The 230,686-nt window shown below is 31.7% G+C and carries 197 protein-coding genes, 2 tRNA genes, 3 rRNA genes, 4 pseudogenes and 5 riboswitches (2 of these 211 running past the window's edge); of the genes and pseudogenes, 158 read left to right on the forward strand and 48 right to left on the reverse strand.

What is annotated here, in order from left to right; genetic code table 11:
* The 5 genes from ptsP to FDN13_RS10825 form a co-directional block, all read left to right on the forward strand.
* Nucleotides 1-1,166: the 3' portion of a phosphoenolpyruvate--protein phosphotransferase gene (gene ptsP, locus FDN13_RS10805; protein ID WP_243120212.1), read on the forward strand. It extends 466 nt beyond the left edge of the window; the window shows 1,166 of its 1,632 coding nt (coding positions 467-1,632); its start codon lies beyond the left edge, outside the window; it ends in the stop codon at nucleotides 1,164-1,166.
* Between the two features lie 171 nt (nucleotides 1,167-1,337).
* Complete coding sequence (locus FDN13_RS10810; protein WP_138981078.1) at nucleotides 1,338-2,009, forward strand: DUF554 domain-containing protein; 672 nt, start codon at nucleotides 1,338-1,340, stop codon at nucleotides 2,007-2,009.
* 26 nt (nucleotides 2,010-2,035) lie between these two features.
* Nucleotides 2,036-2,287, forward strand: a complete 252-nt coding sequence (locus FDN13_RS10815) for a PocR ligand-binding domain-containing protein (protein WP_168190144.1) — start codon at nucleotides 2,036-2,038, stop codon at nucleotides 2,285-2,287.
* An 89-nt stretch (nucleotides 2,288-2,376) separates the two neighbouring features.
* A complete protein-coding gene (locus FDN13_RS10820; protein WP_138978399.1) occupies nucleotides 2,377-3,423 on the forward strand; it encodes an IS30 family transposase in 1,047 nt (348 codons plus the stop codon).
* A gap of 207 nt (nucleotides 3,424-3,630) precedes the next feature.
* The gene (locus FDN13_RS10825; protein ID WP_256372280.1) at nucleotides 3,631-4,818 is read left to right on the forward strand and encodes an ATP-binding protein; all 1,188 of its coding nucleotides are present in this window, start codon (nucleotides 3,631-3,633) and stop codon (nucleotides 4,816-4,818) included.
* Nucleotides 4,819-4,866: 48 nt separating this feature from the next.
* Here the strand turns inward: FDN13_RS10825 and hcp are convergent, their stop codons facing one another.
* Entirely contained in the window at nucleotides 4,867-6,513 is a 1,647-nt protein-coding gene (gene hcp, locus FDN13_RS10830; protein ID WP_138980344.1) for a hydroxylamine reductase, read from the reverse strand.
* 217 nt (nucleotides 6,514-6,730) lie between these two features.
* The gene (locus FDN13_RS10835; RefSeq protein ID WP_138980346.1) at nucleotides 6,731-8,341 is read right to left on the reverse strand and encodes an Ig-like domain-containing protein; all 1,611 of its coding nucleotides are present in this window, start codon (nucleotides 8,339-8,341) and stop codon (nucleotides 6,731-6,733) included.
* A 237-nt stretch (nucleotides 8,342-8,578) separates the two neighbouring features.
* On the opposite strand from FDN13_RS10835, the gene FDN13_RS10840 reads away from it, so the two are divergent.
* The gene (locus tag FDN13_RS10840; protein ID WP_138980349.1) at nucleotides 8,579-9,721 is read left to right on the forward strand and encodes a CD0519/CD1768 family membrane protein; all 1,143 of its coding nucleotides are present in this window, start codon (nucleotides 8,579-8,581) and stop codon (nucleotides 9,719-9,721) included.
* Nucleotides 9,722-9,782: 61 nt separating this feature from the next.
* Here the strand turns inward: FDN13_RS10840 and FDN13_RS10845 are convergent, their stop codons facing one another.
* Both FDN13_RS10845 and FDN13_RS10850 read right to left on the reverse strand, forming a co-directional pair.
* Nucleotides 9,783-10,859, reverse strand: a complete 1,077-nt coding sequence (locus FDN13_RS10845) for a M24 family metallopeptidase (RefSeq protein ID WP_138980352.1) — start codon at nucleotides 10,857-10,859, stop codon at nucleotides 9,783-9,785.
* 207 nt (nucleotides 10,860-11,066) lie between these two features.
* Nucleotides 11,067-11,798: a VCBS repeat-containing protein gene (locus FDN13_RS10850; protein ID WP_138980354.1), complete on the reverse strand. Its 732-nt coding sequence runs from the start codon at nucleotides 11,796-11,798 to the stop codon at nucleotides 11,067-11,069.
* Between the two features lie 490 nt (nucleotides 11,799-12,288).
* Here FDN13_RS10850 and FDN13_RS10855 point away from each other — a divergent pair.
* The 6 genes and pseudogenes from FDN13_RS10855 to FDN13_RS10880 all read left to right on the forward strand — a co-directional run bounded on the left by FDN13_RS10855 (nucleotide 12,289) and on the right by FDN13_RS10880 (nucleotide 19,875).
* A 16S ribosomal RNA gene (locus FDN13_RS10855) occupies nucleotides 12,289-13,910 on the forward strand.
* A gap of 317 nt (nucleotides 13,911-14,227) precedes the next feature.
* Nucleotides 14,228-17,155: ribosomal RNA gene (locus FDN13_RS10860) — 23S ribosomal RNA — on the forward strand.
* 234 nt (nucleotides 17,156-17,389) lie between these two features.
* A 5S ribosomal RNA gene (rrf, locus tag FDN13_RS10865) occupies nucleotides 17,390-17,506 on the forward strand.
* The 16S, 23S and 5S rRNA genes sit together here with 1 tRNA gene alongside, the layout of an rRNA operon.
* A gap of 11 nt (nucleotides 17,507-17,517) precedes the next feature.
* A tRNA-Glu gene (locus tag FDN13_RS10870) sits at nucleotides 17,518-17,592 on the forward strand.
* Nucleotides 17,593-17,683: 91 nt separating this feature from the next.
* Nucleotides 17,684-18,982, forward strand: a pseudogene (mgtA, locus tag FDN13_RS10875) (magnesium-translocating P-type ATPase); the annotation flags it as partial.
* 80 nt (nucleotides 18,983-19,062) lie between these two features.
* Nucleotides 19,063-19,875 carry a TIGR00266 family protein gene (locus tag FDN13_RS10880; RefSeq protein ID WP_138980356.1) on the forward strand — a complete coding sequence of 271 codons (813 nt, stop codon included), beginning with the start codon at nucleotides 19,063-19,065 and terminating at the stop codon, nucleotides 19,873-19,875.
* Nucleotides 19,876-20,048: 173 nt separating this feature from the next.
* Here the strand turns inward: FDN13_RS10880 and FDN13_RS10885 are convergent, their stop codons facing one another.
* Nucleotides 20,049-21,224 carry an ISL3 family transposase gene (locus FDN13_RS10885; RefSeq protein ID WP_138979155.1) on the reverse strand — a complete coding sequence of 392 codons (1,176 nt, stop codon included), beginning with the start codon at nucleotides 21,222-21,224 and terminating at the stop codon, nucleotides 20,049-20,051.
* 406 nt (nucleotides 21,225-21,630) lie between these two features.
* Here FDN13_RS10885 and FDN13_RS10890 point away from each other — a divergent pair, with 406 nt between their 5' ends.
* From FDN13_RS10890 to FDN13_RS10900, 3 genes are all read left to right on the forward strand, one after another.
* Entirely contained in the window at nucleotides 21,631-22,356 is a 726-nt protein-coding gene (locus FDN13_RS10890) for an ABC transporter ATP-binding protein (RefSeq protein WP_138980358.1), read from the forward strand.
* Nucleotides 22,349-24,010, forward strand: a complete 1,662-nt coding sequence (locus tag FDN13_RS10895; RefSeq protein WP_138980360.1) for a putative ABC transporter permease subunit — start codon at nucleotides 22,349-22,351, stop codon at nucleotides 24,008-24,010. The genes FDN13_RS10890 and FDN13_RS10895 overlap by 8 nt, the downstream gene beginning before the upstream one ends.
* Before the next feature lie 152 nt (nucleotides 24,011-24,162).
* Nucleotides 24,163-25,311, forward strand: a complete 1,149-nt coding sequence (locus FDN13_RS10900; protein WP_168190145.1) for an MFS transporter — start codon at nucleotides 24,163-24,165, stop codon at nucleotides 25,309-25,311.
* 491 nt (nucleotides 25,312-25,802) lie between these two features.
* Here FDN13_RS10900 and FDN13_RS10905 read toward each other — a convergent pair whose 3' ends face one another.
* Nucleotides 25,803-26,720, reverse strand: a complete 918-nt coding sequence (locus FDN13_RS10905) for a transposase (protein WP_138980364.1) — start codon at nucleotides 26,718-26,720, stop codon at nucleotides 25,803-25,805.
* Nucleotides 26,721-26,913: 193 nt separating this feature from the next.
* Nucleotides 26,914-27,393: a DUF6803 family protein gene (locus tag FDN13_RS10910; protein WP_138980366.1), complete on the reverse strand. Its 480-nt coding sequence runs from the start codon at nucleotides 27,391-27,393 to the stop codon at nucleotides 26,914-26,916.
* 765 nt (nucleotides 27,394-28,158) lie between these two features.
* On the opposite strand from FDN13_RS10910, the gene FDN13_RS10915 reads away from it, so the two are divergent.
* Nucleotides 28,159-29,025, forward strand: a complete 867-nt coding sequence (locus FDN13_RS10915) for a DegV family protein (protein ID WP_138980368.1) — start codon at nucleotides 28,159-28,161, stop codon at nucleotides 29,023-29,025.
* 18 nt (nucleotides 29,026-29,043) lie between these two features.
* Here FDN13_RS10915 and FDN13_RS10920 read toward each other — a convergent pair whose 3' ends face one another.
* From FDN13_RS10920 to FDN13_RS14255, 6 genes are all read right to left on the reverse strand, one after another.
* Nucleotides 29,044-29,487, reverse strand: a complete 444-nt coding sequence (locus tag FDN13_RS10920; protein ID WP_138980370.1) for a hydrogenase maturation protease — start codon at nucleotides 29,485-29,487, stop codon at nucleotides 29,044-29,046.
* Nucleotides 29,484-30,890 (reverse strand): nickel-dependent hydrogenase large subunit, encoded by a 1,407-nt coding sequence (locus FDN13_RS10925; RefSeq protein WP_138980372.1) that lies wholly within the window; start codon nucleotides 30,888-30,890, stop codon nucleotides 29,484-29,486. The genes FDN13_RS10920 and FDN13_RS10925 overlap by 4 nt, the downstream gene beginning before the upstream one ends.
* Nucleotides 30,891-30,899: 9 nt before the next feature.
* Nucleotides 30,900-31,778 (reverse strand): hydrogenase small subunit, encoded by an 879-nt coding sequence (locus tag FDN13_RS10930; RefSeq protein ID WP_371414821.1) that lies wholly within the window; start codon nucleotides 31,776-31,778, stop codon nucleotides 30,900-30,902.
* Between the two features lie 382 nt (nucleotides 31,779-32,160).
* On the reverse strand, nucleotides 32,161-32,559 hold the full coding sequence (locus tag FDN13_RS10935) for a cytochrome b5 domain-containing protein (RefSeq protein WP_138980374.1): 399 nt from the start codon (nucleotides 32,557-32,559) through the stop codon (nucleotides 32,161-32,163).
* A gap of 321 nt (nucleotides 32,560-32,880) precedes the next feature.
* Nucleotides 32,881-34,593, reverse strand: a complete 1,713-nt coding sequence (locus FDN13_RS10940; RefSeq protein WP_138979184.1) for an IS1634 family transposase — start codon at nucleotides 34,591-34,593, stop codon at nucleotides 32,881-32,883.
* A 135-nt stretch (nucleotides 34,594-34,728) separates the two neighbouring features.
* Entirely contained in the window at nucleotides 34,729-34,866 is a 138-nt protein-coding gene (locus FDN13_RS14255; protein ID WP_168190146.1) for a hypothetical protein, read from the reverse strand.
* Between the two features lie 305 nt (nucleotides 34,867-35,171).
* On the opposite strand from FDN13_RS14255, the gene FDN13_RS10945 reads away from it, so the two are divergent.
* The 6 genes from FDN13_RS10945 to FDN13_RS10970 all read left to right on the forward strand — a co-directional run bounded on the left by FDN13_RS10945 (nucleotide 35,172) and on the right by FDN13_RS10970 (nucleotide 45,723).
* Nucleotides 35,172-38,600 carry a pyruvate carboxylase gene (locus tag FDN13_RS10945; protein ID WP_138981080.1) on the forward strand — a complete coding sequence of 1,143 codons (3,429 nt, stop codon included), beginning with the start codon at nucleotides 35,172-35,174 and terminating at the stop codon, nucleotides 38,598-38,600.
* Nucleotides 38,601-38,742: 142 nt separating this feature from the next.
* Nucleotides 38,743-40,740, forward strand: a complete 1,998-nt coding sequence (locus FDN13_RS10950; protein ID WP_138980376.1) for an FAD-dependent oxidoreductase — start codon at nucleotides 38,743-38,745, stop codon at nucleotides 40,738-40,740.
* A 150-nt stretch (nucleotides 40,741-40,890) separates the two neighbouring features.
* Entirely contained in the window at nucleotides 40,891-41,487 is a 597-nt protein-coding gene (locus FDN13_RS10955; protein ID WP_138980378.1) for a TetR/AcrR family transcriptional regulator, read from the forward strand.
* Nucleotides 41,488-41,570: 83 nt separating this feature from the next.
* A riboswitch (ZMP/ZTP riboswitch) is annotated at nucleotides 41,571-41,650 on the forward strand.
* A 53-nt stretch (nucleotides 41,651-41,703) separates the two neighbouring features.
* On the forward strand, nucleotides 41,704-43,932 hold the full coding sequence (gene pflB / locus FDN13_RS10960) for a formate C-acetyltransferase (RefSeq protein ID WP_138980380.1): 2,229 nt from the start codon (nucleotides 41,704-41,706) through the stop codon (nucleotides 43,930-43,932).
* Nucleotides 43,933-43,940: 8 nt separating this feature from the next.
* Nucleotides 43,941-44,666 (forward strand): pyruvate formate-lyase-activating protein, encoded by a 726-nt coding sequence (gene pflA / locus FDN13_RS10965; protein ID WP_138980382.1) that lies wholly within the window; start codon nucleotides 43,941-43,943, stop codon nucleotides 44,664-44,666.
* A gap of 61 nt (nucleotides 44,667-44,727) precedes the next feature.
* Nucleotides 44,728-45,723: an asparaginase gene (locus tag FDN13_RS10970; protein ID WP_138980385.1), complete on the forward strand. Its 996-nt coding sequence runs from the start codon at nucleotides 44,728-44,730 to the stop codon at nucleotides 45,721-45,723.
* 34 nt (nucleotides 45,724-45,757) lie between these two features.
* Here the strand turns inward: FDN13_RS10970 and FDN13_RS10975 are convergent, their stop codons facing one another.
* A complete protein-coding gene (locus FDN13_RS10975; protein ID WP_138980387.1) occupies nucleotides 45,758-47,512 on the reverse strand; it encodes a DUF4153 domain-containing protein in 1,755 nt (584 codons plus the stop codon).
* Between the two features lie 161 nt (nucleotides 47,513-47,673).
* On the opposite strand from FDN13_RS10975, the gene FDN13_RS10980 reads away from it, so the two are divergent.
* The 3 genes from FDN13_RS10980 to FDN13_RS10990 all read left to right on the forward strand — a co-directional run bounded on the left by FDN13_RS10980 (nucleotide 47,674) and on the right by FDN13_RS10990 (nucleotide 51,439).
* Nucleotides 47,674-48,834: an MFS transporter gene (locus tag FDN13_RS10980; protein WP_168190148.1), complete on the forward strand. Its 1,161-nt coding sequence runs from the start codon at nucleotides 47,674-47,676 to the stop codon at nucleotides 48,832-48,834.
* A gap of 162 nt (nucleotides 48,835-48,996) precedes the next feature.
* A complete protein-coding gene (locus tag FDN13_RS10985; protein WP_138980391.1) occupies nucleotides 48,997-49,359 on the forward strand; it encodes an ArsR/SmtB family transcription factor in 363 nt (120 codons plus the stop codon).
* A gap of 4 nt (nucleotides 49,360-49,363) precedes the next feature.
* Nucleotides 49,364-51,439, forward strand: coding sequence for a heavy metal translocating P-type ATPase (locus FDN13_RS10990; RefSeq protein ID WP_207670882.1), 2,076 nt, complete (start codon nucleotides 49,364-49,366; stop codon nucleotides 51,437-51,439).
* A gap of 5 nt (nucleotides 51,440-51,444) precedes the next feature.
* Here the strand turns inward: FDN13_RS10990 and FDN13_RS10995 are convergent, their stop codons facing one another.
* Nucleotides 51,445-52,263 (reverse strand): TIM barrel protein, encoded by an 819-nt coding sequence (locus FDN13_RS10995; protein WP_138980395.1) that lies wholly within the window; start codon nucleotides 52,261-52,263, stop codon nucleotides 51,445-51,447.
* Between the two features lie 108 nt (nucleotides 52,264-52,371).
* On the opposite strand from FDN13_RS10995, the gene FDN13_RS11000 reads away from it, so the two are divergent.
* On the forward strand, nucleotides 52,372-53,262 hold the full coding sequence (locus FDN13_RS11000) for a phage holin family protein (protein ID WP_138980397.1): 891 nt from the start codon (nucleotides 52,372-52,374) through the stop codon (nucleotides 53,260-53,262).
* 31 nt (nucleotides 53,263-53,293) lie between these two features.
* On the opposite strand, the gene FDN13_RS11005 is transcribed toward FDN13_RS11000, so the two are convergent.
* Nucleotides 53,294-53,533, reverse strand: coding sequence for a TIGR03905 family TSCPD domain-containing protein (locus FDN13_RS11005; RefSeq protein WP_138980399.1), 240 nt, complete (start codon nucleotides 53,531-53,533; stop codon nucleotides 53,294-53,296).
* 158 nt (nucleotides 53,534-53,691) lie between these two features.
* Between FDN13_RS11005 and FDN13_RS11010 the strand changes: the two genes are divergently transcribed.
* The 6 genes from FDN13_RS11010 (at nucleotide 53,692) to arcC (ending at nucleotide 59,740) form a co-directional block, all read left to right on the forward strand.
* The gene (locus FDN13_RS11010) at nucleotides 53,692-54,645 is read left to right on the forward strand and encodes a hypothetical protein (protein ID WP_138980401.1); all 954 of its coding nucleotides are present in this window, start codon (nucleotides 53,692-53,694) and stop codon (nucleotides 54,643-54,645) included.
* A gap of 183 nt (nucleotides 54,646-54,828) precedes the next feature.
* Nucleotides 54,829-55,377, forward strand: coding sequence for an NADH peroxidase (locus tag FDN13_RS11015; protein ID WP_138980403.1), 549 nt, complete (start codon nucleotides 54,829-54,831; stop codon nucleotides 55,375-55,377).
* Nucleotides 55,378-55,507: 130 nt separating this feature from the next.
* Nucleotides 55,508-56,146 (forward strand): HDIG domain-containing metalloprotein, encoded by a 639-nt coding sequence (locus tag FDN13_RS11020; protein WP_138980406.1) that lies wholly within the window; start codon nucleotides 55,508-55,510, stop codon nucleotides 56,144-56,146.
* Nucleotides 56,147-56,454: 308 nt separating this feature from the next.
* Nucleotides 56,455-57,684 (forward strand): arginine deiminase, encoded by a 1,230-nt coding sequence (arcA, locus tag FDN13_RS11025; RefSeq protein WP_138980408.1) that lies wholly within the window; start codon nucleotides 56,455-56,457, stop codon nucleotides 57,682-57,684.
* A gap of 35 nt (nucleotides 57,685-57,719) precedes the next feature.
* Nucleotides 57,720-58,709, forward strand: coding sequence for an ornithine carbamoyltransferase (argF, locus tag FDN13_RS11030; protein ID WP_138980410.1), 990 nt, complete (start codon nucleotides 57,720-57,722; stop codon nucleotides 58,707-58,709).
* Between the two features lie 80 nt (nucleotides 58,710-58,789).
* Nucleotides 58,790-59,740 (forward strand): carbamate kinase, encoded by a 951-nt coding sequence (gene arcC, locus FDN13_RS11035; protein WP_138980412.1) that lies wholly within the window; start codon nucleotides 58,790-58,792, stop codon nucleotides 59,738-59,740.
* A 108-nt stretch (nucleotides 59,741-59,848) separates the two neighbouring features.
* On the opposite strand, the gene FDN13_RS11040 is transcribed toward arcC, so the two are convergent.
* From FDN13_RS11040 to FDN13_RS14600, 3 genes are all read right to left on the reverse strand, one after another.
* Complete coding sequence (locus FDN13_RS11040) at nucleotides 59,849-60,307, reverse strand: DUF441 domain-containing protein (RefSeq protein ID WP_138980414.1); 459 nt, start codon at nucleotides 60,305-60,307, stop codon at nucleotides 59,849-59,851.
* 49 nt (nucleotides 60,308-60,356) lie between these two features.
* Nucleotides 60,357-60,578 (reverse strand): hypothetical protein, encoded by a 222-nt coding sequence (locus FDN13_RS11045; RefSeq protein ID WP_138980417.1) that lies wholly within the window; start codon nucleotides 60,576-60,578, stop codon nucleotides 60,357-60,359.
* An 83-nt stretch (nucleotides 60,579-60,661) separates the two neighbouring features.
* A complete protein-coding gene (locus FDN13_RS14600) occupies nucleotides 60,662-61,741 on the reverse strand; it encodes an amidase domain-containing protein (RefSeq protein ID WP_138980419.1) in 1,080 nt (359 codons plus the stop codon).
* A 288-nt stretch (nucleotides 61,742-62,029) separates the two neighbouring features.
* Between FDN13_RS14600 and FDN13_RS11055 the strand changes: the two genes are divergently transcribed.
* The 3 genes from FDN13_RS11055 (at nucleotide 62,030) to tnpA (FDN13_RS11065) (ending at nucleotide 64,805) form a co-directional block, all read left to right on the forward strand.
* A complete protein-coding gene (locus FDN13_RS11055) occupies nucleotides 62,030-62,809 on the forward strand; it encodes a M15 family metallopeptidase (protein ID WP_138981081.1) in 780 nt (259 codons plus the stop codon).
* A 110-nt stretch (nucleotides 62,810-62,919) separates the two neighbouring features.
* Entirely contained in the window at nucleotides 62,920-64,134 is a 1,215-nt protein-coding gene (locus FDN13_RS11060; protein WP_243120214.1) for a S1C family serine protease, read from the forward strand.
* Nucleotides 64,135-64,331: 197 nt separating this feature from the next.
* Complete coding sequence (gene tnpA, locus FDN13_RS11065; RefSeq protein ID WP_138978540.1) at nucleotides 64,332-64,805, forward strand: IS200/IS605 family transposase; 474 nt, start codon at nucleotides 64,332-64,334, stop codon at nucleotides 64,803-64,805.
* Between the two features lie 125 nt (nucleotides 64,806-64,930).
* On the opposite strand, the gene FDN13_RS11070 is transcribed toward tnpA (FDN13_RS11065), so the two are convergent.
* Nucleotides 64,931-66,277, reverse strand: coding sequence for an aminotransferase class V-fold PLP-dependent enzyme (locus FDN13_RS11070; protein WP_138980421.1), 1,347 nt, complete (start codon nucleotides 66,275-66,277; stop codon nucleotides 64,931-64,933).
* A 229-nt stretch (nucleotides 66,278-66,506) separates the two neighbouring features.
* Here FDN13_RS11070 and FDN13_RS11075 point away from each other — a divergent pair, with 229 nt between their 5' ends.
* The 4 genes from FDN13_RS11075 (at nucleotide 66,507) to FDN13_RS11090 (ending at nucleotide 70,906) form a co-directional block, all read left to right on the forward strand.
* On the forward strand, nucleotides 66,507-67,934 hold the full coding sequence (locus FDN13_RS11075) for a carbon starvation CstA family protein (RefSeq protein WP_138980423.1): 1,428 nt from the start codon (nucleotides 66,507-66,509) through the stop codon (nucleotides 67,932-67,934).
* Nucleotides 67,935-68,053: 119 nt separating this feature from the next.
* Entirely contained in the window at nucleotides 68,054-69,730 is a 1,677-nt protein-coding gene (locus FDN13_RS11080) for a sensor histidine kinase (RefSeq protein WP_138980425.1), read from the forward strand.
* Nucleotides 69,731-69,746: 16 nt separating this feature from the next.
* The gene (locus FDN13_RS11085) at nucleotides 69,747-70,451 is read left to right on the forward strand and encodes a LytR/AlgR family response regulator transcription factor (protein ID WP_138981083.1); all 705 of its coding nucleotides are present in this window, start codon (nucleotides 69,747-69,749) and stop codon (nucleotides 70,449-70,451) included.
* Nucleotides 70,452-70,474: 23 nt separating this feature from the next.
* On the forward strand, nucleotides 70,475-70,906 hold the full coding sequence (locus FDN13_RS11090; RefSeq protein ID WP_138980427.1) for a phosphate-starvation-inducible PsiE family protein: 432 nt from the start codon (nucleotides 70,475-70,477) through the stop codon (nucleotides 70,904-70,906).
* 349 nt (nucleotides 70,907-71,255) lie between these two features.
* Here the strand turns inward: FDN13_RS11090 and FDN13_RS11095 are convergent, their stop codons facing one another.
* The 4 genes from FDN13_RS11095 to FDN13_RS11110 are packed head-to-tail and all read right to left on the reverse strand — an operon-like array spanning nucleotide 71,256 to nucleotide 75,207.
* On the reverse strand, nucleotides 71,256-72,167 hold the full coding sequence (locus tag FDN13_RS11095; protein ID WP_138980430.1) for a polysaccharide deacetylase family protein: 912 nt from the start codon (nucleotides 72,165-72,167) through the stop codon (nucleotides 71,256-71,258).
* Nucleotides 72,168-72,172: 5 nt separating this feature from the next.
* Complete coding sequence (locus tag FDN13_RS11100; RefSeq protein ID WP_207670883.1) at nucleotides 72,173-72,886, reverse strand: WecB/TagA/CpsF family glycosyltransferase; 714 nt, start codon at nucleotides 72,884-72,886, stop codon at nucleotides 72,173-72,175.
* Between the two features lie 4 nt (nucleotides 72,887-72,890).
* Nucleotides 72,891-74,006, reverse strand: coding sequence for a glycosyltransferase family 4 protein (locus FDN13_RS11105; RefSeq protein WP_138980432.1), 1,116 nt, complete (start codon nucleotides 74,004-74,006; stop codon nucleotides 72,891-72,893).
* A gap of 28 nt (nucleotides 74,007-74,034) precedes the next feature.
* Nucleotides 74,035-75,207, reverse strand: a complete 1,173-nt coding sequence (locus FDN13_RS11110) for an alanyl-tRNA editing protein (RefSeq protein WP_138980434.1) — start codon at nucleotides 75,205-75,207, stop codon at nucleotides 74,035-74,037.
* A gap of 199 nt (nucleotides 75,208-75,406) precedes the next feature.
* Here FDN13_RS11110 and murJ point away from each other — a divergent pair, with 199 nt between their 5' ends.
* The 8 genes from murJ to FDN13_RS11150 all read left to right on the forward strand — a co-directional run bounded on the left by murJ (nucleotide 75,407) and on the right by FDN13_RS11150 (nucleotide 84,592).
* The gene (gene murJ, locus FDN13_RS11115) at nucleotides 75,407-76,981 is read left to right on the forward strand and encodes a murein biosynthesis integral membrane protein MurJ (protein WP_138980436.1); all 1,575 of its coding nucleotides are present in this window, start codon (nucleotides 75,407-75,409) and stop codon (nucleotides 76,979-76,981) included.
* A 274-nt stretch (nucleotides 76,982-77,255) separates the two neighbouring features.
* Complete coding sequence (locus tag FDN13_RS11120) at nucleotides 77,256-78,143, forward strand: DMT family transporter (protein ID WP_138980438.1); 888 nt, start codon at nucleotides 77,256-77,258, stop codon at nucleotides 78,141-78,143.
* 20 nt (nucleotides 78,144-78,163) lie between these two features.
* Nucleotides 78,164-78,916 carry a sulfite exporter TauE/SafE family protein gene (locus FDN13_RS11125; protein ID WP_138981085.1) on the forward strand — a complete coding sequence of 251 codons (753 nt, stop codon included), beginning with the start codon at nucleotides 78,164-78,166 and terminating at the stop codon, nucleotides 78,914-78,916.
* A gap of 199 nt (nucleotides 78,917-79,115) precedes the next feature.
* Complete coding sequence (locus tag FDN13_RS11130) at nucleotides 79,116-80,057, forward strand: phosphodiester glycosidase family protein (RefSeq protein WP_243120215.1); 942 nt, start codon at nucleotides 79,116-79,118, stop codon at nucleotides 80,055-80,057.
* Between the two features lie 10 nt (nucleotides 80,058-80,067).
* The gene (locus tag FDN13_RS11135; RefSeq protein ID WP_138980440.1) at nucleotides 80,068-81,051 is read left to right on the forward strand and encodes a hypothetical protein; all 984 of its coding nucleotides are present in this window, start codon (nucleotides 80,068-80,070) and stop codon (nucleotides 81,049-81,051) included.
* Between the two features lie 190 nt (nucleotides 81,052-81,241).
* Entirely contained in the window at nucleotides 81,242-82,768 is a 1,527-nt protein-coding gene (gene hutH, locus FDN13_RS11140; RefSeq protein ID WP_138980442.1) for a histidine ammonia-lyase, read from the forward strand.
* Nucleotides 82,769-82,820: 52 nt separating this feature from the next.
* On the forward strand, nucleotides 82,821-84,098 hold the full coding sequence (gene hutI, locus FDN13_RS11145) for an imidazolonepropionase (protein WP_168190150.1): 1,278 nt from the start codon (nucleotides 82,821-82,823) through the stop codon (nucleotides 84,096-84,098).
* Nucleotides 84,086-84,592, forward strand: a complete 507-nt coding sequence (locus FDN13_RS11150) for a GAF domain-containing protein (protein WP_138980445.1) — start codon at nucleotides 84,086-84,088, stop codon at nucleotides 84,590-84,592. The genes hutI and FDN13_RS11150 overlap by 13 nt, the downstream gene beginning before the upstream one ends.
* Before the next feature lie 45 nt (nucleotides 84,593-84,637).
* On the opposite strand, the gene pdaA is transcribed toward FDN13_RS11150, so the two are convergent.
* A complete protein-coding gene (pdaA, locus tag FDN13_RS11155) occupies nucleotides 84,638-85,507 on the reverse strand; it encodes a delta-lactam-biosynthetic de-N-acetylase (RefSeq protein WP_138980447.1) in 870 nt (289 codons plus the stop codon).
* Between the two features lie 106 nt (nucleotides 85,508-85,613).
* Between pdaA and FDN13_RS11160 the strand changes: the two genes are divergently transcribed.
* From FDN13_RS11160 to FDN13_RS11175, 4 genes are all read left to right on the forward strand, one after another.
* Nucleotides 85,614-87,344 (forward strand): Eco57I restriction-modification methylase domain-containing protein, encoded by a 1,731-nt coding sequence (locus tag FDN13_RS11160; protein ID WP_168190151.1) that lies wholly within the window; start codon nucleotides 85,614-85,616, stop codon nucleotides 87,342-87,344.
* Nucleotides 87,341-88,111, forward strand: coding sequence for a DUF72 domain-containing protein (locus FDN13_RS11165; protein WP_138980451.1), 771 nt, complete (start codon nucleotides 87,341-87,343; stop codon nucleotides 88,109-88,111). Before FDN13_RS11160 ends, FDN13_RS11165 begins: the two co-directional genes overlap by 4 nt.
* A 273-nt stretch (nucleotides 88,112-88,384) precedes the next feature.
* Nucleotides 88,385-89,635 carry a DNA polymerase IV gene (dinB, locus tag FDN13_RS11170; protein ID WP_138980453.1) on the forward strand — a complete coding sequence of 417 codons (1,251 nt, stop codon included), beginning with the start codon at nucleotides 88,385-88,387 and terminating at the stop codon, nucleotides 89,633-89,635.
* Entirely contained in the window at nucleotides 89,632-89,871 is a 240-nt protein-coding gene (locus FDN13_RS11175; protein ID WP_138980455.1) for a hypothetical protein, read from the forward strand. The genes dinB and FDN13_RS11175 overlap by 4 nt, the downstream gene beginning before the upstream one ends.
* 47 nt (nucleotides 89,872-89,918) lie before the next feature.
* On the opposite strand, the gene speE is transcribed toward FDN13_RS11175, so the two are convergent.
* Nucleotides 89,919-90,746, reverse strand: coding sequence for a polyamine aminopropyltransferase (gene speE, locus FDN13_RS11180; RefSeq protein WP_138980457.1), 828 nt, complete (start codon nucleotides 90,744-90,746; stop codon nucleotides 89,919-89,921).
* A 425-nt stretch (nucleotides 90,747-91,171) separates the two neighbouring features.
* A riboswitch (yybP-ykoY riboswitch) is annotated at nucleotides 91,172-91,298 on the forward strand.
* A gap of 40 nt (nucleotides 91,299-91,338) precedes the next feature.
* Here speE and FDN13_RS11185 point away from each other — a divergent pair.
* The 10 genes from FDN13_RS11185 to FDN13_RS11225 all read left to right on the forward strand — a co-directional run bounded on the left by FDN13_RS11185 (nucleotide 91,339) and on the right by FDN13_RS11225 (nucleotide 97,435).
* Nucleotides 91,339-92,004 (forward strand): TMEM165/GDT1 family protein, encoded by a 666-nt coding sequence (locus FDN13_RS11185; protein ID WP_138980459.1) that lies wholly within the window; start codon nucleotides 91,339-91,341, stop codon nucleotides 92,002-92,004.
* A 146-nt stretch (nucleotides 92,005-92,150) separates the two neighbouring features.
* Nucleotides 92,151-92,486: an anti-sigma F factor antagonist gene (gene spoIIAA / locus FDN13_RS11190; RefSeq protein ID WP_138980462.1), complete on the forward strand. Its 336-nt coding sequence runs from the start codon at nucleotides 92,151-92,153 to the stop codon at nucleotides 92,484-92,486.
* Nucleotides 92,487-92,498: 12 nt separating this feature from the next.
* On the forward strand, nucleotides 92,499-92,924 hold the full coding sequence (gene spoIIAB, locus FDN13_RS11195; protein WP_138980464.1) for an anti-sigma F factor: 426 nt from the start codon (nucleotides 92,499-92,501) through the stop codon (nucleotides 92,922-92,924).
* Between the two features lie 15 nt (nucleotides 92,925-92,939).
* Complete coding sequence (gene sigF, locus FDN13_RS11200) at nucleotides 92,940-93,698, forward strand: RNA polymerase sporulation sigma factor SigF (RefSeq protein ID WP_138980465.1); 759 nt, start codon at nucleotides 92,940-92,942, stop codon at nucleotides 93,696-93,698.
* Between the two features lie 75 nt (nucleotides 93,699-93,773).
* On the forward strand, nucleotides 93,774-93,917 hold the full coding sequence (locus FDN13_RS14260) for a hypothetical protein (RefSeq protein ID WP_168190152.1): 144 nt from the start codon (nucleotides 93,774-93,776) through the stop codon (nucleotides 93,915-93,917).
* 4 nt (nucleotides 93,918-93,921) lie between these two features.
* Nucleotides 93,922-94,386 (forward strand): stage V sporulation protein AC, encoded by a 465-nt coding sequence (gene spoVAC / locus FDN13_RS11205; RefSeq protein WP_138980466.1) that lies wholly within the window; start codon nucleotides 93,922-93,924, stop codon nucleotides 94,384-94,386.
* Between the two features lie 9 nt (nucleotides 94,387-94,395).
* The gene (gene spoVAD, locus FDN13_RS11210) at nucleotides 94,396-95,412 is read left to right on the forward strand and encodes a stage V sporulation protein AD (protein WP_138980467.1); all 1,017 of its coding nucleotides are present in this window, start codon (nucleotides 94,396-94,398) and stop codon (nucleotides 95,410-95,412) included.
* Nucleotide 95,413: 1 nt separating this feature from the next.
* Nucleotides 95,414-95,770 carry a stage V sporulation protein AE gene (spoVAE, locus tag FDN13_RS11215; protein ID WP_138980468.1) on the forward strand — a complete coding sequence of 119 codons (357 nt, stop codon included), beginning with the start codon at nucleotides 95,414-95,416 and terminating at the stop codon, nucleotides 95,768-95,770.
* 11 nt (nucleotides 95,771-95,781) lie between these two features.
* The gene (locus FDN13_RS11220) at nucleotides 95,782-96,342 is read left to right on the forward strand and encodes a stage V sporulation protein AE (RefSeq protein WP_207670884.1); all 561 of its coding nucleotides are present in this window, start codon (nucleotides 95,782-95,784) and stop codon (nucleotides 96,340-96,342) included.
* Between the two features lie 259 nt (nucleotides 96,343-96,601).
* Nucleotides 96,602-97,435 carry a phosphatidylglycerol lysyltransferase domain-containing protein gene (locus tag FDN13_RS11225; protein ID WP_138980470.1) on the forward strand — a complete coding sequence of 278 codons (834 nt, stop codon included), beginning with the start codon at nucleotides 96,602-96,604 and terminating at the stop codon, nucleotides 97,433-97,435.
* Nucleotides 97,436-97,473: 38 nt separating this feature from the next.
* Here the strand turns inward: FDN13_RS11225 and FDN13_RS11230 are convergent, their stop codons facing one another.
* Nucleotides 97,474-98,499: an ATP-grasp domain-containing protein gene (locus FDN13_RS11230; RefSeq protein ID WP_138980471.1), complete on the reverse strand. Its 1,026-nt coding sequence runs from the start codon at nucleotides 98,497-98,499 to the stop codon at nucleotides 97,474-97,476.
* A 130-nt stretch (nucleotides 98,500-98,629) separates the two neighbouring features.
* A complete protein-coding gene (locus tag FDN13_RS11235) occupies nucleotides 98,630-100,951 on the reverse strand; it encodes a transglycosylase domain-containing protein (RefSeq protein ID WP_138980472.1) in 2,322 nt (773 codons plus the stop codon).
* A gap of 165 nt (nucleotides 100,952-101,116) precedes the next feature.
* On the opposite strand from FDN13_RS11235, the gene yunB reads away from it, so the two are divergent.
* Nucleotides 101,117-101,776, forward strand: a complete 660-nt coding sequence (yunB, locus tag FDN13_RS11240) for a sporulation protein YunB (protein WP_138980473.1) — start codon at nucleotides 101,117-101,119, stop codon at nucleotides 101,774-101,776.
* A 13-nt stretch (nucleotides 101,777-101,789) separates the two neighbouring features.
* Here the strand turns inward: yunB and hpt are convergent.
* A pseudogene (hpt, locus tag FDN13_RS11245) lies at nucleotides 101,790-102,316 on the reverse strand (hypoxanthine phosphoribosyltransferase).
* A gap of 194 nt (nucleotides 102,317-102,510) precedes the next feature.
* Here hpt and FDN13_RS11250 point away from each other — a divergent pair.
* From FDN13_RS11250 to FDN13_RS11260, 3 genes are all read left to right on the forward strand, one after another.
* Nucleotides 102,511-103,545 carry an IS30 family transposase gene (locus FDN13_RS11250; protein WP_138980474.1) on the forward strand — a complete coding sequence of 345 codons (1,035 nt, stop codon included), beginning with the start codon at nucleotides 102,511-102,513 and terminating at the stop codon, nucleotides 103,543-103,545.
* A gap of 261 nt (nucleotides 103,546-103,806) precedes the next feature.
* Complete coding sequence (hflX, locus tag FDN13_RS11255; protein WP_138980475.1) at nucleotides 103,807-105,624, forward strand: GTPase HflX; 1,818 nt, start codon at nucleotides 103,807-103,809, stop codon at nucleotides 105,622-105,624.
* Between the two features lie 57 nt (nucleotides 105,625-105,681).
* A tRNA-Gln gene (locus FDN13_RS11260) sits at nucleotides 105,682-105,757 on the forward strand.
* A 28-nt stretch (nucleotides 105,758-105,785) separates the two neighbouring features.
* Here FDN13_RS11260 and FDN13_RS11265 read toward each other — a convergent pair.
* Nucleotides 105,786-106,823 (reverse strand): alkaline phosphatase family protein, encoded by a 1,038-nt coding sequence (locus tag FDN13_RS11265; RefSeq protein WP_138980476.1) that lies wholly within the window; start codon nucleotides 106,821-106,823, stop codon nucleotides 105,786-105,788.
* A gap of 142 nt (nucleotides 106,824-106,965) precedes the next feature.
* Here FDN13_RS11265 and FDN13_RS11270 point away from each other — a divergent pair, with 142 nt between their 5' ends.
* The 7 genes from FDN13_RS11270 to FDN13_RS11300 all read left to right on the forward strand — a co-directional run bounded on the left by FDN13_RS11270 (nucleotide 106,966) and on the right by FDN13_RS11300 (nucleotide 113,369).
* Complete coding sequence (locus FDN13_RS11270; protein WP_138980477.1) at nucleotides 106,966-107,634, forward strand: hydrolase; 669 nt, start codon at nucleotides 106,966-106,968, stop codon at nucleotides 107,632-107,634.
* A gap of 69 nt (nucleotides 107,635-107,703) precedes the next feature.
* Nucleotides 107,704-108,363 (forward strand): hypothetical protein, encoded by a 660-nt coding sequence (locus FDN13_RS11275; protein WP_138980478.1) that lies wholly within the window; start codon nucleotides 107,704-107,706, stop codon nucleotides 108,361-108,363.
* Nucleotides 108,364-108,367: 4 nt separating this feature from the next.
* A complete protein-coding gene (locus tag FDN13_RS11280; RefSeq protein WP_138980479.1) occupies nucleotides 108,368-108,607 on the forward strand; it encodes a hypothetical protein in 240 nt (79 codons plus the stop codon).
* A gap of 99 nt (nucleotides 108,608-108,706) precedes the next feature.
* Complete coding sequence (locus tag FDN13_RS11285; protein ID WP_168190153.1) at nucleotides 108,707-109,597, forward strand: nucleotidyltransferase domain-containing protein; 891 nt, start codon at nucleotides 108,707-108,709, stop codon at nucleotides 109,595-109,597.
* A gap of 74 nt (nucleotides 109,598-109,671) precedes the next feature.
* On the forward strand, nucleotides 109,672-110,517 hold the full coding sequence (locus FDN13_RS11290; RefSeq protein WP_138980481.1) for a DegV family protein: 846 nt from the start codon (nucleotides 109,672-109,674) through the stop codon (nucleotides 110,515-110,517).
* A gap of 51 nt (nucleotides 110,518-110,568) precedes the next feature.
* Nucleotides 110,569-111,978, forward strand: a complete 1,410-nt coding sequence (locus FDN13_RS11295; protein WP_138980482.1) for a PLP-dependent aminotransferase family protein — start codon at nucleotides 110,569-110,571, stop codon at nucleotides 111,976-111,978.
* A 50-nt stretch (nucleotides 111,979-112,028) separates the two neighbouring features.
* Nucleotides 112,029-113,369 carry an MATE family efflux transporter gene (locus tag FDN13_RS11300; protein ID WP_371414822.1) on the forward strand — a complete coding sequence of 447 codons (1,341 nt, stop codon included), beginning with the start codon at nucleotides 112,029-112,031 and terminating at the stop codon, nucleotides 113,367-113,369.
* On the opposite strand, the gene FDN13_RS11305 is transcribed toward FDN13_RS11300, so the two are convergent.
* Together FDN13_RS11305 and FDN13_RS11310 are read right to left on the reverse strand one after the other, a co-directional pair.
* Complete coding sequence (locus FDN13_RS11305) at nucleotides 113,366-115,177, reverse strand: TPR domain-containing glycosyltransferase (protein WP_138980483.1); 1,812 nt, start codon at nucleotides 115,175-115,177, stop codon at nucleotides 113,366-113,368. The two genes, FDN13_RS11300 and FDN13_RS11305, sit on opposite strands and share 4 nt — an antisense overlap.
* Nucleotides 115,178-115,224: 47 nt before the next feature.
* A complete protein-coding gene (locus FDN13_RS11310; RefSeq protein WP_138980484.1) occupies nucleotides 115,225-115,893 on the reverse strand; it encodes a DUF6385 domain-containing protein in 669 nt (222 codons plus the stop codon).
* A gap of 135 nt (nucleotides 115,894-116,028) precedes the next feature.
* On the opposite strand from FDN13_RS11310, the gene FDN13_RS11315 reads away from it, so the two are divergent.
* From FDN13_RS11315 to FDN13_RS11350, 8 genes are all read left to right on the forward strand, one after another.
* Nucleotides 116,029-116,592 carry a hypothetical protein gene (locus FDN13_RS11315; RefSeq protein ID WP_138980485.1) on the forward strand — a complete coding sequence of 188 codons (564 nt, stop codon included), beginning with the start codon at nucleotides 116,029-116,031 and terminating at the stop codon, nucleotides 116,590-116,592.
* A complete protein-coding gene (locus FDN13_RS11320; RefSeq protein ID WP_138980486.1) occupies nucleotides 116,585-117,829 on the forward strand; it encodes a glycosyltransferase family 4 protein in 1,245 nt (414 codons plus the stop codon). Before FDN13_RS11315 ends, FDN13_RS11320 begins: the two co-directional genes overlap by 8 nt.
* 32 nt (nucleotides 117,830-117,861) lie before the next feature.
* The gene (locus FDN13_RS11325) at nucleotides 117,862-118,707 is read left to right on the forward strand and encodes a DNRLRE domain-containing protein (protein ID WP_168190154.1); all 846 of its coding nucleotides are present in this window, start codon (nucleotides 117,862-117,864) and stop codon (nucleotides 118,705-118,707) included.
* A gap of 138 nt (nucleotides 118,708-118,845) precedes the next feature.
* Nucleotides 118,846-120,123 carry an SH3 domain-containing protein gene (locus FDN13_RS11330; protein WP_138980488.1) on the forward strand — a complete coding sequence of 426 codons (1,278 nt, stop codon included), beginning with the start codon at nucleotides 118,846-118,848 and terminating at the stop codon, nucleotides 120,121-120,123.
* Nucleotides 120,124-120,201: 78 nt separating this feature from the next.
* Nucleotides 120,202-120,264, forward strand: a riboswitch (Fluoride riboswitch).
* A gap of 50 nt (nucleotides 120,265-120,314) precedes the next feature.
* Nucleotides 120,315-121,838, forward strand: a complete 1,524-nt coding sequence (locus FDN13_RS11335) for a MutS-related protein (RefSeq protein WP_138980489.1) — start codon at nucleotides 120,315-120,317, stop codon at nucleotides 121,836-121,838.
* Nucleotides 121,838-123,331 carry a MutS-related protein gene (locus tag FDN13_RS11340; RefSeq protein WP_138980490.1) on the forward strand — a complete coding sequence of 498 codons (1,494 nt, stop codon included), beginning with the start codon at nucleotides 121,838-121,840 and terminating at the stop codon, nucleotides 123,329-123,331. Before FDN13_RS11335 ends, FDN13_RS11340 begins: the two co-directional genes overlap by 1 nt.
* Before the next feature lie 98 nt (nucleotides 123,332-123,429).
* Nucleotides 123,430-126,954 carry a pyruvate:ferredoxin (flavodoxin) oxidoreductase gene (gene nifJ, locus FDN13_RS11345; protein ID WP_138980491.1) on the forward strand — a complete coding sequence of 1,175 codons (3,525 nt, stop codon included), beginning with the start codon at nucleotides 123,430-123,432 and terminating at the stop codon, nucleotides 126,952-126,954.
* Nucleotides 126,955-127,059: 105 nt separating this feature from the next.
* On the forward strand, nucleotides 127,060-127,560 hold the full coding sequence (locus tag FDN13_RS11350) for a gamma carbonic anhydrase family protein (protein WP_138980492.1): 501 nt from the start codon (nucleotides 127,060-127,062) through the stop codon (nucleotides 127,558-127,560).
* 35 nt (nucleotides 127,561-127,595) lie between these two features.
* Here the strand turns inward: FDN13_RS11350 and FDN13_RS11355 are convergent, their stop codons facing one another.
* Nucleotides 127,596-127,757: a CDIF630_02480 family spore surface protein gene (locus FDN13_RS11355; RefSeq protein WP_138981089.1), complete on the reverse strand. Its 162-nt coding sequence runs from the start codon at nucleotides 127,755-127,757 to the stop codon at nucleotides 127,596-127,598.
* 241 nt (nucleotides 127,758-127,998) lie between these two features.
* Between FDN13_RS11355 and FDN13_RS11360 the strand changes: the two genes are divergently transcribed.
* Nucleotides 127,999-128,466: a pyridoxamine 5'-phosphate oxidase family protein gene (locus FDN13_RS11360; RefSeq protein ID WP_138980493.1), complete on the forward strand. Its 468-nt coding sequence runs from the start codon at nucleotides 127,999-128,001 to the stop codon at nucleotides 128,464-128,466.
* Between the two features lie 288 nt (nucleotides 128,467-128,754).
* Here the strand turns inward: FDN13_RS11360 and FDN13_RS11365 are convergent, their stop codons facing one another.
* Nucleotides 128,755-129,870: a phosphodiester glycosidase family protein gene (locus FDN13_RS11365; protein WP_138980494.1), complete on the reverse strand. Its 1,116-nt coding sequence runs from the start codon at nucleotides 129,868-129,870 to the stop codon at nucleotides 128,755-128,757.
* Nucleotides 129,871-130,089: 219 nt separating this feature from the next.
* A riboswitch (Lysine riboswitch) is annotated at nucleotides 130,090-130,265 on the forward strand.
* A 107-nt stretch (nucleotides 130,266-130,372) separates the two neighbouring features.
* Here FDN13_RS11365 and FDN13_RS11370 point away from each other — a divergent pair.
* The 3 genes from FDN13_RS11370 (at nucleotide 130,373) to FDN13_RS11380 (ending at nucleotide 134,073) form a co-directional block, all read left to right on the forward strand.
* On the forward strand, nucleotides 130,373-132,118 hold the full coding sequence (locus tag FDN13_RS11370) for a Na+/H+ antiporter NhaC family protein (protein ID WP_138980495.1): 1,746 nt from the start codon (nucleotides 130,373-130,375) through the stop codon (nucleotides 132,116-132,118).
* 189 nt (nucleotides 132,119-132,307) lie between these two features.
* A complete protein-coding gene (locus FDN13_RS11375; protein WP_138980496.1) occupies nucleotides 132,308-133,582 on the forward strand; it encodes an ArsB/NhaD family transporter in 1,275 nt (424 codons plus the stop codon).
* Nucleotides 133,583-133,596: 14 nt separating this feature from the next.
* Nucleotides 133,597-134,073 (forward strand): hypothetical protein, encoded by a 477-nt coding sequence (locus FDN13_RS11380; protein ID WP_138980497.1) that lies wholly within the window; start codon nucleotides 133,597-133,599, stop codon nucleotides 134,071-134,073.
* 25 nt (nucleotides 134,074-134,098) lie between these two features.
* Here the strand turns inward: FDN13_RS11380 and FDN13_RS11385 are convergent, their stop codons facing one another.
* Entirely contained in the window at nucleotides 134,099-135,505 is a 1,407-nt protein-coding gene (locus tag FDN13_RS11385; RefSeq protein WP_138980498.1) for a PIG-L deacetylase family protein, read from the reverse strand.
* Between the two features lie 179 nt (nucleotides 135,506-135,684).
* Between FDN13_RS11385 and FDN13_RS11390 the strand changes: the two genes are divergently transcribed.
* On the forward strand, nucleotides 135,685-136,386 hold the full coding sequence (locus tag FDN13_RS11390) for a peptidoglycan-binding protein (protein WP_138980499.1): 702 nt from the start codon (nucleotides 135,685-135,687) through the stop codon (nucleotides 136,384-136,386).
* 70 nt (nucleotides 136,387-136,456) lie between these two features.
* Here the strand turns inward: FDN13_RS11390 and FDN13_RS11395 are convergent, their stop codons facing one another.
* Nucleotides 136,457-137,512: a hypothetical protein gene (locus FDN13_RS11395; RefSeq protein WP_138980500.1), complete on the reverse strand. Its 1,056-nt coding sequence runs from the start codon at nucleotides 137,510-137,512 to the stop codon at nucleotides 136,457-136,459.
* A gap of 204 nt (nucleotides 137,513-137,716) precedes the next feature.
* Between FDN13_RS11395 and cdaA the strand changes: the two genes are divergently transcribed.
* The 11 genes from cdaA (at nucleotide 137,717) to FDN13_RS11450 (ending at nucleotide 147,911) form a co-directional block, all read left to right on the forward strand.
* The gene (cdaA, locus tag FDN13_RS11400) at nucleotides 137,717-138,559 is read left to right on the forward strand and encodes a diadenylate cyclase CdaA (RefSeq protein WP_138980501.1); all 843 of its coding nucleotides are present in this window, start codon (nucleotides 137,717-137,719) and stop codon (nucleotides 138,557-138,559) included.
* A complete protein-coding gene (locus FDN13_RS11405; RefSeq protein WP_138980502.1) occupies nucleotides 138,532-139,740 on the forward strand; it encodes a CdaR family protein in 1,209 nt (402 codons plus the stop codon). Before cdaA ends, FDN13_RS11405 begins: the two co-directional genes overlap by 28 nt.
* A gap of 11 nt (nucleotides 139,741-139,751) precedes the next feature.
* Nucleotides 139,752-141,350: an NAD(P)/FAD-dependent oxidoreductase gene (locus FDN13_RS11410; RefSeq protein ID WP_138980503.1), complete on the forward strand. Its 1,599-nt coding sequence runs from the start codon at nucleotides 139,752-139,754 to the stop codon at nucleotides 141,348-141,350.
* A 166-nt stretch (nucleotides 141,351-141,516) separates the two neighbouring features.
* Nucleotides 141,517-142,599, forward strand: coding sequence for a butyrate kinase (gene buk, locus FDN13_RS11415; RefSeq protein WP_371414823.1), 1,083 nt, complete (start codon nucleotides 141,517-141,519; stop codon nucleotides 142,597-142,599).
* Nucleotides 142,596-143,501 carry a phosphate butyryltransferase gene (ptb, locus tag FDN13_RS11420; RefSeq protein ID WP_138980505.1) on the forward strand — a complete coding sequence of 302 codons (906 nt, stop codon included), beginning with the start codon at nucleotides 142,596-142,598 and terminating at the stop codon, nucleotides 143,499-143,501. Before buk (FDN13_RS11415) ends, ptb begins: the two co-directional genes overlap by 4 nt.
* Nucleotides 143,502-143,513: 12 nt before the next feature.
* Nucleotides 143,514-144,581, forward strand: a complete 1,068-nt coding sequence (gene buk / locus FDN13_RS11425; protein WP_168190155.1) for a butyrate kinase — start codon at nucleotides 143,514-143,516, stop codon at nucleotides 144,579-144,581.
* A 9-nt stretch (nucleotides 144,582-144,590) separates the two neighbouring features.
* Nucleotides 144,591-145,268, forward strand: coding sequence for an ATP-binding protein (locus FDN13_RS11430; protein ID WP_138980507.1), 678 nt, complete (start codon nucleotides 144,591-144,593; stop codon nucleotides 145,266-145,268).
* 48 nt (nucleotides 145,269-145,316) lie between these two features.
* On the forward strand, nucleotides 145,317-145,526 hold the full coding sequence (locus FDN13_RS11435) for a 4Fe-4S dicluster domain-containing protein (protein ID WP_138980508.1): 210 nt from the start codon (nucleotides 145,317-145,319) through the stop codon (nucleotides 145,524-145,526).
* 24 nt (nucleotides 145,527-145,550) lie between these two features.
* A complete protein-coding gene (locus tag FDN13_RS11440; RefSeq protein ID WP_138980509.1) occupies nucleotides 145,551-146,624 on the forward strand; it encodes a 3-methyl-2-oxobutanoate dehydrogenase subunit VorB in 1,074 nt (357 codons plus the stop codon).
* Nucleotides 146,624-147,376, forward strand: a complete 753-nt coding sequence (locus FDN13_RS11445; protein ID WP_138980510.1) for a thiamine pyrophosphate-dependent enzyme — start codon at nucleotides 146,624-146,626, stop codon at nucleotides 147,374-147,376. The genes FDN13_RS11440 and FDN13_RS11445 overlap by 1 nt, the downstream gene beginning before the upstream one ends.
* A gap of 1 nt (nucleotide 147,377) precedes the next feature.
* The gene (locus FDN13_RS11450; RefSeq protein WP_138980511.1) at nucleotides 147,378-147,911 is read left to right on the forward strand and encodes a 2-oxoacid:acceptor oxidoreductase family protein; all 534 of its coding nucleotides are present in this window, start codon (nucleotides 147,378-147,380) and stop codon (nucleotides 147,909-147,911) included.
* Nucleotides 147,912-147,992: 81 nt separating this feature from the next.
* Here FDN13_RS11450 and FDN13_RS11455 read toward each other — a convergent pair whose 3' ends face one another.
* From FDN13_RS11455 to FDN13_RS11465, 3 genes are read right to left on the reverse strand one after another with little or no spacing between them, the layout of a single operon-like run.
* Nucleotides 147,993-148,802: a MetQ/NlpA family ABC transporter substrate-binding protein gene (locus FDN13_RS11455; RefSeq protein WP_138980512.1), complete on the reverse strand. Its 810-nt coding sequence runs from the start codon at nucleotides 148,800-148,802 to the stop codon at nucleotides 147,993-147,995.
* 12 nt (nucleotides 148,803-148,814) lie between these two features.
* A complete protein-coding gene (locus FDN13_RS11460; protein WP_138980513.1) occupies nucleotides 148,815-149,492 on the reverse strand; it encodes a methionine ABC transporter permease in 678 nt (225 codons plus the stop codon).
* 1 nt (nucleotide 149,493) lies between these two features.
* Nucleotides 149,494-150,489, reverse strand: coding sequence for a methionine ABC transporter ATP-binding protein (locus FDN13_RS11465; RefSeq protein WP_138980514.1), 996 nt, complete (start codon nucleotides 150,487-150,489; stop codon nucleotides 149,494-149,496).
* Nucleotides 150,490-150,681: 192 nt separating this feature from the next.
* Nucleotides 150,682-150,780: riboswitch (SAM riboswitch) on the reverse strand.
* 160 nt (nucleotides 150,781-150,940) lie between these two features.
* On the opposite strand from FDN13_RS11465, the gene FDN13_RS11470 reads away from it, so the two are divergent.
* The 13 genes from FDN13_RS11470 (at nucleotide 150,941) to FDN13_RS11535 (ending at nucleotide 164,033) form a co-directional block, all read left to right on the forward strand.
* A complete protein-coding gene (locus tag FDN13_RS11470) occupies nucleotides 150,941-151,441 on the forward strand; it encodes a hypothetical protein (RefSeq protein ID WP_138980515.1) in 501 nt (166 codons plus the stop codon).
* A gap of 21 nt (nucleotides 151,442-151,462) precedes the next feature.
* The gene (locus FDN13_RS11475; RefSeq protein WP_138980516.1) at nucleotides 151,463-153,100 is read left to right on the forward strand and encodes a carbon starvation CstA family protein; all 1,638 of its coding nucleotides are present in this window, start codon (nucleotides 151,463-151,465) and stop codon (nucleotides 153,098-153,100) included.
* Between the two features lie 94 nt (nucleotides 153,101-153,194).
* Nucleotides 153,195-154,541 (forward strand): phosphoglucosamine mutase, encoded by a 1,347-nt coding sequence (gene glmM, locus FDN13_RS11480; RefSeq protein ID WP_138980517.1) that lies wholly within the window; start codon nucleotides 153,195-153,197, stop codon nucleotides 154,539-154,541.
* Between the two features lie 332 nt (nucleotides 154,542-154,873).
* Nucleotides 154,874-156,703 (forward strand): glutamine--fructose-6-phosphate transaminase (isomerizing), encoded by a 1,830-nt coding sequence (gene glmS, locus FDN13_RS11485; RefSeq protein ID WP_138980518.1) that lies wholly within the window; start codon nucleotides 154,874-154,876, stop codon nucleotides 156,701-156,703.
* 1,002 nt (nucleotides 156,704-157,705) lie between these two features.
* Nucleotides 157,706-158,260 (forward strand): plasmid pRiA4b ORF-3 family protein, encoded by a 555-nt coding sequence (locus FDN13_RS11490; protein WP_138980519.1) that lies wholly within the window; start codon nucleotides 157,706-157,708, stop codon nucleotides 158,258-158,260.
* A 28-nt stretch (nucleotides 158,261-158,288) separates the two neighbouring features.
* Nucleotides 158,289-158,837: a flavodoxin domain-containing protein gene (locus FDN13_RS11495; RefSeq protein WP_138980520.1), complete on the forward strand. Its 549-nt coding sequence runs from the start codon at nucleotides 158,289-158,291 to the stop codon at nucleotides 158,835-158,837.
* Nucleotides 158,838-158,898: 61 nt separating this feature from the next.
* A complete protein-coding gene (locus FDN13_RS11500) occupies nucleotides 158,899-159,390 on the forward strand; it encodes a Csac_0668 family 2Fe-2S cluster-binding (seleno)protein (RefSeq protein WP_138980521.1) in 492 nt (163 codons plus the stop codon).
* Between the two features lie 68 nt (nucleotides 159,391-159,458).
* Nucleotides 159,459-159,842, forward strand: a complete 384-nt coding sequence (locus tag FDN13_RS11505) for a YkvA family protein (RefSeq protein ID WP_138980522.1) — start codon at nucleotides 159,459-159,461, stop codon at nucleotides 159,840-159,842.
* A 42-nt stretch (nucleotides 159,843-159,884) separates the two neighbouring features.
* A complete protein-coding gene (locus tag FDN13_RS11510; RefSeq protein WP_138980523.1) occupies nucleotides 159,885-160,610 on the forward strand; it encodes a sulfite exporter TauE/SafE family protein in 726 nt (241 codons plus the stop codon).
* 40 nt (nucleotides 160,611-160,650) lie between these two features.
* The gene (locus tag FDN13_RS11515; RefSeq protein ID WP_138980524.1) at nucleotides 160,651-161,088 is read left to right on the forward strand and encodes a hypothetical protein; all 438 of its coding nucleotides are present in this window, start codon (nucleotides 160,651-160,653) and stop codon (nucleotides 161,086-161,088) included.
* Between the two features lie 89 nt (nucleotides 161,089-161,177).
* On the forward strand, nucleotides 161,178-162,005 hold the full coding sequence (locus FDN13_RS11520; protein ID WP_371414824.1) for a 4Fe-4S binding protein: 828 nt from the start codon (nucleotides 161,178-161,180) through the stop codon (nucleotides 162,003-162,005).
* A gap of 283 nt (nucleotides 162,006-162,288) precedes the next feature.
* Nucleotides 162,289-163,170 carry a MerR family transcriptional regulator gene (locus FDN13_RS11530; protein ID WP_138980525.1) on the forward strand — a complete coding sequence of 294 codons (882 nt, stop codon included), beginning with the start codon at nucleotides 162,289-162,291 and terminating at the stop codon, nucleotides 163,168-163,170.
* Nucleotides 163,171-163,472: 302 nt separating this feature from the next.
* Entirely contained in the window at nucleotides 163,473-164,033 is a 561-nt protein-coding gene (locus FDN13_RS11535; protein WP_243120216.1) for a UPF0236 family transposase-like protein, read from the forward strand.
* Nucleotides 164,034-164,399: 366 nt separating this feature from the next.
* Here the strand turns inward: FDN13_RS11535 and FDN13_RS11540 are convergent, their stop codons facing one another.
* Genes FDN13_RS11540 through istA (FDN13_RS11550) form a run of 3 tightly spaced genes read right to left on the reverse strand, consistent with a single transcriptional unit; the run spans nucleotide 164,400 to nucleotide 167,893 of the window.
* Complete coding sequence (locus FDN13_RS11540) at nucleotides 164,400-165,605, reverse strand: IS256 family transposase (protein ID WP_138979523.1); 1,206 nt, start codon at nucleotides 165,603-165,605, stop codon at nucleotides 164,400-164,402.
* Nucleotides 165,606-165,662: 57 nt separating this feature from the next.
* Nucleotides 165,663-166,427 (reverse strand): IS21-like element helper ATPase IstB, encoded by a 765-nt coding sequence (gene istB, locus FDN13_RS11545; RefSeq protein ID WP_138980526.1) that lies wholly within the window; start codon nucleotides 166,425-166,427, stop codon nucleotides 165,663-165,665.
* Complete coding sequence (istA, locus tag FDN13_RS11550) at nucleotides 166,424-167,893, reverse strand: IS21 family transposase (protein ID WP_138981091.1); 1,470 nt, start codon at nucleotides 167,891-167,893, stop codon at nucleotides 166,424-166,426. The genes istB (FDN13_RS11545) and istA (FDN13_RS11550) overlap by 4 nt, the downstream gene beginning before the upstream one ends.
* Nucleotides 167,894-168,534: 641 nt before the next feature.
* Between istA (FDN13_RS11550) and FDN13_RS11555 the strand changes: the two genes are divergently transcribed.
* The 11 genes and pseudogenes from FDN13_RS11555 to FDN13_RS11605 all read left to right on the forward strand — a co-directional run bounded on the left by FDN13_RS11555 (nucleotide 168,535) and on the right by FDN13_RS11605 (nucleotide 181,033).
* Nucleotides 168,535-169,329, forward strand: coding sequence for a sugar phosphate isomerase/epimerase family protein (locus FDN13_RS11555; protein ID WP_243120217.1), 795 nt, complete (start codon nucleotides 168,535-168,537; stop codon nucleotides 169,327-169,329).
* A gap of 236 nt (nucleotides 169,330-169,565) precedes the next feature.
* A complete protein-coding gene (locus FDN13_RS11560) occupies nucleotides 169,566-169,997 on the forward strand; it encodes a C-glycoside deglycosidase beta subunit domain-containing protein (RefSeq protein ID WP_138980528.1) in 432 nt (143 codons plus the stop codon).
* 133 nt (nucleotides 169,998-170,130) lie between these two features.
* Nucleotides 170,131-171,180, forward strand: a complete 1,050-nt coding sequence (locus tag FDN13_RS11565) for a Gfo/Idh/MocA family protein (protein WP_138980529.1) — start codon at nucleotides 170,131-170,133, stop codon at nucleotides 171,178-171,180.
* A gap of 642 nt (nucleotides 171,181-171,822) precedes the next feature.
* Nucleotides 171,823-174,456, forward strand: coding sequence for a PRD domain-containing protein (locus FDN13_RS11570; protein WP_138980530.1), 2,634 nt, complete (start codon nucleotides 171,823-171,825; stop codon nucleotides 174,454-174,456).
* Nucleotides 174,457-174,780: 324 nt separating this feature from the next.
* Nucleotides 174,781-175,089 (forward strand): PTS lactose/cellobiose transporter subunit IIA, encoded by a 309-nt coding sequence (locus FDN13_RS11575; protein ID WP_138980531.1) that lies wholly within the window; start codon nucleotides 174,781-174,783, stop codon nucleotides 175,087-175,089.
* 18 nt (nucleotides 175,090-175,107) lie between these two features.
* The gene (locus FDN13_RS11580; RefSeq protein WP_138980532.1) at nucleotides 175,108-175,413 is read left to right on the forward strand and encodes a PTS sugar transporter subunit IIB; all 306 of its coding nucleotides are present in this window, start codon (nucleotides 175,108-175,110) and stop codon (nucleotides 175,411-175,413) included.
* Between the two features lie 14 nt (nucleotides 175,414-175,427).
* The gene (locus FDN13_RS11585; RefSeq protein WP_138980533.1) at nucleotides 175,428-176,756 is read left to right on the forward strand and encodes a PTS sugar transporter subunit IIC; all 1,329 of its coding nucleotides are present in this window, start codon (nucleotides 175,428-175,430) and stop codon (nucleotides 176,754-176,756) included.
* Nucleotides 176,757-176,772: 16 nt separating this feature from the next.
* Nucleotides 176,773-178,254, forward strand: coding sequence for a glycoside hydrolase family 1 protein (locus tag FDN13_RS11590; protein WP_138980534.1), 1,482 nt, complete (start codon nucleotides 176,773-176,775; stop codon nucleotides 178,252-178,254).
* Between the two features lie 187 nt (nucleotides 178,255-178,441).
* A pseudogene (gene tnpA, locus FDN13_RS11595) lies at nucleotides 178,442-178,914 on the forward strand (IS200/IS605 family transposase).
* 261 nt (nucleotides 178,915-179,175) lie between these two features.
* Entirely contained in the window at nucleotides 179,176-180,009 is an 834-nt protein-coding gene (locus tag FDN13_RS11600; protein ID WP_138980535.1) for an alpha/beta hydrolase, read from the forward strand.
* 91 nt (nucleotides 180,010-180,100) lie between these two features.
* On the forward strand, nucleotides 180,101-181,033 hold the full coding sequence (locus tag FDN13_RS11605) for an ROK family protein (RefSeq protein ID WP_138980536.1): 933 nt from the start codon (nucleotides 180,101-180,103) through the stop codon (nucleotides 181,031-181,033).
* A 123-nt stretch (nucleotides 181,034-181,156) separates the two neighbouring features.
* On the opposite strand, the gene FDN13_RS11610 is transcribed toward FDN13_RS11605, so the two are convergent.
* A complete protein-coding gene (locus FDN13_RS11610; protein ID WP_138980537.1) occupies nucleotides 181,157-182,299 on the reverse strand; it encodes an AraC family transcriptional regulator in 1,143 nt (380 codons plus the stop codon).
* Between the two features lie 155 nt (nucleotides 182,300-182,454).
* Here FDN13_RS11610 and FDN13_RS11615 point away from each other — a divergent pair, with 155 nt between their 5' ends.
* The 9 genes and pseudogenes from FDN13_RS11615 to FDN13_RS11655 all read left to right on the forward strand — a co-directional run bounded on the left by FDN13_RS11615 (nucleotide 182,455) and on the right by FDN13_RS11655 (nucleotide 195,930).
* Nucleotides 182,455-183,738, forward strand: a complete 1,284-nt coding sequence (locus FDN13_RS11615; RefSeq protein WP_138980538.1) for a glycoside hydrolase family 1 protein — start codon at nucleotides 182,455-182,457, stop codon at nucleotides 183,736-183,738.
* A gap of 69 nt (nucleotides 183,739-183,807) precedes the next feature.
* The gene (locus FDN13_RS11620; RefSeq protein ID WP_138980539.1) at nucleotides 183,808-185,157 is read left to right on the forward strand and encodes an MFS transporter; all 1,350 of its coding nucleotides are present in this window, start codon (nucleotides 183,808-183,810) and stop codon (nucleotides 185,155-185,157) included.
* Between the two features lie 214 nt (nucleotides 185,158-185,371).
* Entirely contained in the window at nucleotides 185,372-186,280 is a 909-nt protein-coding gene (locus tag FDN13_RS11625; RefSeq protein WP_138980540.1) for an alpha/beta hydrolase, read from the forward strand.
* Nucleotides 186,281-186,325: 45 nt separating this feature from the next.
* A pseudogene (locus FDN13_RS11630) lies at nucleotides 186,326-188,713 on the forward strand (family 78 glycoside hydrolase catalytic domain); the annotation flags it as partial.
* A gap of 66 nt (nucleotides 188,714-188,779) precedes the next feature.
* A complete protein-coding gene (locus FDN13_RS14400; RefSeq protein ID WP_256372284.1) occupies nucleotides 188,780-188,968 on the forward strand; it encodes an alpha-L-rhamnosidase C-terminal domain-containing protein in 189 nt (62 codons plus the stop codon).
* Between the two features lie 59 nt (nucleotides 188,969-189,027).
* Nucleotides 189,028-191,676: an alpha-L-rhamnosidase gene (locus FDN13_RS11640; protein WP_138980543.1), complete on the forward strand. Its 2,649-nt coding sequence runs from the start codon at nucleotides 189,028-189,030 to the stop codon at nucleotides 191,674-191,676.
* Nucleotides 191,677-191,794: 118 nt separating this feature from the next.
* A complete protein-coding gene (locus tag FDN13_RS11645; protein ID WP_138980544.1) occupies nucleotides 191,795-192,703 on the forward strand; it encodes a transposase in 909 nt (302 codons plus the stop codon).
* 473 nt (nucleotides 192,704-193,176) lie between these two features.
* Nucleotides 193,177-194,733, forward strand: a complete 1,557-nt coding sequence (locus FDN13_RS11650) for a spore germination protein (RefSeq protein ID WP_138980545.1) — start codon at nucleotides 193,177-193,179, stop codon at nucleotides 194,731-194,733.
* Nucleotides 194,734-194,745: 12 nt separating this feature from the next.
* Nucleotides 194,746-195,930 (forward strand): Ger(x)C family spore germination protein, encoded by a 1,185-nt coding sequence (locus FDN13_RS11655; protein ID WP_138980546.1) that lies wholly within the window; start codon nucleotides 194,746-194,748, stop codon nucleotides 195,928-195,930.
* A gap of 20 nt (nucleotides 195,931-195,950) precedes the next feature.
* Here the strand turns inward: FDN13_RS11655 and FDN13_RS14265 are convergent, their stop codons facing one another.
* Together FDN13_RS14265 and FDN13_RS11660 are read right to left on the reverse strand one after the other, a co-directional pair.
* A complete protein-coding gene (locus FDN13_RS14265) occupies nucleotides 195,951-196,097 on the reverse strand; it encodes a hypothetical protein (protein WP_168190156.1) in 147 nt (48 codons plus the stop codon).
* Between the two features lie 12 nt (nucleotides 196,098-196,109).
* Nucleotides 196,110-197,192 carry a GerAB/ArcD/ProY family transporter gene (locus tag FDN13_RS11660; protein ID WP_138980547.1) on the reverse strand — a complete coding sequence of 361 codons (1,083 nt, stop codon included), beginning with the start codon at nucleotides 197,190-197,192 and terminating at the stop codon, nucleotides 196,110-196,112.
* A gap of 250 nt (nucleotides 197,193-197,442) precedes the next feature.
* Between FDN13_RS11660 and FDN13_RS11665 the strand changes: the two genes are divergently transcribed.
* The 27 genes from FDN13_RS11665 to pdxT all read left to right on the forward strand — a co-directional run bounded on the left by FDN13_RS11665 (nucleotide 197,443) and on the right by pdxT (nucleotide 224,404).
* Nucleotides 197,443-198,501, forward strand: coding sequence for a Gfo/Idh/MocA family protein (locus FDN13_RS11665; protein ID WP_138980548.1), 1,059 nt, complete (start codon nucleotides 197,443-197,445; stop codon nucleotides 198,499-198,501).
* Nucleotides 198,502-198,741: 240 nt separating this feature from the next.
* Nucleotides 198,742-199,851, forward strand: a complete 1,110-nt coding sequence (locus FDN13_RS11670; RefSeq protein ID WP_371414825.1) for a Gfo/Idh/MocA family protein — start codon at nucleotides 198,742-198,744, stop codon at nucleotides 199,849-199,851.
* A gap of 11 nt (nucleotides 199,852-199,862) precedes the next feature.
* Nucleotides 199,863-200,309 (forward strand): C-glycoside deglycosidase beta subunit domain-containing protein, encoded by a 447-nt coding sequence (locus tag FDN13_RS11675; RefSeq protein ID WP_138980550.1) that lies wholly within the window; start codon nucleotides 199,863-199,865, stop codon nucleotides 200,307-200,309.
* Between the two features lie 13 nt (nucleotides 200,310-200,322).
* The gene (locus tag FDN13_RS11680; RefSeq protein WP_138980551.1) at nucleotides 200,323-201,297 is read left to right on the forward strand and encodes a sugar phosphate isomerase/epimerase family protein; all 975 of its coding nucleotides are present in this window, start codon (nucleotides 200,323-200,325) and stop codon (nucleotides 201,295-201,297) included.
* A gap of 29 nt (nucleotides 201,298-201,326) precedes the next feature.
* Nucleotides 201,327-202,241 carry a sugar phosphate isomerase/epimerase family protein gene (locus tag FDN13_RS11685; protein WP_138980552.1) on the forward strand — a complete coding sequence of 305 codons (915 nt, stop codon included), beginning with the start codon at nucleotides 201,327-201,329 and terminating at the stop codon, nucleotides 202,239-202,241.
* 117 nt (nucleotides 202,242-202,358) lie between these two features.
* Nucleotides 202,359-202,790, forward strand: coding sequence for a C-glycoside deglycosidase beta subunit domain-containing protein (locus FDN13_RS11690; protein ID WP_138980553.1), 432 nt, complete (start codon nucleotides 202,359-202,361; stop codon nucleotides 202,788-202,790).
* Nucleotides 202,791-202,820: 30 nt separating this feature from the next.
* Nucleotides 202,821-203,801 (forward strand): sugar phosphate isomerase/epimerase family protein, encoded by a 981-nt coding sequence (locus FDN13_RS11695; RefSeq protein WP_138980554.1) that lies wholly within the window; start codon nucleotides 202,821-202,823, stop codon nucleotides 203,799-203,801.
* Between the two features lie 270 nt (nucleotides 203,802-204,071).
* Entirely contained in the window at nucleotides 204,072-206,573 is a 2,502-nt protein-coding gene (locus tag FDN13_RS11700) for a GH39 family glycosyl hydrolase (protein ID WP_138980555.1), read from the forward strand.
* 233 nt (nucleotides 206,574-206,806) lie between these two features.
* On the forward strand, nucleotides 206,807-208,192 hold the full coding sequence (locus FDN13_RS11705; RefSeq protein ID WP_138980556.1) for an MFS transporter: 1,386 nt from the start codon (nucleotides 206,807-206,809) through the stop codon (nucleotides 208,190-208,192).
* Between the two features lie 205 nt (nucleotides 208,193-208,397).
* Entirely contained in the window at nucleotides 208,398-208,745 is a 348-nt protein-coding gene (locus tag FDN13_RS11710; RefSeq protein ID WP_435369332.1) for an ArsR/SmtB family transcription factor, read from the forward strand.
* Nucleotides 208,746-208,810: 65 nt separating this feature from the next.
* On the forward strand, nucleotides 208,811-209,866 hold the full coding sequence (arsB, locus tag FDN13_RS11715) for an ACR3 family arsenite efflux transporter (RefSeq protein ID WP_138980558.1): 1,056 nt from the start codon (nucleotides 208,811-208,813) through the stop codon (nucleotides 209,864-209,866).
* Between the two features lie 26 nt (nucleotides 209,867-209,892).
* On the forward strand, nucleotides 209,893-210,294 hold the full coding sequence (locus FDN13_RS11720) for an arsenate reductase ArsC (RefSeq protein WP_138980559.1): 402 nt from the start codon (nucleotides 209,893-209,895) through the stop codon (nucleotides 210,292-210,294).
* 220 nt (nucleotides 210,295-210,514) lie between these two features.
* Nucleotides 210,515-210,910 carry a NifB/NifX family molybdenum-iron cluster-binding protein gene (locus FDN13_RS11725; protein WP_138980560.1) on the forward strand — a complete coding sequence of 132 codons (396 nt, stop codon included), beginning with the start codon at nucleotides 210,515-210,517 and terminating at the stop codon, nucleotides 210,908-210,910.
* Between the two features lies 1 nt (nucleotide 210,911).
* Nucleotides 210,912-211,742, forward strand: a complete 831-nt coding sequence (locus tag FDN13_RS11730; RefSeq protein ID WP_138980561.1) for a 4Fe-4S binding protein — start codon at nucleotides 210,912-210,914, stop codon at nucleotides 211,740-211,742.
* A complete protein-coding gene (locus FDN13_RS11735; RefSeq protein ID WP_138980562.1) occupies nucleotides 211,733-212,611 on the forward strand; it encodes an ATP-binding protein in 879 nt (292 codons plus the stop codon). The genes FDN13_RS11730 and FDN13_RS11735 overlap by 10 nt, the downstream gene beginning before the upstream one ends.
* The gene (locus tag FDN13_RS11740; protein WP_138980563.1) at nucleotides 212,611-212,967 is read left to right on the forward strand and encodes a NifB/NifX family molybdenum-iron cluster-binding protein; all 357 of its coding nucleotides are present in this window, start codon (nucleotides 212,611-212,613) and stop codon (nucleotides 212,965-212,967) included. Before FDN13_RS11735 ends, FDN13_RS11740 begins: the two co-directional genes overlap by 1 nt.
* 17 nt (nucleotides 212,968-212,984) lie before the next feature.
* Nucleotides 212,985-213,467 carry a Fur family transcriptional regulator gene (locus tag FDN13_RS11745; RefSeq protein ID WP_138980564.1) on the forward strand — a complete coding sequence of 161 codons (483 nt, stop codon included), beginning with the start codon at nucleotides 212,985-212,987 and terminating at the stop codon, nucleotides 213,465-213,467.
* The gene (locus FDN13_RS11750; protein ID WP_138980565.1) at nucleotides 213,452-213,886 is read left to right on the forward strand and encodes a DUF134 domain-containing protein; all 435 of its coding nucleotides are present in this window, start codon (nucleotides 213,452-213,454) and stop codon (nucleotides 213,884-213,886) included. The genes FDN13_RS11745 and FDN13_RS11750 overlap by 16 nt, the downstream gene beginning before the upstream one ends.
* Nucleotides 213,887-214,110: 224 nt before the next feature.
* Entirely contained in the window at nucleotides 214,111-214,959 is an 849-nt protein-coding gene (locus tag FDN13_RS11755) for a MurR/RpiR family transcriptional regulator (RefSeq protein ID WP_138980566.1), read from the forward strand.
* A gap of 22 nt (nucleotides 214,960-214,981) precedes the next feature.
* Nucleotides 214,982-216,067, forward strand: coding sequence for a DUF871 domain-containing protein (locus tag FDN13_RS11760; protein WP_138980567.1), 1,086 nt, complete (start codon nucleotides 214,982-214,984; stop codon nucleotides 216,065-216,067).
* Nucleotides 216,068-216,074: 7 nt separating this feature from the next.
* Nucleotides 216,075-216,974, forward strand: coding sequence for an N-acetylmuramic acid 6-phosphate etherase (gene murQ / locus FDN13_RS11765; protein WP_138980568.1), 900 nt, complete (start codon nucleotides 216,075-216,077; stop codon nucleotides 216,972-216,974).
* Nucleotides 216,975-217,088: 114 nt separating this feature from the next.
* On the forward strand, nucleotides 217,089-218,513 hold the full coding sequence (locus FDN13_RS11770; protein WP_207670885.1) for a PTS transporter subunit EIIC: 1,425 nt from the start codon (nucleotides 217,089-217,091) through the stop codon (nucleotides 218,511-218,513).
* Nucleotides 218,514-218,585: 72 nt separating this feature from the next.
* Nucleotides 218,586-219,464 carry a PHP domain-containing protein gene (locus FDN13_RS11775; protein WP_138980570.1) on the forward strand — a complete coding sequence of 293 codons (879 nt, stop codon included), beginning with the start codon at nucleotides 218,586-218,588 and terminating at the stop codon, nucleotides 219,462-219,464.
* Nucleotides 219,465-219,480: 16 nt separating this feature from the next.
* Nucleotides 219,481-219,951, forward strand: coding sequence for a PTS sugar transporter subunit IIA (locus FDN13_RS11780; protein WP_138980571.1), 471 nt, complete (start codon nucleotides 219,481-219,483; stop codon nucleotides 219,949-219,951).
* 56 nt (nucleotides 219,952-220,007) lie between these two features.
* Nucleotides 220,008-222,044 (forward strand): penicillin binding protein PBP4B, encoded by a 2,037-nt coding sequence (pbp4b, locus tag FDN13_RS11785; RefSeq protein ID WP_138980572.1) that lies wholly within the window; start codon nucleotides 220,008-220,010, stop codon nucleotides 222,042-222,044.
* A gap of 921 nt (nucleotides 222,045-222,965) precedes the next feature.
* Entirely contained in the window at nucleotides 222,966-223,835 is an 870-nt protein-coding gene (gene pdxS / locus FDN13_RS11790) for a pyridoxal 5'-phosphate synthase lyase subunit PdxS (RefSeq protein ID WP_138980573.1), read from the forward strand.
* A gap of 2 nt (nucleotides 223,836-223,837) precedes the next feature.
* Complete coding sequence (gene pdxT / locus FDN13_RS11795; protein WP_138980574.1) at nucleotides 223,838-224,404, forward strand: pyridoxal 5'-phosphate synthase glutaminase subunit PdxT; 567 nt, start codon at nucleotides 223,838-223,840, stop codon at nucleotides 224,402-224,404.
* A 347-nt stretch (nucleotides 224,405-224,751) separates the two neighbouring features.
* Here pdxT and istB (FDN13_RS11800) read toward each other — a convergent pair whose 3' ends face one another.
* Nucleotides 224,752-225,525, reverse strand: a complete 774-nt coding sequence (gene istB / locus FDN13_RS11800) for an IS21-like element helper ATPase IstB (RefSeq protein WP_138980575.1) — start codon at nucleotides 225,523-225,525, stop codon at nucleotides 224,752-224,754.
* A complete protein-coding gene (istA, locus tag FDN13_RS11805; RefSeq protein WP_138981092.1) occupies nucleotides 225,522-226,991 on the reverse strand; it encodes an IS21 family transposase in 1,470 nt (489 codons plus the stop codon). Before istA (FDN13_RS11805) ends, istB (FDN13_RS11800) begins: the two co-directional genes overlap by 4 nt.
* Nucleotides 226,992-227,334: 343 nt before the next feature.
* Here istA (FDN13_RS11805) and rsgA point away from each other — a divergent pair, with 343 nt between their 5' ends.
* A complete protein-coding gene (gene rsgA / locus FDN13_RS11810) occupies nucleotides 227,335-228,399 on the forward strand; it encodes a ribosome small subunit-dependent GTPase A (RefSeq protein WP_138980576.1) in 1,065 nt (354 codons plus the stop codon).
* A 275-nt stretch (nucleotides 228,400-228,674) separates the two neighbouring features.
* Here rsgA and FDN13_RS11815 read toward each other — a convergent pair whose 3' ends face one another.
* On the reverse strand, nucleotides 228,675-230,006 hold the full coding sequence (locus FDN13_RS11815; protein ID WP_138980577.1) for an alanine/glycine:cation symporter family protein: 1,332 nt from the start codon (nucleotides 230,004-230,006) through the stop codon (nucleotides 228,675-228,677).
* Between the two features lie 383 nt (nucleotides 230,007-230,389).
* Between FDN13_RS11815 and FDN13_RS11820 the strand changes: the two genes are divergently transcribed.
* Nucleotides 230,390-230,686, forward strand: partial view of a MerR family transcriptional regulator gene (locus tag FDN13_RS11820; protein ID WP_138980578.1) — the 5' portion only. The gene runs 468 nt beyond the window's last position; 297 of the gene's 765 nt are visible here — the first part of the coding sequence; it begins with the start codon at nucleotides 230,390-230,392; its stop codon lies off the right edge, out of view.

The following is a 230,686-nucleotide window of genomic DNA, read 5'->3' on the forward strand; positions in this document are numbered from 1 at the left end:
AAAATACTGTAGTAGTTGCTCATGACTTAACTCCTTCAGATACTGCACAGATTGATAAGAGTAAAGTTTGTGCATTTTTAACTGATATAGGTGGTTTTACATCTCACAGTTCAATACTTGCAAGAACGCTTGAGATTCCCTGTGTTGTTGGTATGCAGGATATAACATCAAGTGTGAAAACTGGAGATAGAATCATTGTTGATGGAGTAGAAGGCATAGTTATAATTAATCCTGATGAGGATACAATAAAAAAATATGAAAAATTAAAGGAAGAATTTGAAAACGAAAAGATAAAGCTTAGAAGACTTATAGATGTAAATGCAGTTACAAAGTCTGGTAAAAGGGTAATAGTAGCAGGTAACATAGGTTCTCCTAAGGATGCAGATAAAGTGTTAGAAGTTGGAGGAGAAGGAATAGGCCTATTTAGAACAGAGTTTTTATTCATGGGAAAAGAAAACTTCCCAACTGAAGAAGAACAATTTGAAGCATATAAGTATGTTGCATCAAAGATGAATGGAAGACAGGTAATTATAAGAACACTTGATATCGGTGGGGATAAGAGTCTTCCATATCTTGACATGCCCCATGAGCTTAATCCTTTCCTTGGCTATAGAGCAATAAGACTTTGCCTTGATAACAAACCTTTATTTAAGACTCAGCTTAGGGCTATACTTAGGGCTTCTGCTTTTGGAAAAATTGGAATTATGTTTCCTATGATAAGCAGCCTTGAAGAGTTCTTAAAGGCAAAAGAAATTGTTGAAGAGTGTAAAGCAGAGTTAAGGGAAGAAAAAATAAACTTTGATGAAAATGTTGAAATAGGTGTTATGATAGAAATACCTTCAGCAGCATTGATAGCTGATGAACTTGCAAAGTATGTTGACTTTTTCAGCATAGGAACCAATGACCTTATTCAATATACTCTTGCAGTTGATAGGATGAATGAAAAGGTTTCTTATCTTTATAATCCAATGCATCCTGCTGTATTAAAGCTTATTGAAATGACAATAAATGCAGCTCACAAGGAAGGCAAATGGTGCGGAATGTGTGGTGAAATGGCAGGAGATGAAAGAGCAATTCCAAAGCTATTAGAGCTTGGTCTTGATGAATTTTCAATGAGTGCATCATCTATACTCAGAGCAAAAGAAATAATAATAAATTGGGAATAAAAAAGAAGGGACCCCCTTCTTTTTTTTTATGATAAAATTATAGGCAAACACAATAATGTTATAGGTAGATATTTTATATAAAATATATTAAGATTAATTTACATTTTGCATATTTATAAGGTATAATCTTATTATAATGAGTTTAAGGGGGTGATTAAAATAAAAGAATATATGGGTACTATAGTTAATGCTATAGCTATTATTATAGGAAGTGTGATAGGTATTATTATTCGAAGGGGGTTGCCTAATAAAATAAAGGATACTCTTATGAATGGACTTGCATTATGCGTTTTATTTATTGGCATATCAGGAGTTCTTAAAGGAAATAATACTCTATTGATAATTATAAGCATAGTTATTGGAGGGATTGTAGGGGAATTAATAGATATTGACAGAATCTTGATAAAACTTGGAAATAGAGTAGAAGAAAATTTTAAAGGGAAAGAAAGCAAAATATCTGAGGCTTTTGTTACATCTACTCTTTTGTTTTGCGTAGGCTCAATGGCAATCGTTGGGGCACTGGAAAGCGGACTTACTGGCAATCATCATACGCTTTATGCTAAATCAATGATTGATGGTATAGTTTCAGTAATATATAGTTCAACATTAGGAATTGGAGTTGCTTTTTCATCAGCTGCTGTATTTTTATATCAAGGTCTTATAACACTTTGTGCTTCTTTTTTGAAAGGCTTTTTAATTGAGAGCGTAATATCAAATATGACGGCAGTCGGGAGTCTTCTTATAATTGGCTTAGGATTAAATATGCTTGGTGTTACAAAAATAAAAGTAGCAAATTTACTTCCTGCCATTTTCTTACCAATAATATATCAGTTAATTGCTTAAGTATTTAAGTAAATGGAGGGTTTATTTTGATATATAGACTTGAAAAATTTGTTAATATAAAAAGTGTATCAAGACTATTAAATAGCATTTATAACATATCTGGCATTCCAATAGGAATATTTAATATTAATGGAAAACCAATCTATATTATAGAATGGAATGATTTGTGTACTAAGTTAAATAAAATTAATGATAAGATTAATAAAATGTGTGTAAAAAATATGCATATTATGCTTGAAGATTTAAATAAAAATGGATATAAAAGATTCATTGTATAATTAAATGCAACAGGTAAAAAATATTTAAACCATAGTGAAAATCATGTATGATATAGGTGACAAATCCAAACATACAGGAGGTTTTCACTATGGTTCATAAAAATAATTATAACACACCTATACGTTCTTTTAAACATCTGAAATCTTATGAACGTGGAGAAATTTTTGCCTTGCTTAAAGAAGGTAAAAGTATTCGTTATATTGCTAAAAAATTAGGACGAAGTCCAAGTACTATAAGCCGTGAAATTAAACGTGGTACTGTATCACAATTAAAAAGTGATTTATCTTATTATTCAAGTTATTTCCCTGAAACTGGGCAAGCTGTCTATAAAAATCACCGCTCAAATTGCGGAGCAAAAATTAAATTGGCTAAAGTAGAAACCTTTATAAAATTTGCAGAAGAAAAAATCCGTAAAAATAATTGGTCTGTTGATACTGTCGTTGGTTATTGCAAAACTGATCCTTCTTGGAAAGATGAGTTCATTGTTTCAACTAAGACCTTATATAACTATATTGATAGAGGATTTTTATCTATACGTAATATAGATTTACCTTTAAAAACACATTTAAAACCTAAAAAGAAAAGAATTAGGGAGAACAAACGCCTTTTAGGTAAAAGTATTGATTTAAGGCCTGAACAAATTAATTCTCGTCAAGAATTTGGACATTGGGAAATAGATACTGTTATAGGTAAAAAATCAGGCGATAAAGCTCTTTTAACTTTAACAGAACGTAAATCCCGTTATGAAATAATAATGCTTTTAGATAATAAAGATGCTAAGTCTGTTGATGATTCTATAAAGAGACTTATGGAAGTATATAAGGATAATTTTAAAAAGATTTTCAAGAGTATTACGGCAGATAATGGAGTTGAATTTAGTAATTTACAATTCATTCTTAAAAAATATGATGTTGAGGTATATTATACCCATCCCTTTTCTTCTTTTGAAAGAGGAACTAACGAACGACATAATGGTCTTATACGTCGTTTTATCCCTAAGGGAAAGAGTATAAAGGATATATCTATTGATACCATTAAAAGAATTCAAAATTGGATGAATACACTCCCACGAAAATTACTAAATTACAAAACTCCTGAAAAATTTTTTTACGAGGAATTATTAAAAATAGCCTAAATCATATTATGAATATTGTAGATGCCACTTGTGGTATGTCAAGGGTAAAGCTACGCCTGCTACGCAGCCCTTGACATACCCCTGCGTGACATATAGATTGATAATTAAGATGGATTTAAGGCTATTTTGACTATTTTTAGTCCTTATACTACATGATTTTTCACAGAGTGTTGCATTTATTATTGCAATTTAAGAAATGGATATAAAATATGTACATGTTTTAACAATCTTTCATATATTTTGGTGCCAATATATGTAAAAAAAGTATTAATTGCGTATCTTTATATAGGGCAGTTTTTTTTAAATGAACCAGATATAGAATATTATAAAAATCAGGCAATAAAGTATGGCATCAATGAGGAAGAATACATTAATGCTGTTAAGAAAATACCTGTTATAACTAAAGAAAAGGCAGAAGATTATTTAAAATTGCTAATGGAAATTTCTAATCTAATATCTCAAATGGCGGAAAAACAAATAAAAGCTGAAGAAGCCTTAGATAAGGTTAAGCATAGTAATAAAATGCTTGAGATGATAAACAATAATTTAATTAAAACTGAGGAAAAGCTTTTTGAGCAATATAATAAGGTTTTAGAATCAGAAAAATATAAAGCGGAATTTTTTGCAAACATATCTCATGAGTTTAGAACGCCTGTCAATGTTATTCATGCTGCAATTCAAATGTCAAAGGTTATAGTAGATAGTCAGCAGAATTTCCCGAATAAGGACAAACTCATTAAATATCTTGATTCTATGAAGCAGAATAGTTACAGATTGATTAGGCTTGTAAGCAACCTTATAGATATAACAAAGATAGATTCAAATTACTTAAATTTAAACCTTATGAATTGTGATATAGTAGATTTAATAAAATCAATAACTTTGTCGGTTCAGGAGTATGCTGATTGTAAAGATATAAAAATGTATTTTGATGCAAATGAGAATAGTAGAATAATTGCCTGTGACCCTCATAATGTGGAAAGGGTTATGTTAAACCTTCTATCAAATGCAATAAAGTTTAATGTAAAAGGTGGGAGTATATTTGTATATGTAAAAAGTGAAGATGAAAAAATAACAATATCTGTAAGGGATACTGGTGTTGGGATACCAAAGGATAAGCAAGCCTATATATTTGATAGATTTTTCCAAGTAGACGGGAATATAAATAGAAAAAATGAAGGCAGCGGTCTTGGATTATCTATTGTAAAGTCCCTTGTGGAGCTACATAAAGGCAAAATATATTTTAATAGTACTATAGGTATTGGTACTGAATTTTATGTTGAACTTCCAACAAATTTACAGGTTACAGATGAAAATCTTAAAGATGAGATATATAAATTCAGCTATTTAGATAATCTTGAAAAATTAAATATAGAATTTTGGGATATTGGATAAAATATCAAAATAAAACAAAGCCCCGCATAAAATAGGGGGCTTAAAATTTTATCCTAAAATAGTTTTTAAATCTGCATCAGCTGTTGATATTGGTTTTATATTGAATTTATCAATTAAAACCTGAAGTACATCAGGTGATATAAAAGCAGGAAGTGTTGGTCCAAGATAAATGTTCTTAATTCCAAGGGAAAGAAGCGTTAATAGTATACAAACTGCCTTTTGCTCATACCATGATAATATTAACGATAGTGGAAGGTCGTTAATTCCGCATCCTAACGCATCAGCAAGTCCCTGTGCAATTTTAATTGCTGAATAGGAGTCATTGCACTGACCTACATCAAGAAGCCTTGGGAATTCACCAATTGAGCCAAAGTCCAGTTTGTTAAATCTATATTTACCACAGGCAAGGGTTAGAATTATAGTATCCTTTGGTGCTTTTTGTGCAAATTCGGTATAGTAGTTTCTGCCAGGCCTTGCACCGTCACATCCTCCGATTAGGAAGAAATGTTTAATCTGACCTTTCTTTACTGCGTCAAGAATCTTATCTGCAAGGGAAAGAACTGTATTGTGGCCAAATCCAACAAGTATTGTTTTATCAGGTTCATCTTCCGTAAATCCTCCAAGTTCAAGAGCTTTGTTTATTATTGGGGTAAAATCCTTTTTACCATTAGTCTCTCTAATGTGCTGTATATTAGGCCATCCTACAATACTTGTGGTAAATATTCTATCCTTATAGGAATCACGAGGCTTTTGCAAACAGTTAGTAGTCATAAGTATGCATCCGGGAATATTATCAAATTCGTTTTGCTGGTTTTGCCAAGCTCCTCCAAAGTTTCCAACAAGGTGTTTAAACTTTTTAAGTTCAGGATAGCCGTGGGCAGGAAGCATTTCACCATGGGTATATATATTTATGCCTTTTCCTTCAGTTTGGATTAAAAGCTCATGCAAATCTTTTAAATCATGGCCTGATACAATAATAAATGGACCTTTTTTCTTGCTTATTAAAACTTGTGTTGGAACAGGATTGCCATAGGTTTGAGTATTGGCTTTATCAAGAAGCTCCATACATTTTAGATTTACCTTTCCCAATTCCATTATAAGGTTAAAAAGATCATCAACAGTTAGTTTATCATCAATAGTTGAAGCAAAAGCTTTATAGAAGAAGTTATTAACATAATCATCATAAAATCCTAAAACATGGGCATGATGTGAGTATGCTGCCATCCCTTTTAGTCCATAGATTAATGTTTCCCTTAAGGAGCGGATGTTCATGTCTAGGTTTTGGTCATACATAATACCAGCTTTCTTTGCATCCTTTAGCATTTCATCCTTTGATGCTGGAATAGTATAATTTACACATTCAGGAGTATTGGCAGGAACATTGCCAAGAAGGGATTTTAAATTTTCTTTTATTTTTTGAGCCTTATTTAAATATTCAACAAATCTTTCAGGGTCAAAATTTACGTTAGTTAATGTTGAAAAGCAGGCATCCTGTATAAATTTAGAAATTTCTTTATCAATATTTTTTCCCTGTTTTAAAATTTCATTTCCTAAAAAGCCTATTCCTTTAAGTTGATAAATTAATAGATCTTGAAGTGCAGCAACTTCTGCATCTTTTCCGCAGTTTCCAGCCTTTGTACATCCTTTACCACCAATTGTCTGTTCGCACTGATAACAAAACATAAGCTCTTCCATTTAAAAACCTCCTTTTGTATTTTCAAATATTATTATTCTATAAAATAAAAAAAAAAATACGAAGGCTATCTAATAATATTAGGTTAAATTGTAGAGAATACAGCTTAGCCTTCATAAATTAAAAAGCTCTTAATCTGCACATGAATAATTTGCAGATTAAGAGCTTTCTTCATAAAGCTGCATTTTAATAATATATTATAATTTAATAAAAAATAAATTATTTTACGGTTATCTTACAATATACTTTATATCCGTAATTTGGCATATAGGCATATATTATTGTATTTCCCTTTGAGAGAGCTGTTACGCATCCAGAGGAGTCAACCTTTGCAACTTTGCTATTACTTGATGACCATAATATCTTTTTATTTATTATATTAACAGGTAAAGTTGAAGCCTTTAAGTTTATCTTTTGACCTTTTCTTAAAGTAGTATTAGTTATATTAAGTTTTAAGCCTGTAAGTTTAAGATTATTAACGCTGTTTCCATACTTTACAAGAACAGCATCTCCAAATCCAATACTTATCCCGCTCATATCTTTGTCGCTGCTTGTTGAAAATCCAACAGCAGTATATTCATCATTATAAAAATACCCATGATTAAAACAATTTATGCCTGATCCACCAAAGGATTTTTTCCATATTAAATTTCCGTTATCATCGTATTTTAACATTATTGCAGTGGATGTACCCTTTGATAATGAAGACATGTCCTTATCATTAGAATAGGATCTTCCAAAAACAATGTAACCGTCATTATCAGTATTAAGACCGTTAAAGCAGTCATAACGGCTTCCACCAAAGGTTTTATTCCATATTAAGTTTCCGTAATTATCATATTTTGCAATAAATCCGTCAGTATCACCCTTCGAAAGTCCCTCAAAATTTTCATCGGAGGATTTTGTTTCCCCAATTGCAACATAACCATCCTTTGTTGAAATTACATATTTAAAAGCTTCATCATTATTTCCAGCCAATATTTTTTTCCACTGAATATTTCCATCTTTATCATATTTAACGATTATTGCATCATAGCTTTGGTTATAATAACAGTCTTTAATTCCTGACATATCATAAGTATCAGAATTAGAACTTCCAACGGCTATAAATCCTCCATCAGAAGTTGGACAAACCGAATAAAATATCTCGTATATATCTCCACAGAAAGTTTTTTTCCAAAGTATTTCCCCATTTTGAGATACTTTAACTATTAAAGCATCACTGCGCTGTATGTTTAGATTTGATAAATCCTTATCTGTGGATAAAGTTTGACCAACAGCAACGTAGTTTCCATCATTTAAAACTGCAACTGATGTAAAAAAATCATAATTTGAACCACCTATTATCCTTTTCCAAAGAAGAGTTCCACTATTAGAGTATTTTGCTAAAACTGCATCTTCAATTCCTTTATTCAATCCTTTTAAATCTCCATCAGTAGAATAGGAAGAGCCAGCAACTATATAATCGTTATTATTATCTTTTGCAATAGAGTAAAAGAAATCTTCCTTATTGCCTCCAAATAAACTTTTCCATTTTATAGAGCCGTATTTATCTATTTTCATTATAAAAGCATCTGTATAATAACCTTTTCTTAATCCCTTAAAATCTCCTGTGTCTGAACCTGTATGACCTAATATAACACATCCTCCATCTTCTGTTTGAATTAAAGATTTAAAATCATCTCCTTCTTCTCCCCCGTAAGCCTTTGCCCAAAGAATGTTAGGGGAAGATGCTGCTTTTGCAGTTTTAACAAAATAATTAAAGGGTGTTTGTAACAGCATACAAAATATTAAAAGTAGGATTGTTTTGATATAAAATTTCTTCTTCATAGCAATTACCTCCTGTCATAATAATATATTACACAATTCGACACAAAAAAAGAAAATCCTTCTTAGTTATTTTATGAAAATAAAAATTATTGTATATTTTTTAACATAAATTTGTTATTATATAGAGTGCACGGAGCAAAAAGGAGGGATTTTATTTAAAACTTTGCTAATGCAACCCAAATTCAGCTAAATAGCTAGACAATTAAAACTAATCAACTTAGGATAAGGAGTGTTAGTATGGACAAAAAATATGTTAAGTCAATTAATTCAGAATCCTTTATTTTTTTAATTCTAACAGTTATTTGTTTTACATTCTTAGGTAAAGTTATGGGAGTTGCTAATATGTTTAGTACTATCATGAAAACAGCCCATGACCTTTTAATTAACACAGTCTTTTTTATAATGGCCATTGCAGTATTAGCAGGTGCATTTGGTGCTCTTTTATCTGAATTTGGAGTTTTAGCATTAATAAATAAAATTCTTTCTCCTTTGATGAAGCCTTTATATGATATGCCCGGTGCTGCAAGTATTGGAGTTTTAACTACATATTTATCAGATAATCCCGCAATTATAACATTAGCAAAGGACAAAGGGTTTGTTAAGTATTTTAAGAAATATCAAATCCCTGCTTTAACTAATCTTGGCACAGCATTTGGTATGGGACTTATAGTTACAACATTTATGATTTCACAAGCACCAAATGGACAAAGCTTCTTTTTGCCTGTGCTATTCGGTAACATATCTGCTGTTGTAGGAAGTATTGTAAGTGTCAGAATAATGATGCATTTTACTAAAAAAGAATATGGAACAGAAGAAATGGCATCAAAAGGAGAAGATGGAATAGATTTAATGAAATATAGAGAAATAAGAAATGGTAATGTATTTCAAAGGGCACTTGAAGCTATATTAGATGGTGGTAAGACAGGAGTAGAAATGGGAATGTCTATAATCCCTGGTGTAGTTATTATTTGTACTTTAGTTATGATGCTTACAAACGCACCAAAAGGAGGCGTATATACAGGAGCTGCTTATGAAGGTGTTCCTGTTTTACCTTGGATAGGAAGCAAAATTAATTTTATATTAAAGCCTTTATTAGGCTTTAAATCCCCAGAAGCTATAGCCTTTCCAATAACTGCACTTGGAGCAGTTGGAGCTGCCCTTGGCTTAGTGCCTAAATTTATACAATCTGGTCTTATAGGAGCCAATGAAATTGCTGTATTTACTGCAATGGGAATGTGCTGGAGTGGCTATTTGTCAACTCATGTAGCTATGATGGATGCACTTGAGAGCAGGCAGCTTACAAATAAAGCAATACTTTCCCATACTATAGGAGGTATTGTTGCAGGTATAGTTGCTCACTTACTAATGGTCATATTTTAATTTAAGTATTAAATAAGCCTCGCAATGCGGGGCTTATTATTGTAAATACCTACTTTAATTATTATTCAACTACTGTCAGCTCTTTTGGAAATTTATTTAATACTTCACATCCATCTTCTGTAACAAGAACTAGATCTTCAATTCTAACTCCAACTTCACCTTCTAAATATATTCCAGGTTCTATTGAAAATATCATACCAGGCTTTAAAATATCATTATTTACCGATGAAACGTCTCCAAAGTCATGAACTTCTATTCCAATTGAGTGACCTGTCCTGTGAGTAAAATATTTTCCATATCCCTTAGACTCAATGTAATCCCTTGCTGCAGCATCTATATCGCAAAATTTAACTCCTGGTTTTACTCTTTCAATTGCCCTTTTATTTGCTTCAAGAACTATATTATATATTTCCTTTGCCTTATCAGGAACATATTTATAAAATACGGTCCTTGTCATATCGGAGCAATATGAATCCTTTACGCAGCCTATATCTAATATTATGCTGTCTCCTTCTTTAACTGTGGAATTATCAGGTTCATGGTGAGGATCTGCAGCATTAGGGCCGTAGGCTATAATAGGGCTGAAGGAAAATCCATCGGCACCAAGCTTTTCATATATATCAGATAAAATACCTGACATCTTTTTTTCTGAAAGCTTATCAGGAATTGACTTTATAAGCTTTTTCATTGCCTTATCATTAATTTCAGAGGCTTTTCTCATTAAATTCTTTTCTTCTTCATCTTTGCACATTCTTAATCTATCTAATATAAAAGAGCTATTAATAAAATTGTTATTTGAAGTTAATTCCATAAGCCTTAAAAGAAATCTTGAAGGCCAGTTTTTATCTATTCCAATTGTTTTATTAGAATCTATGTATTTTGAAAGTATTTCAACAGGATCCTGTATATCATTAAATCTTATTATTTCAACACCTAAATCTTCATTTACAGGGAATAGTTCATTTATAAAAAGTTTTGGGGTTTCATTAGAGGAGATAAAAAGTACAAGCATTCTCTCTCCAGGATGAATCCATTTTTTAGTTAAATAAAAAATAGAGGCAGGGTCTGAAACTAAAATTTGATGTATGTTTCTATTATCCATTTCTTTTAATACTGCATTAAGCCTTTCTTTTACCAATATTATCAGCTCCTTTGTAAAAACTTATATAAATTATATCATACAAAAAGTGTTATTAACAATTATTGGATTGATAATTTAGGTTATGGTTTATTATTTTTTAGAAAAAGGCTAATAAGGATATTTAGTATCAATGAATGTAATATAAAAATCAATTTTATAATTATAAGGCTAATATAAAAAATAAAGCCTCTTAATTTTGAGGCTTTATCCGAATATACCGACAGTCTGAAAAAATGGAGCAAAATCTTTTTCTTTCCATTTTAAAGACGTTTGAACATATCCTAATGAATCTGCGTTATATCTTCCCGCAATTCTTTGCATTGCGTAAAGATCAAAGATTCCATCCCTGTCAAAGTCAACAGGGTACAGCCCTCCAAGGGGATTTACCCATCCTTCAATTGGCTCTTTTAATTTTCCCTTAGAATCATATATTTCTGACAAATATTCTTTCCCTTTATATTTTATATCTATAGTATATTTTTGAGAGTTACTGCCTATAACGATTACCTGATAAAAGTCGAGGTATGTCACTTTATAATTATATTTTTTGTTAAACTCTTCATAATCGAATATTTTTATAAACGTATTATTAATGAAAGAATAAATATAATAGTATGCAAGCCCACCGCTTCCCCCTGAATCTATACTAATTAATATGTCATTTCTATTATTATCTGTGAAATTTCCTAAAAATATTGTTGGATTATAACCGGAATTTTGTTTTGGCATGATAGTATGAAATTTATTAGTTCTGCCATCTTGAATAATTAAAGTTATATTACCAATATAATTACTATTATCATCAAAAATTTTTTGCCCTAAAAGAAAGACATTATCTTCAATAAGGTCTCCATTTATATCCCCTTGCTTAAAATCAATTACATATATTTTATCGGAGAAAGAATTGTTTAATCTATAGGGAGATAAAGAATACATAGGCAGCCTCCATGAAATCATTTATTATATGATATGTTTAAACATAAAGAAGTGTGAATTTATTAATATGTTATACAACATGTCCGAGTGTGTCGATATATGAAAAAAAGAAAGAAAGGAAGAAATAAAAAGAAAATAATATATAATATTAAATAATTAGGGATCTAAAGATTTATAGATAAATAAAGTGATGATATTATATAAAAGTCGCTGCAATGCGGCGGCAACAAAAAATAAAAAAAGTTGTTGACATAATAAAAAGCTGATGCTAAAATAACAAGTGCTGTCGCTAAGAAACAGCAAACTAAAAGCTAAAAAATAGAAATAAAAAATATGTTGACAATGAAGAAATGACATGATATGATAATTGAGCGCCTTGATGAGAGGCAAGTTTGAACCTTGAAAATTGAACAGTGGATAAGCGAACGTACCGAGAAGTAATTCAAATAAAACAGGATTAAAATGTGGATACCACATTGAAATAAGATTTTATCTTAAGAGTTTGATCCTGGCTCAGGACGAACGCTGGCGGCGTGCCTAACACATGCAAGTCGAGCGGAGGCAGCACTTAACACTGAGTGCTCAGATGTGAATATAGTTTAAAGTAAGCCAGCGTCAAGCACGCGCAAGCGGGCTTTACGCTAAAAAGGATAACACATACTGAGTATTGAGTGTTAAGGGCTGCCTTAGCGGCGGACGGGTGAGTAACACGTGGGTAACCTGCCTCAAGGAGGGGGATAACACTAAGAAATTGGTGCTAATACCGCATAAAGCTAATGCTTCGCATGAGGCGTTAGCCAAAGGAGTAATCCGCCTTGGGATGGGCCCGCGGCCCATTAGCTAGTTGGTGAGGTAACGGCTCACCAAGGCGACGATGGGTAGCCGACCTGAGAGGGTGATCGGCCACATTGGGACTGAGACACGGCCCAGACTCCTACGGGAGGCAGCAGTGGGGAATATTGCACAATGGGGGAAACCCTGATGCAGCAACGCCGCGTGAGCGAAGAAGGCCTTCGGGTTGTAAAGCTCTGTCTTCCCTGACGATAATGACGGTAAGGGAGGAGGAAGCCACGGCTAACTACGTGCCAGCAGCCGCGGTAATACGTAGGTGGCGAGCGTTGTCCGGAATTACTGGGCGTAAAGGGTGCGTAGGCGGTTCTCTAAGTGGGATGTGAAATCCATGGGCTTAACCCATGAACTGCATTCCAAACTGGAGAGCTAGAGTGCAGGAGAGGAAAGCGGAATTCCCAGTGTAGCGGTGAAATGCGTAGATATTGGGAGGAACACCAGTGGCGAAGGCGGTTTTCTGGACTGTAACTGACGCTGAGGCACGAAAGCGTGGGGAGCAAACAGGATTAGATACCCTGGTAGTCCACGCTGTAAACGATGGGTACTAGGTGTGGGAGGCGTAGCCTTCCGTGCCGCAGTTAACACATTAAGTACCCCGCCTGGGAAGTACGATCGCAAGATTAAAACTCAAAGGAATTGACGGGGGCCCGCACAAGCAGCGGAGCATGTGGTTTAATTCGAAGCAACGCGAAGAACCTTACCAGGGCTTGACATCTACCGAATCCTGTAGAGATACGGGAGTGCCCCTTTGGGGAACGGTAAGACAGGTGGTGCATGGTTGTCGTCAGCTCGTGTCGTGAGATGTTGGGTTAAGTCCCGCAACGAGCGCAACCCTTGCCTTTAGTTGCCAGCACTTCGGGTGGGCACTCTAAAGGGACTGCTAGGGTTAACCTAGAGGAAGGTGGGGATGACGTCAAATCATCATGCCCTTTATGCCCTGGGCTACACACGTGCTACAATGGCCGGTACAAAGAGCAGCGATGCCGTGAGGCGGAGCAAATCTTTAAAACCGGTCCCAGTTCAGATTGTAGGCTGCAACTCGCCTACATGAAGCCGGAGTTGCTAGTAATCGCGGATCAGCATGCCGCGGTGAATACGTTCCCGGGCCTTGTACACACCGCCCGTCACACCATGAGAGTCGGCAACACCCGAAGTCAGTGGGCTAACCCGAAAGGGAGGCAGCTGCCGAAGGTGGGGTTGATGATTGGGGTGAAGTCGTAACAAGGTAGCCGTAGGAGAACCTGCGGCTGGATCACCTCCTTTCTATGGGGAAAATGCCTAAACGGCATTTTCCGGGCAGCTTAGCCGATATATCGGCGGTAAAAGCTGCACCGGGACCGTTAGGTTTAAAAGCCTAAATGGCTTTTATGGGGAAATTTGACCACAAGAGGAATACCTCGCAGGCTAAATTTCCCCGGGGAAGTAACTTTAATAGTTAACTTTTCTGTAAGAGCATTTGAGGCTTTATAGCGTATCGCTAATCCACTGTTTGATTTTGAAGATTCAAATATCGAAATGATATTTGTCTTCAGATAGTTCTTTGAAAACTGCACAGCAAAAACAATCGCGAGAAAAATAAAGGTCAAGCTAATAAGGGCGCACGGTGGATGCCCTGGCATTAGGAGCTGAAGAAGGACGTGATAAGCTGCGATAAGCTGCGGGTAGCCGCAAATAGGCTGTGATCCGCAGATTTCCGAATGGGGGAACCCACATAGCTAACGCTATGTATCATATACTGAATCAATAGGTATATGAAGGCACACCTGGGGAACTGAAACATCTAAGTACCCAGAGGAAAAGAAAGAATAATCGATTTCCTAAGTAGCGGCGAGCGAAAGGGAAGGAGCCCAAACCAATTCCTTCGGGGATTGGGGTTGAGGAGGCAGCATAAAGGGAGCAGAGGTTTAATCGAAGAGGTCTGGAAAGGCCCGCCACAGAAGGTAACAGCCCTGTAGGTGAAAAGCTAAAGCTTTCGCTGTCATCCAGAGTACCACGGGACACGTGAAACCCTGTGGGAAGCAGGGAGGACCACCTCCCAAGGCTAAATACTACCTAATGACCGATAGCGCATAGTACCGTGAGGGAAAGGTGAAAAGAACCCCGGGAGGGGAGTGAAATAGAACCTGAAACCGTGTGCCTACAAGCAGTCGGAGCACGTTAAAGTGTGACGGCGTGCTTTTTGTAGAACGAGCCAGCGAGTTACGGTATGCAGCGAGGTTAAGGACTTAAGGTCCGGAGCCGTAGGGAAACCGAGTCTGAATAGGGCGTAAAGTTGTATGCTGTAGACCCGAAACCGGGTGACCTATCCATGGACAGGGTGAAGGTGAGGTAAAACTTACTGGAGGCCCGAACCACGTTGGTGTTGAAAAACCATGGGATGAGCTGTGGATAGCGGAGAAATTCCAATCGAACTCGGAGATAGCTGGTTCTCCCCGAAATAGCTTTAGGGCTAGCCTTAAGGTAAGATATACGGAGGTAGAGCACTGAATGGGCTAGGGGCCATCAAGGTTACCGAACCCTATCAAACTCCGAATGCCGTAATATTATCCTTAGGAGTCAGACTACGAGTGATAAGATCCGTAGTCAAGAGGGAAACAGCCCAGACCATCAGCTAAGGTCCCAAAGTGCATGTTAAGTGGAAAAGGATGTGGGATCTCTAAGACAACCAGGATGTTGGCTTAGAAGCAGCCATTCATTCAAAGAGTGCGTAATAGCTCACTGGTCGAGAGGTTCTGCGCCGAAGATGTCCGGGGCTCAAACATGCCACCGAAGCTATGGATCCGCAAGGATGGTAGGGGAGCGTTGTATGCGGAGCGAAGCATAACCGAAAGGATATGTGGACTGCATACAAGTGAGAATGCTGGCATAAGTAGCGAGAAATAGGTGAGAATCCTATTCGTCGAAAGCCTAAGGTTTCCTCAGGAAGGTTCGTCCGCTGAGGGTTAGTCGGGACCTAAGCCGAGGCCGAAAGGCGTAGGTGATGGACAATCGGTTGATATTCCGATACCACCATAGACCGTTATTAGAGATGGGGTGACGCAGGAGGATAGGCTGAGCGCATTTTTGGCTAAGTGCGTCCAAGGGCTGAGTCAGACTTTCAAGGCAAATCCGGGAAGTTAATGACAGGGCTTGATGGGGAGCCCGTAAGGGTGAAGCAGCTGATTTCACACTGCCAAGAAAAGCCTCTATCGAGGGATGTGGTGCCCGTACCGCAAACCGACACAGGTAGGTGAGGAGAGAATCCTAAGACGAGCGAGAGAACCCTTGTTAAGGAACTCGGCAAATTGACCCCGTAACTTCGGGAGAAGGGGTGCTCTAGAGATAGAGCCGCAGAGAATAGGCCCAGGCAACTGTTTAGCAAAAACACAGGTCTCTGCTAAATCGCAAGATGATGTATAGGGGCTGACGCCTGCCCGGTGCTGGAAGGTTAAGGGGAAAGGTTAGGACCCACCCACAAAAACTTTGTTTTTGTGGGGACCCGGGTGCGAAGCTTTGAACCGAAGCCCCAGTAAACGGCGGCCGTAACTATAACGGTCCTAAGGTAGCGAAATTCCTTGTCGGGTAAGTTCCGACCCGCACGAATGGCGTAATGACCTGGGCACTGTCTCAACAAGGGACTCGGCGAAATTGTAGTACCGGTGAAGATGCCGGTTACCCGCGATTGGACGGAAAGACCCCGTAGAGCTTTACTGTAGCTTAGCATTGAGTTTCGGTATTGTCTGTACAGGATAGGTGGGAGACAGAGAAGGCAGGGCGTCAGCTTTGCTGGAGTCGACCTTGGGATACCACCCTGATGATACTGAAGCTCTAACCGGAGGCTTTGAATCAAGTCACGGGACATTGTTAGGTGGGCAGTTTGACTGGGGCGGTCGCCTCCTAAAGAGTAACGGAGGTGCCCAAAGGTTCCCTCAGTGCGGTTGGAAATCGCGCGGAGAGTGCAAAGGCAGAAGGGAGCTTCACTGTGAGAGAGACATCTCGAGCAGGGACGAAAGTCGGGCTTAGTGATCCGGTGGTACCGAGTGGAAGGGCCATCGCTCAACGGATAAAAGCTACCTCGGGGATAACAGGCTGATCTCCCCCAAGAGTCCACATCGACGGGGAGGTTTGGCACCTCGATGTCGGCTCGTCGCATCCTGGGGCTGAAGTAGGTCCCAAGGGTTGGGCTGTTCGCCCATTAAAGCGGCACGCGAGCTGGGTTCAGAACGTCGTGAGACAGTTCGGTCCCTATCCGTCGCGGGCGTAGGAAATTTGAGAGGAGCTGTCCTTAGTACGAGAGGACCGGGATGGACGAACCTCTGGTGCACCAGTTGTTCCACCAGGAGCACAGCTGGGTAGCCATGTTCGGAAGGGATAAGCGCTGAAGGCATCTAAGCGCGAAGCCCACCTCAAGATGAGATTTCCCACCGTAAGGGTAAGACCCCTTGAAGAACACAAGGTTGATAGGCCAAAGGTGTAAGCGCCGTGAGGCGTTCAGCTGATTGGTACTAATAGGTCGAGGGCTTGATCAATAATTTGCTGTGCAGTTTTGAAAAAACTACATTAAGTAGTTGAGATTTTTAATATTTTACGACGAAGCATTATGATTTATTCGTATTAGTTCTTGCCGAGTCTGACGCAGAAAATTTTAGAACTTTTGCTTGTTTGAGAGAAGCGAGTTTGCAAAAGTTCTTAATTTTCAAGGAAGCGAGGCTTAGAACTAAAGAAGAAATCATATAGCAAGGAGAAAAATATTAAAAATAATATCTGGTGGTTAGGCATCTGGGGTAACACCCGTTCCCATTCCGAACACGAAGGTTAAGCCCGGGTGCGCCGATGATACTAAGCTGGAGACGGCTTGGAAAAGTAGGTGTCTGCCAGATTGTTTATACATGGCCCCTTGGTCAAGTGGTTAAGACATCGCCCTTTCACGGCGGTAACAGGGGTTCGAATCCCCTAGGGGTCACCAGAAAATCTGTTACTATATAGTAGCAGATTTTTTTTGTATTTTTGCAAATTATCTAATTTGCAGGTGCTTCTATAAAAGTTTTTAGGCATGAAAAGGTGCAGTTGAAGAAATGCTCTCTATATGCAGCTATGCTGAATATAAAGGAGAGGTTGTAGAACTAACAGATAAAATTAAGAAAAAAGTTATAGAAATGGTAAAAAAATTAAACAGCGAAGGTATGAGGGTTATTGCTGTGGCACAGAAAAACGATATACCCGATGAAAATATTTTCAGTGTTGCAGATGAAAGCAATATGGTTCTTATGGGTTATATAGGATTTTTAGATCCTGCAAAACCATCCGCCGCAAGTGCAATAAAAGCTTTATTTGATAATGGTGTTGATGTAAAAATTTTAACAGGAGATAATGATGCTGTAACTTTAAAGATATGTGAGGATGTGGGACTTAAGGTTAAAAGAGTGCTTTTAGGCAGTGACATTGATAATATGAGCGATGAACAGTTAAAGGATATTGTAGATGATACAAACGTATTTGCAAAGCTCTCTCCTATTCAAAAATCGAGAATAATTAAGGTGCTTCAAGGGAAAGGTCATACAGTTGGATTTATGGGGGATGGCATTAATGATGCAGCAGCACTTAAAACAGCTGATGTTGGAATATCTGTAGATACTGCTGTGGATATAGCAAAGGAATCAGCGGATATAATACTTCTTGAGAAAGATCTTATGGTACTTGAAGAGGGTATAATTGAAGGAAGAAAAGTATTTGGAAACATTATAAAGTATGTTAAGATGACAGCAAGTTCAAATTTTGGTAATGTATTTAGTGTATTAGCTGCCAGTGCATTTTTACCATTCCTTCCAATGCTTCCAATCCATCTTTTGATACAAAATTTATTCTATGATATATCACAGGTATCTATTCCATGGGACACTATGGATAGCGATTATTTATCAAAACCAAGGAAATGGAATGCAGATGATATTGGAAGATTTATGATTTTTATAGGACCTATAAGTTCAATATTTGATATTATAACTTATTTGGTAATGTGGTTTGTATTTAAGGCTAATAATGCAGCAGCTCAATCACTTTTCCAGTCAGGCTGGTTTGTAGAAGGCCTTTTATCACAGACACTGATTGTTCATATGATTAGAACTAAAAAGATACCTTTTATACAAAGCAGAGCAGCAGCTCCAGTGCTTTTATTAACAGGTGCTATTATGTTAGCAGGAATATGTATTCCCTTTACACCATTTGGAGCATCTGTTGGACTTTCGGCATTACCCCTTTCATATTTTCCTTATCTTATAGGTATTTTGCTTTCTTACTGCGTTTTAACTCAGTTTATAAAAACTCTTTATATTAAGAAATTTAAGAGATGGTTATAAAATAGAAAATCTTGTATTATGTATATAGCAATATGAAAAAGTTTAATATAGAATGGTATTATAATGAAAGGAGGGGTTTTATGCCTTATGCCCATGAAGTAGATTATAAGATTTATGGCGATGACATGCAGTTTGTTGAGGTAGAGCTTGATGAAGGTGAGAGCGTAGTCGCTGAAGCTGGAGCTTTTATGATGATGACAGATGGTATAAAGATGGAGACAATATTTGGGGACGGTTCTTCAAGAGATAGCAATGATAGTGGATTTATGGGAAAATTATTTAATGCAGGCAAAAGAATACTAACAGGGGAGAGCCTTTTTATGACCATGTTTACTAACGCAGGTTATGGAAAGCAGAAAGTAGCCTTTGCTGCACCTTACCCAGGAAAGATAATACCAATTGATCTTAGAGAATACAATGGAAAATTAATTTGTCAAAAGGATGCCTTTTTGTGTGCTGCAAAGGGTGTTTCAATATCAATTGAGTTTGTTAAAAGGCTTGGGGCTGGTTTCTTTGGAGGAGAAGGTTTTATAATGCAAAGGCTTGAAGGTGATGGCAAGGCATTTTTACATGCAGGAGGTACCATAATAAAAAAGGAGCTGTCTGCTGGTGAAAGGTTAAGAGTGGATACAGGGTGCCTCGTTGCTATGACAGGAAATGTTGATTATAATATAGAGTATGTTGGGAATATTAAAACGGCATTCTTTGGAGGAGAAGGACTATTTTATGCTACTTTAAGAGGTCCTGGGACAGTATGGGTACAATCACTTCCTTTTAGCAGGCTCGCTGATAGAATATATCATGCAGCACCCCATACAGGGGGAAGCCGCAAGGATGAGGGAAATGTTTTTAATATGTTTGGAGGAATAGGAAATCTATTTGACGGAGATTAATTTTTGGTTCTATGTCAATAGTTGGGGTGGGCATTTTATTCAAATGCCTGCCCTTGCTAATTTTCAAGAAGTTTTAACGAATTAAAGAAAGTGAATCAAAAATTCTCTAAAAATGGGCATAACAAAAAGACCAAACTAATGTTGGTTTTTGAAAAATAGAGTACAGTAATCAATTACTTGCAACAATGCAGAATTCTATTTCTAAACCTGTTAAAATTTCTGAACCCAAACGCATTTCTTTTAATAACTTTAATCTTGTTGTTAAAACCTTCAACACATCCATTCGTATAAGGAACATCAAAGGAATTAACTATTTCCTTAAACCACCTGCTTAAAGTTTCTGCACATGAAATATATTCTTTTATACCGCTTTTTCTTGCTATCTCAATCCATTCCTTTAGTAATATTTTTGCTTCAGAAGCAGACCTTGCATCTGAAATTTTGTAAAAGGATTCCTTAAGGTAATGGGCATGTCTTAATTCATCATTGTATAAAAGCATAATTTCAAGTTGTCTCTTAGAGTCTTCATCTAAGGAATCTTTTCTAGCAAGAATGAGTTTTCGACTTTTTTTGTAATATCGCCTTAGTTTCTTATCCATATTCTTTTGAATGCGCTTTCTAACGTTTTCTATAGCCCAGGTGTTGTAGCGCATAAAGTGGAACTTATCTATGATGATAGTTGCATTTTTAAAGTATGTTTTAGCAATGTCAGCATATTGACTCCACATATCAATAACTACATATTTTACCTTATCCCTGTTTTTAAAATTTCTAAAGTAATCCGAAAGGATATGAAATCGTCTATCTTTAATAATATCAATTACTTTATGATTAACAGGATCAACTAATATACAGTGATATTTTGAGCCACCAGAATTACCTTTAAATTCATCAATAGATATAACTTCAGGCAAAGAATACGCAGTATAACTAACAGTATCAAAAATGCGTTTTACAGTATGGGTGGAAACATTGGCTTTTAAGGAAACATGCTTCATGCTATTAACATTAGATAGTTCGTTAATTATGAAGAAAGATAAGCGGTTTGTCATTCTATGATAGCGTGGAAGAAAATCTAGCTTTTCATAAAAGCGCTTACCGCATTCTGAGCATACTAATCTCCTTTTTCTAAGAATGATAAAAGTTTTTTTAAACTGAATGGGTACATCTTTAATTCTTTGTTTTCTGTAATCATGAACTTTAGATGTAGTATAGCCACAAACTGGACAAACATGTGGTTTCTTTTTAGTTTCAACAAATATCTCAATAAAATCATCTTTATTAACAACGTTTTTTACAAAAACATCTTTTAAGTTTAGTAAATTGTTGATAAAATTATACTTAAGCACTTTATTGGATGCCTCCTTTCTAAAATTTTGTTTTGGTTAATTTTATTTTAGCAAAGTTGGCATCTGAATAAAGTGCTTTTTTCTATTTAAATAAAAATGTTGAGGTTTACCACCCCAACATTTATTATAGAACCTAATTTTTAAAGGCTGTTTAACCTATATAGGTTAGGTGGCCTTTTTATTGTGCGTGACTTGGAGACAATTTTTAGGGACAGTTCTTTTATATATTTAAGTATAGTTTTGAAGTGATTTTTCGATGTATGTTTAAAAAATAATCATGAATATTTGCTGTATAAAAATTTTATTACTAATTTCAGATTTGCCACTTGTAAATTTAATGTGGCTGGATTAAAATATATTTAGATATTTAGACAAACATCTAAATATATTGTGGAGAGGTGTTTATATGATAACAATACAAAATTTATCAAAAAGTTATGGAAAAAATAAAGTAAAAGCTCTTGATGGCATTAATCTTGAAGTTAAAAAAGGAGAGATATTTGGATTTTTAGGGCCTAACGGTGCAGGTAAAACAACAACTATAAAACTTATTACTGGTATATTAAAGATGGATGAAGGAAATATTTTTGTAAATGGAATGAGTATAAAGGATAATCCAATTGAAGTTAAAAAGCAAATAGGTTTTGTTCCTGATAATCCTGAAATTTTTAATAGGCTAACAGGAATTGAATATTTGAATTTTATTGCAGATGTTTATGAAATGGGAAAAGAGGAAAGAAAAACTAATATTTTAAAGCTTGCGAAGGAATTTGAAATAGAGGGTGTTTTAGAGGAAAGTATAGGCAGCTACTCCCATGGTATGAAACAAAAGCTTGTTTTAATAGGAGCATTGATGCATAATCCTCCCCTTTGGATTCTTGATGAACCAATGGTAGGTCTTGATCCTAAAGCAGCTTTTACACTAAAAAATATGATGAGAGAACATGCGGATAAAGGTAATACAGTTTTCTTTTCAACCCATGTCCTTGATGTTGCAGAAAAAATTTGTGATAGAATTGGCATTATAAAGGGAGGGAAAATAATTATTGTTGGTACAGTAGAAGAGCTTAAGAATAAAAAGCATGAGGAATCTCTTGAAAAATTGTTTTTGGAGTTGATAGAAAATGAGTAAAGCTTTAAGCCTTGCTAAAATATATATAAGTTCAACTTATGGAATAAAAAGATTTTTTAGAAATTTAAAATATAATAAGAAGGATGCATTAAAATCTGTAGGGTTATTTTTTCTTATATTGTTTTCACTATCAAGCTTTTTTGGAATAATGTTATATTCTTATATAAGAATGTATGATTTTTTAGAAAAAATAGACCAACAGGGATTAATAGTAACTATATCAATAATTTTTGCAAGTTTTTTCACTTTTATATTAGGCATGATAACAGTTATAACAGGATACTTTATGAATCAGGAAGGAGATATCATACTTTCTCTGCCTTTAAGAAAAAGGGATATACTGCTTGCAAAATATATAAACTCATATGTAACTGAGCTTATTGCATCTGCTGTTGTTATGGGAATAGGACTTGGAGTATATGGCGTAAAATCTAATGAAGGAATTTTATTTTACTTTACATTAGTTGTAACATCTCTTTTAGTTCCTATAATTCCTTTAGCCTTATGCTATTTTATAGTTATTCCTTTGATGAAGATAGGCAATCTAACTAAAAAGAAGGATTTACTTATGATATTGAGTGGATTGCTGGTTCTTCCCTTTGCAATAGGATACCAATATTTAATTAATAAAGTTCTTGTTAATAATAATCCACAGTATTTAATAGAATTTCTTACAAAACAAAATGGGCTTATTGATGTTTTTGGAAGAGTTTATTATCCTTCAATATTATTAAGCAAAGGAATTTTAGGATATGATACCTCTCAGGGAATATTATACATCATTGCTTTTTTCATTTTATCGTTAGCTTTAGTGTATCTACTTTTGATTTCAATGTCTAAAATATATTACAGCAGTATAATAGGGGGCAATGAAATAAATAAAAAATATAATAAACTAAATAAAAACGAAAATAATAAAATGTTTAAAAGCAGAGGCATTATAAGTACACTTCTTTTAAGAGAAATAAAGCTTATGAACAGGGAACCAATATATTTATTAAATGGGCCTCTTGTTATATTTCTACTTCCTGTAATGATGTATTTTGTATTATTTTTTAATAGAGAGAGTATGAAAGAAATAACGGTATTGCTTTCTAATAAAGATATAGTAAAACATATTGGTATATATGGCGGGATAATAATCCTGTTTTTGGGAATTTCAACCTCAATAACATCAACATGCATATCAAGGGAGGGAAAAGGTTTTTACTTTTTAAAGTCCCTTCCTATAAAAGCAGAACAGCTTATTTTAGCTAAACTTCTTCACGGGGCTATATTTGGAGGAATAGGTGGCATTATGGTATGCAGTTTAATGGCGTATTTTAAAATACCAATTATAAGCATAATTATTGCCTTTTTAATTGGTAATATTCTTCTTTTTGATTTTTATATTATTGGCATAATCATAGATTTAAAATGGCCGAAACTTAATTGGGATAGCCCTCAAAAAGCCATGAAACAGAATATAAATCCAGTTATACCTATATTGCTTTCAATGGGGGTTATGGGTGTATCTTTTGCCGTAATAAGTAAAATCAAAGTTTCCTCAAGTGTGTTAGAAATGGTTTATATGGGCATTTCAGGCATAATATTAATTGTTCTATATATCTATTTAAAAAGGAATATAAATGATATGATTGATAATATAGTATAAAAATGTATTTTATGGTATAATATTAATGTGAGTATATAAAATATGAGGAGCATGATTTATGAATAATTTAATTTGATACCTTCAAAACTAAAATTTTTTAAATTAAGACCTTGAATAAAGGTCTATTTGTTATGGCTTTGGAGGTGTCAAATTTGAATAAGAGAAACGTGTACCTGATGTATTTAATTATATTTTTACAGGGTTTTGTATTTTATGGTCCTGTTGCAGTTATTTACAGACAAAGAAGAGGGCTTGCAGTATCAAGTATTTTTATAATAGAATCTATATCTTGGATACTTATGATTATACTTGAAATTCCATGGGGATATTTTGCCGATAGATTTGGCTATAAAAAGACACTTGTTATTTCTAACATATTATTTTTTATTTCAAAGATTGTATTCTACAAAGCACATTCATTTAATATGTTCCTTTTGGAGAGGATTTTAATGGCTTTTTCACTTTCAGGGATATCAGGTTGTGATATAGCTCTTTTATACTCTTCAATAAATGAAAAGGAAAGTGAAAAGGTATTTGGCAGATATAGTGCTCTATCTAATGCAGGGCTGTTTTTAGCTTCAATCATATCATCAATTTTAGTTAAGTATTCATTAGATAGTACTGCACTTTTAACATCTGTTTTTTATGGAATTGCATCAATTCTTACTTTCTTTTTAACTGAAGTTGAGGTTAAGAATAAGAATAGGATAAATATTAAATTATGTATTGATTTTGTTAAATCAAGTAAAAATATAATATTATTAATATTTGCGGTAAGCCTTATAAATGAGGTTGTTCAGGCTGTTGCAGTATTTTTATATCAGATTAAGCTTATTAACTGTGGGTTTAATATAGTTTATTTTGGATTGCTTACAGCTTTTTTACAGCTTGTTAGGATAAGTTCTGCCAAAACACATGTTTTAAGTTCAAAATTTGGACAAAATAAAAGTCTAATGATATTTTTTATAATAATAACATTATCATGTTTGGCTTTTTTAACGCTAAAAAACATTCCTATAATTATAATTGCTCTTGCATTGATGTGCAGCAGCAGTGCGATGATATCACCAATTATTCTTGACATTGAAAATAAAAGTATATCAATACAGGATAGAGCAACTGTACTTTCAATCTATGCAATGTGTGGTGATATTTTAAGTTCAGCTGTAAATGTTGTAATTGGCAAGGTTTCAGACATATCAATAGAAGCATCTTTTACTTTTTGTATTATAATCTGCTTTTTTGCGTTAATCTTGCTATGTTTAAATTTTAAGGGACAGTTCTTTAATAAATATAGTTAGAACATAAGGGACGGTTCTTTTATTTAAAATGAGTATTTGGGGTAACTACCAACAACATAAGTGTTAACATTAAGGATGAAAACAAAATATATGGTTGGTTATCACAAATCAATTTTTAAAATATACAAATATAAATTAAATAAGTGTTTTCAGAGTAGCTCTTTTGTTTAATATATATTATGTTAGATTTAAAATATTTTCTTAGATGAAAAAAGGGACAGTTCTTTTTTATTTATAAGATAGGAATTAAATTTAAAAAAATAACAAAATAATTAAAAAGCCATAGATGTGAATTGAAGTTATTTTAGTTTTAAACTTTTTGAATTGATATTTAAGCAAATTGTTTTAAAGTTTATGCCTTGTCCAAATTTTTTATAAGTATATTGAAATGCATTTTTGATAAGAAAATAATAGATTTATGAAGCTTTTTAATTTAAAAGCAAAGCGTATTATAAATACATAAATTTTAATAATCGTTTAAAGCATAAAGCTTAACTATTTGATACATTTATCAAATCATGTATTATATTTTGATATTTTTTATTGCTTTTTATAACGTTAAATCCAAAGCTACAAAGATTGCTTGCCTGGGATATGGTGATGTTTCCTGCAAGAGCACATATTTCTTTGTAACTCATGTTGCATAATGAGCGCATAAGAAGTATAGCAACCCCTCTAAACTCCTTTGTCCCTTTTTTCCCTTTTATATGAAATATATCAGGGGTTACACTTCCACAATAATTTGCTACAAATTGAAGCACTGCTTTAGGTGAAAGGTTTCTTACAAGAATCTTTCTTTCGCTTCTATATTGAGAACCGTCGTTTTCAAATTCAACAATAGCCTTCATCTTTTTATCGTTGCACTTTTCAACGAACTTTACATAAAGTTCCCTTGCCTTTTTAATATCGCTACTGAACTGGCTTAAAACAAAATAGGTATCAAGAATACCATATATATCTTTTCTTAGCCCAAGGTATATTCCAAGGCTGCTATATGGATAGTCTTCGATATTTTCTTTGTAATTCTTTATATCGGTTGGATTTTTGTGTATATAGCCAGAGAGGGTAACGAGGTAGACATCGTTATCTACGATTATGCTTTTAAACCTGTCAGCAAAAACATGCCCTCTTCGTTCGTACTTTTTGTTGTAATACTGGGCATAGCGCTGGTTTATTCCATGCATAAACCTTGAAACATCAGCACCGTTTGCATCAATAAGAAAGTGGGCATGAGTATCCATAAGACAGTAGGCGTATACTTTAAATATGAAAATATCTTTATAGTGCCTTATAATGTCTAATAAAGTATCTTTATCTTCATTATTTTTAAAAAGAATAGTATCTCCAACGCTTCTAATCATTATGTGATATATACTATCCTTACTTTTTATTCTTGCAGTTCTGGGCATAAAAGATTACCTCCAAATATACTTTTACGTTTAGTATTTCCAAACATGGAATGTTTATGCATTGAAACAAAAAAGAAAGAAAAAAACTGTCTTATATTTATTTACATTCAATAAAAATAAAAAAGGATGCTTAAATTAATGGCATCCTTAAATATACCTAAAAAAGAACCGTCCCTAAAACCTAAACAAAAACCTACATTGATGGCATTCCTTTTATTATTCCCGGATTAATCATTCCAAAAATCATAGCTATGTGTGCTACAATAAGGAATCCTCCGACGAGCATAAAATGGATTTTTATTTTTTCTTCGAAAGACTTGCTTTTAAATATAATTCCAAGTTCTAAAAGAGCAATTGGAAGTAGGAAAAGTACACCACTTAGATAAAAACCAACTGCAACTACATCAACCCATGTATTCCATCCTCCAGTTTTTGTAAGAGGAATAACTGCATTAAACATTAGATAAATAAATATTCCTGTGAAATAGAAGCCATCAAATATTCCTACATACTTGTTTATTGTTTTTGAAATACCTTCTTTTGCCTTGCTAAATATGTTTAAAAATTCTGTTATAGTTAGTGTTTCTGCACATATAACAGGTATAGCCATAAATATTAAAAGATTCCATGGCTGATTTTCAGATAGCAAAGACATATAGTGAGTCATTTCCATATCTATTCCTCCTTAATTTCAATTTCAATGTGGATTATAAAATATTTTTATGAAGATTTTATGAAGGTATATAAACTTTTACAATTAAATGAAAAACTATGCAAATATAAATTAAAATTATATTTGTAAATTATAGAAATAGAGATGGTTCTTTTCAAAGTTAGTTGGGGAGTAATATTATGCTTAAATTTAAATTGAAATTAGATAAAAATATGTAGGTGAATTTTATTATTTCAAATTTGAGAGGATACAAGAAAAACCATGTTGCCAATTATATCATTATCATAAAATTTTTATTCTATATTTTTATTTTTAATTTTGATATTTATGGATTAATACTTGTAGTTAAAATAGCTACATTGTTATTTAAAAAACTGTTTTTCATATCCTAAATTTCTTGACTTATATTAGGTGATCTTAGATATTAGATAGTTACTTTAAAAAAGAGCCGTCCCATAAGTACCATAAGTACATACTTAAAAAGATAATAGAACTGTCCCTATTTACTATTTACCTTTAGCACTTGTACCGTTGAGAGGTGCTTATCATAAAAAATAATGAATTATAAAGAACCGTCCCTTATTATAACCTATTATCTATTACTTTGTATAGGCATATCTTAAAAAGAACCGTCCCACAAGCACCACAAGCACAAGTACCACAAGTATACAAGTATACACATAAGTATATTTTTTCTTTAAATAAATAAGTTTACTGACATAAAAATTTGGTATAATATTAATAAAAAAGATAGGAGAAGATTTAATGGAAACTATTTTAATGACTGATTCATGTTCTGATTTACCTTTTGAATATGTTGAAAAAAACGGAATAATACCAATAGGGCTTACATGCCATTTTAAGGGTAAGGATTATATCGATGATTTTGGTAAAACACTAAGCTATAAGGAATTTTATGAAGAAGTCAGAAAAGGAGAGATGCCCACAACATCTCAAGTTAATACCTACAGGTTCGAAGAAGTATTTAAAAAATTTACAGATGAAGGGAAATCCATAATATATATTGGTTTTTCTTCAGCTTTAAGCGGTACCGTTGGTAGTGCCCTATCAGCAAAAAATCATATAATGGATCAAAATAAAAATGCTGATATTACTGTTATTGACAGTAAGTGTGCTTCTTTAGGAGAAGGGCTTTTGGTTTATTATGCAAATGAGATGTTAAAGAAGGGATACAAAAAGGATGAAGTTGTAAAATGGGTTGAGGATAATAAGCTTAAAATAAATCATTATTTTACTGTTGAGGATTTAGGGCATCTAAGAAGAGGAGGAAGGGTTTCAGGCTTTGCGGCTGCTCTTGGAACTATACTTGATATTAAGCCGGTGCTCCATGTGGATAGAGAGGGAAGGCTTATTCCAATAGGAAAGGTTAAGGGAAGGAAAAAATCCCTGAAATTTTTAGCAGATAGTTTAAAGGAAAGGATAATAAACCCTAAAGATCAGGTAATTACAATAAGCCACGGTGACTGTCTTGAGGATGCTTTATATGTTAAAGAATTGATTTTAAACGATTTTGAGGTTAAAGATTTCATAATTAATAATGTTGGACCTGTTATAGGTTCCCATTCTGGCCCTGGAACTGTTGCACTGTTTTTTATGGGACACGAAAGATAAACATAAAAGGCAGGTATGTTATATATCTGCCTTAATATATTTTACTATTTTTAACACATTATTGCATATATTATCAAGGTTTTTATAAAGCGATGGGCTTAGTCTATTAGTAAAATCAATATTTTCTACCTCTATTCCTATAAAGTTACCCTTTATGTTATATATTAAAAGGTAGTGGAGTAAGCTTAAACTATGTGAAAAAAAGAAATTCTTACTTTGGTATAAGGAATCTAATGGCAATAACGTAATACTTCCTTTTTCAATATTAAAATGTGTTGAATCAAGGAGTATAATAAAATCTTCTTTATCTATAAAATCAAGGCAAAAGTCAAAGTCGGTCTCTCCAATAATAACTTCAATATTCATGTCTTTTAGCTTTTCTTTTATTTTATCGGCAACTATTAGTGCAATACCATCATCCCCCATTAGTTTATTTCCTATTGCTATTAATTTTGTGCTCATAAAATATCAATTATAAAATCAATAGGATTTTTATCTTTTACTGCTACATGGGTTGCACAGGATATACAAGGATCAAAGGAGCGAACGATTCTTCCTATTTCAACAGGAGATGATAAGTCGCTAATAAATGTTCCAATAAGAGCACTTTCAACGGGTCCTTTTGTACCATTTTCACTTCTGCTTGAAAGATTCCAAGTGGAAGGGGTTATAATATCGTACTTTTCAATTTTTTTGTCTTTTATTGAAATATAATGGGCAAGGCTCCCACGGGTTGTATCAGTAAGTCCAGCCCCGATGGCACTATCTGGTATTTCATATATATCTTGATCAGATGGCAGAATTTCTATCATATTAAGCATATTTTCAACTATATCTATAATCTTTTCAGCCTCAAGAGCTCTTGCAACAATTCTGTCCATTGTAGATACTCCTCTTTTATATATTCCTGATAGATACATTCTTGAAAGAGGTCCTGTTTCCATAGGATAGCCCTTGTATCGAGGGGCTTTAACAAAACTGTAAGCATCTTTTTTATTAAGGTTAGTGTCTGGAGGACTTTCAAAGGGAACGCTTTCACTTTGAGTTTCATACCAAGAATAAAAAACATTTTCAGTTATATTGCTCTTTTCAAAGGGATATTTCATTCCATTTATTAAAACAGAGGGTTTAACGTAGAATATGGATTTATCATCAAAGTCAAATAATCCGTAGGTTAAAAGGTTCTTGCAGCCAATACCAATGTTAAAATAATCGCTGTAATATTGAGATATTATATATACATCTTCAAGCATTTTTGTATTTACAAAGTCTTTAATTGATTTTAAAAGGGACTGTAGCTTTATAATTTTTGCAGAATCAATATTACAGGTAACTCCTCCAACAAAAATTCCGTGGTTGTGAGGAGCTTTTCCCCCAAGTACAGATATCATCTCATGGGCTGCCCTGCTAAAGGTTAAGGATTCTATATAGTTTTTATTTATCCTATAGCTTAAATTTTCAGGCAGCCTGTAGTCATTATTTGAATAACTGCTTCCTATAATATCAGGTCCTTTAACATAATCAGGGATTACAAACTGATAAAAATGTCTTATGTGGTTTTGAATGAATTCACATCCATGAATTATATTTCTTAAAAGATTACTATTTAAGTTTGGAGTAATTTTTAATGCATCTTCAAGGCAAAGTGTTGATGCCATAGAATGAGCCGTTGAGCATATCCCGCATATTCTTTCAGTAAAATATATGGCATCGAGGGGAGAACGCCCAAGAAGCATTTTCTCAAATCCCCTATATAAAACTCCGCTGCTTTTAGCATCAACTATCTCACTGTTTTCAATTTTAACTTCTATTTCAAGAAAACCGCTAATCCTTGTTATAGGATTTATATAAATTATATTACTCATAATACCCTCCTAATACCTTACAAAAGGTTCCATTCCATCAGGAAAATTCTCCTGAGTACATCCAATGCAGGGAGTATTATCACCAATAGGCCAGTTTACATACTGATTCCATTTTCTAATTGGACAGTCCGCCTTTGTAACTGGCCCCCTGCAGCCAAGCTTAAACATACATTCAGGATCCCCAAGCTTTTGTGCAAATATTCCTTTATTAAAAAATGAACGCCTTGTACAGCCATCATGTATTGTTAAAGAATAAAACATAAGAGGTCTGTTTTTTTCATCAAGAAGTGGCATTCCAAAGGATATAAGATGGGCAATTGTTCCTGTAACCCAGTCAGGATGGGCAGGACAGCCTGGTATTCTAATTACGGTTTTGTCATTAAGGTAATCAAAGGTACTAATAGATTCAGATGGATTGGGAGATGCTGAAGATATTCCTCCAAAGGATGAACAAGTTCCAACTGCTAATATATATTTAGCCTTATCAGCTGCCATTCTTACAGCCTTTGCAGTTGTAATTATCTCTCCCTTATATCTTGCAAATACACTATAAAGGCCGCCATCTTTAAGGGATATAGCGCCTTCAACAACAAGAATAAATTCCGTATTTATAGCCTTTAAAAATTCTTCAAAGGCTCTCTCACCCTGAGAAGGGGACAGACTATTATCATATTTTAAATTAACCATTTCTTTCAATAGAAAATAAAGCCCAGGATTTTCCCCGTTAAGAAGTGATATTATATTGCCTGAACATCCTGTAGCCTCAAGCCATATTAAATTTAATTTAGGAACATTGTTTTGCTTAATATAATTAATGGATTGATTTATAAGTGTCATTGCTGTTTGAGATTTAGATTCTATTATAGGACAGTTCTTAAATTTACTCACATCTTATCCTCCTAAAAATTTTTACATAATGAGGGACAGTTCTTCATAATGAGGGACAGTTCTTTATTATTCACTTTTATTTCTACTCAAATCAAACTTTTAACAGGTCATGACTAATCAATAGCCACAACTATGGAATGAAAAAGTTTTAGGTTTGTCAAAGGCAACAGCAGGGACGGTTAATTATTATATTAAATAATAGATAAAATATTTTATGCATGTACCCCTAATTTTGCAGATATTGTGTATAAAATAAGTAACCGTCCCTTGGCTTGTACTTTTTTCCTTTTTGTAAATGGACATTTTCACACTAACCGTCCCTTGGCTTGTATCCTCTCTTCTCCATCTCTGGTGCCAGGCACCAAGGATGGAGAAAACTTTTTCACACTAACGTACCTACAACTGGAAGATTTTTTAATTTAGATAAGTCTCCCTTATGGCACTTTTCAAACTGAGAAGTAAGATCAGCTCCAGCTAATGCTCCAAAGTGGGTTCCTCCTCCCCAAACTGGGGAATTACTAACATCATAAACGATTCCACCTACTGCAATATATGCAGGGTTTCCCAATGAGCCGTCATATTTTGAAAGCTCTTCAATTGTAAATTCCCTTTGTCTAATATCCCATTTTAATATATTAAGAAGATTGTCTATTTCGTAAAGTATTCTATTTTCAAGCTGCTGTCTTTTTAATGGACACTGTGTATAAAGGAGCATATTCCTTAGACTAAAAATATTTTTATAGCATTTTTCAACATTCTCTATTAAAGTTTCTTTATCCATAAAAACCTCCCAAATATTATTCCTTACATTATATGCTTTTTAAATGTTAAATATAAGAATATAGAGATAATAATAGGTCAAAATATAAAAGTATATAAAACATGCTGCAATAGTTATGAAATCTTAGATTTTATAAACATTTTATATTGCATTTTTGTAATTTGTTCCATAAGCATTTATGACAATAAATTAATTGAAATATTCAAAAATCTAATATATAATCTCATCTTTGACAGTTGCGCGAAGCAAAAAGCCTGTAGAACCATTGAATATCAAGGGCTCTCAGACTTTTATACTTTTCAAAAAAGTGAACAATGTTTTTTATTTTTTCGTGTCTTTAAAAATTTTCTTCATTTGTTTCATATTAATTATTTGATAATCCGTTCTAAAGCCAAATTTGTCATGTAAATCATCTGTAAAATCAGTCCTTGTATATATTGGAATATAGCCCTCATTCTTAATCTCATAAAAATTCATTTCTCTAAGTCCTGATATAATATCGCTACACGTATATTTTTCTGAAAGCTTTTTTTCTAATAGCCTATATATCATCAGGGAAATGAAACAAGTTGTAAAATGCGCTTTTATTCTATCATCTCTTCTTAAATATACTGGTCTTGCCTTAAACTCTGATTTCATAATACGGAAGGACTCTTCTATTTCCCAACGCCTTCTATTAATTTTTATAATTGCGGCAGCATCATCACTTATATTTGTACATACTGCGTAAAAACCATCATACATTGCCTCTTGTGCTATTAAATCAGCATTAATGCTGTATAATTCTTTTTCAGCTACTTCACCGTCAGGTGTGCAGTGAGTCTTTGAAATAAAGCGTTTGTAATCATTAGCATTACATTTCTTCAATTTTGTAGGATTGGTATCAATAACCTCTTGAGCTCTCTCTATTTGGTTACCTCTTATAGTTCTTTGATAGTTTCTATATTTCAAGGAAAATGTTACAATAAGTTTTTGTTCAAGCCCGTCTTCTTTTATCCAGCGTTCCTTATAAAAAATTTTATTAATATCTGTTTCTTCGTCAATTTCGTTTAAATTATATACTTTGTCTGAATCGCTAAGATGCCATCCTTTGGGGTCTAACGCCCATTCTTTTAAATGTGATTTTAATTTTTTAATAGATTGTGTAGTAATAAAAGCTCGATTTTGTATATTATTAAATTTTCTGTTTGCTGTAGATGCAAGCCCTGCATCTGTACAAATGATAAATTTTGAAAGCCCAAATTCGGATATAATTTTTTGCTCTAAAGGTTTTAAAGTTACTTGTTCATTAGTATTACCTTTGTTTATACAAAATGCAAGGGGGATGCCGTCTCCATCCATGAAAAGTCCCATTTGAACAATTGGATTGGGTCTATGTTCCTTCGATACTCCATACTGTTTTAATCCTTCTTCCTGTTCAATTTCAAAGAAATAGTTGGTGCAGTCATAATAGAGAACTCCTTTATTACGATTGCAAACTTTAAGACTGTTCTTGTATAATTCTGACTGAATAAAATCTGTTTCTTGTGAAATCACTTCTAAAGCTCTATAAATATGCTGAAGCTCAAAATCAGGCTGCTCAATAAATTTTTTTGATAGTTCGTATGTAGCAAGCTTAGATGATGGATAAATAATTCTTGCATAAATTAATCTTGATAGTATTGAATTTAGATTAAAATTAAATTTATGTTTATCCGAAATATTTTTACAGATATTTTGCAGCCCAAGCTCGTTATATATTTTTTGTAAAAACAAGTAACTACCATTAAAAGTATGCTGTTCGTCCTTGTTAATTTGTTTAACAGGCGAGTATTTTACTAATATTTCTCTTTTCTCTTCTTTTTCTTTTCTATTTAACTCTTCAACGTACCTCTTCCCCCATTCTATAGGGTCTTGTCCGTTTAGTTTTTTTAAAAGTTCATCATAAGTGCCAAGCTTCTCAACTACTTTTGATGTACGCTTGCCTTTTTCATAAACAGATTTAACTACATATAAGGATGCTGCATTTTTTGATTTAACAATTTGTAATCTCATTTTTTCACATCTCTTCATATATTTATATCTATATTATAACACATTGTTACACATTGTGCACTATAAAAATTTAAAATTTGACAAAAAAATAAGCCTATATCAAGGCTTTAAGGCACTTTTTTTGTCTTGCAACTGTCAAAGACCCGCGTAAAGTATTCTATTTTCAAGCTGCTGTCTTTTTAATGGACACTGTGTATAAAGGAGCATATTCCTTAGACTAAAAATATTTTTATAGCATTTTTCAACATTCTCTATTAAAGTTTCTTTATCCATAAAAACCTCCCAAATATTATTCCTTACATTATATGCTTTTTAAATGTTAAATATAAGAATATAGAGATAATAATAGGTCAAAATATAAAAGTATATAAAACATGCTGCAATAGTTATGAAATCTTAGATTTTATAAACATTTTATATTGCATTTTTGTAATTTGTTCCATAAGCATTTATGACAATAAATTAATTGAAATATTCAAAAATCTAATATATAATAAATATCTATAAATATGTATATTGTATAATAAATATGCAAAAATCTATATGAAGTATATAACAATTAAGGAGTGGTGTGCTTGATTAAAAAATTCAAGAGGGTTCTTGTTGCAAACAGAGGAGAAATTGCAATAAGAATATTCAGAGCTTGTCATGAACTTGGCATAAGAACAGTTGCAATATACTCTAATGAAGATAAATGTGCTCTTTTTAGAACAAAGGCTGATGAATCATATCTTATAGGACAAAACAAGGGGCCTATTGAGGCCTACCTTAGCATAGATGAGATAATAAACCTTGCAATAAAAAAAGGCGTTGATGCTATACACCCAGGCTATGGTTTTTTATCTGAAAATCCTGAATTTGCAAGAAAATGTGAAGAAGCAGGAATAGAATTTATAGGACCTACCGCTGATATGATGGATAAACTTGGGGATAAGATAAAGTGTAAATTAGTTGCAAAAGCTGCAGGGGTTCCTACAATTCCAGGCGTTGAAAAGCCTATAACATCAGAGGAAAAAGCCATAGAATTTGCAAGACAGTGTGGATACCCTGTAATGCTAAAGGCTGCAGCTGGCGGTGGAGGCAGGGGTATGAGAATTGTAAGGAGTGAGGATGAGCTTATTAATGCTTTTAATAGTGCAAGAAGTGAGGCAAAAAAAGCCTTTGGAATTGATGATATATTTATTGAAAAATACCTTGAGGGGCCAAAACATATAGAAGTACAGATTCTTGGAGATAAATATGGAAACATAGTACATCTATATGAGAGGGACTGCTCGATACAAAGAAGGCACCAAAAGCTAATAGAATATACGCCTGCCTTTTCACTTCCTAAGGAAAAGAGGGATGAAATATGCTCTGATGCATTAAAAATTGCAAAAGCTGTTGGCTATAGAAGTGCTGGTACGCTAGAATTTCTTGTTGACAAATACGGAAATCACTACTTTATTGAAATGAACCCAAGAATACAGGTTGAGCATACAGTAACTGAGATGGTAACAGGAATAGATATAGTTCAGAGCCAGATATTAATAGCTCAGGGTTATCCTTTACATTCAAAAGAAATAGGAATAGCATCTCAAGAGGACATAAAAGTTAATGGATATTCAATACAATGCAGAATTACAACAGAGGATCCTTCAAACAGCTTTGCACCTGATACAGGTAAAATAGATGTATATAGAACTGGCTCCGGATTCGGAATAAGGCTTGATGGAGGAAACGGTTTTACAGGCTCTATTATAACCCCATATTATGACAGCCTTCTTGTAAAGATAATATCCCACTCAAGAACCTTTGAGGATGCAGTAAGAAAGGCAGTACGTTCAATTAAGGAGACGACTATTAGTGGGGTTAAAACTAATTCGGCCTTTTTAATAAATGTACTGACCCATGAAAAGTTCTTAAAAGGTGATTGCGATACTTCCTTTATCTCTCAAAACCCACAGCTCCTTGATGTAAGACCAAGAGAAGATAAAGAACTTAAAATATTAAAATTTATTGGGGATAAAGTTGTAAATGAAACAAAAGGTGTTAAAAAAGAATTTGATGTTCCGGTAGTTCCAAATGTTGAAAGGCCTCAAAATCAAATAGGCACTAAGCAGATACTCGATGAAAAAGGTCCAATGGGCGTTGTTGAATGGATAAAATCTCAAAATAAGCTTTTATTAACTGATACAACTATGAGGGACGCCCATCAGTCCCTTATGGCAACAAGGCTAAGAACAGTAGATATGCTAAAAATAGCAAAGGCAACTTCAGTCCTTGCAGGAGATCTTTTCTCTCTTGAGATGTGGGGCGGTGCTACTTTTGATGTTTCCTACAGATTTTTAAAAGAGTCGCCTTGGGAGAGGCTCGAAAAGCTAAGAGCAAAGATTCCAAATATATTATTCCAAATGCTTCTTAGAGGTTCAAATGCAGTAGGATACAAAAACTACCCAGATAACGTTATAAGGGAATTTGTAAAAGAATCTGCAAGAAGTGGGATAGACGTATTTAGAATATTTGATTCATTAAACTGGCTAAAAGGTATGGAAGTAGCTTTAGACGAGGTTTTAAAAACAGGTAAAATAGCTGAAGTTTGTATGTGTTATACTGGGGATATACTTGATGAAAAAAGAGATAAGTATACATTGGAATATTATATAAAGATGGCAAAGGAAATAGAGAAGATGGGTGCCCATATACTTGGAATAAAGGATATGGCAGCACTTTTAAAGCCCCATGCAGCATATAAACTAATTAAAGCTCTTAAAGAAGAAATTTCAATACCAATACATCTTCACACTCACGATACAAGTGGTAATGGAGTTGCAACGGTGCTTTTAGCTGCTGAGGCAGGAGTTGATATTGCTGATTGTGCATTTAACAGCATGTCAGGCCTTACAAGTCAGCCTGCACTAAACTCAATAGTTGCAGCTTTAAAAAATACAAAGAGAGATACAGGAATAAATCTTGATGATATACAAGTTATATGCGACTACTGGAATGATGTAAGGCCTGTATATATGCAATTTGAATCAGGGCTTAAATCCTCAGCTGCAGAAATATATAAATATGAAATACCAGGGGGTCAGTATTCTAATTTAAAACCTCAGGTTGAAAGCTTTGGCCTTGGACACAAATTCCATGAAATTAAGGAAATGTATAAAAAGGTTAATGACATGCTTGGAGATATTGTAAAGGTTACCCCATCATCTAAAGTTGTAGGAGATCTTGCAATATTTATGGTAAAAAATGATCTAACTCCTGAAAATATATGTGAAAAAGCAAAGGATATGGCCTTTCCAGATTCAGTTGTTGATTATTTTAAAGGAATGATGGGTCAGCCGCAATGGGGATTTCCAAAGGAGCTTCAAGAGATTGTTTTAAAGGGTGAAAAGCCAATAACTTGCAGGCCTGGAGAACTTTTAGAGCCTGAAGATTTTGATAAAATAAAAAATCTTCTAAAAGAGAAGTTTAACATAGAGCCTACAATGAAGGATGCTTTAAGCTATGCTCTATATCCTAAAGTTTTTGAGGAGTATTTAAAATATGTAAGAGAATTTGGGGATTTGAGCAGAATTGGGAGCGATATATTCTTCCATGGGCTCTATGAAGGAGAAACCTGTGAGGTTGAAATAGCAGAAGGTAAAGTTTTGGTTATAAAGCTTCTTGAGATTGGAAAAATTGATAGTGAAGGATTAAGAACAGTTGCTTTTGAGGTGAATGGAAACAGAAGAGAGATAAAGATTAAGGATAAGGCAATAAGTGCTAAAAGTGAAATTAAAACTGTAGAGATGGCAGATCCTGAAAATAAGTTTGAAATAGGAGCAAGTATCCCAGGAACAGTTTTAAAGCTTCTTGTGAAAGAAGGAGAAGATGTTAAAAAGAACCAGACAATCATGGTGATTGAAGCTATGAAGATGGAAACAAACATTACAGCTCCCTTTGATGCAAAAATTGAAAGTATAAAGGTAAAAGAAGGGCAGCAGGTTAGAACAGGTGAATTATTAGTAGTATTAAAATAGGGTATGAATTTTCATACCCTATTTTAATTTTAGAAAAAAAGGAAAGTATTTCTTGACTTTAAAACATCGTTTGTTATAAAATAAACATAGTGGATTCACTGAATGCATTCAGTAAAAATAAATAGATACAGGAGGTATGGACATGGCGTATAAATATAAGAAATTATTTGAATCAGTAAAGATTGGATCTATTGAAATAAAGAACCGCTTTGCGATGGCGCCAATGGGTCCTTTAGGATTAGCTGATGCTGAAGGTGGTTTTAACCAAAGAGGTATAGAATATTATACAGCCCGTGCACGTGGAGGTACCGGACTTATTATTACAGGCGTTACTTTTGTTGATAATGAAATTGAGCAGCACGGAATGCCAAATGTTCCTTGTTCTACTCATAATCCAGTTCACTTCGTTAGAACAAGCAGAGAATTGACTGAAAGGGTTCATGCTTATGATTCTAAAATTTTTCTACAGATGAGTGGTGGATTTGGAAGAGTAACAATACCTACAAATTTAGGAGAATATCCACCTGTAGCACCTTCCCCTATTCCTCATCGTTGGCTTGATAAAACTTGCAGAGAATTAACAAAAGAAGAAATACGCACTATTGTTAAAAAATTCGGCGATGGAGCTTATAATGCAAAAAGAGCTGGGTTTGATGGTGTTGAAATCCATGCAGTTCATGAAGGATATTTAATAGACCAGTTTGCAATATCATTTTTTAATCACCGTACAGATGAATATGGTGGATCTTTAGAAAACAGATTAAGATTTGCGAAAGAAATTGTTGAAGAAATTAAATCAAGATGTGGAAAAGACTTCCCTGTAATTTTAAGATATAGCCCAAAGAGCTTTATTAAAGATTGGAGAAAAGGAGCTTTACCAGGGGAAGAGTTTGAAGAGAAAGGAAGAGATATTCCTGAGGGAATTGAGGCAGCAAAATTACTTGTATCCTATGGATATGATGCTTTAGATGTTGATGTAGGAAGCTATGATTCATGGTGGTGGAGCCATCCCCCAATGTATCAAAAGAAAGGTCTTTACATTCCTTATGCAAAAATAATAAAAGAAGTAGTTGATGTGCCTGTATTATGTGCTGGAAGGATGGACAACCCTGATTTAGCTTTAGATGCTGTTGAAAGTGGAGCTTGTGATATTATTAGTCTTGGACGTCCATTATTAGCTGATCCTGATTATGTGAATAAGCTTCGCTCAGGTAAAATTGCAGATATACGCCCATGCTTATCATGCCAGGAAGGATGCATGGGAAGAATACAGGAGTATTCAGCTCTAAACTGTGCTGTAAATCCAGCAGCATGTAGAGAAAAAGATGCAGAACTTACAATAGCATTAAATAAGAAAAAAGTACTTATTGTAGGTGGAGGAGTAGCTGGCTGCGAAGCTGCAAGAGTTTTAGCTTTAAGAGGACATGAACCTGTGATATATGAAAAGAGCAGCTGTTTAGGTGGAAATCTAATACCAGGAGGAGCTCCAGATTTTAAAGAAGATGATATAGCCTTAATTGCTTGGTATGAACATACTCTAAAGGAATTAAATGTAGAAGTAAAATATAATGTCGAAGTTACACCAGAAATCGTTAGAGAAGCTAATGCAGATGTAGTTATTATTGCTACAGGCTCAAAACCAAAGGTTCTTGATTTGGGATGTAATGACAAGGTATTCCAAGCTGCAGATGTATTAACTATGAAGGCTGATCCAGGAAATGATGTAATTGTTGTTGGTGGAGGATTAGTTGGTTGCGAACTTGCATTGTGGCTTGCACAAAATAAAAAGAATGTTACTATAGTTGAATTACAGGATAAACTTTTAGCTGTAAATGGGCCTTTATGTCATGCTAACTCAGATATGTTAAAAGAATTGATACCATTTAATGGTATTAAAGTATTGACTTCATCTAAGGTTATAGAAGCAACCCCAAATGGTGCAGTTGTAGATGTAAATGGAAATAAGCAGGAAATAAAGGCGGATAGCATTGTACTAGCTGTTGGATATGATTCAGAAAACACGTTATACAATGAACTTAAATATGAGATAGAAAAGATTTATCTAATTGGAGATGCTCGAAAAGTTGCAAACATAATGTATGCAATCTGGGATGCTTATGAAGTTGCAGCTAATATATAAAATTTAATTAAAAGCTTTTATCCCTTAAATTAAACATAGTATATAATGCTTTGTTTAATTTAAGGGTTTTTTGTAGAAATATTGAATAACATAAACAAGTTTAGTATAATGTTTCTGTTAAATTTTTTGAAGGTTAGGGAGAGTCGATTTATGAAGAAAAAGACTAGTCGTGCTAAGCAAGCAGAGATTACAAAGAACAAAATCTATAACTGCGGAGTAAAGCTTATTCGTAAGCACGGCTTTGACAATGTAACGGTAGAGGAGATTGCAAAACAAGCAGGGGTTTCTGTCGGGACATACTATTATTATTTTGAGTCTAAATTTGAGCTTTTTAGTGAAATATATAAAAGAGCAGATGATTATTTCTTAAAAGAAGTAGCTGATAAATTTGAATCGAAAGACTGTAAAGGAAAGATATTAGAGTTTTTTGATAAGTATGCTGAATATAACTGTTTAGATGGAATAGATATGATAAAAAAACTTTATACTTCTGATAATAAAATGTTTATTACAAAAGGACGTGCTATGCAAAGAATTCTTGAGAAGATTATCGATGAAGGGCAGCGTAATGGAGAGATTATAAATTCAGAATCACCGGCAGAGATAACTAGAATGCTTTTTATTGTTGCAAGAGGTGTTGTATACAATTGGTGCCTTAATGATGGTGCAATCGATTTGAAAGATGAAATGAGAAAAATAATTGCTGCAATGTTAAATGGATTGTGTAATAGCAAGATAGATATGTAGTAGAAATAAAAATATAACTGTGATTAAAATTAGGTTATTGACAAGCATTTATATTTTCAATAAAATTAATATATATTAAATGAATCTTATCACACGACTGGCGGAAGTGGAGTTTACCACAGGGAGTGTGATTTGTATAGTGCCGACCGCCTGGGCAAAACCAGGCGGTTTTGTGTTTTTTTGACGTATTAGTAGAAATTGAAGGAGGTTATTGATATGTTTGAAAAAGAATGGAGAGATTTTAAAGAAGGAACATGGAAAAATGAAATTGATGTTAGAAATTTTATTCAGTGCAATTTTACTCCATACTATGGTGATGAATCTTTCCTTGAAAAACCTTCACAAAAAACCCTAAAGCTTTGGGACAAATGTAAAGCTCTTTTAAAGGAAGAACTTGAAAATGGGGGAGTTTTAGATATTGATACAGAAAGAATAAGTGGAATTACGTCATATCCTTCAGGATATATTGATAAAGAGCTTGAGACAATATATGGTCTTCAGGCTGATAAACCTCTAAAGAGGATTGTAAACCCTTACGGTGGAATTAGAATGGCAAAACAGGCTGTAAGTGCTTATGGGTTTAGTCTTAATCCTAATGTTGAAGAAATTTTTACAAAGTATAGAAAGACGCATAATCAAGGAGTATTTGATGTTTATACCGATGATATAAAAAAAGCTAGAAAAAATGGTGTTATAACAGGGCTTCCGGATGCTTACGGGAGAGGAAGAATAATAGGAGATTACAGAAGAGTTGCACTTTACGGAGTAGACTTTTTAATAGAAAAGAAGCTGCAGGATTATCAGAAACTTAATGAAATAAATGAGGAAACTATAAGGCTTAGGGAAGAGGTATGTGAACAAATAAAAGCATTAAATGAACTTAAAGAAATGGCAGAAGAATATGGATTTGATATATCAAAACCAGCTAAAAATGCAATAGAGGCTGTTCAGTGGCTATACTTTGCATATCTGTCTGCAATAAAAGAGCAAAACGGTGCTGCAATGTCCCTTGGAAGAACAAGTACTTTCCTTGATATATATATTGAAAGGGATTTAAAAGAGGGAACGATAGATGAAAAAATGGCTCAGGAGATAATAGACCAGTTTATCATAAAGCTTCGACTTGCAAGGGAGCTTAGGACACCTGAATATAATGAGCTTTTTGCAGGAGATCCCCTTTGGATTACAGAATCTATAGGAGGAGTTGGAGAAGATAAAAGACCTCTTGTTACAAAAACAAGTTTTAGATATCTTCACTCACTTATAAACCTTGGACCAGCTCCAGAGCCGAATCTAACTGTTTTATGGTCTGAGGATCTTCCAGAAAACTTTAAAAAGTACTGTAGTAAGATATCTGTTGAAACAAGCTCAATTCAATATGAAAACGATGATTTAATGAGACCTTATCATGGGGATGATTATGGCATTGCATGTTGTGTTTCAGCTATGACACTTGGAAAGCAGATGCAGTTTTTTGGGGCAAGATGCAACATTGCAAAAACCCTTCTTCTTGCTTTAAATGAGGGAAAGGATGAAATGAGTGGTACCCTCATAGTACCTGGTATAGAGCCTTTAAATGATGAAGTCCTCGATTATGAAAAAGTGATGAATAATTTTAATAAAGTACTTGATTGGGTAACAAAAGTTTATGTAGACGCTATGAATATAATTCATTATATGCATGATAAATATGCCTATGAAAGAATAATGATGGCACTTCATGATACTAATGTTGAGAGGCTTATGGCCTTTGGAATTGCTGGTCTTTCTGTTGCTGCAGATTCATTAAGTGCAATAAAATATGTAAAGGTAAAACCTGTTAGAGACGAAAGAGGAATAGCATATAACTTTATAATTGATGGCCAATATCCATGCTATGGAAATGATGACGACCGTGCTGATGAAATTGCAGTTGCTATTACAAAACTTTTTTATGAAAAAATAAGCAGATTTAAGCTGTACAGAGGAGCAATTCCTACTCTTTCAATACTTACTATAACCTCCAACGTTGTATATGGCAAAAAAACTGGTGCAACACCTGATGGAAGAGCTGCAAAAACTCCCTTTGCACCTGGTGCAAATCCTATGGCAGGAAGAGATAAAAAAGGAGTTTTAGCATTTTTAAATTCAGTTTCAAAAATATCTTATGATACTTGCAGGGACGGTATTTCCTGCACATTAAATTTAATACCAGAAGGGTTAGGAAAAGAATATAACGATAGAATAAATAACTTAAAGGCTATTTTAGATGGTTATTTTTACAATAAAGGGCATCATCTTAATGTAAATGTGATATCAAGAGAAACTTTATTGGATGCTATGGAGAATCCTTTAAAGTATCCCCAGCTTACAATAAGAGTTTCAGGATATGCAGTTAATTTTAATAGATTGACTGAAGAACAGAAAAAGGAAGTTATAGGGAGAACATTTCATAATAATATGTAGGTGATAGAATGAGAGCTTGTATACACTCAATTGAGACTTTTGGAACATTAGATGGTCCAGGGATTAGGAATGTTATATTTTTTCAGGGCTGTCCATTAAGGTGTCTTTACTGCCACAATCCTGACACAAGATTTATAAAGGAGCCTAACTACAATTTAAAGGAGCTTTTGGATTTTGTAGTTAAATATAAGCCCTATTTTAAAGCTTCAAACGGTGGGGTTACTGCAAGTGGAGGAGAACCTACAATGCAGGCAGGATTTTTGACTGAATTTTTTAAGGCTTGTAAAGAAAATGATATAAATACAGCCCTTGATACTTGCGGATATGTTGATATAGATACAGCTAAATTGATAATTCCATATACTGATATTGTACTTTTAGATATTAAGCATCTTGATGAAAATATATGTATAAAGCTTACAGGTAAAACAAATAAGAAGGCTTTAGAGCTTTTGGAATATTTAGAGGAAGAAAAAAAAGATGTTTATTTAAGGCAAGTTCTAATCCCTGAATGGACATCTTCCATTGATTATATAAAAGAACTTGGAAGATTTATTAATAAATATAAATGCATAAAAAAATTAGAGCTATTACCATACCATAAAATAGGTGAAACAAAATGGAATAATATAGGCCTTGAACCTCCTTTTAAAGATGTTCCTCCATTTCCTTATAAAAGAGCTAAGGAATATGCATCTATTTTAAGAGATGAATTTGATTTAAATGTGGTATAAATACATTATTTGATATATTATATATTTGGGAAAACATCTTATTTACAGGGGGAGTAGTTAAATGAAGAAAATTCTTTTAATTGCAACGGGAGGGACAATAGCTTCAGCTATTGGTGCAGAAGGTCTTGCCCCTGCAGTTACAGCAAATAAACTTTTAGAATATGTTGAAGATGTCAAAAGTTATTGTCAGATTGATTCTGTGCAGCTTCTTAATATTGACAGTACTAATATGAAACCAGAATATTGGATAAAAATAGCAAAACATATAGAAGAAAAATATAATAAATATGATGGATTTGTAATAACACATGGGACTGATACTATGGCCTTTACTGCAGCAGCCCTTTCATATATGATACAAAACCTTGATAAACCAGTTGTTATAACAGGAGCCCAAAAGCCTATATCAGCAAAAGAGACTGATGGAATTAAAAATTTAATTGACGCAATAAAATTTTCCTGTGAAGATGTAGGCGGAGTCTTTGTTGTTTTTGATAGGAAGGTTATTTTAGGTACAAGAGCAACAAAACTTAGAACAAGAAGCTATAATGCCTTTGAAAGCATAAATTATCCTTATATTGCATTTATTGAAGATGGAAATATAAAATATAATAAATTAGATATTATAAAAAAATCAGAGGATGGACCTAAATTTATTATTACAATGTGCTCTAATGTTTTTCTTTTAAAGCTAATTCCTGGATTAGAACCACAGATACTCGATTATATAAAGGATAAATATGAAGGATTGATTATTGAAAGTTATGGAAGTGGAGGAATACCTTTTGAGGATGAAAAAAACATGCTTCCAAAATTAAAGGAGCTTGTTGATAAAGGTATTGCAGTTGTAGTTACAACACAGGTTATACTTGAAGGAAGTGATCTTAGCCTATATGAAGTTGGACAAAAAGCTCTTAAAACACCTGTCATACCTGCCTTTGATATGACAAGGGAAGCTGCTGTAGTAAAACTTATGTGGGCTTTAGGTCAGTCAAAGGAATTAAAAAGAGTTAAAGAAATATTTTTAACTCCAATAAAGGATGACTTTATATATTAAGTCGAAAGCAAAAGCTTTCGGCTTAATATATTTTTTATTTTATCCTTACTAATAAATCAAATTCTATTGAATTTATTTTTATATTATCCTTTGAGGCTGTATCTTTCATTCCGTTTATTGAAAACATAATCAATTTTATATTAAGCCTATCAGTTTCAAATATATAGGTCATGTCTGAAAGGTCTATTCTTTCTTTATTTATATATCCGTATTTATTATGAATATTTTTTACAATTGAAGATAAATCCTTTTCAAAAACATTAATATTATCTAAAAATATTTTTATTTTTTGATTATCATAGCTGTATTCTACCTTTAACCTGCTATTTGATTGACTATTGATATTTTTAGGATATCTGAAGCTGAAAAGATAATCATATCCTTTAATATCAACTGGAGTACTTAAATCACCAAGCATATATGAAAAAAAGTCATTTATTTCATTGTTATACCATATATCCATATATTCAAAACCGAATATACTTTTCATGTCAGAGATTTGAAAATTATCTGGTATATATTTTAATTCTTTAAAGGAATGATATCTTTCAAAATAACTTAATATTGAACTTATGTCTTTTTTATCCTCATCTGATATATTAGCTGAAGGTTTTATAGTTTTATTATTTAGCATTTTGTTTTTAATAAGTATGCTTTCAAATCTTTTATTTTGACTTAAAACTGATAATGAATATGAGCTCCATGGACCAATTACTGAGAGTATTGCAATTATTGATAATGTTAATGGTAGAAAAATATTTTTCTTTATTTTTGATATGTTATAGTAGAGCATAACAATAAATACCCAAATTCCAAGGGCTACTACAAAATACCTGTTTTCAGTTATTCCATAAGCTTTTATTCTAATCCCTATTGAAAGAAACATTATGATTATAAGAGGAATAATAATTTTTGTAATATAGAAAATAAAATATTTTACCCAGCTATTTTCATCTTTCAAGGGGAATATAAGAAATATTACTATTGATGTTATAGCAGAGTACCAGAGTACAAGATTTGCAACAATACCTTTTGGCCATTGAAAAGCTATGACTATTTTTATAAAGTATATATAAAGTATTATTGTATATATAGAGATTAAAGGCATTATTATATATAAAAGCAATATCTTAAGTACTTTGGAGTACTCAATAGATAAAATATCTTCATCCTCATTTGGAATCCCTGCAAGAAAATATCCAGGTATAAATATTCCACAAATTAGAAACCACATATAAATATAAATATTAGAATAAACATGTATGCCAAGAAGTTTATCTATTGTAAAAAGTATAGCACCTATTCCAGACTGTAAAACTACAGAATATAACATAGTTACAAAAAATCTTGTTACAAGCTTTATTGTATAAAGCTCAAGGTTTTCCCTGTTATAAAAGAAAGGAGTAATAAGTGCTATAAGATAAAAAGCAAGGTTTAAAGCTATAAAGCGTGTTGTTGATACCATATCAAACTTTTCAAGGCAAAATAGGTAATAGATTATTAAAAAAACTAAAGATACAAAGTATATTAAAAATTTTGCTGACTTTTTTACTTTCTTATATCTTTCAAATAAAAATGTTATTATTAAAGAAACAGGAATTGAAAGTGCAAGTATCATTGCAAACCTTGATAAGGTTTCGTGAAGGTTTGCATTTTCACTCTTTGATATTTCTAATTGAGCTATTAATATAATAGATGTTAAGGTTGAAAGAGTAAGTGTTAATGGAAAACGCCTTATACTCTGTTTGAATGAAATAAGTATTTTCTTAATTTGATTAAATATTTTCATTAAAAATCCTCCAAAGATTAATTTTAAATTATATATTGATTATACCAAAATATTGAAGAATAAACAGGAGGGTAAATTTAGGAAACAACACTTTAAAATGTTTTTACGATGTTGTAATATAGTATTAATATAGTTAAATCAGAGATTGCGAGGATATGTTGATGGGAACAAAAATGCTAAAAATAAAGTTGTATTTTTTATATTATATTTTATTCAGCACATCTGCATGTTTTTATCCATTTATTACATTATATTTTCAAAGTAGGAATATTCCATATTATAAAATAGGTTTTTTATTTGCTATAAACTCCTTTGTAAGTATTATATGCCAGCCTATATGGGGAATAATTAGTGATAGATATTTAGGAAAGAGAAAAACAATTTTTTTTATAATGATTAGCAGTGCTATTTCAATAATATCATTTATATTTATAAAGAGTTTTGAAATGATTTTAATTTCTATTATTATTTTTATGGCTTTTCAAAGCCCTATAGTTCCTATATCAGATGCTTACTGCTATGAAATTATTGATAAAAATAAAGCTATTCAGTATGGGAAAATTAGGCTCATGGGATCAATGGGATATGCTGTTACAGCTTTGATTCTTGGGATTGTTATAAAGAAATCATCAATTGAATCTACTTTTATTTCATATACAATAATTATGATATGTACAATCTTCATGTTAAAAAGTATTAATTTTAAAAGTAAACAAGCTGGTGTACCAATAAATATTAATGATATATCAAAAATCATTAAAAATAAAAAATTCATTTTAATATCATTAGCTGGTATGTTTGCATCTGTTGCAATGGGAGCAAATAGTAGTTATATAAGTGTATTGATACAAAAAACTGGAGGGGATGTTTCAAAACTTGGATTAGTTTGGTTTGTTATTGCAATGAGTGAGTTGCCTCTTTTTTATATAGGCAATAAGATAATGAAAAAGATAGGGATATTGAATTTTTTTATTATAGGCACTACATTTTTTGTAATAAGATTTTTTATTAATTCAATATGTACCTCATATAAAACAGTAATATTAGTACAGCTTATGCAGTCAATAACTTTTCCACTATATCTTTTGTCAACTATTGAGTATGTAATCAAAAATTCAGATTCCAATATGAAAACATCAGCACTTACAGTTTTTTCTGCTTTTACAAATGGACTTGGAGGACTTTTAGGAAATATATTAGGAGGTTATATACTTCAATTAAGTAGTGTATTTGTTTTGTATAAGGTTTTATCTTTAAGTTGCATTATTTCTACAGTAGTAGCCTTGCTATTGAAAAGTTATGAAAGGATTAAGATTAGTTAAAGTAAACCCCATAAAATTGCTTGAATAACATAGTTTTAAGCAGTTTTATGGGGTTATATTTAATATTGGTAAAAATTTTATTACTAAAAAATTGATTTTTGTAATAAAAAAGAATATAATAATATATGAACAATTATTCATATATTTAAATGAGGTGATATAATGGAAACAAAAATTGAAACCTGTTCATGTAATATAATACATGAAGATGTTGTGTGTAAAGTTAAAGAGAAAATGCCAAATGAAGAGACTCTTTATGATTTAGCAGAGTTTTTTAAAGTATTTGGTGATAGTACAAGAATAAAAATAATGTGTGCACTCTTTGAAGAGGAGATGTGTGTTTGTGATATTGCGGCTTTACTTAATATGACTCAATCTGCTGTATCCCATCAATTAAGGGTACTTAAACAATCAAGACTTGTAAAATATAGAAAGGAAGGAAAGGTTGTTTACTATTCACTTGATGATGAACATATTAAGGATATATTTAAAGAAGGATTGGAACATATAAATGAAAGGGGATGAGAAAATGAGGTATGTATTTTATCTTGAGGGGCTTGGATGTGCTAACTGTGCAGCAAAGATGGAAAAATGTATAAAGGCAATAGATGGCGTTGATTTTGCTTTAATAGATTTTGCAAATAAAAAGCTTATAATTGATACTGATGAGAAAAACTATTCACTGGTTTTAAATAGAGCAAAAGAAATAGTAAAAGGAATAGAATCACATGTCAACTTAACAAATTATGATGAAGAAAGAACTATTGAAAAGAAGAGCTTTATAAATTGGAAAGAGAGCTTAAGATATGGTTTAGGTATTTTATTTTTTATTCTTATGTTTTTTGTAAACAAGTATACGATGCGAATTAGCTTTGCTATTTTATCTTATATACTTATAGGAGGGGACATTCTTTTAAAGGCCTTTAATAATATTAAAAAAGGAAGAGTATTTGATGAAAACTTTTTAATGACAATTGCCACAATAGGAGCTTTTTTTATTGGAGAACTTCCTGAGGCAATATCAGTAATGCTTTTTTATAAAATTGGAGAAACCCTTCAGGATATGGCTGTTGATAATTCAAGAAGGTCTATAAATAAGCTTCTTTCTCTTAAAGTTGATTATGCTAACTTGTTAAATGGAACAAATATTTTAAAGGTTAAGCCTGAAGATTTAAATATTGGAGATTTAATATTAATAAAACCTGGTGAGAGAATTCCTGTTGATGGGATAATAGTGGAGGGCAAATCTATTATTGATATGTCATCACTAACAGGTGAATCTATTCCAGTAGCCTGTGATATGAATAGTGAGGTTCTATCAGGGGCTATAAATTTAGAAAGAATGATTAAGGTTAAGGTAACAAAAACTTATGAAAATTCAACAGTTAAAAAAATACTTGATTTAGTAGAAAATTCAGCTTCAAATAAGGCAAAAACAGAGAATTTTATTACAAAATTCGCAGAATATTATACTCCAATAGTTGTGCTTTTAGCTGCAATTATTTCTTTTATACCTCCTATTTTAGGATATGGTTCTATAGCTAAATGGATTTACAGAGGATTAATATTTCTTGTTGTATCTTGCCCTTGTGCCCTTGTTATTTCAATTCCTCTTACCTTTTTTAGTGGAATAGGGCTTGCATCTAAAAAGGGAATACTAATAAAAGGAAGTAATTATATTGAGGCACTTTGCAATGTTAAATCTATTGTTTTTGATAAAACAGGAACCCTTACAAAGGGAAGGTTTAAAGTTGTAGAAATAATAAATAATGAAGGATTTACTAAAGAAGAAGTCCTAAAAAATGCAGCTTATGGTGAAGCTTTTTCAAATCATCCAATTTCTAAGGCAATACTTGATGAGTATAGGGAAGATATAAAGGAAAATTTAATTAAAGAGCATAGAGAATACACTGGTAAAGGCTGTGAAGCTATAGTTGAAGGTAGAAAAGTGTGTGTTGGAAATTCTAAATTCTTAATTAGCAAAGGCATCAATGTTAATAATAGTATAACAGGAACTTTAATTCATGTTGCAATTGATGAAAAATATGCTGGATATATCGTTATAGAAGATGAGATAAAGGAAGATAGTAAAATTTCTATTGATAATATAAAAGATTTGGGAATAAATTTATATATGCTTACAGGAGATAGCAAAAATTCTGCTAATAGAGTTTCAAAAATTCTTGGAATAGATGATGTATATTATGAGCTTTTACCTCAAGATAAGGTTGAAATATTAAAGGATATAAAAAATAAAACAAAGGGAAGCGTAGCCTTTGTTGGAGATGGAATAAATGATGCACCTGTTTTAAGAACATCGGACGTTGGAATTGCTATGGGAGCTTTAGGGCAGGATGCTGCAATTGAAGCTTCAGATGTAGTAATAACAACCGATGAGATTTATAAAGTGTATGAGGCAATAAAACTATCGAAATTAACTAAAAAAATAGTTATGCAAAATATTGTATTTGCTATATCAGTTAAACTGTTAGTACTGATACTTGCTGCTTTTGGAATATCAAATATGTGGGAGGCTGTTTTTGCAGATGTTGGCGTAGCACTGCTTGCTGTTTTAAATTCTACAAGAATTATTGCCTCTAAATAATAGAATTATATATTTTTATATGTATCTCTTAAAAGTATAGCATCGTATTCAAGTATTGGACTTTCACATATAATACACCCTTTAACATTAAAATCTTTAAGAGCCTTTAGGCATTCTATATAATTAAAATCACTTTCTTTAAATGGAAGGTGATTTTTTTCTCCCTTTGGACCATAGTTTATACCTGATAGATGTATGTGCATATCTTCTAATGATTCCTTCCCCAGTTTTTTTTCTATTTTATCAAGTATTTCTGCAAAATCATCATAAGTTTTAAGGCAGCCGTTACCCCTTGCATGAATATGGGAAAAGTCTACGCAAATTTTACAGATTTTAATTTCAAGGGCAAGAGATATAAGCTCATCTAAACTCCCAAATTGAGTAGGTTTCCCTGTTGTTTCAAGCCTGTATTCAATTCCTATATCAGGCAGCTTAAGAAGGTTTTCCTTTATAGTGTTGTATGCTGCATCGCAGGAATCGCTAAGATAAAATCCCGGATGGAAAACAAGACTTTTACCTTCAACTAAAGATAAAGCCTTTGCACCTTTTATAATTCTCTCTAAAGATTGTTCCTGTTTTTCTATTTCATCCGCATTAAGGTTTATAAAATATGAACCGTGGGCTGATAGATAAAAATCGTTTTTAATTTTTTCTTCAAGAATTTCATCTTTATTTTTCATGGTTACATTAACTGATCTAACAAAGGGAAGCTCCATTGCATCAAGTCCTAAAGATTTTAAGTATGCAATTGCAGATTTATAAGTAAATTTTGAAGAACCGTCCCCTAATGGAAGACCTGAAATTCCAAATAATAATCTGTCCATTGTTATACTCCTTTAAAAAGTATTGTTTATTCTTAAGTATACCACATATAAGTAGATATACATATATTATATTAGAAAAAATCAAACTATTACGATGGGTGTGGGAGTATGGAATATGTATTAAGAGTTTTTGAAATGTGGAAGATAAAGCTTATAATTGGTTCATTTATTATGATTTTTTCTCCTTTTAAAGTTTCTATTGTAATACTCTTTGTTCTGATTATTATTGATACGATAACTGCCTGCAGCTATGCAATTAGGATTAGAAAGTTTACAAGTAGAAGGTTTCAAAAGGCAGTTAAAAAAATTGTAGTGTATTTTACAACGGTGTTTGTTGTAAGGCTTCTTGAAGTTGGAGTGGCAACTCTTATTCAAACTAATATTGCAACAAGGCTTATATTAAGCTTTTTAATTTTAACTGAGGCGATAAGTATACTTGAAAATCTAACTTTACTTGGACTTCCTATCCCCAATGTAGTTTTAAAATTAATGCTTGGGAGTTTGAATTTAGACAAATTTGATGATATTTTTGGTAAAGAATTTACTAATAAGACCTATAACAAAGAAATAGATGATATAATACAATATCAGCTTGCTTTTATAAATGATGAAACAATGAGAAAACTACTAAAAATAGAATTTGAAGAATGGAAAAATGTATTAAATCTTATTGATGTTCAGATTACAGATTATAATTCTGAGAATCAAGATTTACTTTTTTATAGGATATCAAGTTTAATAGATGTAACTAAAAAATCAATGCTTGATAAATGGACTGATGAGGATATAAAACAGGATATAATAAATAAATATAAAAATTGCCATGATAAAATAATTCAGACTTTAATTGAGACTATTAAAATGATATGTTATTCAAATGAAAGTATTGAGAAAAAGAAGAAAATAATTACAGAAAATATAATGACGTTTTTATATAAAATTATAACTGATGTACAAAAGGAAGAACAAATTTACAGAATAATGAATCAAAAGGCATGAATTAAGGCAGCTATGTAATTATATAGCTGCCTTATAGATTTTCTTCAATTGCTCTTGCAAGCTGGTCGGGACATGATGTATCTCTAAATCCACATTTTATTCCTTTTAATTTTTTTATAACTTCTTCAGCTTTCATGCCTTCAACAAGACTTTCAATTCCCTGAGCATTTCCATTGCAGCCTCCCAAGAATTTTACGTTTTTAACAATTCCATTATCAATTTCAAAGGTTATTTGTTTTGAACATACTCCATTAGTGATATAGGTTGCCATAAGATTGTCACTCCTTATAAGATATTTTGTTAATAATAACAAATACTAAATATATTTATTTATTCATACAAAGTATATAGTAACATTATTTTCTATTAAATTAAATATATTTTTATGCTATACTATTGAAGAGAATTTTATATAAGGTGATGAATACAATGGAAAAGTTTTTAACGATATTAAAAATTATAATTTCAATTGTTTTAGTATTTATAGTAGGTATATTTATTATAATATTTTATGAAAGTGGAAAGGCAGAAAAGGACTATCAAAGTTCTATTAATTACATGAAATATGGAAATTGGGGAAAAGCTTTAGAACATATACAGTTAATTCCTTTTTATAAGGATGCCAATGATATTTATATTTATGTATATCCTAATAAAATATTTTATGATAAATATTCAAATGATGATGAAGCAATTGAGTCATATAAAAAGGCGATAGCTTTTATAAACTCAAATAAGACAAAACTTAAAAGCTTGCTTAAGGATAATTATACTAAAGATCTTAATGAACTTTTGCTTGTCTTAAATTTTAAAATAAATGAGCTAAATGCAAAAAATCAGGAAAAGGCGGTTAAGGATGATTTTAATAATGCAATAGAGCTTATAAAAAAAGGAAATCTTCAAAGTGCACAAAATAAATTAATGGGTATTAACAGTACATCATTAATTAATAAAAAAGAAGAACTGTTAAATTATATTAATTTGTTAAATGCTATAAAAATTCAAGGAAACAATAAAAAAGATAATAAGCAAATAATAGATTTGATAGCGAAACTAGATCCGAATTATAATGGCGAACTCTCAGAAGATATTAAAAAGGTAGTTCAAGGATATATTGATATTAATAAATGGTCCATGCTTTATGAAAAAAAGAGTATGGAGGCTATAAATATATCTAATGAAGGAGCTGTCCTATCGGCTTCATTAATTAATAATGAGGTTAAGATAGGTTTAACAAGACAAAAAGTTATAAACATTATGGGGAATCCAATTAAGGATAATATTATTAATACAAACAGGTATGGAATCTATGAAGAAATGAGTTTTAGTAATGGAAGAACAATATTTCTTGAAAATAATATAGTTGTTGTAATAAAAGGGTAGACTATGATGTCTACTTTTTTTATTTTTGTTAAAAATGAAATAAATAGGCAAAAAATCAAGGAATATAGATATAGTAAGAAATAATAAATATTATCAACGGAAAATAATTATTGATAAAATAATAAAATTGTTATATTATATACTTGTAAATAAAAAATTAATATATTTAAGGAGGGTTTAATAATGAAAAAATGGGTTTGTGTAATATGTGGATATGTTCATGAAGGTGAGGAAGCACCAGATAAGTGCCCACAATGTGGTGCTCCTAAAGATAAATTTATTGAAAAGAAAGAAGGGGAACTTAAGTGGGCAGATGAACATAGAATTGGAGTTGCAAAGGATATAGATTCAGAGGTTTTAGAAGGCCTTAGGGCAAACTTTTTAGGTGAATGTACAGAAGTAGGTATGTATCTTGCTATGAGTCGCCAAGCAGACAGAGAAGGCTATCCAGAGGTTGCTGAAGCATATAAGAGGATAGCTTTTGAGGAAGCAGAGCATGCAGCTAAATTTGCTGAACTTTTAGGTGAGGTTGTTTTACCAGATACAAAGAAGAATCTTAAGATGAGGGTTGAAGCTGAGTTTGGTGCATGTGATGGTAAAAAGAAACTTGCTACAAGAGCAAAGGAACTTAATTACGATGCTATTCATGATACAGTACATGAAATGTGTAAGGATGAAGCAAGGCATGGAGCAGCATTTAAAGGACTTCTTGAAAGATACTTTAAAGAATAATAAAGAATATATAGTAGAAAACCCATATACTTTTATACTACAGTATATGGGTTTTTAATTTTTGGTTTAATAAAACCTATATGTTGGATAAAATAATATTAGTTATTGTTTGTTGATTCGGAGGTATCCCATGAAGGATAAAAAAGAAATATTTAAAGAGATAGATATTCATCTTTTAATGGATAAAAAACCTTCTGATTATCTCTCAAGGCTGTTTGAAGATGAATTTGTTAGTAAAACTTATCCTTTTACAATGATTAATGATTTAAAGAAGATTGAACAGAATAGAAAATATCATCCTGAAGGGGATGTTTTTACTCATACTCTTATGGTTGTTGATGAAGCGGCAAGTAGAAGGGAAAAGAGCAAAGACCCAAGGGTATTTATGTGGGCAGCATTTTTACATGACATAGGTAAAGCCCCAACTACAAGGGTAACAGAAGGAAGAGTAACATCATATAACCATGAAAAGTTTGGTAGTAAGATGGCTTATGAGTTTTTAAAAGAATTTACTGATGATGATGAATTCATAAAAAAAGTGGTTGCTATGGTAAGATGGCACATGGAAGCATTATATGTAATAAAAAATATGGCCTTTTCAAGTATAGGAGAGATGCTAAAAGAAGTGTCATTAGATGAGATAGCACTTTTAAATCTTTGTGATAGAATTGGAAGAGGAGATATGAGCGATGAAAAAGTCAGGGATGAAATGAAAGGTATTAAAATGTTTGTTGAAAAGTGCAAAGAATATAAAGGACATAAAACTTAATGTTTAAATTCTTATAATTTTTAATATATATACCATTAAATAAGTTCAACTCGTATAAATAAACACATTATTATCAATTAAGGGCTAAATAATGAATAAATATAATGTGTATATACAAAATTCATTAATAAATATTAAAAACATAACTGTTTTAACAAATATGAATTATAGAAAAATTTAATAATACCAAAGAAGGGCAGGACAAAATATTAATAATAATATATAATATTAAAAATAACGATTGTACAGTTTTATGCATACAATGTATAATGTATAATAATATTGAGAGTTGAACAGGAGGTAATCTAATGAAATCTTTTATTAATGTAACCTCCGAGATAGGCAAGCTAAAAAAAGTTCTTTTACATAGACCGGGGAAAGAAGTTGAGAACCTTGTACCTGAGTATCTCGGAAGACTTTTGTTTGATGACATACCTTATCTTAAAATTGCAATACAGGAACATGATAAATTTGCACAGATTCTAAGAGAAAATGGGGTTGAGGTATATTATCTTGAAGAGCTTGTTTGTGAGGCTGTTGAAGATGAAAATGTAAAAAGAGAGTTTATTGAAGAATTTTTACTTGAAAGTAAAATTCTATCTTCAGGACTTAGAGATGCTTTATTTTCATACCTTTATTCAATGCCTACAAGGGATATGATAAATAAGGTTATGGCTGGCGTTAGAAAGGAAGAAGTAGAAGTTAAAGATGCTCATTCTCTTTCTGAACTGATGATGGATGAATACCCTTTTTATCTTGATCCTATGCCAAACCTATATTTTACCAGAGATCCTGGGGCATCAATAGGCAATGGTTTGACTATTAACAGAATGAGAACTGAGGCAAGAAGACGAGAAACATTATTCATAAAATATATACATAAATATCATAGATTCTTTAAAGATAGTGCTACGCCTCTTTGGTATGATAGGACGATGCCCTTTGCAATAGAAGGAGGAGATGAGCTTGTACTTTCAGATAAGATCTTGGCGATAGGTTGTAGTGAAAGAACTTCACCTGAGGCAATTGAAATTGTTGTAAGAAATCTTTTTAATTCAGATACGAGCTTTGAAAAAGTTCTTGTTTTTGAAATACCAAAATGCAGGGCATTTATGCATCTTGATACTGTATTTACGATGGTTGATTATGATAAGTTTACTATACATCCTGGTATACAAGGACCTTTGAGTGTCTATGAAATAACAAGAGGAGCAGGTAATAGCCTTAAATTTAGTCATACTACATGTTCTCTTGAAAAGACTTTATGTAAGGCATTGAATATTCCTTCTGTAGAGCTTATAAAGTGTGGTGGCGGAGATATAATAATTGCAGGACGTGAGCAGTGGAATGATGGTTCTAATACACTTGCAATAGCTCCTGGGGTTGTTGTAACCTATGATAGAAACTATGTTACAAATGAATTACTTGACAAAAAAGGCATTAAGGTAATTCCAATACCAAGTTCAGAGCTATCAAGAGGCAGAGGTGGACCAAGATGTATGAGTATGCCTCTTGAGAGAGAAAACTTAAAATATTAAAATGAAAATATATTATAACAAAGGAGGGCTTTTAAATGCCAGTTAATTTAAAAGGAAGAAGTTTTTTAACACTTATGGACTTTACTCCAGAGGAAATTAGATACTTACTTGACTTATCCCATGATTTGAAAGCAAAAAAGAGAGCAGGAATACATAATGAACTTTTAAAAGGAAAAAACATTGTTCTTCTATTTGAAAAGACTTCAACAAGAACAAGATGTGCTTTTGAAGTTGCTGCATTAGATGAAGGAGCACATGTTACTTTCCTTGATTCAAATAGTTCACAGATGGGTAAAAAGGAATCTCTTGAAGATACTGCAAAGGTTCTTGGAAGATATTATGATGGGATTGAATACAGAGGGTTTAAACAGTCAGTTGTTGAAGATCTTGCAAAGTATTCAGGAGTTCCTGTATGGAATGGTTTAACTGATGTTGATCACCCAACACAAATACTTGCTGATCTTATGACAATTGAAGAACATGTTTCAAAGCCACTAAAAAAAGTCAAAGTGGTATTTGTTGGGGATACAAGAAATAACATGTCTTATGCATGGATGTATGGCTGTGCAAAATTAGGAATGCATTATGTTGCTTATGGACCAAAGGAGCTTTGGCCAGAGAAGGAAGTAGTTGAAAAGGTACAAGAAGTTGCAAAGGAAACTGGTGCTGTAATTGAAATTTCAGATAGTATAGAATGCTTAAAGGGAGCAGATGTTGTATATACAGATGTTTGGGCTTCAATGGGAGAAGAAGATAAGCTTGCTGAAAGAGTTAGGCTTTTAACTCCATACAGGGTTACTATGGATATGCTTAAGGCGACTGAAAATTCAGATGTAATATTTATGCACTGCCTGCCATCTTTCCATGACTTTGAAACAAAGCTTGCAAAGGAAGCAAAGGAAAAGATGGGGCTTGATATTAGGGAAGTTACTGATGAGGTATTTAGAAGTAAGCATTCTGTTGTATTTGATGAAGCAGAAAACAGAATGCATACTATAAAGGCAGTAATGGTTGCTACTTTATAGTTGATAGGGCGAATAAACGCCCTATTGATATTTACTAAACTTTGTATGTAAATATAAATATAGTATGAAAGGGGAAGAATATGGCAAGAATAGTAGTTGCACTTGGAGGAAATGCACTTCAAGCAAACCCAAAGGATATATCAGCAGAAGCCCAACTTGAAACATGCCATGCCACATCAAAAGCAATTGTAGATTTAATAGAAGATGGCCATGAAGTTATAATTGCCCATGGAAATGGGCCCCAGGTTGGTCAAATTATTGCAACCTATGAGGCGGCAAACTCAATTGATGAAACAAAGCCTGTAATGCCTTTTCCAGAGTGTGGTGCAATGAGTCAGGGATATATTGGATATCACCTTCAGCAAGCAATAAGGCAGGAGATGAAAAATAGAGGTATAAATAAGCAAGTTGCTGCAATTGTAACTCAGGTTGTAGTTGATAAGGATGATCCTGGTTTTAAAAATCCTACAAAGCCAGTAGGCTCATTTTTTACTCAAGAACAGGCTAAAAAGCTTATAGAAGAAAAAGGCTATATTATGAAAGAAGATGCTGGAAGAGGATGGAGAAGAGTTGTTGCATCACCTATGCCAAAGGCCGTTGTTGAGGAAGAGATAGTTAGAACTCTCGTTGAGGCAGGCCATATAGTAATTACAGTTGGAGGAGGAGGAGTCCCTGTTATTGAAAAAGAAGATGGCAGTCTAGAGGGAGTTCCTGCGGTTATAGATAAAGATTTAGCTTCTGAAAAGATTGCAGAGATTCTTGATGCTGATGAACTTGTAATATTGACTGCTGTGGAACAGGTTGCTATAAATTTTAATAAACCCAATCAGAAAAACCTTTCAAGTATGACAATAGAAGAAGCTGAAATGTATATGATGGAAGGTCATTTTGCACCTGGTTCAATGCTTCCAAAGGTTAAGGCTGCTGTTATGTTTGCTCAGTCGAAGAAAGGAAGAAAGGCAATAATTACATCCCTTGAGAAGGCAAGAGATGCTTTAAAAGGTAAAACTGGTACTGTAATTACAATGTAGAAATAAAAGATAGTTACTATATATAAAAAGCCTATAGTCTGATAGCCAATTATATTGCTGGCTTTAACAGATCTATAGGCTTTTTATAGAAAAATTTTTTTAAAGTGATTAGATTTTATGTATAAACCTTAAAAGCAGTACAAGAAGACCAGATGTAACAAGAGGACCTACTGGTACACCCTTTAAAAATGCAGCAGAAATGACAGCACCTAATATTAGAGCCGGCATTATATCGCTTCTACCATCCATTGTAAGATACTCAAGTCCAAGACCACTCAAATAAGTTGTAAAAAGAGAAAGTATTAATGCTAATATTCCAATCCATGATAAGAATACTTTTCTAATGTTAAAGAGTGTAATTTTACCACTTGCTATTGGAATTAATATTGCTGAAGTAAGTATAACAAGTCCCCAAAATACACCACCGTTTTCAAGATAAGGGAATATAAATCTATCTACTGTCAAAAGTTTAAATAACAATAGAAAACATATTGCAGCTGCAACAGAATTGGCTCGTCCAAGTACAGACATTACAAGAAGAATAAGAAGGATTATATTTGATTCCAATTAAACCATCTCCAAAGAATAAAAAAAATAAATGTATATAAGGCACTAACTAAAAAGTAGTGCCCTCAGATTTATCTTCAAGCATCCAGCTTAGAACCTGACGCTGGTTTTCAAGATGCATTATTTCATCATTGGCTTGAAGGATTTTTTCATTTGAAGATACATCTATTCCTTCCCATGTTCTTCTAATATTGTTAATTTCTATTTCATTTTCATGTATTTGATTATCGATTTGCTGTATCATTCTTTTAATTTCATCCTTTGATTTCATACCTTTTTCCTCCTTAAGATAAATTTAATCTAAAACTAATATTTATTTTATCCATAATATTTTATAATTATGACAATAATCTTTTATCCATTTATTTTAAGGAGCCAAAAAGTTATATCATTGCTATTCCAACCTAAATCCCAAGGTACATGATACCTGTCATTTGTATGGGAGTTTACAAGAGGTACCATCATAGTATCTATAGCCGTTACAATTGAAACATGAACAATGTCATTTTTTCTTTGATAGGCTATTATATCTCCTGGGGATAAATATTGTATTGAGTTTATTACTTTAGAGTATTTACCTTTTGAAATAAGTTTAGCTTTTCCAGAATAGAGTAAATGATAAGTAAATGCACCTGCATTAACCCAGGAAGCACTTGCCTGACCGTTTATATATAGCCATCCTCCTCCCATTTTTATTCCTCCAGCATCTTTATCTGATAGAACCTGCGATGCGAAATTAGCACAATCTCCTCCTAAGTCAGCAAAGTTTCTATATTTTTTATTGTATTTATATCCATCTTCTATATAAAAATTTGCTCCACAATATTTATCTGCATATTCAACTGCCTTTTTTCTATTATAATTAACCCATACATATTTATTTATTTGATTTTCAATTATACTTTGTACAGGTGTTCCAGATTCTTGAATTGTATCCTCAAGAGGATCATTGTACCAGTCAGTTGTAATAAGGTAGATTCCTCCCTTATTTATGAGGTTTATAGAATGCCTTGTACCATAGCAAAATTCATTTAAAGGAGAGTCTTCCTGTTGAACATATATATATTGTACTTTGGTTATATCGCTTAAATAGACTTTAACTAAATCTTTATTACCTTTTATACTGAATATTTTAAGTTTAGTTTCAGCGTTTACGAATTTTGTTCCTCTTGCCTCACACCACTTTTTTATAAAGCTAATGCGCTTTTGTTCATGTTCAAAGGACCATTTTCCATATTTGCTTGTTAAATCAAATTGATTTTGTAAGTTTTTATAATCTCCTATAATAAGGGAGTTGCATCTTTCTTTAAAATAATCTTCAAGAATGTATTCTATTTCATCTTTAAGTTCATTTTCTTTAAAGGTTTTCTTTGTATTAAAAGCTGATACTGATATGGTTAAAAGTATTATAATAGATATTAATTTAAACAGTATTTTTTATTGCTCATAAATTAGATGTTTCACCCCAATAGTCATATATTTTAGATTATATGAAAATAATAAGTTTGTGATGCAAACTATAAAAATAGATTTTGAAGGGAGCAGACTATGAAAAAAATTCTAATAATAGCTTTAATCTTTATAAACTTATGTTTAAACTGTTGTAATAAAAAGATTTCAACTGACCCTCCTATAAAACAAAATATTCAAACAAAAATAACTTCATTAAGTGATTTAGAGGATAAATATATTATTAATGCTAAAAGAGATATACTATGCCTTATGATAGCTTATCCTTCATATATTAGAGATGCTGAATATAAAAATGGTTTTATATATATTGTTATGAATTCAGGTAAAAAAATATTATATGATGATAAAAAGAAAAAAAGTGTAGATGAGAGGCTGTCAAAGGCTGATATTCAGGATATGATGGAACAGATTTACCCTTTAAATTTTACTGGTCAAGTAATGGATAATGATTTTGATCCTGGAAGGGCAAGATGCTATGCTCTTTTTAAATATATATATGGAAGTTCTAAGTCGGAGATAGAAAGCAATCTTATAATTATAAAAACCCTCTTTGGAAGTTTTCAATTTAATAAAAAGAATAATGCTTCTTTATATTTTCAAAATGCTATAAATGAAATTGCTTTAATAGCAAAAAAGAATGATAAAATAAGAAAATTTATAATTCCCATATCCGGTACATTTAATTATAGATATATATCAGGAACTAATAATCTAAGTGCACATTCCTTTGGTATAGCAGTTGATCTTGCTGCAAATAAGGATGACTATTGGAGATGGACGTTAAAAGATAAGGCACAAATAAGATTACAATCATATCCTAAAGAAATAGTGTCAGCTTTTGAAAATAATTTCTTTATATGGGGAGGCAAATGGGGGCATTTTGACATTATGCATTATGAATATAGGCCAGAAATAATACTTAAAGCAAAATATTTTGGCAATAATATAAAGGATAGCAGTGTATGGTATGGAAGTATTTCATATAAGGAATATAAAGATTATATAGATACTATAAACAGAGCTTTTTAGTAACTGTTTATTAAATTTTAATTTTAATATTGTATAAATTTTATTAAAAAAATCTTAATAAATATATATTATTATCTATGTAAAGAGAAATATAAAAAGGAGGTTCGGTTATGGAAGAATATCGTGATGATAAAAAAGAATTAGCTTTGTGTCCGGTCGATAATTTTGATTATAATAATGTTAGGAATGAAAGAAAGAAAAAGAAAAATAAGCTGTTAATGGCTTTTGTTGCAACTGCTGTTGCAAGTTCAATAATTGGAGGATTGGTTGTTGGTGCATTAGGATTTTTTGTACTTCCTAAGACGCAGGTATTTAATAAATATATTGAATCAAAGTTTGAAAATGCAAATCCTGTTCAGAATTCTAATAACACTGCTACAACAACTACAACTCTTACAGCAACAACTTCAAATGAGCTTACTATACCTCAAATAGCTAAAAAAGTTGGTCCGGCTGTTGTTGGTATTACTACAAAAAACTTTCAATATTTTAATGATTTTGATGTTTATGGGCAAGAAGTTGATTCAGTAGGTTCAGGTATAATTTTTTCAAGCGATGGATATATAGTTACAAACTATCATGTTGTACAAGGAGCTCAGCAGGTTAAAGTTATATTTAACAATGGAAAAGAAGTTAACGCAAAGGTTGTAAACTATGATAGTGATTTAGACATTGCTGTTGTAAAAATAACAGACAATGTACAAGTACCAGGGGTTGCAGAATTTGGGGATTCTGATGCATTAGAAGTTGGAGAAACTGCCATTGCTATTGGGAACCCTCTTGGCAAAGATCTTCTAGGTTCGGTTACAGCTGGAGTTATAAGTGCACTCAACAGGCAAATAGAGGTTAATAATAAAAAGCAAACATTTATTCAAACAGATGCTGCTATAAACCCAGGCAACAGTGGAGGTGCACTTGTTAACTCAAAGGGGCAGGTAATTGGAATTAATACTGCAAAGATTAGTGGAAACAATGTAGAAGGTATAGGATTTGCAATTCCAATAAACATAGTTAAATCTAAGATTAGTGCTTTAAGTAAGCCATTACTTAAAATAGGCATTGTATGCAGGGACATAACTACTGACTTAGCAAAGAGATATAGCATTCCCGTTGGAGTTTATATAGTACAAGTTGAAGAATTTAGTCCTGCAGAAAAGGCAGGTATTCAAAATGGAGATATCATTGTAGAATTTGCAGGTCAGAGCGTAACTTCTATAAGCGAAATTAATAAGATTAAATCAAATTATAAATCTGGAGATACCATTAAGGTAAAGGTTTATAGAAATGACAAGTATGTAACAGTAAATTTAACCTTATCAGAGTAATTCAAACTTAAAATTAAAGGAGATATATAAAGCATACAGCTTAGTATATATCTCCTTACTTTTTGTTTTATGAATACCACGGGCTATGCCCGTGGTTCTAAAAAGCTTATAGCTATGGGTAGAAAAAATTTTCCTCCTTTGATAGAATAAATGATAACGGTCTGCCAACCGAAATCAAATCAAAGGAGGAAAACAATATGGATAATGAAAGTTTATCACATACCAAATGGAATTGTAAATATCATATTGTATTTGCACCAAAATATAGACGGCAAATAATATATGGGAAAATAAAAGAAGACATAGGCAAGATATTAAGAAAATTATGTGAATATAAAGGAGTAGAAATAATAGAAGCAAACGCATGTAAGGATCATATACATATGCTTGTAAGTATACCACCTAAATTAAGCGTAGCACAGTTTATGGGATATTTAAAAGGGAAAAGTTCATTGATGATATTTGATAGACATGCAAATTTAAAATATAAGTATGGGAATAGACAGTTTTGGTGTAAAGGATATTATGTAGATACAGTAGGCAGAAATAAAAAAGTGATAGAAGAGTATATAAAGAATCAATTACAGGAAGACATAGCGTATGATCAAATAAGTTTGAAAGAATATATAGACCCGTTTACGGGTGAGCCGGTGAACAAAGGCAAAAAATAAGCCCCTTTAGGGGCAGCCTGAAAAAAATATGCGGTTGGCAGACAATTCAGCGTGTCTTTAGACACAGCCAGTAATATGCCCTTATAGGGCTAATGCAAACCACCCGTTTTACGGGTGGTCATGATTTATATTTTTTTGAAATTATTTTCATCGCAATATCTTTGCATATAGCTGTTTTTGTTTTGAGATATTTCTTTTAAAAGATTTATTAATATATCTATTTCTTCAATTGTATTGTATAATCCAAAGCTTATTCTAACAATGCCAGGTCTTGTACTATCAGGATATTTTAAATATTTTCTTATATGTTTTTCTGGTATCTTTAAAAGTCTTTGAACGTAAGGATGAGCACAAAAACATCCACTTCTTACAGAGATGCCAGCTTCACAGGATAGAATTGAGGAAAGAGTCTCATGAGGCATATCTTTTAGGTTGAATGGTATAATTGCGACTCTGTCGTTTAAATTTTCAGTATCACAATAAAGCTCAATATCTTTAATTTCTTTAAGTTTATCAATTGCATATTTCAATAACGTTCTTTCGTGGTATTCAATATTTTCTATGCCTATTGAATTTAATGTTCTGATTGCAGCTAAAAGTGCTACAACACCCATAATATTTGGAGTACCGGCCTCATCCTTTTCAGGTGCATCATCATAGATAACTGTATCCCTTGTTACTATTTTTACAGTTCCACCTCCCTTATAGTCCGGTTCCCCATTATCAAAAAATTCTTTTGGGCCAATCAATACACCAATTCCAAAGGGAGCATACATTTTGTGGGCTGAGAATGCAATGAAGTCTATATGGTCAATTGAGTAGGGGTTGCCCATAGAGACTTTTTTATGAGGTATAAGCTGAGCCCCATCAACAAGAATTTTGGCATTATATCTATGGGCGATTTGTGCAGCCTTATGAATGGGATTTACATATCCTGTTACATTTGAAGCACCACTAATTGTAACCAGTTTCACATCTCCATCATATCTTCTAAGTTTTTTTTCCATATCCTTTAATGAGAGCCTTCCAAAGCTATCAACATCTATATAGTCAACCCTAAACTTATCTCTCCAAGGAAGGTCATTTGATATGTGTTCCATTGATGTTGAAAGAACTACAAATCTTTTATTTTTGCTGTAAAGCCTATTTGAAAGTTTGTTAATTGCATCAGTAGTATTTTTAACATATATAACTGTATAGTAATAAGGATCAGCATCAAGAAATTTTAATACTTCATTTCTTGAATTATCGTATATGTCAGATGAAATTTTGGATTTATATCCTGTCCCCCTATGAATGGATGAGTACCAAGGTGCAAAATTATTAATCTCCTGTAAAACAGAAATAAAAGGTGGAGTTGTTGCTGCGTTATCAAAGTTAATTGGTGTAACTAATTTATTGTTAGAAAGAGGAACTTTTGTATCAAGACCTACTATTAAATCTCTAATATTATTTTCATAGCTATACTCCATGTTTTCCTCCATTAAAAGTTATCTATAATATTCTATTCATTATAAAATAAATTGCTACAAATATGTTTAGAAATTGTATAAAGAAATGAGAATGTTTTAATAATATGATTTTTATGGGTGCATTTATGTATTTAATGTAGCAAATTTGTCATTTAATGTGGATTTGACTCAAAATTGATTATATTTTTATATAATATTCTTAAGCAACTAAAAATAAGGGGGTATATTTATGATATCATTTCTTCTGTCAGTTGCAGCACTTATAGTTGGTTATCTAGTATACGGCAAAATAGTTGAAAAAGCATTTGGAGCTGACGACAATATTAAAACACCTGCTATCAGACTTGAAGATGGTGTTGATTATGTTCAGCTTCCACGATGGAAAATATTTATGATTCAGTTCTTAAATATTGCAGGCCTTGGACCAATATTTGGAGCGATTTCAGGAGCTCTTTGGGGACCTGTGGCATTTTTATGGATTGTTTTAGGTTCAATATTTGCAGGAGGAGTTCATGATTATTTTTCAGGTATGCTTTCAGTAAGACATGATGGGGCAAGTATTCCTGAAGTTGTTGGAAAATATCTTGGTTCTGGAATTAAAAACTTTATGAGAGCTTTTTCAGTTGTTGTTCTCATCCTTGTTGGTGTAGTATTCATAACAGGGCCAGCACAGCTTCTTGCTGGATTAACACCAGGGATATTTAATAAAACATTCTGGATATATGCAATATTTGCATACTATGTACTTGCAACATTGCTCCCAATTGACCAGCTTATAGGAAGGATATATCCTCTGTTTGGTATAGCACTTCTTATAATGGCTATAGGCGTTGGTGGAGGAATAATATTTGGAGGATATAAAATACCAGAAATAGCATTAACAAATATGCATCCAAAGAACCTTCCAATATGGCCTTTAATGTTTATTACAATAGCATGTGGTGCTATATCTGGATTTCATTCCACACAATCACCTCTTATGGCAAGATGTATAAGTAAAGAGTCAGACGGTAGAAAGATATTCTACGGTGCTATGATTGCTGAAGGTATAATAGCACTTATATGGGCAGCAGCAGCTATGGCTTTCTTTGGAGGCACTGGAGAGCTTGGAAAGCAGATGGCAGCTCATGGAGGAGCAGCTTGGGTTGTTAGCAGAATTTCAAACTCACTTCTTGGAAAAATAGGCGGAGCTCTTGCGATACTTGGAGTTGTAGCTTGCCCTATTACATCAGGAGATACTGCATTTAGAAGTGCAAGACTTACAATTGCTGACTTTTTAAAATTAAAACAGGGACCAATAAAAAATAGACTTCTTATTAGTATACCTTTATTCATAATAGGATTTATTCTTACAAAGATAGATTTTAATGTTGTATGGAGATATTTTGCATGGTCAAACCAGACTCTTGCTATGATAGTTCTTTGGGCTTCAGCAATGTATCTTACACTTAAAGATAAGGTTCATTGGATTGCAACAATTCCAGCAACATTTATGACAGCTGTATCAGTAACTTATATACTTGTTGCTCCAGAAGGGTTTAAGATTTCAAAATCAATTGCATATCCAATTGGTACAGTGGTTGCAATTCTTCTTTTTGGAATATTCTTATTTGCATCAAATAATAGAAAAAAAGCAGCTTTAAAACAGGCAGCATAAAGATGAATTTAAAAGAGCCTGATAGATAAATTTCTATCAGGCTCTTTTAAGGATTATACTATTTATAATAAATAAGATATTTGTTATAATGTATACAAATGTAGAATGGTGTGATAAATATGACATATCTTTTAAGAAATCTATTTAGCAATTTAGCATATATAATAGTTATTGCATTTCTTATTTCAAATTTTGGTTTTATAAAAAGAATAATAGTAAAAAGTAACCCAAACAAGATGGATTTTTTAATCCTATCATTATTGTTTGGAGGATTTGGGATACTTGGGACTTATGCGGGTACAGAGATAAATGGTGCAATAGCAAATACGAGGCTTATTGGTGTTATGGCAGGAGGAATACTTTGTGGTCCTTATATTGGCATTTCAGCAGGTCTTATTGCAGGGATTCACAGATTACTTGTTCCTTTTGGTACATTAACTGCCGTTCCTTGTTCAATAGCTACAATACTTGGAGGAGCAGTCTCTTCAATCATTTATAATAAGGCAAATGAAAGAAATAAATGGCTTTATGGGCTTATTGGTGGAATATTGATGGAAAGTATTGAAATGTTATTGATATTGCTCCTATCAAGGCCCTATTCACAGGCTATAAAAATAATAAGGACTATTTATGTTCCAATGGGGTTTACCAATGGAATTGGAGTTAGTCTGCTTATCGTTATGATACAAAGTATATTTGAAAAGGAAGAAGAAATTGCAGCAAAGCAGGCATATATAGCCCTTGAAATTGCAAATAAGACTTTGCCATATTTTAGGGATATAAATGGAGATTCTTTAAAGAAGATATGTGAGATAATTAGAAAATATACTGGGGCAGATGCAGTATCTATTACTGATAAAACTCAAATACTTGCTCATGTTGGAATAGGAGAGGATCATCATATTGTAGGAGAAAATTTGCTTACTGAGGCAACGGAAAGAGTTATAAAAGAAGGTAATCTACTTTGTTTAAGCCATCCTTCAGAAATAAAGTGCAGAGAACCAGGCTGCCAATTAAAATCTGCAATCATAGCTCCATTAACCGAAGGTAAAGAGGTGATAGGCACTCTTAAGATATATTATGCCAAGGAGAATGCGATATCCTTTAGTAATAAAACATTAGCGGAGGGCTTATCACATATTATCTCAACACAGTTTGAGATAAGCAGACTTGAGCAGTTTAAAGAACTTGCTGCAAGAGCAGAGATTAAAGCACTTCAAAGGCAGATAAATCCCCATTTTTTATTCAATGCTTTAAATACAATAGTATCATTTATGCGTTTTGATACAGCAAAAGCTCGGGATCTTATAATAAACCTTTCAACATATTTAAGGTATAATCTTGAATTAGGAAATGAGCTTGTAGAATTAAGCAAAGAGCTTGAACAGGTTAGGGCTTATGTTGAAATTGAAAAAGCAAGGTTTGGAGATAAATTAAATGTTATATATGATGTTGATGATACTTTGGATGTTAAAGTACCATCGCTTATTATCCAGCCTCTTGTTGAAAATTCTATAAAACATGGAATATTGGAAGGAAAAGGATATGGCAATGTTAAGATAGCGGTTAGAAGAATTGAAAGTAATAGGTATAAAATAGAGGTAGAAGATGATGGTATTGGTATTAAGGAAGATATAATAAAGCTTGTATATGAAGGCAAAATGAAAGAAAATAAAATAGGTATAAGTAATGTTGACAGCAGATTAAGATACTTATACGGAAAAGGGCTTATTATTGAAAGACTTTCACAGGGAACAAGAGTTAGCTTTGAAGTTTATGAAAAAAATAACGTTTAAAATAGGAAGTGATTTTATGAATTGCATTATAGTTGATGATGAGTATCCTGCAAGGCAGGAATTGGCGTATTTTATAAACAATTTTAGCAGTCTTAAAATAATAGGAGAGTTTGATGATTCTGTAAAGGCTCTTGAATCTATTAAAGATAATAGGCCAGATGTAGTCTTCCTTGATATTAATATGCCTAAATTAAATGGTATAAGCCTTGGAGAGATAATAAACTCATTTGAAATAAAACCTCTTATTATTTTTGTTACAGCTTATAGGGATTATGCTGCTGATGCCTTTGAAATCGATGCTTTTGATTATATATTAAAGCCTTATTCGGAAACAAGGATTGTTGCAACCTTATCAAAAATAGAAAAATCGATTAAAAAGAATATTTATAGTGATAAGATAACTCTTTGGAAAGATGAGAAGATGGTAGTTGTTAATATAAATGATATTTGTTATTGTGAAGCACACGAAAGGGAAGTTTATGTTTATACTAAAAATGATAAGTATGTTGTTGTAACAAGCATCTCAGATTTTTCAAAGAAACTTCCTGAAAAGAATTTTTTTAGATGCCATAGGTCCTTCATCGTAAATATAAATAAAATAATAGAGATTATACCGTGGTTTAACAATACTTATGTTTTAAAAGTTGAAGGAATAGATACAAATATACCTGTTAGTAGAAACAATATTGCGAAATTTAAGTCTATAATGAATATAATTTAAAATTTTATAAGGGGGAGAGGGTTATGTTAAAACTCATTGAAAAATTTGAAAAGGCAATAATTACAGTTTTAATATTAATGCTTTTTATTGTAATAGCTGTATCTGTGTTAGAGCTTGGGATTGTTATTGCCAAAACTTTATTGACACCACCTGTTTTGCTAATGGATATAAATAAATTGCTTGATGTCTTAGGATTTTTTATGCTTATATTGGTAGGAATAGAGCTTGTTGAAACTATGAAGGTATATTATACAGAAAAGTCTTTTAAAGTTGTAGAAGCTGTAATAATGGCAGCAATAATTGCTATTACAAGAAAGATAATTATATTAGATGTGAAAGTTCTCAGTAGCACAACATTAATAGGTATATCTTTAGTACTTGCTGCTCTGTGCTTAGGATATTATATATTAAGAAAAAGTGTATGCTATAATGAAAAAACCAATAATGAAGATTAGAAATAATGCTGTTAATAAATGGCTATTTTTTATTTTTATATAGTAGTTTCTTAAGCTATTATATAGCTTTTAGATTGTCCACAAAGCCTTTTAATGTTAGGAACTTTACAAGAGCCCCGTGAATGTATTTCAAAAAGGCATCTCTCATAAGTTTTAACAAATCTTGCTTTTTAAATTTTGAAAACAAAGAAAAGCTTAGAATTGCTCAGCAAAATGAGTAAGTGCCAGGGAAATCCTTCACAGGGCTTAACAAAAACAAACTTTTCAATAGCCTGAAAGCTATTATATATCTTTTTAATAAAATAGAGCCTGATTAGCTGTATAGATTTATGATGGTTTTATTTTAATATTAAGTGTTCTTTTTTGAGGATTTATTTTTTGGATTTGCACATTTAATTATATTTTCTTTAAGTTTTTGAGACGATAAATTATAATCTCCAGCTCTTATCCTGTTTATTATTACCGATTTGGAAGAATACTTATTAAAACCATATTGAGATGTTATAAAATATTTAAAACCGCAGCTTTTTGCAACTTTTAATACCCTGCTACCATAATGGCCAAAAGGAAAGCATAGTATATCAGGATATTTTCCAGTATATTTATATATTATTTCTCTTGATTTATTTAAATCTGACGATACTCTCTTAATATATTCATCTTCTGTTTCTAATTTTTTAGTATTTTTGTCATATATTCTAAAGGCTAGTTTGCCACCTTGCTTTAGCTTAGAGTTTATATAAACAAGTTCATGGCTGTTGTGGCTATGGGAGGCAATATCAACAAGACCACTTTCATACATTTCCTTTATTTGCTTCATATTTAATGGCCTTACATTACTGTTAAAGGATTTATAATTTTCTGTCCTTGATGTAATAATGGAATTTAGAGCAGGTACATTATATTTTTTTAGAATTGGATAAGCATAAACATAAAAGCTTTCAAGTCCATCATCAAAGGTTATAGCAACTGCATTAGGGGGAAGAGTGTATTTTCCTTGCATTGCATCTGTTAGCTGCTTTATGCTAATAAAGTTAAATCCACTATTTATAAGGGTTTTAATGTCTTCTTCGAACCTTTGTGGCTTAATGGTTATAAAGCTAAAAGGCTTTGGACTTATATGATGATAGGTTAAAACTACAACCTTATTATTGTAGTATATATTATTTTTGTTATTAATTTCTTGAGATTTTGAAGATGCAAAAGAAGTATTATAAAGCAAGAATAAAAAAACTAATATGAAAATGGACAGCTTTTTCATAAATTTTACCTACCCTTTAATATTTTTATTAAAAAAACAGGAAGTACTAACATCCTTTTAAATCTCCAAGGTTCTTTTATAAGCCTATAAAGCCATTCTAATCCTAATGAACACATCCACTTTGGTGCTCTTTTTATATTTCCGCATATAACGTCAAGACTTCCTCCTATTCCCATACAAAGTGGTACAGAAAGTTTATCCATATTATTTTTTATCCAGTATTCCTGCTTTGGACTTCCCATAGCAACAAATAGTATATCAGGTGATGCTTTTTTAATATCTTTAATTATAGTTTCATCTTCTTTAAAATATCCGTCCCTTATTCCAACAATTTTTAGACCTTTATATTTATCTTCTAATATCTTTCCAGCCTGCTCTGCAACGCCAGGTTTTGCACCAAGCAGAAAAATTTTATATCCATTTTTAGCAGACCTTTTACATATACTTTGCATAAGATCAATTCCTGTTACTCTTTTTCTGATTTTTCCTCCTTTTAATCTTGAAGCTATAATAACTCCAATACCATCAGGTATTTGGATTGTAGCACTGTTTAAAAGTTTTAAAAGGTTAATATCCTTTTGAGCTTTCATTATTTTTTCAGGATTTATAGCTACAATAAAGGAAGGCAATCTTCTTTCAATTATATTGTCAATTTCATCAAGTATTGAGCTCTCATTAACGCAACATACATCAACTCCAAGATATGTCTCCTTTATCATTTCATTATCCTCCATACATTATAGATTTATATATTTTTTTATAATTATCTGTAAAGTTTTCAATGGAGAAGTTTTTTGATGCCTTATCATAAAGATTTTGCCCTAACTCTTCAGCTTTTTTCTTATTTTTTAAAAGCTCAAGCATTTTTTTATAAAGCTTTTCTTCATCTCCTATCTTTATTAAATACCCGTTTTTATCATCTTCAATGAGTTTTGGAATACCTCCAACCATAGTCGATATAACAGTTTTTTTATAGAAGGCTGATTCAAGTATAGATAGAGGGAAACTTTCAGTAAATGAAGTAAGTACTGTAAAGTCCGATATAAATATAAATTCATCGGGCTTTTTAAACCCAACAAAAGTTACATTGTTTTTAATCCCAAGCTTTGATGCATATTCTTTAAGCTCACTTTCTAATTCACCATCACCTACAAGTATAAATACAACGTCATTAAATTCTTTATAAACCATGCTGCAAGCCTTTAAAAAAAACCTATGATTTTTAACAGGATGAAGCCTGGCTACCATTGTAATATAATGTTCAGCTTTAGGCAAGTTATACTTTTTTATTATAGATTCTTTTTCAAACTTTTGATATTTTCTATTAAAATCTATTCCGTTATAAACAACAAATATTTTTTCTTTATTAAAACCTCTTTTAATAAGCATATCTTTAAAATTATCTGATACAGTTATATAATAATCAAAGGATTTTAATGCCAATCTGTTTATGTTGCTGTAAATTAATGTTTTATAAAAGTTACCTTTATAATCTTCCTTATAGTCACTATGGATTGTTGTTACGTATTTTGCATCATATTTTTTCTTTAAAAAATATCCTATGAAATTAGCTCTTCCTCCATGGCAATTTATTATATCTACTTTTTCCTTTTCACATAGTTGCTTTATATCATCTACTATCTTTAAATCAAATCTTTTATTTTGTTTAATAAGCCTAATATCGATTCCTAACGAAACAGCCTCTTCATATAGTTTTCCTTTTATAAAACATACAACTATGTTTTTTATATCACTGCTATTTATATTATTAACTAAAGTTAGAAGATGCTTTTTAGATCCTCCAACTTCTCCACCACTTATAATATGTAAAATGACCATAATATCATCCCTCTAGTTAAATTTAAAATTAACATTTTAAAATCTTTTCTTTTAGGAATTCGTAGAAATTTATAGCATCTTCTCTTATCTTGAATCCTCCCTGGGCTTGCTTTTCACCACCACCACCTTGACCGTTGAAACTTTTTATGTTTTCTTTAAAAATAAATCCACAGTTTGTTGAGAAATTTCCATTGTGGCAGAGGAGAATTCTATTATCAACTACGGACAGAAATAATATAGTATAACTTCCTTTTTCAAGTATGCTCTTTGCAATTCTTTGGATTTCATCAAAATTTTTATCGTTATATATTTTACAAATTATATTTTTATTTGTATTTCTTATAATATCTGATACTTCTAAATCAATTAAGGTTTCTTTAAGCTTTTTTAATTGGACTGATAGTTCATTTATAAGCGTTTCCTTCTGATTTAGCCTTTCTAATATTTCATCTTCTTTGCAGGATAGTATTTTATTTAAATTTGAGACTATATTGTGCTTATTCTGATAATCACAAAAAGCTCTTTTTCCACATTTAAAGTATATTCTTGTCATTCCTTTGTATTTTTCGGCTTTGAGAATCTTTATTATTTCAATTTCTCCAGTTCTTTTAACGTGTGTCCCACAGCAGGGAGTACAATCAGTATTTTCTATTTCAACTATTCTAATATCATCTTTAGAAGGAGGGAGCTTTCTTAATTGATGAGATAAAGCTTCTTCATAATTTAAGATATAGGTTTTGATTTCAAGGTTTTTATATATACGTTCATTTGCTTTATCTTCTACATTTTTTATCATTTCATTTGATATTTCAGGTAAGGCAATGTCAATTGTTACATAGTCTTCTCCAAGATGAAATCCTGCAGTCCGCCCATTATATAGGTTGTAAAAAATAGAAGATAAGATATGCTGTCCTGAATGCTGCTGCATGTGGTCAAAACGTCTTTGAAAATCTATTTCGCATTTGACATATTTATTTTCAGGCATCCTATCAAGTATATGATATATTATACCATCTTTTTCTAAAAGGTCTAAAACCTTAATTCCATCTATGGTACCTGAATCAGAAGGTTGTCCTCCAGCTTCAGGGTAGAATGCTGTTTCTGATAAAACAATATAGTATTTGCCGTCTTTTGTTTCTGTATTTTCAATGTATGTTTCCCACGATGAAATATAAGCATCTTCATAAAAAAGTCTTTTCATTTTATCATCTCCTGTAAATATTAATAATCAATGTATATTTTGTACTAAAAAATATGAATTATCAAGTATATTGTTTAAAGGATTATAACAACTTGTAAACAAATTTATAAATTAATCATTTATAAGGCTTAATAGAGTGACAGGCTTTTCAAATTGATGTATAATTTTATATGGATTTTTACTGAAAGGAAGAATTCAAATGCCTAAAAAAGCTGAAAATATTCAAAGAGCTACGGTTATAGTAATGCTAACCCTTTTTTTGAGCAGAATACTTGGATTTATAAGGGAAATGATTGTAGCAAGAGTATATGGAAGAAATTACATAACGGATTCTTTTATAGCTGCCTTTACAATACCTGATGTAATGTTTTATCTTCTTGTAGGAGGAGCTTTAAGCTCAGGTTTTATGCCAGTATTTAACTCTTATATTGCAAATGAAGATGAGAGTGGAGCTTGGAAGGCTGCAAATACCTTTATTACAGTTGCAATAATTTTTATTTTGGTATTTAACCTTTTTGGAGTAACCTTTGCAAGGTATCTTGTTCCAATTGTTGCAAGTGGTCTTGCACAGAATAAAGAAGCCCTTATACTTACAACAAAACTGACAAGAATTATGTTTTCAGCTGTAACTTTTACAGTTCTTGCAGGGCTTACAAGAGGGGTTTTAAACTCATATAAAATATTTACATCTCCATCTTTAGGACCAGTTTTATATAATATAGGCATGATACTTGGAGCATTGTTACTTGGAAAGAGTCTTGGAATATATGGTATATCAATAGGTGTTATAGTTGGTGCTATAATGAATTTTGCTGTCCAAATTCCAGATTTTAAAAGGGTAGGTAAAAGATTTAAGTTTGAACTTGATTTGCATAATGAAGGATATAAAAGGATGTTAAAGCTAATGGGACCGGCAATAATAGGTCTGTCTATATCCCAAGTGAATCTTGTTGTTAATCAGAATATAGCATCGGTTCTTGATGAAGGTAGTATAACTGCATTAAGATATGCAAACAGAATAATGCTGCTTCCGCTTGGAATATTTGCAATGGGAATTGCCACAACTATATTCCCAGTTTTAAATACTCAAGTTGCAAGAAAGGAATATAATGAGTTTAAGGACACATTATCTCTTGGACTTAGGACAGTAATGTTTATTACTATTCCATCAACAATAGGTATGATAGTACTTAACGTTCCAATTGTAAGGCTTTTGTTTAGAACAGGTAAATTTACAGAATCAGACGTTAAAGTTACTGCCTTTGCTCTAGCATTTTATAGCCTTGCAGTTGTTGGACAATCAGCAGTACAGATTATAACAAGAGGATTTTATGCGGTACAGGATACTAAAACTCCTGTAAAAATAGGAGCATTAACTGTATTGATAAACATAATTTTAAACCTGATATTTGTACGTTCAAGTAAACTTGCAATAGGAGGAATAGCCCTTTCATACTCAATAACAAGCATAATTAATATGTTATTATTATACAAAAAGCTTAGTGAAAAGTTAAATGGTCTTAAGGTAAGTGATGATATAAAGTCATCGATTAAATCTACAATAGCATCCTTTGTTATGGGAGGGGCTGCTTTTATAATTTCCCGGGTAATTGAAGTTAAACTCGGGATAGATTCAAAATTAGTTCAGCTTATTGATGTTGGAGTTTCTGTAACAATTGCTATTGTTATATATTTAGCTGTGGCATATATTTTGAAAATGCCAGAGATGGATTATGTTTTAGGGATTGTAAAAAAGAAGATTAAAAGGATATAGTTCACTTATATACAAGTATGACAACCCATTTTGTTTTAGGAGCTTTGCATAGGCCCCGTGAATGGATTTCAAAAAGGCATCTCTCAAAAGTTTAGAATTGCTTAGCAAAATGAGTAAGTGCCAGGAAAATCCTTCACGGGGTTTAATAAAAACAAACTTTTTCAATAGCCTCAAAGATATATTTTTTATAGGCATTTTATTTGAGAAATTATAAATATGATGATAGAATTAAATTTGTATATTGTATAGTTAAACAGTGCATAGGAGGATTAAAATGAAGTTCAAGGGGGAAGCTTTTGTTTTTATATCAGCTACTGGTTTTGCATTAATGCCTGTTTTTGCAAAACTTGCCTACAAATTAGGGGTTAATGTTTCAACTGTACTTTTTTTTAGATTTTTAATTGCAATTTCAATAATTTGGGCCTATATCTTCATTAAAAGGATAGATTTTAGGATTAAGTTAAGACAAGCCTTCATATTAATGATTCTTGGTTCAGTGTTATATGCAGGTTCTTCAATTTCTATTTTTAGTTCCTATAAGTTTATATCAGCAGGTTTTTCTGAGGTTCTTCTTTTTACGTATCCTGCAATGGTTCTTATAGTTTCAGTAATATTTTTAAAAGAAAAAATTGAGGTTAATAAAGTCTATGCTGTGGTATTATCTATTATGGGCACAGTGCTTGTTGCATATACTCCAGGACAAATAATAAATTTTAAAGGTATTGCTTTTGCTCTTTTAGGGGCATTGTTTTATGCTATTTACGTTATAGTAATTGGCCATGGAAAGTTTGAAGGTGTTTCTCCTGTGGTTATGTCAGGATATGTTATATTTTTTGCTTTTGTTACTTTTACTATCTTTGCATTTTTAGAAGGTGGAATAACGGTGAACTTCAATGTTAATGCATGGATTTGCATTACGCTTATGGCACTTTTTTCAACAAGCATTGCTATTTTTGCTTTCTGTTTTGGAGCAAAGACTATAGGATCATCTGCTGCTGCTATTATAAGTGGAGTAGAACCTGTTGAAGCAATAGTATTTGGATATATTTTTTTAAAAGAAAGCTTAAATCCTATTATGGTAATTGGGGCACTTATAGTTGTTATGGCTATTGTATCTATATATATATTTGAACCTTACGAAAAAGTTAATGTTAATATATAAAAGCAGGTGATCTTATTATGATGGTAAAGATAATATTTCTTTGTATAGCAGGGTTTATTTCAGCCTTTGTTGATTCTATTGCAGGGGGAGGGGGAATAATAAGTGTGCCAGCCTATCTTTTTGCAGGTATTCCACCTCAGTTTACCCTTGGAACCAATAAATTTTCTTCAACAGCTGCAGCCTTTACAAGCTCATTAAATTTTGCAAAAAGTGGGAAAGTAAATTTTGAGCTTATGAAATATATTGCTCCATTTACTTTTATTGGCGCAGCTATAGGTGTTCATACTGTAATTAAAATCAATCAGCAATATTTATATATTTTAGTGCTTATACTAATTTTAGGAGTTGGAATATATAGCCTTTTTTCAAAAACTATAGGAGTTGAAGATGATTTTAACGGACTTAATAAAAAGAATATATTTTATGGAATAATATTGGCATTTTTTCTTGGATTTTATGATGGATTCTTTGGACCTGGAACAGGTTCATTTTTAATGTTTGGACTTATAAAAATATACGGCTTTGATTTTGTAAAAGGTGCAGGTAATGCAAGATTTTTAAACTTTATAAGTAACATCACTGCTCTTTTAATGTTTGCATTATATAAAAGGATTTACTATATTATAGGCATACCTGTTGCTGTTTCTATGATTTTTGGAGCAAAGTTTGGAACTGCAATTGCTCTTAAAAAAGGTTCAAAGCTTATAAAGCCAATATTTGTATCTATGTCTTTAGCAGTTGCATTAAAAATGCTTTACAACATAGTAAAATAACGATATAAATTAGGGTCCATGTATTGTTAAATATAATCTTTAAGTTTAAGATAAAGTTAAACAATATGTGGACTTTTGAATATCTATATGAACAAAAAGTTTATAGTATTTTAACAAAATAATTCTTGTATATTTTTTAAATTATTATAAACTATTATAATGTAGAATAATACGTTTTTTTGTCTTGTGGGGTGAAATTTTGAAATTAATTAAGAAAGTCATTTTTTTTATTATATTTGAATTTATATTTTGCACTACTTTAGGAACATATTTAGTATTTCATGGCCCATTTAAAAATATTAGAAATACAGTAGTTACGTCGGCAATGACTACAATGAACCATAAATATATAGCAAAACTTTTTTTAAGCGATGATGAAATTAAAAGGATAATGGAGGAAAATAAGATAAGTTCTCCAACAGAGAGTGAAAACCAGGATGCAATAAAAGTAAAATATTCAAGTAACAATATCGAATGTATTAACATTGAAACAAATAGGTATAAAGGATACCTTTTAATTGTGGACAACCCTAAAAGAGTTAAAGTAGGGACATCACAAGATCTTGGAAATAGGGGAGAAACTCTAGGGCAAATAATAAAAAGATATAATGCCGTAGCAGGAGTGAATGCTGGAGGGTTTAGCAATGCTATGACAGGAACAGGTGGTATACCCTCTGGAATTATAATAGAAAATGGAGAAATAAAATATATTGACGATGAGAAAACCTTCAATATAGTAGGTTTTAATAATAAAAATATACTTATTGTTGGGGAATATAAATTAGATGAAATAAAAGAATTAAAACTAAGGGATGCTATTTCCTTTGGTCCAGCCCTTATTGTAAATGGAAAGCCTATGATAAAAAAAGGTGATGGAGGATGGGGGATTGCTCCAAGAACAGCGATAGGACAAACACAGGATGGGAAAGTGCTTTTGCTGACAATAGATGGAAGGCAAAAGCACAGCCTTGGGGCAACTCTTAAAGATGTTCAGGATGTTTTACTTGAATATGGTGCTTATAATGCTTCAAATCTTGATGGAGGATCTTCGGCAACGATGTACAATGATGGGAAGTTAGTAAACAAACCATCGGATATATTAGGAGAGAGGGCAATTCCATCAGCATTTATAGTAGAGTAGGTGTGAATTTATGCTAAAGAAGATTTTTGCTTATATTTTAATAGGTGTTATTTTGACTGTAACGCCTTTATATTATATAAATAACATAATTCTTGGAGATGAAAAAATAACTACAAATAAAGTAAATAGCTATAAAAGTTTTTTCATGAGTTTTAAAAAGAGCGGGACAAAGATACCTGATACAGCAAAAAATGTAGCAGTAACTTATGATGGAAGCTATATAACATATATAGATTCAGAAGTTCTTTATATAAAAAATAGCAAGGATGATAAGTTATATGATATCATTAAAGATGATGAACCTATAATATACTCACTTCCTTTGAATGATAGAAACATAATAATGTACTTTACCTATGATGGTAAGAATCTTGCAATAAAGACTTATGATATAGATAATCAGGAGATAACAGAGCATAAGTCTTTTAAAGCAAGTAATCTTAAAAAAATTTGTGATGTAAGGTATTCAAGCTATACAAACCTAATATATATATGTTCACAGACAAAAAGCTATGGAATATACAAGAATAACATATATAGAGTAGATATAATGAAAAATATATCTTTATATGCAAAGGGGAAGGAAATTGAGAATATAGGGCTTTTAAACAATAAAGATACTCTTGTTTATGAAGATAAAAATAGTAGGATTCACATAAAATCAAAAATATTTAAATATGATGGAAACAGCAAATTTAAATTTCTTGGTATTGATGATGAGGACAATATATACCTGCTCTCCTTAGAAGATGAAAAGACCATATTGGTTGTTAATGATGGTGATGTAATAGAAAAAAGATACCTTGATGATTCATCCTTTGATAGTATATTTAACAGGGACAACAAAGTTTGTCTTGTTTATAAAGATTATATTTATGATGTTATCCAAAATAAAAAAATAGATATAAAATCCGGGATTACAGTTATTGATATTAGTGACAGCCATATTGTATATAAAAATAGCAATAATAATATTGTAGTTGATAAGATATAATGGTTGAATGTTATTTAAAGGCGTGATGTTCATGAAATTTAATTATGAACCTCACGCCTTTAATACTATACAATATATTTAATCGCTTTACTATGATAATAGTTTGAATATATTCAGACAATTCGAAGTCTAACAATTATTTAAAACCAATGATATAATTAGTATAAGCTGTATAAAGGAGGTAATTTTATTGAATAAGATTATAATAGATGGAGAAAGCCTTAAAATTGATGATATAGTCAAAGTAGCAAGATATGGCTATGAAGTGGAACTTTCAATAAATGCTAAAGATAAAATAGAAAAGGCAAGAAGACTTGTTGACCGGTTTGTTGAAAATGAAAGAGTTGAGTATGGAATTACAACTGGGTTTGGAAAATTTTCTGATGTTGTAATATCAAGAGAAGATGCAAAAAAGCTTCAGAGAAACTTGATACTTTCTCATGCCTGTGGTGTGGGTGAGGAATTTGAAACTGAAATAGTAAGGGCTATAATGCTTCTTAGAGCAAATGCATTATCAAAGGGATACTCTGGAGCCAGGGTTTTAACAGTACAAACTTTAATTGATATGTTAAATAAAGGAGTACATCCTGTTATTTATCAAAAGGGTTCCCTTGGAGCAAGTGGTGATTTGGCACCTTTATCTCACATGGTTTTAACCATGATTGGGGAAGGTGAGGCTTATTATAAAGGAGAAAGGCTTCCTTCAAAGGTTGCAATGGAGAAGGCAGGAATAAATATTATAGAGCTTGAAGAAAAGGAAGGACTTGCATTAATAAATGGAACTCAAGTTATGACAGCAGTTGGAGCTCTTACTCTTTATGATGCTATAAACTTATCTAAGGCAGCAGATATAGTTTCATCTATGACAGTTGAAGGGTTAAAAGGAATTACAGACGCTTATTATCACAGAGTACATGATGTTAGACCACAGGTAGGTCAGATAAAATGTGCAAAAAATCTTTTATCTATATTAGAAGGAAGTACTCTTACTACAAAACAGGGGGAAATAAGAGTTCAAGATGCATATACACTAAGATGTATACCACAGATACATGGCGCAAGTAAGGATGCAATAGAGTATGTAAGAAAAGTTGTTGAAATAGAAATCAATTCTGCAACAGATAATCCATTGATATTTGAGGATGAGGATAGAGTCATATCAGGAGGAAATTTTCATGGACAGCCAATGGCTCTTGCAATGGACTTTTTAGGGATTGCTTTATCAGAGCTTGCTAACGTTTCTGAAAGAAGGATAGAAAGGCTTGTTAATTATCAGCTAAATGATCTTCCTCCATTCCTTACTGAAAAAGGAGGACTAAATTCGGGGTTTATGATTGCACAGTATACTGCTGCAGCTCTTGTTTCAGAGAACAAGGTCCTTGCTCATCCAGCCTCAGTTGACTCAATACCATCCTCGGCAAACCAAGAAGACCATGTAAGTATGGGTACTATTGCGGCAAGAAAGGCAAGAAATATATTATACAATGCATCAAAGGTACTTGGAATAGAATACCTTGCATCTTCTCAGGCACTATACTTTAGAGGCAATGTAAAGCTAGGAAAAGGAACAGAAAAGGCATATAATCTTATAAGAAAATATATTGAGCCTTTAGTTGATGACAGAGTTATGTATGTAGATATAAATACTGCAAGTGAACTTATAACAAATGGGAAGCTTGTTGAGGAAGTTGAAAAGGCTGTTGGAGAAATATTATAATGAAGTAAGAAATATTTTCCACAATTATATTTAATTATGTGGGAGGAAATGTATGGCGGATATAGTTATAAAAAATGCCAGAATATTAACCTGTAAATCAAGTGGACCAAAGTTCGGAAAATATATGCAGGAGCTTGGAATAATAGAAAAAGGATTTATAGCTATTGAAAATGGGATTATAAAAGAAGTAGGAGAAGGCAGTGGAGAAAGGTTTTATAATGAGCATACTAAAATAATAGACGCTAAAAATAAGACAGTACTTCCTGGTTTTGTTGATCCTCACACACATCTTGTTCATTATGGTTCAAGGGAAGATGAGCTTGATTTAAAGCTTAAAGGTGTTCCATACATTGAAATACTTAAAAGAGGCGGAGGAATTTTAAGTACAGTAAAAGCTACAAGAAGTGCCTCTAAAGACGAACTTATGAAAAAGATTAAAAAAAGCCTTGACCTTATGTTGCTTTGGGGAACTACAACTGTTGAAGCCAAATCTGGTTATGGCTTAAACTTTGAAGACGAAGTAAAATGTCTTAATGTATTAAAGGATTGCGGTCATCCTGTTGATATAGTAAGAACATATATGGGAGCCCATGCTATACCTGAAGAATATAAGCATGATAGGGAAGGCTATATAAAACTTATGACAGAGGAAGTCATACCTTATGTTGCAGAGAATAAACTTGCTGAATTTATAGATTGCTTTTGCGAAGAAGGAGTTTTTTCTATAGAGGAGAGCGAAAGAATTCTATTAAAGGGAAAAGAGTATGGGCTTAAGATAAAAATACATGCTGATGAAATAGAGCCCATGGGAGGGGCAGAACTTGCAGGGAGAATTGGTGCAGTATCTGCAGAGCATCTTGTAGCAGCCTCCGATGAAGGTATAGAGGCTATGAAAAAAGGTAATGTAATTCCAGTGCTTTTGCCAGGGACGTCCTTTTATTTAAGGCTTGGAAAGTATGCAAGGGCAAGGAAGATGATTGAAATGGGACTTCCTATTGCTCTTGCAACGGATTATAATCCAGGTACATGTCCTACTGAATCTTTGCAGAGCATTATGGTATTTGCTTCAATGGGTATGGGCCTAACCCCTTCAGAGGTTATAAATGCTATGACTATAAATGCGGCCTATGCTATATGTAGAGGAAATGAGATTGGAAGTATTGAAAAAGGGAAGAAGGCAGACGTTCTTATTATGGATGCACCTAATGAAAATTACATTATATATCACTTTGGGATAAATCATATTGATACTGTTATTAAAAATGGGGAAATAGTAGTAAGAGAAGGAATGCTATGCTATAAGGAAGGAGAATTCACATGGAATATATAGATAAAATAACAGGCAGTACAAAAGATGAGTTTTATAATAACCTTTTATTGATTATTGAAGGATTAATTTCAGGAGAAGAAGATAGTCTTGCTAATCTTTGTAATGTTGCATCAGTATTATATAATAACCTTGATGATATAAATTGGGTAGGATTTTATAGAATGAAAAATGGAGAACTACTTTTAGGGCCCTTTGGGGGGAAACCTGCTTGTGTAAGAATTAAAATTGGAAGGGGAGTTTGTGGAAGTGCTGCTAGGGATAAAAGGACTTATGTGGTAGCTAATGTTCATGAATTTGAAGGGCATATAGCCTGTGATAGTGCTTCAAACTCTGAAATAGTTGTACCCATTATAAAAGATGATGTAGTTTTTGGTGTTTTGGATATAGATAGCCCAATTTTTAATAGATTCGATGAAACCGATAGGATTTATCTTGAAAAGCTTGTTGAAAAACTTAATCAGTATATAAAATGGGAAGATATTTCAAGGATATGATTTAGAAAGACTCGGTATTTAATAAAATCCGAGTCTTTTATAAATTTAATTTAATTCATAAAGGGTTCCAAATCTATATCCTTGCTTTTTTAATTCTTTTATTACAGAATCAAGGATGTTTGCATTTGTTTTTGAAACAGCATGAAGGAGCATAATTTCACCGTTGTGTGTACTTGACATTATCTTATCATAAGCATATTTTTCGCTTGGCTGCTGATCTACAAGCCAGTCTTTATAGGCAAAACTCCAAAATACAGTTTTATATCCAAGTTTTTGGGTGAGGTATAGTACCTTTTCGCTAAATTCACCCTTTGGTGGCCTGAAAAATTTAGGCATATCTATTCCGGTTACATCTTTAAAAGCAGCTTCAGTATCAGTAAATTCTTTAGTAAAAGATTCAATGTTGTTTGCTATTGATGGCATTGATGGGTGTGTTGAACTATGGTTACAGACTATATGCCCTTCATTTACCATTCTTTTTATAAGGTCTGGTTCTTTTATTATATAATGTCTTGTTACGAAAAAAGCAGCTTTTACATCGTTAGATTTAAGGATATCAAGTATAACAGAGGTATAACCGATTTCATATCCTTCATCGAAGGTTATATATATTACCTTTTTTGACGTATCTCCTAAATAATATCCGGAATATTTATCAAGTATGGTTTTATGTTCCATTGGAATTGAAGGAGGAACATGATTTTTATTTGGACCAAGTCCCCAGGGGATAGTTTTGTTGCTAAGGTTGCTGGGGGTATCAAAGTCTGTTGTTGTTGATTGATTTGCTATATCACCTTGGTTAATATTTAAATTTAATGAATTATTGTTAGATTTTGGAGGCATTTGAGAGCTTTTTTGGCAAGAAATTGTTAATAGAAAAAATACTGCTAAAAATAGTGAAAGCATTTTCTTCATTTTGATACCTCCTCATACTTAATATATCCACAATATTAAAAATAATGCTATATAGAATTTACATAATAGTATATAATAAATGCATAAAACTTTGTGGGGGATTGTTATGCTTGAAGAATTTAAAAAAGATGTGCAAAACTTATATCATGATATAATAAACTCAAATAATGTTGATATAAAAAGTTTTAAGTCAAAATGGAATGTTGAAACCTTTATTGCAGACGTATATCAAAGCCTCTGTAAAAAGGAGCTTAGAAAAGAAACAGGAAGTTTTTATACTCCTATTGAAATAGTCGAGTTTATGGTGGATAAAGCTCTTGATGAAATTGATATAAATAAAAATTTGAATTTTAAAGTATTGGATCCTTCCTGTGGAGGAGGATATTTTTTAATACTTTTTTATGAAAAGCTTAAAGAGAGGATGAAAAGCTTAGGAATTGAGAAAGCAGAAGATTATATAATTAACAATAATATTTTCGGATGTGATATTGATGAATATGCTGTTATGATAACGTTTATTGAACTATATGAAAGGAGCGGCACTTTGCCTTTAAATATAGTTTTAGGTGATTTTTTAACTTCAGAATCCCAAAAATTTGATATAGTTATAGGAAATCCTCCTTATATGGGGCATAAAATTTTAACGGGAGAATATAGAAACAAGCTTTATAATTTATATGGTGAAGTATTTTCAGATAAAGCAGATTTATCCTACTGCTTTATAAAAAAGTCTATAGATATATTAAATGAAAGAGGAAGGCTTATTTTTATAACTTCAAGGTATATGCTTGAGGCATTAAATGCAGAAGGTATAAGAAACTATATAAAAACAAATGTCCAAATAAAAAGTATTGTTGATTTTTATGGTGTAAGGCTTATAAAAGGAGCTGGAGTTGATAACATAATAATAGATTTTATAAAAGATAGGGAAAAGAAAAATATTGAATATTTTAGGCTTTTGGAAAATGCAAAGGGAAAGGGCAAAAAAGTATTTGAAGATATTAATAAAGGAGAAGATAATTTTGTAAAACATATAAGGGTTGACATGGAAAGCCTTGAAAATAAGGGCTGGGTTTTTTTAAGCAACGAAGAAAGGACTATTTTAAATAAAATAAAGGGAGTATATCTGTCAGACCTATGTGAAAGTTTTCAAGGGATTATAACTGGCTGTGATAAAGCTTTTGTACTTGAAAAGGATATGGCAATTAACATTAAAATAGAAGAAAACTTATTAAAGCCTTGGATTAAAGGTTCGAATATTGAAAAGTTTAAAGTTATACCTTCAAATCAAGTTATTATATATTCTAATTTAATAGATGATGAAAAAAAATACGAAAAAGCAATAAATTATATAAAAAGGTTAAAACCATCCCTTGAAAATAGAAGAGAGTGCAAAAAAGGACTAAGAAAGTACTATGAACTTCAATGGGGAAGAAATCAAGATGTATTTGAAGGTCAGAAAATAGTATTCCCTTATAAAGCCTCTTCAAATCGATTTGCTATAGATACAGGAAGTTATTTTAGTGCAGATGTTTATATACTTAAAATAAGGAGTATGTTTTTAAAAAATACTTCTTATGAGTATATTTGTGGGGTTTTAAATAGCAGAATATATGAGTTTTATATAAAGTCAATGGCAAAAAAGCTTGGGGACAATATGTATGAGTATTATCCAAATAAGATAATGAGGATTAAAATTCCTGAATATATAAAAGAGGTAGAAGAAGAGGTAAAGAATGTGAAGGAGGATACTATAAATAGAATTGATATGATTTTATGCAGATTTTTTAATATAACTTCAGAGGAATATGAGATAATAAGGAGCTGGTGTTTGTGATATATGTTGGAACATCAGGATATAGCTATGATGATTGGAAAGGTGAATTTTACCCTGAAGATATTAATGATTCTAATATGCTTGAATTTTATTCAAGGCATTTTTCCTTTACTGAGATTAATTCAACATATTATAAAATGCCGAACTATTTTATGTTTAAAAGCCTAAATGAAAAGACACCTGATGAGTTTAAGTTTTCCGTAAAAGCCTATAAAGGTTTTACCCATGATAGGAATTTAGGAAAGGATGATGCAATAAAATTTATTGAAGCACTAAAACCAATAAAGAGTAGTGGAAAGCTTTCCTGTATTATTTTCCAATTTCCATATTCTTTTCACAATACAAGTGATAATGCTGAGTATATTAAAAGGGTAAGAGAATATTTTAATGGAGAAGAGATTCTTTGTGAGTTTAGAAATTCTAATTGGGTAAAAATAGAGGTTATGGAATTTTTAAAAGAGCATTCTATAGGCTGGGTATGTGTTGATGAGCCAGATATTAAAGGCCTTATAAAGCCTATAGTCGCAGTAACTTCAAATATAGGTTATATAAGGTTCCACGGGAGAAACGCTAAAAAATGGTATAACCATGAAGTTGCCTATGAAAGGTATGACTATATGTATTCAGAAAAGGAACTTTTAGAGTGGATATCAAAAATTAAATTTATTGAAAAACACAGCTGTGAAACTTTTGTTGCTTTTAATAATCATTTTAAAGCTAAAGGAGCTAAAAATGCTTCTATGTTAAAAAGATTGATGCAAAATTAGGAGGCTATGTACTATTTAGTTTATTTTAACTTTTAAAAGTGCATAGCCTCTTAATTTTTTATTGCTTTAAAGGGTGATAAATTACAATTAAGAAATAAAAACTTATTGAACAAATATTTCTCTTGGTTTCTGTAACAGATATAATTGACATAAAAATATACAAAATAAGTAACCGTCCCTCTTTATTTCACTAAAAAATTTTGTGTTTGGTATTTATTTTTGAAAGGAATGTTGTATAATATAATTAACGAACTTTTGTTCGGAGGGGTGGTTATGGGAACGATATTACATGTGGATTTAAACGCCTTTTATGCTTCTGTTGAACAGGCTAATGATTCAAGCCTTGCTAATCTTCCTATTGCAGTTGCTGGTGATAAGGAAAAAAGGAATGGCATCATACTTACAGCATCTTATGAGGCAAGGGCTTATGGTGTTAAAACTGGAATGACAATAAATGATGCTAAAAAATTATGTCCTGATATTATATTTGTAAAGCCTCACTTTAAAGAATATATGAAATACTCAATGAAGGTTATGGATATATTAAGAAGCTTTAGTCCTGATGTTGAGGTTTTTAGTATAGATGAGGCTTGGGTTGATGTTACTGGCTGTGAAAGGCTTTTTGGAAGTGGAGTTGAGATAGCGGATAAAATAAGATACATGATAAAAAAGGAGCTTAATATTACCGCAAGTGTAGGGGTATCTTATTGCAAACTTATGGCAAAAATAGCATCGGATCTTAAAAAGCCTGATGCTACAAGTATAATAAATAGGGAGGATGTACCAAAGATAGTATGGCCTCTTCCAGTTGAAGATTTAATTGGCGTTGGGAGAAAAATGAAGGTAAAGCTTAATGAAATAGGCATATTTACGATTGGAGATATTGCTAATACTCCTCAAAAAGTTCTGGAGCAAAAGTTTGGAAAGATTGGTAGATATCTTTGGTATTTTGCTAATGGTATAGATAATTCTAAAGTATCTTCAAGGGAAGATGAAATAAAAGGGATAGGCAATTCAATAACAACTCCAAGGGATATAAAAAGTTATGAAGAGGCAAGTGAAGTTTTAATGGTCCTTTGTGAGAGTGTTGGTAAAAGATTAAGAGATTGTGGACTTGAAGGGAACGTAGTTGAAGTGATGATAAAGACGAAGGATTTTAATACCTTTATAAGACAGAGGAAGATACATAATTATATTGATACTGCTTTTGATATACATAATGAAGCGATAAAACTTCTTTATGAGAACTGGGATGAGACGATTCCTTTAAGGCTTCTTGGAGTTAGGGTAACAGGCCTTAGACCATTGCAGGGGTTTAAGCAGATAAGTTTTTTTGAAGAGAAAAAGAAACTTAAAAATGAAAAGATTGAAAGGTGCATGGATAGCATAAGGGAAAAATACGGTTATAATTCTGTATTTAGGGCATCGCTTATGGTAAATGAGGTAAGAAACCTTGTAAATATAGTTAGCGATGAAGAATGGAAGCATAAGAATCCTTTTAATAAAGGAGGAGGAAGGCTTTGAAAATGGTAAGAGAAGTTGTTGATACTATGGTACTTTTTGAAAAATCCTCAGTAAATCCACTTGTAGTAACTTGCAGCCGGGGAACTTTTAGAGTAAATAGAGTAATTAAGATGTGGAAAGAGAGAAGGAGCCTTAGGGAGTGCTTTATATATCTTTGTCAGGTGGAAGGGAGAGAAAATCCTGTTGAGCTTAGATGGGATATTGAAAGCAACAAATGGTTTATTGAAAAACTTTAAAAATGCCACCCAAGTAGTAATGCTTGTTGCTACTTGGGTGGCATTTTTTATTCAATGACATCTTTAACGTATTTTGGCAATACGAAACATGCTTTGTGAAGCTCAGGAGTGTAGTATTTTGTATCGAGGTTTGGAATCTTTGAAGTATCAACTTGGGATGGATCATACTTTTTAGATCCTACTGTGAAGCTCCAGTATCCTCCAGGGTATGTAGGAATAGCTGCCATAAAAAGCTTTGTTATAGGGAATATTGATTTTGCATCATTAAATACTTTCTTTACAGTATCGGGAAGGAAAAATGGAGTTTCTGTCTGAGCTATGAATAACCCATCTTCAGTTAATGCTTCATATATATCCTTATAAAAGTTTCCTCCAAACAATCCTTCAGCTATGCTAAATGGATCTGTTGAATCAACAATGATTACATCAAATTCATTTTTGTGTTCTTTAACGTATTTTATGCCATCTCCAACGAAAATTTCGCAGCGCTTATCATCAAGAGCACAGCTGATTTCAGGAAGATATTTCTTGCATTCTATTATTACATCTTCATCGATTTCGCATAAAACTGCTTTTTCTACAGAAGGATGCTTTAGTATTTCTCTTATAGCTCCTCCGTCTCCTCCACCAACTACTAAAACCTTTTTAGGGTTAGGGTGAGTAAATAGAGGAATGTGAGTAATCATCTCATGGTATACGAATTCATCTTTTATTGTTGTTTGAACAATTCCATCAAGTACAAGCATTCTTCCAAAGGCTTCAGTATCTACTATAGCTAAATCTTGAAATTTAGTCTTTTTTCTAACTAAAGTTTCTTTTATTTTATAGGTCATTGCTGCGTTTTCAATTTGCATTTCCCTAAGCCACATTTCCATAAAGCATCTCTCCTTTCCAGATTCATATCAATCCCTTAATTCACATATTGCATTTTATCATTAAAAATAAAATAATACAATAGCAAAGGGGAGCATAACTTTATTATATTTAAGTCAATTAACTTTAAAAAGTAACCGGTCATGATTAAAAGTAGCCACAACGACGGCATGAAAAAGTTTGTGGTTTATAAAAGGTAACAGGAGGGACGGTTACTTATTATATTAAATAAATATAATATTTTATGGATGTCCCCCTAATTTTGCAGATATTGTGTATAAAATAAGTAACCGTCCCTTAGCTTGTACTTTTTTCCTTTTTTGTAAAGGTACATTTTCACACGAACCGTCCACAAAAAATGATTATTTCTTTTCTTTATTGACATATAATAATATAGATGATATTCTATTTTTGTATTAAATAGGTTTCTAATGTTAAGGGGGAGTAGCTGCCTTTTTAGGTGGTAAAGTCAACATGCTGGCATTTTGCCTGGCTTTACCTGACTTTGTCAAGTGAGACCTTTAACACAGTGGGTTCCCATTGTGTTAAGGTCTTTTATTTTTACTTTAAATTTAATACGAAGGAGGCTAATTTATGGCATTTTTGAAAACATTTCTACTTGTTTTAATTGCAGAAATTGGAGACAAAACTCAGCTTATGTGTATGGCCTTTGCAAGCAGATATAAGGTTAGAGATGTTGCCCTTGGAGTTGGAGTTGCAATATTTCTTTTAAATGGTATTGCAGTAGCTGTTGGAAGTTTATTAGGTTCTATAATACCTTTTAACTATATAAAGATAGTGGCAGCAATTTGCTTTATAGCCTTTGGGCTTTGGACTATAAAAGGTGAAGATGAGGATGAAGAGGATGTTGAGAAAAAAACCAATTTGGGTCCAGTTATAACAATAGCAGCTACTTTTTTTATTGCAGAACTTGGAGATAAAACTCAGCTTATGACATTAACCCTTGCTGCCAATTTTAAACAGCCTATTCTTGTACTATTAGGTTCAATCCTTGGAATGTTTGTAGCAGATAGCCTTGGAATTGTTGGAGCAGCATGGCTTAAAAAATATGTACCAGATGCGTTAATGAAATGGGCAACAGCAATAATATTTTTAGTATTTGGAATAATAACTTTGTATGAGGCAGTTCCTAAAAGCTATCAACGGATGCAGTATATATTACCTTTTATATTAGTTCTTGGAATACTTATCTATATAATTGGTTTTAAATATAATAAAAATCAAGAAACTCTTAAATAAAAAATGTATAGAATATAAAAATAGTGGGCATAATACTAAGTGGTATTCATGCCTTTTTTAATTTTTTATATAATATTAAAATAAAATTGAAGGAAAAAATTACAATATATAGAATATATAACTTATTATGGATTGGGGGGATGTAGATGTATTTAAAATTCAGTAAAAAAGATAATACTATCATAGTTATGATGTCGGGAGAACTTGATCATCACTCAGCAGAAAACGTGAGAATAAAGATTGACAACAAAATAGATGAATTTGGAAGCAAAAATCTTATTTTTGATTTTTCAGATGTTAATTTTATGGACAGCTCGGGAATTGGAATTATATTAGGCAGATATAAAAAAATCAATGAGTATGGAGGTAAGGTTGCAATTGTAAATCTTAAGCCTCACATAAAAAGGGTTTTTGAACTTGGGGGTCTTTTTAAAATAATAAAAGAATATGAAAGCGTTGAAGAAGCTATTTCAAATTTTTAAGGGGGATGTACTATGAATCATAATGAGATAAAAGTTGAGTTTCCAAGCAAATCACAAAATGAAGCTTTTGCAAGGGTTGTTGTTGCAGCTTTTGCTTCACAGCTTGATCCTACGATTGAGGAGCTTGCTGATGTAAAAACAGCAGTTTCGGAAGCTGTTACTAATGCAATAATACATGGCTATGAAAATACAATAGGTACAGTTACTATAAAATGCAGCATAGATGGAAGAAAGTTGACGGTAGAGGTAATAGATTATGGAAAGGGAATAGAGGATGTACAGCTTGCAAGGCAACCTCTTTATACATCAAGGCCGGAGCTTGAAAGATCGGGTATGGGATTTACTGTTATGGAAACTTTTATGGATACCCTTGAGGTGGAATCTAAGTTAGGTGAAGGAACAAGAGTCATAATGACTAAAGAGTTCAAATCTGCATAACCTGGGGGAATAGCTATGAAAAGTAATGAGCCAGATAGCAATAGAATTCCAAATCAAGAGGAGATAATGGAACTTGTAAAGAAAAGCCAGATGGGAGATAAAGAGGCTCAAGATAAACTTGTAAGAGCAAATATTGGTTTGGTTTCTGTTATAGTTAAAAAATTTTTAAACCGTGGATATGAATATGAAGATCTTTTTCAAATAGGATGTATAGGACTTATAAAGGCAATAAAGAATTTTAAAAGTGATTTTAATGTTAAGTTCTCTACTTATGCTGTTCCAATGATAATGGGAGAGATAAAGAGATTCGTAAGGGATGATGGAATAATAAAAGTTAGTAGGAACATGAAAGAGACTGCAAGAAAGGTAAAAATTGCAAAGGAGAAGCTTGTTAAAGAGTATGGTAGGGAAGTTACTATTGAAGAGATATCAAAAGAACTTAGTATAACATCAGAAGATGTTATACTAAGCCTTGAAAGTTTAAATGCCCCTGAATATCTTTATGAAACAATTCATCAGGACGATGGCTCTCCAGTGCTTTTAATTGATAAATTAAGTGAAGAAAAGGATTATGGTTCTGATGTTACAGATAAGGTGGCTCTAAAGGAGATAATAAATACTTTAGAGCCAAGGGCAAGGCAAATAATAATACTGAGATATTTTAAAGATATGACTCAAAGTCAAATAGCAGAAATACTTGGAATATCTCAAGTACAAGTTTCAAGAATTGAAAAGAAGGTACTTGATTATATGAGAAAAACGATGACCTATTAAACCACAGCTTTGGCTGTGGTTTTTTGTATTAAATAAGCATTTTTATGGGAAACTATAGATAGTGGAGGTGGTTTTATGTTTTACAAGTCAAAGAGGCAAGATATTTCTAATATAAAACAAATAGAAGACAAAAATTCAAGATATGATTATGGTAAGGTAAAGGTAGATTTAGCATCGGGGTTGGTTGGGGATAATGAAAAAATTAGGGATAGCAGGTGATACTATGGAAAAAAAGTTAGAGAAAAGATTAAGTGAAGAGTTTAAAAATATGGTAGATAAAAATAATCCTGAGTCTTCTATTATAAAAGATTGTATTTATGCCTTTGTAATAGGAGGTCTTATATGCGATGTTGGACAATTTTTTATGAATTTATTTCTATCCCTTGGAGTACCACAAGAAAATGTAGGATATTATGTTGCTACTGTGATGGTATTTCTTGGGGCATTTTTAACTGGTTTAGGAATTTATGATAATATTGCAAAATACGCAGGAGCAGGTACAATAGTGCCTATTACAGGTTTTGCAAATTCTATTGTTTCGCCTGCAATGGAGTTTAAAAGGGAAGGATATATACTTGGAGTAGGCGCAAGGATGTTTATAATTGCAGGGCCTGTACTTGTATATGGCATTTCTTCCTCAGTAATTGTTGGAATAATATATTATTTCATAAAGTATTTTGCAAAATGAGGTGAAAAGATGGCTGTAAAAAAAATTGGTGTTCAAACTATAAAGTTTTATAATCCACCATCTATAATAGAAACAGCTACAATAACTGGTTCTAAAGAAGGGCAAGGACCTCTTGGAGAGTATTTTGATGTTGTTTTAAGTGATGATTTATACGGTGAAAAATCTTGGGAAAAGGCAGAAAGTAAGATGACGAGGGAAGCAGTAAAGCTTGCTATAAATAAAGCAAATCTTCACCCAGAAGATATAGATTATATGTTTTCAGGAGATCTTTTAAATCAAATAATATCATCAAGTTTTGCAGCAAGGGAACTTCAGATACCTTTCTTTGGACTTTATGGTGCCTGTTCTACAATGACAGAATCATTAAGCCTTTCTGCTATAGTTATAGATGGTGGATATGCAGATTATGTAATTGCTGCAACATCAAGTCATTTTGCATCTGCAGAAAGACAGTACAGATTTCCTCTTGAATATGGGGGACAAAGGCCTCCAACATCACAGTGGACAGTTACAGGGGCAGGTGCAGCTCTTTTATCATCTAAAGGTGATGGCCCATATATAACTTATGCTACTACTGGAAGAGTATTAGATTTTGGGGTTAAGGATGCCAATAACATGGGAGCAGCTATGGCACCTGCAGCTGCTGATACAATATTAAGGCATTTTAAAGATACAGGATTTAAACCTTCAGATTATGACCTTATTATAACTGGGGATCTTGGCAAAGTTGGCAAGGAGCTTGCAGTTGAGCTTGTTAAAAAAGGAGGTTATGATATTTCAGGCATTTATACAGACTGTGGAGTTGAGATATATGATCTTTCTGATCAAGATGTTCATGCAGGAGCGAGTGGATGCGGTTGTTCAGCTGTTGTGTTTTGTGGATATCTTTACAGGGCATTAAAAGAAGGTAAATTTAAAAAGATACTCCTAATATCAACGGGTGCATTGCTTAGTCCAACAAGCAGCCAACAGGGAGAGTCTATTCCTGGCATAGCTCATGCAGTTACAATTGAAAGGAGTGTATGATATGGATTATATTAGGGCCTTTATAGTTGGAGGCTTTATTTGTGTAATAGGACAAATACTTATGGATAAAACTAAACTAACTCCTGCAAGAATACTTGTTGCCTTTGTAACTTTAGGAGTTATACTTGGAGCACTTGGGTTTTATGAGCCTCTTGTAAAATATGGTAAAGCAGGTGCTACAGTTCCTCTCCCTGGATTTGGCTATTCACTTGCTAAAGGAGCTTTTAAAGGAGTAGATGAGTATGGGCTTATAGGGGCTTTTACAGGAGGTGTTACAGGTACTGCAGCAGGGATTGCAGCAGCGGTATTTTTTGGTTATATAATGGCTATAATATTTAGTCCTAAAATGAAAAAATAGGAGTATAAATTATGAAAAGAAAAGTTATATTAGTTACTGATGGAGATTTATGTGCTAAAAAGGCAGTTGAAATTGCAACTGCTAATATAGGAGGAAGGTGTATATCAAGGTCAGCAGGTAATCCTACACTCCTTAGTGGGGAGGAGATAGTTGAATATATAAAACAGGCAAAAAATGATCCTGTTGTTGTAATGGTTGATGACAGAGGAAATACAAACAAAGGGAGTGGGGAGGAGGCAATGGAATATATTTTAAAATGTGATGATATAGAAGTATTAGGTGTTATTGCTGTGGCATCTAATACAAATGGAGTTACTGGCATAAAAGTTGATTACTCTATAGATAGAAATGGTAAAGTAACTAAAAATGCAGTAGACAAACATGGAATTGAAAAAAAAGATAAGATTGTAAAAGGAGATACAGTTGATGTACTAAATAAAGTTAAGGTACCTTTAATAATAGGAATAGGAGATATAGGGAAAATGGATGGATATGATGATACCGATATTGGTGCTCCTATAATTACAAAAGCTATGGAAATGATATTAGAGAATAGAAAAAATATAGAATAAGAAAAGAAATAATTTGAAATTTATTATTAGGGCATTTGCCCTTTTTATATTTAGTTTACTTGTTATTTAAATCATAGATTCATATTGACTTGAAGTTAACTCAAAGTGTTATAATACTATATTGGGGTATATAATATGTAGTTCTAATGAGTTTTTTGTGTTCTTGTGAAAAAAAGTTTAAAAATGGAGAACATTATTTAGAAATAGAAGCATTTAAAATGGTATTTTGCAATAAATCAAGGTAGGATAGGGGGAAGTAATGTTGTTGTTTAGGGAAATATCTATAAAGGATAAGGAGCTTTTTAAGAATATTGAATATATAAGTTCAGATTATGTATTTTCATATATTTATATGTACAGTGAGCTATACAAATTAAAAATATATCATGATGATAGGACAATAATTATACACTCAGGAGCTCAAAAGCCCTCTTTCTATATGCCCTTGGGTGATACGGAATATGGTATAAAACTTATTTTAAAATACTGTCAAAGGCAAAAGATTAAACCTCATTTTACAAAGATACCAGTTAGCCATATTGAAATATTTAAAGCTATGAATTTTAAAATAAAGGAAGATAGAAATTCATTTGACTACATTTACTCTAACTTGGCTTTATCTACTTATGAAGGTCCGAAGTTTCAAAAGCAGAGGAACAATGTTGCAAATTATCTAAAAACAAATACTCCAATTTATAGCTGTGATATAGTTAATAACATTGAAAAATGTAAAGAATTTACACTGAAATACTATGCTGGAACTGATGTTGTGCAGCCTACTTTAAAAATACTTGATTGTATAGAGGAGTTTAATTTAAAGGGAGGCATAGTATGGAATGGCAGCGATATTAATGCATACAATATATATGAAATAATATCTGACAATATGGCCATTTCCCATGTAGAACTTACTAATAATAGCCACAGGGGAGTTCATGCATATATGATAAATGAGATGTCTAAAAATATGGATGTTGAATTTATTAACAAGGAGGATGATATGGGCTTACCCGGACTTAGAAGGTTTAAAGAGAGGTACAATCCTTATGCTCTTCTTGTAAAGTATTCTGCATATCCTAATTTTCATCTATAGAATAAAAAGGAAGGTAAACCTTCCTTTTTATAATGAAATTAAATATACATCTGATCCCAATATCTTATCATTTTTGAGCCCCATTTTACATCTATTGATGGCAGTGGTAAGTTATAAGCTAACTTTAAAGATAATTCTAACATATTTACGCCTGCACCAAGGTTAGCAACCAATGAACCTGATACCCTAGGGTTTATTTCGATTAGCTTTGGTTTACCGTCCTGTGCATATTTAAACTGTATATTTATATTATAAGAAAGGTTTAAAGCTTTAATTATTCTTTTTGATATATCAATTATTTCCTCATTCTTTTCTATAATAGATTTAACTGCTACTCCCATAGATGTTTCTACTCTACGTCGGGGAATAGTAACAATTGTTTCGCCATCTTTACAAACACAATCCACACTATATTCATCGCCTGGCAAGTATTCCATAACGAGAATATCTGGAATATCATTGTAATGTTTCAAGTAACTTTTTAACATTTTCCAAGATATTTTAGTGTTTAGCCCTTCGTTTAAAATATCAACCTTTTCATCTGTTATTATATAGAATCCTTTACTACCTTCAGAAGATGCAGGCTTCATACATACTGTTTTGTCAGGATACCCAAGGTTTTGTATAGCTTTTTCAATTTCATCCAATGTAGATACACATATATATTCAGGTATGAAATCGCAACAAGCAAAATAATCATATAAGGCTTTCTTGTTATTTGCAATACTAAGCTTTTCAGTATCAGGTGTTACTATTATTTTTACTCCTAATTTATCAAATATTGGAATGTTTTTTGATAATGGAACTAATTCATCACCGTATTGTGGTATTAAAGTAGTAATTCTTTCATTTTGACAAATAACTTTTATTTTTTCTATATAATCTGGGGCTTCTCCATTAGGTACTATATATTTCTTATCAGATATTGAAAAGCCTAAGGAATTTTTATTTTTCCTATCAGCTGTAACTATATCTATATTAATATCATTAATATTCTTTAGCATTTTTAAGTCCGATATTGTGCCCATACTGTCTGATATTGTCCATAATACTTTTAAGTTCATAGAATTTCCTCCAAAATGTATGTTTAAAGTAAAAGCAGGGATTTGGCAAGAAACTCTTATAATAGTCTATTTCTTGACAAATCCCAACTGTAATCATAATAAAACCATTTACTTTTTTGCTTTTATAGTCCTATGGTGTGGCAATTGGTGTTCCAGATTCATTAATTTGATTAATAAGTTCTGTCGGGAGTACGTAAGGATCATCTAAAAGGGTAGCCCTTGATTTTGCATCCCTTTTAATAAATACTTTTCTACTGATATATTCTGAAGGCGTATCCCAAGATGCAAGTTTACCAGTTCTAATATCTATATCTGCAGTTGTATGAATGTCACATATTTCAACAGGTTGAGTTCCATCGATGAATAGCTCACTTCTTATTCTTGAACCTCTTGGATCTTGTGCACATATATCAGAGGGAGCCTTTCCTGAATCTATACATATTTCACTTTTTACTATTCCAGATGGAACTTGGAAATCAACTACATCAAGATTTTTGTGAACTTGTTTCATTATGTCTCCCCACATTCTTGCAGCAAGAGAACTTGTAAGATTTGTAACTTTAACCTTTGGCTGATCATGACCTATCCATATTGCACCGGAATAGTAAGGAGTAAATCCACAGAACCATGCATTTGTGTTGTCGCTTGCAGTACCTGTTTTACCTGCAGCAGGCATTGCACCAAGGTTTGCTGATGCTCCTGTTCCACCAGCTGATAAAACTCCTTTTAACATATCAGTCATTATATATGCAGCTTGGGGAGATAAAGACTTCGACTGTTCAGAAGTCTTCTCAAGTATTACATCTCCATTCCTATCAGTTACTTTTGTATACATTATTGGTTCAGAATAAATTCCTCCATTTCCGAATACACCATAGGCTGCAGCCATCTCATAAGGAGTAACTCCTTCTGTCATACCTCCAAGTGCCATTGCTGCTGTATTTTTATCATCATTTTTAATGGTTGTTATATGAAATTTATTTTGAAGATAATTGATTGATGTGTTAACACCAACTTGAAGCTGAAGTTTTACAGCAACAAGGTTAACTGAGTGCTTTATAGCATCTCGTATTGTAATATATCCTCTGAATTTACCATCTGCGTTTTTAGGATCCCAGCCCTTATTTGCTTTAACAAAGTCCGATGGCATAGGAGAATCTTCTATTACAGTTCCTGCCGTTGCAAGCTTTGTATCTATAGCAGGACCATATACTGCAAGAGGTTTTATTGAAGAACCGGGCTGTCTTGCAACTTCTGTTGCTCTATTTAGTGACATTAGATCATGGGCACCACGCCCTCCTACAATAGCCCTTACTTCTCCAGATTTGTAATCAAATATAACAGCTGCTGCCTGAGGTTGCACAATTGATTTTGATTTACCATCAGCTGAATAATATTGTAAGTCTTTGCTAAGCTTAAGATTGCTATAGTATTTGTCATTATCTATAACTGATTGGGCAACCTCTTGTATATTTGTGTCAATTGTTAAATAAATATTATATCCACCTATTCTAAGCTTTTGCTTTGCTTCACTTTCAGTCATACCGTATTTTTCGGCAAAGTCCTTTGCAATCTGTTCTATTGCAGGTTCAATAAACCACTGGTATTTCATAGACATTGCTGTTTGTTTGCTTTGAAATTTGAGCTTATAATTTAATGCTGAATCATATTCATCCTTTGTAATATATCCAAGTTCAAGCATCTTTGAAAGCACAGTTTTCTGTCTATCTAAAAGATCCTTTGGGTTTTCGGTATTTTTCTTGCTATAGGGGTTATATTTAGATGGGTTTTGAGTAATTCCTGCAAGCAATGAACACTCTGCAAGATTAAGCTGGCTTACATCTTTCCCAAAGTAAAGCATAGAAGCAGCCTGTACACCCCAAGTATTATTTCCAAGAAGTATTGTATTAAGGTAAGCTTCAAGTATTTGTTCTTTGCTTAATTGCCTTTCAAGTTGTATTGCAAGATAAGCTTCCTGAATCTTTCTTGTTATATTCTTTTTAGGTGATAAAGCATAGTTTTTAATTAGCTGTTGAGTTATTGTAGATGCTCCCTGAGCCTTTGACATAGTTTTTATATCATACCATAGTGCTCCAAATATTCTTTTTATATCAATTCCATGGTGAGTCCAAAACCTTTCGTCTTCAATAGCAACAAATGCATTTTGAAGATTCTTAGGTATCTGCTTTAATGGTACTACATTTCTGTTTTCACTTCCTGAAAAATCCTCGATATATTTTCCATTCATGTCATATATCTTGCTGCTTTGCTTTAAATTGTTTATTATATCTGTATTTAATGTAGGAGCTGATTTAAGTACAGCAATTACAGCACCTGTTGCAGCAGCTGTTGATAACAGGATGATTATTAATATAATAATGAGGAATTTTTTACCAATACCAGAGCCTTTTTTCTTTACTTTTTTTCTCTTTCTTCTGCTTTCCTGTTCCATAATTGACCTCCTTTAAGTATGGTTGTACAAATATAAGGCCCTATAGCTTTTTTATACATTATATCATATTTTATAAATAATAAAAAATTCTTTGGTATATTAAACCATATTATTCTGTAACAAAACCTATTTTTAAAGCATAAAATAATAAGAAGGGGGGATTTTATGAATGCACCCTTTAAAAAGAGAAAAATTAAAAGTATAGCATTTTTAATTATTATATTTGCATTCATATTATTTATATTCTATAAGCTCGATAAAGAGCTTAAGCCTGTCATGATGGCTCTTTGTGATGCAGAGGCAAGAATAATTGCAATGGAAACTATAAACGGTACAATAAGAGAAGAATTTGGGAGTAAAATATCTTATGATGATATTATGAATATAAAGACCGATAAGGATGGGAATATCGTTATGATACAGGCAAATACTGTAGAACTAAACAGGATAGGTTCAGATGTAGCCTTATCGGTACAAAAAAGGATACAAAGTATAGGAGTAAGGGGAGTCAAAATTCCCCTTGGGGTTCTTGCTAAAAACGATTTATTTGCATACTATGGTCCTAAAATTACCTTTAAAATGCAGCCTGTAGGTTCAGTTGTTACAAGCTATCGTTCAGAGTTTCAGGCAGCAGGTATAAACCAGACAAGACATATTGTTTATCTTGATGTTACCTCAACTATTCAAGTTGTAATACCTCTTGCAAGGAATGTGGTAACAGTAACCTCTAATATACCAATAGCTGAAAGCATAATCGTTGGAAAGGTTCCTAACACTTATGCAAACATAGAAGGAACCAAATTAGATGATATTATAAAAAAATAAAGCCATTTAGGCTTTATTTTTCTTCCCAGTTGAATATATAAGGCTTATTTCTATAATAATCTCCATAGTTAAGTCCATATCCGACAACGAAAACGTCTGGAATAGTAAAACATTTATAGTCTGGAACAATATCTACTTTTCTTCTTTCAGGTTTATCTAAAAGTACACAGCATTTTATACTGTTTGGATTATACTTTTTAAGGTATTCCTTTACGAATTTCATAGTAATTCCTGTATCTATTATATCGTCAACTATTAAAACATCATATCCTTCTATATTATCTGAAACATCTTGTACTACTTTAACGGTACCTGATGATGTTTCGCTGTGGCCATAGCTTGAAGTAGCCATAAAACCAATCATTAAGGGAATGTCTATTTTTCTAACAAGGTCAGCAGTAAATATAAAACTACCACGAAGTAATGATAATATATAAAGCTTTTGTTTTTATAGTCTTCTGATATTGTTTTAGCAACTTCTACTATTTTTTCAGATATTTCATCAGCTGATATAAGTATGTTTTCTTTTTTACCTTCCATTAATCCTACTCCCTTCATTTTGCCTTTGCTTAAAATTAGGATAAAATATTGATGGTATTTTGTCAACAATTAAGAATTGGATTTTAGATTTGATTCATTGTATAATTAAATGCAACAGGTAAAAAATATTTAAACCATAGTGAAAATCATGTATGATATAGGTGACAAATCCAAACATACAGGAGGTTTTCACTATGGTTCATAAAAATAATTATAACACACCTATACGTTCTTTTAAACATCTGAAATCTTATGAACGTGGAGAAATTTTTGCCTTGCTTAAAGAAGGTAAAAGTATTCGTTATATTGCTAAAAAATTAGGACGAAGTCCAAGTACTATAAGCCGTGAAATTAAACGTGGTACTGTATCACAATTAAAAAGTGATTTATCTTATTATTCAAGTTATTTCCCTGAAACTGGGCAAGCTGTCTATAAAAATCACCGCTCAAATTGCGGAGCAAAAATTAAATTGGCTAAAGTAGAAACCTTTATAAAATTTGCAGAAGAAAAAATCCGTAAAAATAATTGGTCTGTTGATACTGTCGTTGGTTATTGCAAAACTGATCCTTCTTGGAAAGATGAGTTCATTGTTTCAACTAAGACCTTATATAACTATATTGATAGAGGATTTTTATCTATACGTAATATAGATTTACCTTTAAAAACACATTTAAAACCTAAAAAGAAAAGAATTAGGGAGAACAAACGCCTTTTAGGTAAAAGTATTGATTTAAGGCCTGAACAAATTAATTCTCGTCAAGAATTTGGACATTGGGAAATAGATACTGTTATAGGTAAAAAATCAGGCGATAAAGCTCTTTTAACTTTAACAGAACGTAAATCCCGTTATGAAATAATAATGCTTTTAGATAATAAAGATGCTAAGTCTGTTGATGATTCTATAAAGAGACTTATGGAAGTATATAAGGATAATTTTAAAAAGATTTTCAAGAGTATTACGGCAGATAATGGAGTTGAATTTAGTAATTTACAATTCATTCTTAAAAAATATGATGTTGAGGTATATTATACCCATCCCTTTTCTTCTTTTGAAAGAGGAACTAACGAACGACATAATGGTCTTATACGTCGTTTTATCCCTAAGGGAAAGAGTATAAAGGATATATCTATTGATACCATTAAAAGAATTCAAAATTGGATGAATACACTCCCACGAAAATTACTAAATTACAAAACTCCTGAAAAATTTTTTACGAGGAATTATTAAAAATAGCCTAAATCATATTATGAATATTGTAGATGCCACTTGTGGTATGTCAAGGGTAAAGCTACGCCTGCTACGCAGCCCTTGACATACCCCTGCGTGACATATAGATTGATAATTAAGATGGATTTAAGGCTATTTTGACTATTTTTAGTCCTTATACTACATGATTTTTCACAGAGTGTTGCATTTATTATTGCAATTTAAGTGGATTTTAGATTTTTTAAGCATGTTGTATAATATAAATGCAAAGGAGATGATGCTATGATAAGAGGAAATATTGAGGGAATTAAAAAGATATACATTGAGGAACTTGAAAAACTTTATGAGGTTGAATGTGATAAAAATCTTTTAGTGCCTTTTGATATAATGAATGTAATATGCAGAATATCTTCTGAAATAAACAGAGAGATATCTGTATATATAAACAGAAGGGGAAAGGTTATAGACGTTGGTATAGGAGATAGTGGGACTGTTAGTCTTGAAGCACTTTCAGAAAAAAGAAACGAATTAGGACTTTCAGGTATAAGATGTATTCATACTCATCCATCAGGTGAGGCTATGCTATCATCTGTTGATGTTACAGCACTTATAAGCATGAGGTTTGATTGTATGGTAGCAATAAATACTGCCGATGATAAGCCCTTTGAGTTTTCCTTTGGATATTTAAAAACTCAGGAAGGTAAAGTGAAGGATGAAGTTTTTATTGAGGGTCCATATCCTGCAAATCAAATTGAATGTGTAGACGTTATTGATATGATTCAAAACATAGAGAAAGGCTTATATGACAAGGTACATGTACTTGAAAGTGATAAAAAAGAAAGGGTAATTCTTGTTGGAGTAGCAAGTAATGACCTATATACTCCTGAAGAGTCGTTAAATGAACTTGAGGAACTTGCCAAAACTGCAGGAGCACATGTTGTATATAAGGCAATTCAAAATAGGGATAAAATTGATGCTGCATATTATATAGGTAGTGGCAAAGCAAGGGAAATAGCTCTTTTAAGGCAGAGCCTTATGGCTGATACCATAATATTTGATGATGAACTAAGTGGTGCTCAGGTAAGGAATTTAGAAGAGATTATAGGATGTAAAGTAATTGATAGAACAACTTTAATACTTGACATCTTTGCTCAAAGGGCTGTTTCAAGAGAAGGTAAAATACAGGTTGAACTTGCACAGCTAAAATACAGATTACCAAGGCTCATAGGACTTGGTGGGGTTTTATCAAGAACAGGAGGAGGAATAGGAACAAGGGGACCAGGAGAGAAGAAGCTTGAAATAGACAGAAGACATATTAAAAACAGGATATATGATCTTGAAAAGGAACTTGAAGATATAAAGAAAACAAGAAGCCTTCAAAGAGAAAGAAGAAAATCTAACGAAATCCCTGTTGTATCCTTTGCTGGGTATACTAATGCAGGGAAGTCAACTTTAAGAAATAAGCTTTGTGAGTTATTTGGTATTGATAAGGAAAAAGTACTTGAAGCTGATATGCTTTTTGCTACTCTTGATACAACAACAAGGCTTGTAAAGCTTCCATCAGGCAAGGATGTTCTTTTATCGGATACTGTTGGATTTATAAGAAAGCTTCCCCATGAACTAATTGAGGCTTTTAAATCAACTCTTGAAGAGGTTATATATAGTGATGTTATAGTTCATGTTGTAGATGCATCTAATAAAAATGCCCAGGCACAAATTGAAACTGTGAATTCAGTATTAAATGAAATAGGTGCAGGTAATAAAAAAGTAATACTTGCATTTAATAAGATTGATGTAACAGATAAAGATACTATTTCATTTTTAAGAAGCAAATACAGCGATGGAATTGAAATATCAGCAGTAAAAGCAATTAATCTTGACCTTCTTCTTCAAAGGATAGAGGATGAGGTTTATAAAGAATTTATTAAAGCAAGGCTTTTTATTCCCTATAGCGATACAAAAGTAATATCTTATCTACATGACAACAATTGTGTTGAAAAGGAAGAATATAAAGAGGATGGGATATATGTTGATATTAAAACTACAAAGGATGTATTTGGAAGAGTAAAAAATTATTCAATAAATACTATTTTAAATTAAAAAGTTCTTGACTGTTTTTGAAAGAGTATATATAATAATAGATGTTCAAGATAATGATGCCGAGTCGCCAAGTGGTAAGGCACCTGACTCTGGATCAGGCACTCCGTGGGTTCGAGTCCTACCTCGGCAGCCATTAGAAGACGGCTTTTAGCCGTCCTTTTTTATTCTCTTTTTAGTATTTTTATTACAGTTATAAAAGATGAAAAATATATTACTGTATAGAATGAAAGAATTATATATGTTAAAATAGATGTGAAATAAAAAAAATCTTTAAAGTTTTTTACATCATGATAAGCGAAGGCTTTTCTTATTGCAGATATATCATCATTTTTAATTAATGATTTTCCTGTCATATATATAGTTTTGGATATTCCAAGTAAATCACAAATTGTTGGTGCAATGTCAGTTTGATTTATGCTGTTTTTAGGTTTACTTAGCTGTATATTATCAAGATAACTGCTAATGATTATAAAAGGTGTATTAACACAATCTTCACATTCATCACCATGTCCACCTTCATTTTTGTGGCCATGGTCGGAAGTAATTATCATAGTATAGTTATCATTTTTTATTAAATCCCAGGTTTTTTTTATGCTTAAATCAATGCTCTTTGTAGCCTCTATATACTCTAAAGATTTTGCACCATACCTATGACCTGCAGTATCTACTTTCATAGGATGAATTACAATAAAGTCTGGTTTATAATTTTTGATAAATTCTTCTGCTATACTAAAGGTTAAGCCATCATTAAAATAATAAAAATATTCATAATCTATAAATAAGGGATAAAGTTCTTTGATCCAATAATAGGAAGAGCAGGAAGTAGTAAGTTTTTTTAATTTACAAAGGTAAAATAGATTTGGGGTTAAAGATAATATTTTATTTTCATTACTTGAAATACCGTTTATTGAAGTTTCACTTCCTGTTAAAATTCTTTCATATCCAGGACGTGAATAGGATGGTATACCTGATATGGACTTATATAAAAGAGCTTTCTTATTTTTAATACAATAAGAAATAAATTGCATATATGGGACGTAGTCATATCTTAGTCCATCAACAATAATAAGACATACTTTATTTTTTGAGGGAACAGGGGCGGTTTTTAGGTTATACAGGCTTCCTTCATAGTTGAATATTGAAGTAGAGGTAATATAAAGATATAATGCAAAACAAATAGAATAAAATTTTACTGTCATTATACCATCTCCATATTTATAATATTTGCAAAAGCAGATTAAATATGAGAATGATAGAATAATTATTTGTTAACAGATTTTGTAATAACTTATGTTAAAGTCCTTTAATAATATGACTTGATTAGTATGGAGGATAAATAACATGAATAATAAATATATACCTGAAATAAAAACTTCCCTTAGAAGTCATATAATAGAAGTGCCTTCAATTATAAGAGAGGCAAGCGGTATAATTATATTTGGTAAGAGAATAAAATCCCTTGTATTTACAACTGATGTTGCAATAATAAGAAATACTAATGCTGATGCAGTAATTGCAGTATATCCATTTACTCCTCAACCTATAATAACCCATTCTATTATGACGGCAGCTAATGTTCCTGTATTTTGTGGAGTAGGTGGGGGAATAACAACTGGCAAAAGGGTTGTAAACCTTGCACTTGATGCTGAATTTCAAGGTGCAATAGGAGTTGTTGTAAATGCTCCAACTCTTAATGAAACAATAAAGGCAATGAAAAAAGCGATTGATATACCTATTGTAGTAACTGTTGTTTCTGAAAATGAAGATTTTAAGGCAAGAATTGAAGCAGGGGCTTCAATATTTAATGTGTCTGGAGCCAAAAACACACCAAAGATTGTAAGAAAAATAAGAGAGCAATTTCCAGAGGTTCCTATAATAGCAACAGGAGGAACAACTGAAGAAAGCATAAGAGAAACAATAATGGCGGGGGCCAATGCTATTTCTTATACCCCTCCAACAACTGCTGATATATTTAAAGAGATTATGGAAAGGTATAGAAGGACATTTTGATTAATAAATGTATTAAATAATCATTAACTGAATATATTATTTATATAATATATCAGCAGGAGATTTAAAATGAGTAAAAAAATATTGACTTTTACAATTATTCTATTGCTTTTGTTTGTAGTTCCAGCTTATGCTCACAAACCTATATTTGAAATAAAGGATTTGAATTTTGCTAATCCTTCGGTTGTACCAAACCATATAATCTCCTATGCTATATATGGACAGCTTCAAACAAAACAGGATGTAGATTTTGTAAAGTTCAATGCAAAAGAAAAAGACACTTTTTTCATACAAATGACAATACCAGTTATAAAAGGTAATGAGGATTTTAAGCCTTACATTGCATTAATAGGTAAAGGAATTAAGGAAAAGGCAGTGCTCCCCTTTACGTTACCAGAAAGTTATGGAGCTATAGTTCTTCCTCCAGGGCAAAGGGAATATTTTTATGAAAAATTTACCCAAACTGCTTATTATAAAGCCCAGAGCATAAGAGGTGAAATACCTGAAAGTGGAGACTATTATGTAGCTATATATTCTTACGATAGAGGAGGAAAGTATGCTCTTGCGATTGGTGAGAAGGAAAAGTTTGGTATAATCGATATACTTTCATTTCCTTATATATATTTAAGAGTAAAATATTTTTTTAGCCCAGGTAAAACTCTACTATTGATTGCGGGAATTATAGTAGTTGTAGCTGCAATTATAAAGATTATTAAACGAAGGAGATGAAGATATGTATATCTGTCCTGTTTGCAATGGGCTTTACGACTATGTAAAAAATTGCAGCTTATGTGGAGGAAAGATGGAGTTACTTGATAGGGTTGAGAATTATTATGATGATTATTCGCCATATCTTAGCTACCAGCTGACAGATTTAAATGATGGAGATTCAGCTAATATTTGTTCACATTATTGTATATGTCCTTTTTGTGGGAACAAAGAGGTTGTTAAAATAAGAAATATAGAAGAATAGCTGGCACAATTTCTGTGCCATTTTTATTATATTTGTTTGTAATTGAGATTTTAATTTGATATAATAAAATTTAATTTAATTGGAAACGGGGTGGTGAGAGTGCTAAATGTTAAAGAATATCAAGAGGCATATTCTATAGTTGAAGAAAAATTAAAGAAGAACAAAAGCGTTGTTGCTGTCGTAGTTTATGGAAGTATTATTTATGGAGATATATGGGAGGAGTCTGATATAGACTTTTTAGTCATAACAAAGGAGCAAAACAAAGCTCAAAGTATCTACAGCAAAGTTAATGGAGTACCAATACATATAAATTATATATCAAAAGATGTATTTATTGATTCCTATAAAAGTATATTAAAAGGAGGAACATTTCACAAGACCTTTTTTGCAGGAAGGCTTGTGTATTGTGTTGATAAAGATATAAAAAATATACATCTATCGGCTAAATTTTATAGGGATAGGGACAGAGATATAAGAAATATAGAAATACTTTCAAATCTTTTAACAAGTATTCATTATACTAAAAAGTATAAAGTTGTAGGGAAAATTGAAACATCATATCAGTGGAGTTTTGAAATTTTAAAAAATTATGCAAGGCTTTTAATGAGTATGAAAGGGCATATAACTGATAAGGATATATTATCTTTAGCAGTAAATATGAACAGTGAAATAGATGAACTGTTTAACTTTATTAATACAAATTCTTCAGTTAAGGAAAAGATTGATAGAATGCTTTATGTTTCAGAGAAGTTTATAGATTTAAATATCGAAAATATATCAATTCCTATAATTGAATATCTTAAGGATAAAAAGGAACCATGTTCTATTGAAGATATTAAGGCAAATAAAGATTTTAAACATATAGATGGAGATTTAAATTTGCTTCTTGAAGCTTTATGTGCAAAGAACATTATTAAGCAAACTACAAGGCATTATACCACCTATGGAGAGGAATATTTAATTGATGAGTTGGTTTATTATGTGGAATAATATTTGTTAGTATCTTAAAATTTGTTGTATAATAAATATGGACTAAGTTAAGCCATATAAAGGGGAGGGGTATAATGGGAAAGATTAAAATAATTGCTGATAGTGCTTGTGATTTGGATTTGGATTACCTAAATGAACTTGATGTGTATATGATACCTATGACAGTTAATTTTGGTCAAGAGGAATTTAAGGATAGGGTTACTATAACTACAAAAGAATTCTACGATAAACTTGATAAGTTTGATGGCCTTCCTAAAACTTCGCAAATTCCTCCAGCTGTATTTACTGATGAATTTAAAAAATTCTTAGATGAAGGATATCATATAATTTCAATATCTTTCTCCTCAAGGCTTAGTGGTACTTATCAATCATCCTGTGTAGCAAAGGATTTAATTGGAAGTGATGATATTACTCTTATAGATTCTAAAGGAGCATCTGTTGGGTATGGGCTCATAGTTAGAGAAGCTGCCCTTATGGTAAAGCAAGGGAAAAGCGTAGATGAAATTGTAGAAAGAGTAATATATATGAGAGATAGAATGGAACATATATTTGCAGTAGGGCATCTTGATATGCTTAAAAAGGGAGGAAGAATTTCTACTTCTCAGGCAGTTATAGGAACTCTTCTTAATGTTAAACCTATTTTGCAATTTGATGACGGTTATATTGTTCCCTATGATAAAGTCAGGGGAGAAAAGGCTGTTATTAAAAAGATGATAGATACAATGAAAGAAAGAGGGTATAACTTAGAAAATCAAGTTATAGGCATGAACTTTGCACGAGATAAAGAGCTTTGTATGCAGCTAAAGGAAGAGATTGAAAAAACTTTTGGTGCTAAAGAGTTTGTTATATCGGAAATTGGTGCTGCAATAGGAAGCCATGTTGGAAGTGGGACAACATCAGTATTCTTTTTAAGAAAATAGAGCTGGAAACAGCTCTTTTTTACTATAAAATAAGAAAATAGGGTGATTTTTATGAAAATCTATGAATCGATTGAAATTGATAAAAATTCTGATGAACCTTTATATCTTCAGGTTTATGAAGCTATAAAAAATCTAATAGAAAATGGAGCATTTAAAGCAGATGAAAAGCTACCAGCTATAAGGGAACTGTCTAAAAAGCTTGAAGTAAATAATATAACTATAGTTAATGCATATAAGCTTCTTGAGCAAAAAGGATATGCCTATTCAAAGGTAGGGAGTGGTACCTTTGTTAGAGGAAACAAAAAAGATGATATATATATAAATGATGATCGAAAAGTTAATTTTAGCCATATTAGAACTCCATATAAAGTAGATTTTTCATCTATGAATATTGAATCTGAGCTTTTTCCTGTAGATGACTTTAAAGAGGTTTTAAATGAAGTTCTTGATAGAGATAGAGGATTAGCTTTTGCTTATCAGGAATCACAAGGTTATTATCCATTGAGAGAAAGCATAAGGCAGTATTTAAAGGATAATGATATCCCATGTGATTTTAATAATATACATGTGATATCTGGAGCTCAGCAGGGGATAGATATTATATCAAAATCATTACTTAGTTTTAATGATACTATTGTTGTTGAAAGTCCTACCTATACAGGGGCAGTTGCTGCTTTTAAATCAAGAGGTGCCAGTATAATAGAAGTTCCTATTGAAGAGGATGGAATTAATATAAAAGAGCTTGAGCAAGTTTTAAAATCATGTAATCCAAAGCTTATATATATTATGTCAAATTATCAAAATCCTACGGGTATTTCATATAGCCAATCGAAAAAGCTTCAGCTTCTTTATTTAGCACAAAAATATAACACCTATATATTAGAGGATGATTATTTGTCGGAGCTTAAGTTTTATGGTGAAAAAAATCCATCAATAAAGGCTATGGATGCCAAGGAAAGAGTTATATACCTAAAGAGTTTTTCAAAAATATTTATGCCAGGGATAAGGCTTGCATTTTTAATAACTCCATCATATATTACCAAAAAGGTTACAGCTGTAAAATATAATACGGATATATCTACATCAAGTTTAATTCAAAGAGCCTTCGATTTATATTTAAGAAAAGGTAAGTGGCAGAATCATTTAAATAAAATGTGGAGTATATATAAAGGAAGATATGATGTACTTGTAAATAATTTAAAATATGAAACACCCTTTGTTGAATTTAAAGAGCCAATGGGTGGTATACATATTTGGGCAAAAACTGATGTTGACTCTATTATTCTATCAAGCTTAGCAAAGGAAAAAGGCCTTTTAATCTCTCCAGGAAGGATTTTTTATATGGACGAGAGAGATACTGAATATTTTAGAATAAGTTTTGCCTGTGCCGATGAAGAAAAAATAGAAGAGGCCATTAAAATTTTAAAGGAATCCTATTATGATGTTAAAAATAAAGTTTAGTTTATAAAAATTGTTAATTTATCTTCATAGCATTGTAAGGGGGGATTTTTTTGCAAAAGATTAAAGAAGTTTTGAAGATTGCCCTGCCTGCTGTTGCAGAGATGATTTTGTACATGATGGTGTGGGTAGTAGATACTGCCTTTGTAGGGAATTATGGGGGAAATATTGCTGTGAGTTCAGTATCCTTCAGCTCTGAAATTATATATACGATTACAAATATATTTATATCAGTTGGTATAAGCGTTGGTGTTACTACTATGGTCGCCCAGATGATAGGAGCAGGGGAGAAGGATAAGGCTGAAAAATACATAAGCCAAGGTCTTTTAATTGGAGGAATTGTTTCAGGTATATTAGCAATTGTTCTTGGTACCTTTTCAAGGGAAATACTTTTACTTGCAGGTGCTAAAGGTGAAGTTCTTTATCATGGAAGCAGATTTATGAGAATGGTATCAATTGGAGCTTTTTTTAACATGATATGCAGCATATTAAACTCTGGACTTAGAGGGACTGGAAATACTGTAACTCCACTTATTGTATCTGTAATAATAAATATTGTAACTATATCCCTTGATTGGATACTAATATATGGAAGGCTTGGATTTAAAGAGATGGGGATAATGGGATCAGCAATTGCTACAACAGCTGCTTATATAATAGGTTTTATATTTCTTGTAATATATTATAAATATTTTTCTGATTTTAAAATTAAATTTAAATATTTAAAGGGAGTAAGCAGAGATTACATGTCTAAAATAATAAAGCTTGCAATTCCCTCTGGAATGCAAGAGGCTGCTTTTAATATAAGTAGACTTGTCTCACTTGCCTTTATAATGCACATTGGAACCCTTGCCTTTGCTGCAAATACTATTACAACAACAATAGAATCAATATCATTTATGCCAGGATGGGGATTTGCTGTTGCAGCAACTGCTCTTGTAGGGCAAAGGATAGGTGCTAAGGACTATAAAAATGCAAGGGAATATGCTTATATATCTATGTTTTTTGGAACAGGTATAATGCTTTTGTGTTCCATTTTATTTTTAACAATACCTGGTTTATTGATTAGAATATTTATTAAGGAAAAAGAAACTATAATTCTTGGAAGTATGTGCCTTATGGTAGCTTCAATTGAACAGCCTTTTATGGGTATATCTATGATATTAGGTGGTGCAATGAAGGGGGCTGGGGATACTAAAACCCCTTTTAAAATATCTTTAATATCAAGCTGGATAATAAGAATTCCTCTTATGTATGTTGTAATATTTATACTAAAGCTAAATGTAGTCTATGTTTGGGTTGTAACAGCGATTCAATGGATTTTTGATGGGCTGATGATACTTTATTTTTTTAATCGAAAAAGCAGTTTGTGGAATATAATAGCAGAGCATTAGGCTCTGCTATTACTATTTATAATAATCAAAGCATTCCTCATCATATCGAGTCCTTCAGCATCTATTTTATCAAATATTTTAATTGATCTTGTAAATTCTTTGTAGGATTGCTTATAAAATCCATTATTATAATATAGTTTTGCAAGCAATAAAAGTACCTCATCGCTTTCAATTAAGTTTAACATTTCAAGTGTCTTTTCAAATTCATCAAATCGTTGGAGTTTTAATAGAACAGATAAAAGTTCGAATATGGGGTTTAAATAGCTTTTTGATACTTCTCTATCACTGCATATAATATCACATTTTTTGTTTAAAATAAGATTGAGGAAAGTTTTATATACGACTATTTTATTTCCATCATCAAATTCTTCAACTTTTTTTAATGCCCTCAGTGCAGCATCTATATTTCCAGTTAGTGCATCACATAGTATTATATAGTACAAGCTGTTTTTAAAATTCTCATTTGATTTTATTATTTTAAAGCATTTCTTTGCATCATAGAATTTTTTTTGATAGAAAAGACACAGACCTTTGTAATAGTTTATGCTCTCTTCATATTCTGTAAATTCTTCAGCCTTTAAGATGTATTCCAGTGCAATGTTATATTTGCCCTTTGAAAAGAATATATCGCAAAGGGTTATATAGGATATTCCATCAAACTTTCCATCAAAGAAGCTCTCAAGTGTAGATTTTATCTCAAAGCTATCCTTTTTCTGTTCAAATAGTATGTCAGCAATCCTATAAAATGCATCCATAAAGTTGGGGCGGATTTTTAATGTTTCAATACAGCATTTATAGGCCTCATCATAGTCTCCATTTAAATAATATATTGTTGAAAGAAGGAAGTATGGTCTAAAGGTTCCAACACCAAGGAGACAATTTAAATATGAAGGAGCTTCTCCCATTTCTATACATTTATTTAATGATTTTATTGCAAGAGTATATTTTTGAAGTTTAAAATAGGTTGTTGCCTTTAAAAATTCAAGATCTGTAAAATTAGGATATAGCCTTAAGCCACTTTCAATTATCCAAAGCTCCTTTTCGTATATTCCAAGCTGTTCATAACAGCTTGCCATTCTGATTAAAAGCTTTGGAGTGTAACCAAGGTTTGGGTTAAAGCTCTTATAGCTTTCTTCATAATATTCTAAAGCCTTTTTATAATCTTCAAGGGCATAGTATTCAGAACCCATGTTAAATAGCATAAACCCATTATTAGGTTCTCTTTGAAGCTCTTTTTCAATTATTTCCATATTTCTTTTTCTTTTATTCTTATCTTTAACTGTTTTGTTAATATATCCATAGTGATAAAATCTTATGTTTTCAACTTTGATTGCATCTTTTCTATTTTTATCCATATCATTTGGCTTAATCTGTTCATGTATTGCCCCATAGAACTTATAACCCATTTTATTTCTAATAAGCCTTATATTAAGGTTCATTATAATATCAAGTCCGGGCTTTTCGCCGACATAGCTTAAAGTTTGAAGAAAATATGCGTTAACATTTTCGTTTTTTGTCAGGAGTATAAGTTTATCCTTATCCTTTCTTTCAAGTTCATCATCTGCATCCATAATAAGTATCCAGTCGCAACTTGCCATATCAAGGCTAAAATTCCTTGCATCGCTAAAGTTGTTATTCCATTCAAAGTTATATATTTTTGCATTGTACTTTTTGGCAATTTCAACGGTTCTGTCGGTAGAACCTGTGTCAACAATTATTATTTCATCAACTATATCGTAAACGCTGTCAAGGCATCTTTTAATGTTTTCTTCTTCATTTTTAACTATCATACATAAACTTATAGACAAGTATATCCCCCCATAAAGCTATGTACCTGCCGGATAACCGGCAGATTTTATACATGCCCATTGCAGTAGGCTTCAAAGTTTGCTGTATAGGTTCCAGTATCATAATAGAGCCTTGTATATCTTAAGAAGTATTTTGGAGCAATAACAACAGCAGATTCTGGAGGGACATCTGTTGCAACTATTTGATCGTATATAAAGTAATCATCATTGTTTGTAGGTGATATTTGAAGTCTTACTTGAATTGTGTTTAATGCATTATTTTTTACATAGTAGGAGTAGAGTGTCTGCTGTGAGCTGTCAAATAAAAGGGTAACTCCGGTACCAGCAACATCAGTAATAGTTGCATTGTTTTCAGTAAAGGAGTTTCCTGTCTTAATTACATTAACTGTTCCTCCTATAGAAACGGTATCTGTATCTGCAGACAAAGACCTTATACTAAGACTTTCAGCAACAACTGTTACCGTATTTCCAACTGTTACAGTTCCTGCAACAGTTACTGTCCCTGAAATTGCAACAGAGTCAGTAGTACCTGATAAAGCTCTAATGCTTAAACTTTCAGCAACAACGGTTACAGGACCTGAGATTGTCATACTTCCACTTACCTTTAAGTTTCCGCTTGCATCAAGTTGAAGGGATTGAAGTGAGGTACCATTGTATCCGAAGACCTGGGCTTTTAATTCCTCAGCTGTTTCGTTAAATATTATATTATTAGGCATAAAACTCACCTCTGAATTTTAAAAATCATACATTCCTGCTATATATAGTATGTTCTTTAAGTAAAAATTGTTAAAAAATGTGTTTATTAACAAAATGATGTCATATAATAAATCAGAAATAAAAGAGGTGATAATATGCCAACAAGCTATCACGGACAAATATCAACTATACTGGATATAGTTATATCATTAAGACCTAAAAGTATACTTGATGTAGGAGTTGGATTTGGTAAATATGGTGTACTTTTAAGGGAAATGTTTGATATTTCTATGGAGAGATATTCAAAGGATAAATGGGAAATAGTTATAGATGGTATTGAAGGATATTCAAATTATAAAAATCCCATTTATGAATATGTATATAACAAAGTGTATTTTGACCTTGTACAGGATATTGCTAAAAAAATTGAAAAAAATTATGAATTAATACTTATGATTGATATACTTGAGCATTTTCATAAAAAGGAAGGAGAAGAAATAATTGATGTTTTTTTAGAAAAATGTAGCAACCTTTTAATATGTGTACCATTTATACCATCACCCCAAAAATATCTTGATAATTCTCTGGAAAATCATAAAAGCCAATGGAGGGTTTCTGATTTTAAAAAGTATAAAATAAAAAAAGTTGAGGTACTTCCTATGACAGCCTTTAATTCATCAATAATTTTGCTTTTAGAAGGGAGATTAAATAATGGATGATTATGAAAAAATACGATTTAATCATTTTAATAAAAGACTAAATATTTTAGTAGAAGAATTTAATAACAAAGATATAATTATGGAGCTTAATAAAGCAATTATTGATGAGGATTTTGATAGTGTTAATATATGCAAAACAAAGATTGAAATTTTAAATATTAAATACGAACGTAAAGAAGTAGAATATATAAAGTTTAAAGATAAATTTAGTATAGCCTATCTTCTTCCACATAATTTTCAAACAGGTGGATTAAAAATATTGTTAAACCAGGCAAATTTTTTAAATAAAAGAGGGCATAAGGTAACTTTATATTCTCATCTTCCAATGATGTCGTGGTTTAAAACAGAGTGCGATTATAGGCAGGTTAAGGAAGATGTTGAACTTTATAGGGCTGTAATTCCTTGTGATATTGTAATTGCAGGGTATTATGATTTGATTGTTGATGCTTTAATGGCACCAGCACCTTTAAAATATTATATGTCTCAAGGTGATTTTTATATATTTGAATGGAATGATATTCAGCCAATAATAAGAAATACAGCCTATACAGCGTACAATTTACCTATAAGAATACTTACAGTATCAAGTATAATGCAGAAAAAAATAAAAGAACTTTTTAATAGAAAGTCTATATTGATTCCGAATGCAGTTGATGATACTGTTTTTTATCCTATTAAAAAAAGAATAGAGCCCCCTTTTAAAATATTAATTGTTGGTTCTGACAGCCTTAAATTTAAAGGACATGATGATATTATAAAGGCTTTATACGAACTAAAAGAAGAAGGATATGCTTTTAGTGTTTTATGGGCAACTCAAACTATACCATCTAAAATTTATTATGAAGGCAGGTTGAATATACAATATAGTATAAGTCCAACTGAGGATGAATTAGCAAGGCTTTATAGAGAAAGCCATATTTATATATCAGGTTCTTATTATGAAGCATTTTCCCTTCCACCACTTGAAGCAATGGCCAGTGGTTGCTGTGTTATAACCTCTGATAACGAAGGGGTGAAGGAATATGCAGTTCACAATAAAAACTGTCTTATGTATGAAAAAGGAAATATAAGGGATTTGAAAGATAAGATTAAGACGCTGATAAATTCCCCATATATAAGAAGAAAGCTCCGAATAAATGGGATGAAAACTGCTAAAAACTATACTTTTAATAGAACGATAGAACTACTTGAAAGTGAGTTTAATAGGGCAAAAAATAATATTATTTATTATTTGTAGCATGAATGGGCTTTTTTGCAGAGGTGATTTATGTGCTTTTAGGAAAGTTTATTTCAACAAAGAGTTTGATGATAAAGAGAAGTCAACCTAATAAAAATTATAAAGGTGATATAATAAAATGTGGAAGATATAATGAAGATATATGTAAAAGTTATATTTATTTTGACTTATCTTCACTTCCAGAGAATATAGATATCATCTCTGCAAAATTATATCTTAATCTTATTAATAGATTAAACCCATCATCATTATATACTATTAATATTTATCCATTATTAGATGATTTTGGGGATTTTACAACCTATAATTTTCAGCCAAATATTTTAGAAATTCCACTAAGTTATAATTTGATATATAAAAGAAAAGGGAGAATAGAAATCAATATTACAGATATAGTTTTAAGATGGAGAAATGGTTTATTAATAAATAAAGGTCTTTTAATTAAAGGAGAGGAGAGTAGATTGGATATGCTTGTTTTTGGATCTGCTTATAATAATGACTACAATAATATACCATCACTTGAAATTGCATATAGCATTCAATCTCCAACACCTCCTGGACAGAAGTTTGTAAGATATTTTGATTATGAAGAGACAATAAATTATATAAATGGTACTGTAAAATCCCAGCCCATAGATTTTAGCCATCTTATTCAGGCTACTGTGTTTGTTAATAATATAGGAAGCTATGATGTTGTGGTTACAAGTCAGTATAGTCCTAACAATGTAATATGGATTCAGGATTTTTCAAAAAAAATAGTAGCAGGAACAACTTCATATATAATACCGAAAATATATAGTAAATATTACAGGCTTTTAATTCAATCAACAGGAAACGGAATTTTAAAAGTGTATATTTCCTATATGGTTTACTTATGATATTAAACTTAATCTATAGCAACTTAATAAATGTTTGTAAAAAAAAATTTATAATAGTAAAATTAATATTAATAAAGCTTTAGTATGTAGAGGATAAATTACTATAAACTTACTATAAAAAAGATTGGAGAATGTAAGATGGATATTGATATTAAAATGCTTGATGCAAAATATTGGATTGAAAAAATTAGTGATTCTAATAAAGTTATAATGCCTTTAAATAAAATTGAGGAATTTAATGAAATGACTCAAAAAAAGGCAAAAATGATATTTGATATTAAAAATTATAAAGAGTACCTATCGAAAGAAGAACTTTTAAATATCATAGAGAATTATAAAATACCACAAATTTCTATGTATGATATAAACGGGAATAGATTGGAAAAGGATTTCTACGATAGACTTATTTATAATACAAATATTTACGGAATTAAAAATAAAAATAATATAAAGTATGGAATAGCTGTAAGAAATACGGACCTTAGAAGTTTTCCTGATGATACTCCTGTGTTTAAAACTGCTGTGGATAAAGAACTTGATAGATTTCAGGAAACAGGGTGTCAAGCCTTTGAACCACTGGTTATACTTCATGAAAGCAGTGATAGAAAGTGGTATTTTGTTATAATGTATAACTACTTTGGATGGGTAAGGGCAGAAGATATTGCAGTTGGAAAAAAGGAAGATATTTTTGATTATGTAGAAAGTAAAGACTTTATTGTAGTTACAGGAGAACATGTTCATACTGTATATAATCCTTTCGACAGGAGGATATCCAATGTTGAGTTTACAATGGGAACTAAAATTCCTATTGAAAAAGATAAACCTTTATCATTAGATAATCAGTTGACTGTTGGACAATATGTTGTAAAGCTTGCTGTCAGAAATGATAAAGGATATTTTGAAATAAAAAATGCACTTATTCCTATAACAGAAGATGTGTCTTTTGGATATTTACCCTACACAAGAGAGAATATTTTAAAACAGGTATTTAAAACCCTCGGGAAAAGGTATGGATGGGGGGATAGCTTTAAAGGCAGGGATTGTTCAAGTACTATAATGTATACATACAAATGTTTTGGATTTAAACTTCCAAGAAATGCTGATGATCAAGAGAATGCACAGGGTATAGTTTGTGAATTTAATAATGAAATGTCAGTTGAAGATAGAGTAAATCTTTTTGAAAAAATAAAACCTGGAGCTGCAGTTTTTATGGATGGACATGTTATGATGTATGTTGGAATGGAAGATAAAAGACCATATATTATTCATGCATTTCATGGATATGGAGAAAAAATAGGTGATAAATATGAATTTGCTCCTGCAAATACTGTTATGGTAACATCAGCTCTTATTAAAAGAGCGGATGGAAAAACATTTATTGAAGAGTTTACAAAGGTATTGGATTTTGAAGAATAAAATTTTTTACAAATTGGTAAGAGAATCTTTAAATTAGTTTATTTAGAAAATGTTGTATAAAAGACAAAAAAATGATATATTATCTTTAGGGATGAAGCTCCCTGTGAATTGCTGGTAACAGCTGATGGCTTCTACGTTAATGTAGGAGTTATCAGCTGTTTTATTTTTATTATGTTAAGGAGGAGGTTTTAATGTTATTTTGCAGCATTTTATTTAAAAAGTTTGAGGATATTGATATAAAAAAGGAAGAGCCTTCTTATTTTAAGGATTTAAATCTTGATAAGATAGTAAATACGATAACTTTAGGAAAAAATGATTATAACTTAGCCCCATTTTTTTATAGCCCTTTAAAAAGTGTGGAGGAAGTCAATTACAGGCATGAAATAATGAAGGATTTAGAAAAGGAAGAGCTTTTTAATAGCATAAAATCCTTTGCACAGAATATGTGCATGATGAGGGAGTATTTAAAAAAAGCAGATAAAATGATTTATAAATATCAAAAGGAAAGATGGTTTTTAGATGGGGTTGAAATATATTGTGATGCAGTTAATATTCTTGTAAAAGATCTTAATTCTATTTGTTTAAAATCCAATGGGCTTATAGCTTTTCGTGATTATATAAATTCCTATATTAAATCAAATAGTTTTGTTGTTCTTTTAAATGAAACAAAGAAATTAAAGAAGGATTTATCAGAAGTAAAATATTGTGTTCATATTAAGGGAAGTAAAGTAAGAGTTAAAAAATATGAAAATGAAAAGGATTATTGTGAAGAGGTAGATAAGACTTTTGAAAAATTTAAAAAAGGTGTAGTTAAAGATTATAGAGTAGAATTTAATGACTATATAGAAATGAATCATGTTGAAGCTATGATATTGGATTTAGTAGCTAAGCTTTACGAGGATTTATTTTTAAACCTTGATTATTTCTGTGAGAAAAATATTAATTATTTAGATAAAACAATAGAAGCTTTTGATAGAGAAATACAATTTTATATATCCTATATAGAATATATGAAAATATTTATACAGAATGGACTTTCTTTTTGTTATCCTGATGTAAATATATCAAAGAACATTTATGCTTATGATGCCTTTGACATTGCTCTTGCAACAAAGCTTATAAATGAAAAATCAGATATAGTATGTAATGATTTTTATCTTAAAGATAAGGAACGTATATTTGTAGTTACAGGTCCTAATCAAGGAGGAAAGACAACTTTTGCACGTATGTTTGGGCAACTTCACTATATTGCAAGCTTAGGACTTCCTGTCCCAGGCAGAGATGCAAAGCTGTTTTTATATGATAAACTTTTTACTCATTTTGAAAAGGAAGAGGATATTAACAATAATAATGGCAAACTTCAAGATGAGCTAATAAGGATACATGATATACTAAACGAAGCTACACATAATAGCATTGTAATTCTTAATGAAATATTTGCTTCAACAACATTAAAAGATGCTATCTTTTTAGGAAAAGAAATAATGAGGAGAATATCCCAGCTTGATTTATTATGTGTCTGTGTAACTTTTATATATGAATTAACATCTTTTAATGAAAAAACGGTAAGCCTTGTTAGTACTGTTGAGCCTAATGACCCCAATGTAAGAACCTTTAAGATTTTAAGAAAGAATGCCGATGGGCTTTCTTATGCTGTATCTATTGCTGAAAAATATAGGTTAACTTATGATTGGGTAAAGGAGAGAATTAAATAATGAAAGCTCTTTTGATGTATAAAGATAAGGATTTTGATATAAATAAAAAACTACCATTTTATTCAGAAGAACTTATAAAGGATTTAAATTTGAATGTATTGTTTTATTCTATGTCTATGGGTGATGAGTTTTTACTTGAAGTATCTAAAAAAGCTTTGCTTTTAAGTATTAATGATTTGGATACGATAATCTACAGGCAAAACATTTTAAAAGATTGTATTAATAATTCATCAATTGTTAGAAACTTGTATAACATTGCCTGTGAAGCTATAACAAATAAAAGAAAATATTATTTTGGATTTTTCACACGATATCCTGCTGCTATATTAGATAGTTCAATAGATGTTCTTGAAATGTTTGTAGAAATGCTAAAAAAAATAAAAAAGATTTCAGAGGATAATTCTTACAATTTTAAATCAGAAGGATTTAAGAATTTTTTTAAAATGATAGATAGGGAACTTGATAATGAATATTTTATGAAGGTTGAAAGTTGCTTAAAAGAGTTAAGGCTAAATGAGGGTGCTTTGATTAGTATGGAATTGGGTAAAGGGAATAAAGGTATTAATTATATGCTTTGTAAGCCTCAAAATGAAAAGAAAAGTTTTATTGAGAAGATTTTTTACAATAGAACAACTTCTTTTACTTTTTATATAGATGATCGTGATGAAAGTGGTGCAAGAATGCTCTCGGAAATAAGGGATAGGGGAATTAACGAGGTAGCAAATATAATTGCAAAATCAGCTGAACATATTTTGAGCTTTTTTACCATGTTAAAAACGGAGTTAGCCTTTTATATATCTTGTTTAAACCTATATAATAAGCTTTTAGAGTTAGGTGTTAAAACAACTTTTCCAGTTCCATTAAAGTCAAGTACAAGAAAACATTCTTTTACTGGTTTGTATGATGTATGTCTTGCTCTTGAAATAGGAAATGTTGTTGGAAATGATTTGAATTCTGAAAATAAAGATCTTTATATAATAACAGGTGCAAACCAAGGAGGAAAGTCAACTTATTTAAGGAGTATAGGTATATCTCAAATTATGATGCAATGTGGTATGTTTGTTGGAGCAGAATATTATAGTGCCAATATATGTGAAGGAATATTTACTCATTATAAGAGGGAAGAAGATAATAGCATGAGAAGTGGAAAACTTGATGAAGAATTAAAAAGGATGAGCGATATCATTGATAATATTAAACCTAATTCTATTATACTTTTTAATGAATCTTTTTCAGCAACTAATGAAAGGGAAGGTTCTCAGATTGCAAAAGACATCGTTATGGCGTTGTTGGAAAAAAATATTAAAGTTTTCTTTGTTACTCATTTTTTTGAACTTGCCTATGGATTTTATGAAAAGAAGCTGAAAAATGCAGTTTTTCTGAGGGCTGAAAGGCAAAACGATGGAAAAAGAACTTTTAAGATAATTGAAGCACAGCCTCTGCAAACGAGCTTTGGAGAAGACCTATATAAAAAAATATTTGAAAATCAATAGCAAACAGAAATAGTCATCCATTTAAAAAATGATGTATTTTTATACTCCAATTAGAAATAATAAAACTGATATGAGTATTATTAAAAAGGAGGATTATTATGGCAAAGAAGATGAAAACGATGGATGGTAACGAAGCTGCTGCACGTGCATCCTATGCCTTTACAGAGGTTGCAGCAATATATCCAATAACTCCATCCTCGCCTATGGCTGAAAATGTTGATGAATGGTCTGCCCATGGGCAAAAAAACATTTTTGGGCAAAGCGTGAAAGTAGTTGAAATGCAGTCAGAGGCTGGGGCTGCTGGTGCGATGCATGGATCACTTCAGGCTGGTGCCTTAACTACTACATATACGGCATCTCAAGGGCTACTTCTTATGATTCCTAATCTTTATAAAATGGCGGGGGAACTTTTGCCTGGTGTTTTACATGTAAGTGCAAGGGCAGTTGCAACCCATGCACTATCTATTTTTGGAGATCATCAGGATGTTATGGCATGTAGACAGACAGGTGTTGCACTCCTTGCATCATCAAGTGTTCAAGAGGCCTTTGACATGGGGTGTATTGCACACCTTAGTGCAATAAAATCAAGAGTCCCATTTATCCATTTTTTTGATGGCTTTAGGACATCCCATGAGTACCAAAAGATTGAAATAGTTGATAATGAGGATCTATCAGGTATACTTGATTATAACGCTGTTCTTGAATTTAGAAATAGAGCTTTAAGCCCTGAACATCCAGTAACAAGAGGTACAGCGCAAAATCCGGATATATATTTTCAGGGAAGAGAGGCATCAAATAAATTCTATAATGCAGTGCCAGACATTGTTGAACACTATATGAGAGAATTTGAAAAAATAAGTGGACATTCTTATCATCCATTTGATTATTATGGGCATAGTGAAGCTGAATATGTAATAGTTGCTATGGGTTCTGTTTGTGATACTATAGATGAAGTTGTAGATTACCTTACAGCAAAGGGAGAAAAGGTTGGTTCAATTAAGGTTCACTTGTATAGACCTTTTAGTTGTGAATATTTCTTCAAGGTTTTACCAAAGACTGTTAAAAAGATTGCAGTCCTTGATAGAACAAAGGAGCCAGGTTCCATTGGAGAGCCTCTATATCTTGATGTTGTTAAGCTTTTCTATAATAAGGACAATAAGCCAGTAATTATTGGAGGACGTTATGGGCTTGGCTCAAAGGATACAAGGCCATCACAAATTCTATCTGTTTTTGAAAATTTAAAGAGTAGCAATCCTAAAGATGGTTTTACTATTGGAATTAAAGACGATGTTACCAATACATCTCTTGATGAAGGGCAGATTATAGATACAACACCACAAGGAACAATAAGCTGTAAGTTCTGGGGACTTGGTTCCGATGGAACTGTTGGTGCTAATAAGAGTGCCGTTAAAATAATTGGTGACAATACAAACCTTTATGCTCAGGCATATTTTTCTTATGATAGTAAAAAATCTGGTGGAACTACAGTATCCCATTTAAGGTTTGGTAAAAAGCCTATTAAATCACCTTATCTTGTATATGATGCTGATTATATTGCATGCCATAATGTATCCTTTATATATCATTATGAGATATTAAAGGGCCTTAAAAAGGGAGGTACCTTTGTACTTAACTGCCCATTTAGGGTAGAAGAGCTTGATGAAAAACTGCCGGCTTCAATAAAAAGGTATATTGCCACAAATAATATCAACTTTTATATAATAGATGCAGTGTCGATAGCAAGGGAAATAGGACTTGGAAATAGAATAAATATGATAATGCAATCTGCATTCTTTAAGCTTGCAAACGTAATACCAGTTGAAGATGCGGTAAAATACCTTAAAGATTCAATAAGCAAAACCTATGGCAAAAAAGGTCAGAAGATAGTTGATATGAACTGTGAAGCAGTTGATAAAGGAATAGAAGCTCTTGTAAAAGTTAACGTACCTAACCATTGGGCAGAGGCTAAAGAAGAAGAAAAGCCCATTGAAAATGTTCCAGATTTTATAAAAAATATACAAATACCAATGGCAAAACTTGAAGGAGATAATCTTCCTGTTAGTGCATTTAACGGCATTGAAGACGGTACTTTCCCAAACGGTACGGCAGCTTATGAAAAGCGTGGCATAGCTGTCATGATACCTGAGTGGCAAATGGATAAGTGTATTCAGTGTAATCAATGTGCTTATGTTTGCCCTCATGCTACTATAAGGCCAATTCTTTTAGATGAAGAGGAGATGAAGACAAAACCACAGACCTTTGAAACAAAACCTGCAGTTGGGAAAGGACTTGAAGGATTACATTACAGGATACAGGTAAGCCCTCTTGACTGTACAGGTTGTGGGAGCTGTGCAGATGTTTGTCCGGCACCAGGAAAAGCTATTGTAATGAAAATGGCAGAGGAGCAGATTAAGGCACAATCTGAAAATTGGGAGTTTGCAGCAAAGGTAAAGCCTAAAGATGATAAGGTTGATAAATATACTGTAAAGGGAAGCCAGTTTGCAAAGCCTCTCTTTGAATTTAATGGTGCATGTCCGGGCTGTGGAGAAACTCCTTATGTAAAACTTATAACCCAGCTTTTTGGAGATAGAATGATGATTGCAAATGCAACAGGGTGTTCTTCTATATATAGTGGTAGTGCTCCTTCAACTCCATATACTGTAAACTTTGAAGGAAAAGGACCAGCCTGGGCAAACTCGCTCTTTGAAGATAATGCAGAGTTTGGGCTTGGAATGTGGCTTGGAGTAAAGCAAATAAGAGAGCATATTGCAAATATTATAAGAAAGTGCCTTGATGCTCCAATTAGCGATAATTTAAAGGAAGCCTTTAAAATGTGGCTTGAAGTTAAAGATGATGGCGAAAAATCTAAAGAGGCTGCAGCAAGGATAATAAAGGAACTTGAAAAACACAATTATTCTGGAAAGGATAGTCTTAAGGAAATAATTGAGAAAAAGGATTTTCTTGTAAAACGTTCACAGTGGATTATAGGTGGAGATGGATGGGCTTATGATATAGGCTTTGGAGGACTTGATCATGTTTTGGCTTCAGGAGAGGATGTAAATATTTTAGTTTTAGATACTGAAGTTTATTCAAATACAGGAGGGCAGTCCTCTAAAGCAACTCCAACCGGTGCTATTGCAAAATTTGCAGCATCAGGTAAAAAGATTAAAAAGAAGGATCTTGGCTTTATGGCAATGAGCTATGGCTATGTATATGTTGCTCAAATTGCATTAGGTGCTAATATGAATCAGGCTATAAAAGCAATAGTAGAAGCGGAAAATTATAAAGGACCGTCCCTTATAATAGCTTATTCTCCATGTATAAATCATGGAATAAAAACAGGGATGGGAACGAGCATAGCAGAGCAAAAGAAAGCAGTTGCAGCAGGATATTGGCACCTTTACAGATACAATCCTATGCTAAAATATGAAGGTAAAAATCCATTCATACTTGATTCTAAAGAACCTACAGAATCATTTAGAGATTTTATAGAAGGTGAAATAAGATATTCTTCTTTAAAGAACGTATTCCCAGAGATTGCAGAGAGGCTGTTTAAAGCTGCTGAAGAAGATGCAAGGGAAAGGTTTGAAACATATAAGCGCTTTGCAGAGCAAAAATATTAATTTTAAAAAGGGCTATGGAGTTTTTCTTCATAGCTCTTTAATTTGCTTATATAAAAAATTATAATAAAGTAGTATTAAACATGAAATTAAAAGAGGAGTGAAAAAATGATAATAAAATTTAAAGATGATTATCCTAAAATACATAGCAGTTGCTTCATTGCAGAAAATAGTACAATAATTGGAAAGGTAAAAATAGACGAGGGCAGCAGTATATTTTTTAACGTTGTATTAAGAGGAGATGTAGAGGAAATAGCTATAGGAAAATATACAAACATACAGGATAATTGCACAGTACATACAGATATAAATTATCCAGCTAAAATAGGAGATGAAGTAACAGTGGGACACAATTGTATAATACATGGTTGTAATATTGGAAATAATTGTATCATAGGAATGGGAAGTATTATTTTAAATGGTGCTGAAATAGGGGAAAATTGCATTATTGGTGCAGGAAGCCTTGTTACTCAAAATTATAAAATACCTCCTAATACCTTATGCTTTGGTTCACCGGCAAAGATTATTAGAGAGCTTACGAAAGATGAAATATATCAAATAAAAAAATATGCAATGCACTATGTTGAAACTGCAAAAATATATAAATAAGGAAAGCCTGTGTTTTAAAGCACAGGCTTTAAAAATTATTTTTCGTTTGTTTCTACCCATTCTTTAGCTTCAGATACATTAAGTTCATCGGGTATTGAAACATTTGAAATAGGTTTAACACCAGAGACATTTGCCCAAGCTGCGGTTGTATGCTTTTCTATTGGCTGAACTTTAAAACGTTTTTCATTTTTTGCCATAAGCATTCCTCCAATCCTAAACATATAAATCATTATTAGAGTAACCCATATTATTTTTTTTATAACTTCAGTAACAAATAATATTTAAAATTAACTAAAAAACATTGATTATTAATCTTTATTTTTTAATTACAAATAATAAGTAACTGTCCGTGGGTGTTGACTTAAAAATAAGATTATAATTGAAGATTCATAATCTTTTATGATAGTATATAATAAAATACAAAATCTGGAGGATAATATGTTTAGAGAATTAAGACGTAAAGATAGAAAGATGGAAGAAAATGAAAGCAAAATAATTTTAAGTGAAGGAATTTTTGGAGTCCTTTCAACTATAGGAGAAGATGGATATCCCTATGGAGTACCTGTAAACTATGTATATAAAGAGGGCAATATTTTTTTTCATAGTGCTGTTGAAGGAAAAAAGATAGATAATTTTAAATTTAATAATAAAGTTTCTTTCTGTGTTGTAGGCAAGGCAGATATAATTTCAAAAAAATTCAGCATGGCTTATGAAAGCGTAATTGTATTTGGAAGAGTAAAAGAATTAGAAGAAAAAGAAAAGGAAGAAGCACTTTTTGAACTTATAAAGAAATACTGCAATGATTATATAAATGAGGGAGCTGAGTATATAGAAAAAGCAAAGAATAAGACTAAGGTATTTAAAATAGAAATAGAGCATATATCAGGAAAAAAAAGAAAAGCATAATTTAAAGTTATTAGATTTTTGTTGTATGATTAGATTGCAGGCAGATCCTTTTTGTGATAGAAACTTTGAAAAAATTCATAAAGGATTTTGAAAAGGCATCTTTCATAAGATTTAGCGACTTTTGCTTTTAAACTTTTGAAAACAAAAAAAGCAAAAGTTGCATAGCCAAATGAGTAAGTTTAAGAGGAATCCTTTACGGGACTTAATAATAGCCTAAAGCTTATATTTTGGCAACTTTTAATATCATCTTTTTAAACAAAAACCAACAGTAATATTATAAAATATCTATTATTTTCTTTTTACTAAAAAGGCATTAGGGAGAAGCCTTCCTACCTTTGAAGGTGAGGAACATTTTGTAATTATTTTGCCATCATAAGCCATAATCGATGAAGAACCGCCATCACAAGCCCCAGCAGTAACTGCACCATAAGACATCATAACGTTAGCACAGTCTTCCATAGTTGCGCCAAGGCTATAGCCTGGCTGCCTTCCATCTATTACAAGAAACATTACAACTCCATCTTTTCTTTGACCGACTATGGTTCTTGGCTGAAGTCCCCAGCCTGCAGAACCTTTTATTACCATTTCACCATTAACTATTAATGCAGGAGAAAATTGTGCACCATCACGAATGTTATATTTATCCCAATCTTCAATTCCTCCTACTATTAATCTGTTATCCTTATCAAAAGCTACAACTCCATAGACGTTTGTATACTCTCCCCAGCTTTCACCATTAGAATAGGTAAGGCCAACAATGCTGCCACCACTACCTTTTCCATTTGGATCATTAAAACCACTGGCATTTATTCCAAGCACAGCATTGTACATATCTAAAAAATCAAGTATATATCTTCCTGATTTACCTTTTCTATCAGTTGTTCCAATAAAAACCCTTGATGGATCATCAATAAGTGCAATTTTACCTTGAAAAGTTGTTCCTTTAACTTTTGAAATTATGATTCCTTGCTCAATATCATTTACTACTATCTCATTTCCTGCATAATCTAAATCTCCAACCTTAAGATTACTTTGCTTTAATATGTCATTTGTAGTTTCCTTATTATTTATCTTTGTAACGGATACTATTTTATTGTTTGTAACTTTATTATTCATAACTTTTCTTATTATTGTATCAGGAAAAAACAAAGTGGCAAGCCACTTGTGGTCAGCAGTAGTCATAGCGGTTTCTATATATATATTTCTTAATTTAGAGATATAAGGAATATCTAAAAATACAATACTAATATAGCAAGAAAACAAAAGTATAAGTAAAAGAAAAAGTTTTGTTATTTTCTTTTTTCTTCTTTTTTTTCTTTTTTCAATCTCAAGTAACCTTTTTTGCTTTCGCGTTAAAATAACAGATTGTGTATTATTCATATTATTAAAAGATGTATCTAACATTTTAATCACCCATAGAAATTAATACTCATGTTTAATATTTTATTTTAATGTACAAGCTATATCAATAATAAAATAAAAAAATTTATAATTTATTATATAAATGATTTGAATTTATTGATATCAAAGAAAAAGCTTTAATAAACATTATTTCCCAGACTGTTTTTTAATAAATTATTATTGATTTCTTAAAAAATAAATTGTATAATGATAAAAACGAAAATTGGTGATAGAGGTGCGGTATTTAAGAGTACTGTAGCTAAGGCAAGCACGATGAGGCTTCAGGAAAGGAAATATCGCCGAAGCATACAGCTGATGCTTTAAGGCTGTATAGCTGGTTCTGCATAGAATATATGCAGGACTGTCACAAATTTTATTTGTGGAGAGCTATCATTCAAAAAGGCATGCATTAGTGTGTTTGTGCCCTTGAGTGATTCTCAGGGCTTTTTTGTTTTGATGGTCTCTCCTCCGTAATTTAAATTATTTTTATTTAAGGGGGAGAAAAATGAAAAGAAAAAACAAAGTTCTCATCTTTACAGTCTTATTTTTAATTTTATCTGTGACTTTAGCCTTTGCAGAGGGCAATCCTGCTGCTGAAAATGCACAAAAGTTTGGAGCATTAACGCTTCTTCCACCTCTTATTTCAATAGTACTTGCTTTTATAACTAAAAACGTTGTTTTATCTCTTACAATAGGTGTACTTTCTGGAACGTTTTTATTAAATATAAGCGGGAATAATGTATTTAATGCACTCTTCCAGGCTTTTTTAATGTTTGTTGGAAGGATTCTTTCAAGCCTTGCTGATCCATGGAATGCAGGTATAATACTTCAATGTCTTGCAATTGGAGGGCTTATAGCTTTAGTATCTAAAATGGGAGGAGCAAGGGCAATTGCTGAAAGCCTTGCTAAAAAAGCCAAAACACCAACGAGTGCACAGCTTATAACATGGCTTTTAGGTATACTTGTTTTCTTTGATGATTATGCTAATTCTCTTATTGTTGGTCCTATTATGAGACCTGTTACAGATAAACTTAAAATTTCAAGAGAAAAACTTGCATTCATAGTTGATGCAACAGCAGCACCTATTGCTGGTATTGCTCTTATATCTACTTGGGTAGGATATGAGATAAGCTTAATTAAAGATGCTTATGCAGGAATTGGCCAAGATGTAAATGCTTATGGTATATTTGTTTCAACAATTCCTTACAGATTTTATAATATTTTAATACTAATGTTTATTGCTTTTACAGCTCTCTTTTTAAGGGAATTTGGGCCTATGCTTAAAGCTGAGAGAAGAGCAAGACTTGAGGGAAAGGTTTTGTCAGATGATGCAAAGCCAATGGTATCAGCTGAAGCTACAGGTCTTGAACCAAAGGAAGGAATAAAGCTTAGTGTATGGAATGCGATTATTCCAATAGGTGTTCTAATTATAGGTGCCTTTGCAGGATTTTATTACAATGGATATAATGCGATAATGGCAGGAGAAGATAAGGAGCTTATAAATCTATTGACAACAGCTCCAACATCCTTTAACGCTATAAGAGAAGCCTTTGGTGCATCAGATGCCAGTGTTGTTCTCTTCCAGTCTGCACTGTTTGCCTGCATAGTTGCAATGATTATGGGAATATCTAAGAAGATGTTTACTTTAAATGAAGCAATAGACACATGGATTCAGGGTATGAAATCCCTTATCATAACAGGGGTTATACTTCTTCTTGCATGGTCACTTAGCGGAGTTATAAAGGAACTTGGAACAGCAAGATTCTTAACTTCAATATTATCTGATGCTATTCCAAAGTTCTCACTTCCAGCGATTATATTTATAATGGGCTCTATAATATCCTTTGCAACAGGCACTTCATACGGAACGATGGGAATATTAATGCCCCTTGCAATACCCCTTGCCCATGCTATATCCCCTGACCAGTCTTATGTTGTAATGTGTGCCGGGGCAGTTTTGACCGGGGCAATATTCGGTGATCACTGCTCACCTATATCCGATACAACAATACTATCGTCAATGGGTTCAGCCTGCGACCACATGGATCATACTAAAACCCAGCTTTGGTATTCAATAGCAGTAGCAATTGTAACAGTACTATTTGGATATATACCAGTAGGACTTGGAATTCCTGTTTATGTCGTTTTACCTTTTTCAATTGCTATAACAGGTCTTTTGGTATACTTTGTTGGAAAACCAGTTGAAGAGGATGTTTTAGAAAAGGTTATAGAAGCACCTGTTGAGGAATAAAAAAAGCCCAGTAGGGCTTTTTTTATTCCTCATTTTAAAAGTTTAATATAAAATTTTGCCAAATAATGTCGTATTGTAGTATAATATTTTTTTGTTAGTCTTAAAAAGGTGGTGTATAAATTGTAATAAAAAAGTATCTAATCGAACAAATTAAATATTGCAGAAAATTAGATAGAATGGAGTGATATTTTGAGCTTTACACAGATTGTAACAATTGCAGTGTTTATAATTACATTTATATTTATAGTAAGCGAAAAAATAAATAGAACTGTTGCAGCTATGATAGGGGCAATGTTTCTTCTTATAATAAGATTAATAAATGAAAAAAATGCAGTTAGTTTTATAGATTATACAACCGTTGGGGTACTTGTAGGAATGATGATAGTTGTAGGAATAATAAAAAGGACAGGGCTATTCCAATACATAGCAATTAAAACGGCAAAAATTGCAAAGGGAGAGCCTATGAGGATAATAATTCTCTTTGGAGTTATGACAGGATTATTATCAGCATTTTTAGATAACGTTACCACAATACTTCTTATGATTCCAATAACTCTTGTTATTTCAAAACTTCTTAAAATCACTCCAATACCATTTATAATGTCTGAAGTTTTAGCATCTAATATTGGAGGTACTGGAACTTTAATTGGAGACCCTCCTAATATAATGATTGGTTCTGAGGCAGGCCTTAGTTTTCTAAATTTTATAACAAATCTTTTTCCTGTAACTTTTATTATTCTTCTGCTTAGTGTTATAATTATAAGAAGGATATATAAAAATGAACTTATAGTGGATGATAAACTAAAAAAACAGATTATGGAGCTTGACGAATTAAAGGCTATTACAGATAAAAAGCTTTTATATAAAAGCCTTATTGTTTTAGGCTTTATAATACTTGGATTTTTTATGCATGAGCATTTAAAATATGAATCTTCAACTGTTGCTCTAACTGGTGCTGCTGTACTACTTTTAATAAGCGGAATTGAAGTTGATGAAATATTAGTTGAAATAGAATGGCCTACTATATTTTTCTTCATATCCCTTTTTATAATAGTAGGAACTCTTGAAGAGGTTGGAATAATAGATATACTTGCAAAGGCAGTTGTAAACTTAACAAAGGGTAATTTAACTTTAACGGGAATAATAATACTTTGGTCCTCTGCGATTCTTTCAGCCTTTCTTGACAACATACCCTTTGTTGCAACTATGATTCCTCTTATAAAAGGTCTTGGGGCAATATCCCATATAAATATAACTCCGCTGTGGTGGGCATTATCCCTTGGAGCATGTCTTGGAGGCAACGGAACCTTAATTGGTGCTTCAGCAAATGTTGTAACAGTTGGGGTTATGGAAAAAGAGGGTTATAAAATAACCTTTAAAGATTTTATGAAAATAGGTTTTCCAATAATGATATTTTCTATAATAATATCAACTATTTATTTATTAATCTTTCAATTAAGATAGGGAGGGGTTGAATTATGAAAGATATTGATGTAAAAGAAACTATGCATGAGATGATGCTGAGGCAGATGGGGGCTGAAGTTACATGCTTTTTAGGAAAGCAATGCTTTGTAAAGTTTAATAAAGATGGATATGAAATAACTTATACATATAATATAAACCTTAAGAATAAATACTTCCTTCAAAGAATAAAACCCTATCCAATGAGTGCTGGTGTATTTGAAAATTTAAAAGATGTTGTAGAAATGATTAAGATTGATGTTGAACAATTTGAGAATGTAATTAAAAGTGGGAAATTTGATAAGTTTTTAGATATAAATATAAAAATACTTGAGGCGGCAAGAAATTTAGAGGATTTATTTTTATACTATAAAGTTGATGAAAATGTTTTTGATGATTTACTTAAGCAAATAGATATAGTTAAAAAGAAGATATCTGATAATGCAATCCCAGATAAAAGAGTATATTTTAAAAAAGATCCTGAAAGCTTATAAAATAGCCCTGCAAAGTTTTGCAGGGCTATTTTATATCAACCATTGTCCATGCAGTATTATCAAGAATTTCTCCTTTAAATGAAGTATTTACATTAATAAAAATATGTTTAAATTCGTTAATGATATTTTTACTTATAACTATGTGAATTAAATGACCTTTTTTAGTAAAAGATATTCCATTAGTATTTACTATGGACAATTTAGATTTTGTTTTTAATATCATCCTATTATTGTATATAGAAATGTTCAGCCTTTTAACTTCGTTGTTAAAAAAGAATATATTGAAATTATAAGTTATATATCTGTTTATGTTTCTGGTTGTTTCTAAAAATATATGAAGGTTATCTTGATTTGATATTTCGGCATATACTCCTTTTATATCAGAGCTTTTGCTTATATTGAGCTTAATTTCATCCTGTGTAGGGTCATATATTATTTTATTATTTTTGTTCGGAATAATTTTAGAATCATCATTTTCAAATGTAACCATATCTTTATTATCAAGCTCCCCAAAAAGTTCGTTTTTCCTTATAAAAGCATTCATCAAAGGAGCAAGTGCTTTTATTTGTGTTTTATATGAATGAATAATTTTCTCTTTTAATTCTATTTCATCATTATTTAAACTTAGCTTATACCAAATTGTGCCTGTATTGATGAGTTTAGCTGGAGGTATAAGGTTTATTGAAGTATCCTTTTTTAAAGGAGCTGGCCAATCTCCTCTATGAACAAGGTATAAAATCTCCTTGGCATTATATTTTAAATCAGTGAGTGCGTATTTTACAAAGCAGTAGGTTGCCCAGTGATCAGGGTGCCGGTCATTGGCATGAGGAAATACTATATAGTCAGGTTTATAATCCTGTATAATCTCTTCAATATCTTTTGCTAAATCTTCTCCACAGTAAATTGCTGATTTATTATAGCAGTTAGAGTATGGGGATTTGTTGCAGTGAGTATAGGGACTTGTATAAGGGTTTTTATTATCCCAGTTGTTCATCCATAGATTGTCAATTCCCCCATCAGGATACCCCAAAAAAATAATGTCATTTTGGCTAACTCCAACAATACCCAATGCTTTGATGCTTTCTTTTTGCCTTTCATATCCAAATTTTATATAGTCTAATGGTTTAATTCGAATTTTTAGATTGTTAATTATAGCTGCTTTTTTAAATCCATCTCCGTTAGTTATAAATACAACATTGACTTTTCCATGCTCCATAATTGCTTTTTTAATAAGCATACACGCACCAAGAGATTCGTCATCATTATGAGGTGCTATAATTAACAACTTTTTGTTATTGAAGTTTATATTAAGCTCGTTTAAATTAACTTTTGCAAAATAATTTGAAATAAATTCCCTTGATAAAAATAAAATGCAAAATGTGATTATAAGTAACGTTATATATGAGATGAATTTCTTTAAGCTTATCTTCATTCAAATCACCAGTAGCATAAAATAGAATTTCTTAATATATAGTTATTATAACATTATATATTTAAGTATTTTTTGATAAATATTGAATTTATTTAAAATAATTCTAAATAGCTATACTTTAGAGAGTTAACTTCTATTTTGCAATAAAGAGCATATATTAATATGTAAGGGGGGATGGGATGAGAAGAGTGGCTTTGCTTTTTGTAATAATAAGTATGTGTATACTTGTTGCAATTGGCGGGACATTTACTTTTTTAGAAAGCAATAGTGTATTAAAACAAAAAAGAAGTATTGAAGTACTAAAACCAGTAAAAAATATTAGCTTGCTTATAGATGAGTATACAGGTAAAATATATGTACTATATGATAATAAAATTACTAAGTCATATATAATAAAAGATTGCATGGCATACTCTTCATTTCCCGAAGGAAACTGGGCTGTTAACGGTAAATATGTTTGGAATCACAGTTTTGGCATAATAATTAATACAGGTTGGGGATATTACATCATACATGGAGAAAATCATGCATTTAAAATAAATAATAATGCAATATTAGGTTGTATAAAGCTTTTAAACAAAGATATGCTTGAAATTTATAAAGACGTACAGTATGGTACACAGATAAGAATTGAAAAATATAATAAAATATTTAATAAATATAAAGTTTTGAAAGTTGGAGATATAGGTTGGGAAGTTTTTGAAATTCAAAACAAGTTAAAAAAATTAGGATACTATAGTGGATATCCTAATGGAATTTATGATAATAATTTGAAAGCTTCAGTGAATAATTATCAAAAAAATAATGGATTAGAAGTAAAAAGTTGTTTTGGATATGATTTTTATAATAATTTAGATGAAAAATTCATATTAAATCCATAGAATTTAAAAAGGATTTATATACTGCTTATTAAAGTAAATAAATTAAGATAGCAGTATATAAATCCTTTTTTTATAGATTTTTAAAATCCGTTAAGAGAGATTTGATTTCGTTATATTTATCGAGGTAACTAAAAAAGGAATCAGTAATTGAATTAAATTGATTGTTTAGATTATCAAATTGCATATTGACTTCCATTAGCTTCAATTGATCACTTCCAGCCTCTTCAAGTTTATAAAGGTTGGATTTAAAATCCAAACAGTAGTTTGAATATTCATTTAAAAAAGTATTGAATTTTTGATGCTGCTGTGCAACCTTAACGGGTACTGAGAGGCTATTATAAGATTTTGATATTGAATCTAAGTTTGAAAGCTTATCTTCAATTTTTATATATACATTTTCAAGGGTTGATTTTCCATTTCTAATATCTTCAAGTTCTTTTGAAAGATTTGTTTTTATGTTTTGATAGTCTGAAATTATTTTATCCATTGAAGAAAAATAGTTTGTATATTGTTCCAAAAGCCTTGATTTAGCTTCAAAATCGCTATAAGCTCTCGAAGCATATTGATATACTTTATCAGAAAGTGCAAGGATATCTGAGGGAAGGATTATGTATACCTTATCTAACTTCGATGTTTCATAGTGCTGATAGGTTTGCTTTATATATTCTTCAAGGTCACTGGTTGCCTTTTTTAAGTTGTTTGATTTTGTATTTTTTAGTATAAGAAGCGTTTGAGTATATATTTTTTTATTGAGTGTAACTCCTTGAACTAAATTATCAAATTGAGCTTTATATTTTGGTAAAGGTTTTATTTCATTTAAGCTGTTAATAACTTTTTGAAAGGTGCTTTCTGACTTTGATAAATTTGATATTATATCATTGAGTTTTGTAATATCATTTACATCAAGCTGGTCAATATCCTTTAGAGTTTGTGAAGCTTCTTTATTCACAGAATCAATGATTATTTTTTGCTTGTACAATGAATTTATATAGTTTGAATCTTCTTTTTTTTGGATAAAATAATAGGTTGTAAATAGAATAAGAAGAGAAAGAACTAATGTTGAAACCGTTAATAAAATTTTTTGTTCTCTTTTTAATCCTTTTTCTTTATCATACCTTTGACTCAAGGTTATCCCCTCCATTTAAGGCTTACTAATTACTATTATATAACATATAAACTAAATTATGAATATTAAGGAGTTTTATTAAGAGATTGATGGTATTTTTTCAAAATTCTTTCCACATTATTAAATTTTAATTCATATTTTTTGTACAATACACTTTGTTTTTAGTATATAATTATTATAGATTCATTCTAAGGAGAGGAGAAAATGGGGAATCTATCAAGCATCTTAAGTCTAATAAAGAATATAGAACCTCGGAATGTAATAGACATTTTAATAGTAGCCTATATATTTTATAAAATACTGATGCTTATAAAAGAAACGCGTGCAGAACAGCTTATAAAGGGACTTGTACTTGTAGTTATTGTAATGAAATTAAGCCAGGTTTTAGGTTTTGTTACTTTATATTGGATTATTCAAAATACTTTAACTGTTGGACTTATTGCAATTATAATAATTTTTCAGCCAGAGCTTAGAAAAGCTCTTGAACACCTTGGAAGAAGCAGATTTTTTACTAAAAAATTTTTTGAGAGCGAAGAGGAAATGGAAAGGATTGTTAATGAGATTGCAATAGCAGCATCTAATCTATCAAGTACAAAAACAGGTGCTCTTATTGTAATTGAACAGGAAACAGGACTTTCAGATTTTGCTCAAAGTGGTGTAAAACTCGATGCAATTGTTTCATCTTCTTTACTTGAAAATATATTTTTTGAAAACTCACCCCTTCATGATGGAGCTGTTATAATAAAAAAGGATAGGATATATGCTGCAGCCTGCGTTATGCCATTGACAGATCAATTTGTCAGTAAAGAACTTGGGACAAGGCATAGGGCAGCAATAGGGATAACTGAGAATTCCGATGCTATAGCTATTGTAGTATCTGAGGAAACAGGAACCATTTCACTTGCAATAAATGGTAAACTCACAAGAAATTATAATGCTGAAAGGCTGATACTTGTACTTAAAAAGATTTTTATACGTAAAATGGAAAATTATAATACTATGTTTAAGAGGGTGAAAACGTGGATTACAAAGACAAAGAGCAAATAATGGCAATTATTGCTTCCCTCTTTATTGCGTTTATATTATGGCTCTATGTTATGGGAGAAAAAAATCCTATTCAGACTAAAGTTATACAAAACGTTGAGGTTAACCTTGTAAATACTGAAAATATAGAAGAATCTAATTTAGCTCTTATCCCAAATCAAAAGTTTACTGTTGATCTTACAGTAACAGGAAGAGCTCTTGATGTTTATAATGCAAAGCCTGAAGACTTTAGACTTGAAGCTGATATGGGAGGGTACCTTAAAAAAGGTGACAACAATATACCAGTTGAAGTAAAATCTACTGCTAAAGGTGTACAGGTAGTTAATAAAAATGGCTATATGAGCATTAAAGTAAAACTTGATCTTTTGGTTGAGAAAACTGTTCCTATAACAATAAACATAACAGGTAATACGAAAGCTGGTTATGGATATGTTAAGCCAGTTGTAAGGCCTACGGAAGCTCTTATATCAGGTGCTGCAACTTATGTAAATTCAGTAGCTTCAGCTTATGGGCAAATGGATATTAGTAATGCTCAATCTGATGTTACAAGCTCTATACCAATAAAGGTTCTTGATAAGGAAGGAAGAATAGTACAAAATGTAACTATTGAACCAAAGTTTATAGATGTATTTGTACCTGTAAAACTTTCAAAGACTGTTCCAGTTGTTGTAAAGACTAAAGATGAGCTTCCCAAGGATAAGGTGTTAAAAGCCATAAAGGCTAGCAATGAAACATTGATGATTCTTGGAGATGCAAATATTCTTAAGAAGATAGATTCTATTAGTACAGTAGAGTTTGATCTCTCTAATATAACATCTTCAGTAACTAAGGATGTTCCTTTAGATATTCCTAAAGATATAGATGTTTTTGGAGGAATAAAAAGTATAAATGTAGATTTTATAGTAGAAAATAAGGTTGAAAAAACAATAAGTGTGCCAATTGAATTTGTAAATAAAAATAATGATTATACTTATAATTTTGAAAAAGAATACGTTGAAGTTACTTTTACTGGTGCAGAGAGCATAATGAAAGAAATAGACCAAAAAGACTTTAGTATAACAGCAGATTTAAAAGATTTAGGAGAAGGAACATATAATGTACCTATAAAGCTTCAAGCACCTTCCTATATTCAGGTTAAAAGTAAAAGTATAGAAAAAGTTTTTGTTACAATACAAAAAAAATAATGGAGGAGCGTATGACTTTAAGAATTAACAATATTAGACTTTCTATTAATGATGATCCGTCTAAGTTAAGAAAAATAGCAGCAGGACTAATAGGAATAAGCGTTAATGATATTAAAAATTTTAAAATAGTAAAGGAATCCATAGATGCAAGAAGAAAAAATAAAATAGATTTCATATATCAAGTTGAGCTTAAATTTGAAGGAGAAGAAAAGGTTTTATTAAAGGATAACAAAGATATAGTAGTTGTTGAAGATAAGGAAGATACTATAAATATTGGACATGAAAAGCTTAATAACAGGCCTATTATAATAGGGAGTGGACCGGCAGGATTATTTGCCGGTCTTGTCATGGCGAAAAATGGATATAAACCAATAATACTTGAGAGAGGGGAATGCGTTGAAGAAAGAACGAAAAAAATAAATAAGTTTTGGCAGTTTGGAAAGCTTGATACAGAATGCAATATACAGTTTGGAGAAGGAGGAGCAGGAACCTTTTCTGATGGCAAACTTACAACAAGAATTAAAGACAAAAGATGTGATTATGTTCTTGAGGAACTTGTAAATTTTGGAGCTCCAAAGGAAATAACATATTCCTTTAAGCCTCATATAGGTACTGATATTTTGAAAAAGGTAGTTGTAAATATTAGAAACAAAATAATAGAACTTGGAGGAGAGGTTAGATTTAATTCAAAGGTTACAGATTTTGTAATTAAAGATGGAAAAATAAAATCAGTAAAGATTAATGATGAGTATGAAATCCCATGCGATGTTGTGATAGCAGCTATAGGGCACAGTGCAAGGGATACCTTTAAAGTTTTATTTAATAAAGGTGCACTTTTAACACAAAAACCTTTTGCTATAGGTGTTAGAATAGAGCACCTTCAAAGCATGATTGATGAGAGGCAGTATGGAATATTTGCCAATCATCCAAGGCTTAAGGCAGCTGATTATAGGTTGACATATACCAGTAAGAAATATAATCGCCCTTGTTATAGCTTTTGTATGTGCCCAGGAGGGTATGTGGTTGCTGCCTCCTCTGAAGAAGGCATGGTTGTAACAAATGGTATGAGTGAATATAAAAGGGATGGTAAAAATGCAAATAGTGCAATAGTGGTTGGGGTTGGACCTGATGATTTTAATTCAAATCATCCTTTAGCTGGTGTAGATTTTCAAAGACATTATGAAAGGCTTGCATTTAAAGTTGGTGGAGAAGATTATATGGCCCCTGTTCAGCTTGTTGGTGATTTTTTAAACAATGAATTATCATCAAGGATAGGAATTGTTGAACCTACATATACAAGAGGATATAGATTTGGAAAAATTAGCGAATGTCTTCCAAACTATGTTGTAAGTGTATTAAAGGAAGGTCTATTGGAGTTTGACAAAAAGATAAAAGGATTTGCTGATTACGATGCTGTGATTACAGGAATAGAAACAAGAACATCGTCCCCAGTTAGAATTGAAAGGGATGAAAGATGTGAGTGTAAAACGATAAAGGGATTATATCCCGCTGGTGAAGGAGCAGGATATGCAGGAGGTATAATCTCATCGGCTGTAGATGGAATAAGAGTTGCTGAAAATATAATGGAAAAATTTGCACCATTAATATAGCACTTTACTTTGTTAAATAAAAAATTAAGTATATTAGTTGTTGAAATAATATAGCATATACATTAAAATAATATTGGTTGAAATATTTTGCGTGTATATGCTATATAAATATTTAAATTTTTTAAAATATTTATACCATTATGATATTTTAAAAGGTGGGATGTATTTGAGAATTTATATCCTTGTTATTAATCCTGGTTCGACCTCAACAAAGGTGGCTATATTTAAAGGTACAAAAAATTTAAAGCAAAAAAATCTTCAGCACTCTTCAAAAGAAATTGAAAATTATGAAAAGATATCAGATCAGTATGAATTTAGAAAACAGGCTGTTTTATCATGGCTCAAGGAGGAGGGTATAAGCACTAAAGAGCTTATTGCAGTTGTTGGCCGTGGAGGTCTTTTAAGGCCGATGCCTGGTGGAACCTATAGAATAACAGAGGCATTAGTTAAAGATGCTGCTGTTGGTGTTCAAGGGGAACATGCTTCTAACCTTGGTGCTATTATTGCAAAATCAATAGCTGACGAAGAGGGGATAGATTCCTTTATAGTTGATCCTGTTGCTGTTGATGAATTTGATGATTTGGCAAGGATTTCAGGACTTCCAGAGATTCCAAGACGTTCTCTTGTTCATGCACTGAATATTAAGGCAGTAGCAAGAAAAGTTGCAAAAAATATTAATAAAGACATAAAAGATTTAAATTTTGTTGTTGCTCATCTTGGTGGAGGAATATCTGTTGCTGCAGTTAAAGGTGGAAGGATAATAGATACTAATAATGCTAATGAAGGAGGTCCCTTTTCACCTGAAAGAGCTGGTGGACTTCCAGTTGGTGATTTAATAAAGCTTGCCTATTCTGGAAATTATAAATATAAGGAGCTAAAGAAAAAGATAGTAGGTCAAGGAGGGTTTGTTGGATATCTTGGTACTAATGATGCAAGGGAAGTTGAAAAGATGATTGAAGGGGGAGATGAAAAAGCAAGGCTTATATTTGATGCTATGGCTTACCAAATAGGAAAAGAAATAGGAAGCTATGCCTCGGTGCTCTTTGGTAAAGTCGATAGGATAATATTGACTGGAGGGCTTGCCCATTCAAAAAGGCTGTGTGATTTTATAATTTCAATGGTTAATTTTATAGCTCCTGTTGAGATAGTTCCAGGAGAGGATGAAATGCAGTCCCTTGCAGAAGGTGCCTATAGGGTTATAAGTGGAGAAGAAAAAGCAAAAATATACGAAGAAGAGGTGGATGTATGATTAAGAGTTTTGATGAGGTACTTGACAGAGTTAAAAAAAATGAAATTAAAAAGATTGCTGTTGCAGTAGCTCAGGATGAACCAGTTTTAGAGGCAGTTTATGAAGCAAAGAAGCTTGGCATTGCATATTCAGTTCTTGTTGGAGATAAGGATAAAATACTTGATTGTGCTAAAACTCTTAACATAGATTTAAGCGATTTTGAAATAATAGATGAACCTAATAATCAGGCAGCTGCCCTTAAAGCTGTTGAACTTGTATCAGCTGGTAAGGCAGATATGGTAATGAAGGGCCTTATAGATACAGCAACCTTTTTAAGAGCTGTACTTGATAAGGAAAGGGGACTTAGGACAGGAAAGATATTATCTCATGTTGCAGTATTTGATGTTCCAGCACTTCAAAGAATAATCCTTGTAACAGATGCAGCAATGAACATTGCACCTGATCTTATGACTAAAAAGCAGATTTTAGAGAACGCTGTACAGGTTGCAAAATCAATTGGAATTGAAACTCCAAAGGTTGCAGTAGTTGCAGCTGTTGAAGTTGTAAATCCTGATATGCAGCCAACACTTGATGCGGCAGCACTATCTAAGATGAATGACAGAGGACAGATTAAAGGATGCATAGTTGATGGACCATTAGCAATAGATAATGCTTTATCAGAAGAGGCTGCAAAGCATAAAGGCATAGTAAGCCCAGTTGCTGGTAAAGCAGATGTAATACTTGTACCAAACATTGAAACGGGAAATGCTATGTATAAGACACTAACATATACTTCTAATTCAAAGAACGGTGGAATTTTAGCAGGTGCAGCAGCTCCGGTAATACTAACTTCAAGAGCAGACAGCAATGAAAGCAAGCTTTATTCCATAGCCTTAGCTTCACTTGTAGCAGCAAGTAAATAAAGAGGTGATATTATGTTTAGAATGCTTATAATAAATCCTGGTTCAACTTCAACAAAGATAGCAGTTTATGATGATTTAAGTCCTGTATTTATTGAAACTTTAAGACATTCAACAGAGGAGCTTTCACCTTATAAAACTATATTTGAACAGTACGATTTTAGAAAAAGTGTTATATTAAAAGCCATTGAAGATAAAGGGGTTGATATAAAAACATTAAATGCTGTTGTAGGCCGTGGAGGACTACTAAAACCAATTGAAGGTGGTACCTATTCAGTTAATGAAGCTATGATTGAAGATCTTAAAGTTGGAGTTCAGGGACAGCACGCATCAAACCTTGGTGGAATAATAGCTTTTGAAATTGCAAAATCATTAAATATTCCAGCCTTTATAGTAGATCCTGTTGTAGTTGATGAAATGCAAGATATTGCAAGGGTTTCTGGTATGCCAGAAATACAAAGAAAGAGCATATTCCATGCATTAAATCAAAAAGCCGTTGCAAAAAGATATGCAAAGGAAATAGGAAAAAGATATGAAGACTTAAATATTATAGTTGCTCATTTAGGTGGAGGAATTTCAGTTGGTGCACATAAAGGTGGAAAAGTAATTGATGTTAATAATGCTCTTGATGGCGAAGGCCCATTCTCACCGGAAAGAACAGGAAGCCTTCCAGTTGGAGAACTTATAAAACTTTGTTTTTCAGGAAAATATACTCTTGATGAAATGAAAAAGAAGATATGTGGGAAAGGTGGATTTGTAGCATATCTTGGAACAAACGATGGTAGAGAAGTTAAAAAGATGATGGATGAAGGAAATAAAGAAGCAGAGCTTATATATAAAGCTATGGCATATCAGGTAGCAAAGGAAATAGGAGCATTAGGTGCTGTTCTTTGTGGCAGGGTTGATGCTATAATATTAACAGGGGGACTCTCATTTGGCAAGGAACTCGTTGAGTGGATTAAGGAGAGAGTAAGTTTTGTTGGACCTGTAGTTGTATATCCTGGAGAAGATGAAATGCTTGCCCTTGCAGAAGGTGGGTATAGAGTTTTAACTGGTGAGGAAAAAGCAAAAGAATATAAGTAGGGTGATTAAATGGATTCAAGAATTAGAGTCTTTACAGGACATTTTGGAAGTGGTAAAACTGAAATTGCAATAAATTATGCATTAAAACTTTCAAATGAAGGCAATAAAGTTGCAATAGCTGACCTTGATATTGTAAATCCGTACTTTTGCACAAGAGATGAAACCAAAATGCTTGAAAATAAGGGAATTAGGGTTATAGCAACGCCGAAGGACTTTGCCAATGCAGAACTTGGAATTGTGCCGCCTGAAACCTTAAGTATATTTAATGATAAATCTTATGAGGTGGTTTTAGATGTTGGCGGAGATGAGCAGGGAGCTGTAGCTTTAGGACAGTATAATAGATACTTTAGAGAAGAAGATTATGATATGTATTTTGTTATTAATACATTAAGACCTTTTACAAACAGTATAGAGGGAATAATTGAATATATAAAATCAATTGAAGCGGCATCAAGGCTTAAAGTTAAATATCTTATAAATAATACAAACCTGTCTTATGAAACAGATATAGAACATATATTAAAGGGGCAGGAGATAGTAAAGGAAGTATCTAATATAACCAATATACCTATAAGATATGTAACAGTAATGGAAGATATTACTAATAAACTTCCAGATTCTTTTGAAGGCGAAATTTTCCCAATTAAACTTTTTATGCTTCCACCATGGAGGCGATTTGATGTATAACATCCCGCATTGCGGGTTGTATATAAAATTACTTAAGGAGGGGAGCTTATGGCAAGAGCTATATTTAGAGCAGACAGATGTAAAGGTTGTGGCCACTGCATCGCAGTTTGCCCTGTTAAAATTATCGAGTTTGATGAAAAGTTAAACTTAAAAGGGTATCATCCAGCGATTATAAAAGAAGAAAACATGTCAAAGTGCCTTGGATGTGCCTCATGTGCTAGAATGTGTCCTGATTTAGTTATTACTGTTGAGAAATAAAAGGGTTTAAGGAGGTAAATTTTAATGGCAGATAAAGTTTTAATGAAAGGTAACGAAGCCATTGGTGAGGCTGCGATTCAAGCAGGTTGTCAATGTTTCTTTGGTTATCCTATAACTCCGCAGACAGAAGTTGCAGCTTATATGTCAAGGAGAATGCCTAAAATTGGAAGAGTATTTTTACAGGCTGAAAGCGAAGTCGCTGCTATAAATATGGTATATGGTGCAGCTGGATCAGGTGTTAGGGTTATGACTTCATCTTCAAGCCCGGGAGTAAGCTTAAAGCAAGAGGGTATATCCTATATAGCAGGAGCTGAGCTTCCTTGTGTTATTATTAACATTGTAAGAGGAGGTCCAGGACTTGGAGGAATTCAGCCAGCCCAATCAGACTACTTCCAGGCAACAAAAGGTGGAGGACATGGTGATTATAGGCTTATAGTATATGCTCCAGCTTCTGTTCAGGAAATGGTTGATTTAATTCAGGAAGCTTTTGATGTTGCAGATATATACAGAAATCCTGTTATGGTTATGGGAGATGGTATGCTTGGGCAAATGATGGAGCCTGTTGAATTTAAAGAAAGGACTCCAAGACAGCTACCATCCAAGGAAGATTGGGCAGCTACTGGCCTTAGAGGCAGAAAACAACATCATGTTATAAATTCACTCTTTTTAAAGCCAGAAGAGCTTGAAATGCATAATGAAAAGCTTCAAAGAAAATATAAAGAGATTGAAGAAAAAGAAGCAAGATGTGAAATGTATAACTGCGAAGGAGATCTTGATCTTGTTATAGTTTCTTATGGAACAGTTTCAAGAATATGTAAAAATGTTGTTAAAATGCTAGCTAAAGAAGGTTTAAAGATTGGACTTATAAGACCTATTACCCTTTGGCCATTCCCTAAGAAGGCTATTGAAGAAGTTGTTGATAGAACAAAATATGGCTTCTTATCAGTTGAATTAAGCTGTGGACAGATGGTAGAAGATGTTGAGCTTGTTGTTAAAGGAAGAAAAACTGTTAACTTCTTTGGAAGGTCAGGAGGAATGGTTCCATCACCAAAAGAAATTGCAGATAAGGTAAAGGAAATAGTAGGAGGTGTAAGATAATGGCTATAGTTTTTGAACCAACTAAGGGACTTTTAGATGTTCCAACCCACTACTGTCCAGGATGTACCCATGGAATAATACACAGGCTCGTTGCTGAATCTTTAGAAGAGCTTGGAGTTTTAGATAAAACAGTAGGAGTTGCGCCTGTTGGATGCTCAGTTTTGGCTTATGAATATTTTGCATGTGACATGCAAGAAGCTGCTCATGGAAGAGCTCCTGCAGTTGCAACAGGAATAAAGCGTTCACTTCCTGATAATGTAGTATTTACCTATCAGGGTGATGGAGATCTTGCTGCAATTGGAACTGCTGAGATTGTGCATGCTGCTGCAAGAGGAGAAAGAATAACGACAATATTTGTAAATAACTGTATATATGGAATGACTGGAGGACAGATGGCACCAACAACCCTTCCAGGTCAGGTTACAGAAACGTCACCTTATGGAAGAGATGTTAACCTTCAAGGTCATCCAATAAGAGTTTCAGAAATGATATCAACCCTTGATGGAGCTGTTTATGTTGAAAGAGTTTCTGTAGATTCAGTTCCAAATGTTTTAAAGGCTAAGAAGGCTATAAAAAGAGCCTTTGAGGTACAGCTTGAAGGAAAAGGTTTCTCGCTAATTGAGGTTCTTTCAATATGCCCAACTAACTGGGGATTATCTCCAAGGGAAGCTATAAAGTGGCTTCAAGACAATATGATACCTTATTATCCACTTGGAGTTAAAAAGGATACAACCCAGCAGGAGGTGAAATAACATGGCACATCAGGATATAATTTTTGCAGGTTTTGGAGGACAGGGTATTTTATCTATGGGCAAATTCCTTGCTTATGCAGGAATGGAAGAGAACTTAAATGTGTCATGGCTTCCATCTTATGGCCCTGAAATGCGTGGAGGTACAGCAAACTGTTCAGTAATAATATCTGACGATAATATTGGTTCACCAATAGTCTACGATGCTACAACTGTAGTTGTTATGAACAGACCTTCTCTTGATAAGTTTGAAAATTCAATTGTTAAAGGTGGATTATTAATAATAGATAGTAATCTTGTAAATAGGGAACCTGAAAGAACAGATATTGAAGTTATAAAGATACCTGCTCAAAAGGTAGCAGAGGAGGTTGGTTCTAAGAAGATAGCAAACATGGTACTTCTCGGGGCTCTTGTTGAAAGAACTAAGATAGTTTCAATGGAATCCCTTTTAAAGGCTTTAAAGGAACATGGAAAAGAACAGTTTTATGAAATGAATAAAACTGCCCTTGAAAAAGGAGCAGAATATGCAAGAAAGTAATATAGGCCCCCGATTTCGGGGGCTTTTTAATATAATCAGCGACAGAAGTTACCTACTTTGTAAAGTTGGAGGTAGTTCACCTTAAAATGCAGGTATTATAGCACCATTGTATTTTTCATTTATAAATTTTTTAACTTCTTCTGAATTCAAAGCCTTAACAAGCTCTTGAATTTCAGGAGAGTTTTGATTATCAGGCCTTACGGTTAAAACATTTGCATAGGGTGAGTCCTTATCTTCAATAAAGAGAGTATCCTTTGGATTGAGCTTTGCTTCAAGGGCATAATTTGTATTTATAACTGCAAAATCTACATCGCTTAAAACTCTTGGAAGCTGTGCTGCTTCAAGCTCTTTAAAGTTTAAGTTTTTTGGGTTTTCAACAATATCCTTTGGAGTTTGAGTAAGATTTGTTGCATCTTTAAGTTTAATAAGCCCTTGCTTTTGAAGTAGAAGTAGTGCTCGTCCTTCATTAGTAGCATCATTTGGTATTGCGACTACTGCACCATCTTTAATTTCATCCTTTGATTTAATTTTAGTTGAATATGCTCCCATAGGTTCAACGTGTACCTTTGCCGCAGCTACTAGCTTAATACCTTTTTTATTTGCAAAATCCTCCATATAGGGAACGTGCTGAAAAAAGTTTGCATCAAGCTGTTTATCGTTAAGAGCAGTATTTGGAGTTACATAGTCTGTAAATTCCTTTATTTCAAGTTCAATTCCCTTTTGAGCTAATATTGGCTTTACAACGTTTAATATCTCTGCATGTGGAACTGGTGTTGCCCCAACTACTAATTTTTTTGTTTGCTTATTTGTAGAACTTTCTTTAGAAGAACATCCAGTAAAAGAAAGAATTAATACTAAAATGATTGATAATAGAGAAAATATTTTTTTCATTGAAAAAACCTCCTATCGTTTGTCAAAAATTTTTGATAATAGATTTCCTGTATGCTGTATTATTTCTACAAGAATTATAAGGACTAAAATGGTTGCTATCAGCACATCAGTTTGAAATCTCTGATAGCCGTATCTTATAGCTAAATCTCCAAGTCCACCTCCTCCTATAGCTCCTGCCATTGCAGAATATCCAAGAATATTTATTATTGTAAGTGTTATTCCCAATATCAAAGAAGGCATAGACTCACGGATTATGACTTTAAAGATTATCTGCATAGTTGTTGCTCCCATTGATAGTGAGGCTTCTATGATACCCCAGTTTACTTCAAGAAGGCAGCTTTCAACTATTCTTGCTACAAAAGGGCATGCAGCAATGGATAGTGGAACTATTGCAGCTGTTGAGCCTATTGTTGTGCCAACTATTATTCTTGATAAGGGAAATATTGCTATTATCAATATGATAAATGGTACAGAACGTGCAATGTTTACAATAGTACTGAGAATGCGGTTTAATTTAACATTTTCACATATATGACCCTTTGAAGTTATAACAAGTATTATCCCAAGAGGTAATCCTAAAATAGTAGCAAATAGCGTTGAGAAAAATACCATATATATAGTTTCAATAAAAGATGGATATATTGTTTTAAATAAATCTATTAAGTAAGCATATATATTAGAAAGCTCCACTTTATATCACCTCAACATTAAGTTTAAATTCTTTAAGATAATTCAAAGCTTTGTCAATATCTTCATCTTTACCTGTCAGGTTAACAACAAGATTTCCAATTTGAGTGTTTTGAATAATATCAATTTTCCCTGATATTATATTTGCATCTACATTGAACTTTTTTACCATATTTGAGATAAGTGGCTTTTGAGCATCATCTCCTATAAATGTTAAATTTAATACTTTGCCTTTACTATTAAAGTCTTTAGGGATTTGATTTATAATGTCTTCTTTTAAAAAGTTTTTTGTAGTATAAGATTTTGGATTAGAAAATACATCTATTACACTGCCACATTCAGCAATAGTTCCATTTTCAATTACAGCAACGTTTTTACATAAGCTTTTAATTACTGACATTTCATGAGTTACAATTACTATTGTTATTTTATATTTTTCATTAATGCTTTTTAAAAGGTTTAAAATAGATTGAGTAGTTGAAGGATCGAGGGCAGAAGTTGGTTCATCGCAAAGTATTATATTTGGTTCATTAGCAAGTGCTCTTGCAATAGCAACCCTTTGTCTTTGACCACCTGATAGCTGTGATGGAAAGGAGTTGCTTTTGTCTTCAAGCTCTACAATTTTTAATAGTGCATTTACTTTTTCTTTTATTTCAGAATTACTAACTTTTGATATCCTTAGAGGGAAAGCAACGTTTTCAAAAACATTTAAATTCATAAGTAAGTTGAACTGCTGAAATATCATTCCAATTTTTTTTCTATATTCTCTTATCTGTTTTGAATTAAGGGATGTTATATCCTTCCCATCAATTATTATTTGTCCTGATGTTGGTTTTTCAATGAGATTAATACACCTTAAAAGAGATGATTTCCCAGCTCCACTAAGTCCGATTATCCCAAAAATATCACCATCATTAATTGTAAGATTTATATTTTTTAAGGCCTCAAACTGCGTATTATCTAGAGTATAGGTTTTATTTAGGTCAACAATATTTATCAATTTATTTCACCTCTTTAACATGATAATTACATAAAGTACAAAAATAAAAATTTAACAGGCTAAAACTTATAAATTTTAGCAAAATATTATAAAAATAAATTAAAAACATAAATTTGAGAATGAAAAGAGATTTTGAGGATATGAAGATAATAAAAAAACCTCTTTTCAATGAAAGAGGCTTATTACAATCCCCTCTCATCTCTCGGTATTTCTACCGCTGGAATTGGCACCATGCATAATGCTGGTTGCCGGGCTTCATAGGGCCAGTCCCTCCGCCTCTCTTGATAAGAGTACAATTTATATTCAACTTACATGCTAATTATAAAAAGCAATTGCTAAAATGTCAACTATTTTTTTTATAACATTAGTCTTAAATAGAAATATTAAAAAAATCAAAATTTTTTAGCAGGAAATACAAAGTGTTTGTAGAATACTATAAAAGGTGATAAATGTGGAATGTAATGTATATATAAACAATTTACAGAATAAATTTAGTAGATATTTTGACATTGAAAGGAATATAAATATATCAGGTACAGAAATTGACATGTTTGCTAAATACTTTGAAAGATGTGCAAGGACCTTAATTACTCAAAAGGATGTAATAGATGCTTATGAAAACAATGAAATTTGCTTTATTAAGTGCTATGAAGCTTTGAGTTTAGAAAAGGTATACGAATTTGAAAATTTTTTAAAAAATGCTGTAGCAAGATATGTAAAACCTCACAAGGAACACATGAGCACTTATATAACAGGGGTTATTGTATGTAAAGATGAAATTGATAGCGAATGCGTCAAGGAAATAAAAAAGTTTAAGTACAGCAAAGCATTCAAGTTCTTTTTGCATGGATGGTGTGAAGTAAGGTTTGTTGCAGTTGACCTCTTAAATAACAGTGTTATTACAAATAAGCAGGGTAAGAGCGTAAAAAAGGTGTATCAAATTACACCTTAAAATAAAAAAGGAGGTCTTTATATGAATTCCTTAGTTCTAATCATCTTAGGTATTATACTGTTCTTAGTTGCTTATGTAACTTATGGTTCATATCTTGCTAAGCAGTGGGGTATTGATCCATCAAGAAAGACACCAGCTCATACTTTAAGGGACGATATTGACTATTGCCCAGCAAATGCAAAGGTTCTATTAGGACACCACTTTTCATCTATTGCAGGAGCAGGGCCTATTTCAGGTCCTATACAGGCTGCAATCTTTGGATGGCTCCCTGTATATCTATGGATAGTTCTTGGAAGTATCTTTGTAGGTGGAGTACACGATTGGGGTTCACTTTTTGCATCAATAAGACATGACGGTAAATCAATTGGTGAAATAATAAGAACAAATCTCGGTGAAAAAGGTAAGAAGTTATTTAATATTTTTGCATGGCTGACTCTTGTTCTTGTTGTTGCAGCATTTACTGATATTTGTGCAAGCACATTTGCTTTTAATCCTCAAAAACCAGAAGTACTGACAGGAGCACAGGCAGGTACTGCATCAGTTCTTTTTATATTCCTTGCAATGGCTTTTGGATTTTTTGTTTATAGAAAAAATGCAAATCTTGCAGTATCTACTGTTGTTGGAGTTGCACTTTTATTTTTATGTATCTGGATAGGTTATAGCTTCCCATTCATTAAACTTTCAAAGGTAGGTTGGCAGGTTATACTTATAATCTATATATTCTGTGCATCAACCCTTCCAGTTTGGCTTTTATTACAGCCAAGAGATTACCTTTGTTCTTTCCTTCTTTATGCTATGCTAATAGGTGCAGTTGTTGGAATATTTATTCTAAGACCTTCTATTGTAATACCTGCAACTACAAGCTTTGTTGTAGGATCAGGTGCTAAAGCACAGTATCTGTTCCCGATTCTATTTGTAACTGTTGCTTGTGGTGCTATATCAGGATTCCATTCACTTGTTGGTTCAGGAACAACATCAAAACAGCTAAACTCTGAAAAGGATTCAAAACTTGTAGGTTATGGAGGAATGCTTATTGAAGGCCTTGTTGCTATAGTTGCTTTAATATCTGTTGCTTATGTTGCAAAGGCTGAAGGAACTCCTGCTCAAATTTTTGCATCAGGTGTTGCTACGTTTATGAATAGCTTTGGACTTCCCATTCAGGTTGGAAAGGTATTTGTAATACTTGCATTTTCAGCATTTGCCCTAACAAGCCTTGATACTGCAACAAGAATTGGAAGATACATTTTCCAGGAATTTTTCCCAGAAAAGCAGGATGGGACAAAATCACCTCTTGCTAATATGTATGCATCAACAGCAATAACTATAGGTGCCGCAGTTATTCTTATAACTTATGGATATCTTAATATATGGCCTATATTTGGTTCAGCAAATCAGCTTCTTGCAGGATTATCACTTCTTGCAATTACAGCATGGTTTGTGAAATTAAAAAAGAAGTCATGGATGACAATAGTTCCAATGATATTTATGTTCTGTGTAACTTTAACAGCTTTAATACTTCTTATGAAGAATTTCTTTACAGGTGGGAAAATTCTGCTTGGTATAATTGCTGTTCTTCTTTTTATACTTGCAGTTGATCTTATTGTAACTTCAGTTAAAGTTCTTTCAGATAAAAGTCAAAATAGGAGCATGAATGCATAATGGGGGCCTTTAAAAGGCCCTTTTTGATTGAAAAGAGGGATTATATATGGTATTATACAGTTGTTGATTATATACAAAAATAGGAGAGATAATTATGAGTAGAATGTTTGGAACCGATGGTGTAAGAGGAATTGCAAATAAAGATCTTACTGCAGAGCTTGCTTATAAACTTGGAAGGGCAGGAGCTTATGTTTTAACAGAGGGTGCTCATAAGCCAACTATTGTTGTTGGAATGGATACAAGAATATCAGGGGACATGCTTGAGTCAGCTCTTGTTGCAGGTATATGTTCAGTCGGTGCTCATGCAGTATGCGTTGGAGTTGTTCCAACTCCTGCAGTTGCATATCTTACAAGGCTTTATAATGCTGATGCAGGAGTTGTAATATCGGCATCCCATAATCCAGTTGAATATAACGGAATAAAATTTTTTAATAAGGATGGATATAAGCTCCCAGATGAGGTTGAGGATAGGATAGAAGATGTTATTAAAAATGGCTTATCACAGGTACCATCACCAATAGGGGAAGATCTTGGAAAACGCGAGTTCAAGGAAGGTGCAGCAAGGGATTACATTGAGTTTTTAAAGGGTACAATAGATGTTGATTTTAAAGGACTTAAAATAGCTCTTGACTGTGCTGAAGGAGCATCTTATTATATTGCTCCGAAGGTTTTTGCTGAACTTGGAGCTGAGGTTTATGTAATACACAACAATCCAAATGGAAAGAATATAAATAAAAACTGTGGATCAACTCATATAGAGGAGTTAAGAAATTTTACAGTAAGAGAGGGCTGTGACATTGGCTTTGCATTTGATGGTGATGCTGACAGATGCTTAGCAGTTGATGAGAAAGGAAACGTGGTAAATGGAGACTTTTTGATGACAATTTGTGCAAAGCATTTAAAGGAAAAAGGAAAGCTTAATAAAGATACACTTGTTGTGACAGTAATGAGCAATATGGGTCTTGATATTGCTTGTAAAAGAGAAAAAATAAATACAGTAAAGACAAAGGTTGGAGACAGATATGTTTTAGAAGAGATGTTAAAAGGAGATTATAAACTTGGAGGAGAGCAGTCAGGGCATATAATTTTTCTTGAATACAATACAACAGGAGATGGAATTTTAACAGCTCTTCAAGTTGCATCAATAGTAAAAAAAGAAAATAGAGCCTTTTCAGATATTGCATCAATAATGCATGAACTTCCACAGGTTCTTATAAATGCAAAAGTATCAAATGATAAGAAGAACTTATATAAAAATGATGAAGTTATAATTTCTGAAATTAAAAAGCTTGAAGAAGCATTAGATGGCTGTGGAAGGGTTTTAATAAGACCTTCCGGAACAGAGCCATTAGTTAGGGTTATGCTTGAAGGTGAAAATCAAAAAGAGATTGAAAAGATGGCTCTTAATCTTGCACACCTTATTGAAGAAAGGTGTAATTAGCATAAAAATGTGTTAGAAAGGACCTTTTGTAAAATAAAGGTTCTTTTTTTATGTTAATTTGTAAACAAAATTAAAATTATATGCTGAAGGTATTATCATTTATCTTAAAAATTAATATAATAAAACTATAAAAAATAAGGAGGTGAAATAAGTAATATTTTTTAAAAGCGCCAGGACTTACCTTTGGTAAGTTGACGAGGATAGGGAGTATCGAATCTTCGGCGGGTGCCCTACGGTATCGCACTACCGTTAAAGGTTGATAAAAGCGGAAAGCGATTTCCGTCACAACATCAACCGGGTGTGACAATTATTTAGCAGAAAGGATGAAAAAAATGTGCGGGATAGTAGGTTATATTGGTAAAAGTAATGCAGTTCCTGTTTTGATTGATGGGCTTAAAAAGCTTGAGTACAGAGGTTATGATTCAGCTGGAGTTTGTATATTTGATGGATGCAAGCTAACAGTTACAAAGTGTAAAGGAAGGCTATCAAATCTTGAGGATAAAATTAAGGATGATCCAATCAGTGGTAATTTAGGAATAGGACATACAAGGTGGGCAACCCATGGGCAGCCTTCGGATGTAAATTCACATCCACACACTAATAAGGATATGACAATAGGCGTTGTTCACAATGGTATTATAGAAAATTATCTAAAGATAAAGGAATGGCTTATGTCCCTTGGATATGAATTTGAAACGGAAACGGATACAGAAGTAGTTCCTCATCTTATAGATTATTTTTATGATGGTGATTTAGTTCAGGCTGTAATGAAGGCTGTTGACAAACTTGAAGGATCTTATGCTCTTGGAATTATATGCAAAAATGAGCCAGATAAAATAGTTGCAGTTAGAAAGGACAGCCCTTTAATTGTTGGACTTGGAAAAGGTGAGAATTTTATTGCATCAGATATACCAGCAATTTTATCCTATACAAGGGATGTTTATCTTTTAGATAATAGAGAAATAGCTATTTTAACAAAGGATGATATAAAAATAATAACTCAAGAAGGTTTACCTGTTAATAAGGAAATATTCCATGTTACATGGGATGCTCAGTCAGCAGAAAAAGGTGGCTATGAGCACTTTATGATAAAGGAAATTCATGAGCAGCCAAAGGCAATTAAAGATACTATGACATCAAGGATTATGGCTGACTGTGATGATATTAAGCTTGATAATATAACTTTAACTAAAGAACAGCTTAAAAATATAGATAAAATTTATATTGTTGCCTGTGGCACCGCATATCATGCAGGTATGGTTGGGAAGTATGTAATTGAAAAACTTGCAAGGATTCCAGTTGAGGTTGATATTGCATCTGAATTTAGGTATAGAGATCCTATTTTAAACGAAAAGACTTTAATGATAGTTGTAAGTCAATCAGGAGAAACTGCAGATACTCTTGCAGCGCTTAAACAGGCAAAGGAAAGTGGTTCAAGAGTCATAGCTATTACTAATGTTGTTGGAAGTTCTGTTGCAAGAGAGGCTGATGATGTACTTTATACTTGGGCAGGACCTGAGATTGCAGTTGCTTCAACTAAGGCTTATGTTACACAGCTTATAGCTATGTATATAATAGCTTTATATCTTGCAAGGCTTAATGAAACTATTACAATAGAAGAGTACAGAGAAATTAGGGATGAAATGCTTACCCTTCCTGAAAAGGCTCAAATAGTTCTAAATCAAAAAGAGGAGCTTCAAAAGTTTGCTGCTTCCAATTATATGCATAAAGATATATACTACATTGGAAGAGGCCTTGACTTTGCAGTAGCTCTTGAAGGCTCACTAAAACTTAAGGAAATTTCTTATATCCATTCTGATGCCTATGCTGCTGGAGAGTTAAAACACGGATCTATTGCATTAATAGAAAAAGGCATTCCAGTTATTGCTCTTGCAACTCAAAGCCAGGTATATGATAAGATGGTAAGCAATATAAAAGAAGTGGTTTCAAGGGGAGCAAAGGTTATAGGTTTTGCTTATGAAGGAAATTGCGAAATAGAAAAGACAGTAAATCAAACAGTTTACATTCCAAAAACACTTGATATATTAGCTCCAGTTTTACTTGTAATTCCTCTTCAGCTTCTTGCATACTATACAGCAGTTGAAAAGGGGTGCGATGTAGACAAACCAAGAAACCTTGCAAAGAGCGTAACAGTTGAGTAAGATTGTATAGATTGTTTAAATTGCTGAATAATACAAATAAAGTTCACTCCATGATAATAAAGTTGACTCTATAAAAATAAAGTTCGTTCCAAAACCTCGCAGTAGACGCAGGATAACCCCTGTTTTGCTGCGGGGTTTGCGTTTTTATTGGGGAGAAGTGCTAAGGTGTAAGGATTAAGATTGTTAGGGTTAAGGAGTAAGGAATAAGGCTAAAGGCAATGATTTTAAAGGGATTGAGGAAAGTATTGATTATAGTATTGAGAGAAATATTGATACCAAGATTGATAAAAAGCATTAGAAAAAGCACATGAGAAAATGCACATGAGAAAATGCAACCTTATCCCTTTTTCCTTTCAACATATCCCTATTTGGAACCAACTTTATTTTAAAAATTGCTATAAGGATTAAGGAAAAAGTGTTAATAAATGGGATGAAATCAAGGAATTTTAGAGCGGACTTTATTATCTGGTAGAAATTAGGATGTAGGAAAATCAAGGGCTTGATGGGTGTGGGTGGAGTGGAGTTTATTTTAAATATACATAGTTAGGGGTAAGGATTTTGGGATAAGGAATAAGGGACTGTATATAAAATAATAAAGTTTGCTCCGTGATAATAAAGTTGATTCTAAAACAATAAAGTCGGTTCTGTAATAATAAAGTTGGTTCTATAAGAATAAAGTTGGTCCTGGAATAATGAAGTTATGCCATTGAAAGGTTATAAAGTGGTATGAAAATAGAATTAAAGATTAAGAATTACAAATGCAGAATGCTTGTTTCATAAGTAGCAAAATTTTATCAAAATAAAATTGAAGTTATAACGGGAATTTATTATAAGGATTTAGAGCATGGATATTAAAAAATAGAAGGAGATATTTATAGTAAGGTATTTGGATAAATAAATATTAATGTATAATGATAATAGGATATTATTTTTACTATTGCAGAATATAGAGAAATGATAAAATAGAAGTGCATCAATACAAGTAAAAGGAGTCGTGAGGGTATGAAAATTCTTCAATTGAAGATAACATTAAAAGACGTAAAGCCTCCTGTCTGGAGGAGGGTATTGGTTAGAGACGATATTACGTTTTATAAACTCCACAGGATAATCCAGTATGCGATGGGATGGTTTGAATCCCACCTTTATGAGTTCAGGCTGGGAGAAATGATTATTAGGGAAAAAGATGACGACTGGGACTTTTACGACAGATATGAAGTAAAAAGTGCAAAAAGGGTAAAGTTAAGCAGCATGAACTTTGCGCCAAAGGATAAATTCAGATATGTTTACGATTTTGGTGATGACTGGAGACATGACATTGTTGTTGAGAAGGTGCTTGGCCCAGAAGAAGGTATTAAATATCCAGTATGTATCGGTGGTAAAAGAAACTGTCCGCCTGAAGATGTAGGTGGACCGTGGGGATATGAGGACTTTCTTGAAGCAATCCAGGACCCGCAGCATCCAGAGCATGAATCCATGCTTGAATGGGTTGGGGGTTCTTTTGACCCTGAAGAATTCAGCATAGATGAAGTCAATAATATGTTGAAGATGATAAAGTAAAGATTAAGTGTTTGTATTAACCAAATTAATGAGGAGGACAACATTATGGCAGACAATAGATAAATCAAAATATGGCAGCGCACAACGCTATGCACAGTGGATTGCAGATGAAGTCAAGGCGGATTTATTTGAAAGGTCTAAAATTACACTAAATGACATACTCAAATATGATACAATTGTTTATGGCGGTTCACTGTATGCTGCTGGTATTTTGGGTATCTCACTTATAAAAAAGAACTTCGACAGAATGAAAGATAAAAAAGTGATAGTATTCTCTGTAGGTGCGTCTCCCGCACATCCTGAAGCAATAAACGATATTATAAACAATAATTTTACTGAAGAAATGAAGGAGAAAGTCCATTTCTTCCACTTGCGGGGTGGCTTCAATTATAAAAAGTTAAATCTAATTGATAAGCTTTTAATGTATCTTTTAAAGAAGAAAATTGAGCATAAAAAACCTGATGAACTTACCGACGATGAAAAAGGAATGCTTGCATGCTATAAACATCCTGTTGACTGGACAAATGAAAAATCAATAAAACCTATTGTTGAATTAATAAAAAGTAGAACCAAATGACAGTTATATACAACATAAATAGAAATTATAATAAAAATTGGTATAAGAGAGGGAAGTAAAAATGACAAATAAAAAAATAAATACCTGTTGCTGTTGTGGTGGAAAAGAGACATCTCATAAAATAGAAAATGACAATACATGTCCTGTGTGTAAAACATCAGGAGTCAAAGTAAAAAATATTACAGTCAGACATTTGGTAGTTGATACATTAACAGAATTGGTCGGAGATACAGATTATTATATATGCATGAATGAAGAATGTGACATTGTTTATTATAATCCAGAATTAGGTGTTAAATTTAATAAGCAGCAAGTGAAAGTGCCTATATGGTTTAAAAAAGATGCCAATCCTAAATATGCCTGCTACTGCAGCAAAGTTACTGAGGAGCAGGTTATAAATGCCGTTATAAAAGATGGGGTAAAAACAGTTAAGGATATTATAGAAATCACAGGGGCTATGAAAAACAGCCAATGTGAAAAGAATAACCCCTTAGGGAAGTGCTGCCACAAGATAATTCAGGAGGCTATAGATAAAGGGTTATCCATGAAATGAAATAAATATGATTGTATTTTTATATATTATATAAGATATAAAAAATGGAATGCATGAGAGGTTTGAGTATGATAAAAAGAATGAAAGAAAAAATAAATGAATTAAAGAAGCAGGTTTTTGCTTTATATCTGGCATATAAAAAGAAGGAGACGCCTTTAATTGCAAAGGTCTTTACTGCTATTGTTGTTGCATATGCACTAAGCCCCATAGACCTGATACCTGACTTTATTCCTGTATTAGGATATTTGGACGACTTCATACTGATACCTATGGGTGTTGCAATTGCATTAAAGTTGATACCAGTAGAAATTATGGAAGAATGCAGGAAAGAAGCCGAGACAAAATTGAAAAGTGATATTCCAGAAGCCAAGGCAGCAGGTGTGATTATTGTAATGCTGTGGATATTAATTTTAGGATTTATCGGGTATAGAATACTTAAAATTATTATATAGATAAGATATTATAAATTATTTAAATAGAAAGAAGGGATCAATTTGGATACTCTATGGACATACATTGTTCTTTTCGCAGGCAGTTTTTTGGCTGCTGCAATATCAGGAGCAGCAGGTTTTGGAGGTGCGTTGCTGTTGCTTCCACTCTTATCGAAAACAATTGGTACAACAATGGCTGTGCCGATATTAACAATTGCACAGTTAATTGGCAATTTATCACGGGTTTTCTTTGGTTTTAAACAAATTAAATGGAAACCTGTATATATGTTTATAATAGGTGCAGTACCAATGAGTGTCTTAGGAGCATTTTCTTTTGTAAAAGTGCAGAAAGAAATCATTACAAGAGGAATTGGATTTGCTATTATTGTTTTTGTGGCATTAAAATATTTCAAAGTGCTTAAATTTGAACCTAGCGACAGAACAATGCTGATTGGCGGGGCAGTGACAGGTTTGATTTCAGGTCTTGTCGGCAGCGCAGGACCGATAGGGGCGGCATTGTTTCTTTCATTGAACCTTTCACCTGTATCATACATTGCAAGTGAAGCAGTAACTGCTGTTGCTATGCACATTTCAAAGACAGTTATTTATCAGAGGTATCTTGGTATTGGACTATATGCGCTGGGAATTGGATTATTCATGGGTATTGCTATGATTACAGGCACATGGGCTGGCAAAAAAGTGATTGAAAAAATGCCTAAAGAAAAATTTGTGAAGTTTGTAGGTATTCTTTTAACACTTATTGGATTACAAATGATGATATGGGGTTAAGTAATTCTCCAATTCAATTTATTAGAAGGGGTAGATAAGTTTGCTTTTTAGCAGTGAACAGGTTAACAGGGGCATGAAAATCGTAAATACAGGTATAATTATTTTAATTTTTCTTTTACTTGCAGATATTGCTATAAGTTTAGTATCTAAAGGTATTAAAGGATTAACGGGAAAAACATTTATTAGTGGAATAATTCTATTTAACATATTTTTGTACTGTAAAGGCAACAGGATAGCATTTAAAATAACAATGTTTTTACTTTCAGGAGTTTATATTTTTATCTTTGGTTTACTGCCTGTCTATTTGGTTTTTGGACTGCTGCGCATGCTAAATATTTTGGATGCTTTTGGCGGTGCTTTATATTTGGTTGTCCCAGGCATAATTATTACAGCAGTAAGTATTTTGGTATTTAAAACAGAATTTTATGAGGATGTTCTGGCTTTTAAAACTTACTGGCTGGAAAAGATAAAAAAGTGAACTAGCATATTAAAGAAGAAAAATTAGAGCCAAGGGGTTAAGGAATGATTCTAAAAATACAGTAAAGATGTATCGTGAGGTGGACAAGATTGAGAAAATTTAAAATACCGATATATATGCTTATGATATTTATTTGCATATCAATTGGCTTGTGGATTTGGTCTGATAATGTTTTCTATCTCTTCAATTTCATGTATATAGGCTTTCTTGTGTCTTTCGGTATCTTCTTGCTGATAAAAAAATACAAATATTCAAGACAGGTTGTGCAGTTTGGCGTGGGATTATATATGCTTGCCTATCTTGGGCTTATATGCCGTGAGAATATGCAGATAGAAGGTTTCTGGTACTACTTGTTCATGGGGGTGTTTCAAGCAGCAGTAATACATTATGCTGTAGCCAAAATTATTGGCCCGCTGTTATTTGGAAGAGGATGGTGCGGATATGCCTGTTGGACTGCTGCTGTTCTAGATTTGCTGCCTTATAGAATACCTGAAAATCCTCGGATAAAAAGACTATCATTTATACGGTATGTGATGTTTTTAGCCTCTATTTTATTTATAAGTGCGTTGTTCTTATTAAAAGTCCGTGACATTGAAGTTGTGATGTTTTGGAGTTTTATTGCGGGGAATATCATATACTATACAGTTGGAATAATAATGGCTTTCATACTGAAAGACAACAGGGCTTTTTGTAAATATATCTGTCCTATAACTGTATTTTTAAAACCATCAAGTTATTTTTCTCTTCTAAGGGTAAAATCAGACAGCCAAAAGTGCATTTCTTGCGGAAAATGCAAAAGAGTATGTCCCATGAATGTAGATATTTTAGACAGCAAAAGAAGCAGGGAAAATGGGACAGAGTGCATTTTATGCATGGAATGTGTGAAAAGTTGTCCTAAAAGCGCTGTTTACTTTTAAACACGATAAAAAGGGTGTTAATTAACCAGATTATAGAAGGATTGATTGCGCCGAATCAGGGGTTTTTCCCTGAATATACATCAGGAGAATATAAAAGAGGGAACTGCACTATGATTGTAAGCAGGGGGCTTGGAAACAGCATTATTCCCCAAAGGATTTTCAACCATCCAGAGATTGTTGTTTTGACGCTGTCAAAATAAAAGGAAGTATTTTAAACTTTATACAAAATAGGTATTGACTATCACCTTAGGTGTTAGCCTATGATAATTACGAGGTGATAAGAATGTTAATTAAAGATGTATGTAGAGAATGTAAATTGACGAAGAAAGCAGTTGAGTATTATGAACAGGAGGGACTTATATCTCCAAGGGTAGAGGATAATGGTTATCGGAATTACAGTGATGAAGATATTCCTGTATTAAAAGAAATTGGAGTTTTAAGGAAATTAGGCATTAGTATTTCTGAAATCAAAGGTATTCTTGCAAGTAAAAATAAAGCCGCTGCTCTGGCAAAGTGCAAATATAAAATGGATTTAGAAGTTGAAAAATCAATGGTTAAGAAAAAATGCCTGGAACAGTTAATAAAAGACTATGACATTGAGCAGGCAATTACCTATATTGAAAAAGACATTGAGAAGCAATTTACAATCAAAGAGAAACTGCTGCAAGCATTTCCAGGAGGTTATGGGATGTATCTATGCGTACATTTTGGACAGTTTCTTAATGGGAGAATTGATACTGAGGAAAAAGAAAGGGCATATAATAAAATTGTTGATTATTTGGATAAAATTCAAGAAATAGAATTTCCCAAAGAACTGGAAGAATTTTTGCAGCAGGGTCTTGGACAGATGAAAGAAGCAGATATGCAGAGAATTAATTCATCTATAATAGATTCAGTAAATAATATAGATATGTATATAGAAGAAAATAAAGAAGACATTGAAAAATATTTGGAATACAGAAACTCAGATGAATATAAAAAATCACCAGCCTGTAAAATACAGCAATTATTATTGAAATTTCAGCAAGATAGCGGATATTACGATATATTTATTAAAAATTTAAAAATATTGAGCGACTCATATAGGGAGTATTTTGAAAAACTCCAGGCTGCAAATAAAGCATTTATAGATAAATATCCACAATTTGATAATATTTATTTATAAGGTGTAGTTCTACAATAATAATCTTATGACAAGCAAACTTATCAAAAATTAAAGAATTAATAAAAGTCACGGTAAAATAAGAGTAAAAACCTTATTAAAACCGTGACTTGTTTTTATCTGGAAAGAGTTTGGGAAATAGTATTAAGGCGAGAGGGGCAAGGCTTTAGGGGTATTAGGTTTTGCCATGATTTTTTGTGAATACAACAGTATATATTAATATTAATGGGTTATAAGAATATTTTTGTACAAAATGGAAGTTAGTGTAAAATTATTGTAGGATAATAGGATATATTGCCATAGAATTGAAGAGAAGATATCATCCTGCTAAAATAAATAAATTGGAAAACAAATCTAAAATAGAAAGAATGACATCTTCTATGTACAACAGTATACAACAATTTAATGAATTTGGGGTAAAGAAAATTGAAAAAGAAATAAAAAATTTCATAAGTGAAAGAAAAGATTTTGCTGATTTAGTTTTGGGATTAAGGGAAGAACTTTTTGAATTGGGGAAAAACATACTAACTGAAGTTTTAGAGGATATGGATGAATATATTCGTAATAGTGAACATAGAAAAAAGAGTTGGGAAATAGTAAGGAAAGATAAAACAAGTCTTTTAACCAGCTTTGGAATGATTAGATATAACAGGACGTATTTTAAATCTAAAAAAGATGGCAAAAGGCACTATCTTGTTGATGAGATAGTAGGAATAGGACCACATGATAGGATAAGTTCAGATGTAGTGATAAATGCAATTGAAGAGGCTATTAAAAGTAGTTATAGAAAAGCAGGAGAAAAAGCAGCATACATGTTATTGTCAATAAAAATTCCCCACTTTCGGGAAGATTTTTTCCCCACCTAAAAAGGTAAAAAAATAAACACTTAATATTTATTTATCTTTAGATAAGGATTCCTCTGACATTGCCTTAATAACTGGGAGTGTAAATAAATCTGTGTATTTAGTTGAGGAGCAACTCCTTCAAGACAAGTTTTAGACTAAATCCAAAAAGATATTTTATTTACTTTCACTACTAATTGTTACCATAAATTAGGTTTTTATGCATAATGTTGATTAATTTTGGTTAAAATTTTTATAATGAGTGGGTCTATGTCTATGCATAACAAACTCGCGATTAGAGCATTGTTATAATTTTTGAAGCGAAAGGAGACCTAGGTCGACTGAAGCTTCAAAAATTTTTTGTTTTTTGTAAATTATATTTAGTATTAGCTATATTCTTCCCGGATATATTATCATAAGCTGATTGATTACCATATCCCAGTTTCTATACCTTTGAGTCCACTTCTTATCTATATTTTTAACCGATAGATAAAGCATTTTTTCTAATGACAAATCTGTGGGGAATATAGTTTTTGTCTTAGTTACTTTTCTAAACTGCCTGTGTAGACTTTCTATTATGTTTGTAGTATACATGATTTTTCTTATTTCATCAGGGAATTTAAAGAAAGGTGATATTACATCCCAGTTGTTTTCCCAACTCTTAATTGCATATGGATATTGAGAGCCCCATTTCTGTTCTACTTCCTTAAGTTTTTCTTTAGCTACCTCCTCATTCAATGCGTTATATACATTTTTAAAGTCTTTTGTAAACTCTTTAAGATGTTTGTATGAAACATATTTAAATGAATTTCTCAATTGATGTATTATGCACCTTTGTATTTCTGACTTTGGATAAGCTGCTTGTATAGCTTCTTTCATTCCAGTGAGACCATCAACACAGAAAACCAGAACATCTTCTACACCCCTGCCCTTAAGGTCGTTAAGGACTCCAAGCCAGAATCTTGATGATTCATTTTCTCCTATCCATATACCAAGAACTTCTTTATATCCCTCAATGTTAACCCCAAGAACAACATAAGCTGCACGATTAAGAATACGTCCTTCTTCTCTTACTTTATAGTGTATAGCATCCATAAATATAAAGGAATAAATTTTTTCTAAAGGTCTACTTTGCCATTCCTTAACTTCTGGAATAATACGATCTGTAATTTTACTAACAAGCTCTGGTGATATATCTATGCCATAGAGATCTTTAATTTGATCCTGTATATCTCTTGTGCTCATTCCTCTAGCATAAAGGGATATTATCTTATCTTCAATTCCAGAGATATCTGTTTTATTTTTAGGAACAATTTTAGGCTCAAATTCGCCATTTCTGTCTCTTGGGACATCGATTTCCATTTCACCAAATTCAGTTTTAATTGTTTTTTTAGAAAATCCATTTCTGCTGTTATCGGTTTGCTTATTTTTTACATCATATTTTTCATAGCCTAAAGTTGTATCAAGCTCCGCTTGAAGCATTTCTTCTAAGACATCTTTAAATAATTCTTTAAGGGTAGATTGGATTCCAGCTACACTTGTGATGTTATTTTCTTTAATAAATTCTTTTAGTTGTGCTTTTGATAAAAGTGACATTAAAAATCTCCTCCTTGTCCTTTTCTCTTAATTCTTGCCAAGAAGGAGATACTTAAATCACTTTACACAAAATTTTTTACATACTCTAATAACTCCTTCTCTTTGCTTCATTCTATAGCTCTCACCTTTTATAACTACAAAATGGCAATGATGTACAAACCTATCCAAAATAGCGGTAGCTAAGACAGGATCATAAAAAATTCTTGCCCATTCTTCAAATACTTTATTAGACGTTATAATTATAGAGCCATTCTCATATCTTCTTGAGATTATTTCATAAAAATCATCAACGCTATTTTGATTAAGCTTCTTAAGTCCTAATTCATCTAATATAAGTAAATCAGGTGCTGTATAATATCTTAGCTTTTGATGAAAAGAATTATCTGCCCTTGATATATAAAGCTCTTCTAGCATTTCATTTACGGTAGTAAAAAGTACTTTATACCCTTGGGCAACTGCTTTTAACCCTATAGAAATAGCTAAATGAGTTTTACCTGTTCCTGGCGGACCTATAAAGGCCACATTTTCTTTTTTGCGGACAAATTCACAGGTCGCCAGATTATATATAAACCTTTTATTTATATTAGGTTGATAATTAAAATTATATTCTTCAAGGGTTTTATGTTGTGGAAACTTTGCTTTACTTGTTCTTTTTATATTGCTATTATTTTGTCTATTTAAAACTTCGTCATTTATAAGTAGTTCAAAAAATTCCATATAGGATAAGTTGCTTTTCAATGCTTCTTCATTTCTAACATCAAGAGTCTTTATTATTCCTGAAAGCTTTAAATCCCTAAGACGTATCATCAATGAATCATTCATCTTTTTAACTCTCCTAAGACTGATAATTTATCATATTCTTTTAAATCTCTTGTAAGGCATGTTTCTTTCTCATTTGTATAGCTTTCATTTGATTGTACTGGTAAATTTATTATTCGTTTTTCACATATTCTTTTTACAACTTTATAGCTGTATGCATCATATGATATAGCTCTTAAGCAGGCTGCGTCTATTACTTCATCACTATAATCCTTCCTTAAAGATAATATACCTGCAATAGTTCTATAATCATATTTTTTAAGTTTATCCTGATTTATGAAGTTTTCAAAGAACTTAAGGGCATTATCCCCAACCTCTTTAATTTCTTTTCTTTGTCTTGACAATATATCTTCACTTGATATATTCTTACTAGTAGGATAATGTTCATTATTTGTTGTGTAATGGCCCTTATCACCCTTCCAAAGTGAGTGTAGGGCTATTTCTTTTTCTTTAAAGTAGATTTTAACTAAATCATTTACTATGATGGCCTCAACTTCTTGTCCAATGTATGCATAAGGTACTGAATAATAATTACCGTCATAAGATATGTGGCAGTTTGTATTGACTTTACATTTGACAGAGTGAGATAAGATAAAGTCCTCTGTTGGAAGTGGTAAGAGTTTCTCTTTTTCTATTGAGTTGAAAACTTCAGCGGGAATTTTCTTTGTTGTACCATGCTTTCTTGCATTGGCAATAGTATTAAGCCATAATTTTGAAAAGCTTATCGCTTCATCTATGTTTTTAAAATCTCTTCCTTTAAAGCAATTATTCTTTACATAATCAACACTAGATTCCACTTTTCCCTTATCTGTTGGAGTTCTTACTCTGCAGGGCTGTGCCCAAAATCCATAATGAGCAGCGAAAGCTGCATAATTTTTTTGTACCGTTGGTTCATAAAAGTCTGCTTCTAAAATTCCAGATTTTAAATTGTCTATTTTTACTGTTTCAGGGACCCCTCCAAAATATTTAAAAGCATTTTTATGACATTCTATAAATGTTTTAACTGATTGATTTAGCACAACTTCTATATACATATATCTTGAATAACTTAATGTCATTACAAAAACCCATGCCTTTTTATGCTTGCCATTTACATTTATTGTACCTATGTATCCAAAATCAACCTGTGCTTCTTCCCCTGGAAGAGCATTTAATACCATATAGGCCTTTGGAGGCTGATTTTTTATACTATTAACATATCTTTTTACTGTATCATAGCTGCCTGTAAAATTAAATTCTCTTTGCATGTCTTGAAATATTCGCATCGCTCCAAGATCTTTAGCAACTTGAATATTAATATATTCTTTATATGGATCAAGGATAGAAGGTTTTGTTTTCCTTTCCACTACTCCTTTCTCATCAATTTTATTAAGTACATTTCTTACTGTTTTTCTATCGATTTTAAGAATTGATGCAATTTGAGTTTTGTTATATCCCTTTTTGAAAAGTGTTTTTATTGTTGTATGCATTTCTACCCCCAGCATTTTAATCCCTCCTTTAAAGATATTTTAATCTTCAAAGGAGTATTATTTCCATTCTTGCTGGGGAAAAAATCTTCCCTTTTTCGGGTAATTTTATTTTACCAGTAACAATGTATTACAACAAAAGGCATGAGAGAATAGGGCACCTTTTCTAAGATGGTTAAGTTTTATATTTTATTTTTTAATCTAAATTTCATTTTTTAAATCTGAATTATATTAATTGAATAAAATTATTAATTAATTAGTATAAAAAAAAGAAATTTTTTTGAAATTACAAATGTTAAATTAAAATTAAACTAAATTAAGTATCAATGCTGATAATTGACCTAGATAATCAAAATTTTGGATAAAGGAATTTTGGAAAAAATTCCAATATAAGAGGAGATGGTATAGATATTATATACCATACCTATTGGAAGGTATTGTAAAAGTTAAGGGGAGAAGCATTTGAATTATGTAGTAAAAAATGCGATAAGGTATAACAGAAGGAATCATGTACCATGTAGTGATGGTTAAAAAATTGTTATTCAATCTATTAAAAAAAGAAAGGTGAGGTATGTATGAATAAAATAATTGGTCCTAAACGAGGTGTTTCGCTTTATAGTTATTCAGGTGAATTTGGCATAACAATGGAATTAGAAGATTGTTTTAAGGATTTGTACGATATGGGGGCTTGTGGAATAGAAATTCTAGCAAATTCGCACATTGATAATTATCCAGAATTAAGCGAAGAATTTGTTGAGAAGTGGCAGTATTTGTGCAATAAATATGAAATTGAGCCAGTAGAATATGGTCATTGGTTAGATACAAGGCTTTATCGTGATAGAAATCTTACATTAAAAGAATGTTTGGAAATGTTGGAGCAGGATTTTAAAATTGCTAACAAACTTGGATTTCACATATTGAGGACAAAGCTTGGCGTCATAGATGATTTTTTGAATCCAGTTGAAAATTGGAGGGAAATAATTACAGCAGCTCTTCCTCTTGCAGAAAAATACAATGTGGTTATGTGCCCGGAAATTCATTTACCAACAATTCTATCGGATAAAATGGTAGAAGATTATGTGAATTTTATTATAAAAACTAATACAAAGAATTTTAGGTTAAATATTGATATGAGTGTATTTCAAAATCGTTTTGATTTAACCGAATTACCATATCCAGATGAAAGACATTCGGAGCCTGAAGAACTAATTCCATTGCTTCCTTATGTTAAGTGTATTCATGCAAAATTCAATGCGATGGATGATAATTTTAATGAAATGACCATTCCATATCCACCTGTACTTGAAATTTTAAAGGAGCATAAATGGGACGGCTATTTAATAAGCGAATACGAGGGAGTAAATAAAGACGTCCCAGGCTACACTTCACATGAGTTAAGAAAACATCATGTTATGATGAAACGGATATTGGGATATTAAAGTGGTCTATATACAACAAATAGACTGTGTAAGAAATGGCAATTTTAGTGTATGGGTATACATAAAAGAGCGGGAAAGTACAAGAATTAGAAAAAATCCGTATTAACTTTAAAATAATACTACAGTTATCTCATCTCAAAAGAAAACATAAAGGACAATCGTAAATCTTCTTTATTAAATTTTTATAAGGTGATACAGATTTGTGTCTGTAATAATTATGCGAGGAGGAAGTAAAGATGTTAGAGAAAGAAGTCATTCAATATAGAGGTTTTCATAACATATATGAAAACGGTGTTTGTGTAGGTTTTCAATTATGCATACGATCACCCTATTACCGTGGTGTCTGGTTGTCTCAGATTCGACCTGGTCGTGTAATTGTAGATGGCGAAATATTTCCATGGGATACTATTATCTGGGTTATTAATGGCAGGGAGTATACTACTGATGAACTTTCTAAAAGTGGTCGAGAATTCTGGAGGCTTACTGAACCAGCAGTTCTAAAGGTAAAAAAACCTGGCGGACTAAAGCAAGGTTATCATGACGTTAGTGTACGGTTTGGTTTTAGCTCTTCTTATATGCCTCCATCTATGGATCAATTTAGTGATGATGCTGAATATACTACATTTAACGGGGGGACTTATTCTAGAAAGAATATGATAATTGTTTAAAACAGAGGGGCTCAAAATGATTTGCAGTTAATAGAAAAGCTGTCGCAAAATATATAAATATATAATTGCGAGTTAAGACTTAGTTTGGAATATGTTAACAAACAATTAAAACTAAAAATGAAAGGTGAATTTTATGGATATTCATTTAGGTATTATCGGATATGGAGGAATGGGAAAATGGCATGCTAAAAATGCTGCAAGAGCTGCTGGCGTAAAAGTAGCTGCTGTTTGTGATATTGATGAGGAAAAAATTAAAGAAGGTACAAAAGATGGATTTGTTACCTATTCTTCTGCTGAAGAACTTCTAGCAGATTCAAATGTTAATACTGTTGTGTTGACTGTACCGAATCATTTACATAAAGAAATGTGCTTAAAAGCTGCTGTTGCTAAAAAAAATGTTATTACAGAAAAACCTGCAGCATTAAGTGTGGCTGAACTTGATGAAATGGAATCAATATGCAAAAAAGAGGGGGTATTCCTTACTGTTCATCAAAATAGAAGATGGGATAAAGATATGCTCATTATAAAAAAAATTTATGAGGAAGGGATTTTAGGCAAAATTTTTAGTATTGAATCTAAGTTGCATTCAGCAAATGGGTATATGCACGAATGGCATTTGTATAAAAAGTATGGTGGTGGCATGCTCTACGATTGGGGGCCTCATCTAATCGACCAAATACTTTTTATGATGCCCAATGCGAAAATAAAAAGTTTATACGCAGATATAAAGAATGTATTGCATGAGGAAGTTGATGATTATTTTAAAATATTAATGAAGATGGATAATGGTATAACGGTGCATATAGAGCTTTCAACATATATGTTAAAATATGCTCCACGTTGGGTTGTGGGAGGAGATAAAGGAACAGCCGTGATAAACAGTTTCGCTTGTGATGGTACGATTTACCGTACGGGCAAGCTTCTCGAAAAGCTACCGCCACAAATCACTGAGACAATAGCAGGTCCGACAAGGCAGTTCGCTCCGGTTCCTCCTGGAGGGATCATAGAAGAGCCTTTGCCACAAGTAGAATCAGACTGGGTAGATTTTTATAAAAATGTCAGAGATGTGTTAAACGGTAAAGCAGAGTCTCTTATTAAGATTTCAGAGGTGCGCAGAGTATTAGCAGTTATGGAGGCAGTAAGGCGATCGGCAGAAAGTGGTGAAGCTATCGCCTTTGAATAAAATAAGAATAAGAACGAAATATGATTTGTTATACAGCAAAATAAATTTCATTCCATAATCCCGTAGTAAATGCAGGATAATCCCTGCTTTACTGCGGGGTTTGTTTTTTTGAAGCAAGAAAAATATATTATTTTATTGAATAAAAGAAAATAGAGCAGAAAAATAAGTAACTGCTATTTCTGAATATAGATTAAAGAAGCTTTTTTCAGTTTCCTAAAAGAAATAGATAAAATTAATAGAAACATTATACAAGCAGAGGGACGGTTACTTATTTCATACACAATATCTTCAAAATTAGGGGGCCATCCATAAAATATTATGTTTATTTAATATAATAAGTAACCGTCCCTCCTGTTATAAAAGTGAGGCTTCTAATTACGTTTACCAAGGGACAGTTAATTATTTTTTATATTTAAGATACAATTAGTACAAGCTATTAGATAAGAATACAGTTAATATTTATTTTAATTTTTTAAAAGTCAATTAATAATATATGTTTTTAAAAATGTTTTTTAATATAATATATATTAAAGATATGTAGTAAAAAAGTTGAAAATAATAGAATAGAAAATAGAAGTATAGGTTAGTATAATCTTCATATATATGGCTATAAAATAAACTAACACAAAGGAGGATAATGTAATGAAAACTGCAAAGGAAACTATTTACGAATTCATACAAAAGGAAATATATGGTAAAAGTGAAAATAAAAATGGTCTGGAAACAAAAACTATTGCTGAATCATTAGGCATGCAGCGTTCAAATGTAAGTGCTATATTAAATGAATTAGTAAAAGAAGGGAAACTCATTAAAACATCAACAAGACCAGTTTATTATAAAATACCTGAACAAACTCATAAAAGTACAGAAAAATCATGTTTTACCAGATTAATTGGGCATAATGGTAGTTTAAGAAATGCTATTCAATTAGCAAAAGCTGCAATATTATATTTTCCTTCTAGCTTAAATGTTTTATTATCTTCTAAGCCTGGATGTGGGACAACTTATTTTGCTTCTTTGATGTTTGAATTTGCAAAAGAAATGAATGTTTTGTCTAAAGATGCTCCTTATATAAAAATTGATTGTAGGCATTATTCAAAGAATATTTCCGTATTAAATGATGAAATCTTTGGTATTAATGGAAATTTAAATAATAGCTGTTTTGCAAGAGCGCAGGGAGGAATGCTCTTTATTGATAATGTTGATTTATTAGATGCAAAACAACAAAGCTGTCTATTTGGGTTTTTGGATACAGGAAAGATTTATTCAGAAGATAAATCTAAGTCATTAGATTGTAGTAATTTGTTTTTAGTATTATCCTGTTCACCACAAAGCAACTTACATATTAATCGTATGATTCCTGTTACTATAGAACTGCCTGAATTAAAAGATCGTCCCTTAGAGGAACGATTTGATCTTATTAATCATTTTTTTCTGCTTGAAGCATCAAGTTCAAACCGTTGCATTAAAGTTACTGATGAATCAATTAAAGCATTGCTTTTATCGGATTTTAATCATAATGTTAAAGAATTGCAGCTTAATATTAAAGCTGCATGTGCCAATGCTTATGTAAGGGTAGTTAATGAGCCAGAGCAGGATATTTGTGTATGTATCAATGATTTTAAGGGCCAGATTAGAAGGAGTCTGTTGAAATTAAAAGGCAGTGATAATGAAATAGATGTAATAATAGGAAGCAGGGAAACAATTATTTATGACAAAAATACTGCTAATCAGGGAGATTATTATTCGAATTCTTTAGTAGATATGTATTCTGAAATTAAAAAACAGTATGATGATTTATCAAATCTGGGGATTAATGATAGGGGAATTAAAAATGTTATAAATAATCATATTCGTAATTTATTGAAAAGATATAGTTATTATAACTGGATTAATAACTCAAATAATTTGGAGCAGCTTTCAAAAATTGTAGATCCAAAGATAATAGATATTGTTACTAATTTTTTAAATGCTTGCAAAAAAGAACTTGGAACAAATTTAAGGCCAAATGTATTTTATGGTCTTTGTTTACATATTAATTCATTGTTAACTTTAAATTTTAGCCAGCCACGAATTGATAATGATCAAATTGTTAAAATTGTTCAGAACTACCCACAAGAGTATGCAGCCAGTGTACAATTTGCTGCAATTTTAAAAGAAAAGATGAATTTGGACTTACCTATTCATGAGATTGTTTTGATTGCTATGTTTTTAATTGAAAGCGATGAGAATAATGACGATGGACACCCTGTTTTGCTTTACATTATGCATGGCAGTGGAACTGCTTCTTCTTTAAAAGATGTTACTAATAGTTTAACCCAATGCAATAATGCATATAGCTATGATTTAGCTTTAAATATTGGAACAAAACAAGCTATGGAAGAGATTAAGGCTCTGATTAAAAAAATAGATACTGGAAAAGGAGTTATAGTTATATATGATATGGGCTCCATTAAGACAATGCTTGAAACAATATCAGAAGAAATAGATGTAAAAATAAGATATATTAATATTCCTATCACATTAATAGGAATTAATATTGCAAGAAAATGCTTAATGGAAAGTGATATTGATTATATCTACCACATAGCTAATTTAGAAATGAACAACTTGCAGAAAAATGAAAAGAAGCATAACAGTATTATTATTACTCTGTGTCATACAGGAGAAGGAGGTGCAATGCAATTAAAGCTCTATATAGATAATTATTCAAAACTTGGAATGAAGACAATAGCTCTTGCAATATCCAATCGCGATGAACTTTTAAGAGAAGTTTTAGAACTAAAAAAAACATATCATATTCACAGCTTTGTTGGAACCTATGATCCCAAGCTGTTTGGTATTCCATTTATTCCTATACAAAAGATTTTTGAAAGCCCTAAAGAAGATTTAGATCGTGTTTTAATGTTTGAACCACTTAGTTCATCATCTATTAACTATAATGATATATATCAGTATTTAGAAGAACAATTTAAGTATACTTCAATATCTAAGCTTAAAGCTGTATTACCGGAAATTATTGATAAATTTAGTATGCTCTACTCATTAACTGAAGAACAAAGAGTTGGATTATTTATGCATTTAGCTTGTTTAGTAGAAAGATTATTAGAAGGTAAGGCAGTTACTAATAATGCTGATAAAAATAAAATAATTTCAATATTTGAAGAGGATTATAATGCCATTGTTAGAATTTTAAAAACCTTGGAAAAGACATTTAAGATAATAATAAATGATGATGAAATTGCTAATATTATAATGATTATTAAAAAGATATAAAAAAATATAAAGATATACCTTGTTAAATAAATGGGTATATCTTTTTTTATAGAGTTATATCTCTTATATAAAATCTAAAAAATTATACTTATATATAGTGCAACTATACACTATATAAAAAATTAAATAAAAATTTATACACTAAGTTTTAATACTGTTGGTGTTTATAAAAAAAGAGTGTTTCTTTTAATATATACTAAATATACACTATATAAAAAGTGTTTTTTTATTTACTTTTGGGCATTTTGACAGAAGTAAGCTTTATACACTAAAATAAAGTTAATCCCAAAAGAATTAAACAGTATAAAAAAGGAGGAATATTATATGCACGATACAAACGATATGATATCAATGACGATTATTGCAAATTCGGGAGATGCACGTTCTTATGCCTTTCAAGCATTACAAGAAGCTAAATTAGGAAATTTTGAAGCAGCAGAGCAGCTTTTGGCTAAATCTAAAGAATCAGAAAATATAGCTCATAAAGCACAAACGGAGCTATTATTTAAAGAAGCTAATGGTGATAAGCAGGATGTTAATGTATTACTTGTTCATGCACAGGATCATTTGATGACAAGTATGCTTGCAGCTGAACTTATTAAAGAAATTATTTTATTATATAAAAATAAATAAAATAAGGGGGAAAATGGTATGAAAATCTTATTAGTATGTGCTGGAGGAATGTCAACAAGTATCCTCATGAAAAAAATGGAAAGCTATTGGAAGGAGGCAGGAGAAGAACTTGAGATTAAAGCAGTAGGATTAGGAGAGTATCAAGATGTATATCAAAATTATGATATTGTTCTGGTAGGCCCTCAAGTATCATATCGATTAAATGAAATAAAGGAAAATACAGGATTACCCTGTGCTGCAATACAATCCTTTGATTATGCTGTTGCAAATTGTCCTAATATTATGAAATTAGCAAAAAAATTATTTGAAGAAAAAAATAAGTAAGGAGAGTGAGTGAAATGGAAAAAGTATTTGAAAGCAAGTTTATGATAAAGCTTCAGGATTTTGGACAGGCCCTTGGAAGAAATAAATTCTTATCTGCCTTGCAAGCAAGTATGATGTCTTTAATGGGTATTATAATGGTTGGTGCTTTATCACAAATTATATGCTCATTAGGCAGTGAAACTATGCTTAACCTATTTAGTTCAAAGAGTAAGCTTTATTCAACGCTTTATCTACCATATCAATTTACAATGAATATGTTATCCTTATGGATTGTTGCATTACTTGCATTCAATTATGCAAAGAACTTAAAAATGAAATCTCCAATTATGAATGCCATCGATGCATTGGTGTGTTTCTTGTTAGTTTCTGGTACTCTAATTACAACTAAAGAAGGACTAGTAGGTATCGATATGACTTATCTTGGAGCCCAGGGCATGTTTATTGGGTTTCTTGTAGCATTTATTTCTGTGCACATTGAAAAATTCTGTGCTGATAAGAATATTCGTATAAAAATGCCAGAGGTTGTTCCACCATTTTTACAAGATGGTTTTTCATCAATTTTACCGTTATTATTTAGTATAGTTTTTTTCCTTGTTATTTCCTCAATTGTATCAATAGCTACAGGTGGGGCTTATAATATATGCTCAGGATTTATGAAAATATTAGGAGTTCCATTATATGCATTAACATCAGTTCCAGGTATGTTTATTCTTTGTACATTTGGTGCAATATTATGGTGTTTTGGTATTCATGGTACTATGATTTTGATTCCAATTATTATGCCTATAGCTATACAGGCTGCAGTTACAAACGGGGCATTACACCAAGCAGGAAAGCCACTTGTTTTCTATCCAGTTGCATTATTTGGAGCAATGGCTGTTTGTGGTGGTACAGGTAATACTTTAGCTCTTGCACTATTTGGATTGCGTTCTAAATCTAAACAGATTAATGCTGTTGCAAAAATTTCTGCTGTTCCTGGATGGTTTGGAATTAATGAGCCACTTACATTTGGTATGCCAATTATGTACAATCCTATTCTTTGTATCCCTTATGTTTTAAATATTCCAATTGTCATGTTATGTACATATATAGGATATAAAATAGGATTTTTACAACCTGCATGGATTCCTATTTCAACATTGCTTCCAATGGGCTTTGGTCAATATCTATCTACATTAAGATGGCAAAATGCTATTTGGGATTATTTAATGTTAATACCTACTGCACTTGTCTGGTATCCATTTTTCAAGATTTATGAAAAACAATTAATTGCAAAAGAAGCTGCTTTGGAAGAAGGAGAAAAGAAATTAGAAAGAGAATATAAAATAAATGAAAGTATTTAGAATGGAGGTTAAATAGATGAAAGGTTTTCCTAAAGATTTTCTATGGGGTGGTGCAACGGCTGCTAATCAGTATGAGGGAGCATGGAATGAAGGAGGAAAAGGTATTACAACAGCAGATGTTATAACATCTGGCTCCCATACAGTTCCACGTAGGGTGACTTATAAAAATATAAAAACTGGAGAAACAGGTTCAATGCCTATTTTTGGAACAGGATATAAATTCCCAAAGGACTGTATTCCTGCAGTCATTGATGGTGAATACTATCCAAGCCATGTTGCAACAGATTTTTATCATCGTTATAAAGAAGATATTGCATACATGGGAGAAATGGGATTTAAGACATTCCGCTTAAGTATGAACTGGGCAAGAATATTTCCAAACGGTGATGATGCAGTGCCTAATGAAGAAGGATTAAAGTTTTACGATAAAGTGTTTGATGAATGTGCAAAATATGGAATAGAGCCTTTAGTAACATTATCCCATTATGAAACACCTCTTAATTTAACAATTAAATATGGAGGCTGGTCAAACAGAAAGTGCATAGATTTTTTTGAAAATTACGCAAAAACGGTTTTTAAATATTACGAAGGAAAAGTAAAATATTGGTTAACATTTAATGAAATTAACTGTATGGAATTTGCTCCATTTATTGCAGGAGGCTTAATGGATCCATCGCCTCAAAATAGAGCTCAGGCATCTCACAATCAGTTTGTTGCAAGTGCTAAAGCAGTAAGAGCGGCTCGTGAAATCAATAGTGAAATAAAAGTAGGACAAATGCTTGCATTTATGCCAATTTATCCATATACTTGCGACCCTTATGATCAATTGCTGGCTATGGAAATAAATCAAAATAATATGTTTTATGCTGATGTTCAAACAGGTGGGTATTATCCAGCATATAGATTAAAAAAATATGAAAGAGAAGGTATTGTACTTGATACGGAAAGAGAAGATTTTGATCTTATTAAAAAGTATACTGCTGATTTCTTAAGTTTTTCATGCTATGGCTCTATTACAGTTACAACACATGATGATGTTGATAAGAGCAGTGGAAATCTAATGATGGGAATTAAAAATCCATATTTAGAAACAAATGCCTGGGGATGGGCAACTGATCCGGCATGCTTAAGAATTGCATTAAATACTCTGTATGATAGATATCGTAAGCCATTATGGATTGTAGAAAATGGAATTGGCTGGGACGACAAAAAGGAAGAAGATGGGAAAATACATGATACTTATCGTATTGATTATTTACGTAAAAATATTAAATCAATGAAAGATGCAGTTACAATTGATGGTGTTGATTTAATGGGATACACAATGTGGGGTTGTATTGATTTAGTTTCTGCAGGAACAGGAGAGATGAAGAAAAGATACGGTTTTGTTTATGTAGATAGAGATGACAAAGGAAATGGAACATTAGAAAGAACAAGAAAGGATAGCTTTTATTGGTACAAAAAAGTAATTGAAACTAATGGAGAAGATTTAGATTAATTATAAAAAATTTATTAGCGTCAATAGTAATAAAACTATTGACGCTATGGTTTTGTTTTATGAATACCACGGGCTATGCCCGTGGTTCTAAAAAGCTTATAGCTATGGGTAGAAAAAATTTTCCTCCTTTGATAGAATAAATGATAACGGTCTGCCAACCGAAATCAAATCAAAGGAGGAAAACAATATGGATAATGAAAGTTTATCACATACCAAATGGAATTGTAAATATCATATTGTATTTGCACCAAAATATAGACGCAAATAATATATGGGAAAATAAAAGAAGACATAGGCAAGATATTAAGAAAATTATGTGAATATAAAGGAGTAGAAATAATAGAAGCAAACGCATGTAAGGATCATATACATATGCTTGTAAGTATACCACCTAAATTAAGCGTAGCACAGTTTATGGGATATTTAAAAGGGAAAAGTTCATTGATGATATTTGATAGACATGCAAATTTAAAATATAAGTATGGGAATAGACAGTTTTGGTGTAAAGGATATTATGTAGATACAGTAGGCAGAAATAAAAAAGTGATAGAAGAGTATATAAAGAATCAATTACAGGAAGACATAGCGTATGATCAAATAAGTTTGAAAGAATATATAGACCCGTTTACGGGTGAGCCGGTGAACAAAGGCAAAAAATAAGCCCCTTTAGGGGCAGCCTGAAAAAAATATGCGGTTGGCAGACAATTCAGCGTGTCTTTAGACACAGCCAGTAATATGCCCTTATAGGGCTAATGCAAACCACCCGTTTTACGGGTGGTCATGATTATTAATGAAACACTTTTGTATAGAGTGGCTTTATGTCAATAAAATTGTTAAATCATAATTCAGAATTTTTAGCTAAATTTTTAATTAGGTAATGATTTTATATTTTGACAAAAAAATAATAATGGAGGAATAAAAATGGCTTTAATTCAAGTTAATTTTTTATCTAAAACATTAATGAGGACTGTTCCCATAAATGTAATATTACCAGTAGATAAGTTATTATTTCCAGGTATGCCAGAGAGAGATGACAAGCCATATAAGACATTATATTTGTTACATGGCATATTTGGAAATTATACTGATTGGGTATCTGGTACAAATATTCAAAGATGGGCACAAGAGAATGACCTTGCTGTTGTAATGCCTTCTGGTGATAATATGTTTTATGTAGATAACCCTAAGATTAGTAGTTACTATGGGGAATTTATAGGAAAGGAATTAGTTGAAATTACAAGAAAGATGTTTCCTCTTTCTAAAAGGAGGGAAGATACTTATATAGCAGGCTTATCAATGGGGGGATATGGTGCTATTAGAAATGGTTTGAAATATCATGATACATTTGGATATATTGCAGGATTATCTTCAGCTTTAATTATTGATGACATTGAAAAAAGAACAGATGATGTTCAATTCTTTTTTGAAAGCCGTTCTTTTGCTGAAGGATGTTTTGGAGATCTTACTAAGGTTAAAAATAGTGATATGAATCCAAAATGGCTTATAAAAAAGCTGGTTGAAGAAAAAGTGGATATTCCTAAAATTTATATGGCCTGTGGAAAAGATGATTTTTTATTTAAAGCAAACCAAGAATTTAAAGATTACTTAGATGAACTTGGTGTTGAGGTTACCTTTGAAGTAGGACCTGGAGGACATGAATGGGATTTTTGGAACAGGTATATTTATAAGGTTTTGCAATGGCTGCCTTTGGAAAAGAATAGTGTTGGTATTGATAGTGGTAATATAGGTATTTAATTTAATAATTTGTTTGAAGAGCAAAGTATAGATTTTTAAAATAAAAAGTAGTGAAGAAAAGCTATTATAAACATTAGCTAGGGAGGCATTTATGAAACTTTTAGTTATAGATGTAGGTGGTACAGCTATTAAATATGCCCTTATGAATGACAGTGCAGAATTTATTGAAAAAGGTACAGTGGCAACACCAAAAGATACAATAGAGCATTTTGTTGAAGTAATTGGTACGATTTATGATAAATACAAAGGGCAAATTGATGGTATTGCTATGAGTATGCCAGGACGTATTGACTCTGATAGGGGATATTTATACACAGGAGGAGCTTTAAGATATAATGATGATAAAGATATTGTTTCAATTCTCAAAAATCGTTGTCCTGTAAATATAACGGTTGAGAACGATGGAAAATGTGCAGCACTGGCAGAAGTTTGGAAAGGCAATCTTATGGATTGCGATGATGCAGTTGTAGTTATTTTAGGTACAGGGGTTGGTGGAGGTGTTATTAAAGACAAGAAACTTCACAAAGGCAAACATTTTATTGCAGGTGAGTTTAGTTTTGTTATTACTGATAATAATCTGCAGGAAGGAAGTTTTTCTAATTGGTGGGGAACGCAGTCTAGTGCTTCAGCACTATGTATGCAAGTAGCCAAAGCAAAAAAAATGAAACCTGAGGATGTAGATGGGTATAAGGTATTTGAGTATGCCAATAGCGGTGATGAAGAAGTACTTAATATACTTGATGATTATTGTTATAAGCTAGCTATCCAGTTATATAACTTACAGTATATCTATGATCCTGAGAAAATAGCGATTGGTGGTGGTATAAGCAAACAGGACATTTTACTTGAATATATTCAAAAAAATATTGACAAGCTTGCTAAGACTTTACCTTTTGTTATGGTAAAACCAAAGGTAGTTAGATGTAAATTTAATAATGATTCAAACTTAATTGGAGCATTGTATGTATATATTACAAAATATATGGATGGAGAAAACTTTTTCACACTAACCGTACCACATTAACTTTAATTAATCAAAATGGTGTTAATATAATTTTGTAGCTGTGTCTTCTATGATTTCTTTGAGATATTATACCTACAAAATTATACTAACACCAAATTGATTTATATATTTCAGTCTTATCTATTAAGAGCTAATTACATTATTTTTACAATAATACATATTTCTATAACTTTTTGGAGTAACGCCATAGTATTTTTTGAAAACCCTTGTAAAATGATCTGGACTGTCATAACCGTTTTGTTCAGCAATTTGTTCTATTGACATATTAGTATTAGTCAATAATTTCTTTGAATTTTCCATCTTTAATTTAGTTATTATTGTTGTAAAGTTCATATTTGTATTTGTTTTAATTAATTTGCTTATATAAGCTTCACTATAATGAAAGTAATTTGCAAGTGAACGAAGTGTAAGTGTTTGAAAGTTTTGCTGAATATATTGCAATATTGAAATAAAATCTATTTTTTCCTTCTCATTGCTATCAAACCTATAAAAACATATCGTATCACTATATTTACGAAGTATATTAGAAAATAAAATATTTACAAAATTTATGCAACATGTATTTGAAAAAGAATCCATGATATAGCTTTCCATACTAATATTTTTTAATAGCATTTTTATTTCACTTTGATTATCAGTATTGAAAAGTAAATAATTACCTTTTCTGTTTTTCCCATAGAATATATTTCTAAAGAATATAGATAAAAGATTTTTTTGAGTAAGCAGATTAAAAAAAGTATGTTCAAATGTACTTTGTCTTATTAGAATACTTACAACTAAGCTGTTTTCGCAAGGAAGAACATCATGAATTGAGTGAGGTGCAATAATGCACATTTCTCCTTCTTTTAAAATTCTTTGTTCTCTTTCAAATATCTGAATACATTGTCCATAGAAAACATAATTAATTTCGAAAAAGTCATGAGAATGGAAAAGGTTTTTAATATAATTTATATGTTTAATAAAAAACACATCGCGATTACCAGGGATTATCATATTTTCATTAATTTGTCCATTATCAGGAGTGAGCATTCCGTATGTAATTTCAACTGGCAACTTATGTATCAAATCATTAAATTCTTCATCAGATAGATTTCCCCAAAAAGTATTAAAAGATAATTTTGGTTTTATAAATGTATGCTTATTAGAAGAATATAAAAGCCTAACTGCCTCATTAAAAGAAATATTTTGTTTATATTTTATATATCTATCTTTAATTGTTTCTTGAACTTGTCCTAATGTTACATATCCATGTATATTATAATCCATATATTTCACCTTATTATGATTAATATTTATATTATTAATTTTAAATTATGAGAATTATTAATTCAATTATGAGGACAAAAAAAGTCGGATTTATTTAAATTTTGAGACAAGTAATTTTAAAATCAAATTATTATACTTAAAGGGGAGGGATAAATATGATAGATATATTTAATTATAAAACAGTAAAATTTCCAGATAACTTTTTATGGGGTGCAAGTACAGCAGGTCAACAGATTGAAGGAAATAATAATTCTTTTTATGATAGTGAAGAATTCTTACCTAAATCAGCATTTGGTGAACTATCTTACGAATATGCAGGACTTGCTTGTAACAGTTATGAAATGTTCGAAAAAGATATAGAGCTTTTGAAAAAAATGAATTTAAAAATATACCGTATGTCTATTGAATGGAGCAGAATTGAGCCAGAAGAAGGAATTTTTAATGAAGAAGCTGTAAAACACTATCAAAGAATATTTAATCTGTTGAAAGAAAATAATATAAAGCTGTGTCTTACATTGCATCATTTTTCACATCCAGTATGGTTTCATAAAAAGGGATTCTTTAATACCCTTGAAAATATGAAATATTGGGAAAGATATCTTAAATTTATTGTTCCTAAAATAAAAGAATATGTAGATTACTGGATTATTTTAAATGAACTTAATTTGCCTTATGTATATACAGTTGAACAACGTGTAAATATGCTGCATTATCATGCAAGAGGATATCACATAATAAAGCATTATTCTGATAAACCTGCAAGTTCAGCTCATTCATACTCAGAAAAATACCCTTTAAGAGGAAAACATGATAAAATAGACAATTTAATGAGTGAACTTTATGATTACCAAGAAAATGAGTTTTTCTTTAATGCAATAAGAACAGGAGAGATCTGTATGCCATTTATGGATGGCCAATATGTAAGTGAATTAAAAGATAGCTGTGATTATTGGGCTCTTAATACATATATAAGGCAAATCATAGATGGGCATAGAAAAAATCCTTATGCAGATTTTTATAATGCAACCCATTTGAATAATTTAGATGTTCCTTTTTATACTGAGGAGATTTTTCCAGAAATTATTATAAACATGTTATTAAGATGTAAAGATAAGCCGTGTTTAATTACAGAAAATGGTATAGCAACTATTGATGATAGGATTAGAATTGTTTATATTTCTGCAATACTACAAAGTTTAAAGGAAGCAATAGATTTAGGTGTAAATGTATTTGGATATATGCATTGGTCTTTAATAGATAATTGGGAATGGGGAAGTTTTAAGCCAACCTTTGGGCTTGCTAAAGTAGATAGAAAAACCTTTGAAAGGGAAATTAAAAAGAGTGGACATTTCTATGGAGAAATAGCAAAAAATAATCTTTTTTCACAAGAGATACTTCAAAAATATTTAAATGAAATTCCTTCTGTAATAAACAGATAATTTTTTAAAATTAATGCCTCAAAAATTTTAATTATAAATAAAAATTTTAAAAATGAGGGGGAATACTTTATGAATGAACAAAAAAAAGAATCAAACACGAGGTTTGGCATCGCCTGGGCACTTGCTAACGGAGGAGGCTATATGTTAATACAAGCAACAGTAGCAAGTTACATCGCAGTTTTTATGACAGATTATATTGGTATTGCAGCTGGGGTAGCTTCAGTTATTATGGGTTTAGCTTCATTGTGGGATGCAATAAATGATCCTATTATGGGAGTTATTGCCGACAGGACAAAGTCAAGATGGGGAAGATACAGACCTTACTTTTTGTTTGCCCCAATATTTTTTGTAATTGTAAGCGTTTTGCTCTTTTTAAATCCTAAAGGATTATCTGAGAGTGGTAAAATAGCTTGGACTTCTATTTTTTATGTTGGTTTTGGAATGTTAAATACAGTTTGTACAATGCCTACAATGGCAATCGTTCCAGCACATGTAAAGGAGTTTGATGAAAGAAATAAAATATTTACATGGGGTGCTATTGCAACTGCATTTTCTTTTACAATTGCTTCATCATACTCAATTAATATTTCAAAATTTTTTGGAAGCTGGGTTCCAATGATATTAATTTATGGTATATTAATGATTATAAGTTATTTATGGCTATTTAAGGTATCAAAGGAAAGATATTTAATTGATATTGATGCTGAAAAAAGACCTATATCAAAGGATATAAAAATAATATTTAAACATAAAGAAATCTATCCTGTTATAATTATTTGGATGCTTTGTTCTCTTGGTTTTGGTTTAATGTTTGCTACATCAGTATATTATGTAATGTATTATTTAGCAAGACCTGATTTAATATCAAAATATATGCTTGTTCTATCAATAGGTGCTTTTATATCTATGTCAGTAATTATGCCTTTAGCAATAAAAATATTTAAATGTGGGCATAAAGCATTATTGTGGTCCCAACTTTTAACAGCAATTTGTTATATTATACTTTTCTTCTTTGGCAAGAATAATTTTACTTTCCTTTGTGTTGTATCTTTTATTGCTACATCGCTTTCAGCTATGGAAAACTCACTTATTAATTTGTTATTAGCAGATAGCATAGACTTTATTCAATTAAAAGATGGAGTTTCATTAAATGCAACTCTTTCTTCTATAAAAGGTTTTGCTTTTAAATGTGGGACAACCTTACAATCATCAGGTATTTTAGCTGTATTAGCAATTACAGGATATGTTGCTGGAGCAATAGGTCATCAGCCTGAATCAGCAATGCTTGGTATTAATTCATTAAGATTTTTAATTCCTGCTATGATTTCTTTAATTGTAGTTATTCTTTGCATTTTCTATCCTTTACAAAAGCACTATGCTGAATTTGAAAAAATGAAAGAAAAAATGGTGGCTATGTAATTAAATGATTTTATAAAGTAATTTTAAAAATCTTAAATTCTTTGTATTTATATTTTTTAATTACCGTTTTTATCTTTACTAAAACGATAAATATTAGAGCTATGAGCCATTAATAATTTTATCTCTCCTTTGGAGTGATAAAAAAATTCCAGGGAGAGATGAAATTTAAATATCTATATAAATAAGACTCATTAAAGAAAAAGGAGATGTGTTTATGAATTTAGAGGTAATTAATTTAAGAGAAGACAGACCTGTCACCCTTACCTCATATATTATTGATAAATCGTCTGAGATTGAATGGGAAAAAAGACCAGCAGTTGTTATCTGCCCAGGTGGTGGGTTTCAAATGACATCTGATAGAGAAGCTGAGCCTATTGCTGTATCTTTTCTTGGGAAAGGCTATAATGCTTTTGTTTTAAGATATACAACTGGCAGTATGGGAGTTAAAAAAATCTATCCTGAAATATTATACGATTTAGCAAATGCAATTATTATGATAAAAAATAATGCAGAAAAATGGAATGTTGATACTGAAAGAATTGCTATAATAGGTTTTTCAGCAGGTGGAACACTTGCTGCAATGTATAGCGTTCATTGGCATAGAGAGTGGCTCTTAAGTTCACTCAATGTCAATTCTGATATTTTAAAGGTAGCAGCAGTTATTTTAGGATACCCTACAACAGATTTTGAGTTAATGTTAAAAATAATAGAAGAAGAAGGGGACAAAAGTTTAGGATTTTTTGATTTAACACCAAAAGATATTTTTTATAATAAGTGTTCGCTATTAACAGGAAATGATAACTTTACTAATGAACAACTTAAGATATTAAGTCCAATAAATTATATTGATGATAAAACAGTCCCAACATTTTTATGGCATACAGCTAATGATGATCTTATTGATGTTGAAAATTCTCTTAAATATGCTTGTAAACTTGCAAGTAATAATATACCCTTTGAATTGCACATCTTTGAAGATGGTATCCATGGTTTGTCACTGGCAAATAAAGTTACAGCAGCTGCACTATACGATGATAAGAGGAATAATTTACATATAAATCCTTCTGTAGAAAAATGGACTGAACTTATGTACACATGGCTCAAAAAATATTTAGAAGATTAAAGCATGAAATAAATATTATTTAGATAAGAAATTAGAGGTTGGAAAATGTTTGTTATAGCAAAATGTTTTACTAACAATAAAGTAGGTAAAGTATATATAGATTGCAATGAAATATCATTTGGATGGCAATTAGAATCAGATAAAAACAATGTATATCAAAAATCATATAGAATAATTTTATATGATGAATTAAAAGATGTCATATATGATACTAAAAAGGTTGATAGCAGTCAACAAATAAATATATATTATAACGATATAAAATTAGAAAGTAAAAAAGAATATTATTGGAAGGTAATTGTGTGGAACAATTATGATGATATTGCAGAAAGCAGCCTTATAAATTTCGAAACAGGATTTTTAAAATCTCAATGTTGGGAAGCAAAGTGGATTGAGGCAAATATTCCCATTAAGTCGACAAAAGAAGGATTTAATATTAGTGAAATATTTTCTTACCACCCTAACATTAATGAACTAGAAGATATAAAATTGGATCCACCAATTACCTTTTACAAGGATTTTTTTATAAAAAATAAAGAAATAAAAAAGGCAAGGATTTACATTACTGCCCATGGCATTTATGAAGCTAAAATCAATGGCATAAAAGTTAGTGATGAATATTTTAATCCAGGCTTTACGACATATTCAAAGCTACTTTATTATCAGATTTACGATATTTATAATTTACTCAAAAATGGGAAAAATGATATTTCAATTACTGTTGCAGATGGATGGTATAAAGGAAGAATAGGTCTTGCTGCTATAGGACATCAGTTTGGAGATAATATTGCTTTATTGGCCCAAATTGAAATTGAGTATATTGATGGAGAAAAACAAATTATTGGAACAGATAAATCATTTAAAGCATTTTCAGAGGAAATAGAGTATTCTGATTTATTTATTGGGGAAAAACATAATTATAATAAACCAATTACATATTATGAAGTAATAGAGAAAGATTATGGATATAACAATATAAGATTAGATATTGCAGAAAAAGTAAGATGTATAGAAAAAATAAAACCTGAAAGAATAGTTAAAAGCCCCAAAGGTGAAATTATAATCGATTTTGGAAAAAATATTGCTGGTATTGTTGAAGTTAAAGTAAAAGGGAAAAATGGAGATGTTGTAAAATTACAGCATGCTGAAGAACTTGATAATGAAGGTAATTTTTTCTTTAATGTAATGGGCCAAAATAAGTATCAAACAGATATTTATATTTTAAAAGGTGAGGAAGAGGAAATTTTAGCACCTAAATTTACATATCATGGCTTTAGATATGTAAAAGTAATTAGCTATCCTGGAGAAATAAATAAAGCTAATTTTACAGCATACATATTATCTACTGATTTAGAAAGAACAGGAAAAGTCGCAACTTCCAATGAAAAAATAAATAAACTTTTACAAAACATATATAACTCTCAACAAAGCAATTTTATATCAATACCAACAGATTGTCCACAAAGAGAAAAGGCAGGATGGACTGGAGATGCTCAAATTTTCATTGAAACAGCTATTTTTAATATGAAAGTAGATAATTTCATGAAAAGATGGCTATATAATATGAAACTTGACCAATATAAAAATGGACAAGTACCATCAGTTATCCCATGGATAGAATCAGATGAAAAACTTTCAAATGGTTTTGGGAATATATCTTCTGCTGGTTGGTCAGATGCTTGTATAATAATACCATGGTATTTATATTTGCATTATGAAGATATGGATTTTCTTAAAGATAATTACGACATGATGAAAAAATGGTTAAAATACGTAGAAGAAAGATGTGCTTCAAATGTTACTGAATCCTCAAAGGATTATGAAAGGTATCTTTGGGATATGGATTTCCATTATGGTGATTGATATATACCAAGCATAGTTGATGAAAATGGAAAAACAGATCCTATGAAATCAGCTAACTTGACTTCAAAACAAGTTGCAACAATGTATTTTGCTTATTCCTCTGAATTATTATCTAAAATTGCAAATGTTCTTAAAAGAAAAGAGGATGAAGAATACTATCTTGATTTATCAAATAAAATAAAGGATGCTTTTGTTAAAAAGTTTGTTGATAATGAAGGTAAAATATTAAATGATTTACAGGGTTTATATGCGTTAGCAGCTTATTTTAAAATAGGAAATGAAAAATTAAATGCAATATTTATAAATAGGTTAACTAAAAAAATTATTGAAAATGGTTATAGATTGGATACTGGTTTTTTATCAACACCTATTTTATTAGATGTATTGTTTAAGTATGGAAAAAAAGATTTGGCTTATAAACTATTGTTGCAAGAAGAATGCCCTTCCTGGCTATATATGGTTAATAAAGGTGCAACGACTATTTGGGAATCGTGGAATGCAATTAATCCTGATAATACAAGGAATATAATATCGTATAACCATTATGCCTTAGGAAGTGTTCAAAGTTTTATTGTTAAAAGGATTATAGGATTTAATAAATTACCACCTAATGATTTAAGTGGAGCTAACTTTATTATTGAACCAGATTTTGAAGCACCATTTGAGCATTTTACGTTATCTTATATGAGCCAATATGGAGAATTGTATATTGACTGGAAGAGATTAAACTCAAAAATAAAACTTAAAATACCTGTTGGAGTAAGAGCAATATTAAGATTGTATAATAAAGAACTTATTTTAGGCTCAGGGGAATATGAATTTTAATATTGTAATTGTGTGGTATAGCTAAGAATAAAGGCATAATGATGAAAGAGGTGTTATAAATGGCTTTATTTATTAAAGAAGTTAGATGTGAATATTTAATAAATCCAATAGGTATATCAACATTAAAGCCAAGGTTTTCGTGGATTATAGACTCAGATAGAAATGGAACAAAACAGACAGCATATCAAATTGTATTTTCAAAGGATGAAACTTTTTCAAGTATTTTTTATGATACTGGGAAAATTAATTCATATAATTCAGTTCATGTAGAATATAATGGTCCTAAGCTTTGTGAACAGCAAAGATATTATTATAGGATAAGAATTTGGGACAACTATGGTAATATATCTGATTATTCTGATATAAATTTCTTTGAAGTTGGTATTATTGATAATAATAGATGGATTGCAGACTGGATAGCAGTAGAGGATAAAGACAATAACCCAATGTGTCCATATTTTAGAAAAGAATTTACTTTGCAAAAAGATATTAAAAAGGCAGTGATATATGTAAGTGCATTAGGCCTTTATGAACTATTTTTAAATGGTAAAAGGGTTGGGGATTATTACTTTACTCCAGGTTGGACATCATATAAGAAAAGAATTCAGTATCAAACTTATGATGTTACAAGTTTAATAAAAGAAGGAAAAAATGTATTAGGCTCAATTCTTGGGAATGGATGGTTTAAAGGATATCTTACTTGGGAAGAAAAGAACAACATATATGGAGATAAGTTAGCACTAATACTTCAGCTTCATATATATTATCAAGATGGGAGCATTGATATTTTAAAGACTGATAATAGTTGGAAATACAACCATGGGCCAATTATATCCTCCGAATTATATCATGGAGAGGTCTATGATGCTAATTTTGAGCTTGTAGATTGGAATATAGAAAACTATGATGATACTAACTGGAAAAATGCAGTTGTATTAAATCATTCAAAGAGTATTTTAGTGGGACAAGAAAATATACCAGCTAAAAAAATGCAGGAGATAAAGCCAATAAAACTAATAATTACTCCTAAAAATGAGAGGGTGATTGACTTTGGGCAAAACATGGTTGGTTTTGTTCGATTTAAAGTAAAAGGAAATAAAGGTGACAAGGTTATACTAAGACATGCCGAAGTGTTAGATAAAGAAGGTAATTTTTATTTAGATAACATTAGAAAAGCAAAACAAACTATTGAATATACTTTGAAAGGTGAAGAAGAGGAAATATTTGAGCCTCATTTTACCTATCAGGGTTTTAGATATGTCAATGTATTAGAGTATCCTGGAGAAATTGATTTAGATAATTTTACGGGTGTTGTAATATATTCTGGAATGCAAACAACAGGAGAGTTTGAATGTTCTGATGAAGATATAAACAGGCTTCAGCAAAATATAGTATGGAGCCAAAAAGGAAACTTTGTAGATGTTCCAACTGACTGTCCTCAAAGGGATGAAAGATTAGGTTGGACAGGTGATGCTCAGGTATTTATAAGAACTGCATGTTTTAATATGGATGTTGCTTTGTTTTTTAAAAAGTGGCTTAATGACTTAAGTGCTGACCAGCTTGAAGAAGGAGGAATACCATTTGTTATTCCTGATGCAATAGGAAACAATAAAACTCCTACTGAATGGGGAGAGCCTCACTCAGCTGCAGCATGGGGAGATGCTGCAACAATATGCCCTTGGACTATATATAATTGCTATGCAGATGAAAGGATACTTGAAAGTCAGTATCAGAGTATGAAAAAATGGGTTGAATATATTAGACATCAGGGGAGTAATGAGTTTTTATGGAATACTGGTTTTCAATTTGGAGATTGGCTTGCTCTTGATGCTAAGGAAGGAAGCTATACAGGGGCAACGCCAATGGACTTTATTGCAACAGCATTTTATGCATACTCAACATGGATTCTTTTTAACAGTGCTAAGGTTTTAGGATTAGAGGAAGATTATAATGAATATAAAAGGCTTTATGAAAATATAGTTAGAGAGTTTAGAAAAGAGTTTGTATCACCCAATGGTAGGCTTGTTTCAAATACACAAACAGCTCATGTTCTAACACTGATGTTTAACTTGCTTGAAGAAAAGCACATTAATAGGAATGTGGAAGAACTTGTGAAACTCATTGAAACAAATAACTATCATCTTACAACTGGATTTGTTGGGACACCGTATCTTTGCCACGTTTTAACAAAATATGGGAGAAACGACATAGCATTAAAACTACTACTTAAAAAAGATTGTCCATCTTGGCTATATCAGATAACTAAAGGTGCTACAACTATATGGGAGCACTGGGATGGTATTAAAGAAGACGGAAGCTTTTGGAGTGCTGATATGAACTCATTTAACCATTACGCTTATGGGGCAATTGGCGAATGGATGTATAATGTTATAGGAGGATTAAACTTAATAGAACCAGGATACAAAAAATTCTCAATAAAACCATATTTTGAATACTTCAGTTGTGTAAAACTTAGATACAAGTCTTTATATGGTGATATTGTTGTTAACTGGGAAAGAAATGAAAAAAGCATTTCACTTAAAGTTAAAGTCCCAGTAAATACACAGGCAGAAATAATATTAGATAATATAAAGAAAGAGACCTTAAAAGATATTAAAATCGATGAAATTATAGATATAGTTCAAGAAAATAGTATGTATAAAATACTAGTAGGTTCAGGAAACTATACATTTGAGTTTGAAAAATAAAAAAAGACAAAAGGGACAGTTACTTATTTTTATCAATATTTACACCTTCATGAATAGAACCACCTCCTACTTGGAAAAATAATACTGAAAATATAATCTAAGTCGGAGGTGTTTTGTTATGCCAAGAATGGCAAGAATGAAGTCCTTTGATTGCATCTATCATATTATGGTTAAAAGCATTGTTGAGGCCCCCCTCTTTAAAGACGATGATGATAAAGTAAAATTTATGGAATTTGTTAAAAAATCTCAGGAACAGTTTGAGTTTAAAGTTTATTCCTACTGCCTTATGGATAACCACGCCCACTTCATAATAGACGCAAACGGTGCGGACATATCGAAGATAATGCACTTTATCAACTACAAATATGCAATGTATTACAACAAAAGGCATGAGAGAATAGGGCACCTTTTCCACGATAGATTTAAAAGCCTTATAGTTGATAATGACAGATATCTTTTTGCCTTAACAGCCTACGTTCACTTTAACGCAACAGATATAAAGGGTTATGAAACAAACCCACAGGATTATCGCTTTTCATCTTTGGGGATATTTTTAGCAGAAAAGAAAGATGAGTTTGAACTTATAGATGACAGCTTTATACTTTCAATGTTTAGTCTAAAGGAAGCAGCTGCACGAGCAATGTATCGTGATTTTATATTTAAAGTAAAAAGTGTAGTAGATGCAAAAAAGCAGGAGTTTAAAAATGAGCCTACGGAATACAGGAGTATGAGAAGGGTACTTATAAGGGACTTATCCCCTGAGAAGATAATAGAGATAATATCAGAAAGGTTTAACATAGACAAATTAATGCTTAAGATAAAAAGGGCAAAGGGAGCGAAGGAGGCAAAGGCGATACTGTGCTTTGTATTAAGAAAGTTTTGTGATTTAAAATGCTCTGATATATGTAAGATACTTGGCAGCATAGGGCAAGCGAACGTATCAAGGCTATGCTCTTTAGGGGCTGAGCTTATAAAGGAGGAGAGGTATAGAGTAATAGCGGAGGAGATATTGGCTATATGCGTATAAGTGTTTAATGTTAAATTAAATAATCAAGTAATAATTTTTAAAAGTATGATTTCTATATAGAATTAAGGAAAAAAGGTGTACAAGCTATTATAAAACCTTAATAATTAAATCAACAGAATATAAGAAATAATGAATTAAGATTATAAAAATTATTAGTAAGGGGTTTATTATATTAAAATTATATTTCAGTCTATTAATGTGTGCTGAATTTTAGATGATATAAATAGAGAAATCATCTTGTATTTGTTTGCTAATTTTTATATAATAAGTAACCGTCCTAACTTATGTGTGGATATCCCCCTAATTTTGCAGATATAGTGTATAAAATAAGTAACCGTCCCTCGTCTTGCCAATTTATGTATCACCGATTCACCTATTCCTACAATTGATTAATGCTAATAAGTAACCGTCCCAATATTCAATGTATAAAAGATATTACCGTGCTTATAATAAAATAAAAAAGGTGACTTCAAATGCTAAAGAAAATAGAAAATAATATAAAGCATTTAAAAAATCTATCTTCAAATAAAAATGAAAAGGCAAAGGAATTAACATATTCACAAGAAGAATATGAAATTGATATAAGTTTAGAAAAAAATCTGTTAAGTTTAAAAAAAGTTTTTGGAAAAAGCAGTGATATAATTTATAGAGAGTTTAAAATTGGAATAAAAAAACAGATTAAAGCATTATTGTGCTTTATTGATGGACTTGTTGATAAAGAAACTCTTAATGAACATATAATAAAGGCGTTAGCCGTTGATTTTCATTTGATAGGTGAAGATATCGAAGGTACAAATATTTATGCTGCTATAAAGGAAAACATATTAACTGTATCTGATGTAAAAGAAATAAGTTCTTTTAACGAAGCTGTAGGTTTAATTTTGGATGGAGAAGTTGCACTATTTTTAGATAATTATAATGCTGTGCTTATGATTGATGTAAAGGGATGGGCATCAAGAAGCATTACAGAGCCTGATACAGAAGTTGGTATAAGGGGTTCCCATGAAGGCTTTACAGAAACATTAAGAATTAATACATCATTGTTAAGAAGAATAATAAAAAATACGAAGCTTACTTTCGAATCATTTAGATTAGGCAAACAAACCCGTACAGAAATATGTATAGCATATATAGAAGGCATTGCAGATAAAAAAATAGTAGATGAGGTTAGAAGTAGAATAAATAAAATAAATGCTGATTCAATTTTAGAGTCAGGTTATGTTGAACAATATATTTCGGATCATCCATTATCTATTTTTTCTACTGTAGGGAATAGTGAAAAACCTGAAAAGGTCGCTGCAAAGATATTAGAAGGAAGAGTTGCTATTTTGTGTAGTGGTACTCCTGTTGTTTTAACTGTACCATTTTTGTTTATTGAAAATTTTCAAGTTAGTGAGGATTATTATGATAAGCCTGCATTTGCAAGTTTTGAGAGGATATTGAGATTACTTGCTTTTTTAATTTCTACTTTTTTACCAGCTATATATATATCCCTTGAAACTTTTCATCAAGAAATGATACCTTCAATTCTTCTCACAACAATGGCAGCAGCAAGAGAAGGAATACCTTTTCCAGCATTTATTGAAACTTTATTTATGATAACAACATTTGAGCTTTTAAGGCAGTCTGGTCTTAGAATGCCAAGACAGGTAGGCTCTGCAGTCAGCATTGTAGGGGCACTTGTCATTGGAGAGTCTGCTGTAAAGGCAGGTTTAATAAGTAATCCTATGATAATAATAGCTGGATTTACAGGAGTTGCAAGTCAGATCATTCCTTCAATTGCTAATGCCGTAAATATATTAAGATATATATTTATAATTTTAAGTGCAGCCTTTGGATTTTATGGAATGGAAATAGGCATTATTATGTTGCTTGCTTATATGTGTTCATTAGAATCCTTTGGAGTGCCATACTTGTCACCTTTATCTCCAATCAAATGGGAAGGTTTAAAGGATTGTATAATTAGATTTCCATTGTGGTTTATGAACTTAGGTTTTAAATCAATAACAAGTAATAACTCACGCAAGTAGAGGTGGCCCAATTTGCTAAAAAGGCTTTTTATTTTCATTATTTGCTTTGCAACTGTAGCATTTACAGGCTGTTGGGATAGAAGGGAATTAAACACAATAGGAATAGTGTATGGTGTTGCAATAGATAAGGATATGGATAAAAATGAATATATTATTACTGCTCAGGTAATACGTCCATCCCAATTAAATAGCAAGGGCAGCTTAAAATCTCCGGTTGAATTGGTTACATCAAGGGGGAGAACAATATCTGATGCAATTAAAAGTATCACACTGTTTTTTGATAAAAAATTGTTTTTTAATCACAATAAATTTATAGTAATTAGTAAGGATGTTGCTAAAGAAGGAATTTTAAGTATCATAGATTTTTTCTTTAGGGATCGAGAGCTGAGAAAGTCAATATGGGTTATTATTTCAAAAGAAGAAAAAGCAAGTGATATATTAGGAGTTATTCATGGAATATCAGATATCCAGGCAGCTTATGTTGATGAGATTGTTGATTTAAAAGATGCAAATGGCAAAATGAGCAATATAAAATTAATAGAGCTGTCTCAGAGATTATATTCAGAGGGTATTGAACCAATTGCATCTGTTGCCCAGATAAAGAAATTTCCATTATATCCTATTGAAATTAAAGAAGAAATAGAAAACAAAGGATTAAATTTTTATGGCACAGCTGTATTTAAAGGAGATAAATTAGTTGGATATTTAGATGATATTGAAACTATGGGGCTTAATTGGATAACCAATAAAATGAGAAATTGTGTTATAGTTATACCCGGGCTTGTAGATAATAACAAAAAAATTTCAATTCAAATTAACAATGCAAAAACAGAAATAAAACCTGAGTTGATAGATAGCAACTATTTATTAAATATAAAGGTAAAGGCAAGTGGAAATATAGGTGAAACGGAAGAATGTATTGATTTTACTAATGATGAAAACTTTATTAAATTACAAAATGAAGTTAATAAGGTAGTTAAAGAACAAATAGAAAAAGTTATAAATAAACAGCAAAAACAGTTCGAATCAGATATTTTCGGGTTTGGATCGGCTTTAAATAAAAAATACCCACATGAATGGCTTAAAATAAAGGATAACTGGGATAAGATATTTTCTAACGTAAAATACAATATAGAAGTTGAAATTAAAATATTAAATTCGGGATTAACTATGAAAAGTGAAGAGATAGAAAAATAAAAGTTATAATGTTGTATGCATTATAACTTTTTAATTATAAATCTAAATAAGTAATATAAAGCTACTATAAATAAAATAACTGAATAAATATATCCTGATAAAGACAAAATACAGGGACCTATTCCTGATTTTATTAGCGTTTCTTTAGTTTGAAATAAATCAATCATACTTAAACCTTCTTAACTGTTTATTTTTAAATATTTTATTATTAACAACATTATAGGTATTATTATTTGAAAAGGAAGATGAATATATAATGGAGTCATTTTAAGTCCAAGCCATACATGATATGAATAATTAGGCTCAAATACCTTTGAGTACCAAGATACAACTATACAAATTAAAATTAAAAGCCATTTGAAGTTTTTAAGCTTAAATAGGGTTGAAAGTGCCAATACACCTCCATATAAGAATATTGCTGCTTTATAAAAGCCACCTATAAAAATAATTGCTATTCCAATTGCATCAAGGTTGGTTATTATATCAGCAATATTAATTAATTTTATTACTTCTAAAAATGGAATGGTTACATAAGAGGCTATAGCAGGCCCTAATACACAAAGGGTTATAACAGTTGTTAAGGTAAGTATTATTCCAGATGCAATAATAGCAATATAAGATATTTTATTAACACTTTCAATAGCATCAACGTAACACCAGAACATAAGGAAAACTATAATTTCTCCAAATGGGAAAAAAATTAACTGTGAAAAAACGGGAGTTAATATTGTTTTTATATCATTTGATAGTATAGGCTTTAACTGATCTATATTAAAATATCCAGAAGCTGATATAAAAATGTATGAAGATATTATGAAAATCAATAATATTGGAAAGTTAATTTCACTTGTACGCCCTAAAACTTCTAATCCAAATGTAAGTACATAAGCAATGCATAATACAAAGATAATGTTTATTACAATAAAAGGAGTATTAGGAAGGAACGTTATAGATATTAATTCTGTAAAATCTCTAATATTTCTTGTAAATATATAAATAAAATAAAGACCATAAAAAAATACAAGAGGATATCCTATATATTTACCCAATATTTTAATTATTATTTCTGCAAAATTTTCTTTATATGATATTTTTAAAATCTTAAGATAAATATTTAATAAAATAAGGCCTAAAGGTATTGAAATCAAAATAGAAACCCATGCATCCTGCTTTGCATCAATACCCAATACAAAAAGGGTAGTGCTTCCTATTTCAAACAGCATCATTAAACAAAAGAGTTGGGTTTTATTAAGCCTAAGCATTTTCCCACCTGATTAACTTATTTTTATTTTATGTTTCCAAAGTAAAATAAAAGTTATTCCATAGAGTTGTAATAGATTAAAATATATATTTTAATTTTTAATATGTTTTTATAATTATTCTACATAATAAATTAACAAATTAATGTTTTATATATTTTTTAATTAAGATGTCGAATGTATTAGATTAATTAATTATATATAATCAAAATATAGTTATTACATTTAAGTTAAAAAGGGGTTGATTTTATATATGAGTATAAAATTTGGGATAATAGGATTTGGCTTTATGGGGCATGTTCATGCAAGTACATTGGCAAAGCTTAAAGAAGCAGAACTTATAGCAATATGTGATATAGACGATGAAAAATTATCAGATGCACCACAGGGAGTAAGACTATGTAAAGATATGGATGAATTACTTTCAATAAAGGATATAGATGTTGTTATTTTATCTGTACCTAATCATATACATAAAGAAGCTGTTATAAAAGCTGCAAGAGCAGGAAAAAATATTCTCCTTGAAAAACCTGCAGCTCTATCTGTTAAAGAATTTGATGAGATGATGAAAGTAGTAAAGGAGTGCAATGTTAAATTTTCAGTACATCATCAAAGACGCTATGATAAGGATTTTCGTATCGCAAAAGAAGTCTATGATAAAAATATGGTTGGACAAATATATACAATTCAGACTATGCTCTATGGTATAAATGGGAATATGCATGATTGGCATGTGTTTAAAAAATATGGTGGAGGAATGCTTTATGACTGGGGCGTACATTTAATAGATCAGATGCTATGGATGGTTGATTCTAAAATAAAAACTATTTTTGCATATATACGTAATGTAATTAATGAGGAAGTAGATGATTATTTTAAAATACTTCTTAGATTTGAAAATGGCATATTAGGTGAAATTGAGCTTGGTACTTATTTCCTTGCTGATAAGGAAAAATGGTTTGAAAGGCACTGGTTTATTGGCGGTAATAAAGGAAGCATGTATGTTGATGGGTTTGAGCCAATAGGAAAAATTGCAAGAACAACAAGGCTTCTTACGAATGTTCCAGGAAAAACAACTATGACCGCATCAGGTCCAACAAGGTCATTTGGGCCACCGCAGCCTGGAATTTTAGTAACAGAGGATTTACCAAAGGTAGATGTTGATCATATTATGTATTTTGAAAACTTTTTAAAGGCATTAAAAGGTGAAGAAGAATTTATTGTAAAACCAGAGCAGGTAAGAAGAGTGCTTTCAGTTATGGAAGCATCATGGGAATCTGCAAGAACAGGAAAAAGTATTGATTTTGAATAATTTTTTTAGGCGTATTGCAAAATGTTTTATGCAGTACGCTTTTTATTATGTAAAAAATATACAGATTAAATTTTTTATTCGATTTTTTAATTTTTTTGATTTAAGTTAAGAATATGATTTTTTAAAAGACAAAATTAGAACAATAAAAGAATAATTAATAGAATGAGTTCATATATAATGAAAAGTTATAATTATTATAACAGAATATTAAAAAAATTTATATAAAGTGAGGTAATGAAAATGAAAAAGTTAAGAGTAGGAATTATTGGATGCGGTGGTATTGCAAACCAAAAACATCTTCCAGCACTAAAATTTAATAAGGATTTATGCGAAATAGTAGCATTTTGTGACATCATTGAAGAGAGAGCAGTAAAGGCTGCAAAAGAATATGGTACAGAAGATGCAAAAGTCTATACAGATTACAAAGAACTGTTAAAGGATGAATCGATTGATGTTGTACATGTATTGACACCAAATGTATCCCATAGCCCAATTACAGTAGCTGCATTTGAAGCAGGAAAACATGTAATGTGTGAAAAGCCTATGGCCCATAATACTGAAGCTGCCCAAGCTATGTTAGATGCATGGAAAAAGTCAGGAAAGAAATTTACAATTGGATATCAAAACAGATTCCGTCCAGAAGTACAAGCTCTTCATACTGCATGCCAAAATGGTGAATTGGGCGAAATCTACTTTGCAAAAGCACATGCAGTTAGAAGAAGAGCAGTTCCAACTTGGGGAGTATTTCCAGATAAATCAAAACAAGGTGGAGGACCTCTAATAGATATTGGAACACATGCACTTGATATAACTCTCTGGATGATGAATAATTATAAACCTGTATCAGTTACAGGTTCAGTATTCCAAAAGATAGGTACGTTAGAAAATGGTCCAGAGGGGAATTTGTTTGGCCCATGGGATCCAAAGACTTATGAAGTAGAAGATTCAGCCTTTGGATTTGTAAAGATGGAAAATGGAGCAACTATTTTCTTAGAAGCATCTTGGGCATTAAATGTTTTAGAATCTAAAGAAGCTGCAACAACACTTTGCGGAACAAAAGCAGGTGCAGAGATAAAATCAGGTATGAGCTATCCTGTTAATGAATTGATATACAATAGGGCTCATAATGGCATGTTAACTGAAGAGAAAAATTCTGCAGGTGGGAATATTGCATATTTTTCAGGTAATGTATCAGAGCCAGGAGTAATTGAAGCAAAACAATGGTTAGAAGCAATAATAAATGATAAGGAGCCACTTGTAAATCCTGAGCAGGCATTTGTTGTAACAAAGATATTGGATGCTATATATAAATCTGCAGAATCAGGAAAGGAAATAGTATTTGAGTATTAGGGGTGTTCTTTATGGCTTTTGGAATGAGATTAGTTTTTACTGATATAATTCAAAATAACAGCTTGAAAAATTATTATGTAAATGGGAAAAAAAGCGGCTTTGAGTTTGATATTCGTTTAGCTTATTATAGAGGGCAATATTTATCTTGTATTGACAAGTTTGAAGTAGCAGTAGATGGAGAAAAAATAGACAGTAAAGATATTACTTTTTGCCTAAATGGTAAAGAATTTAGTGTATTCCAGCTTCCATACTTAATTTCAGAATTTTGGACAATCGTTACACCTGCAAAAATAAGAGTTAGAAAACCAGGAGGGTTATCATTAGGAGAACATGAAATTGAACTAACTTTAATACTCAGAAGTCCTTATATGCCGCTTCCTGGCGGTGAAGGAGATCGTGCTTATGTTCCAATTGACAGCAGCGATAAAAAGATACTGTCAATTGTAGAACAAAATTAAGGAGGGCTTTGAGATGAGTAATATTAAATTAGGAATTTCGTTATATTGTTTTACAAATGAATATATTAAAGGAATATATACATTAGAAGATTGTATTAAAACTGCAGCTGAATTGGGTGCTGAAGGTTATGAAATTGTTGCAACTCAAATGATACCTTCATATCCTTATGTCAATGAAAAGTTTTTAGGGGAAATAAAAGCAATGTCTGCAGCTTATGGAATTAAGCCTATATGTTATGCAGCAAATACTGATAAAGGTTTAAGATGCGATAGAAACCTAACAGATGATGAAATTTTAACATCAACAATTAATGATATAAAGAGTGCACATAAATTAGGCTGTAAGATAATGAGAGTTCAGTATTTACTATCCCCAGAGGTTATGGCTAAATTAGCACCCTATGCAGAGGAATATGGTATTAAAATTGGTGTAGAGATGCACAATCCAGAAACTCCATCTAGCGAGGCTATGCAAAAGTATTTAGAGGTATTTGAAAAAACGGGTTCAAAATATATTGGCTTTATACCAGACCTTGGATGCTTTGCAACTAAACCTAATAAACCTCATTGGGATGAGGCAATTGCTAAAGGAGCCCCTGTTGAGCTGTTAGAAATGGCTGCCCAGATGAGATATGATGGAGTACCAAGAAATGAAGCAAGGGAAAGGCTTATAAAAGCAGGTGCAAATGGAGCAGTGCTAGGCTGCTTTGAAGCTATGAACGGATTTGTTACATTCTATAAAGAGCCTGACTTAGAAGGACTAAAGAAAGTTATGCCCTATTGTATTCATTTTCATGGTAAGTTCCATTATATTTACGATAATCTTGAAGAGGCAAGTATTCCTTATGATAAGGTTCTTCCTGTAATAAAGGATTCAGATTTTGAAGGATATATTATGTCAGAATATGAGGATCATATATCAGGAAGAGCAGTAGAAATGACAAAGAAGCATCTTTTAATGGAAAGAAAAATACTATTTGGAGAATAAAGTTAAAAAATATTTAAGGGGAGATAAAGGTGAAATTAGGTTTTGTAAGTGCTATATTACCGGATTTGACTTTTGAGCAAGTGATAGATTTTGCATCAGAAAATGGATTTTCCTGTGTAGAAATGATGTGCTGGCCGGTTGGTAAAGCTGAAAGAAGATACGCAGGTGTTACCCATATAGATGTTACAGATATGACTAAAGAAAAAGCGTCATATATAAATAACTATGCAAAATCAAAAGGTGTTACAATTTCAGCTTTAGGATATTATCCAAATCCATTAGATCCTGATTTAGAGAAAAGGATATTTTATATCGAACATATAAAAAGATTAATAAAGGCTGCAAATATGCTTGGAATAAATACTGTAACTACATTTATCGGCAGAGATAAAACCAAAACTGTAGAAGAGAACCTTCAAATATTTAAAGAGGTTTGGATTCCTATAGTTAAATTTGCAGAAGAAAATAATGTAAAAATTGCAATTGAAAATTGTCCTATGCTTTTTACATACGATGAATGGCCGGGGGGGTTAAATCTTGCAACAACTCCAAGTATATGGAGAAGAATGTTTGAGTTAATCCCAAGTGCAAATTTTGGGCTAAATTATGATCCATCCCACTTTGTATGGCAGCAAATAGATTATATAAAGCCTGTATATGAATTTAGCAAAAGGATATTCCATGTTCATTTTAAAGATATAAAAGTTTATAAGGATAAATTAGACCAGGTAGGCATTATGGCAACGCCACTTGAATATATTTCTCCAAAGATTCCAGGTCTTGGGGATGTGAATTGGGGTAAGTTTGTTTCGGCTTTAACTGATATAAGATATACCGGACCAGCATGCATAGAAATAGAGGATAAGGCCTTTGAAGATTCTTTAGAGTCAGTTAAAAAATCAATAATTATAAGCAGAAATTATATGAAACAATTTATTGTTTAATTGTTATTTTAAAGATGCTGTTTTTATTTAAAAGGATATAGCAGATTATGTTTTTTAATGTTCTTAAAAAGCTGAAAGAGATAAAAACATTAAATATATAAATGGAGGAGAGGTTGAATGTTTGATAAATATCTAATCTGCCCTTATGGTTTTCGTAACGTTATATCTGAAACGGGAAATATAGAAGGTTTTGAGCTTAAAATAAGAATTCCTTATTATAGAGGGGTTCCACTATCTTGTGTTGATGAAATAAAGGTAGCAATAAGTGGTGGAATCGGAGGAGAAACTCAGGTTTTTACAAATGATGTTATACGCTTTACTGTAAATAGTGGAAGTTTTATGATGAATGAAATGTCTACAGTAGCTACAAAGAGATGGAACTTTGATGAAGATGCAACTTTAAAAATCTATAAACCTGGTGGACTGGTTTATATTGATTATCAAGTAGAGGTATGGATTGCAATTCGTGCTCCTTATGGCAAGTTTACAGGACATGATAAAAAGATATTAGTTTTGGAAGAAGATAAATATTTAACAGTTAAAGAGTAATAAAGATGATTAATTAAAGGGGGCTACTTTATGAGTAAAATCAAACGAGGTGTATCTTTATATAGTTACCAAGAGGAATATTTTCATCGTAAAATGAAGCTTGAAGATTGTATTAAAGCAGTTGCTGATATTGGAGCAACTGGTGTTGAAATAATCCCAGAGCAGATGATAAACGAATATCCTAATCTTTCTGAAGCCTTTATTGAAAAATGGTTTGGTTGGATGGAAAAGTACAAGCTAACACCGACCTGTGCCGATGTATTCTCTGAATCACTTATGTTTAAAAATAGGATTTTATCAGATGACGAACTTGTAGACTTAATGGAAAGAGATTTAAAGGTTGCAAAACAGTTAGGATGTTTTGTTATAAGGACTTTATGCACTACTCCTGTAAGAATAATAGAAAAAAGCTTACCATTAGCTGAAAAGTATAATATTAAAATAGGATTGGAAATTCATGCTCCTTTAAATTTAGATTCTTCATGGTTTGATCCTTATAAGCGTTTAATTGACAAGTATGGAAGCGAGTGGTTTGGAATTATTCCTGATATGGGAGTATTCCAATTAAGGCCAAGCCAAATTCAAGCAGAAAGAGCAGTACGCGATGGAGCAAATCCTAAAATTGTAGAATATATAAATAAAGCTTTTGAGGCAAAGGCTGATATGAAAAAAGTAAGGGAAGATATAGCAAAGATGGGGGCAAATGCTCAAGACTTTGCATGGCTTGGCTCAGTATCCCGAATACTATATACTAATCCAGAAGTATTAAAGAAGCATAAGGATTATATTTTCCATATTCATGGTAAATTCTATAATATGCGTGAAGATTTAACCGATGAATGTTTGGATTATGAAAATGTAATAAAAGTTCTAAAAGAAATAGGCTATGATGGATACATTTCAAGTGAATATGAAGGGAACAGGACTCTCCATGATGCTTTACCTGTTGATAGTGTAGAGCAGGTTGCAAGGCAACATAAAATGTTAAAACGATTACTTGGAGAAGAATAATACTAATATACTTTTACAAGGATGGTTATCAATAATTAGCTATTGATAAAGGACTAATTATTGTAAACTATCCTTTATCTTTAAATAATTAAAAGATATTTATATGCTTATATATTTTTTGCTATAATAAATTTAACTGGATATGATATTTAATTAAAATTGATTTAAAAAATATTACAAAAAACAAGATATAATAAGTTTTTAGTAGATATCTAAAAATAATATATTATTTTAAAAGTTTAATAACAATATTTTAGAGGGGACATGTACATGAATAATAAATTAAGTAAGAAAGATAGTGTTTATGGATTGCCAGTTAAAGCATATTTAAATAATATAAGAAGGATATCTACCAATATTCAAAAAAATATTGAATTTATATTTGTATTAAAGGGAGAACTAAATATAGTTATAAATAATAAATCTTATAAATTAACTGAAACTGATGTCCTTTTAATTAACAATGGTGACGTTTATGAAATAAATGGTATAAAGGAAAACCTTGTTTTATTATTGCATATTGATTATGATTTTTTTAATAAAGTAGCAAAAAAAGGAGAAAGCCTTTATTTATGTAATTCTTGTTTAGATAAGGATAAAAATTATGAAAGCATAAGGAAGATATTAGTTAAAATTATGCTTGAGTATTCAAAAAGAGAAGATAGCTATGAGCTTCAAATCATGTCTTTGTTGTACAAGCTTATTTATTTATTGAATAAGAATTTTTTAATTATAGATTCAAATAAAACATGTTCTTTAGAAGTGCAAAGCAATAAATATAATGAACGTATAAACAATATTTTAAAATATATTAAGCAAAACTATAATCAGCAGATTTCTCTTTGTGATGTGGCAAAATCACAATATTTAACTCCTGAATATTTATCAAAGTTTTTTAAAACTCAAATGAATATAACATTTACAAAGTATTTAAATGAATTTAGGTTAGCTCAGGCAGTAAAGGAATTAATTCAAACAGATAATTCAGTTACAAAGATTGCAATGCAGAATGGATTTCCTAATTTAGCTGCATTTAATAAAATTTTCAAGGAAAAGTTTAATGTTACTCCAGCAGAGTACAGAAATCAGATAAGAAAAAAACAAACATTTATAGATGAGAGTGAAAAGTTATATTCAGAAACTATAAATGTTGAGTATGATAAAGCTATTGAGCATCTAGAAGAATACATTAATGTAGATGAAGAATTGAATATCAAAGATAAAGAAAAGGATTCAATGATTAGTAATAATATAGTTGTTGATGTAAATACAGTAAAAGGTGAGCAAATTAATCATTCATGGAATAATATGATAAACTTAGGTTATGCACCTGATGGGTTAAGATTTGACTTTCAGCAGCATTTAATTGAAATACAAAATACTTTGAAATTTAAATATGCAAGATTCCAAGGTATTTTTAGTGATGAAATGCTTTTTGATACAGATCAGAATGAGAGAGACTTTGAATATAATTTTACAAAAATAGATAAGCTGATTGACTTTTTATATAGTATTGAAATGAAACCATTTATAGAGCTTGGTAATAAGGCTAAAGTATTAAATTTGACACCGGATAAGATTTTATATTACAAAAATCCGTCAATTAATAATGGAGGTAAAGAATATTTTAATTTGCTAAAGAAGTTTGTTGAGCATTGCATAAGCAGATATGGTATAGATGAAGTATCTCAATGGTATTTTGAAATTTGGAAGGAAGGAGATAAGAATTATGTTATATGGGATGGCAACTTTAGTAAATATATTGATTTTTTTGAAAATTGTTACAATGTAATAAAACAGTTAGTCCCTAATGCTAAAGTTGGAGGACCGGGTATGAATCCGGAAACAAATTTAAATTTTATGCCAGAGCTATTAAAACAGTGGGAAAAAAGAGAAGTAAGGCCTGATTTTTTTTCGGTGGTTTTATATCCTTATGATATAGTTGAGGAGAAAAAATCTGATATTGAAAATAACTTATTAAGGCTTATATCTTCAACTGATAGGGATTTTCATAAGTTTTACTTAGATAAGGTACTTAAAATTTTAAAGGCATCAGGAAGCTTAATTCCTGAAGTACATGTTACTGAATGGAATTGCAGTATTTCACATCGCCATCCTGCTAATGATACTACATTTAAAGGCTCATATATAATAAAAAGCGTTATTGATACGCTGGATATTACAAATAGTTTTGGGTATTGGTTCTGTTCAGATCTTTCAGGAGAGCTAAAGGATTCAAAAACATTGCTGTATGGTGATATGGGGCTTATAAGTAAAGATGGAATAAGAAAACCTGGGTTCTATGCTTTTTGGATGTTAAAAAAATTAGGAAATGTACTTGTAGGTAAAGGTGATGGTTATGTTATTACAAGAAAATCTTCATATAAATATGAGATTATAACCTATAACTATAAACATTTTGATTATTTTTATTGTTTAAATGAAGAGATATCTGTAAGTATTGACAGGTATTATAGTATTTTTGAAGACTACCAAAATTTATATTTGAATATTTATTTAAAAGGAATAAGGAGTGGTCACTACAGGGTAAAAAAGTATACCCTCAATAGAAGGCATGGAAGTATTTTAGATGAATGGATTAAAATGAATGGGATTAACAATCTCAGGAAGGATGAAATTAATTATTTAAAACAGATTTGTGTACCTAAGCAAACTATTTTCTATGTAGAATGTAAAGATGAATTAAAAATAGAAAGTATACTTGAGCCCCATGAAGTGAATTTGTATGAAATTGAATATGAGTATAAATAAAAAAGGCAGGTTAAAATATTAAATTTAGCCTGCCTTTTTTGTATAAAAATTTTCTAAACAAGGTTAAAAAAAATATATAAAAATTTAATATTATTTCCTTGTTAATTTATTGTATAATCAAAAAGTTTAAAATTTTATACACAATTATATAATATATCGAATGTGTAAATATATGGTTTTAATTTATAATTTAAACATAGTCGACTATATAAATTAATAAATGGGGGGATAAAATGAATACTGAAATTGTAAGTAAAAAAACAAGTATTGCATCAGAGGGTAAGCTGAGCTTTATAACAAAATTTAGCTATGGAATTGGTGACTTTGCAAGCAATTTAAGCTGGTCAATGGTATCATCTTATTTAATGATATTTTATACAGATACTTTTGGGCTTGCTCCGGTAGCTGTTGCAACACTTTTTTTAATTGCAAGGATATGGGACGGTATTAATGATCCTATAATGGGACTGATTATGGAGCGTACAAAGAGTAAATATGGACGCTTTAGACCGTATTTATTATATGGGCCTATATTTTTAGCGATAGCAAATATACTTACATTTACAGTTCCACACTTTTCTCCATTAGGAAAATTGATATTTGCATACGTTACTTACATATCATTGGATATGGCATATACTGCAGTTAATGTGCCTTATGGAGCTTTAGCAACCGTTATGACAAAGGATACGAATGAAAGAACAACCCTAAATACATTTAGAATGTTTTCTACAAATGCTGCTGCTATAGTTATTGGAATGGTAACAATGCCTTTGATATTAAAAATTGGAAACGGAAATATGCAAAAAGGATATTTTTGGACAACTGTCCTTTATTCGTTGATTGCTGTACCTATGTTCTGGTTAGTATTTAAAAACTGCAAAGAAGTAATAGAACCTCCAAAAGAACAACAACAAATTACATTAAAAGAGTCCTTTTTATGTGTTGCTAAAAATTCACAGCTGCTATGTGTTATAATTTATGGATTTTTAGCTCTATCAACTCTCTTTGGAAGATTAGGATTGGTAGTTTATTATGCTATATATAATATGAAAAGACCAGATATGATAGCTGTTCTTATGACTACTGTTGGAGTAACAAATCTTATTTCTGTTGTTTTTGCACCGTATATTGCAAAGAAATTAGAAAAAAGGAAAGCTGCTATTGCTTCGTTACTTGTAGGAGCTATTGGACTATTGATAGTTTATTTTTCAGATTATAACAATATTCCTATGATATTAATAGGTTCTGTTATATATGGCCTTAATGGCTTTGGTGCTCCTTTAATGCTTAGCATGACAGCAGACTGCATTGAATATGCTGAATGGAAAGTTGGAGTTCGTGCAGAAGGAACAGTATATGCTACTGTAAGCTTGGCTACAAAGTTTGCTACGGCATTTGCAGGAAGTGCAGGGGCACTTGCATTGGCAGCTTATGGATATGTACCTAATGTTGCACAGACAGAATTAGCAATGAAAGGAATAAACATCGTAACTAATTTAGTACCTGCATTATTCTTACTTCTTGGAATAATACCGATGCTATTTTATAAAATTGATACTAACTTCTTTTATAAGATAACAAGTGAAATCGAAGCAAGAAGAAATAAAAATAATTAGAATATAAAATTATATGCTACGCCTTTGATTTTGTGTCTACTATATTGACATACATTTACTTCTCTATAGCAATGTTATTAAAATGCTGCTATAGGGAAGTTTTTTATGTCGAAAAAAGTATAGAATTGTTGACAGAGATATAAATTTATACTAATATATGATTATAAATGAATATAATCATATAGGAGGTGATGGATTGAATTTGATGGAAATTTTTAAAGCATTAGGGGATGAAAACCGGATTAGAATATTAAATTTGTTAATAAAACAGGAACTTTGTGTATGTGAGATAGAAGCAGTATTAAATATGACTCAGTCCAATGTTTCAAGACACCTGAACAAATTAAAAAATGCAGGTATTATAACCAGTGAAAAGAAATCACAGTGGGTTTACTATAAGATAGATAACAAATTTATTAAAGAAAATAATTTACTATATGAATTCCTAAAAATAAAAATTGATGAAGATAAGCAATGGCTAAAGGATGCAGAAAGATTAAAAGCATATAAAAGCAGTAACTTGGGCTGTGAACAATTGAGAAAAGATAATTAGTTTATTTAAGGATAATATATTGAAATTAAAGATGCAAATTAATTAACTAATTGGAGGTACTAAAATTGAGTAACAATAAAGCAACAAAAGGAAGCAATGGATTAGGTTTTTTTGAAAAATACCTTACACTATGGGTTGCAGTATGTATTATAGTAGGAGTTGGCATAGGACAATTGATTCCTGCAATTCCTAAAACTTTAAGCAAATTTGAATATGCTAATGTATCAATTCCCGTTGCCATTCTTATATGGCTTATGATATACCCTATGATGCTAAAAATTGATTTTTCAAGCATTATGAGGGTAACAAAGAAACCAAAGGGGCTTATAGTTACCTGTGTGACGAACTGGCTTATCAAGCCTTTTACAATGTATCTTATAGCAGCGTTTTTCTTAAAAGTAGTATTCAGAAGGTGGATTGGCCCAGATTTGGCAACAGAGTATTTGGCAGGTGCAGTATTATTAGGAGCAGCACCATGTACTGCTATGGTGTTTGTATGGAGTTATCTAACCAAAGGCGATCCAGCTTATACATTAGTTCAGGTAGCAGTTAATGACTTAATTATATTATTTGCATTTACACCAATTGTAGCATTTCTATTAGGTGTAAGTAATGTAAGTGTTCCTTATGACACGCTGGTATTATCTACAGTCCTATTTGTTGTAATTCCTTTGGTTGGAGGATACCTTACAAGAAGAAATATCATAAAAAATAAGGGGAAAGGGTATTTTGAAAATGTTTTTCTCAAAAAGTTTGATAATGTAACTGTTGCAGGATTACTTCTAACTTTAATAATTATTTTTTCTTTCCAGGGGGAAATTATTTTAAGTAATCCTTTGCATATCTTATTAATTGCTATACCATTAATTATCCAGACATTTTTAATTTTCTTTATCGCTTATGGATGGGCAAATATATGGAAGCTTCCACATGATATAGCAGCCCCTGCAGGAATGATTGGAGCAAGTAACTTCTTTGAACTTGCTGTTGCAGTTGCAATTTCACTCTTTGGGCTTGACTCAGGAGCTGCTCTTGCAACAGTTGTAGGGGTTTTGGTTGAAGTTCCAGTGATGCTGACACTTGTTAGAATAGCTAACAATACAAGGCATTGGTTTAGATAAACCGATGAAAGGAGAATATAAAATATATGAAAAAAAAGGTTGCATTTGTATGTGTCCATAACTCCTGTAGATCTCAAATGGCAGAAGGATGGGCAAAGAAATTAGGAAGTGATGTACTAGAAGCATATTCTGCAGGAACGGAAAATTACCATGAAGTAAAACCATTGGCAGTAAAGGTAATGGAAGAAGCAGGAGTTGATATGAGCAGTCATCATCCAAAACTATTAAGTGATATTCCTGCAAAGGTAGATATCTTAATAACGATGGGGTGCAATGTTGAATGCCCTTATGTTCCATGCAAACACAGGGAAGATTGGGGGCTTACTGACCCATCAGGTGGCCCAATAGAAGATTATAGAAAAACAAGGGATATTATTAAGAAAAAAGTTGAGGATTTAATACAGAGAGTAAAAAATAACCAGATTTAAAAAATAGTCTATAAACCTTACAGCAAATGCGAAGTAGTGCTTCGTTTTCTGTAGGGTTTTTTATTTTATATCATCATTAAAAATTTATGAATAAATGGCATTTGACAATAACAAAATAAGGATATATAATGTAATTAGCATAAGCCAATTACAAAAAGAGCTTGTAATATCTAACTGTATAAATTGTCCAATAATGAATAAAAAAAGTGGGGTGTTTTATATGAAAATTGCAGTTTCTTCAGAGGGTAAGGGCTTAAATAGTTTACTTGATGTAAGGTTCGGAAGGTGTAATTACTTTGTAATCTATGATACTGAAGGGGAGATAGCAAAGGCAATTGAAAATAAAGGCCAAATGTCAGGAGGAGGAGCAGGAATTGCAGCTGCTCAGCAAATTATTGATGAAGATGTAGATGTTGTAATCACTGGGAATTTAGGACCTAATGCTTTTAATCTTTTAAAAAATTCGGATATTAAGGTATACCGATGTGGCAGTATTAATGTTGAAAGGGCTATACAGCTTTTTAATGAAGGCAAGCTGGATGAATTAACACAAGCAGGTCCTGCCCATGCAGGAATGGGTATAGGAGCAGGAAGAGGATTTAGAGGGGGAAGATAGATTGAACATAGCCATATTAAGTGGAAAGGGAGGTACTGGTAAAACAACAGTATCTACCAGTCTTTCCGTTATTACAGGAGCAAATTATATTGACTGTGATGTTGAAGAGCCAAATGGGTTTATATTCTTAAACCCCTCACAATTAAAAAAAGAAGAAGTCATGGTTGATTATCCTATTGTTGATAAAAACAAGTGCAGTTTATGTGGTGAGTGTGTAAAAGTATGCCAATTTAATGCTTTGGTTAAAACAAAGAAAGAAATTATGCTATTTGAAAAACTATGTCATGGATGTCATGCATGTGGGATAGTGTGTAAAAATGGAGCTATAACCTTTGAAAAAAGGACAATAGGAATAATTGAAGAAGGGCACTATGGTAGTTTAATTTGCAAAAGAGGAGTATTGAATGTAGGAGAACCAATGGCAGTACCAGTTATAAAAAAATTATTAAAGGATCTTCCAAAAGGCTTAAATATTATTGATTGTGCCCCGGGGACATCCTGTAATGTAGTAAATTCTCTTCAATATGCAGATTATGCAATATTAGTAACGGAGCCTTCTTCCTTTGGACTTCATGATTTAAAAATGGCAGTGCAGCTTGTAAGAAATTTTAATATTCCATTTGGTGTTATAATAAATAAATATAATACTGGGGATGAGAGAATTCAAAAATACTGTAAAGAAGAAAATATAAAAATATTGGGGATTATACCTTATAAAAGAGAGGCAGCAGAGGTTTATTCTTCAGGTAAAATGATTATAAATCTGCCTGAATATAAAAAAATATTTGAGGATATTGTAAAGAGTTTAAGGGAGGTGTTCCCTTGGAGCTGACAGTAATAAGCGGTAAGGGCGGTACAGGTAAAACCACAATAGCCTTAGCACTATCTGAACTTGCAAAAGATGTAGTAAAAGTAGACTGCGATGTGGATGCACCTAATCTATACCTTTTTTATGATGGGAAAGATATAAAAAAGGAATACTTTTATGGGGAAAAGAAAGCGGTAATTGATAAAAGATTTTGTATAGATTGCAAGGAATGTGAAAAGGTATGCCAGTTTGATGCGATAAAAGATGGTATAGTGAATTCATTTAAATGTGAAGGCTGTGGAGCATGTGTGCTGGTTTGCCCTGAAAAGATAATAAGGTTAAAAGAGCAAAAAACTGCTGATATATATATCACCCAAACTAATAAAGGAATTATTTCAAGAGCTCAGATGGAAGTAGGCAGTGAAGGTTCTGGGAAGCTTATAACAAAGCTTCGCAGCAATGCCAGAAAGTTTGAAGATGATAATACAATTATAATTATTGATGGTTCTCCAGGGATTGGTTGCCCTGTAATATCTTCAATTACAGGAAGTGATGCAGTACTTATTGTTACAGAACCAACACAATCAGGCCTTGAAGATTTTAAGAGAATAATGGAGCTGTGTAGGCATTTTGGTGTACTTACTTTTGTATGTATAAATAAATATGATATTAATTGTAAAATGACAGAAGAAATTGAGAAATATTGCATAGATAATGATGTTTATTTAATTGGTAAAATACCTTATGATGATACAGTCATTAAATCAATTAATGAGTTAAAGTCTATTATCTATTATGAAAATAGTAAGGCAAATCAGGCTATAAGACTTATGTGGGATAATATTTGTAAACACATAAATTTATTAAATAATAATTTTAAGGAGGAATATTAATGAAGATAGCTATTGCAAGTGAAGGAATGTATGTAAGTGCACACTTTGGGCATTGTGAAGGATTTACAGTATATGAGGTTGAAGAAAGCAAGGTAGTAAATAAGGATTTAATACAAAATCCAGGGCACAGGCCAGGGTTCTTGCCTGATTTTCTAAGGGGATTAGGTATAAATGTTGTAATCGCAGGGGGAATGGGAGAAACAGCTCAGCAACTTTTTGCACAAAACAATATAGATGTTATAGTAGGTGTTGGAGGATATTGCGATGATGTTATAAAGCAGTATTTAAATGGAGAGCTAAAATCTACAGGAAGTATATGCAGGGAACACAAGCATGAAGGCCACTGCCATGAATAAGTAACAGGGGTGCCTTTATGGATGAGGTGATGAATAATGATTTGACAGAAGATAAATTTTTTCTTGTAAAAAATTTTATAGAAAAAAATGGATATAAATTTACACATCAAAGAAAATTGATATTACAGCAGCTTTGTATAGCTGAAAGACACTTGAGTGTGGAAGAGATTTATCAAAGGGTGAAAAAAAACATCGGTCTTGCAACAATATATAGAAATTTAAATATATTTAAAAGTATTGGTATAGTAAAAGAAATTGTTGTAGATGGAGTAAGTTATTATGAACTGAAAATCTATAGTAAAAAACCCCTGCATATACATTTTCAGTGTATTAAATGTAATGATATAATAGATATTGATGAAAGAGAGATTGCTTTAGAGTATTTAAAGTTAAATAAATCAATCCAAGAAAAAAATGATTTGGATATTTATGATGCAAATATAATGCTCATTGGGCTATGTAAAAGATGCAGGGAGGTAAATAAATGCCAAGACCGATAAAATGTAGAAGAGTTGAATTTTTCCCAGAAAATACTTATTTTGTACCACTGGGCAAAAGAAAGTGTGAAGTAGAAGAAATTGTCCTAAAGATTGAAGAACTTGAAGCAATGAGACTAAAGGATATTGAAGGTCTTAATCAGGAAGAATGTGCTGAGAAAATGCAGGTTTCAAGGCAAACCTTTCAAAACATCATTGACAGTGCAAGAAATAAGGTAGCAGTGGCACTAACACAGGGAAAAGCAATACACATTACTGGAGGTTATTATACCTCAGATTCATGTAAGTTTAAGTGCTTAAATTGTGGTAATGTTTATGATTTGAATTATGAACACGATAAGCATACATGCCCTAGCTGTGGTTCAAAAGAAGTTGTTTGTGATAAAAAGAATAGATTCTGCCATAAATGGTGTGGGAAATAAATTAATATATTAAAAAAATAAGGAAGCAGTTCTTATGATTATAATATCGTATGAACTGTTTTTTTTATTTTAAATGAAAAATTTTTACACAAATTCTTAAGAATATTGAAAATTATTTACAAGAGTGCTATCATTAAATTGTAAATAAAATCCATAATTGCTTAATGATTAAAATAAATGCTTATTATTAACAAAAGAGTTAATTTGAAAGGAGCATTCTATTTATGCCTGGAGATATAGATAAAATAAAATCTTTAATAAATAATATGAAACCTTCGGAAAGAAAAATTGCTGAATATATAATAAATAATACTGAAAAAATTTCTGATCTATCAATTGTTGAACTTGCGAAAGAAAGCAATACAAGTGAAGCATCAATAGTAAGATTTTGTAAAACTATGGGATATAAAGGTTATCAAGATATGAAGATAAAAATTTCAGTTGATTTTACTTATAAAGCAAAAAGCATTCAAGGATTTGTTAATGCCGATGATAGTGTAGAAATGATAATTAGTAAAATATCAAAAAATAATATGCAGTCAATAGAAAAGACAATGAATATATTAGATAAAAATGATGTAGAAAGAGCAGCTGAGGCTTTAATTAATGCCAGAAAAATTAATTTTTACGGAGTTGGAGCATCTGCAATTGTTGCACAAGATGCTATGCAAAAATTCACGCGAATTAATGAATTTTGTACAGCATATAATGATATACATCTTCAGCTTGCATCAGCTTCTAATTTGACAAATGGAGATGTGGCAGTTGGAATATCTTACTCAGGAAGAACTTCTGATACAGTAGATGTATTAAAAATAGCTAAAAATGCCGGTGCTACTACAATATGTATAACAAAATTTGGTAATTCTCCTATTACTGAAGTTTCGGATATTAAATTGTTTATTTATTCAACAGAAGCCATTTTTAGAAGTGCTGCTATGGCTTCAAGGATAGTTCAAATGAATGTAATTGATATATTGTTTTCCATAGTGGCATGCAGAAAATATGACAAAATAATAAAATACCTTGAAAACACGAGCGAAGCTGTTTCGTCGCATAAATATATTAGATAAAAAATTTATAAGAGGTGATTATATGGGTTTTGGTATTTCCGTTTATGCTACAGATAGTTTTACAAACAATAAAAATTTTGAATATCTAAAAATGGCAAAAGAATGTGGAATAGAAATGGTATTTACTTCAATGCATTTACCTGAGGTAGATTATAAAAGCAAACTTAAAGAGATTATTGAGCTTATAGAATTTATTAAATCCCTTGGTATGAGATTAACAGTGGATATATCTCCTGTTACTATGAATATTTTAAATGCTTCAGCAAATAACCTCAAGCCATTTTATAACTTAAATATTGATTGCTTAAGGCTTGACTATGGCTTTTCAGAGGATGATATATCAGAAATGAGCAATAATAGCTTTGAAATTGAATTAGAATTAAATGCCAGTACTATTAACGAGAATCAGATTGAAAAAATTAAATTCATGGGAGCAGATCTAAAAAAAATAAGAACATGTCACAACTTTTATCCAAGACCATATACAGGACTTTCATATAACTTTTTTAAAGATAAAACAACAATGATAAAAAAGTATGGGTTAAAAGTAGGTGCATTTATTCCTTCTCAAAAAGGAAGGCGTGGCCCATTGTATGAAGGTTTACCTACTATAGAGGAACACAGAAATATTTCTCCATCAACTGCAGCTAAATATTTTATTTACACAGGAATGGTAGATGATATTTATTTTGGAGATGCATTTGCTTCTTTAGATGAATTAAAAAGTGTGACAGCAATTGATAATAATATTATTGAAATGGATATTGAACTGAATAAGGATATATCTGAACATGAAAAAGATATTATTTTTCTAGATGTTCACACAAATAGGGGTGATGCCTCAGAATATATTATTAGATCTGAAGAATCAAGAGGTTATGCTAAAATTGGTCAAGCTATTCAACCAAACAATACAATTGAAAGAAAAAAATACTGTGTTACTATTGACAACATGCTATTTAAAAGATATTCTGGTGAACTCCAGATTTGTATGACTGATTTACCAGAAGATGAAAGGGTAAACGTTATAGGATATATACCTAAAGAGCAGCATATACTTGCTGATATGATTAAACCTTGCAGCAAATTTAGATTTAAGAAAGGATGATGCATTTATGTTTGAAAAATTAATTACAGAAGGTAGAAATCCAAATACACTTGATATTGATAAGTTAGATACCCTTAGTATGTTAAAAAAAATAAATGATGAGGATAAAAAGGTACCCTTTGCTATTGAAAAGGAACTTCCTAAAATTGCAGAGGTTGTTGATAAAACAGCAGAAAGGTTAAAAAAAGGTGGAAGGCTCATATATATTGGTGCTGGCACGAGTGGAAGGTTGGGTATACTTGATGCTTCTGAATGCCCTCCAACATTTGGTACTGATCCAGAAATGGTTCAGGGGATAATTGCTGGTGGAGAGAGAGCAATAATAATGTCTGTTGAAGGTGCAGAAGATGATGAGAATTTAGGCAAAAAAGATTTAATAAAAAAAGGATTGAATAATAAAGATGTAGTTGTTGGGATAGCAGCAAGTGGCAGGACTCCTTATGTAATAAAAGCATTAGAATATGCCAGGGAAATTGGAGCTTATACTGTAGGAATTACTTGTAATCCTGATTGTGTAATGAAAGAAGTGGTAGATACTTTAATTTCTCCAGTTGTTGGGGCTGAAGTTATTATGGGTTCTACAAGGATGAAGGCAGGAACAGCACAAAAGCTAATATTGAATATGATATCTACAGGTACTATGATAAAGCTTGGAAAAGTTTACAGCAATCTTATGGTAGATGTAAAGGCATCAAACATTAAATTAATTGATAGAGCTAAAAGAATATTAAAACTTGCAACAAATGCAGATGATGAATTAATAAATGAAACTTTGGAATCAACAAATTATAATGTTAAACTTTCAATACTTATTATTTTAACAAAAATGGATAAGGATTCTGCATCTAAATTACTTGATGAGTCAGAGGGCTATATTGCAAAAGCAATAGAAAAAGTTAAATCTTAAAATACTTTTTAGTATAGCTGTTTTAAGATTGGATATCGTAAGAGAAAGGATTTTAAAGCAGTATACTTTAAAATCCTATATTTTATATTTTAAATAAAAGGGGGAGAAATGAATATGGCACTATCATCAAAAGAAGTTGCTAAACAAGTTATTGACAACGTTGGTGGGCTGGAAAATATAAGTGGAAACGCAACATGTATGACTAGGCTTCATGTTACAGTAGTTGACACAAGTAAGGTTAATGTTGAGGCACTAAAGAAAATTGAAGGTGTAATGGGTGTAGTTGAGGGGCAAACTGTTCAGATTGTATTTGGACCAGGAAAAGTAAACAAGATTGGCTTAGAATTTTCAGAATTGACTAAAATTCCTCTTGGAAGCCAAAGCGATAATGTAAAAGAATTAGCAAAGGAAAATAAAAGAAATATAGAAAAGAAACAGACATCAAAAGTTCAAATTTTCCTTAAGCATTTTGCAAACATATTTGTACCATTACTTCCAGGTATTATTGCTGCAGGTATGATTAACGGAATTACAAATGTAATTAACGTTTCAACGAAAAAAGCTTATGTAGGGCAATGGTGGTATGCGTTGATTATGACATTAGGATGGGCATTATTCTTATATCTTCCTATATTTGTTGGCATGAATGCAGCAAAAGAGTTTAAAGGATCAGCGATATTAGGTGCAATTGGTGGAGCTTTATCGGTATCTGTTCCAGCTATGCCTTTATTAGCTATGATAGGTGAAAAACCAATTTTACTGCCAATTACAAATCAGCAGTTTGCACCAGCAGCAGGTGGACTGTTAGCAGCATTATTTACAGGTATATTCTTTGCGTATTTAGAAAGATTTGTGCGTAAATATGTTCCAGAAATATTAGATACTTTCTTAACACCATTGATTACTGTAATAGTTGGGGGCTTTGTTTCACTTTTAGTAATACAGCCCTTTGGTTCCTGGTTAAATAGCGGCATTTATTCAGGATTGAATTTTATATATACAAAACTAGGGGTAATTGGGGCTTATATTTTATCTTCTACTTTCCTTCCAATAGTTTCAGTTGGTCTTCATAGAGCTCTTACACCTATTCATGCAATGCTTAATGATCCTAATGGGCCTACAAAAGGGATTAATTATCTGCTGCCAATACTTATGATGGCAGGTGGTGGACAGGTTGGAGCTGGATTTGCTTTATATTTAAAAACAAGAAGTGAAAAGTTAAAATCATTTATAAGAGCAGCATTACCTGTTGGTATACTTGGAATTGGAGAACCTTTAATGTATGCAGTAACTCTTCCTCTTTTAAAACCATTTATAACAGCATGTTTAGGAGCTGGATTAGGCGGAATTATGATACGTTTATTTAAAATAGGTACAATCTCTCAAGGAGTTTCTGGTTTATTTGGTTTATTAATTGTTGTTCCTGGGCAGCAGTTACAGTTTATAATTTCTATGCTTGCAGCATATACAGGTGGATTTGTTTTAACATGGTTATTTGGTATTGAAGAAGATAAAATCCAGAATATATTTGGAGAATAAAGGAGGGGATAGCCCCTTCTTTATTAAAATATAATTAATATATTAAGATAGATTTTTAGAAGGAGATATAAAATGATAGACCTGCACATACACACTTCTTTATCAGATGGTGCATTTTCAATAGACGAGATAATAGAGTTTGTAAATAAATTAGACATAACCTATATATCAATTACAGATCATAATCATGCATTAGCTTATGAGAAACAAAATCTATCTAAACTAAATAATTTTAAAAGCCATATAATTACTGGATGTGAAATTGCGACATCTTATGAAGGATATATAATTGAAATTCTGGGATATGGAGTTAAACCTGATATTATAAATTCTTGGTATAGAGATTTTTATAGCGATGAAAATTTAAAAAAGAATGAGATATGGTTATTTAATAAATTAAAAAAATTATGTATAAAAGAAAACTTAAAAATTGAGGATGATATTTCATTAGGTGAAATAAAAAAAGGATGTTCAAAAAGAGTAATTTATAAAAGCTTAATTAAGTTTAAGGAAAATTTAGATGTTATGGGAACTAAAAGCTATCATGATTTTTTAAGACTTATGCTATATAATCCTAAACATTCGCTTTTTTTAAATGAAGCAGAAACATATCCATCACTTAAAGATGTAGTTGATTTAATTCATCATGCCAAAGGTCTTGCTTTTCTTGCACATCCTTTTGAATATGCTTTTGATAATACCTTTGAAATTATTGAAAATATTTTAAAATTAGTTTCATTAGATGGTATTGAGTGTTTTCACCCTTCTGCAACAGTTGAAAACAGTCATGAATTAGAATGCTTTTGTAAAGGACATTCATTATATATAAGTGGAGGAAGTGACTTTCATAATTTTAAAAGAAATATAGGTATAGGGCTTTCAAGCAACAACTTGCCAATTAATGATGAATTAATTATTCCTTGGCTTAAGGAAAACATGTTAATAAAGTAATAACAGGAGGAATATTATGAAAGAATTGGATTTTGTATCACCATTAAATGGGGAAATTATACCATTAGAAGAGGTTAAGGATCCTGTAATATCACAGAAAATATTAGGAGAAGGTTTTGCCATTAAACCAGAAGATGGCAAGGTAGTTAGCCCTGTAAATGGAGTAATAACAGCTTTATACCCTACAGGTCATGCAATAGGGATACTTAGTTCTGATGGATATGAGCTGCTAATTCATATTGGAGTAAATACTTTTAAGCTTAATAATGGACAAATAAAAATTTATATTAAAACTGGACAGTATGTAAAACAAAATGATCTTCTTGTTGAATTTGATAAAGAGGAGTTGGAAGCATTAGGGGTAGATATTACAACTTCAATACTTTTTACGAATAAAGAGGAGTTTAAATTATTGAAACATCATGAATATATAACTACAAAGGACAAACATATTTTTCAAATAGGGAAAAGCAATGCTGTGTTGTGATTACTATAACTGTTTATATGTTTGATTAAATATAATTTTTAAGAGGGGGAGTTATTATGAGAAAGATGTTTAAAAAGTTTTTAGCTTTTATTATTATCACTTCCTTAATTTTAACATCGTCAGTAACTTCAAGGCTTAAAATTGCAAATGCTGAAAATTTATTTCAAAATAGCAGCAGCCAAAAGGTTACTATTGTGGACGAATTATATAAAGAATCCCAAGTAAAATTTAGATTTCCAGAAGAAAATCCAACTAGTAGGAAATATGCAAGGTATAAAAGAGTATTTAAAGCTTATGAAGGAAGGGGAAATTTGATTATTGAGAATCATGGAGCTCAAACAGCAGAAATATATGTAAACGGATATTATGTTCCAATAAATGATGCTTTAAGTTCCCAAAATGGCATTGCTCAGGTAGACATTGGTAAGTATACACATGATGGGGAAAATACACTTGAGGTTGTTAATGTTACTCCAGCTAATTCCTATATAAATGTTAAAGTTTTATATCCCGAACTTGTTTACGGAAAACCAGAAGATGTTGGAGTTGATAGTAGTAGATTTAATATAGTTGATAGATTTATAAATGCTGAAATAAGTCAAGGATTTCCAGGAGCTGCACTTATTGTAATTAAGGATGGTAAAATTATAAAAAACACTGCTTATGGCACTAAAATGGCATGGGATGGTTATAATAAAGTAGAAAACCCTGAACAAATGACAGTTGATACATTGTTTGATCTTGCTTCAAATACAAAAATGTTTGCTACCAATTTGGCATTAATGAAGCTTGTAAGTGAAGGGAAAATTAAGGTAACAGATTTGGTATCAAAGTATTTGGATAATTTTGAAGATGGACCTAATGATGTTTATAAGGGAAAAGCTACTATAACACTTGAAGATTTAATGAAACACAGAGCAGGGTTTTCAGCAGATATTCATTATTTTAATCCTAAAACTGCAAATAATCTCTATTCACAGGATAAAGAAACGACAATAAAGATGCTTTCTAAGACTCCACTTTCATATACGCCAAGAAGTAAAACATTATATAGTGATGTAGATTATATGATACTTGGGGTTGTTGTTGAAAAAGTAACTGGAATGCCATTGGATGAATATGTTGAAAACAATATATATAAACCCTTAGGGCTTAAAAATACTGTATTTAATCCTCTTAAAAAAGGGTTCAGCGTTAATGATTGTGCTGCTACTGAGAGAAATGGAAATACAAGGGATGGTTCGGTATACTTTCCTAATATAAGAACTAGCGTTATTCGGGGACAAGTTCATGATGAAAAGGCTTTTTATTGCATGGATGGTGTTTCTGGTCATGCAGGATTGTTTTCTACTACTCATGATTTAGCAGTCCTTGCACAGTTAATATTAAATGGTGGAGGATACGGAGGATACAAACTCTGTGATAAAAATACACTTGCCCAGTTTATAAAACCATCAGATGAAGATAATGCCTATGGACTTGGATGGGATAGAAATGCTGATAATGAGGCTCCATGGGAATTTGGTGCCTATGCAAGTGAGCTTACAATTGGTCATACAGGTTGGACGGGAACAGTAACCTGCATTGATCCTAAAAAAGATATGGCTATAATTCTACTTACAAATCAGAGGAATTGTCCATGTCCTAATGGAGTTTTTGATACAAGTGCATTTGAAACAGGAAGATATGGAAGTATTTTGACGATGGTTGAAGAAGCAATACTAAATAAAGGTTATGATAATGGAGCAGGATTGATACAAGCTGCAAAAGATCAGATAGCAATTGCTCAAAGCTCTAAAACTGTACTTAGCACAAGAGAAGCACAGGCAACAATAGATATACTTCCAGAAGGAGCAATAAAAGATCAATTAGAATATGAGCTATTTGTAATTCAAACAACGGTAGATCCATCAACAGCTTTGAATAAAGCTATTAATATGGTACAAAAAGCTAAATCCAGCTTAAAACAGTCTGATATAGATATTGCAGAAAAATATATAAATGCCCTTCAAGATGGAAAGGATAAGGACATGCTAAAACAAAAAATTGATATTATAAAAAATGCATTAAATACTATATTAAAGGAATTTTAAATAATTTAGCAAAAACTCTATTAAAAATATTTATTTTAAAGTAGTGTGAAATTAAGGCTTTTGTCAATAGTTGGGCGGGTATTTATTCAAAATGCCTGCCCCTTCTTATTTACATTCACAGGCACATTCACAGGTTCACAGGGACGGTTACTTATTATCTGAGTTTTTCAAACACATTCATAGTTCATAAGAACGGTTAGTGTGAAAAAGTTTTCTCCATCCTTGGTGCCCATCCTTGGTGCCTGGGAAGGCTCCGAAAAATAGCACATTAAAATTTGCTGTAACAATATATAGTAGCGCATAATAGTATTGAAATGCTATATATCGTATGTTTTTCAATAAAACTTTATTTTTTCGGAGGTCTCCCTGGCACCGGAGATGGAGAATAGGTTCATAGGTTCATAGGTAGGTTCATAGGGACGGTTACTTATTTCATACACAATATCTGCAAAATCAGGGGGACATGTATAAAATATTATGTCTATTATTTAATATAATAAGTAACCGTCCCTTCTGTTACCTTTGAAAAAACACAAACTTTTTCATGCCGTCGTTGTGGCTCCTTTTAGTCATGACCTGTTACTTATTATTTACCTTTTCTAAATATTTCTTAAGTACCGTAAAATAAGAATATGGAAAGCGGAAAATGAAAATATGTAAAATTGCACATGAATTTGGTATCCTTCTTAATGACAGGGATGCCACATTCAAAGGACGGTTAATTATTATTTGTATTTTCATAAAATGATTTTCACACTAAGATATAAAATATCAAATTGAGAAATGAAGACCGAATGGACAGTTAATAATTATTTGATTTTTAAATTATGTTTTATATTGATTTTTAATATTAAATTATTATAATCTCTATATATAAAAAAACACGAAATTGTATCGATACAATTAAAGGAGGCTGATTAAATGGAGAGGTATCAACTTAATAAAGATCTTGCAAAAATGCTTAAAGGTGGAGTAATTATGGATGTTACAAACCCTAAGGAAGCTGAAATAGCTGAAAAGGCTGGAGCCTGTGCAGTTATGGCACTTGAAAGGGTTCCTGCTGATATTCGAAAGCAAGGTGGCATTGCAAGAATGTCAGATCCTAAAATGATAAAGGAGATAAAATCTGCTGTATCAATACCTGTTATGGCAAAGGTAAGAATTGGTCATTTTGTTGAAGCTCAGATACTTGAGTCAATTGGTATTGATTATATTGATGAGAGTGAAGTTTTAACTCCTGCTGATGAAATGTATCACATTAACAAATGGGATTTTAAAATACCTTTTGTTTGTGGTGCCAAAAATCTTGGAGAAGCTTTAAGAAGAATAGGGGAAGGAGCGGCAATGATCAGGACAAAAGGAGAAGCCGGAACGGGAAATGTTGTTGAGGCAGTTAGACATATAAGATGTATTATGGATGAAATAAGGAAGATAAAAAATTCTCCCCAAGAAGAACTTATGACAATCGCTAAAGATTTATCTGCACCTTATGATTTGGTTGAATATGTATGGAAGGAAGGAAAACTTCCAGTTGTTAATTTTGCTGCGGGTGGAATTGCAACGCCAGCTGATGCAGCTTTAATGATGCAGCTGGGTGCAGAAGGGGTATTCGTAGGCTCAGGTATTTTTAAATCACAAAACCCAGAAAAGAGGGCAAGGGCTATAGTCTTAGCTACAACTTATTATAATGATCCAAAGGTAATAGCTGAAGTATCAGAAGATTTGGGAGAAGCAATGTATGGATTAGATATAAATAAAATAGATAATAGACTATCTGAAAGAGGATGGTAAAAGTGAAAATAGGAGTTTTGTCATTGCAGGGTGGAGTGATTGAACATTTAAGCCACTTAAGAAATTTAGGGGTAGATTGTATAGAAGTAAAAGAAGCAAAGGATCTTAATGAAATTAATGGAATAATTTTGCCTGGAGGAGAAAGTACAACAATTGGGCTACTTTTAAAGGAAAGGAAAATGTTACACCCTTTAAAGGAAAGAATTCTCAAGGGCCTTCCTGTTTGGGGAACATGTGCAGGAATGATACTTTTAGCAAAAGAAATAGAAAACGATTTTCGAAAGCATCTTGAGGTTATGAACATAAAAGTGAAAAGAAATGCTTATGGAAGTCAGCTTGATAGTTTTATCTGTCACACTAAAATAGAAAAAGTAACTGATAAAGAAATACCTTTGATATTTATTAGAGCACCGTATATAGTTGAAGCAGGAAATGATGTAGATGTTATATTTGAAATTGATGGGAAAATAGTTGCAGCGCGTGAAAAAAATATGCTAGCAACATCTTTTCATCCTGAATTATCAAATAGCTTAGAATTTCACAGATATTTTTTAAATATGGTTGGGTAAATGGGACATTTACTTATTATTGATCAATATATTACAATTTCTAAAATTTAGTAAAGGATGAATATCGTTATTACAATTCGAGGGACGGTTACTTACAATTCGAGGGACGGTTACTTATTTCATACACAATATCTGCAAAATTAGGGGGACATGCATATAATATTATGTTTATTTAATATAATAAGTAACCGTCCCCATGATGCTATTGATATTTAACTGTTTATGGCATATAATAATAGTGTGAAAAATCAGGCAAAGGAGTGATGTTGTTATTGTCAATAAAAATTCCCCACTTTCGGGAAGATTTTTTCCCCACCTAAAAAGGTAAAAAAATAAACACTTAATATTTATTTATCTTTAGATAAGGATTCCTCTGACATTGCCTTAATAACTCCTTCTCTTTGCTTCATTCTATAGCTCTCACCTTTTATAACTACAAAATGGCAATGATGTACAAACCTATCCAAAATAGCGGTAGCTAAGACAGGATCATAAAAAATTCTTGCCCATTCTTCAAATACTTTATTAGACGTTATAATTATAGAGCCATTCTCATATCTTCTTGAGATTATTTCATAAAAATCATCAACGCTATTTTGATTAAGCTTCTTAAGTCCTAATTCATCTAATATAAGTAAATCAGGTGCTGTATAATATCTTAGCTTTTGATGAAAAGAATTATCTGCCCTTGATATATAAAGCTCTTCTAGCATTTCATTTACGGTAGTAAAAAGTACTTTATACCCTTGGGCAACTGCTTTTAACCCTATAGAAATAGCTAAATGAGTTTTACCTGTTCCTGGCGGACCTATAAAGGCCACATTTTCTTTTTTGCGGACAAATTCACAGGTCGCCAGATTATATATAAACCTTTTATTTATATTAGGTTGATAATTAAAATTATATTCTTCAAGGGTTTTATGTTGTGGAAACTTTGCTTTACTTGTTCTTTTTATATTGCTATTATTTTGTCTATTTAAAACTTCGTCATTTATAAGTAGTTCAAAAAATTCCATATAGGATAAGTTGCTTTTCAATGCTTCTTCATTTCTAACATCAAGAGTCTTTATTATTCCTGAAAGCTTTAAATCCCTAAGACGTATCATCAATGAATCATTCATCTTTTTAACTCTCCTAAGACTGATAATTTATCATATTCTTTTAAATCTCTTGTAAGGCATGTTTCTTTCTCATTTGTATAGCTTTCATTTGATTGTACTGGTAAATTTATTATTCGTTTTTCACATATTCTTTTTACAACTTTATAGCTGTATGCATCATATGATATAGCTCTTAAGCAGGCTGCGTCTATTACTTCATCACTATAATCCTTCCTTAAAGATAATATACCTGCAATAGTTCTATAATCATATTTTTTAAGTTTATCCTGATTTATGAAGTTTTCAAAGAACTTAAGGGCATTATCCCCAACCTCTTTAATTTCTTTTCTTTGTCTTGACAATATATCTTCACTTGATATATTCTTACTAGTAGGATAATGTTCATTATTTGTTGTGTAATGGTCCTTATCACCCTTCCAAAGTGAGTGTAGGGCTATTTCTTTTTCTTTAAAGTAGATTTTAACTAAATCATTTACTATGATGGCCTCAACTTCTTGTCCAATGTATGCATAAGGTACTGAATAATAATTACCGTCATAAGATATGTGGCAGTTTGTATTGACTTTACATTTGACAGAGTGAGATAAGATAAAGTCCTCTGTTGGAAGTGGTAAGAGTTTCTCTTTTTCTATTGAGTTGAAAACTTCAGCGGGAATTTTCTTTGTTGTACCATGCTTTCTTGCATTGGCAATAGTATTAAGCCATAATTTTGAAAAGCTTATCGCTTCATCTATGTTTTTAAAATCTCTTCCTTTAAAGCAATTATTCTTTACATAATCAACACTAGATTCCACTTTTCCCTTATCTGTTGGAGTTCTTACTCTGCAGGGCTGTGCCCAAAATCCATAATGAGCAGCGAAAGCTGCATAATTTTTTTGTACCGTTGGTTCATAAAAGTCTGCTTCTAAAATTCCAGATTTTAAATTGTCTATTTTTACTGTTTCAGGGACCCCTCCAAAATATTTAAAAGCATTTTTATGACATTCTATAAATGTTTTAACTGATTGATTTAGCACAACTTCTATATACATATATCTTGAATAACTTAATGTCATTACAAAAACCCATGCCTTTTTATGCTTGCCATTTACATTTATTGTACCTATGTATCCAAAATCAACCTGTGCTTCTTCCCCTGGAAGAGCATTTAATACCATATAGGCCTTTGGAGGCTGATTTTTTATACTATTAACATATCTTTTTACTGTATCATAGCTGCCTGTAAAATTAAATTCTCTTTGCATGTCTTGAAATATTCGCATCGCTCCAAGATCTTTAGCAACTTGAATATTAATATATTCTTTATATGGATCAAGGATAGAAGGTTTTGTTTTCCTTTCCACTACTCCTTTCTCATCAATTTTATTAAGTACATTTCTTACTGTTTTTCTATCGATTTTAAGAATTGATGCAATTTGAGTTTTGTTATATCCCTTTTTGAAAAGTGTTTTTATTGTTGTATGCATTTCTACCCCCAGCATTTTAATCCCTCCTTTAAAGATATTTTAATCTTCAAAGGAGTATTATTTCCATTCTTGCTGGGGAAAAAATCTTCCCTTTTTCGGGTAATTTTATTTTACCAGTAACAGTGATGTCTTATGATAATAAGAGTGGATTTGGTGATTGCAGTATAAAATTTAATATTGGACTGTAGCTGCCCTGCATCTATAGTCGTTTTAGTGTAACCTTTGGCCTGGATAATGTGAATATAAGGCACGGGTGTACCGTGTTATTTTTATGTCCAAAATCCGCAGGTTATTTCTGCGGTATTTTTATGCTCATTTTTAGAATTAAAGGAGTTGTTGTAAATTGAATTTAACTGATTTAGGTTGGAATAAATATTTTGAAGAAAGTTTTAAGAGTTTTAAAGATAAAGATTATATCGTTGGGAAGATATTTATAGAGCAAAGACATTTATACGGCATATATACTGAATTTGGAGAGTATCAAGGAGAGATATCGGGGAAAATGCGCTATGAAGCAGAGAATACAGGTGATTTTCCCGTTGTTGGAGACTGGGTCGTGTTAACTCCTATTCATAAAGAGAAAAAAGCGATAATTCATGCTGTTCTTCCAAGAAAAAGCAAGTTCTCAAGGAAGGCTGCAGGGGTACAAACAAATGAGCAGGTTCTTGCATCAAATTTTGATACTGTATTTATAGTAACATCCCTAAATGGGGATTTGAGCCTTAGAAGGCTTGAAAGATATCTTACTATGGCCTATGAGAGTAATGCAAATCCTGTGATAGTTTTGAGCAAGGCGGATCTTTGCGCAGATATAGAAGAAAAGCTGTGTCAGGTTGAGGCAGTAGCTATAGGGACACCGACTTATGTTATAAGTACAGTTGATGGCCGTGGAATCGATGATATTAAAAAATATCTTATGAATGGAATGACAGCAGTTGTTCTTGGTTCTTCAGGAGTTGGCAAGTCAACTCTAATTAATTATATTGCAGGAGAAGAGGTGCTTTTAACCGGTTCTATCAGGGAATATGATGACACAGGAAGGCATACCACAACTCACAGGCAGCTTGTAAAGCTTCCTACAGGAGGATTTATAATCGATACCCCTGGGCTTAGAGAGTTTCAGCTGTGGGATGGTAATGAAGGAATACAGGAGACATTTAAGGACATACAGGAAATTGCGAAGGGATGCAAATTCAGAGACTGCAAACATGATAAAGAAATAGGATGTGCTGTTAAGGCTGCCATTGAAGAGGGGGTTCTTGATGCAAAGAGACTTGAGAGCTATAACAAACTTCAAAGGGAGCTTAGATATCTTGAAGGGAAGCAAAACCAGCTAATAAGAATGAATGAAAAGAAAAGAGCAAAGGATTTATGTAAGGCAATAAAAAACATTAGCAAAAAACGATAAGATAAATTTATATAAAAAATAATATTTTAATGTTTTAAAATTAATGAAAATGGGAATAACTATAAATAGAGTAAACATATCTCAGTTGATCTTTTGGCATGAAAGACGGCGAGGTGGCAGATTAATATCTGCCGCCTCGCTTTTTGCTGTGCACGATATGTGAGGTGATTTGAAGGACGGTTACTTATTTTATTTAATATTTAATAAATTTAAAAAATAGAGGGGTGGTTACTAAATATAAATGTAAAATAAAAAGTAACCGTCCCTCCACATCTTTATTTTAAATTTTCATATTCCTCAAGGGATTTTTTAACAACTTTTGAAAGAGCGATTAATGCTATAAGATTTGGTATTACCATAAAGCCGTTAAACATATCAGAAAGTTCCCAAACAAGAGGAACTTCAAGAGTTGTTCCAAGGGCTATAAATACTACAACAAGGATTCTATAGGGTAAAAGTCCTTTATTTCCGAATAAAAATTTAACGTTTGCCTCGCCAAAGAAATACCATCCAATTATAGTTGAGAAGGCAAAGAAGAATAGAGATATTGCGATAAAATATCCTCCAAAGGAGCCCATTCCTTTTACAAAGGCATTTTGAGTTAAGGTTATGCCTGTTGTTTTCCCATCTAAAGCACCTGTTGTAAGAATTACAAAGGCAGTAATTGTAAGAACTACGAAGGTGTCTATAAATACGCTTATAATTCCAACGACGCCCTGTTCTGCAGGATGCTTTACCTTTGCTACTGCATGGGCATGTGGAGTTGAACCCATACCGGCCTCGTTTGAGAAAAGACCCCTTGCAACTCCGTATCTTACAGCCTGCTTTACAGTAGCACCTATTAATCCACCCGTTGCAGCCTTTGGATTAAATGCACCAACGAATATCATTTTTAGTGCTGGCAAAAATGAACCTATATTTTTTATTATTATGAATAGTCCACCTATAATATAAAAAGCAGCCATTATTGGAACGATTTTTTCTGTAACAGAAGCGATTCTTTTAATGCCTCCAATAAATATAAATGCAGCAATTATTGATAGAATTATTCCTACGAATATAGGGCTTATTCCAAATATGTTAGAAAAAGCGGTTCCTATTGAGTTGGATTGAACCATGTTTCCCATGAATCCGAGGGCGAGAATTATTGAAATTGAGAAGAATACAGCAAGAGCATTGCTTCCTAATCCTTTTTTAATATAGTAGGCAGGCCCGCCTGTAACCTCTCCATCTACCTTTTCTTTATATACCTGAGCTAAAATTGCTTCTGAAAAAAGGGTGCTCATTCCAAAGAAGGCACTTAGCCACATCCAAAATATTGCGCCAGGTCCGCCTGATGCTATGGCAGTTGCTGCACCTGCAAGGTTACCCGTTCCAACCTGTGCAGCTATTGCAGTTGCAAGGGCTTGAAAGGATGACATACCCTCCTTTCCAGCGGCGTCTCCCTTTAGCTTTATTCCTCCAAAGGTTCTTTTAAATCCGTCCTTGAACTTTCTTATTTGAACGCCTTTTAAAAGAATTGTAAAATATATTCCCGTTCCACATAGTAAGAATATCAATATGTATCCCCAAAGAATACTGTTTATGTTCTTTATTATTTGCAGCATATTATCCCTCCTTAAAGATATTTGCTATTGAAGCTTCCAATATTATTATAAAAACCGATTATTTGATTTTCAAATAGTTAAACTTCTAACAATCGAGAATATCTTTAAATATTTTTAATTTGTTTATTATTTGTAAGTATTTCCAATTGTTAAAATAAAAACATGGAGGGACGGTTACTTATTATTTATACTATAACGCAAATAGATAAAACAGGTGTACATAGAAGGCGCAGAAAGACTATTAAATGTCTAAGGCGGCTAAGGGACAGTTACTTATTATAGATAAAACTATACAAATAAATTCTTATGCAAAAAATTTATAATAGCCTGTTGACATTTACGCAGCGTAAAGGTGTATAGTTATCTTGTTAGGAGGTGAGAGAATGGAATATACGGTTAAAAAGCTTGCAAAGATGGCGGGTATTAGCAGCAGGACACTGCGATATTATGATGAAATTGGAATTCTTAAGCCGGCAAGAATCAATTCCTCAGGATATCGCATTTATGGTAAGGATGAAGTTGATAGATTACAGCAGATTCTCTTTTATAGAGAATTAGGTGTAAGCCTTGAAGAAATAAAGGAAATAATAACTTCTCCCAACTTTAATGCCATTAATGCACTTAGAGAACATCGTGAAAAACTCCTGACAAAGCGAAGGCAGTTGGACCTGCTAATTGAT

This window comes from Caloramator sp. E03, from assembly GCF_006016075.1.
Taxonomy (GTDB): Bacteria; Bacillota; Clostridia; order Clostridiales; family Caloramatoraceae; genus Caloramator_B.

Coding starts and splice junctions, on each gene's coding strand:
- FDN13_RS10810 (WP_138981078.1), top strand. CDS start 1,338: ATGGGTACTATAGTTAATGCTATAGCTATTATTATAGGAAGTGTGATA.
- FDN13_RS10820 (WP_138978399.1), top strand. CDS start 2,377: ATGGTTCATAAAAATAATTATAACACACCTATACGTTCTTTTAAACAT.
- hcp (WP_138980344.1), bottom strand. CDS start 6,513: ATGGAAGAGCTTATGTTTTGTTATCAGTGCGAACAGACAATTGGTGGT.
- FDN13_RS10835 (WP_138980346.1), bottom strand. CDS start 8,341: ATGAAGAAGAAATTTTATATCAAAACAATCCTACTTTTAATATTTTGT.
- FDN13_RS10840 (WP_138980349.1), top strand. CDS start 8,579: ATGGACAAAAAATATGTTAAGTCAATTAATTCAGAATCCTTTATTTTT.
- FDN13_RS10850 (WP_138980354.1), bottom strand. CDS start 11,798: ATGTATTCTTTATCTCCCTATAGATTAAACAATTCTTTCTCCGATAAA.
- FDN13_RS10880 (WP_138980356.1), top strand. CDS start 19,063: ATGCCTTATGCCCATGAAGTAGATTATAAGATTTATGGCGATGACATG.
- FDN13_RS10890 (WP_138980358.1), top strand. CDS start 21,631: ATGATAACAATACAAAATTTATCAAAAAGTTATGGAAAAAATAAAGTA.
- FDN13_RS10895 (WP_138980360.1), top strand. CDS start 22,349: ATGAGTAAAGCTTTAAGCCTTGCTAAAATATATATAAGTTCAACTTAT.
- FDN13_RS10905 (WP_138980364.1), bottom strand. CDS start 26,720: ATGCCCAGAACTGCAAGAATAAAAAGTAAGGATAGTATATATCACATA.
- FDN13_RS10910 (WP_138980366.1), bottom strand. CDS start 27,393: ATGGAAATGACTCACTATATGTCTTTGCTATCTGAAAATCAGCCATGG.
- FDN13_RS10915 (WP_138980368.1), top strand. CDS start 28,159: ATGGAAACTATTTTAATGACTGATTCATGTTCTGATTTACCTTTTGAA.
- FDN13_RS10920 (WP_138980370.1), bottom strand. CDS start 29,487: ATGAGCACAAAATTAATAGCAATAGGAAATAAACTAATGGGGGATGAT.
- FDN13_RS10925 (WP_138980372.1), bottom strand. CDS start 30,890: ATGAGTAATATAATTTATATAAATCCTATAACAAGGATTAGCGGTTTT.
- FDN13_RS10935 (WP_138980374.1), bottom strand. CDS start 32,559: ATGGATAAAGAAACTTTAATAGAGAATGTTGAAAAATGCTATAAAAAT.
- FDN13_RS10940 (WP_138979184.1), bottom strand. CDS start 34,593: ATGAGATTACAAATTGTTAAATCAAAAAATGCAGCATCCTTATATGTA.
- FDN13_RS14255 (WP_168190146.1), bottom strand. CDS start 34,866: ATGGATAAAGAAACTTTAATAGAGAATGTTGAAAAATGCTATAAAAAT.
- FDN13_RS10950 (WP_138980376.1), top strand. CDS start 38,743: ATGGCGTATAAATATAAGAAATTATTTGAATCAGTAAAGATTGGATCT.
- FDN13_RS10955 (WP_138980378.1), top strand. CDS start 40,891: ATGAAGAAAAAGACTAGTCGTGCTAAGCAAGCAGAGATTACAAAGAAC.
- pflB (WP_138980380.1), top strand. CDS start 41,704: ATGTTTGAAAAAGAATGGAGAGATTTTAAAGAAGGAACATGGAAAAAT.
- pflA (WP_138980382.1), top strand. CDS start 43,941: ATGAGAGCTTGTATACACTCAATTGAGACTTTTGGAACATTAGATGGT.
- FDN13_RS10970 (WP_138980385.1), top strand. CDS start 44,728: ATGAAGAAAATTCTTTTAATTGCAACGGGAGGGACAATAGCTTCAGCT.
- FDN13_RS10975 (WP_138980387.1), bottom strand. CDS start 47,512: ATGAAAATATTTAATCAAATTAAGAAAATACTTATTTCATTCAAACAG.
- FDN13_RS10980 (WP_168190148.1), top strand. CDS start 47,674: ATGGGAACAAAAATGCTAAAAATAAAGTTGTATTTTTTATATTATATT.
- FDN13_RS10985 (WP_138980391.1), top strand. CDS start 48,997: ATGGAAACAAAAATTGAAACCTGTTCATGTAATATAATACATGAAGAT.
- FDN13_RS10990 (WP_207670882.1), top strand. CDS start 49,364: ATGAGGTATGTATTTTATCTTGAGGGGCTTGGATGTGCTAACTGTGCA.
- FDN13_RS10995 (WP_138980395.1), bottom strand. CDS start 52,263: ATGGACAGATTATTATTTGGAATTTCAGGTCTTCCATTAGGGGACGGT.
- FDN13_RS11000 (WP_138980397.1), top strand. CDS start 52,372: ATGGAATATGTATTAAGAGTTTTTGAAATGTGGAAGATAAAGCTTATA.
- FDN13_RS11005 (WP_138980399.1), bottom strand. CDS start 53,533: ATGGCAACCTATATCACTAATGGAGTATGTTCAAAACAAATAACCTTT.
- FDN13_RS11010 (WP_138980401.1), top strand. CDS start 53,692: ATGGAAAAGTTTTTAACGATATTAAAAATTATAATTTCAATTGTTTTA.
- FDN13_RS11015 (WP_138980403.1), top strand. CDS start 54,829: ATGAAAAAATGGGTTTGTGTAATATGTGGATATGTTCATGAAGGTGAG.
- FDN13_RS11020 (WP_138980406.1), top strand. CDS start 55,508: ATGAAGGATAAAAAAGAAATATTTAAAGAGATAGATATTCATCTTTTA.
- arcA (WP_138980408.1), top strand. CDS start 56,455: ATGAAATCTTTTATTAATGTAACCTCCGAGATAGGCAAGCTAAAAAAA.
- argF (WP_138980410.1), top strand. CDS start 57,720: ATGCCAGTTAATTTAAAAGGAAGAAGTTTTTTAACACTTATGGACTTT.
- arcC (WP_138980412.1), top strand. CDS start 58,790: ATGGCAAGAATAGTAGTTGCACTTGGAGGAAATGCACTTCAAGCAAAC.
- FDN13_RS11045 (WP_138980417.1), bottom strand. CDS start 60,578: ATGAAATCAAAGGATGAAATTAAAAGAATGATACAGCAAATCGATAAT.
- FDN13_RS11055 (WP_138981081.1), top strand. CDS start 62,030: ATGATAGCTTATCCTTCATATATTAGAGATGCTGAATATAAAAATGGT.
- FDN13_RS11060 (WP_243120214.1), top strand. CDS start 62,920: ATGGAAGAATATCGTGATGATAAAAAAGAATTAGCTTTGTGTCCGGTC.
- tnpA (WP_138978540.1), top strand. CDS start 64,332: ATGGATAATGAAAGTTTATCACATACCAAATGGAATTGTAAATATCAT.
- FDN13_RS11070 (WP_138980421.1), bottom strand. CDS start 66,277: ATGGAGTATAGCTATGAAAATAATATTAGAGATTTAATAGTAGGTCTT.
- FDN13_RS11075 (WP_138980423.1), top strand. CDS start 66,507: ATGATATCATTTCTTCTGTCAGTTGCAGCACTTATAGTTGGTTATCTA.
- FDN13_RS11080 (WP_138980425.1), top strand. CDS start 68,054: ATGACATATCTTTTAAGAAATCTATTTAGCAATTTAGCATATATAATA.
- FDN13_RS11085 (WP_138981083.1), top strand. CDS start 69,747: ATGAATTGCATTATAGTTGATGATGAGTATCCTGCAAGGCAGGAATTG.
- FDN13_RS11090 (WP_138980427.1), top strand. CDS start 70,475: ATGTTAAAACTCATTGAAAAATTTGAAAAGGCAATAATTACAGTTTTA.
- FDN13_RS11095 (WP_138980430.1), bottom strand. CDS start 72,167: ATGAAAAAGCTGTCCATTTTCATATTAGTTTTTTTATTCTTGCTTTAT.
- FDN13_RS11100 (WP_207670883.1), bottom strand. CDS start 72,886: ATGATAAAGGAGACATATCTTGGAGTTGATGTATGTTGCGTTAATGAG.
- FDN13_RS11105 (WP_138980432.1), bottom strand. CDS start 74,006: ATGGTCATTTTACATATTATAAGTGGTGGAGAAGTTGGAGGATCTAAA.
- FDN13_RS11110 (WP_138980434.1), bottom strand. CDS start 75,207: ATGAAAAGACTTTTTTATGAAGATGCTTATATTTCATCGTGGGAAACA.
- murJ (WP_138980436.1), top strand. CDS start 75,407: ATGCCTAAAAAAGCTGAAAATATTCAAAGAGCTACGGTTATAGTAATG.
- FDN13_RS11120 (WP_138980438.1), top strand. CDS start 77,256: ATGAAGTTCAAGGGGGAAGCTTTTGTTTTTATATCAGCTACTGGTTTT.
- FDN13_RS11125 (WP_138981085.1), top strand. CDS start 78,164: ATGGTAAAGATAATATTTCTTTGTATAGCAGGGTTTATTTCAGCCTTT.
- FDN13_RS11135 (WP_138980440.1), top strand. CDS start 80,068: ATGCTAAAGAAGATTTTTGCTTATATTTTAATAGGTGTTATTTTGACT.
- hutI (WP_168190150.1), top strand. CDS start 82,821: ATGGCGGATATAGTTATAAAAAATGCCAGAATATTAACCTGTAAATCA.
- FDN13_RS11150 (WP_138980445.1), top strand. CDS start 84,086: ATGGAATATATAGATAAAATAACAGGCAGTACAAAAGATGAGTTTTAT.
- pdaA (WP_138980447.1), bottom strand. CDS start 85,507: ATGAAGAAAATGCTTTCACTATTTTTAGCAGTATTTTTTCTATTAACA.
- FDN13_RS11160 (WP_168190151.1), top strand. CDS start 85,614: ATGCTTGAAGAATTTAAAAAAGATGTGCAAAACTTATATCATGATATA.
- dinB (WP_138980453.1), top strand. CDS start 88,385: ATGGGAACGATATTACATGTGGATTTAAACGCCTTTTATGCTTCTGTT.
- speE (WP_138980457.1), bottom strand. CDS start 90,746: ATGGAAATGTGGCTTAGGGAAATGCAAATTGAAAACGCAGCAATGACC.
- FDN13_RS11185 (WP_138980459.1), top strand. CDS start 91,339: ATGGCATTTTTGAAAACATTTCTACTTGTTTTAATTGCAGAAATTGGA.
- spoIIAA (WP_138980462.1), top strand. CDS start 92,151: ATGTATTTAAAATTCAGTAAAAAAGATAATACTATCATAGTTATGATG.
- spoIIAB (WP_138980464.1), top strand. CDS start 92,499: ATGAATCATAATGAGATAAAAGTTGAGTTTCCAAGCAAATCACAAAAT.
- sigF (WP_138980465.1), top strand. CDS start 92,940: ATGAAAAGTAATGAGCCAGATAGCAATAGAATTCCAAATCAAGAGGAG.
- FDN13_RS14260 (WP_168190152.1), top strand. CDS start 93,774: ATGTTTTACAAGTCAAAGAGGCAAGATATTTCTAATATAAAACAAATA.
- spoVAC (WP_138980466.1), top strand. CDS start 93,922: ATGGAAAAAAAGTTAGAGAAAAGATTAAGTGAAGAGTTTAAAAATATG.
- spoVAD (WP_138980467.1), top strand. CDS start 94,396: ATGGCTGTAAAAAAAATTGGTGTTCAAACTATAAAGTTTTATAATCCA.
- spoVAE (WP_138980468.1), top strand. CDS start 95,414: ATGGATTATATTAGGGCCTTTATAGTTGGAGGCTTTATTTGTGTAATA.
- FDN13_RS11220 (WP_207670884.1), top strand. CDS start 95,782: ATGAAAAGAAAAGTTATATTAGTTACTGATGGAGATTTATGTGCTAAA.
- FDN13_RS11225 (WP_138980470.1), top strand. CDS start 96,602: ATGTTGTTGTTTAGGGAAATATCTATAAAGGATAAGGAGCTTTTTAAG.
- FDN13_RS11230 (WP_138980471.1), bottom strand. CDS start 98,499: ATGAACTTAAAAGTATTATGGACAATATCAGACAGTATGGGCACAATA.
- FDN13_RS11235 (WP_138980472.1), bottom strand. CDS start 100,951: ATGGAACAGGAAAGCAGAAGAAAGAGAAAAAAAGTAAAGAAAAAAGGC.
- yunB (WP_138980473.1), top strand. CDS start 101,117: ATGAATGCACCCTTTAAAAAGAGAAAAATTAAAAGTATAGCATTTTTA.
- FDN13_RS11250 (WP_138980474.1), top strand. CDS start 102,511: ATGGTTCATAAAAATAATTATAACACACCTATACGTTCTTTTAAACAT.
- hflX (WP_138980475.1), top strand. CDS start 103,807: ATGATAAGAGGAAATATTGAGGGAATTAAAAAGATATACATTGAGGAA.
- FDN13_RS11265 (WP_138980476.1), bottom strand. CDS start 106,823: ATGACAGTAAAATTTTATTCTATTTGTTTTGCATTATATCTTTATATT.
- FDN13_RS11270 (WP_138980477.1), top strand. CDS start 106,966: ATGAATAATAAATATATACCTGAAATAAAAACTTCCCTTAGAAGTCAT.
- FDN13_RS11275 (WP_138980478.1), top strand. CDS start 107,704: ATGAGTAAAAAAATATTGACTTTTACAATTATTCTATTGCTTTTGTTT.
- FDN13_RS11280 (WP_138980479.1), top strand. CDS start 108,368: ATGTATATCTGTCCTGTTTGCAATGGGCTTTACGACTATGTAAAAAAT.
- FDN13_RS11290 (WP_138980481.1), top strand. CDS start 109,672: ATGGGAAAGATTAAAATAATTGCTGATAGTGCTTGTGATTTGGATTTG.
- FDN13_RS11295 (WP_138980482.1), top strand. CDS start 110,569: ATGAAAATCTATGAATCGATTGAAATTGATAAAAATTCTGATGAACCT.
- FDN13_RS11310 (WP_138980484.1), bottom strand. CDS start 115,893: ATGCCTAATAATATAATATTTAACGAAACAGCTGAGGAATTAAAAGCC.
- FDN13_RS11315 (WP_138980485.1), top strand. CDS start 116,029: ATGCCAACAAGCTATCACGGACAAATATCAACTATACTGGATATAGTT.
- FDN13_RS11320 (WP_138980486.1), top strand. CDS start 116,585: ATGGATGATTATGAAAAAATACGATTTAATCATTTTAATAAAAGACTA.
- FDN13_RS11330 (WP_138980488.1), top strand. CDS start 118,846: ATGGATATTGATATTAAAATGCTTGATGCAAAATATTGGATTGAAAAA.
- FDN13_RS11335 (WP_138980489.1), top strand. CDS start 120,315: ATGTTATTTTGCAGCATTTTATTTAAAAAGTTTGAGGATATTGATATA.
- FDN13_RS11340 (WP_138980490.1), top strand. CDS start 121,838: ATGAAAGCTCTTTTGATGTATAAAGATAAGGATTTTGATATAAATAAA.
- nifJ (WP_138980491.1), top strand. CDS start 123,430: ATGGCAAAGAAGATGAAAACGATGGATGGTAACGAAGCTGCTGCACGT.
- FDN13_RS11350 (WP_138980492.1), top strand. CDS start 127,060: ATGATAATAAAATTTAAAGATGATTATCCTAAAATACATAGCAGTTGC.
- FDN13_RS11355 (WP_138981089.1), bottom strand. CDS start 127,757: ATGGCAAAAAATGAAAAACGTTTTAAAGTTCAGCCAATAGAAAAGCAT.
- FDN13_RS11360 (WP_138980493.1), top strand. CDS start 127,999: ATGTTTAGAGAATTAAGACGTAAAGATAGAAAGATGGAAGAAAATGAA.
- FDN13_RS11365 (WP_138980494.1), bottom strand. CDS start 129,870: ATGTTAGATACATCTTTTAATAATATGAATAATACACAATCTGTTATT.
- FDN13_RS11370 (WP_138980495.1), top strand. CDS start 130,373: ATGAAAAGAAAAAACAAAGTTCTCATCTTTACAGTCTTATTTTTAATT.
- FDN13_RS11380 (WP_138980497.1), top strand. CDS start 133,597: ATGAAAGATATTGATGTAAAAGAAACTATGCATGAGATGATGCTGAGG.
- FDN13_RS11385 (WP_138980498.1), bottom strand. CDS start 135,505: ATGAAGATAAGCTTAAAGAAATTCATCTCATATATAACGTTACTTATA.
- FDN13_RS11390 (WP_138980499.1), top strand. CDS start 135,685: ATGAGAAGAGTGGCTTTGCTTTTTGTAATAATAAGTATGTGTATACTT.
- cdaA (WP_138980501.1), top strand. CDS start 137,717: ATGGGGAATCTATCAAGCATCTTAAGTCTAATAAAGAATATAGAACCT.
- FDN13_RS11410 (WP_138980503.1), top strand. CDS start 139,752: ATGACTTTAAGAATTAACAATATTAGACTTTCTATTAATGATGATCCG.
- ptb (WP_138980505.1), top strand. CDS start 142,596: ATGATTAAGAGTTTTGATGAGGTACTTGACAGAGTTAAAAAAAATGAA.
- buk (WP_168190155.1), top strand. CDS start 143,514: ATGTTTAGAATGCTTATAATAAATCCTGGTTCAACTTCAACAAAGATA.
- FDN13_RS11430 (WP_138980507.1), top strand. CDS start 144,591: ATGGATTCAAGAATTAGAGTCTTTACAGGACATTTTGGAAGTGGTAAA.
- FDN13_RS11435 (WP_138980508.1), top strand. CDS start 145,317: ATGGCAAGAGCTATATTTAGAGCAGACAGATGTAAAGGTTGTGGCCAC.
- FDN13_RS11440 (WP_138980509.1), top strand. CDS start 145,551: ATGGCAGATAAAGTTTTAATGAAAGGTAACGAAGCCATTGGTGAGGCT.
- FDN13_RS11445 (WP_138980510.1), top strand. CDS start 146,624: ATGGCTATAGTTTTTGAACCAACTAAGGGACTTTTAGATGTTCCAACC.
- FDN13_RS11450 (WP_138980511.1), top strand. CDS start 147,378: ATGGCACATCAGGATATAATTTTTGCAGGTTTTGGAGGACAGGGTATT.
- FDN13_RS11455 (WP_138980512.1), bottom strand. CDS start 148,802: ATGAAAAAAATATTTTCTCTATTATCAATCATTTTAGTATTAATTCTT.
- FDN13_RS11475 (WP_138980516.1), top strand. CDS start 151,463: ATGAATTCCTTAGTTCTAATCATCTTAGGTATTATACTGTTCTTAGTT.
- glmM (WP_138980517.1), top strand. CDS start 153,195: ATGAGTAGAATGTTTGGAACCGATGGTGTAAGAGGAATTGCAAATAAA.
- glmS (WP_138980518.1), top strand. CDS start 154,874: ATGTGCGGGATAGTAGGTTATATTGGTAAAAGTAATGCAGTTCCTGTT.
- FDN13_RS11490 (WP_138980519.1), top strand. CDS start 157,706: ATGAAAATTCTTCAATTGAAGATAACATTAAAAGACGTAAAGCCTCCT.
- FDN13_RS11495 (WP_138980520.1), top strand. CDS start 158,289: ATGAGGAGGACAACATTATGGCAGACAATAGATAAATCAAAATATGGC.
- FDN13_RS11500 (WP_138980521.1), top strand. CDS start 158,899: ATGACAAATAAAAAAATAAATACCTGTTGCTGTTGTGGTGGAAAAGAG.
- FDN13_RS11505 (WP_138980522.1), top strand. CDS start 159,459: ATGATAAAAAGAATGAAAGAAAAAATAAATGAATTAAAGAAGCAGGTT.
- FDN13_RS11530 (WP_138980525.1), top strand. CDS start 162,289: ATGTTAATTAAAGATGTATGTAGAGAATGTAAATTGACGAAGAAAGCA.
- FDN13_RS11540 (WP_138979523.1), bottom strand. CDS start 165,605: ATGTCACTTTTATCAAAAGCACAACTAAAAGAATTTATTAAAGAAAAT.
- istB (WP_138980526.1), bottom strand. CDS start 166,427: ATGAATGATTCATTGATGATACGTCTTAGGGATTTAAAGCTTTCAGGA.
- istA (WP_138981091.1), bottom strand. CDS start 167,893: ATGCATACAACAATAAAAACACTTTTCAAAAAGGGATATAACAAAACT.
- FDN13_RS11555 (WP_243120217.1), top strand. CDS start 168,535: ATGGAATTAGAAGATTGTTTTAAGGATTTGTACGATATGGGGGCTTGT.
- FDN13_RS11560 (WP_138980528.1), top strand. CDS start 169,566: ATGTTAGAGAAAGAAGTCATTCAATATAGAGGTTTTCATAACATATAT.
- FDN13_RS11565 (WP_138980529.1), top strand. CDS start 170,131: ATGGATATTCATTTAGGTATTATCGGATATGGAGGAATGGGAAAATGG.
- FDN13_RS11570 (WP_138980530.1), top strand. CDS start 171,823: ATGAAAACTGCAAAGGAAACTATTTACGAATTCATACAAAAGGAAATA.
- FDN13_RS11575 (WP_138980531.1), top strand. CDS start 174,781: ATGCACGATACAAACGATATGATATCAATGACGATTATTGCAAATTCG.
- FDN13_RS11580 (WP_138980532.1), top strand. CDS start 175,108: ATGAAAATCTTATTAGTATGTGCTGGAGGAATGTCAACAAGTATCCTC.
- FDN13_RS11585 (WP_138980533.1), top strand. CDS start 175,428: ATGGAAAAAGTATTTGAAAGCAAGTTTATGATAAAGCTTCAGGATTTT.
- FDN13_RS11590 (WP_138980534.1), top strand. CDS start 176,773: ATGAAAGGTTTTCCTAAAGATTTTCTATGGGGTGGTGCAACGGCTGCT.
- FDN13_RS11600 (WP_138980535.1), top strand. CDS start 179,176: ATGGCTTTAATTCAAGTTAATTTTTTATCTAAAACATTAATGAGGACT.
- FDN13_RS11605 (WP_138980536.1), top strand. CDS start 180,101: ATGAAACTTTTAGTTATAGATGTAGGTGGTACAGCTATTAAATATGCC.
- FDN13_RS11610 (WP_138980537.1), bottom strand. CDS start 182,299: ATGGATTATAATATACATGGATATGTAACATTAGGACAAGTTCAAGAA.
- FDN13_RS11615 (WP_138980538.1), top strand. CDS start 182,455: ATGATAGATATATTTAATTATAAAACAGTAAAATTTCCAGATAACTTT.
- FDN13_RS11620 (WP_138980539.1), top strand. CDS start 183,808: ATGAATGAACAAAAAAAAGAATCAAACACGAGGTTTGGCATCGCCTGG.
- FDN13_RS11625 (WP_138980540.1), top strand. CDS start 185,372: ATGAATTTAGAGGTAATTAATTTAAGAGAAGACAGACCTGTCACCCTT.
- FDN13_RS11640 (WP_138980543.1), top strand. CDS start 189,028: ATGGCTTTATTTATTAAAGAAGTTAGATGTGAATATTTAATAAATCCA.
- FDN13_RS11645 (WP_138980544.1), top strand. CDS start 191,795: ATGCCAAGAATGGCAAGAATGAAGTCCTTTGATTGCATCTATCATATT.
- FDN13_RS11650 (WP_138980545.1), top strand. CDS start 193,177: ATGCTAAAGAAAATAGAAAATAATATAAAGCATTTAAAAAATCTATCT.
- FDN13_RS14265 (WP_168190156.1), bottom strand. CDS start 196,097: ATGATTGATTTATTTCAAACTAAAGAAACGCTAATAAAATCAGGAATA.
- FDN13_RS11660 (WP_138980547.1), bottom strand. CDS start 197,192: ATGCTTAGGCTTAATAAAACCCAACTCTTTTGTTTAATGATGCTGTTT.
- FDN13_RS11665 (WP_138980548.1), top strand. CDS start 197,443: ATGAGTATAAAATTTGGGATAATAGGATTTGGCTTTATGGGGCATGTT.
- FDN13_RS11670 (WP_371414825.1), top strand. CDS start 198,742: ATGAAAAAGTTAAGAGTAGGAATTATTGGATGCGGTGGTATTGCAAAC.
- FDN13_RS11675 (WP_138980550.1), top strand. CDS start 199,863: ATGGCTTTTGGAATGAGATTAGTTTTTACTGATATAATTCAAAATAAC.
- FDN13_RS11680 (WP_138980551.1), top strand. CDS start 200,323: ATGAGTAATATTAAATTAGGAATTTCGTTATATTGTTTTACAAATGAA.
- FDN13_RS11690 (WP_138980553.1), top strand. CDS start 202,359: ATGTTTGATAAATATCTAATCTGCCCTTATGGTTTTCGTAACGTTATA.
- FDN13_RS11695 (WP_138980554.1), top strand. CDS start 202,821: ATGAGTAAAATCAAACGAGGTGTATCTTTATATAGTTACCAAGAGGAA.
- FDN13_RS11700 (WP_138980555.1), top strand. CDS start 204,072: ATGAATAATAAATTAAGTAAGAAAGATAGTGTTTATGGATTGCCAGTT.
- FDN13_RS11705 (WP_138980556.1), top strand. CDS start 206,807: ATGAATACTGAAATTGTAAGTAAAAAAACAAGTATTGCATCAGAGGGT.
- FDN13_RS11710 (WP_435369332.1), top strand. CDS start 208,398: ATGGAAATTTTTAAAGCATTAGGGGATGAAAACCGGATTAGAATATTA.
- FDN13_RS11720 (WP_138980559.1), top strand. CDS start 209,893: ATGAAAAAAAAGGTTGCATTTGTATGTGTCCATAACTCCTGTAGATCT.
- FDN13_RS11725 (WP_138980560.1), top strand. CDS start 210,515: ATGAAAATTGCAGTTTCTTCAGAGGGTAAGGGCTTAAATAGTTTACTT.
- FDN13_RS11740 (WP_138980563.1), top strand. CDS start 212,611: ATGAAGATAGCTATTGCAAGTGAAGGAATGTATGTAAGTGCACACTTT.
- FDN13_RS11745 (WP_138980564.1), top strand. CDS start 212,985: ATGGATGAGGTGATGAATAATGATTTGACAGAAGATAAATTTTTTCTT.
- FDN13_RS11750 (WP_138980565.1), top strand. CDS start 213,452: ATGCCAAGACCGATAAAATGTAGAAGAGTTGAATTTTTCCCAGAAAAT.
- FDN13_RS11755 (WP_138980566.1), top strand. CDS start 214,111: ATGCCTGGAGATATAGATAAAATAAAATCTTTAATAAATAATATGAAA.
- FDN13_RS11760 (WP_138980567.1), top strand. CDS start 214,982: ATGGGTTTTGGTATTTCCGTTTATGCTACAGATAGTTTTACAAACAAT.
- murQ (WP_138980568.1), top strand. CDS start 216,075: ATGTTTGAAAAATTAATTACAGAAGGTAGAAATCCAAATACACTTGAT.
- FDN13_RS11770 (WP_207670885.1), top strand. CDS start 217,089: ATGGCACTATCATCAAAAGAAGTTGCTAAACAAGTTATTGACAACGTT.
- FDN13_RS11775 (WP_138980570.1), top strand. CDS start 218,586: ATGATAGACCTGCACATACACACTTCTTTATCAGATGGTGCATTTTCA.
- FDN13_RS11780 (WP_138980571.1), top strand. CDS start 219,481: ATGAAAGAATTGGATTTTGTATCACCATTAAATGGGGAAATTATACCA.
- pbp4b (WP_138980572.1), top strand. CDS start 220,008: ATGAGAAAGATGTTTAAAAAGTTTTTAGCTTTTATTATTATCACTTCC.
- pdxS (WP_138980573.1), top strand. CDS start 222,966: ATGGAGAGGTATCAACTTAATAAAGATCTTGCAAAAATGCTTAAAGGT.
- istB (WP_138980575.1), bottom strand. CDS start 225,525: ATGAATGATTCATTGATGATACGTCTTAGGGATTTAAAGCTTTCAGGA.
- istA (WP_138981092.1), bottom strand. CDS start 226,991: ATGCATACAACAATAAAAACACTTTTCAAAAAGGGATATAACAAAACT.
- FDN13_RS11815 (WP_138980577.1), bottom strand. CDS start 230,006: ATGCTGCAAATAATAAAGAACATAAACAGTATTCTTTGGGGATACATA.